Below are 229695 nucleotides of genomic sequence, written 5' to 3' on the forward strand. Positions count from 1 at the left end.
CGACCGGGCGGAGTTCAGCTACTGATGGTCTTGGCATAGTCGGCGTACGCGTCCCTGATCTGGTCGGTGGAGAGGCTGAGGTGTTCCAGGACCGTGAAGCGTCCCGGGCGGGTCTGGGGGGCGTACTCGACGGCCTGGACGAATTCGTCGGCGGTGAAGCCGATCTCCTCGGGCGTGACCGGCAGGCCGTGCCTGCGCAGCACCTCGGCGAAGAGACCGGACTCGTCCACGGCCCCGCGCAGGTGCATGGCGAAGGCGGCGCCCAGGCCGACCTGCTCGCCGTGGCTGGCGGCCCGCTTCGGGAAGAGCAGGTCGAACGCGTGGCTGATCTCGTGGCAGGCGCCGGACGAGGGCCTGGTGTCGCCGCTGATCGAGATGGCGATCCCGGAGAGCACCAGCGACTCGGCGAGGACGGTGAGGAACTCGTCGTCGGCGACGGTGCCGGGGTGGCGCAGGACGGCTTCGCCGGCGGTACGGGCCATGGCGGCGGCGAGTCCGTCGATCTGTTCGCCGTTGACCTGGTGCGAGAGCTCCCAGTCGGCGATGGCGGAGATGTTGGAGATCGCGTCGCCGATCCCGGACCGGACGAAGCGGTCGGGGGCGGTACGGATCACCGACAGGTCGATCACCATGGCGATGGGCATGGGGACGCCGTAGGAGCCCCGGCCGTTGTCGTTGTCCAGGGTGGCGACGGGCGAGCAGAGGCCGTCGTGGGCGAGGTTCGTGGCGACCGAGACCAGCGGCAGGCCGACCCGGGCCGCGGCGTACTTCGCCACGTCGATGATCTTGCCGCCGCCGAGGCCGACCACGGCGTCGTAGCGCTTGCCCTTGATGTCGTCGGCCAGCTGCACCGCCGCGTCGATGTTGCCGCCGGCGACGCAGTACCAGTCGGCGCCCGGCAGGGCCGGGGCCAGCTTCTCGCGCAGGGCGAGGCCGGAGCCGCCGCTGATCGCGATGGCGAGCTTGCCGGAGGCGGAGATCCGCTGGTCGGCGAGGAGGCCTGCCAGGTCGTGCATGGCCCCCCGGCTGATGTCGACGAAGACCGGGGACGGGATGAGTCGGGTCAGTACCGGCACGCGATCTCCCGGCCCTTCGCGAGGTCGTCGTGATTGTCGATCTCGACCCAGCTCACGTCACCGATGGGGGCGACGTCCACGGTGAAGCCGCGGTTGACGAGCTCCTGGTAGCCGTCCTCGTAGTAGAGGTCCGGGTCGCGCTCGAAGGTGGCCTTCAGCGCGTCTGCGAGTTCCTCGGCGGCCTCGGCCTCGATGAGGGTGACGCCGATGTACTCACCGGTGGCCTCGGCCGGGTCCATCAGCTTGGTGATCCGGCGGACGCCCTTGCCGTCCTCGGCGACGACCTTCATCTCCTCGTCGGCGAGGTTCTTCACCGTGTCGAGGGCGAGGATGATCTTCTGGCCCTGACCGCGCGCGGCCAGCAGGGTCTTCTCGACGGAGACCGGGTGGACGGTGTCGCCGTTGGCGAGGAGCACCCCGCGCTTCAGCTCCTCACGGGCGCACCACAGGGAGTAGGCGTTGTTCCACTCCTCGGCCTTGTCGTTGTCGACGAGGGTGAGCTTCAGGCCGTACGTGGCCTCCAGCTCCTCCTTGCGGGCGTAGACGGCCTCCTTGCGGTAGCCGACGACGATCGCGACCTCGGTGAGCCCGATCTCGGCGAAGTTGGCCAGCGTGAGGTCGAGGACCGTCTTGTCGCCGTCCACCGGCACGAGCGCCTTGGGCAGCGTGTCGGTGTAGGGGCGCAGGCGCCGTCCTGCGCCGGCTGCCAGTACGAGGCCGATCATGCGGGTTCTCCTTCGTCGTGAACGGCGGGCGCCCCGGAGGACACCCAGAAGCGGATGGACTCCACCAGCACGATCACTGCCACGGCCACGGCGAGCACGGTGAGCGCCGTGGTGAAACCGGAGGCTTCGGTGAGTGCGGCGGCGAGCACGGCCACGACCAGGGTCCGGCCCTCGTGTCCGCCGATCGTGCGCACCAGCCACTGGGGCGGGGCGCCGGTGCCGCCTCGGATGCGGTACACCGTGTCGTAGTGATGGTAGGCGACGGCCGAGACCAGTCCGAAGGCCGCGGGGAGCGCCCCGTCGATGTCGCTGCGGGCGGCCAGGATCAGGACCGTGCAGTACTCGGCGGCCCGGAAGACCGGGGGAACGAGCCAGTCGAGTGCGCCCTTGAGGGGGCGGGCCACGGCTATGCCGGAGCAGACCGCGTAGAAGACGGCGGCGATGATCGTCTGGCGGCTGCCGAAGGGCTGCTGGAGCGCGGCGGCGATCAGTGCACCGGTGCCGACGAGGGCGACCGCGGGGGCGGTCCAGGCACCGCCGATCCTGGGGCCCCGGGCGGCGATCAGCTGGGCGATCGGGCCGGAGTCCGCGAGGTCGGCGAGGGCCTGGGCGGCGCGGTCGGTGCGCCGCGCCTTGCGGGTCAGGGAGCGCAGGAGGCGGCCCGCGGTGGTGTAGCAGGCGGCGAAGGCGCAGCCGATGAGCAGGGCGTAGAAGACGATGCGCGGGGTGGTGACCGCGGTCAGGACGGCGATCATCGCCCAGCGCTCGCCGATCGGGAGCACGATCATGCGGCGCAGCCAGACCGTCCAGCCGACGCTGTCGAGCTTGTCGGAGAGGGCCGCCGTGGGGCTGCTGTTCGCCACCGCGTCGTGATTCGCCTCGTTGAACGAGAAGTCGATGATGTGGCGGCACGACTGGAGGACCATCGCGCCGAGCGCCAGCGCCCAGACGTCGTCGCCGTTGCGGGCGGCGCCGAGGGCGAGGCCCGCGTAGTAGGCGTACTCCTTGGCGCGGTCGAAGGTGGCGTCCAGCCAGGCGCCCATCGTGGAGTACTGGAGCGAGTAGCGGGCGAGCTGCCCGTCGGTGCAGTCCAGGACGAAGGAGAACAGGAGCAGGACGCCCGCTGCGACATAGCCGCCCCGGGTGCCGGTGGCCGCGCAGCCGGCCGCTATCAGCGCGGTGAGCAGGGACGCGGTGGTGACCTGGTTCGGAGTGAGGCCCCGGCGCGCGCACCAGCGGGCGATGTAGCGCGAGTACGGGCTGATGAAGTGGGTGGTGAAGAAGCCGTCGCGGGCCTTCACCGCGCTGCGCAGCCGGACCGCCTCGTCGTCCACGGCCTCGACGTCCGTACGGGCGGCGGCGCGGGCGGTCTCGTCGGTGGGCACGGTGGCGACGAGCGAGCCCAGCTCGGGGCGCTGCACCTCGGTGCCCCCGGCCTCCATGGCCGCCGCGAGCCTGCCGGGCACCGTGCGGTCGGTGACCGTGGCGGTGCCGCCCGCGGGCACTCCGGCGCCGACCGCGTCGGTGGTGGCGCGCAGGGCGCCGACCAGGGCGGGGCGGGCCTCGGCCTGTGCGGTGAGGGCGCCGGGCACCGCCGCGGCGGGGAAGCGCGGGTCGGTCAGGGCGAGCCGCAGGGCGTGGCGGTGGCCGACGAAGCGGGGGTCGACCAGGGCGACGCGGTGGGCCGCCGGGACGGCGGCCAGCAGGGTGGCCGCTTCGGTGACGTCGGCGGCTGCCCGGACGTCGAAGCCCAGCGACCGCAGATCGTCCTCCAGTGACGATCCGGGCAGCGGAGCACCTGTGAGAATGGCGGTCGACAGACGAACTCACTCCTTGGGTGCTGACACGGATCGGCACGCGACAGTGCGGCCAGAAGCGGCCGGCGGCATGTCGGCAGAGGCTATCGGATGAACGGAAGCGCGAGTTCACCACCCGTTCGTGCCCCGTTCCGGGCTGGGCCGGACCACGCGCTCCGTCCGCGATCATCATTGTCGATAGCCGCCCCGCCTGACAAAACCGGGTCACCCAGCACCGTACAAGGGCTCTGACCTGCATACGTTTCCGCAGGTCAGAGGCAATGACAACGGTGTTCAGTCCCGTGTTGCCCGATACCCCCCACCCGTAGTTGACTGGCAGGGCCCGGGCCGGAAGTCCGGGTCCGCGAGACGACCGGGAGGCGTCCCCATGGGGGCAGGGCACGATCACGGACACACGCACGGGCCGGCGCCGACCGGCACGGCGGCCGCCGCACACAAGGGGCGGCTGCGCATCGCGCTCTGCATCACCCTGGTCGTCACGGTCATGGAGGTCGTCGGCGGTGTGCTGTCCGGCTCCCTCGCGCTGATCGCCGACGCGGCCCACATGGCGACCGACGCCCTGGGGCTCGGCCTGGCGCTGCTGGCGATCCACTTCGCCAACCGGCCGGCCGGCCCGAACCGCACCTTCGGCTACGCCCGAGCCGAGATCCTGGCCGCCCTCGCCAACTGCTGCCTGCTCCTCGGGGTGGGCGGCTACCTCCTCTTCGAGGCGGTGCAGCGCTTCATCGACCCGGCTGAGACGCGGGGCGGGCTCACGATCGCCTTCGCCCTGGTGGGTCTCGTGGCGAACGCGGTCTCGCTGTCACTGCTGATGCGCGGGCAGCAGGACAGCCTCAATGTGCGCGGCGCCTATCTGGAGGTGCTGGCGGACACGCTGGGCTCGGTGACCGTGCTGGTCTCGGCGGGGATCGTCATGGCGACGGGCTGGCAGGCGGCGGACCCCATCGCCTCGCTGGTCATCGGGCTGATGATCGTCCCGCGTACGGTGCGGCTGCTGCGCGAGACGCTGAACGTGCTCCTGGAGGCGGCTCCGCCGGGCGTCGACATGGACGAGGTACGCGACCACATCACGGGGCTGCCCGGAGTGCTGGACGTCCACGATCTGCACGCCTGGACGATCACCTCGGGGATGCCGGTGCTCTCCGCCCATGTGGTGGTGCAGCAGGACCTGCTGGACTCGATCGGCCACGAGAAGCTGCTGCACGAGCTCCAGGGCTGCCTGGGCGACCACTTCGACGTGGAGCACTGCACCTTCCAGCTGGAGCCGAGCGGGCACGCGGAGCACGAGGCGAGGCTCTGCCACTGAGCCCCGGGGGCGTGCGGCCCGAGGTGTAGGGTTTCCGGGACGTGTACGAACCGGCCCGCCGGCCGGTGCCCGCCCACCCGAGGGTCCCCACGTTGACCGACATCACCTGGCGCGTCCGCCCCGAGATGACCGCCGACATCCCCTCCGTGCGCGCCGTGAACGCCGCCGCGTTCCCGACGGAGGCGGAGGCCACGCTCGTGGACACGCTGCGCAAGGATTCGCTGGTCTGGATGCCCGGCCTCTCGTGGGTCGCCGAATCGCCCGACGGCTCGATCGCCGCGTACGCCCTGCTCAGCCGCTGCTGGGTGGACGGAGTGCCCGCCCTGGCCCTGGCCCCGGTCGCCACCGCTCCGGAGCACCAGCGCCGGGGGGCGGGCTCAGCCGTGGTGCGGGCGGTGCTGGAGGCCGCGCGCTGGTACGCGGAGCGGCTGGTGCTGGTGCTCGGGCACCCGGAGTACTACCCGAGGTTCGGTTTCGTACCGGCCTCGCGCTACGGAATCCGGCCGTCCTTCGAGGTTCCGGACGAGGCCATGATGGCGCTGGTGCTCGATGATTCCGCGCCCGTCCCGATGGGCACGATTGAGTATCCGCCCGCCTTCGGAGTCTGACGGACCGGCCTGGGCGGGGCGGACATGCCAGGACCCTAAGTACGGACAAGCCGCTTTTGTACGGCAGACTTGATCGGACTCGACGGGACCGGCTGCACGGGGCCGGGACCACAGCGAAGGATGGGTATGCCGACCACACCAGTCACCGCGGCGAACACCTCGTCGAACGGCACAGCGGACGCGATCATGCTCGAACTGGTCGATGAGAACGGCACCACCATCGGTACGGCGGAGAAGCTCGCCGCCCATCAGGCGCCCGGCCAGTTGCACCGCGCGTTCTCCGTGTTCCTCTTCGACGAGCAGGGCCGGCTGCTGCTCCAGCAGCGCGCCCTGGGCAAGTACCACTCCCCCGGTGTCTGGTCCAACACCTGCTGCGGCCACCCCTACCCGGGTGAGGCGCCCTTCGCCGCCGCCGCCCGGCGCACGTACGAGGAGCTGGGGATCTCGCCCTCGCTGCTGGCCGAGGCGGGCACCGTCCGCTACAACCACCCGGACCCGGCGTCGGGCCTGGTCGAGCAGGAGTTCAACCACCTCTTCGTGGGCCTGGCGCAGGAGCGGCTGCGGCCGGATCCGGAGGAGGTCGGCGGGACGGCGTTCGTGACGGCGGCGGAGCTGGCCGAGCGGCATGCCCGTGAGCCGTTCTCCGCGTGGTTCATGACCGTGCTGGACGCCGCCCGGCCGGCGATCCGCGAGCTGACCGGGGACAACGCCGGCTGGTGAGTGCGGCGCGGCGGCGGAGGGGTCAGAGGGCGGTGCTCAGCGGGAGGGCCGCCCAGATGACCTTGCCGCCGCCCGCGGTGTGCTCGACGTCGCAGGTGCCGCCCGCTTCCCGGGTGATCTCGCGGACCAGCAACAGGCCCCGGCCGCCGGTCTGCGCGTAGTCGGTTTCCAGGGCGGTCGGGCGGTACGGGTGGTTGTCCTCGACGGACACCCTGACCCAGTCCTCGCCCACGGCCACCTCCACGGCGAGCTCGGGCGAGAGCAGCGCGGCGTGCTTGACGGCGTTGGTCACCAGCTCGGAGACGATGAGCAGCAGCCCCTGGGCGATGTCGTCGTCGATCGGCACGTTCTGGCGCTTCAGCAGGTCGCGTACGGCGTGCCGGGCCCGGGGTACGGAGACGTCCGAGGCCGGGGCGGTGAAACGCCAGACCCCTTCGTACGGCACGGGCCGGGCGGGGGTGCTCCCGCGGCTCTCCATAGTCCGGTACCCGCTCTCCACTCGAAGTGACTTCACGTCGAGTACAGGGTGGCGGGCGAGGTTGCTCCGGTCCGTACTATTGAACAGAAGTCGACTCCTATTGACCGGGCTCGACTTCATTCACGCGAGAGTGTCAGTTTTCGGACCGCTTCTGACCGTCCTGGGCGAGCGGGTCCGTTCCTTCTCCCTTGTCTTCCTTGTCTCGTCCTGGCGTCATCTGCTCGGAGACCATCGAGACGATGCGCCGGCCGCCGATGCCGATGGCGATGAGGCCGAGCCCGTCGAAGAGCAGGGCCAGCGAGAAGAAGCAGCCGAGTACGTAGAGGCTGCTGTGCGGCCAGTCGAAGAGTACGAGAAGGCCGAGGAGCAGCCCGAAGGCGCCCTGGAGCAGCGTCCAGCCGAACTGCGGCCCGCGCACCACGACGCTGCCGACGAGCCGGAAGACCCCGCCGGTCAGGAAGAGCAGCGCCGCGAACATGGTCAGCGCCTCGGCGGTGCCGTGCGGATGGCGGATGACGACGAGTCCGGCCGCGATGTTGAGCGCCGCCACCACCACACCCAGCCAGAAGTAGCTGGTGCCGCGCGACTGGATCGCGTGCAGCAGTCCGACCAGACCGCCGACGAGCAGCAGCCAGCCGAAGAGGATCATCGAGGTGAGCGTCGCGACACCGGTGTAGACGAGGCCGACCAGACCGGCGACGACGAGCAGAATGCCGAGCAGGGCCAGACCGCTGAAACTGCGGTGGAGCTTCCTGCCTTCGCGTTCGGGACCGTCCACGTGGGGCTCCTCGGGTGCGTGCCTGTTTCGCGGCCCCTTGTTGATCGTAGGTTCGAACACCACGGATAGCATCCGGCCATGGACCGTACGGAACCCCGTCTGGAGCACACCGTCGCGGACGGCGTCGCCGCCGTCGTCATCAGCAACCCCGCCAAGCGCAACGCGATGACGGCCGCCATGTGGCAGGCGCTGCCGGTCCTGCTCGACAAGCTGGCGGCCGACCCTTCCGTGGCCGCCCTGGTCCTGACGGGCGCGGGCGGCACCTTCTGCGCGGGCGCCGACATCTCCTCGCTCCGGGACCCCGGGAGCGATCCGCAGAGCCTGGCCGTGGCGGCCGAGGAGGCGCTGGCCGCTTTCCCGCTGCCGACCCTCGCGGCGGTGCGCGGCTACTGCGTGGGCGGCGGGAGCCAGCTCGCCGCCGCCTGCGATCTGCGCTTCGCGGCGGAGGGCGCCCTGTTCGGGGTCACCCCGGCCAAGCTCGGCATCGTGTACCCCGCGTCGTCCACCCGCCGGCTCGTCGCCCTCACGGGTCCGGCGACGGCCAAGCACCTGCTGTTCTCCGGTGAGCTGATCGACACGGAGCGGGCGCTGCGGACGGGCCTGGTGGACGAGGTGCTGCCGGCCGACGGGCTGGACGAGCGGGTCGCCGCCTACCTGCGCACCCTGGTGTCGCGGTCGCGGCTGACCCAGGCCGCCGCCAAGGAGTTCGCGGCCGGGCGCGAGGACCGGGACGCGCACTGGGCCGGGCAGGCGCGGGGCAGCGGCGACACCGCGGAGGGGGTCGCCGCCTTCCTGGAACGCCGCGCGCCCCGCTTCACCTGGACGCCTACTGGGGGATGAACCGGCTCCGGTCGCGCCACTCCTCGACGAGGTCGGCCGGCGCCTTGTCCGGCGACCCCGCGTCGTAGGGCGGCTGGGGGTCGTATTCGGTGAGGAGCTGTACGGCCTGGGCGGTCCGGTCGCCGGCGATGCGGCCGAGCAGGGCGAGGCCCATGTCGATGCCGGACGACACTCCGGCGGCGGTGACGTACTTGCCGTCGAAGACGACGCGTTCGCCGGTGGGCTCGGCGCCGTGCTCCCCGAGCTGGTCGAGCGCCAGCCAGTGCGAGGTGGCGCGCCGCCCCCTGAGCAGCCCGGCGGCCGCCAGCAGCAGCGATCCGCTGCACACGGAGGCCGTCCAGGTAGTGGCCTCGTCCGCGCGGCGGAGCCAGCCGAGCAGGTTCTCGTTCTCCATCTGCCGGTGCTGTCCGGGGCCACCGGGAACGATCACCAGGTCGGGGGCGGGAACCTGGTCGAACGTGCGGTGCGCGACCAGTTCGAGCGAGCCGCTGTCGTTGCGCACCGCGCCCGGGTGCTCGGCGACGAAGACCGTCTCGGCGCCGGGGGCGCGGGACAGGATCTCGTACGGGCCCACGGCGTCCAGCGCCGTGAAGCGGTCGAAGAGGGCGATGGCGATCTGCATGGTCTTCCTGTCTCTCGGGTGGGTCAGGAGTGGTCTGCGGTGTGCGAGCCGAAACGGCGGCGGTATTCGGCCGGGCCCGCGCCGAGCGCCTTGACGAAGGCCCGGCGCATCGCCTCCGGCGTGCCGTAGCCGCAGCTGCGGGCGATCCCGGCGACCCCGTCGGTGGTGTCCTCCAGGAGGCGGCGGGCGTGTTCGAGGCGGACCCGGTCGACGTACCGGCCGGGCGTGGTGCCCGTCTCCGCCTGGAAGGCGCGGGCGAAGTGGCGTGGCGAGAGGCGGGCGCGGGCGGCCAGGGTCTCGACGGAGAGGTCGGCGCCGGGGTGCTCGGTGATCCAGTGCTGCACCTCGCGCAGCGGTTCACGGCGCGCGGTCTGGGCGCTGAGCTGCGCGCTGAACTGGGACTGGCCGCCCGGCCTGCGCAGGAAGACGACGAGGTGCCGGGCGACGGTGAGGGCGACGTCCCGTCCGTGGTCCTCCTCGACCAGGGCCAGCGCGAGGTCGATGCCCGCGGTGACCCCGGCGGAGGTGGCGATCCTGCCGTCGCGTACGAAGATCGGCTCGGGGTCCACCTCGACGGCGGGGTGTTCGCGGGCCAGCTTCTCGCACACGTTCCAGTGCGTCGTCGCCCGGTGCCCGTCCAGCAGTCCGGCCGCCGCGAGCAGCAGCGCCCCGCTGCACACGGAGACCAGCCGCTCCGGCAGGGGGCCGTGCGCGCGCAGCCAGTCGACCAGTGCGGGAGCGGGGTCGCGGGTGCCTCCGCCGCCGGGGACGAGGAGGGTGTGGGGCACCGGGGCGTCGGCGAGGCTGCCGTCGGGGACCAGCGTGAGGCCGCAGGAGGAGCGGACCGGGGCGCCGTCCAGCGAGGCGGTGCGCAGCTCGTACGAGGCCTCGGGGAAGCGGGATGCCCCGGCGAAGACCTCCATGGGGCCGGTGACGTCGAGGCTCTGGATGCCGTCGAAGAGGACGACGAGCACGGATCGCTGCTTCATGTCCGCCATCCTGGGCGGCCGCCGGAATGGCCGCAATGACGGGTTCCCCACCTTTCCTGCCATCTCCCGTTGCGGCACAGCTCACGTGGGCCCAGGGGTTCCTGCCCGTACCGACCAGTCGGTAACGTGCGGGTATGAGTACTCTCCCGCCCCGGGCCGGCCGGCGCTGCCACAACGCCCTCAACCCGCTGCACTCCTCGCTCTACTTCTCCCCCGATCTCGGCAAGGAGCTCGGCGGGATCGGGATCGAGGATCCCTCCGCCGCCTACTTCGCCACCCGCGCCGCCGCGATGGGCGCGGTCGGGGCGGACACGGTGACCGCGACCTTCTACAACTTCAACCACGCGCTCGTGGCGCGGCACGTGCCCGCGATCTGGGACATCGCCTCCCCGGCGAAGGTCCTGGACGCGCGCCTGCGCGCCGCCGACGCGACGCTGCGCCGGCTGCTCGGCGAGGAGATCATCGCCTCGCCCGAGATGGCCGAGGCCGCGCGACTCGCCCTGCGCGCCGCGGAGGGCTGCACCCGCCACGCCCGGCCGCTGTACGCCGCGCACGCCGGTCTGCCGGTGCCCGGCGAACCGCACCTGGCGTACTGGCACGCGGCGACGCTGCTGCGCGAGCACCGGGGCGACGCCCATCTCGCCGCGCTCCTCACCGCGGAGCTGGACCCGCTCGAAGCGCTGGTCAGCCACACCGCGACGGGCAAGGGCATGGCGATCCGCTGGATCCTGGCCAGCCGGGGCTGGCGGCGCACCGACTGGGAGGACGCCTCGGACCGGCTGCGCGGACGCGGGCTGCTCACGGCGGAGGGCGAGCTGACCGAGGAGGGCGCGGCGCTGCGCCAGGAGGTGGAGGAGGCCACGGACCGGATGGACCTGGGCCCGTACGAACACCTGGGCGGGCCGGGTGTGGCCCGGCTGACCGAGCTGGGGCGCGGCTTCCTCGCCACGGCCGCGGCGGCGGGCGCCTTCCCGGCGAGCGCGACGGGCTGACCCGCAAAAACCGCAGCCGTTCCCTGGGGTGGCCGGGCGACACGGCGCCCGGCCACCCGGCACAATGCAGGGCGTGTGGCTCCGGGGCCGCCCCATCGGCGGTCCGGAGCCCGACCAGCACAGCCAGCAGGAGAAGGCGAGTCGGTAGAACCGTGACGACGTCCATCGAAGGCAGGATCGCCGAGGAACTCGGCGTACGCGAGCGACAGGTGAAGGCGGCCGTCGAGCTGCTCGACGGCGGGTCGACCGTGCCGTTCATCGCGCGCTACCGCAAGGAAGCGACCGAGATGCTCGACGACGCGCAGCTGCGCACGCTCGAGGAACGGCTGCGGTATCTGCGGGAGCTGGAGGAGCGCCGGACGGCGGTCCTCGAATCCGTACGGGAGCAGGGCAAGCTCGACGAGGCGCTGGAGGCGCAGATCCGGGCGGCCGATACGAAGGCGCGCCTGGAGGACATCTACCTCCCGTTCAAGCCGAAGCGGCGGACGAAGGCGCAGATCGCCCGGGAGGCCGGCCTCGAACCGCTCGCCTCCGGTCTGCTGGACGACCCCTCGGTCGAACCGCTCGCCGCCGCGGCGGCCTTCGTGGACGCGGACAAGGGTGTCGCGGACCCGGCGGCGGCGCTGGAGGGCGCCCGCGCCATCCTCACCGAGCGCTTCTCGGAGGACGCCGACCTCATCGGCGAACTGCGCGAGCGCATGTGGACGCGCGGGCGGCTGGTGGCCCGGGTGCGGGACGGCAAGGAGGAGGCGGGCGCCAAGTTCGCGGACTACTTCGACTTCGCCGAGCCGTTCACCGCGCTGCCCTCGCACCGGGTGCTCGCGATGCTCCGGGGTGAGAAGGAGGACGTGCTCGACCTGGTCCTGGAGCCGGAGGAGCCGTCCGGGGAGCCCGGCCCGTCCTCGTACGAGAACATGGTCGCCCGGCGCTTCGGGGTCAACGACCGGGGGCGCCCCGGCGACAAGTGGCTGGCCGACACCGTGCGGTGGGCCTGGCGGACCCGGATCCTGGTGCACCTCGGCATCGACCTGCGGCTGCGGCTGCGTACGGCGGCGGAGGACGAGGCGGTGCGCGTGTTCGCGTCGAACCTGCGCGATCTGCTGCTCGCCGCGCCGGCCGGGACGCGGGCCACGCTGGGACTCGACCCCGGCTTCCGTACCGGGGTGAAGGTCGCCGTGGTGGACGCGACGGGCAAGGTCGTCGCCACCGACGTCATCCACCCGCACGTCCCGGCGAACAAGTGGGACCAGTCCCTCGCCACGCTGGAACGGCTGGCCCGCGAGCACCGGGTCGAGCTGATCGCCATCGGCAACGGCACGGCGTCCCGGGAGACGGACAAGCTCGCGGCTGAGCTGTGCGCGAAGCACCCGGAGCTGAAGCTGACCAAGGTGATGGTGTCGGAGGCGGGCGCCTCGGTGTACTCCGCCTCGGCGTTCGCCTCGCAGGAACTTCCCGACATGGACGTGTCGTTGCGCGGGGCCGTCTCGATCGCACGCCGGCTCCAGGACCCGCTGGCCGAGCTGGTGAAGATCGACCCTAAGTCGATCGGTGTCGGGCAGTACCAGCACGACCTGTCCGAGGTGAAGCTCTCGCGGTCGCTGGACGCGGTCGTGGAGGACTGTGTGAACGGGGTCGGCGTCGACGTCAACACCGCGTCAGCGCCGCTGCTCTCCCGGGTCTCCGGCATCGGCTCGGGGCTCGCCGAGAACATCGTGGCGCACCGCGACGCGAACGGGCCGTTCCAGTCGCGGAGGAGTCTGAAGGACGTGGCCCGGCTGGGTCCGAAGGCGTACGAGCAGTGCGCGGGCTTCCTGCGCATCCGCGGCGACGACCCGTTGGACGCGTCGAGCGTGCACCCGGAGGCGTATCCGGTGGTGCGCGCGATGGTGAAGAAGACCGGCGGCGACGTGGCCGCGCTGATCGGCAACACGGGTGTCCTGCGGTCGTTGCGGGCGGACGAGTTCGTGTCCGAGAAGTTCGGGCTGCCGACGGTGAGCGACATCCTGAAGGAGCTGGAGAAGCCCGGGCGCGACCCGCGCCCCGCCTTCAAGACCGCCACCTTCAAGGAGGGCGTCGAAAAGATCGGCGACCTGGAGGCCGGGATGGTGCTGGAGGGCGTCGTGACGAACGTCGCGGCGTTCGGGGCGTTCGTGGACGTCGGGGTGCATCAGGACGGGCTGGTGCATGTGTCGGCGATGTCGCGAACGTTCGTGAAGGATCCCCGGGATGTGGTGAAGCCGGGGGATGTGGTGCGGGTGAAGGTGATGGAGGTCGACATTCCGCGGAAGCGGATTTCGTTGACGCTGCGGTTGGACGACGAGCAGGCGGCGGGTGGCCGTGGGGCTTCGTCCGGGGGTGAGCGGGGCGGGCGGCCGCCCCGGCCCCGGCAGGGGGGCGGGGGCGGTGGCCGCCAGTCCCGGGGCGGCGGCGGTCGGTCCGCGGCTGCGGCGGCTCCGGCGAGTGGGGCGATGGCCGATGCGTTGCGGCGGGCGGGGCTGTTGAAGGGCGAGTAGGGGGCGGGGGCGGGCGGGGCGGCCTTGTCCCCTGCCCGCCCCTTCCCGTGACCGGGGCTCTGCCCCGGGCCCCGCTCCTCAAGCGCCGGAGGGGCTGGAGGAGCGGGGCGATGGGTTTACGCAGCGGGGCCGAGGGCCGGGCGGTCCGACACCACGCGGCCCTCGTGCAGCACCGTGCGGTCCTCGGTGCGGTCCATCACCGCTGATGTCACCGTCTCGCCCTCCAGCAGGATCAGGTCCGCCCTCGCCCCCACCGTGACGCCCGGACGGTCCGTCGTGGAGGTCAGGCGGGGCGGGCCGTCCTGGAGGATGGACGCGCCGCCCATCGTGGCCACGGCCACCGTGTGTTCGATCAGGGCGTCCGCGCGGTAGCCGTTCGTGAAGGCCAGCTGCCAGGTGCGGTCCAGCATGTCGCCGTTGCCGTACGGGGACCAGAAGTCGCGCTGGCCGTCCTCGCCCAGGCCCACCCGGACGCCCGCGGCGGTCAGGTCGGCCAGGGGCAGGGAATGGTGGCGGGCGGGGGCCACGGTCGCCATCGCGACGTCCAGTTCGGCGAACTCCTCGATCAGGCGGCGCGTCGTCGCCTCGTTCACCGAACCCAGGTCGTAGGCGTGCGAGATGGTCACCCGGCCTGCCATGTCCAGGGCGCGCACCCGTTCCAGGATCAGGTCGACGCTGAACACCCCGAGCGCGCCCGGCTCGTGGAGGTGGATGTCGACCGGGGCGTGGTGGCGCTCGGCGAGGCCGAACACGATGTCCAGGTGGCGTACGGGGTCGCGGTCCAGGGTGCACGGGTCGATGCCGCCGACGACCGCGGCGCCCGAGGACAGGGCCCGGTCCATCAGCTCCGGCACGCCCTTCTCCCGGAGCAGGCCGGCCTGTGGGAACGCCATGATCTCGACCTCGCACCGGCCGGCGTGCGCCTCCTTCGCCGCGAGGACGCCCTCGAAGCGTTCGAGGCCGCAGTCCGCGTCGATCTGGGCGTAGCTCCGTACGCGGGTGGTGCCGCGCTCGATCATCCGGCCCAGGGTGTACGTGGCCCGGCGGGCGACGTCCCACTCGTCCTCGCGCCAGTGCCGGCGGTCGTTCATCATCATGCCCCAGACGCCGGGGGCACCCGTGTGCGGGCGGAAGGGCAGGCCCATCCGCGTGGAGTCCAGGTGGCAGTGGACGTCCGAGAACGACGGCAGGGCGAGTCGTCCCCGGCCGGCCACCGCGTCCTCCGTGGCGGCCCGGGACGGGTCGTGCGGGGTGATCGCGGTGATCACCCCGTCCTCGACGGTGAGGTCGCTGGACTCTCCGCCCCACGGACGGACGTCGCTGATCAGCATGTGGCGCTTCTCCTGTGTGGGTGTGTGCGGTGGTGTCACTCGGGCGGAAGGATTCCGGACAACGCCGTCAGGGACGGCTCCCTCCCCCGTTCGATGTGCGCGTACGCGAGTGCCGCGGCCAGGTCCGGCTTGCCCGCGTGGATCGCGGCGCAGATGTCCCGGTGCTCGGCGCACTGGACGCGTGGGTCGCGGCCGCCGGTGAGGCCGAACAGCCACTGCACCAGGCCGAGCGAGGGCTGCAGCGCGTCCCGGAGCAGCCGGTTGCCGGTCATCGCGACGATCTCCGCGTGCAGGGCGGTGTTGGCGGCCGGGATCTCCGCGGCGTCGCCCCGCGCGGTGGCGGCCTCCGCCGCCTCCATCGCGGCCCGCAGCGGCTCCCCGTCTCCCCCGGCCGCGCACGCCTCGGCGGCCCGGCGGGTGGCGAAGACCTCCAGGCTGAGGCGGAGGTCGAAGAGTTCGGCGACGTCCCGCAGCGAGAGGTCGCGCACGGAAGCGCCCCGGCGCGGGGACATGACGACCAGGCCCTCACCGGTCAGCCGGGTGAGCGCCTCGCGGACCGGGATGCGCGAGACGCCCAGGGTCTCGGACAGCTCGCGTTCGCGCAGCCGTGAGCCGGGCGGGTGCGCGCCGGACAGGATGCCGGCGCGGATCGCCCGCTCGGCGTGGTCGGCGTGCGAGGCGGCGGGGTCGCCCGCTTGAGTCATCACGAGGCGACCGTAGCACTTGGTATGCCAAGCGTTACGGTCGACCGGCGATCATGCAGTTCCGGGGGTGCGGATCACGGGTTTGGCATACCAGATCTCAGACCTCCGTCACCCTGCCCTCCGTCACCGCGATCCGGCGCGTCGTGCGGACCGCCTCCAGCATCCGGCGGTCGTGCGTGACCAGGAGCAGGGTCCCGGTGTACGAGTCGAGCGCCGACTCCAGCTGTTCGATCGCCGGGAGGTCCAGGTGGTTCGTGGGCTCGTCCAGCACCAGGAGGTTGACGCCCCGGCCCTGGAGCAGGGCGAGCGCCGCCCGGGTGCGCTCCCCCGGTGACAGGGTGGTCGCCGCGCGCATGACGTGGTCGGCGCGCAGTCCGAACTTGGCGAGCAGCGTGCGTACGTCGGCGGGCTCCGTCTCCGGGACCGCCGCGCAGAACGCCTCCAGGAGCGTCTCCGTGCCGTGGAAGAGCCGGCGCGCCTGGTCCACCTCGCCGACCACCACGCCGGAGCCCAGGGTCGCGTGCCCCGAGTCCAGCGGGAGGCGGCCGAGCAGCGCGGCCAGCAGGGTCGACTTTCCGGAGCCGTTGGCGCCCGTGATGGCGACCCGGTCCGCCCAGTCGATCTGGAGCGAGGCGGGACCGAACACGAAGTCTCCGCGTACGGCGCGGGCCTCGCGCAGGGTGGCGACGACCGAGCCGGAGCGGGGCGCGGAGGCGATCTCCATGCGCAGCTCCCACTCCTTGCGGGGCTCTTCCACCACGTCGAGCCGTTCGATCATGCGCTGCGTCTGGCGAGCCTTGGCGGCCTGCTTCTCGCTGGACTCGCTGCGGAACTTGCGGCCGATCTTGTCGGAGTCGGTGGCCTTGCGGCGGGCGTTCTTGACGCCCTTGTCCATCCAGGAGCGCTGCATCAGGGCGCGGCTCTCCAGCGCCGAGCGCTTGTCGGCGTACTCCTCGAACTCCTCGCGGGCGTGCCGCCGGGCGCGCTCGCGCTCCTCCAGGTACGCCGCGTAGCCACCGCCGTACAGGTTGATCTGCTGCTGGGCCAGGTCGAGTTCGAGGACCTTGGTGACCGTGCGCATCAGGAATTCGCGGTCGTGGCTGATGACGACGGTGCCGGAGCGGAGCCCGGAGACGTACTTCTCCAGGCGTTCCAGGCCGTCCAGGTCCAGGTCGTTGGTGGGCTCGTCGAGCAGGAAGACGTCGTAGCGCGACAGCAGGAGCGAGGCGAGTCCGGCGCGGGCCGCCTGGCCGCCGGAGAGCGCGGTCATCGGCAGGTCGAGGCCGACGGTGAGGCCGAGTTCGGCGGCGGTCTCCTCGGCGCGCTCGTCCAGGTCCGCGCCGCCGAGGGACAGCCAGCGCTCCAGGGACTCGGAGTAGGCGTCGTCCGCGCCGGGGGCGCCCTCGACCAGCGCCTCCGTGGCGGCGTCCATGGTGGTCTGGGCCTCGGCGACGCCGGTCCGGCGGGCCAGGAACTCCCGTACGGTCTCGCCGGGGCGCCGGTCGGGCTCCTGGGGCAGGTGGCCGACGGTGGCGGTGGGCGGGGAGAGCCGCAGCTCGCCCTCCTCCGGCTGGTCGAGGCCGGCGAGCAGCCGGAGCAGGGACGATTTTCCGGCGCCGTTGACTCCGACGAGACCGATCACGTCCCCGGGGGCGACCACGAGGTCGAGTCCGGCGAACAGCGTGCGGTCGCCGTGTCCGGCGGCGAGATCCTTGGCGACGAGGGTGGCAGTCATCAGGGTGCAGATCCTAATGTGCCGGGGGCGGCGCGCCGGGCGAGCGCCGTAGGTGCGCGGACCGGGAGGCGGCAGTGGTGGCGGACGTGATCGTGGTGGGCGGCGGGGTCAGCGGGCTGACCACGGCGAAGGTGCTGGCGGAGCGGGGGCACCGGGTGCGGGTGTGGTCGCGGGAGCCGGCCGGCGACACGACGTCGGCCGTGGCGGGCGCCCTGTGGTGGCCCTACCGGATCGAGCCGCTGGACCGTGTGGGCGACTGGTCGCTGGCCGCGCTGTGGTGGTACGAGGAGCTGGCCGTACGCCCGGAGGAGACCGGCGTACGTCTGGTGGAAGGGCTTCACCGGGGCGAGAGCCTGGCGAACCTCGGGGCGTGGGCCGGGGAGCTGAAGGACGCCGTGGAGACCGCCGACGGCCTGCGGTGCCGGTTGCCGCTGATCGACATGCCCGCGCACCTGGCGTGGCTGGAGGACCGGGTGCGGGCGGCCGGGGGCACGGTCGAGCGCCGCACGGTCACCTCGTTCGCCGAGGCCGCCGAGGAGGCGGGCACGGTGGTGAACTGCGCCGGCCTCGGCGCCCGCGACCTGGTCCCGGACGCCGGGGTGCGCCCGGTGCGCGGGCAGTTGGTGCTGGTGGAGAACCCGGGCATACGGGAGTGGTTCACGGAGGCCGACCCGGCGTCGAGCGCCACCACGTACTTCTTCCCCCAGCCCGGCCGCCTGGTGCTCGGCGGCACGGCGGTGGCCGGTGACTGGACCACGACGCCCGACCCCGGTACGGCCGAGGAGATCGTGGCGCGGTGCGCCCGGGTCCGCCCGGAGATCGCCGACGCGGAGATCATCGGTCACCGGGTGGGCCTCCGCCCGTCCCGGGACAGGGGCGTCCGCATCGAGACGGAGCTCCTGCCCGGAGGCGCACGGCTGGTGCACAACTACGGACACGGGGGCGCGGGCGTGACGGTGGCCCTGGGCTGCGCACGGGAGGCGGCGCGGCTGGTGGGGTAGCCCCGAGCCCCCGGACGGGCAGCAACGGCATGGAGCCGGGCAGGCGGTCCGGCTGCGGCGGACTGCACGGAGGCGCGGCACGGGCGGGAGTCGCGACGGGCGCGCGGGGGCGGGGGCCCCGGGCCGCGCGCAGCGGTCGGGACGCGACCGGAACCGGGCGACGGCGGCCGCTGGGGCGGCGGCACCCGGGCCCGCCCACGCACGAGATCCGTCCGCCCCCGCGGGCCCCTCAGGCCGGGCTGGAGCCCCCCGGCTTGTCGCCGTCGTGGCGTTCCGTCGTGATCTGGCTGCCGCCCGGGCCGATGCGGATCTCGAAGTCGCCGTCGTACTTGGCGTGGCCCTCGATGACCGCCGACTCCACGGCCTCCACGCCGAACTCGCGGCGCACGATGAGGGGGTCCTGGCGCAGGTCGCGCATCAGGGCCACGCACATGCAGAGCATGACGATGGTGAAGGGCGCCGCGACCAGGATGGTCAGATTCTGGAGGCCCGCCAGGGCGTCGCCCTTGCCGTTGCCGATGAGGAGCATGATCGCGGCGACCGCGCCGGTGACGACGCCCCAGAAGATGACGACCCACTTGGCGGGTTCGAGGATGCCCTTCTGGGACAGCGTGCCCATCACGATGGACGCCGCGTCCGCGCCGGAGACGAAGAAGATGCCGACGAGCACCATCACCAGGATGCTCATCAGCGTGGCGACGGGGAACTGCTGGAGCACGCCGAAGAGCTGCGCCTCCTGCGTGTCGGCGCCGCCCAGCTTGCCGCCCTCCTGCAGCTTGATGGCGGTGCCGCCGAAGATGGCGAACCAGATCAGGCTGACGGTGCTGGGCACCAGGATGACGCCGCCGATGAACTGGCGGATGGTGCGGCCCTTGCTGATGCGGGCGATGAACATGCCGACGAAGGGCGTCCAGGAGATCCACCAGGCCCAGTAGAAGACGGTCCAGCTGCCGAGCCAGTCCGCGACCTCGCCCTCACCGGTGGCCTCGGTGCGGCCCGCGAGCTGCGGGAGGTCGCCGAAGTAGGAGGCGATCGAGGTGGGGATGAGGTCGAGCACGATGATCGTGGGACCCGCGATGAACACGAACACGGCCAGGATCAGGGCGAGCACCATGTTGATGTTGGACAGCCACTGGATGCCCTTCTCCACGCCGGAGACCGCCGAGGCGATGAACGCGACGGTCAGCACGGCGATGATCAGGACGAGCAGACCGGTTCCGGTCTTCTCCTTCCAGTTCAGCTCGTGGAAGCCGCTGCCGATCTGAAGGGCGCCGAGGCCCAGCGAGGCGGCGGAGCCGAAGAGGGTCGCGAAGATGGCCAGGATGTCGATGAACCGGCCGAGGCCGCCGTGGGCGTGGCGGGGGCCGATCAGCGGCTCGAACACGGCGCTGATGGTCTGCCGCCTGCGGCGCCGGAACGTGCTGTACGCGATGCCGAGGCCGACCACCGCGTAGATCGCCCACGGGTGCAGCGTCCAGTGGAACAGGGTGGTGGCCATCGCCGTCTGCATCGCCTCCGCGGCGTCGGCGGGGCGGGTACCGGGCGGCGGGTCGGTGAAGTGGGCGAGCGGCTCACTGACCCCGTAGAACATCAGACCGATACCCATACCGGCGCTGAACATCATCGCGACCCAGGAGACCGTGCGGAATTCCGGCTCCTCGTCCTCCTGGCCGAGCGTGATGTTTCCGTACCGGCTGATGGCGAGCCACAGGGCGAAGACCACGAATCCGGACGCGGCCAGCATGAACGCCCAACCGCCATTGTGGATCAGGCCGTTGAGGGCCTTGTCGGAGACGTCCTCCAGCGAGTCGGTGGCGGTGGCCCCCCAGATGACGAAGGCCAGGGTGAGGCAGGCCGTGACGCCGAACACCACCCGGTCGGTGACGGGGCGCCGGCCGTGGCCCGGTTCTTCGGAGAGGTCGGCCGTCACCGGCACGTCCCCTCTGCCGCCCGTTCTCTGATCGTCCTGCGACACGAATGGCACCTTTCACGGAAGCCGACAAATAGCTCTCCGTAGGCAGTACCACACCAAACCCATATCTTTCGGGATCAACAAGCGGTATCGGGTTGACCGTTTGTGAGGTGATATGCGGCCCGCCCGTCCAGCAGGAGCGGGATCAGCTTCCGGGCGGGCTGCCGCAGGGGTACGTAGACCCCGTCGCCGTCGGGCCGGGAGGTGACGGCGTGCAGCGCGAGTTCGTCCCGGACACGCGCGAACTGTTCCGCCGTGAGGCGGTAGCCGCAGGGCGGATCGGCGAGGGTGTCGTCCGGCGCCGGGGCCTCGTCGTCCGAGCCCCCGAGGAACACGGGGCCCCGGTCAACGGCCCCGGCGGCGCGGGAGGCGGCGGTGGCGGCGGCGATGTCTGTCCGCCGCTCGTCCGCGTAGCGGAAGAGCGCCTTGAGGACCACGAGTTGGGACGTCACACGGCGGCGGGCGTTGTGTGCCGGATCGGCGCGCTCCGCGGCGGCGAGCGCGTCCGTACGGGATTCGGCCAGCAGTCCGACCGCATGGCTGAGGCCGGCGACGTTGCGCAGGATGCGCTCCTGGCCGTCACCGGCGGTCCGTTTGACCGGGTCGCCGGTGGCCGGGTCGGTCCACACGCCGTACAGACCGGTGCCGAAGCCCGCCTTCCCGGCGGCGGGCCGCACCCGGTCCAGGGCCAGGGCCCGCGCCTCGTCGTGCAGCCGTTCGTCGGTGTTGGGGTTGCGGGGCCACAGGACGAGCAGGTCCTTGTCGTAGTACGGCGCGGTCGCCGCGTACTCGTGCAAGTCCGCGATCACATCGGGTTCGTGGTCGCGCAGGACGGCGGCGACGGCACGGGCCTCGGGGCTGCGCAGGGCGAGGTGGTCGCGGTTGACGTCCACGCCGTCGGCGTTGGTACGGGTCCCCGCGGCCAGGCCGTCGGGGTTGGCGGTGGGCACCACCAGGATCCCGGTCCGGGCGAGGAGGCGGCGGGTGCGCGCGTCGGTCGCGTAGGCGAGGTCCCGGACCGTGCTCAGGCAGGCCTCCCGCGCGGCGGGCTCGTCGCCGTGCTGGCCGCAGACCAGGAGCACGATGAGCGCGTCGGGGTCGGTGCTGCCGATCCGGACGAGGCGCAGGGGGCGGCCCCGGGACGTGGTGCCGATCCGCCGCACGGAGACGTGGTCGCCGCGCCGGGCGATCTCCGCGAGCAGGGACGTCTCCTCGGACTGCCGGGTCCAGCGCGCCCCGCCGCTGACCTCGAAGCCGGTACGCGGCGCGGTGGAGCGGGCGGCGTCCGAGGGGACGCCGAGCAGGGGGACGGTCAGGGCGGCGGTGGCGACCGCCAGGGCGAGATCGCGTGCACGGCCGCGCCGGGGCAGCCGCCGTCCCCCGGCCGTCGGCGCGATCGGCATGGGCGGAAGGTACTGCGGAGCCGTCCCGGGCGATAGCCCCGTACACGGGGAAATTCCGGAAACGGGCAGGCCCTGCGGCCCGTTGGGTCCCGGCGCGGCCCGACCCGGGCCGGGACTAGGCTGGCGGGGCCGGCCGACCGGCCGGACCCGATGTGCCACAGAGGAGCGTCCCTTGCCCGGTCCGTCCCCCGATGCCCCGCTCCACGCACGTCCCACGCTCGAAGCGGTGGCGGCCCGTGCCGGAGTCTCCCGGGCGACGGCGTCCCGGGTGGTGAACGGCGGCGCGGGCGTCCGGCAGCCGCTCGTGGACCAGGTGCGCAAGGCGGTCGAGGAGCTGGGCTACGTCCCGAACCACGCGGCGCGCACCCTGGTGACCCGGCGCAACGGGGCGGTGGCGGTGATCATCGACGAGCCCGAGGCGCGGATCTTCTCCGACCCGTTCTTCTCCCAGCACATCCGGGGCATCAGTCGGGAACTGAACGCGCACGACGCCCAGTTGGTGCTCCTCCTGGTGGAAGGCCGGGGCGACTTCGAGCGGGTCAGCCGCTATCTGGGCGGCGGCCACGTCGACGGGGTGCTGGCCTTCTCGCTGCACACCGATGACGAACTCCCCGCCGCCATCCGGCGGTTCCGCGTCCCGGTGGTCTACGGCGGCAGGCCCGGGCGCCGGGGTGCGCCGACCGAAGCGGTGCCCTTCGTGGACTGCGACAACCGGGGCGGTGCCCGGGAGGCCGTACGGCATCTGGCGGGGCTCGGCCGCCGGAGCATCGCGCACATCGCGGGCCCGCGCGACCAGACGTCGGCGCTGGACCGGATCGACGGCTACGCGGACATCCTGCCGGACGCCGACCCGGCGCTGCTCATCGACGGCGACTTCACGGTGGAGGGCGGCGCACGGGCCATGGCCGAGCTGCTGGAGCGGCGGCCGGACGTGGACGCGGTGTTCGCGGCGAACGACCTGATGGCGTCGGGTGCGCTGCGGGTGCTGCGGGAGCGGGGGCGGCGGGTGCCGCAGGACGTGGCGCTGGTCGGCTTCGACGACATGGAGTCGGTCGCGGAGGCGACGGACCCGCCGCTGACGACGATACGTCAGGACGTGGTGGGCATGGGCCGGTTGATGGTCCGGCTGCTGATGGAGCGGCTGGAGGACGGGGGCACCGGGCCGGAGTCGGTGATCACGCCGACGCGGCTGGTCCGCCGCGCCTCGGCCTGAGCCCGCCCCCGCGGACGGCCGCCCGGTACGCCGCCCGGGCGCGCCGGGCCCGGGGCAGATAGCGCAGCCGCTCCGGCAGGACCGGGACGACCAGCCGGACCACCGCGCAGAACCGCCGCAGGGCGCGCTCCTGCGCGTCGGTCCACTCCAGGCCGATGGCCTCGCGGGCGGCGGGCGGCATCAGCCCGACGGTCAGGAACGAGCGGAACCGGGCGAGCGGCGGGAGCAGCACCGGCCACACCGCCCTGAGCAGCATCCGCAGCGCCCACGGCCCCCGGTCCGGCGGCGGGACGGCGGTGTCGGTGGCGACCAGCTCCGCGACGACGGGGGTCTTCTCGATCCCGTCGGCCAGCATGGCGCGGAAATACGGCCAGAACTCCTCGATCGTCTGCGGCATGTCCCGGTCCTGGATGCCGAGCACCCGGCCCACCTGGAGCCATTCCGCGTACAGTGCGCGCTCCTGCGCGCGGCTGAGCGGGCGCAGCAGGTAGCGGGCGCCGTGCATGTAGACGGGGTAGCCGGTGGCGTGCACCCAGGCGTAGTTCGCCGGGGTCAGGGCGTGGTACGGGCGGCCCCGGGTGTCGGTGCCCTGGATGGTGCGGTGCAGCCGGCGGAGCCTGCGCCCCTCCTCGGCGGCCTCCTCGCCTCCGTACACCCAGAGCTGGAGCGAGCTGAGTGAGCGCTCGCCGCGTCCCCAGGGGTCCGTACGGAACACGGAGTGCTCGTCCACGCCCGCGCCGACGGCGGGATGGGCGACCTGGAGGGTGAGGGCGGCGGGCAGCATCAGCAGGGCCCGGATGTCGCCGGACAGGCTCCACAGCACGCCGCCGGGCGGGGGCGGCGCGGGGTCGTTCCTGTTGCTCATGCGGTGCTCCCGGCGGTGGTGTTGACGGCGTCGATGAAACAAGTCGATAGTATTTGTAACTTTGACTCTCCGGAACAGACGTGCCGTCACATCGCTCCGGAACGGGCGCGCCGAAGCCGGGACACGGACAGGAGGGCGCACCATGGGCCGGTACAGCCGCCTGCGTGAGATCCGCCGGATGGATCCGGCACGGGACTACGCCGAGATCCTTCGGCTGATCTCCCAGTACGAGTTCCCGTGGGACTACCGGCAGGGCGTGAGCGTGGCGTTCCTGCGTGATTACGGTGTCCCCCGGATCTCCGTGCTCCTCGACCGCACCCAGGAGTTCGAGCGCAACGGGCAGAAGCGGTACGACGACACGGTGCTGATCGGGTACGAGATGGCCGCCGACGGCTTCGACTCGGAGCGCGGGCGGGCGGCGGCGCGGCACCTGAACCGCATCCACGGCAAGTACCGCATCGAGAACGACGACTTCCGGTACGTCCTGGCGACGACGGTCGTGGGCCCGAAGCGCTGGATCGACCGGTACGGCTGGCGCCCGCTGTGCACGCAGGAGGTGCGGGCGCTGGCGGAGGCGGCGCGGAAGACCGGGGCGATGATGGGCATCGAGGACGTGCCCGACACGTACGAGGGGTTCGAGCGGCTGCTCGACGCGTACGAGGAGCGGATGTTCGCGTACGACCCGGCGAACCGGCGGGTGGCCAGTGCCACGTTCCGGACGATGGCGAGCTGGTACCCGCGACCGCTGCGGCCGTTCGTGGCCCGGTTCGCGCTGGCCCTGCTCGACGAGCCGCTGCTGCGGGCCCTGGGCTTCCGGCCGCAGCCCCGGTGGGCGCGGACCTCGGCGTCGGCGGCGCTGCGGCTTCGGGCGCGGTGCGTGCGCGGGATGCCGGCCAGGCCCCGCCGCCTCCCGGCCCGGCCGCGGCCGCGTTCGTACCCCTTCGGCTGGCGGCTGGACGACCTCGGGCCGCACTGGGCGCGCAGCCGGCCGCTGGAACCGCTGCCGGACGAGTCCGCCGTCCGGCCGGGCCCCGAGCGCGGCTGAGGCTCCCGGGTCAGGCGGGGTCGAAGCGGGCCAGCAGCTCCCTGGCCTCCACGGTGCGGTAGTGGTCCGGCCCGAAGGAGGCCAGGCAGGCGGAGAGGGCGGCATCGGCCCGGGTGCGGGCTTCCGCGGTGCGGCCCAGGCCCAGCAGAGCGGTGCCGGTGACCAGGTCCGCGGCACCCTCGTCCGGGACACGCTGTCCCTCGGACAGGGCGCGGTGCAGTTCGCCGGAGGTCGCGGCCTCGGCGAGCGCTTCCTCGTAGCGTTCCTGGCCGTTGAGGCTGCGGGCCAGGCCGAGCTGGAGCACACGGCGGACGTGGGGTGTCGCGCTCGGCTCCGCCAGGGCCTCCCGGGCCAGTGCCTCGGCCTTCACGTGCTGCCCCCGCTGGTTGAGGGCGTAGACGAGGCCGTTGGCGGCGGCGGCCGCGACGAGCCGCAAGTCCTCGTCCGTGGTGCCGGCCGTGGCGTGGACGAGGGCCTCGCACTCGGCCTCGCACTCGGCGTGCCGGCCCACCGCGGCCAGCTGCTGGGCGCGGTCGGAGCGGAGTTTCAGGGTCTGCCAGTGCCCGGCACCGTAGAACTCGCGGGAGACCGCAAGGGCTTCCTCGTACTCGCTGACGGCTTCGGTGTGGCGGCCCTGGGCTCCTGTCGAGATGGCGATCACCGTCCGCGCCACCACGAGTTCCCTCTCGGACAGCGGCGACCGGATCAGGGCACGCCCCTCCTTCTCCGCCTCGGCGTACTGCCCGGCGTGGTACAGCTCGGCCAGCCGGAATACGGGGGACGGTTTCGTACGTCTGACGCGCGATCGGAAGAACTTCATGCCCGGAGCTTAGGGAGGGGACGCGCGGGGTCCGGCAAGGGGTGGGTGCTTCCGGCTCATGCGGCGAGCAGCGGCACCAGGCAGCGGCGGGCGAAGTCGCGGACCTGGGCGTCGTCGTCCAGTTCGAAGCAGCTGACCGGGTTGAGGAGGAAGGAGACGGTGATCCGGACCATGAGCTCGGCGACGGGCGTCGGGTCGGTCTCCGGTCCGCCCTCCAGCCGCCGCACCTCGCGCAGCCTGCCCGCCAGATAGCTCCGGATCGCGAGGAAGGCGGGGCCGCTCTCCACGGTCAGGAAGGGCAGCATGGTCTCGGGCTCGAGCCGCAGCAGCCCGCCGATGAGCGGGTGCTCGCGGATGTGCCGCAGCACGGCGACGAAGCCCTCCACCAGCCGGTCCTCGGGGGTGGGCAGCGCGGCGACCGCCTCGTCCACCTCCGCCACGAACCTGCGGTACTCGCGCAGCAGGCACGCGGACACCAGGCTGTCCTTGTTGCCGATCCGGCGGTACACGGTCACCCGCGAGACCCCGGCGCGCTTGGCCACGTCGTCCACGGTGGAGCGGCGCAGCCCGAAGGTCATGAACTGCTCGCGCGCGGCGTCGAGGATCTGCTCCCCCAGCGCGTCGGCGGGTGCACCGGGCCCCGCCTCCTCCCTGCCGCGTACCGCCATGAGCCCTCCCCGGTCCGCCCGCACACCCGCAACAGAGTGACACGTCCCGTATACCCGTACCAGGCCACACGGCAGGCGTCCGGCCCGGCGGGTCCGATCCGGATGCCGATGCGGGGCATGTGCACCGAGGCACCCAGCTCCAGGGCGTGGTCGTTGCACACGTGGACGATGCTGGGCGGCGGCACTGACCGTGGCCCGGCCGCACTTTCACATCGGTGGTGAGACAGCAATACTGTTGCACCGGGCACCGGACACGAGGAGCGGACATGGCGACCGAGGCCGAGGAGCCGAAGCTCACCGTCGACGAGCTGGCGGCTCGTGCCGGGGTGACCGTGCGGACCGTGCGGTTCTACAGCACCCGGGGGCTGTTGCCGCCTCCGGTGATCGGGCCGCGCCGGGTCGGGCACTACGGCCACGACCACCTGTCACGGCTGGCGCTCATCGAGGAGCTTCAGCACCAGGGCATGACGCTCGCCGCGATCGAACGGTACCTGGAGCAGCTGCCGCCCGATCTGAGCGCCCACGATCTCGCCATTCACCGGGCCCTGGTCGCCTCCTGGGCGCCTGACTCGCCGGAGGACGCCTCGCGGGCGGAGCTGGAGCGGCGGGCCGGGCGGCCGCTGAGCGACCAGGACCTCGACCGGCTGGCCGCGATGGGGGTGCTGGAGCGGTCCGCGCCCGGGGACGGGGTCTTCCGGCTGGACCCGGGGCTGCTGCGGCTCGGCGTGGAGCTGCTGGACGTGCCGATCGCGCACGAGACCATCCTCGCCGCCCGTACGGTGCTGCTGGAGCACACCCGCTCGGCCGCGCAGGAGCTGACCCGGCTCTTCCGGGACGAGGTGTGGAATCCGTACCGTGAGCGGGAGGCGGACCCCGAGCACGTCAAGGCGATGAAGTCGCTGTCCGCGCACATGCAGCCGATGGTGCTCCAGGCCCTGGTGACCGCGTTCCAGCGGTCGCTGAAGGAGGAGCTGCGGGCGGCGTTCACCGCCGAATGAGCGCGGTGCCGTGCCGCCCCTCGGCGAGGGGCGGCACGGCACCGCGCTTCGGGTCAGTCGTGGAAGGTCTCGCCCTTCTCCGCCTTCTCGACCAGCAGCACGGGCGGCAGGAAGCGGTCCCCGTAGCGCTCGGCGAGTTCCCGGGCGCGGGCCACGAAGCCGGGCAGGCCGCCCTCGTAACCGTTGATGTACTGGAGCACTCCGCCGGTCCACGGGGGGAAGCCGATGCCCATGATGGAGCCGATGTTGGCGTCGGCGACGGTGATGAGGACGTTCTCCTCCAGGCAGCGGACGCTGTCCAGCGCCTCCGAGAAGAGCATGCGCTCCTGCATGTCGGTGAACGAGATCCCGGTGTCCGGCTCGGCGCTGTGCCCATCCGGGGAGCGACCCCCGGAACCCCCGAAGTGCTCCCGCAGGCCCGGCCACAGGCGGGTGCGCCTGCCCGCCTCGTCGTACTCGTAGAAGCCCGCGCCGCCGCTGCGGCCGGGGCGGCCGAACTCGTCGACCATCCGGTCGATCACCTCGTCCGCCGGGTGGCCGGGCCAGGTGCCGCCCGCTTCCTCTACGGCCTTGCGGGTCTCGTTGCGGATCTTGCGCGGCAGGGTGAGCGTCAGCTCGTCCATCAGCGACAGCACCTTGGCCGGGTACCCGGCCTGTGCGGCGGCCTGTTCGACGGAGGCGGGCTCGACGCCCTCGCCGACCATCGCGACACCCTCGTTGATGAACTGGCCGATGACGCGCGAGGTGAAGAAGCCGCGCGAGTCGTTGACGACGATCGGGGTCTTCTTGATCCGGCGGACCAGGTCGAACGCGCGGGCCAGCGCCTCGTCGCCGGTCTTCTCGCCCTTGATGATCTCGACCAGCGGCATCTTGTCGACCGGCGAGAAGAAGTGCAGCCCGATGAAGTCCACGGGGCGCGAGACGCCCTCGGCGAGGACCGTGATCGGGAGGGTCGAGGTGTTGGAGCAGAGCAGCGCGTCGGGCTCGATGACGTCCTGGATCTCCTGGAACACCTTGTGCTTGAGGGCGGTGTCCTCGAAGACGGCCTCGATCACCGCGTCGCAGCCCGCGAGGTCGGCCACGTCACCGGTCGGAGTGATGCGGGCCAGCAGCTCGTCGCGCTTGGCCTCGGTCGTACGGCCCCGGGACAGCGCCTTGTCGAGCAGCTTCTCGCTGTACGCCTTGCCCTTGGCGGCGGCCTCGGCGGAGACGTCCTTGAGGACGACCTCGATCCCGGCCCTGGCGCAGGAGTAGGCGATGCCCGCGCCCATCATCCCGGCGCCGAGGACGGCGACCTTGCGGACCTGGCGCTCCTCGATGCCCTTGGGGCGGCTGGCACCCGAGTTGACGGCCTGGAGGTCGAAGAAGAAGGCCTGGATCATGTTCTTGGAGACCTGGCCGGTGACCAGCTCGGTGAAGTACCGGGCCTCGATGGTCAGCGCGGTCTCGAAGTCGACCTGGGAGCCCTCGACGGCGGCGGCGAGGATGTTGCGCGGCGCGGGCATGGGGGCGCCCGCGATCTGCTTCTTCAGGTTCGACGGGAAGGCCGGCAGGTTCGCGGCGAACTTCGGGTTCGACGGGGTGCCGCCGGGGATCCGGTAGCCCTTGACGTCCCAGGGCTGCTGGGACTCGGGGTGGGCGTCGATGAAGGCGCGGGCCTTCTCCAGCATCTCCTCGGGCGTGGCGGCGACCTCGTGGACGAGGCCGTTCTCCTGCGCGCGGCGCGGGGTGTACTGGGTGCCCTGGAGGAGGACCTTGAGCAGGGCGTCCGCGATGCCCATGAGGCGCACGGTGCGGGTGACGCCGCCGCCCGCGGGGAGCAGGCCGAGGGTGACCTCGGGGAGGCCGATGCGGGAGCCGGGGGCGTCGAGCGCGATGCGGTGGTGGGAGGCGAGCGCGATCTCGTAACCGCCGCCGAGGGCGGCGCCGTTGATGGCGGCGACGACCGGCTTGCCGAGGGTCTCGATGCGGCGCAGCGAGTTCTTGATGGCGGTGCCGGTGTCGAACGCGAGCTGCGCGTTCTCCGGACCGATCCGGATCATGTCCTTGAGGTCGCCACCGGCGAAGAAGGTCTTCTTGGCGGAGGTGTAGATGATGCCCCGGATGGAGTCCTTCTCGGCCTCGGCGCGGTCGGCGACGGCTGCGATGGAGTCCTTGAACGCCTGGTTCATCGTGTTGGCGGACTGGTCGGGATCGTCCAGTACGAGGGTGACGACGCCGGTCTCGTCCTGTTCCCAGCGGATGGTCGTGCTCTCGGTCATGGGTTTTGTCTTCTCCGTAGGAAGGGAACGGTCAGAGACGCTCGATGACGGTGGCGATGCCCATACCGCCGCCCACGCACAGGGTGGCGAGGCCGTAGCGCCGGTCCCGGCGCTCCAGTTCGTCGATGAGGGTGCCGAGGATCATGGCGCCGGTGGCGCCCAGCGGGTGGCCGAGCGCGATGGCGCCGCCGTTGACGTTGACCTTGTCGAGGGAGACGCCCATGTCCCGGACGAACCGCAGGACGACCCCGGCGAAGGCTTCGTTGATCTCGATGAGGTCGATGTCGTCGATGGTCAGCCCGGCCTTGGCGAGTGCCTTGCGGCTGGCGGGGGCGGGGCCGGTGAGCATGATGGTCGGCTCGGAGCCGGAGACGGCGGCGGAGACGATACGGGCGCGCGGGGTGAGCCCGTAGCGCTCGCCGGTCTGCTGGTTGCCGATGGCGACGAGGGACGCGCCGTCCACGATGCCGGAGGAGTTGCCCGCGTGGTGGACGTGGTCGATCTTCTCGACCCAGTGGTACTTCTGGAGGGCCACGGCGTCGAAGCCGCCCATCTCGCCGATCGTCGCGAAGGAGGGCTTGAGCGCGGCGAGCGAGTCGGCGGTGGTGCCGGGGCGCATGTGCTCGTCGTGGTCGAGGACGACGAGGCCGTTGCGGTCCTTGACGGGCACGACGGACCGGGCGAAGCGGTTGTCCTTCCACGCCTCGGCAGCCCGCTCCTGGGACAGCGCGGCGTACTCGTCCACATCGCGGCGGGAGAAGCCCTCGATGGTGGCGATGAGGTCGGCGCCGATGCCCTGCGGGGCGAAGCCGGTCTCGTAGTTGGTCATCGGGTCCATCGCCCAGGCGCCGCCGTCGGACCCCATCGGCACCCGGGACATCGACTCGACACCGCCCGCGAGGATCAGGTCCTCCCAGCCCGAACGCACCTTGGCGGCGGCCAGGTTGACGGCCTCCAGGCCCGAGGCGCAGAAGCGGTTCTCCTGGACGCCGGCGACGGTGTCGGGGAGGCCGGCCGCGATGGCGGCGATCCGGGCGATGTCGGAGCCCTGGTCGCCGAGCGGGCTGACCACGCCGAGGACGATGTCATCGATCGCGGCCGGGTCGAGGCCGGGGAAGCGGGCGCGGATCTCGTGGATCAGGCCGACGACGAGGTCGATGGGCTTGGTGCCGTGCAGGGCGCCGTTGGCCTTGCCGCGGCCGCGCGGGGTGCGGATCGCGTCGTAGACGAATGCTTCGGTACTCAAGACAGCTGCCTTTCGGGGGTGGTGGCGCGAGCGTGGTTCGGGAGGCGGGTCAGGCGAGCAGCGAGCGGCCGATGATCTCCTTCATGATCTCGGTCGTGCCGCCGTAGATGGTCTGGATGCGCCCGTCGGTGAACGCCCGGGCCACCGGGTACTCCGCCATGTATCCGTAGCCGCCGTGGAGTTGGAGGCAGCGGTCGGCGACGCGCTTCTGCAGTTCGGTCGCCCACCATTTCGCCATCGAGGCGTGCACGGCGTCGAGGGTGCCGTCGGAGTGGTCCACGATGCAGCGGTCGAGGAAGGCCCGGGTGACGGCGCACTCGGTGGCCATCTCCGCGATCTCGAAGCGGATGTGCTGGAGCTTGGCGAGCGGCCGGCCGAACGCCTCGCGCTCCTTGACGTACCCGGTGGTGATCTCCAGGAGGTGTTCGGCTGCGGCGATCCCGGCGACGGCTATGCCCATGCGTTCCTGGGCGAGATTGGTCATCAGGTGGATGAAGGCGCCGTCGCGCTCGCCGAGCAGGTTCTCCTTGGGGACGCGCACGTCGTTGAAGAACAGCTCGGCCGTGTCCTGCGACTTCTGGCCGATCTTGTCGAGGTTGCGGCCCCGCTCGAAGCCCTCCGCGCCGCGCTCGACCACGATCAGCGAGAGGCCCTTCGCGCCGCCCTCCGGGGTGGTCTTCGCGACGACGACCACCAGGTCGGCCAGGATGCCGTTGGAGATGAAGGTCTTGGAGCCGTTGAGCAGCCAGTGGTCGCCCTTGTCCTCGGCGGTGGTGCGGATGCCCTGGAGGTCGGAGCCGGCACCCGGTTCGGTCATGGCGATGGCGGTGATGATCTCGCCGCTGCAGAAGCCGGGCAGCCAGCGCCGCTTCTGCTCGTCCGTGGCGAGGCCGGTGAGGTACGGGCCGATGATGTCGTTGTGCAGCCCGAGTGCGATCCCGGGGGTGCCGGCCCGGGTGAACTCCTCGGCCAGGACAGCGCTGTAGCGGAAGTCGGGGTTGCCGCCGCCCCCGTACTCCTCGGGCACCGCGAGGCCGAGGAGGCCCTGCCGGCCGGCCGCGCGCCACGCCTCGCGCGAGACGATGCCGTCCTTCTCCCACTGCTCGTAGTGCGGAAGGACCTCCTTGGCGAGGAAGGTGCGCACGGTCTCGCGGAACGCGTCGTGCTCTTCGGTGAAGATCTGCCGCTGCATCAGGGGGTGGTGTCCTTCCGGGTGGTCCGCAGGCCGGGCACGTCCCAGTCGGCGGCGACGGCATCGGTGTCCGCGCCCGGCAGGACGGGCCCGGTGCGCACGGAGGTGGGCGTGGCCGAGAAGCGGGGCGCGGGCGCGGGCTGGATGAGTCCGCCGTGCTCCACGAAGGTGGCTCGGGCGGCGAGATGGGGGTGGTGCGGGGCCTCGCGGAGCGAGAGGACCGGGGCCGCACAGGCGTCCGACCCGTCGAAGACCTCGGTCCACTCGGCGCGGGTGCGGGTGCGGAACCGGTCCGCGACGGCGGCGCGCAACTCGTCCCAGCGGCCCAGGTCGTTGCGGTCCGGGACGGTGTCCGCGAGGCCGAGGAGCTGCACGAACTCGTCGTAGAACCGCTGCTCCAGCGGGCCCACCGCCATGTACTGCCCGTCGGCGGTCTCGTACGAGCCGTAGAACGGGCAGCCGCCGTCCAGCAGGTTGGCGCCGCGCCGGTCCTGCCAGCCGCCGGCCGCGAGCATGCCGTGGATCATCGTGGCGAGGTGGGCGGCGCCGTCCACGATCGCCGCGTCGACCACCTGCCCGATGCCGCCGGGCGTACGGGCGTGCTGGAGGGCGGCGAGGACGCCGACGACGAGGTAGAGCGAGCCGCCCGCGTAGTCGCCGACCAGGTTGGCGGGGACGGTGGGCGGCTCGTCCGGCCGGCCGATCATGGAGAGGGTGCCGGTGAGCGCGATGTACGCGATGTCGTGTCCGGCGCGCTCGGCGAGCGGTCCGTCCTGGCCCCAGCCGGTCATCCGCCCGTAGACGAGCTTCGGGTTGCGGGCCAGGCAGGCCTCGGGGCCCACGCCGAGGCGTTCGGCGACGCCCGGCCGGTAGCCCTCGATGAGGACGTCGGCGCGGGCGGCCAGGTCCAGGACGGTGGCCGGGCCGTCCGGGGCCTTGAGGTCGACGAGCACGGAGCGCTTGTTGCGGTTGGTGAGGTCGCGGGCCGGGTCGATGCCGAGTCCGGCGCCGCCGGGGCGGTCGACGCGCACCACGTCGGCGCCCAGATCGGCCAGCAGCATCGCGGCGAAAGGGCCGGGGCCGATGCCGGCGAGTTCCACCACCCGAAGCCCGTCGAGGGGCCCGCGCGGGCCGTTCCCTGGTGTCGCCATCGAGCCCCCAGCGGTATGACACAACTGATGTAACATCGATGATGCTAAGAACGCACCGCGCTCCGCACAACCCCCTGAGCCGAGCAAGCGCTTAGTTCTTTTCGTGGATACTCATGGATACTCCCCCATGACCCCCTCCCGCCCGCACACCGCCACGGCGGCCGCGCTAACCTCTGCTCGCTCCGTCCGGCGCCGTCCTCCGTGGAGGCTTTCGTGAACAGGCAGAACGGGCCCGCACGCCCCTATGACGTAGTCCTTTTCGGCGCCACCGGTTTCGTGGGCGCGCTCACCGCCGAGTATCTGGCCCGGCACGCCCCCGAGGGCTGCCGCTGGGCGCTCGCCGGACGCGACCGCGCCAAGCTGGAGAAGCTCCGCACCCGGCTGACCGCCCTCGATCCGCGCTGCGCGGACCTGCCGCTGGTGACGGCGGACGCGGCCGACGCCGCCTCCCTGCGCGCGCTGGCCGAGTCGACGCACGTGGTGGCCACGACCGTCGGCCCCTACGTCTGGTACGGCGAGGAGCTGGTCGCCGCCTGCGCGGAGGCGGGGACGGACTACACCGACCTGACGGGCGAGCCGGAGTTCGTGGACCGGATGTACGTGGCGCACGACACCCGGGCCCGCGAGACCGGCGCCCGCATCGTGCACGCCTGCGGCTTCGACTCCGTGCCGCACGACCTCGGCGCCTACTTCACGGTCCGGCAGCTGCCCCAGGACGTGCCGCTGCGCGTCGACGGCTTCGTCCGCAGCAACGCCGTCTTCTCCGGCGGTACGTTCGCCTCGGCGCTCACCGCGATGGGCCGCGGCGCGCAGACGGCGCGCGCCGCGAAGGAGCGCCGGCTGTACGAGCCCCGGGTGGCCGGCCGCCGCGTCCACGCCCCGCTCGGCCGCCCCCGCTTCAGCCCGGAGACCGGTACCTGGGCGCTTCCGCTGCCGACGCTCGACGCGCGGATCATCGCCCGATCGGCGAAGGCGCTGCCCCGTTACGGCCCCGACTTCCGCTACCGCCACTACGCCTCGGTCAAGCACCTCCCCGTGGCCCTCGGGGGCACCGCCGCGCTCGGCGCGCTGCTCGGCGCCGCGCAGGTGCCGGCCGCGCGGGAGTGGCTGATGGGGCGTTACGAGCCCGGCGCGGGCCCGGACGCGGAGCGCAGGCGGCGCAGCTGGTTCACCGTGCGGTTCGTCGGCGAGGGCGGCGGGCGGCAGGTCTTCACGGAGGTCTCGGGCGGCGATCCGGGGTACGACGAGACGGCGAAGATGCTGGCGGAGTCCGCGCTGTGCCTGGCGCTGGATGAGCTGCCGGCCACCTCGGGGCAGGTCACGACGGCCGCCGCGATGGGCGACGCGCTGCTGGAGCGGCTGGTGGCGGCGGGGCTGCGGTTCCGGGTGGCGGCGGTGCGCTGAACGACCCTCAGCCGGTGGCCTCGCGCAGGGCCCTGCGGCAGAGGGCGTCCGCCCTGCGCGTGGTCTCCGGCTGCCGGAAGTCACGGGCCAGCGCGAGGGTGTGCGCGACGGCGTTGTCCAGACCGGTGCGGTGCCCGACGGAGACGTAGACCGGCTTGGTGCCGGTCCGGGTGCGCAGGGCCCGGCCGACCTCCTCCGCCCCGTCCAGCAGCGGCGACTGGTCCCCGCGCGCGGGTCCCGGCGGCTCGTGGGTGAAGGTGAACGGGTTCTTGGCGACGCCGATGACCGGGAGTCCGGTGAGGACGCCGAGGTGGCTGGCGAGGCCGAAGCGGCGGGGGTGGGCCCTGCCGTACCCGTCGCAGACGACGAGCCCGGGGTCGTCGCGCAGGCTCTCCAGGGCGGCCAGGACGGTCGGGATCTCGCGGAAGGCCAGCAGCCCCGGGACGTACGGGAAGCTGACCCGGCCGACGGCGGTCGCCTCCTCCACCACCTCCAGCGTGGCGGCGTCGAGCACGACGGCCGCCGCCGCCACGATGTCGCGCTCGTCGTCGTAGGCGACGTCGACCCCGGTCACCCGGCCGGTCCCGGGCGGCGGGCCCGGCTCGTCGAGGATCACCCGGCCGCGCAGGGCGTCCTGGACGGCACGGGCCTCGGCGGCGTCGGAGGGCATGTGCAGCGCTGTCATGGTGCGTCACCCTAGGCGGTGGCCCCGACGCCCCCGCCGGTAGCCTGAGATCATGTTCGTACTTGAGCTGTCCTACACCGCCCCGCTGGACCGCGTCGACGCCGCTCTGGACGCGCACGTCGCCTGGCTCGACCGGCAGTACGAGGCCGGGGTGTTCATCGCCTCCGGGCGCAAGAACCCCCGGGACGGCGGGGTGATCCTCGCGGTCGGGGACGACCGGGCGGCGATCGAAGAGCTGGCGGCGACCGATCCGTTCGTCGTCGCGGGCGTCTGCGCGTACCGGATCACCGAGTTCATCGCCACCAAGACCTCGGACGCGCTCGCCCCTTACCGCCAGCGGCTCTGACGGGTGCTCCGCCCGTAACGGGGCAGGTGAACAGGCAGCGGTGTGCGGTGATACAGCTCACGCCGACTCCCGGTGCACGGATCGACGGCTTCCGTCGTCTCCAAGGGTGCCGGGAACCGTTCGTCCGGTCGCGAGAGGGAGCAGGTTCGTGTCCACGGTCATCGAGCAGTCCGTACAGGCCCGCATGGTGGCGTCCGCGCCGCAGATGGAGACGCTGCCCGCCGTCCTGAGCTATGACCGGGCGGACCCCTTCGCCGTACGCATGGCGTTCCCGGCGCCGGCGACACTGGAAGGGACCGAGGTGTCCTGGCAGTTCTCCCGGGACCTGCTCGCCGCCGGGATGGAGGTCCCGTCCGGGCTCGGGGACGTACGGATCCGGCCGTTCGGCTACGACCGCACGGTGCTGGAGTTCCACGCCGCCGAGGGGATCGCCATGGTGCATGTGCGCACCGCGGACCTGCGGCGGTTCCTTCGGCGGGCCCAGGAGCTGGTGCCCTGCGGTCACGAGCACCGGTTCCTCGACCTGGACCGGAATCTGACCGAGCTGTTCGGCTCCTGCTGAGTCCGCGCCCCTCTCGCGCGCGGGCCCGTTAATTCGGTTGCTCCCTCTCCGGGCCCCGCGTAACTTCTCCGGTGTCCTTGTCGTCGCCGAATGGAGCAGGCCCTTGAAGGTCTGAGGTCCCGAGACACCGTGTCGCGTGCCATGACCGGCCTGTGCCGTGTCCGCGCGCCCGAGTGCGACCTCAGCTCTCCGAGCCGTCCTCCGCGACCAGGGCCTTCCCTCCGCGATCCCGGAATTCCCGCCGGACCGCGTCGAATGCCAGTGGCCGGTGTCTCGTCCCGTTGCCCTGTCCTTCCTCGCAACCGGGAGATTCCTCATGTCTACCCCCACCGCCCACATCACCTGTTCCGGCCTGTCCCTCGTCTGGCCCGACGGCGGCCGTGCCCTGGACGGCCTCCAGCTCTCCGTGGGCCCCGGCCGCACGGGGCTCATCGGCCTCAACGGGGCCGGGAAATCGACCCTGCTCCGGCTGCTCGCCGGGGAACTGAAACCCACCGAGGGCCGGATCAGCGTCTCCGGCGACGTGGGCTATCTGCCGCAGAACCTGGTCCTGGACACGGAGTTGCGCGTCGACGCCGCGCTCGGGATCGACACGGTCCGTGCGGCGCTGCACGCCATCGAGGCCGGTGACGCCGACGAGGAGCACTTCGCCGCCGTCGGCGACGCCTGGGACGTCGAGGAGCGGGCCCGCGCCACCCTCGACGGACTGGGCCTCGGCCACATCGGGCTCGACCGCACGGTCGGCGAGATGTCGGGCGGCGAGTGCGTGCTGCTGCGGCTGGCAGCCCTGCTGCTGGCCCGGCCCGATGTGCTGCTGCTCGACGAGCCGACGAACAACCTGGACGTGTACGCGAGGCAGCGCCTGTACGCGGCGGTCGACGCCTGGCACGGGGTGCTCGTCCTCGTCAGCCACGACCGGGAACTCCTGGAGCGCGTCGACCAGATCGCCGACCTGCGGGACTCCACCGTCACCTGGTACGGCGGCAACCTCTCCGCGTACGAGGAGGCGCTGGCCGTCGAGCAGGAGGCGGCCGAGCGCATGGTGCGCGTCGCCGAGGCCGATATGAAGCGGCAGAAGCGCGAACTGGCCGAGGCACAGGTGAAACTGGCCCGGCGCAAGCGGTACGGGCAGAAGATGTACGAGCAGAAGCGCGAGCCCAAGATCGTCATGGGAGCGCGCAAACGGGCCGCGCAGGAGTCCGCGGGCAAGCACCGGATCATGCACGCGGAGCGGCTGGCCGAGGCGAAGGAGCGCCTGGACGGCGCCGTCGAGCTGGTCCGCGACGACGACGAGATCCGGGTCGAGCTGCCGCACACCCGGGTCCATCCGGGCCGCGGCGTCCTGGTCCTGCGCGATCTGGAACTCGCGTACGGGGCACGGGTGCGGGGCCAGTACGAGGTGCGCGGTCCGGAGCGCATCGCGCTGGTGGGGCGCAACGGGGCGGGCAAGACCACACTGCTCCGTACGCTCGCCGGCGAGCTGGCACCGGTGTCCGGGGAAGCGGTCACCGAGGTCCCGCTGCGCTTCCTGCCCCAGCGGCTCGACGTGCTGGACGACGGGCTGAGCGTGGTGGAGAACGTGGCGCGGTTCGCCCCGGACGCCACCGACAACCACATCAGGGCGAGGCTCGCGCACTTCCTCTTCCGGGGCGCGCGGGCGGACCGGGCGGCGGGGACGCTGTCGGGCGGGGAGCGGTTCCGGGCGGCGCTGGCCGCGCTGCTGCTGGCCGAGCCGGCGCCCCAGCTGCTGATGCTGGACGAGCCGACGAACAACCTCGACCTGGCGAGCGTACGACGGCTGACCGAGGCGCTCGCGGCGTACGAGGGGGCGCTCGTGGTGGCCGGCCACGACGTGCCGTTCCTGGAATCGCTGGGGATCACCCGCTGGCTGCTGCTCGACGGCGAACTGCGGGACACCACGGCCGAGGAGGTACGTGCCGGGGTCTGATCCAGGGATCCAGGGGCAAGGGGGTGTGCGCCGGGCCGGCGCACACCCCCTTTTTCGGCCTTCCGTCACACAGAGTGAGCGATGCTCGCCCGTTCGGGCTTGGCCAGAGCCTTACTGCCGCTTTAACCTACGGTCTCGTAACCTACGAAGCCGTAGGTAGTTCTCCCGTCCCCAGGAGCCCCCGTGACCCTTACTTCTCCCCATCTCGGCAGTTCACAGGCGTGGACCGATGCCCACCTCCTGTTCGCGCTGGAAGAGGTGGTCGAGAAGGAGCTCAACCGGCACCTCAAGGTCGCCAAGGACTGGATGCCGCACGAGTACGTCCCCTTCTCCGACGGGCGCAACTTCCCCGGCGTCTTCGAGGACGGCGAGGCGTGGCAGGCCGAGCAGTCCAAGGTCACCGACATCGGCAAGATCGCGCTCGTGGTCAACCTCCTCACCGAGGACAACCTCCCCAGCTACCACCACGAGATCGCCACGCTCTTCGGCCGCGACGGCGCCTGGGGCACCTGGGTGCACCGCTGGACGGCCGAGGAGGGACGGCACGGCATCGTGATGCGGGACTACCTGCTCACCTCGCGCGCCGTCGACCCGGACAAGCTGGAGCAGTTCCGGATGGCGCACATGGCGGAGGGCTTCGAGTCCGACAACCGCCACTCGATGCTGCACTCCGTGGCCTATGTGGCCTTCCAGGAGCTGGCGACCCGAGTCTCGCACCGCAACACCGGGCACCAGTCGGGCGACCCGGTCTGCGACCGCATGCTGGCGCGCATCGCGACCGACGAGAACCTGCACATGGTCTTCTACCGCAACCTGCTGGGCGCGGCGTTCCAGCTGGCCCCGGACCTGACGATGCAGTCGGTGCGCGACGTCGTCGTCAACTTCCGGATGCCCGGCCACGGCATGCCCGGCTTCGAGCGGGCCGCCGCGCAGATGGCGATCGGCGAGATCTACAACATGCGCATCCACCACGACGACGTGATCCAGCCGGTGCTGCGCTATCTGAAGGTGCTCGACATCGACGGGCTGGGCCCGGACGGCCTGAAGGCGCAGGAGGAGCTGGGCCTGTACATGCACGGCCTGGACACCGAGGCCGCGAAGTTCGACGAGAAGCTGGCCGCCCGGAAGGCCCGGATGGCCGCCCGCGCCCAGGGCTGACCCCAACGGCAGGCCCCAGGGCCGACCGCGCCGGGGGATGGTCCGGGAGACCGCTCACTCCCGGACCGTCACCTCCGCGTACGCCGCGTCGCGCACCTCCGCCTCCGGGTGGCGCCGCAGCAGCCGCAGCTGGGTCCGCCACGGACCGGTCCACCCCGTGTGCCGTCCGCCGGCCGCGACCAGCCGCACCGCCAGCAGGCCGTGCGCCGGGCCGCCGTCCTCGGCGAGGCGCCCCGCCACCGCGAGCAGCGTCGCCGCCCCGTCCTCGCCCGGCGGGACGCCGTGGTGCGTGGCGTACAGGAGGGCGATGCGGGCGGCGAGCACGGGGCGGCCGGTGACCAGTAGGGCGATGCGGTCCAGCGCCGCGTGCAGCGTGTCCGCGTCGCTCTCCGGGTCCACTGCCCTGGCCAGCAGCTCGGCGGCCTGCGGTACGTAGTCGCGGTGGCGGGCCAGCCGGTCGCCCGCGGCGGCGAGCACGGGGCGCAGGGCCGCGTCGGCGCGCGCCCCGGCGGCCGAGGCGAGGCGGTTCACCAGGTGCACGGCCCGCTGCCGCTCGGGCCGGTCGCGGTCGCTGCCCGCGTCGTCCATGGCGACGGAGTCCGTGAGTGCGGCCAGCGCGCCCATCAGCGCCCGGGCGGCTTCTCCGGAGGCGGCGGGCGCGGCACCGGCCAGCGCTTCGGCGGCCGAGCGCCAGGAGCGGCGGCGCGCCAGGTCCGTCGTGGCGGCGGCCAGCGCTTCGCAGATGCCCGGCTCCCACGGTATCCAGCGGGCGACCACGGCGTGGGCGGCGGCGGCCAGTTCCTCGTCGTCCGTGCCGCACACCTCCCGCACCAGGCGCGCGTAGCCGGTGCGGTGCGCGCCGGGCAGGTCCAGGGGCCGCACGCGCAGGACGGCGGTGCGCAGCACGGCGGGCCCGGCGGCGGCGTCCGCGAGCAGCCGCCACATCCGTTCGTCGCCGAGGAGCCCGATGGCCCCGGCCACACAGGCGGCCCGGACGTCCGGGTGCTGGTCGGGGGTCTCGTAGCCCTCGGCGACCAGGTCGGCCGCGGTCTCCCGGGGCAGCCGGGCCACGGCGAGCCGGACGGCCTCCTTGCGGCTGGTGACCTTGCCGGTGCCCGGGGCCAGCCGGGCGCGCAGCATCGGGGCGAGGACCGAGGGGCGGACGTCCTGGGAGGCCCGGCCGGCCGCGAAGACGGCGACCCGGGCCCGGTCGTCGCCGGTGTGGGCGAGCAGGACCGGCAGCGTCCCGGGGGCGCGGTCGGTGTGGCCGAGGGCGGTGAGCGCGGCCTCGGCGAGCACGACGTCGTCGGAGCCGGTCCACTCCCCCAGCGACTCGGCCCCGGTCCCGGGGATGCGGGCGAGGGCGGCGACCGCGCGCGCCCGTCCGTGCAGCGGCAGCTTCCCGTCGCGCGCCGCGTGGCGCAGGGCGCGTTCGGCGGCGCGGTGCTGGCGGGGCACCCAGCGGCGGATCTCGGGTCCGGGGTGGACGGTCCAGGGGCGGCCGGGGGTCAGGAAGCGGCCGTGCGGCGGCGGGGTGGCGAGGTAGGGGTCGAGCAGGTCGGTGCGGGTGCGGGTGAGGACCGCGAGCACTTCGGGCAGGGTGCCGGCCGAGGGGTCGAGCGCGAGCAGCCGTTCGACGCGCTCGCCCCGGTCCGCGTCCGGTTCCAGCCACAGCCGGACGGCGGTCCGCGCGGTGGTGACCGAGCCGAAGCGGATCGCCTGCCACAGCAGGTCCTGGAGCTCGGGCAGTCCGGGCGCACGGCGGCCCAGCGCCCGGACGAGCGCGAAGGCGAGCCCGTAGTCGCTCTTCTCGGCGCCCGCGTCCAGCCAGGGCCGCAGGGCCTCGAACACGTCGTGCTCCTGGCCCCTGCGCAGGGTGCGGTCGAGCCGTCCGAGGTCGGCGCCGCCGGTGTTGCCGGAGATCCGGACCAGGGTGCGCAGCGACCAGCTGACCAGGGCGCGGCGCCCGGTGACGGCGTGTTCGCGCAGCAGCCGCACGGCGAGGGTGCTCAGGGCGTGCCGGGTGGCGTAGGAGGAGTCCCGGGCCTCGACGGCGTCGGCCGCGATCCGGTCCAGGGCCGGTTCCATGGCCTCGGTGAACAGTGCGGCGGGGATGGCCGCGAGGGCGAGGAGCGCGGCCGAGCGGACGGGGTCCTGTTCGTTGCGGAGCCTGGCCATGTCGTCCAGGAGCACGGCGACGGGCCCGGATGCGCCGGTGCGCCCGGCGTTGCGGACGAGCAGCGGCCAGACGAGGGCGCGGTCGGCGGCGGCGGGCCGCCGCGTGGCGGCGAGCAGCCGCGTGGCGGCGAGCAGCCGGTCCCACACCTCGGCGGCCGGGAGATAGGACTCGGCGAGCAGCACGGTGTGCCAGTCCTCGCCGCGTTCGGCGGCCCGGGCGGCCATCCGGCGGGCCTCGTCGGCGACGCCGCTGCGCGGCAGTGCGTCGAGGAGGTCCGCGTCGACGGCGGGGCCGCCCGGACCGCGTCCGGCGGTGACCGAGGCGTGCAGGGCGGTGCGCCGGGCGGGCGGGACGGCGGCGAGGAGCCGGGCGAGTCCGGCCGAGTCCTGGGCCATGGCGCGGCCGAGCTCCACGACGAGCCCTTCGGGCGCGGTGCGGGCGAGGCGGAACAGGACGCCGTCGGGCACCCTGCGCGCGCCGTGCTCCAGCATCGGACGGGTCTCGGGGCGAAGCAGCAGCCGGGTGGTGCGGGCCGGGTCGGCGGCGGCGAGGGCGCCGAGGCGGTGGGCCAGCGGCCACGGCAGGGTGGCGGGGCCGAAGCGTTCGAGCAGATCGAGGACGCGGGCGGGCCGGGCGGTGACGGCGGCGGCGATCCCGGGGGCGTACCGCTGCCACCACTCCGGGCGCTGCGGCTCGGGCAGTTCGGCGAGCTGGCGTTCGACGGCGTCGAGGAGGGGGCCGGGGTGGCGGCGTCCCAGGCCGCTCCAGCCGCGTACGGCGTAGAGCAGTTCGGGGAGCAGCCCGGCCACGGTGCCGGCGGGGCAGCCGGGCAGCAGCACGGCCGCCTCGGCGTCGCCCCAGTCGGCGCGCACCCGTGCGAGGAGCCGGGCGGCGAGGTCGGTGCGCCGGTCGCGGACGACGGCCCGCAGCAGGCGGCGGCGCGCGCTTCGGGGCACGTCGTCCAGGGCCCGTTCGTACGCCTCGTCGGGAACGCCGAGGCTCCGGGCGGCCCGCAGGGCGTGCCCCTGCACGAAGGGGTCCGGGTCGGCGAGGTGTGCGCCGGTCCACTCCGCGTCGCCGCCGACGGCGGCCGCGACGACGGCGATGCCCCGCTCGTACGGACCGCCCCCGTCCAGCTCGTCGAGGACGTGGCGCAATTCCCCCGAAGCGGACAGAACGCGTGCCCGGGCGGCGAGTTCACGCATGCGCCGGGGATACGGAAGCGGATCGAGGGCCTTCAGCAGGGCATCGGTCATGGGGCGATTCTGCCGTGCGGGGGTGTGCCGTCCGGGGGCGGGCGGGACCGTACGCTGTGCCGGTGAAACCTGTGACCCGCTTCGTTCTCATCGGTGCGCCGCTGGCGATTGCCGTCGCCCTCGTCTTCAACACCGGCGACGACGCCGGGCTGCCAGCAAACTCCCCGAAGGCGGTCGCCGAGGCGTCGCCCACCGGGCCGGTGAACCCGGACCCGTTCGCGGCGGCGGACGACGAGGAGCGGGCCGGGATGAACGAGCGGGTCGGCCGGGCGCCGGCCGGGCTCGCGGCGCCGAGGATGCGCGAGATCGCGTGGGAGCTGCTGGCCAGCGCGGAGGGCTCGACGCTGGACTGGCGCAGCCAGTACGCGACGATCGAGGACAGCGGCGACGGCACCGGTTACGCGGCGGGGCTCGTCGGTTTCTGCTCCGGTACGCACGACATGCTCGCGTTCGTCGAGGCGTTCACGAAGGACCACCCGGACAACCCGCTCGCCCCGTATCTCCCCGCGCTGCGCAAGGTCGACGGGACCGGTTCCCACGAGGGCCTGGACCCCGGGTTCACGGGTGCGTGGAAGAAGGCGGCCGAGGACCCGGCGTTCCGCAAGGCGCAGGAGGAGGTCCGCGACAAGCAGTACTTCGAGCCGGCGGTGCGCCTGGCGAAGCTGGACGGGCTCGGCGCGCTGGGCCAGTTCATCTACTTCGACACCATGGTGCTCCAGGGGCCCGGGCACGAGGCGGATTCCTTCTACGGCATCCGGCAGGCGGCACTGGCCGAGGCGGACACGGTCGCGGAAGGCGGTGACGAGTCGGCGTACCTGGACATCTTCCTGGACACCGCGCGGGCCGTGATGAAGTCCAAGAAGAACCAGCAGCACGACACCTCACGCATCGACACCGCGCAGCGCGTCTTCCTGGAGGACGAGAACCTGGGCCTGGAGCCACCGCTGACCTGGAAGATGTACGGGGAGACGTTCCGTATCCCGTCGTGATCCAGCCCTGCGGCGGCCCCCTGCCTCCTATGCGCGGGCGTCCTGCCTGATCAGTTCGGCGGCCTTCTCGGCGATGGCGACCGTGGGCGCGTGCGTATGGCCCCGGGTGATGCGCGGCATGACCGAGGCGTCGACCACGCGCAGGCCCCGGACGCCGCGCACCCGGAGCCGGGGGTCGGTGACCGATCCGGGGTCCTCGCCCATCCGGCAGGTGCCGACGGGGTGGTAGAGGGTTTCCGCTCCGGTCCGGATCGCCTCGGCCAGGCGTTCGTCGTCCACCTCGCCCGGGTAGTGGCCCATGGGCGTCGAGGTGTGCGGGGCGAGAGCCGTGTGGGCGAAGAGACGTTCGGCGTGGCGGACGCCGTCCATCATGCGCCGCAGATCGGCGTCGGCCGCGAGATACCCCGGGTCGATGCGGAGAGCGGAGCGGGGGTCCGGGTGGTCCGTGTCCAGCGTGATGCGGCCGGTGCTCTCGGGCTGGAGCAGGACCACGCCGATCGTGACGCCGTGTTCGGTGGGCGGGGTGAGCCCGTGGTCGATGAACGGGGCCGGAGCGAAGATCAGTTCGAGGTCCGGGGCGGCCGGTGCGGCGGCGCTGCGGACGAAGGCGACGGCCTCCGCGAGGTTGGAGCTCAGCGGTCCGCGCCCGGTGAGCAGATAGCGGGCGACGTTCACCGGGGTGTCGGCGCCCGTCATGGTGACCGGGCGCGGGCAGTGCAGGGTGACCGCGAAGGACAGGTGGTCCTGAAGGTTGCGGCCGACGTCCGGTGAGGCGGCACGCACCTCGACTCCGGCGCGCCGCAGTTCGCCGGGGTCGCCGATGCCCGAGCGCAGCAGCAGGTGCGGGGAGCCGATGGCCCCGGCGCTGAGGATCACCTCGCGGCGGGCGGTGAGCGTGCCGGAGCCCTCGGTCTCCACACCGGTGGCCCGGTCGCCGTCGAAGGCGAGGGCGCGGACGCGGGTGTGCGGGAGGATGTCCAGATTGGGCCGCCGGGCCGCCGGTTTGAGGTAGCCGTCGGCCGCGCTCCAGCGCCGTCCACGCCGCTGGTTGACGGGGGTGAGGGCGACCCCGCTGTGGTCGGGGGCGTTCAGCTCGGGCAGGAACGTCAGGCCGTCGTCGCGGCAGGCGGTGACGAAGTCGGCGGTCAGCGGGGACGGGCTGCGGGGCGGCGCGATGTGCAGCGGGCCCTCGGTGCCGTGGACGGTGGTGTCGCCGGCCGGTCCCGACCAGCGCTCGGCGCGCCGGAAGTAGGGCACGATCGCGTCGTGGCCCCAGTCCGGCCCGGCGGCCCCGGCCCACGCGTCGTAGTCGTCGCGGTGGCCGCGCACCCACATCATCGCGTTGATCGAGGAGGAGCCGCCCAGGGTGTGGCCGCGCGGCCAGAACAGTTCACGGCCGCCGAGCGCGGGCTGCTTCACCGTGCTGAAGTCCCAGTCGAACGGGGTCTTGAACAGCTGCGGGAAGGCGGCCGGGACGCGGATCTCCTGCTTGCGGTCGGGTCCGCCCGACTCGACGAGGGCAACCCGCACGGTGGGGTCCTCGGAGAGCCGCGCGGCCAGCACGCAGCCGGCCGAACCCGCCCCGACGACGACGTAGTCGTACTCGCTCAACTCGGCTTCTCCTCCAGGTCGACGCGGGTTCCGCCACGGTCATGGGGTCCGCGTACGGAAACGGTGGAGGCCGAAGTCTCGCACGGACAAGGCCGTTTCAGGCCCGGTCGCGGCCGCCTCTGCGCAGCCGCTCCCGCTCCTTCTCGGACAGGCCGCCCCAGACGCCGAAGCGCTCGTCGTTGTCGAGGGCGTACTCCAGACACGCCTGCCGCCCCTCGCAGGCGTTGCAGAGCTGCTTGGCCTCACGGGTGGAGCTGCCGGGGGCAGGGAAGAAGAACTCGGGCCCCGCCTGGGCGCACAGTGCTGTCTCCTGCCAGGAGAAGGCGGGGTCGGTCGCGGTGTTGATCAGCATGGAGCCACAGTGCCGTCCCGCGATAAACGACTGATCAACGCGGCGTCAATGGCGCGTCCGCCCGGCCGGGCCACCGGCGCCGCATGGGACGATATGAGCCATCGCGCGCGGAGCGCGGCGGGGTCGCGGAGACAGAGGGACGTACATGACCGAGGGCGGGGCACCGGCCGGGCGGGCCGCCCGGGAGATGCTCGTCCGCGCCGACGGAATGCTGGAGGGGGCGCGCGGGGTCCTCGCGGACCACACCCGGGCCGTCACCGCCGTCCGGACGTGCCTGGATCCCCTGCTCGACGCTCTGGTGCGCGCCGGTCTCGCCGCCATCCCGGTCTCCCGGCTGAAGGACGTCACCGAGGGCCGGCTGCGCCTCGGCGCGATCGAGCAGGCGGGTTTCACGACGGTCGGCCAGGTGTACGACGCCAGTCGCTACGAGCTCCGCCAGATCCCCGGCGTCGGCGCGCAGACGGCCGACCAGGCCCTGGCGGCGGCGGGCGGCATCGCGCACGCGGTGCGGGACACCGTCGCGGTGCGCATGGACGTGGACGACCGGAACGAGGCGGTGACCGCGCTGCTCGGCGCGCTGTACGGGCTGGTGGCGGCGGGCCCGGACGCGCGGCGGGCGGTGGACGGGGCGCGGGCGCTGGCCGGGCGCCTCGATCCGCTGCTGACGGCGGCCGGTCCGGCGCGGGGGCGGCTGCGGATGCTGTTCGCCTCCCGGCGGTCGCGGGCCGGGGTGCGGGAGGCGGTGGCCGGGGTCCGGGCGGCCGTCGCCGACGCGGTGGAGCGCGGGCTGCCGCCGCTGTTCGCCCAGGTGTCGGCCGATCTGCTGCGGGAGCCGGGGTCTCCGGCAGCCGCCTGGGTCGACTTCGAACTGCGGTCCGCCGAGTACTACAGCCTGCTCGCGGAGTTGTCGGGCTCGGGGCCGGACCGGGACGCGGCGGAGGGTTTCCTGCCGTCGGGCCTGGCCGACCGGGTGCGCGGGCTGCGGCTGGACGACGCCCGGCTGCGGGTCTCGCTGCGCGGCTACCAGTCGTTCGGTGCCCGGTTCGCGCTCGTCCAGGAGCGGGTGATCCTCGGCGACGAGATGGGGCTCGGCAAGACCGTCCAGGCGATCGCGGCCCTGGCGCACCTCGCGGCGCGCGGCGAGACGCACTTCCTGGTGGTGTGCCCGGCGAGCGTCCTCATCAACTGGACGCGGGAGGTCCGGGCCAGGTCCACGCTCCGCGCGCTGCCGGTGCACGGCCCCGAGCGGCGGGAGGCGTTCGCGGAGTGGCTGGATTCCGGCGGGGTCGCGCTGACCACCTTCGACGCGCTGCACTCCCTGCCGGACGCCGTGGGCAGCGGGGTGCGGCCCGGGATGCTGGTGGTGGACGAGGCGCATTACGTGAAGAACCCGGAGACCCGCCGGTCGCGCGCGGTCTCCGGCTGGTCGGGGTGTACGGACCGGGTGCTGTTCCTGACGGGCACCCCGATGGAGAACCGGGTGGAGGAGTTCCGCAGCCTCGTCCGCCAGCTCCGGCCCGAGCTGGCCCTCTCGGTCGGCGCCGGCCACGGCGCGGCGGGCTCGCAGGCGTTCCGGCGCGCCGTGGCCCCCGCCTATCTGCGGCGCAATCAGGAGGACGTCCTCGCCGAACTGCCCGCCGTGGTCCAGGTGGACGAGTGGGAGGAGTTCAGCGGGGGCGACCTGCTGGCGTACCGGGAGGCGGTGGCCGACGGGCACTTCATGCGGATGCGCCGCGCGGCGTACGCCCGGCCGGAGACCTCCGCCAAGCTGGACCGGCTGCGCGAACTGGTCGCGGACGCGGCGGGCAACGGCCTGAAGGTCGTGGTGTTCTCGTACTTCCGCGAGGTCCTGCAGACGGTGCGCGGGGCGCTCGGTGACGGGGTGTCCGGTCTGCTGTCGGGGAGCGTGACGGCGGCGCGGCGCCAGGAGATGGTCGACGCGTTCACGGCGGCGGACGGTCACGCGGTGCTGCTGAGCCAGATCCAGGCGGGCGGGGTCGGGCTGAACATGCAGGCCGCGTCCGTCGTCATCCTGTGCGAACCGCAGATCAAGCCGACGACGGAGCACCAGGCCGTGGCCCGGGTCCACCGGATGGGCCAGATACGGACGGTCCGGGTGCACCGGCTGCTCGCCGCGGACAGCATCGACCAGCGCATGCTGGACATCGTCGCCCGCAAGGAGCGGCTGTTCGACGCGTACGCACGGCGCAGCGATGTCGCCGAGGCGACGCCGGACGCGGTGGACGTGTCCGAGGGCGAGCTGGCCCGCCGGATCGTGGAGGAGGAGCAGCAGCGCCTCGGCGCGGCGGCCCGCCCCTAGCCGTGTCCGGGGACGGTGCCGTCCCGGTCGGCGACGAGGAGCATGCCGCCCATGCCCCGGTCGGCGTGGCTCTGCACATGGCAGTGGTACATCCAGGCGCCGGCGCCCACGTGTTCGCCCGCGATCACCTGGAAGCCGAAGGAGTCCGCCGGTCCGACGATCTTCGTGTCGACGACCCGGCTCGGGTCGTCGGGGCCGGTGAGCATGCCCGTACGGTTGTCCGCCCAGCGGTGACCGTGCATGTGGAACGTGTGGTAGAAGTCGCCGTGCGTGATCATGACGACTTCGAGCCGGTCCCCGAGCGTGGTCCTGAAGTCCGGGCTCTCGCCGGCCGGGGTGTTGTTGATCGACATGCCGTTGAACACGATCGTGATCGTCCTGTCGGGCAGGATGTCGCCCCGGCGCCGGACGACCAGCGGCCCGTAGAGCCCGTCGCGGATGCCGCCGGTGCCGTGGTCGGAGCCGACGGCGTGGTCGTGGTAGTGCCAGTAGCCCGCGCTGCCGGGCTGCCAGGTGCCGTCGCGGCGCAGGCCGGGGGTGTGGGTGCGCCAGGTGTACGTACGGCTGCCGCCGGGCTCGACGGTACTGTGATTCATCCGGGTGCCGTCGCTGGCGATGTCGTAGTCGACGCCGTGCGCGTGCAGCCCGGCCGGTACGTCCAGGGTGTTCACGAACTCGATGTGCAGGGTGTCGCCCTCGTTGAGCTCGATGAGCGGGCCGGGCACGGTGGCCTTGCCCTTCTCCAGTCCGTAGCCCATCCGGCCGTCCGGCAGCTTCTCCACGTACATCCGGATGTGCCGGACCACTCCCCCGGCGGGTGCCCGGCGGACCGGGTGCGGCAGGGCGGCGGCGGGTGCCGGGAGGGACAGCGATGCCACCCCCGCCGCCGCCACGGCACCGCCGCCCATCAGCATCCGCCGGCTGAAACTTCTGCGGTCCATGTCGAACTCCCCACTGCTGACGGATCCTGCCGAGGATATGGCGACGGGCCGTGACGGACCCGGGAAAATCGCTTACCCACAGTAAGGACAAAGTCCGCCTCAGGGGCGCCAAGACCGGTGGGCGAGTCGCGGAATACGCCCGGACACGGCCTGGCGGATCAGGTGACCGTCGCCGCGTGCTGCGGCATGTGCTCGCGGCCGCCGGGGTGCCGGTGGCGCCACACCCAGAAGACGGTGCACGAGACGAGCGCCCAGGCCGCCAGGACCAGGTACGGGAAGATCCGCTGGTGGCCCTGGTAGTAGACGGCGGTGTGCTGGGCGTTGACGGAGGCGCCCGGGGGCAGCCAGCGTCCGATGTGCCCGAGGAGCGAGGGCAGCAGCGGCCAGGAGACGGCTCCGCCGGACGACGGGTTGCCGAGGAGCACCATGACGCCCCAGGTCGGCAGCATCGCCCACCGGCCGATCAGGGTGTTGAACATGGTGAAGACCATGCCCGAGGTGAACATCGTGAACGCGAGGATCAGCCAGGACTCGACGAAGGGCAGGTCCACCGCTCCCAGCAGCCAGTCGACCACGGCGGCGATGGCGAAGGCGCCCAGGAGCGAGTAGAGGATCGTGAAGCCGATCCGCTCCAGCGGGATCAACGACCGGGCGTGGACGCTGAGCTGGATGGCGCCCACGAAGCCGATGATCACCGCGGCGAGCGAGATGTAGAACAGCGCGAGCCCGCGCGGGTCGCCCTTCTGGAGGGGCTTGACGTCCTGCACGGCCACCGGGATGGAGAGCGAGTCCCCCACCTTCACGGCCGACTCGGCGAGCAGCTGGGCGACGGCCGCCCCGGAGGCCGCGGCCACGTCCAGGGAGACGCCCCGGGCGCCGGAGCGCACGATGGCGAAGACCTCCTGCTCCTCCAGCCCCTGGCGCGCGGCGGCCGCCGTCGGATAGACCCGGATGACCAGGGAGGCGTCGAGGGCCTTGTCCATCCCGGCGACGAACTCCCGGCCGCGCGCGGTCTCCGGCTCGCTGACCACGGCGGTGGGGATGCTGTGCGGGGTCGGGTTGGCCATGGCGTACGTGTAGGAGCCGGCGAAGAGCCCGGCGGCGGCCGAGAGGATGAACAGCAGGACGATCGCCGGGAAGTACGGGGACTCCTTGAAGCCCTGCCACTTCTGGCTCCGGGTCAGCGGCCGGCCGTGCGCCCCGTGCTCCGGCTCGCTCACGCCCGGTCGTCCTCGTCGTGACGGGCGCGGCTCGGCTGCACGCGCTTGGGCTCGCCGGGCATCTTCGGGTACTCGGGCGGATAGGGCAGGTCGCCGGGGCCGCCGTCGCTCGCGTGGCGGTCGGCGAGTTCCAGCAGCGAGTCCAGGCGGAACGCCTCCTGGTCCATGTCGGCGTGCACATCGCCGTGTTCCGCGTACCGCACGGGCATGGAGCGCAGGTCGAAGTCGCGGGGTTCGGCGTCGTCCAGCTCCTCCCAGCGCAGCGGGGCCGAGACCGGGGCGTGCGGGAAGGGCCGTACGGAGTAGGCGGAGGCGATGGTGCGGTCGCGGGCGGTCTGGTTGTAGTCGACGAAGATCCGCTCGCCGCGCTCCTCCTTCCACCAGGCGGTGGTCACCCGGTCCGGCATCCGGCTCTCCAGCTCCCGCCCGACCGCGATGGCCGCGCGCCGCACCTCGGTGAAGGTCCAGCGCGGCTCGATGGGCACGAAGACGTGGATGCCGCGCCCGCCGGAGGTCTTGGGCCAGCCGCGAAGCCCGTGCTCCTCCAGGACGCCGCGCAGCTCCTGGGCGGCGCGGACCGCGTCGGCGTAACCGGTGCCGGGCTGCGGGTCCAGGTCGATGCGCAGTTCGTCGGGGTGGTCGGTGTCCCCGCCCCGGACGGGCCAGGGGTGGAAGGTCAGGGTGCCGAGGTTGGCGGCCCAGAGGACGGCGGCGACCTCGGTGGGGCACATCTCCCGGGCGGACCGCCCGCTCGGGAAGGCGATCGTGGAGGTGGGGATCCAGTCGGGGAGGTTCTTGGGGGCGCGCTTCTGGTAGAAGAACTCGCCCTCGACGCCGTCCACGAACCGCTGGAGGGTGGTGGGCCGGTTGCGCAGGGCGCGCAGGATGCCGGGGCCGACGGCGAGGAAGTATTCGGCGACGTCCCTCTTCGTGTAGCCCTTCTCCGGGAAGTAGACCTTGTCCGGATTCGACAGCCGGACCGCCCGCCCGGCCGCGTCCAGCTCCACCGCTGTGCCCGCTGCTGCCATGTCGGCCACGGTAGGCCGGACACACATATGCCGCATATCGGGAGACTCCGGTAGCCGTACGGTTCACAATCGGGCCATGGACCTGCCGGTGATGCCGCCCGTGAAGCCGATGCTCGCCAAGTCCGTGAAGCGGATTCCGCCGGGCATGCAGTACGAGGCGAAGTGGGACGGCTTCCGGGCGATCGTGCACCGGGACGGCGACGAGGTGGTGATCGGCAGCCGGACCGGCAAACCGCTCACCCGCTACTTCCCCGAACTGGTCACCGCCGTCCGGGGCAATCTGCCGGAGCGCTGTGTGGTGGACGGCGAGATCGTCGTCGCGCACGACGGCCGCCTCGACTTCGACCGGCTCAGCGAGCGCATCCACCCGGCCGAGTCCCGGGTGCGGCTGCTCGCCGAGCAGACTCCGGCCGCGCTGGTCGCCTTCGACCTGCTGGCCCTGGGCGACGACTCGCTCCTGGACACCCCGCAGGCGGACCGGCGCACGGTCCTGGAGGCGGCGCTCGCCGGGGCGTCGGCGCCGGTGTACCTGGCCCCGTCGACGACCGATCCGGCCCGCGCCGAGGAGTGGTTCGAGCGGTACGAGGGGGCAGGGCTCGACGGGGTCGTCGCGAAGCCGCTCGACGCGCCGTACCGGCCGGACGTCCGGGCCATGTACAAGATCAAGCACGAGCGCACCGCCGACTGCGTGGTGGCCGGTTACCGCTTCCACAAGAGCGGCCCGGTCGTCGGCTCGCTGCTGCTCGGCCTGTACGACGACAGCGGCGCGCTCCAGCACGTCGGGGTGTGCGCCGCCTTCCCGATGAAGCGGCGCGCGGAACTCGTCACCGAGCTGGAGCCCCTGCTGACCGATGCCGACGACCACCCGTGGCGCGCCTGGGCGCAGGCCGAGGCGCATATGGGCGCCCGGCTGCCCGGCGCTCCGAGCCGCTGGTCCGGCAAGAAGGACATGTCCTGGGTGCCGTTGCGGCCCGAACGGGTCTGCGAGGTGGCGTACGACCACATGGAGGGCGATCGCTTCCGGCACACGGCCCAGTGGCGCCGCTGGCGGCCCGACCGTACGCCGGAGAGCTGCACGTACGCGCAACTGGAGGAGGTCGTGCGCTACGACCTCGCCCAGGTGCTGGCGGGCGGCGGCTGAGCCCTCCGGGTCAATACACCTAGTCCGCCGTGGGCGGCAGGGTGGGTGTGCTGCAGGGTTCGGCGGTCTCCGTGGGGTCGGGCGAGGGGGAGCCGGTGGGATGGGTGGTGTCGGTCGGGTCGGGCGTCGGCGTGGTCGTGCAGCCCGGGTCCGGCTTCGTCGTGGTCGGGTCGGGGTCGGGGGTGGTGCTCGGGTCCGGGGAGCCGGGGTCCGACGGGTCGGGCGAGGGACCGGTGGTGTCCGTCGGGTCCGGGTCGGGCGTGGTGCTCGGGCCGGGGCCGTGGGTGCCGGGTGTGGTCGGGCGGGTGCTGGTACTGGGCTGCGGGCCGACCTCGATGCCGCCCTCGCCGCCCTCGTCGTCCTCGGCGCCGGAGCCTCCGACGGGGTGCTTGGGCTTGTCGGGGCCGCCCGCGCCGGGGCTCCTGGGGATGGGGCCGGTGCCGTCGGTGACCGGGTGGATGCCCTTGCGGTAGAACTCCAGCCAGGACAGCACCGTACGCAGATAGGACTCCGAGTGGTTGTAGCTGAGGATCGCCCGGTTCATGTCGGAGGGGATCGACAGATCGCGCGTCCCGGCGCACAGGTAGGCCCCGGCGGCGAGTGCCGCGTCATACACGTTGTTCGGGTCCCGGCGCCCGTCGCCGTTGCCGTCACGGCCCCAGTGCGCCCACGTCGAGGGGATGAACTGCATCGGACCGACCGCCCGGTCGTACGTCGCGTCCCCGTCGTAGGCGCCGCCGTCGGTGTCCGCGATGTTCGCGAACCCGGCGCCGTCGAGGACCGGGCCGAGGATCGGCGAGACGGTGGTGCCGTTCTTGTCGACCCGGCCGCCGGCCGCGTGCCCGGACTCGACCTTGCCGATCGCCGCCAGTAACTGCCAGGGCAGCCGGCAGCCGGGGTCGCCGCGCCCCATCGTGGCCTCGGCCCTGCGATAGGCGGCGAGCACGGACGCCGGGATGCCGGCCTCGGCCCAGGACCGCTTGGCCGCCGGGCTCTGCTTCTCGCCCTTCTTCGGCGGCTTCGGGCTCTTCAGCGGCGGGAGTTCGGTGTGGTACGAGTCGTCGTTGGGGACCTCGGACCAGACGACGTCGTCCGTCTTCTGACGGGGCTTCGGGGTCTCCTCGTGCGCGACGAGCTGGGGTGCCTGGGAGGCCGTGAGCGCGGCCATCGCGGCGAAGGCGGCGGCGGTGCCGCCGAGTCCGCGGCGCATGGTGCCGTTGAACCTCATGCGTGCTCTCCTTGGGGGGTCGTCCGGGTCACCGGGTGAAGGTGTCGATCGCGGAGATCCGCCAGCTGCCGCTCTTGCGGACGGCGTCCACGCTGAACATGGCGGCGGCGTAGGTGGTCTCCTCGGACTTGCCGGTACGGGTGTTGCGCTGGTCGGCGTAGATCAGCAGCCGGGCTCGGTCTCCGTCGAGCATCTCCACACCGCTGTCGGTGACGGTCGTGGTGAGGACCAGCTTCTGCTTCGGCGCCTGGGCCCGGACCTCGGCGAGCATGTCCGCGTGCTGCTGGACCGCCTTGCCGGTCAGATACTTCGTCACCGCCGCCTCGGCCTTGGTGGGTGAGGCGTAGTCGTACGAGAAGACCGCTCCGACGGCCTCGGTGATCTGGCCCTTCACCTCGCTGGTGCGGCTGATGTCGGTCAGGGCGGTGTTCTGCCGGCTGGGGTCGTCGCGCAGGCTCGCCGCCGAGGTGAACGCCCAGGCGGCGACGGCGCCGAGGAGGAGGGTGAGGACGCAGAGGACGGCGGGCAGGCTGAGGCGCGGGCGGCGCCGGACGGTGGCCTTCTCCGCCTCCGGCGCGGACTCCTTCTCGTCCTCCCCGCGTTCCTCGCCCTCCCCGCGTTCCCCGCCTTCCGGGACCGCCTCCTCCTGCGTGGCGTCCGGCTTCCTCAGGTCCGGGCCGCGCCCGGAGCCGGGGCGGGGCGGGGCGGTCGTCGCGGCGCGCTCGGCGGCGGCGACGGTGGCCAGACGGCGCTGACGGTTGACCAGGTGACGGGTGGTCGACATGTCCGGGTTCCTTTCGGTGCGGGGGCGGGGGTGTCAGCCGGCGGTGTTGCCGACGGGCGCCTGGCCGAGGGCGCTGAGCTTCCACCCGTCGGGGGTGCGGGTGAGCTGGCCGAGCATCCGGCTCTCCTTCACCGCGGGCTTGCCCTTCGGCGCGGTCACGGTCACCCGGAGCGCCACCATGACCCCGGCCTTCCCGGCCCGGTCGTCCAGCTCGGTGACCGCGCCGGCCAGCACCTTCGCGGTGCTGACGGTCTTCGCCTCCTGGATCTGCTTCACGAACCCGTCCCGCCCGTCGACCAGTTGCTGGTGCAGGTCGCCCGTGGTGGAGTCCTCCCAGCTGTCGAGCCCCTGCTCCAGCCGTGCGTGGTCGAGCGTGTTCATGTTCTGCACGGCCTGCTCCCCCGCCGCCAGCACCTCGTCGCGGGTCCCGGCGTACGCGGCCGAGCTGTCGTGCCCCGCCTGGTACCGGGACACTCCGCCCCAGCCCGCGGCGCCGGCCGCGGCGACCGTCAGCACGATCGCCGCCGCCACCAGCGGATTCCTCGTCATCGCTACCCGTGCCATCGCTGCCTCTCCCTGCCGGCGGTCCCGCCGTGCTGTGCTGTCCGTGCTCGGTGGTGCGGTGGTGCGTCTCGCTGCCCACGCGGACTACCGGGAGGTGATCTCCACGATCGTCCAGTGCCCTTCGCGCAGTCGGGCCGTGACGGAGAGCTGCGCGGCCGCCTTGCTCGCCGCCTTGCCCTTGCGCTCGTAGACCTGGTCGAGGAAGACCAGCAGGTGGGCGCTGTCGGGCGTCAGCCGGGTGACCCCGGCGCGCACGACGTGGGTGGTGAGGGTGAGCTTCTGGTCGGCCGACTGCTTCTCGACCTGGCCGAACAGCGCCGCGTACTGCTGGAGCGCCTTGCCCGCGAGGAGCTTCTGCGCGGACGCCTTGGTGGCGGCGGTGCCGTCGGGGCTGTACGAGAAGACCTTGCCGAGCGCGTCGGTGACCTCGCCGGCCACCTGGGCGGTCGCCGCGCTGTCGGTCAGCGCCAGGTTGGACGTGGCGGGCGTGTCCCGCAGCTGCCGCCCCGCCACGTACATCACGGCCCCGGCGGCGAGCAGCGCCACGGCGAGGACTCCGGCGAGGACGCGCGGCCAGCGGCGGGCCGGGCGGGTACCGGTGGTTTCGGTGTCCTCGGGCGGCTCGACGGCTGCCTCCGGCTTCTCCTCGACGTCCGTGCTCATGCGCCGCTCCCTATGCCGAGCGCCGTGAGCGCCTTGATCTTCCAGCCGTCCCCGGTCCGGGCGAGCGTGGCCTCGAAGCGTTTGCGCTCGGTGGCCGCCTTGCCGCCGCGCGGGGTGACCTCGACGTCGACGGTCGCGATCATCAGCGCGGTACCGGTCCGCTCGTCCAGCTCCGTGAGGGCGGCGTCGGTGACCTTGCCGCGCGCGGTGGCGCCGGACGCCCTGAGGTCGGCGGAGTCCTTCTTCCGGGTCCGCTTCAGCTGGTCGCGCAGCGGTCCCGTGGCGGACTCCAGCCAGCCGGACAGGCCCGCGTCCACGCTGGTGGCGTCCTTGCCGTCCAGGGAGTTGAGCCGCGCCAGCGCCTGCCGGCCGTCCGCGAGGGCGGCGTCCCGGCTCTTGGCGTAGGCCAGGTCGTCGTCTCCGCGCGCCTGGGCGTACGACCAGCCGCCCAGGGCGCAGACGAGGGCCGCGATCAGCAGGACCGCCCAGCCGCCGAGGCGTCGCGTACGGGGGTTCACTCGCCGTCCTCCTGTCCCAGGCCGAGCAGCCCGGCCATGCCCCGGGTGTCCGGTGCCGTGCCGGTCTCGGCGCCGAGCACTCCCGGCAGCCGGTCCTCCCCGGTGTCCCCGACGTGCAGTGCGCCGGCCTTCGCCGGTGCGGGCAGCGGGCCGCCCGTCGGGGCGTTGGCGCTGCCCCGGACGTCGATGCCGGTGCCGGGCGAGGCGGAGCACCGGGCCTTGGTGTTGAGGGCGGGGGCGGGCGAGAGGTCGAGACCGTTGCGGTAGGTGGTGCCCTCGTAGCCGGCGGTGCAGGGCAGCGGCTCGAAGAAGGTGACCGACATGCCGAACCGGGCGCCGTCCTCGTCCACCGCGCTGGCCCCGGCCGCCGCGACGGCGGGGAGCTTCACGAGCAGTTCCTCCAGGCCGCGCTGGCGGGTGACGGCGACGTCCGAGGTGGTGAGGAGGTTGGCGACGACGACCCCGAAGCTGGGTTCGACGTCCCGGAGGAGTCCGCTGATCTGGTTCGTCGCGTCGGGGGCGGCGGCGATCAGCTTGCGCAGATCGGTGTCGGACCCCTTGAGCTGGGCGGCCAGTTCCTTCGCGCCGGAGGCGAACCCCTTGAGCGCCTCGCCCTGTTCGACCTGGGTCCGCAGGACGGTCTTGCCGTCCTCCATCAGCCGGGTGTTGACGGGCAGCGCGTCGTCGGCGGCGTCCACGAAGTCGCTGCCGGTGTCCAGGAGGACCTGGAGGTCGTCGCCGCGCCCGCTGAACGCGGTGCCGAATTCGTCCACGACGGTGCGCAGGGACTCCAGGTCGACCGAGGAGGTGAGGTCGTTGACGCTGGTGAGCACGTTGGTCACGGGCGCCGGGACGGTGGTCTCGGCCTGGTCGATGACCGAGCCGTTCGCGAGGTAGGGGCCCTCGGTGCGGGTCGGCCGCAGGTCGACGTACTGCTCGCCGACGGCGGAGAGGCTGGCCACGACCGCCTTGAGGTCGTCGGGGATGCGGGGTGCGGACGTGTTGATCCGCAGCTCGGCCTCGACGCCGTCGTCGGTGAGTTCGATGGGTCCGACGCGGCCGACCGAGACCCCTCGGTAGGTGATGTTGGAGTGGGTGAAGAGGCCTCCGGTGCGGGGGAGTTGCATCTTGACCGTGTAGTAGTCGCGCATGCCGACGTAATGGCCGAGGTCGGCGTAGCGCACACCGAGGTAGGCGAGCACCAGGACGGAGATGATGAGGAAGGCGATGTTCTTGAGCCGGATGGCGAGGGTGATCATCGGTTGCTCCCCTTCGAGTCCGTGGGCCGGCTCGTCGTCGGCGCCGAGGTGGCGGGAAGGGGCAGCGGGAGTCCGGCGCCGGCGACCGACGGGGTCTGCGCGGGCGGGGTCTCCGGGTCCGGGTTGTAGGCGGGGATGATCTGGGTGCCGGGTTCGGCCGTGAGGTCCAGGTACACGTTGAGGTAGTCACCCTTCACGCCGCGCAGCACCTCGTCCGTGAACGGGTAGGTGAGCAGCACCTGGAGGGAGTCGGGCAGGTCGTTGCCGGAGTCGGCGAGGGCCCGCAGGGTGGGGGCGAGGGCCTTGAGGTCGGCGACTGTGTCCGCCTTGCTCCGGTTGATGGTGGTGACGGCGACGTCGGAGAGGGTGTCCAGGGAGCGGAGCATCGTCATGAGCGATCCGCGCTGCTTCTCCAGGACCTTCATGCCGGGGCTGAGCTTGGTGAGGACGGTGCCGACCTGCTCCTTGCGGCCGGCGAGGGTGCTGGAGAGCCGGTTGACGCCGTCGAGCGCGGCGGTGATGTCGCCGCGGTGGTCGTCCAGGTTGGTGACGAGCTTGTCGACCCGGTGGAGCATGGACTTGACCTGGGGTTCCTGCCCGCTGAGGGCCTTGTTGAGTTCGGTGGTGATGGTCTTGAGCTGCTGGACGCCGCCGCCGTTGAGGAGCATGGACAGGGCGCCGAACACCTCTTCGACCTCGGGGTTGCGGTTGGTGCGGCTGAGCGGGATGCGGTCGCCGTCGGCGAGGGTGCCCTTCTCCTTGCCCTTGGCGGGCGGGGCGAGCTGGACGTACTTCTCGCCGAGCAGGCTGGACTGTTCCAGCCGGGCGTATGCGTTGCCGGGCAGGTCGATCTTCCCGTTCACCTTCATCGTGACCCGGGCCTGCCAGCCGCCGGGCGCCAGCGAGATCTTGGTGACCCGGCCGACGGCGACGTCGTTCACCTTGACCGAGGACTGCGGGGAGAGGCTGAGCACGTCCCCGAAGTCCGCGGTGATCTCGTACGGGTGGTCACCGAGGTCGGCGCCGCCGGGCAGCGGCAGGTCCTCGATGCCGGAGAAGTGCGGGGCTCCGCATCCGGTGACGAAGAGGGTGCAGCACAGGCCGAGCGCGACGAGTGCCGGTCCGCCCGTGGTGCCGAGGGCCGCGGGTCTGCGCGGTCGCCGGTTCATCGGTTCGCCCCCTTCGTGTCCTTGGCGTCCTTGCCGCCCTTGGCGTCGGCGGCTTCCCCCGGGGTGCCGTAGACCGTGCCCACGGCCGGGAGCGGCAGCGTGGGCAGGGCCTTCTGCCGTTCGGCGTCCACCGGGGAGAGTCCCTGGAGGGCGAGGGAGGATTCGACGAGCGGGCCGCCCATGCTGAGTTCGTTGAGGTTGGTCCGCCCGTTGAGCGTGCGGTGCTCGGGGTCGTACGCGTTGAGGACGTTGCCCGCCGAGAGCGGCAGGACGTCCATCGACTCGGCCAGCGAGGCGCGTTGGTCGACGAGTGCCTGGGTGATCGGCACGAGGGCGTCGACGTTCTTCTTGAGTTCGCCCCGGTTGTCCTTGATGAAGGTCTTCACCTGGCCGAGCGCGGTGCCGAGTTCCTTGAGGGCGGCGCCGAGGTTCTTCTTGTCGTCGGCGAGGAAGCCGGTGACGGAGTTCAGCTGCTGCTCGGCGGCGCGGACGTTGCCGTCGTTGTCCTTGAGCATGGTGGTGAAGGTCTGGAGGTAGGACAGCGTGCTGAACAGGTTGCCGCTCGACTTGTCCAGGGTCTTGGTGGCCTTGCCGAACTGCTCGATGGAGTCGCCGATGTCCTTGCCGTTGCCCTTGAGGTTCTTGGCTCCGGTGTCCAGGAGCCCGGCGAAGGCCCCTTCGGCGTTGGCCCCGTCGGGGCCGAGCGCGGTGGAGAGTTCGGTGATGGAGGCGTAGAGCTGGTCGACCTCCACCGGGACCGCGTTGTTGTCGGCGGGGAGCTGGGCGCCGTCCTCCATGGCCGCTCCCCCGGTATAGGCGGGGGCGAGTTGCACGTAGCGGTCGGCGACCAGGCTGGGCGCGACGACGACGGCGTGCGCGTCCTTGGGGACCTGGATGCCCTTGTCGATGTGCAGGACGACCTTGACGTCCTTGCCGCGCGGTTCGACGGATTCGACGCGGCCCACGCGTACGCCGAGTATGCGCAGGTCGGACCCGGCGTAGACGCCGGTGACCTGGTCGAAGTAGGCGGTGACGGTGGTGCCGCCCTGCTCCTCCAGCGCCGAGACCCCGGAGGTGGCGGCGACGGCCACGACGACGAGGCCGGCGCCGATGCCGATGACGCGGGTGAGTCTCATCTCAGTGCCCGCCTTCCTGCTTCGGCGGCATGCAGCCGGTCGCCGGGGGTGTGTTCGCGGGCAGGTAGTTCTTCGGGACGACCCCGCAGACGTAGTTGTCGAACCAGCGGCCGTTGCCGAGGGTGTTGCCGACGAGCCGGTTGTAGGAGCCGGCGAGCGCGAGGACCTGGTCGAGGCTCTTGCGGTTCTTCTTGAGCACCTCGGTGACCCGGCCGAGCGCCTTGAGGGTCGGCTTCAGCTGCTTGTTGTTGTCGGAGACGAGACCGGTGAGCTGGGTGCCCAGGTCGCGGGTGCCGGTGAGCAGCAGGTGGATGGAGTCGCGGCGGGCCTGGATCTCGCCGAGGAGCAGGTTGCCGTCGTCCAGGAGGGTTTCGAAGCCGCTCTTCTTGTTGGCGAGGGTCTTGGTGAGCCGCTTGCTGCCCTTGAGCAGGGTCGCCAGCTGGGCGTCGCGTTCGGAGACCGTCTTCGACAGCGCGGAGAGCCCTTTGGCGGCGCTCTTCACGTCGGGCGGGGAGTCCTTGAAGGTGGCGGAGATCGTCTCGAAGCTCTTGGCGAGCTGCTTGGTGTCGATCTCCCCGATGGTCTCGCCCAGTCCGTTGAACGCCTGGGTGACGTCGTACGGGGAGGTGGTGCGGGAGGCCGTGATGCGCTCGTCCGGGTCCTGCGGGGCGTCGCCGAGCGGGTCGACGGCGAGGTACTTCTCGCCGAGGAGCGTCTTGATGGCGATGCCGACGGTGCTGGCGTTGCCGATCCAGGCGTCCTTGACCTTGAAGGTGACCTTCACCTTGGCGCCGTCCAGGGAGACGCCGGTGACCTTGCCGACCTTGACGCCGGCGATGCGGACCTCGTCGCCCTCGCCGAGCCCGGCGGACTCGGTGAAGTCGGCGGTGTAGGTGGTGCCGCCGCCGATGAAGGGGAGCGAGTCGGCCCGGTAGGCGCCGAATCCGATCAGGGCGAGCAGGAGCAGGCCCACGATGCCGACGGCGACGGGGTTGCGGTGGCGTATCGGCTTGATCATGACAGGCACCTCGGCTGGGTGATCTCGATGCCGGTCGGCGGGGTGCTGCCGTCGCTCGTCGTCACGCCGCTGACCTTGGCTTCGCAGAGGTAGAGGTTGAGCCAGGAGCCGTACGAGGTGAGGCGGCTGATGGCCGCCATCTTGGCCGGGGTCTTCTGGAGGAAGTTCTCGATCTTCGGGGTGTTGTCGGCCAGGTTCCCGGAGAGCCGGCCGAGCTGCTTGATGTCGTCCTTGAGGGGTTTGCGGCCGTCCTCGAAGAGGCCCGCGGTGACCGTGGTGAGCGCGCCCATCGCGGTGACGGCCTCACCGAGCGGCTTGCGGTCGCCCGCGAAGCCGGTGACGAGGGCCTGGAGGGTGTCGACCAGGTCGTTGAAGCCGGCTTCCCGGTCGTTGACGGTCTTCAGGACCGAGTTGAGGTTCTTGATCACCTCACCGATCACCTTGTCCTTGGCGGCGACCGTGCCGGTCAGCGAGCCGACGTGCTGGAGGATCGAGTCGACGGTGCCGCCCTCGCCCTGGAGCACCTGGACGATGGAGCCGGCCAGCTCGTTGACGTCGGGCGGCGAGAGCCCTTCGAAGAGGGGCTGGAAGCCGTTGAAGAGCTGGGTGAGGTCGAGCGCCGGGGTGGTGCGCGACAGCGGGATGGTGGAGCCCGGGGCGAAGCTCTCGCCGACGGGGCCCGCGCCCTGGTCCAGGTCGATGTAGCGCTGGCCGACCATGTTGAGGTATTTGATCGACGCGGTGACCGAGGCCGGGAGCCTCTTGCTCTTGCGGACGCTGAAGCGGACCTCGGCGACCCGGCGGTCCGCGACCTTCACGGACTCGACCTGGCCGACCTTGACGCCGGCCACGCGGACGCTGTCACCGACGATGAGCCCGGTCGCGTCGGTGAACCGGGCCTTGTACGAACGGGTCTCGCCCACACCGGTGTTGGCGATGGACAGGGCCAGGACCGTGGTGGCCAGGCTCGTCACCACGATGAACACGAGAGATTTCGCGAGCGGTCCCGCGATGGAACGGCGCTTCACTTGAGTTTCACCTCCACACCGCGGAAGGCCGGGCCGATGAGCACGCTGCTCCACTCGGGCAGGGCCTGCGGCCGGACTTTCAGTGAGGGAGCGACCAGCTCGTTGACGAGCCGGCTCTCCTGCGGCGAGTTGGGCATGCCCAGCGACGGGTCGGCCGCAGGGACCTCGACCGGCGTGGCCGGGTCCGGGTCGGCCGGGGCGGAGTCGGCGGCGGTCCTGGCGTCGGCGGTGGGCACGGTCTGGCCGACGTACGGGATGGAGTAGCAGTGCGGTCCGCCGGTGGCGTTGTACACCGGGGTGTCCTTGCCGGCGACGTACTTCCCCTTGGAGGGGACGGTCTTGAGGGTGACGTGCAGCCCGGGTTGGCCGGTGCCCTTGCCGAGCGCCTTGTCCATGGCCGGGACGAAGTTGGCCACGGTGCGCAGGGTGCAGGGGAACTCCGAGGAGTATTTCGCCAGGGTCTCCAGGGTGGGCCTGCCGCTGGCGGCGAGCCGGATGAGGTTGTCCTTGTTCCGCTGGAGGAAGGCGGTGACGTCGCGGGCGGACGCGGTGGTGGAGCCGTACACGTTGGCGAGGTTCGCCTGCTGTTCGGCGAGGGTGCCGCTGGTGGTGGTGAAGTCGGTGAGGGCGTCCAGGATGTCGGGGGCGGAGTCCGCGTAGAGCCGGCTCACCTTGACGAGTTCCTTGATGTCCTCGTTGAGCGTGGGGAGTTGGGGGTTGAACCTCTGGAGGTGGGCGTCCAGCTTCACGAGGGTGTCGCCCAGCCTCTCGCCCCGGCCCTCCAGTGCGGTGGAGACCGCGTTGAGGGTGGCGGACAGCTTCTCCGGCTTCACGGCGGTGAGCAGCGGCAGGACGTTGTCGAGAACCTCTTCCAGCTCGATGGCGTTGCTGGACCGGTCCTGCGGGATGACGTCGCCGGCGCCCAGGGTCTTCGTCGAGGGCACGGGGGGCGGTACGAGGGCGACGAAGCGTTCCCCGAAGAGGGTGGTGGGCAGCATCTGGGCGGTGACGTCGGCCGGGATGCGGTCCAGCTTGTCGGGCTTGATCGCGAGGGTGAGCCGGGCCCCTTCGCCGTCGGCCGAGATGGTGCGGACCTGGCCGACGACGACGCCGCGCAGCTTCACATCGGCGTTCTCGTGCATCTCGTTGCCGACGCTCGACGTGCGTACGGTGACGGTCGCGTCGTGCGTGAAGTCCTTCTCGTACACCGAGACCGAGACCCAGATGAGGACGGCGGGCACCAGGAAGAGGGCGACCCCGGCGGTTCTGCGGGTAGTGGTCCGGAGGGCGCGGGATGTCATCAGCCGGCCACCTTCACCGTCGTCGTGGCGCCCCAGATGGCGAGCGAGAGGAAGAAGTCGGTGACGCTGATCAGCACGATCGCGTTCCGCACGGACCGGCCGACGGCCACCCCCACCCCGGCGGGCCCGCCGGTGGCGTGGAAGCCGTAGTAGCAGTGGGCGAGGATCACCATCACGCTGAAGATCAGCACCTTGAGCACCGACAGGAGCACGTCCGCCGGGGACAGGAAGAGGTTGAAGTAGTGGTCGTAGGTGCCCGCGGACTGCCCGTTGAACAGGACGGTGACGTAACGCGACGCGACGTACGAGGAGAGCAGCCCGATCGCGTACAGCGGGATGATCGCGACGACCCCGGCGATGATGCGCGTGGTGACGAGGTAGGGCATCGAGCGCACGCCCATCGATTCGAGGCCGTCGACCTCCTCGTTGATGCGCATGGCGCCGAGCTGCGCGGTGAAGCCGGCGCCGACGGTCGCGGAGAGGGCGAGTCCGGCGACGAGCGGGGCGATCTCGCGGGTGTTGAAGTACGCGGAGATGAAGCCGGTGAACGCGGCGGTGCCGATCTGGTTGAGGGCCGCGTAGCCCTGCAGTCCGACGACCGTGCCGGTGGCCAGGGTCATCGCGATCATCACGCCGATGGTGCCGCCGACGACCCCGAGGCCGCCGCTGCCGAAGGCGACCTCGGCCAGGAGCCGCTGGACCTCCTTGAGATAGCGGCGCAGGGTGCGCGGAATCCAGATCAGTGCCCGTACGTAGAAGGCGAGTTGGTCACCGGATCTGTCGAGCCAGCCGAGCATTGACATGGGTCAGCTCCCCTTCGCGGGGACGATCTGCAGATAGATCGCCGTGAGGACCATGTTCACGAAGAACAGCAGCATGAAGGTGATGACGACGGACTGGTTGACCGCGTCGCCCACGCCCTTCGGGCCGCCGCGCGGGTTGAGGCCTCGGTAGGCGGCGACGATCCCGGCGATGAAGCCGAAGATCAGCGCCTTGACCTCGCTGACGTAGAGGTCGGGCAGCTGGGCGAGCGCGGAGAAGCTGGAGAGGTAGGCGCCCGGGGTGCCGTGCTGCAGGATCACGTTGAAGAAGTAGCCGCCGAGGGTGCCGACGACCGAGACGAGGCCGTTGAGCAGGACGGCGACGAGCATGGTGGCGAGCACGCGCGGGACGACCAGGCGCTGCACGGGCGAGACGCCCATGACCTCCATGGCGTCCAGCTCCTCGCGGATCTTCCGCGAGCCGAGGTCGGCGCAGATCGCGGACCCGGCGGCCCCGGAGACCAGCAGGGCCACGATGATCGGGCTGGCCTGCTGGATGACGGCGAGGACGCTTGCGCCGCCGGTGAAGGACTGGGCTCCGAGCTGCTGGGTGAGCGAGCCGACCTGGAGGGCGATGACCGCGCCGAACGGGATGGAGACCAGGGCGGCGGGCAGGATGGTCACGCTGGCGACGAACCAGAACTGCTCGATGAACTCCCGCACCTGGAAAGGGCGTCGGAAGGTCTCCCGGGTCACGGTCCCGGCCAGCGCGAACAGCCGTCCGGTCTCGCGCAGGGGCGCGGCGAGCCTGCTGGGGCGCGGGGCCTCCGGCGCCTTCGCGGGCTCCGGGGCGCGGTCCACCGGCTCCGGTTCACCGGGGGGCCTCACGGGCATGGGGGCGGTCACCGGCGTCCACCGCCCACGACCGGGCTGTAGCTGTTGAGGATGGCGGTACGGGCCGCCTCCGGCAGCTCGCCCAGCATCGACATGACGCGTTCCCGGCGGCGCAGGGCGCCCTGGCGCACCGGCAGGCCGGGCGAGGGCTCCAGTTGGGGGACGACGGTGCGCGGGGCGTTGGCCGAGCTGATGCCCTGGCTGTAGCCGTGTCGCTCCTCGGCGGCGAGGGTCGCGGCGTCCTTCTCCTCGGACATGCCGATGGGCCCCTCGCAGCGGCCGGCGAGGAACTGGTTGACGACGGGCAGGTCGCTGGTGAGCAGCACCTCGCGCGGCCCGAAGGTGACGAGGTTGCGGCAGAACAGCATCCCCATGTTGTCCGGCACGGTGGAGGCGATGTCGAGGTTGTGGGTGACGATGAGCATCGTCGCGTCGATCTGCGCGTTGAGGTCGACGAGGAGCTGGGAGATGTACGCGGTGCGGACCGGGTCGAGGCCGGAGTCGGGTTCGTCGCAGAGGATGATCTGCGGGTCGAGGACGAGGGCCCGCGCCAGGCCGGCCCGCTTGCGCATGCCGCCGGATATCTCACCGGGGAGCTTGTTCTCCGCGCCCAGGAGGCCCACGACGTCGATCCGCTCCATGACGATGCGGCGGATCTCGGATTCCTTCTTGCGGGTGTGCTCCCGGAGCGGGAACGCGATGTTGTCGAAAAGCGACATGGACCCGAAAAGGGCGCCGTCCTGAAACATGAGACCGAAGAGCTTGCGCGTCTCCATGATGTCCCGCTCGGAGCCGTTCACCATGTCGACGCCATTGACAAGAACGCGCCCGCGTTCAGGCTTGAGGAGGCCGATGATGGATTTGAGGAACACTGTCTTTCCCGTCCCGGACGGGCCGAGCATGACACTGACCTCGCCTGCGGGAAGCGTGAGCGACACATCCTGCCAGATGTTCTGCTTGCCGAAAGACTTGGTGAGCCCTTCGACCACTACTTCGATTCCCATCCCACCTCCTGCGTGCGCTCACGAAGTGACAGAAATGCGCCGAGGGGCGCACGTTAAGTTCACCGGCACCGCCAGGACAAGCCCTTGAGCAGCCCATTCGCAAAGATCCGGTCCGCTTGTCATCGGATGACAAATTCCGGTTCCGATCTTGTGAAGTACTGCGCACTGCCGTCCGTCGGTGCAGGCCGGAACCCCGCGGCCCAGCGAGGCCGGCCATCTGTCCGGGCTCCCTGCCGACGGGTGAGCAGTCTCCGGACGCGCCGGAGGAGTTGCTGACGGAGGCGACGCTACGGGTGAGTAACCTGGGCCGCAATACCAGGTCATCAAGTTTTCGCGCGAGGGCGCGAAGGGGTTGATTCTTTCTCATCGACTGAGCAGAGCGGCCGGAAAAACTGTCGCCGGGTGACAAGTTCCGGGCCGGGCCGGCGGTGCCCGTACGCCGCACGGCGCATCGAGAGGCGCTCGGGACCGGCTCGAATGCACAAGCGGCAGGCGAGATTCCGCATGTCCGGCCGGCCGGAGTCGTGGCGGCGTCCGCGAGGGTCTGCGCACGAAGTGACAAGAAGGCCGGATCTCGTACTCATCCCTGAAGGAGATGCGTACCCCGTCCATAGATTCTCATACGGCGGGATTGTGTACCGGTGTTTCCCGCCAGTAACCTCACGGCTCGGTGAATGGGATTTCGTATCGGCCCCGTCCGACGCGGTCCCGGCACCCGCATTCCGCATTCCGTGCTCAATTCGCTGCGCACATCGGAAACAAGGGGAAGACATGAGAACCTCGAACCGGGTACGTGTGGGGCTGCTGGCCTCTTTCACCGCTCTCGCCGCCGTCGCCTCCATCGGATCGGCCACGGCCGTCACCCAGCTGAACGGCGACTGGGCGCCCTTCAGCCGCTGTCCGGTGGACAGCCCGGCCATGCTGGCGGCGGACGGGGCGACGGACATCGCCATCTGCGTCACCTCGCGCTCGGCGAGCGGCTCCATCAAGCTGGGCAACACCGTGGTGCCGTTCGGCGCCAGCGACCTCCAGATCGGCGTGGTGAACCACCCGGGCGCCGTCTCGACCGTGGTCTCCCCGAAGGAGGGAGCACTCGTCGCGGACTCCGCGAAGGTGCCGGGCGGCCTGCTCGGCCTGATGTGCCCCAGCGACGTCCCCGTGATCACGGGGATCTGCAACACGCTCACCGACGTCAGCCTGAACCGGGTGACGGCGACCATCGAGTCGGTCAACGCCCCGACCGGCTTCCAGCTCCTGGCGGGCGCGACCACCGGCAAGCCGATCATCACCCTCCCGGTCCGCATCCACCTGCAGAACCCGATCCTCGGCGACAAGTGCTACATCGGCTCCGCCTCGGACCCGATCCTGCTGAAGCCGCAGAACCTGACCCAGCCGGCCGTCACCAGCGAGAACTTCGCCGGTGACGGAACCCCGGACCCGAACGGCCCGATGAGCCGGCTCAGCCTCCAGGGCGCCACCCAGACCGACACGACGTACGCGGTCCCCGGCACCAACGGCTGCGGCCTGCTCGGCTCGTTGAACTGGGCGGTCAACCTGAAAACGGGTCTGCCGTCGGCCGCGGGCAAGAACAGCGTCACGCTGAACAACGCGCAGACCGACGTGGCGGCGATGAGCGCCCCGGGTGACATCGCCCCGAACGCCGGCAAGGTGATGTCGCAGTACTGGCACTCGGCGGTGCGGTAACCGTCCGGGCGACCGGAGTCCCGAAGGGGCCACCTCCTCCGTGGAGGTGGCCCCTTCGCGGTGCGCCGGCCGGGCGGCGGGCTACGGCTTGGGTTTCGTGCCGGGCAGTTCCGCCGGAGGGGGCGGGCAGTAGGAAGCCTCGGGGTTGGTGGGAATACAGGTCGAAGCCTGATCCATGGCGATCCGGTTCCCCGGGCCCGAGATCGCAGCGGTGAACAGCGGATTCAGGTTCTCGCCGCCCGTGCCGCATCCGGTGAAGGGCGGGATGGTGACCTCACCGTCCAGCCGGCCGCCCACGCCCACGTTCGTATACTCCGCCCCGCCATTCAGTACCACTTTGAACGCCTTCTCCGTCCTGCAGTCGCTTCCCACATCCAGTGGTGTGCCGTTGATTCTGACGTCGTGGAGGCGGAGGGACTGCTTGAAGTAGGCCGTGGAAAATGCCGTATCGCCGACGTTTCCGAAGGAGATGGTCATCGGTCCGGCCTCGAAGGACACCTTCGCCGTCACCGGCTGGAAGCCGAAGGCGAGAAAGGTGGAGTCGGCATCCGGAAGTTTGATGGCCGCGAGGGAATCGAAGCGGATGTAGTACCCGCCCACCTCATCGAACCCTCGCATGGTGATGCGCGCCGCCGGCTTCACACTGATGAGGGCAGGATGGTCTGGAGGGGCTGGATCATTGATGATCATGGCTCCGTTCATCTTCTGAACGTTGGCCAGGCCCACCACGTTGGCACAGGCGAACTGCGGAGCCGGGTTCTCCACGACACGTGGCGTATCGCCCGGTGGAGGCTGCGGCGCCTCGCTCCCGTCCATCTCCCCCACCGGCGGATCCACAGGACAGTAGTCGGGGTCCTCCTCGTCCTCGGCGGCCGCCGGTTCCACCGCGATGTCCTTCTCCTCCGCCCGGCCGGAGCCACCCGCCGGAGGGGTGGACGTCTCAGGGGTGGCCGACGGCTCGGCGGCGCTGCCGCCGGTCACATGCGTGGTCGCGAGATGCCCGTTCTCGCCCTCCTTCAGCCGGCACGTCACCTTGGTCAGAGGCGGTGCGCTCTTCTCGGACTCCGCTGCGGCGGACCGCAGCTCGATCGTCAACTCCGCGACGGAGAAGTCGACATCGCCCGCGGATCCCAGCGTCACGTAGGGAACCTCACCGGAGTGGACGAGGGCCACGTCACCGTCGGCGGGAAGGGGGGTGCTCGGCGCGTACAGCTCCCACGGGGCCTCGGTCGACTCCCCGTTCTGGGCGATCTTCACCTTGAGCGCCGCCCGGCTCACGAACGCCTCGGTGCCTTCCGGCACGAGCCCCGCGAGATCCGCCCGCGAGAGGGTGACGGTGAGCGTCACGGGCCCGGGCTGTACCGGGCGGCCGGCCTCACCGGTCTCCGGAACGTCCACCGACACGGCGACCGTGGCGGCCACGGTCGCCGTGCCGCTGTCCTCGGCTCCGCAGGCGGCGGCGAAGCCGGCCGGCCCGGTGCTCTCGTCGGCGGCCGAACCTCCGCCGGACAACAGACCGGCGAGCAGGGCGAGGCCCGCGACGGAGGCGACCCTCACGGAACGCCCCGCACGGGTCACAGGTATCTGAGGGTGCATATCGGGCCAGTCCTCCACGGGGTGCGATCGGTAGTACAGCTGCGGTGGCGCGGTCGACCCACGCCTGTGCATTGCGCCCTACAGCGCCCTGATCACCGGCGCCTTGCCGGTAGACGCCATGGCCACACGCAACGATGCCCTGAGCGCGACGACGTCGCCGTTGTTGACGAGCCCCAGGCAGTTCGCGTGGGAGGCGAGCAGGCCACCGGACTTGTCACCGATGACGAGCTTGCCGGTGTCGTTCTCGTAGTGGCCGGGGAGCGTTCCCTTGAAGTCGGCGACGCAACCGAATCCGTCCCAGTGAGCCGAGACCCCGCTGATCCTGACGTCCACCCAGTTCGCATGGGAAGGGTTCTGCCCCACGAGGTCGATGGCCCACGGGGTGGTGCTCGTCGTCACGACCTCGCCGAAGCCGAACTGGCAGTTGCGGGTCGTGATGGCGTCGATCGTGCCTATCCTGCCTCCGGTCGCGACGGTCGCTTCGAGTTCTCCAGCAGTCACGTCCAACGAATCGCACGCAATGGTCGCAGCTGGAACGGTCCATGTCGGATAGACAGCATGGGCCGTATACGCCCCTGCGGGCGTCACGCTCCACGAGCCCGTCGTGGCGGCCGAGGCCGAGGACACCACCGACCCGAAGGCAGCGACGAAAGCGGCGGCCACTGTGGCGGATCGTCGTGCGGGGAAGTTCACGGACTCTCATCCTCTGGCTCGTGGCGCCGTCTCCGCGACGCCCCCAACGAGAAGGCCGGGCCGGCCGCGAAGAGGCTTCGCGGCCGGCCCGTACCCGTGTGCTGTTGCGCCTTACGGCGTCGTGATCTTCGGCGAGGTGCCGGTCGAGGTGATCTTGACGAGGTACGAGGCCTTGAAGGAGGCCACGTCGCCGTTGTTGATCAGGCCGAGGCAGTTGGCGTTGGACGCCTTCAGCTCCGTGCCCGAGCCGTCGATGACCAGCCGGCCGGTGCTGTTGTCGTAGTACCCGTAGGCCTTGCCCTTGAAGTCGGCCACGCAGCCGAAGCCGGTGATGTGGGCCGAGATGCCGGTGACGTTGCCCTTGACCCGGTTGGCGTTGGCGGGGTCCACCCCGGTGACGTTGATCGTCCACGGCGTCGCGGTCATGGAGACGGTGAAGGTGATGCCACCGACCGAGCAGCTGGTGAAGCCGATCGTGCCGATGGTCGCCATGTTGGCTCCCGTGGCACTGGTCGCGTTGACGTTGCCCGCGGTCACGTTGGAGGAGGCACACGACAGGGTCGCGGCGGGGACGGTCAGGGTGGGGCTGGTCGCGCTGGCGGTGTACGCGCCGTTCGGGGTCGCCGACCACGAGGCGGTGGCGCCGGCGGACGCCGTGGTGGCGGCCATACCGAGGGCGGCACTGGCGGCGGTGGCGATGATTGCGGCTCTACGTGCAAGGGTGTTCACGGAATCCGGTTCCCTTCGAGGGTGTGTGACCTACACCGGGGGGCCACTTCCGGCCGGGTGAGCGGCGCTCCCGGAGTGGGGGGTCACGAGACAGGAATGTGGCAGCCCGACCTGACGGACTGCTCGACCTCTTGCGTTCGGCGATGACGCTACGGGCGAGTAATGTCGCTCCGCAACACGCTGGAACAAAGAATCTCCACAATCATCGTTCCCTCTCAGAAATTGCTTGCGAGGCGAGTACGGCGGGCGGATTTTTTATCCAGAAGTGAGCAGTTCTCCCGGAGCCGGGGTGCCCACTCCTGCTCACCCGATGACGGAACGGCACCCCGCTCGGCCCAACGCCCCACGTCACGGCCCTGCCGTACGGTCTCCCCCGCCACCACCGGTCCACGCGCCGATCGCCCCGCCACGCCCTTGACTTCCCCCCGCCGGCCCAGTGGAATTCACCACGAATAGCGAGGGGAAAATTGCTCGGGGAGCCGGGAGCACGCGGTGGGGCCACCGCCGCATTACCGGAATCCGGTCCCCCGCATCAGCACCGCACGAGTGAGCCGCGAGTCGGTCGCGCGTGCGAAGGCCCACCGAAGCGGTGGCCGAAAACGGCCGATACATGGCCCATACATTTCGTCTTGTCCTGCCTGTGTTCAGAGCCACATACGTGGACTATCTTCGGCAGCCGAAGTTGGTACGCACCTGAGAACGGCTGGGAGCGCTCTCCCGTCCGTCACCCCCCACCGGGCGCCGAAGAGCAAGAAGGGGTCAAGGTATGCCGGGAGTTGCGCAACCCTCGGAGCTGGGAGAGCCGCTGGGACCGCTGCCGCAGGAGTTCGCCACGATCGTGCGGCCCGAACTGCCCAGCCTCATCAAGGAGATCGGCCTTGAGGTCACCCGCGCCTACCCCGAGTACGCGCGACTCCTCGACGGCCCGTACGGCCAGGGCATCCGGGTCGGCGTCGAGCAGAGCATCTCCGTGTTCGTGGACCAGGTGGCCGAGCCGGCCGCCCCCTCCGCGCTGCGCGACGAGATGTGCCGCAGGTTCGGCCGGTTCGAGGCGTACGAGGGCCGCAGCCTGGACCAGTTGCAGGGGGCGTACCGGCTGGGCGCCCGCGTGGCCCTCCGCCGGGCGAAGAAGATCGGCAGGCGCTACAACCTCTCCCCCACGATGATGCTGACGTTCGCGGACGCGTTGTTCTCGTACGTGGACGAGCTGGAAGCCCTCTCGCGCGAGGGGTACTTGGAGGTGCGGTCGGCCTCCGACGACCACACGGACACCTTGCGGCGCAGGCTGCTGCACCTGATCCTCGCCGGGCGGCCGGTGCCGCGCGTGGCCATCGCCGAGCTGTGCGAGCAGACCGGCTGGACGCTGCCGGACGAGGTGACGCTCGTCGCCGTGCGCCCGTCCCCCGATCTGGACCGGCTGGCGATGGACCGCGACGTACTGGTCGACTTCACCGACCCGCAGCCGCACTTACTCATCCCGGGCCCCTTCGACGACATGCGAAGACGGATGCTGGAGCACGCGCTCCCGGGCGTCCGCGCCGCCATCGGCCTGACCGTCCCGTCGTCGCTGGCCTCGGACTCCGTCCGCTGGGCCCGGCGGGTGCTGGAGCTCGTGGACGCGGGCGTCATAGACGACGCGCCGGCCATCCTGTGCGACGACCACCTCATCACCCTGTGGCTGCTCTCCGATCCGGTCCTCCTCGACCAGCTCGCGCGCCGCGAACTCGCCCCGATGGCCAACATCAGCGCCAACCGGCGCGAACGGCTCATCGAAACCCTCAGGATCTGGCTCGACACCCGGGGCACGGCGGCCCAGATGGGCGAGCTGCTCGACGTACACCCCCAGACCGTCCGCTACCGGATGCGCAATCTGGAATCAATCTTCGGCGATCAACTGGTCGATCCGGAGGCCCGGTTCTCCACGGAGACCGTGCTCCGCGCCATGCAGCTGCGGGCCCGCAGCAACGACACACCCATCTGAACAGCGCGCGACGCACCTTCGACCCGACGAGCACCTCACGCGAAGTCAACCTACTTGCTGGTAAGGGGAAATAGCCGGTCATTCCCAAACGGTTGCCACACGGAGACGTACTCAACGAGAAACCAGGAACTGCGTCTCGTTATATGGAGTGGAGTCGGTCCGCCCACCCGGCGGTCCGACGCCCGACCTCCTGGCCACCATCGAGAGGGAACCCCCCATGACCGCCTCACACCTGCTCGTCCCCGTCCCCATCCCGGACCGCATCGCCGCGCTCATCGGCGCCTGCACCCCCGCGTACATCCTCCAGGCCGAGTTCGACGCCGACTGCGCCGCACGCGAGGTCCGCAGGTTCCGCGGGCCCCGGCTGGGCGTCGAGGACCAGGCCGACCGCGAGCAGGCCCTGTCGGATCTGGCCCGCGCCAACAAGGTGCTCGCCGCCCACCACCCCCGGCTGGTGGTACGCCCCGGATCCGCCTGGTGAACCCGTAGGACGACCCGCTCCCCGCACCTTGCGAAGAGCCCGCCGCGCCCTTACCTTACTCAAAAGTAAGTTTACTCCAGAGTAAGGAACTGGCGTGGCCGACAACAGCAGCGGCAATGTCACCGGCGAACTGGCCGCCCTCGACTTCGCGGCCGTCTCCCCGGAGGAGTTCGCGCGGATCGTGAAGGGCCTGTCCGCCAAGCAGCTCGGCGAGGTCATGCACGGCGAGCTGCGCACCCGGGTGCTCGGCGAGGTCTTCGGCCGGATGAAGCAGCAGTTCCGCCCGGAGGCGGCGGGGGCGCTCACGGCGCTGATCCGCTGGAAGATCACCGGTGACACGGAGGTGGTCTACGAGACCTCCCTCGCGGACGGCACCTGCACCGTCAGCGAGGGCCGCTCGGACGCCGAACCCCGTACGACGCTGATCATGGCGGACGCGGAGTTCCTGAAGCTGGTGTCCGGCAACGGCAACCCCATCACCATGTTCATGATGCGCAAGCTGAAGGTGGCCGGTGACGTCGGTCTGGCCTCGGGCCTCACGCGCTACTTCGACATCCCGAAGGCGTGAGCCGGTGAGCTACTTCTCCCTCGCGCTCACCGAGGAGCAGCAGGACCTGCGCACCTGGGTGCACGGCTTCGCCGCCCAAGTGGTGCGCCCGGCGGCGGCCGAGTGGGACGCCCGCGAGGAGACGCCCTGGCCGGTCATCCAGGAGGCCGCGCGGATCGGCCTCTACGGGTTCGAGTCGCTGGCCGACATGTACGGCGACCCGTCCGGGCTCTCCCTCCAGATAGCCAACGAGGAGCTGTTCTGGGGCGACGCCGGCATCGGCATGGCCCTGTTCGGCACCTCGCTCGCCGTCGCCGGGATCTTCGCCTCCGGCACCCCGGACCAGCTCGCCGAGTGGGTGCCGCAGTGCTACGGCGACGAGGACGACCCGAAGGTCGCCGCGTTCTGCGTCTCCGAACCGCAGGCCGGTTCCGACGTCTCCGCGATGACCACGAAGGCCCGGTACGACGAGGCGAAGGACGAGTGGGTGATCTCCGGCCAGAAGGCGTGGATCACCAACGGGGGGATCGCCGAGGTCCATGTGGTCGTCGCCTCGGTCGATCCGGCGCTCGGCGCGCGCGGGCAGGCCGCGTTCATCGTGCCGCCGGGCACGGAGGGCCTGGCGGCGAGCCGGACCATCAAGAAGCTGGGGCTGCGCGCCTCGCACACGGCGGACGTCTTCCTGGACGACGTACGGGTGCCGGGGCACTGCCTGCTCGGCGGCAAGGAGAAGCTGGACGCCCGCCTCGCCCGCGCCCGCGAGGGCTCCACCGCCAAGGGGCAGGCCGCGATGGCCACCTTCGAGGTCAGCCGCCCCACGGTCGGCGCCCAGGCGCTGGGCATCGCGCGGGCCGCGTACGAATACGCGCTGGAGTACGCGGGCGACCGCGAGGCGTTCGGGCGGCCGATCATCGAGAACCAGTCGATCGCGTTCGCCCTGGCCGACCTGCGTACCGAGATCGAGGCGGTACGGCTGCTGATCTGGCAGGCCGCGTGGATGGCCCGCAACGACCGCACCTTCGACGCCGGACAGGGCTCGATGTCCAAGCTCCGCGCGGGCGAACTCGCGGTGGCCGCCACGGAGAAGGCCGTGCAGATCCTGGGCGGTGCCGGATACAGCCGGGAGCACCCGGTGGAGCGCATGTACCGCGACGCCAAGATCTACACGATCTTCGAGGGCACCAGCGAGATCCAGCGCCTGGTCATCGCGCGGGCGATCTCGGGGCGGCACATCCGCTGAAGGCCGGGGGCGGCGGGCCGGTGCGGGACCGGGCCAGCGAGGATGGGCGGGTCCGCACCACCGCCGCACCCGGGGGAAACGCCATGCCCGCCGTCCCGCGCCCGTCCGTCCTCTTCGTCACCGACCTCGCCTACGAGGCGCGCGGCCGGCGCTACTGCGACGAGGACATCGGGCTGACGGCGCGGCTGCGCGAGAGCTTCGACCTCGCGCTCTGCCACCCGCGCGACGCCGCCGCCCTGCTGGACGGCTTCGACGCCGTCGTCGTACGCAACAGCGGCCCGGTGCTGCATTACCAGGAGGCGTACGACGCATTCCGGACGCGGGCCCTGGAGCTGGGCACGCGGGTCTACAACCCGCTGACCGGGCGCGGGGACATGGCGGGCAAGCAGTACCTGGTGGACCTGAGCCGGGCCGGGTACCCGGTCATACCGACCGTGGACCGGGCGGCGGACCTCGGGCTGCTCCCGGCGGCCGGGGGCTACGTCGTCAAGCCGAAGCTGGGCGCGGACTCGGTGGGCCTGCGCTTCGTGACGACGCCGGAGCCCGATCAGGGCGCCGACGGCACCTTCCTCCTCCAGCCCCGGATCGACTTCCGCTACGAGGTGTCCTTCTATTACGTCGACCACGACTTCCAGTACGCGCTGTACGCCCCGGACCCGGAGCGGCGGTGGGTGCTCGAGCCGTACGGGGCGAGCGAGGCGGATCTGGCGTTCGCCCGGTCCTTCGTGCAGTGGAACACGCTGGACCACGGCATCCAGCGCGTGGACGCCTGCCGGACGGCGGACGGCGGCCTCCTCCTCGTAGAACTGGAAGACCTCAACCCGTATCTCTCGCTGGACCGGGTAGCCGCTCCCGTACGGGAGGCATTCGCCACCCGGATGACGGCCTCGCTGCGGGATCTGCTCGCCTGACACGTCCGGACGTGCCCCGCATGCGGGTGACACCGGGCGATGTGAGGGTGCAAAGGTGACCACTGCCAGCGAGACCGCCCCCGCCGCGCAGAGTGCCGCCGCGCCGCCCGTACTCGATCCGCGCCGTCGCAACATCGTCTTCGCCACGATCGTGCTGGGCATCCTGCTGGCCGCGCTGGACCAGACGATCGTGGGCACCGCGCTGCCGACGATCGTCTCGGACCTCGGGGGCGCCGCGCACATGTCCTGGGTGGTGACCGCCTATCTCCTCGCGGAGACCGTGGCGACGGTGCTGGTCGGCAAGTTCGGTGACCTGTTCGGGCGGAAGATCGTCTTCCAGCTGTCGGCGGTCATCTTCATCACCGGCTCGTTCCTCTGCGGGCTCGCGACGAACATGACGCTGCTGATCGTGTGGCGCGGCCTCCAGGGCATCGGCGCCGGCGGTCTGATGGTCACCTCCATGGCGCTGATCGCCGACGTCATCCCGCTGCGCGACCGGGGCAAGTACCAGGGCGCGATCGGCGCCGTCTTCGGGGTGTCGACGGTGATCGGACCGCTGCTCGGCGGACTGTTCACCGACCATCTGACGTGGCGCTGGGCGTTCTACGTCAATGTGCCGATCGCGATCGTGGTGGTCATCGCGGCCGCCCGTACGATCCCCTCCGTGAAGGCGGCCGGGCGGCCCGTCATCGACTACCTGGGCATCGCGATGGTCACGGTCGGGGCCAGCGCCCTGATCCTGGCCACGAGCTGGGGCGGCAACGAGTACGCCTGGGGGTCAGGCGTCATCATCGGCCTGTTCGTCCTCGGGCTCGTGGCGCTCGCGCTGTTCTGCCTGGTCGAGTTCCGGGCGAAGGAGCCGATGCTGCCGATGCGGCTCTTCGGCAACCCGGTCTTCACGGTCTGCTCGATCCTCAGCTTCATCGTCGGGTTCGCGATGCTCGGCGCGATGATCTTCCTGCCGACGTACCTCCAGTACGTGGACGGCGACTCGGCGACCCTGTCGGGCGTGCGGACGCTGCCGATGGTCGTCGGTCTGCTCGCCGCGTCCATCTTCAGCGGCAACGTGGTCAGCAAGACCGGGCGCTACCGGATCTTCCCCATCATCGGTTCGCTGGTCATGGCGGTGGGTCTGTTCCTGCTCTCCCGGATGGGCCCGGACAGCGGGGTCTGGCTGGAGTCGCTGTACATGCTGGTGCTCGGCCTCGGCATCGGGCTCTCCATGCAGGTCCTGACGATCGCCGTGCAGAACACCGTCGACTACGCGGACCTGGGCACCGCGACCTCGGGCGTCACGTTCTTCCGCACGCTCGGCAGTTCCTTCGGCACCGCCGTCTTCGGGACGATCTACGCGAACGCCCTCGGCCCGCACCTCAGGGACGGGGTCACCGAGGCCGCGCGGGCCGGTGGCGACCCTGCCGTACTGGCGAAGGCGTCGCAGAGCCCGGAGGGGCTGCACGCGCTGCCCGCCGCCCAGTCGGCGCCGCTGGCCCAGGCGTACGCGGACACCCTGCACACGGTGTTCCTGTGGACGGTGCCCGTGGCGCTGCTCGGGTTCGTCGTCGCGCTGTTCCTCAAGCAGGTGAAGCTGCGCGACACCGTGCGGGCGGGCTCTACGGACATGGGTGAGGGCTTCGCCTCGCCCAACACCCAGGACTCGGCGCAGCTCCTCGAATTCTCGGTGGCCAAGGTGCTGCGGCGGGTGGACCCGGAGACGGCGCGGCGGATCGTCATGGAGTCGGACACCCGGCTCGACATGGCGGGCGCCTGGGCGGTGATGCAGGTCGAGCTGTTCACGCGGATGGTCGGCCACGCGGGGCTGCGGCTGATCGCGGCCCGGCACCGGATTCCGCCGGAGGTCCTGGTGCCGGTCTTCGACCGCATGATCGAGGAGGGCTTCCTCACCGGGGACGGCCACTTGTTCACGCACACCGCGGCCGGCAGCCGCGAGGCGCGGACCATCACGGACGCCTGGGCCCGCTGGCTCAACGACCAGCTGGGCGAGGACGGCGGACGCCCGGACGACGCCCGGCTGCGCGCGGCGGTCGACGTGATCGCGAAGCGGCTGCTCGCGGAGGACCTGACGCAGGAGCTGGCTCCGGTCGCCCCGGCGGGCGCGCCGGTCTGAGCCCGCGCCGCGTCAGTCCGCGAAGACGGCGGTCTCGTACACCCAGGCGCCCTCGTGCCGGACGAAGCGGCTCTTCTCGTGCAGGGAGCCGGGCCGCCCGTCCACGGTGTAGTGGGCGCGGAAGGTGACGGTGCCGGTGGTGTGGAAGGCGCTGCCCTCCGTGGTCTCCAGGACCTCAAGGCCCTGCCAGCGCTGCCCCGGGTCCAGGTCGAGGACGTCGGGGCGGTGGTCCGGGTGCCAGGTGCGCAGCAGATACCCGGCGTCCCGGACGACGAAGGCGGCGTACCGCGACCGCATCAGCGCCTCGCAGGTGGCCGCCGGGGCCCCCGCGTGCAGCCGGCCGCAGCACTCGGCGTAGGCGGCGGGCAGCCCGCAGGGGCACGGCGAAGCCGCGCTGATCTCGGGGGCGGGGGCGGTGCGGGGGCTCGCGGCGGACGGGCGCCGGGAGCGGGAGGTGCGTCGGGACATGGGTCCATTGTGACGTGCGCGGATACGCGGCCCCGACGGGAGGCTCAGGTCAGCAGGAAGTCGGCCTGGCCGGCCTTGGCGCCCTGGATGAACGCGGCGATCTCGTGGTGGGTGTAGATGAGGGCGGGACCATCGGGGTCCGCGGACTGGCGCATGGCGATTCTCCCGTCGGCCAGTTTCATGGCCTCGACGCAGGTACCGCCGTTGCCACCGCTCCATGGCTTGTACCAGCCTTCGGAGCCGAGGTCAGCGGCGGGCATGCCGTTGTATATGGGTGTCATCACAGCTCCTTGCGGAAGTCCCGGAGGAGTTCCTTCGTGCGTTGTGCCGTCGCGGCCTGGGCCGCCATGCGGTCCATGACCTCGAGATAGGAGGCCACCTCCGGGCGCGCGTCGAAGTAGACGGCCCCGGTCAGATATTCGCTGTAGACCATGTCGGGCAGTTCGGGCACGGCGAACCGGAACAGCACGAACGGCCCGTACGTCCCCGGGTGGTGACCGGTGGAGAACTCCGCGATCTGCAACGTCACATTGGGCATCGACGTCGCTTCGAGGAGCTTGTCCACCTGGGCGCGCATGATGTCGGCGCTGCCCACCGGGCGGCGCAGCACGGTCTCGTCCATCACCACCCACAGGCGCGGGGCGTCCGGCTTGGTCAGCAGCGCCTGGCGCTCCATCCGCAGCGCCACATGGCGCTCGATGTCCTCGGCCCTGACCTGCCCCACGGCCCCGGTGCGCATCACGGTGCGCGCGTAGTCCTCGGTCTGGAGGAGTCCGGAGACGAAGTGGGGCTCGTAGATGCGCAGCAGGCTCGCCGCGCCCTCCAGGCTGACGTACATGCTGAACCAGTCGGGCAGGACGTCGTGGAAACGCTGCCACCAGCCGGGTCTGTTGGCCTCTTCCGCGAGCTCGACGAAGGCCGCCGTCTCGGCGTCCGGGATCCCGTACGCCCTGAGGAGCGCCTGCACGTAGAGGATCTTGAGGGCGACCTCGGCGGTCTCCATCCTGCGTACGGTCGCCGGGGCGACGTGCAGCACCTTGGCGGCCTGGTCCCGGCTCATGCCGGCACGCTCCCGCAGATCCTGCAGCCGCTTGCCGAGAACGACCTGGCCCACGGTCGGGGCGGACCGCGGTTCGCTCACTTCAGACCTCCCCCTGCGCTGTATTCGTGCAGTGTGCCATGCGGTCGCCAACATGGACACAGCCACTCTGGAATTTTCAGAGTGCCCCTTGCCAAGTGTTCGCGACAGGGGGAGAGTTGGGGTGCGAAACCAGTTGACCTGTCGCGCCCGCGGCCTTTTCGAAGATCGCGAAGCGTGACGCAGCCCCCACTGTGAGGATTCGGTCGTGGCACCTGGCAGTGCGCTCATCCCCCGGCTAGCGGAGACCGGCCCGGGGACCGAAGCGCTCCGGTACTGCTTCGCGCTGCCCGCGCATCCCGAATCGGTCGCCGCCGCCCGGCGCCTGACGAAGGCCCGGCTCGGCGACTGGCGCGCCGGCGGCGACACCGTCGACGCCGCGGTCCTGATCGTGTCCGAGCTGGTCACCAACGCGGTGGTGCACACCACCAGTGCACGGGTTTTGTGCGAACTGCGGTGCCTGGACGGCCGGCTGCGCGTCTCCGTGCAGGACCAGGGGCACCAGCCGGACGGACCCCGGCTCGGCAGAGGCGCCGACGACGAGCACGGACGCGGCCTGCTGCTCGTCGACTCGCTGGCCCGCTCCTGGGGCTCGCGCGACACCGGGGACGGCTCGGGCCGCATCGTCTGGGCAGAACTGCCGCACGGCTCGGAGCACTCATGCTGAAGAACGCCATGAACCACTTCCTCGGACACCGCCGCACCCGCGAGCCCGCCGGCTCCCCCGGCTCGGCCGGCCGGGTCCAGCTCCCGCTGCCCACGACCCTCTCGGCGAGCCTCGGCTGCGACGCGGTCGGGGTGCCCGCGCGCCACGGCTTCCGCCTGATGTCCCATCTGCCGCGCACCGGCTGCGTCTTCGCGGACGCCGAGCGCTGGTGGTGGATCGTGCCGGCCGGCTCCGACCTCGACCTGGACTGGCCCGAGCAGGTGGCGTACGCCCGGGGCGCGTGTGTGCCCGCGGTACGCCCCCGGCTCATCCACCAGCCCGACAGCCGCACGCCCTACACCCCGCCCATCCCGCTGTTCCTGATGGTCTGCCAGGTGACGGGGGTGACCCCGTCGTGGACCCAGGCGTACGGGCCCCGAGCCGTCTCCGCTCCTTGATCCGGGCCGCGTCCCCGGCCTCTCCCCGCCCCGGTCACCCTGCGTTGTCAGTGGTCGGTTCTACTGTGGAACCACTGATCGAAACCCGTGGAATGCGGGGGCAACGGGGTTGAAGGGGGCGGGCCGGTGCGTGCTGGGGAGCCTTTCGAGGGCGGTGCGTCGCAGTTCGAGGAGTTTGGGACGGACGAGGACATGTTCGTCTTCCCGGACAGCTGGCGGCGCCTGGTCCATCCCCGGCGCGGGGGCATCGCGAGGAAGCCGGCGCGGGTCGACAGGAAGCTGGTCGACGCGGTCGCGGAGCGCACGGCCGAGGAGCACGCCTGGATCCAGGAGTATCTGGACGCGCCGCGCAGCGACGCGGCCCTGGTGGCCGAGGTCCGGCGCCATCTGGACGGGAAGCACTCCCCCGCCGGGGCCGCCGCGGTGGCGACGATGGTCGGGATGTACGCCCCGCCCGGGAGCGCCTGGGCGGACAGCTGGGTGCGGCTCCACGGGCTGCCGTTCGCGGCCCGCGCAGCGGTGGAGCTGTTCACGATCGAGCCGCACTGGATGCAGAGCGGCCCCCGGCGCTACGACGCATGGCTGGAAAGGCTCTCCCGCGCTCGGAGCACCCACTCGACGGAGTACCGCAGACAGGCCGCCGACCGGGTCCGGTCCCTCCTCGCCGCCGCCGACGACGAGACGTACCGGGCCACCGTCGACGCGCTCTCGGGCTCACGGACCGACGCGCACCGGAGGATCATCGCGGCCTACCTGGCGCCCAGCGAGGCCGACTGGGTGGCCGCACTGTGCACGGACCCGGAGGCGACCGGCGAGCAGGACTCCGCGCTCGGCTCCCTGATCCTCTGCACGCTCGGTTCACCGGACCAGGCAGCCTCCTTCTCCCGCATCACCGGTTTCGACCGGAGCCCGAAATCGATCGCCACGGCCGCCGAGGGCATCGGCACCATGCTGGCCCCGCTGCTCGCCGCGCAGTTGCGGACGGGTTGCTTCTACGGGGAGGAGCGGCGGAAGCTCGCCCAGGCGCTGGCCGAGTTCCCCACGGACGACGCCTTCGGCGCGCTGCTCGTCCACGCGGACAACAAGCAGGTCCGCCCGGTCCTCCTGGACACGATGGACCGCTTCCCGGCCCGCGCGCTGCGGCTGCTCGCCTCGGACGCCCGTGACCGGGCGGACCTGCCGGCCGCCACGGCGTCCGGCCTGCTCCGCACGCACATCGCCCGGCACCGCCCCCTCGTGGAGCGGGTGCTGCCGACGCTGGACGACGGTCTCGCGGCCGTCGTGGAGCCCCTGCTGAATCCGGCGGGCGGCATCGCGGACGCGCCCGCCGACGCCCTTCCGGACGTGCTCACGGCGCCGCCGTGGACCCGGCGGCGGACCGCGGTGCGCCCCGTGACCGTCACCGGGCTGACGCCGGACGAGGGGAAGGCCGTCCTGTGGCAGACCGGTGAGCGGGAGGAGTGGGCGGCCACCGGCAGCTGGTACACCCGGCGCGAGGCGGTGGACGACTGGGAGCAGACGATCGACTCGCTGCGCTACGGGCTCGACGCGGCGGACCTGCGCCCCGCCTGGGTCTACGTCCACGGGCCCGAGGAGCGGGTCGCGCCCCTGCTCGACAGCTGGGACCCGACCGATGTCTGGGACGCCGCCGACACGCTGAAGCCGGTGGCCGCCCGCTTCGGTCTCGGCGCCCTGCCCCTGCTGCTCCGCGTCGCACCGCGCCGCCCCAGCTCGCTCGCCCCGCTGCTGCTGCCGTACGTCGACGCGCGGGTCGCCCGGCTCATGGCCGACTGGGCGGTGCGCCTCAAGTCCACTTCCGCCGTGGCCCGTTCCTGGTTCGGACGGCACGGTGTGCGGGCGGCGCCGCTGCTCGTGCCGGACGCGGTCGGGAAGGCCGGGGCCGCACGGCGCGCCGCCGAACAGGCGCTGCTGCTGATCGCCGGACTGCACGGCGACGCGGTGGTGCGCGAGGCCGCCGAGGGATACGGCGAGAGGGCGGCGGACGCGGTGGCCGGGCTGCTGGTCGCGGATCCGCTGGAGCGGGCGCTGCCCGCCGACCTGCCGGAGCTGCCGCAGTGGGCGGACCCGGTGCTGCTGCCGCAGATCGCGGTGGTGTCGGGCGGGGCGCTGCCGGCGGAGTCCGTCCGCCACCTGCTGACCATGCTCGCCCTGTCCCGGCCCGGCGAGCCGTACCCGGGGCTCGCCGAAGCGCTCCCGGTGGTGGACCCGGCCTCGGCCGCCGCTTTCGCCTGGGCGCTCTTCGAGCAGTGGCGCGCCGCCGTCCTGCCCGCCGAGGGGGCATGGGCGCTGCACGCCCTGGGGGTGCTGGGCGACGACGGGACGGTGCACCGGCTGGCCCCGGTGATCCGCGCCTGGCCCGGCGAGAACGCCCATCACCGGGCGGTGGAGGGGCTGGACGTCCTGGCGGCGATCGGCAGCGACGCGGCCCTGCTCCAGCTGCACACCCTCGCGCAGCGGGTGAGGTTCAAGGCCCTGAAGGTGCGGGCCGGGGAGAAGATCGCCGAGGTCGCGGCGGGCCTCGGCCTGACGGGCGAACAGCTCTCGGACCGGCTGGTCCCGGACCTCGGTCTGGACGCGGACGGCTCCACGGTCGTCGACTACGGCAGCCGGACCTTCACCGTGGGCTTCGACGAGCAACTGCGGCCCTTCGTCCGGGACGGCGACGGCCGGCTCCGCAAGGACCTGCCCAAGCCGGGAGCGCGGGACGACGCCGACCTGGCCCCGGCCGAGCGCAAGCGGTTCTCGGCCCTGAAGAAGGAGGTGCGGGCGGTCGCCTCCGACCAGGTGCGCCGGCTGGAGGCCGCCATGCTGGCGGACCGCTCCTGGACGGCACGGGAGTTCACCGAGCTGTTCGTCGGCCACCCGCTGGTGCGGCACCTGGTGCGCCGGCTGGTGTGGCTGAGCGAGGCGGGCGGGGTGACCACGGCGTTCCGGGTGGCGGACGACCGCGGCTTCGCCGGCGTCGGGGGCGAGGCGTTCGCCCTGCCCGAGGAGGCGACCGTGCGGCTGCCGCACCCGTTGCGGCTGGGCGAGGCGGTGGCCGGCTGGTCGGAGGTCTTCGCGGAGCACGCGATCGTGCAGCCGTTCCCCCAGCTCGGGCGCCGGGTGTGCGCGCTGACCGGACAGGAGGCGGCCGGTCACCGCCTCATGCGCTTCGAGGGGATCAAGGTGCCCACGGGCAAGGTCCTCGGCCTGGAACGGTACGGCTGGCGGCGCGGCAATCCCGAGGACAACGGCGTGGAGCGCTGGATCTCCAAGCGGCTGGGCGACGACCGCCACCTGGTGATCGCCCTCGACGAGGGCATCGCGGTCGGCGCGGTCGACGTCTACCCGGAGCAGACCCTGGAGACGGTCTGGCTCGACGCCGAACCGTGCGACTACTGGCCCGGCCGCCCCCACGAGCTGCGGTTCGACGGCCTGGACGCGGTGACCGTGTCCGAACTGCTGGCCGACCTGACCGCGCTCACCGAGGACGCCGTGTCATGACCGTACGGCTCCCAGATACGCCAGCCCCGGGTGCGCCTTCACATAGCCGTCCACCAGGCGGTGGGCGACGGAGACCGAGTCGACGAGGGGGTGCAGGGCGAAGGCCCGGACCGCGTCCGCGCGCGATCCGCTCGTGGCCGCGTCCAGCACCGCGCGCTCGACGGCCTTGACCGAGGTGACCAGCCCCACCGCGTGGTACGGCAGGGGGTCGACGGAGACGGGGCGGGCGCCGTTGGCGTCGACCAGGCAGGGGACCTCGATCACGGCGTCCGCGTCCAGGACCTGGAGAGTGGACCGGTTGCGGACATTGAGGATCAGGGTGGTCCGCTCGTCGCGGGCGATCGCGCGCATGAGGGCGAGGGCGACCTGTTCGTAGCCGCCCGACTCCAGGTCGCTCTCCTCGCGCTCGCCGGCCCCGGCGACGTCCCGGTTCTCCGACATGTAGGTGGCCTCGCGCTCCGCGCGGGTGCGGTCCCACGTCGCCAGGGCGGGGGTGGCCGGGTCCTTCATCCGGCCGTAGAAGCCCTCCTGCTGCTCGCGGAGGAAGGCGCCCCGGGTCTGGGCGGCGTCCTGGTAGGCGCGGACGGCCTCGCGGTTGAAGTAGTAGTAGTGCAGGTATTCGTTGGGGATCGCGCCCAGCGAGCGCAGCCAGTCGGCCCCGAACAGCCGGCCCTCCTCGAAGGAGCCGAGCAGAGCGGGATCGGCCAGCAGGCGCGGGAGTTCGTCGCGGCCGCCGACGTACAGCCCGCGCACCCAGCCGAGGTGGTTGAGGCCGACGTAGTCGACGCGGGCCAGGTCCGGGTCGGCGCCGAGGACGCGGGCGATGCGGCGGCCGAGGCCCACCGGCGAGTCGCAGATGCCGATGACGCGGTCGCCGAGGTGTTGGGACATCGCCTCGGTGACGAGCCCGGCCGGGTTGGTGAAGTTGATGACCCAGGCGTCCGGGGCGAGCCGGGCGATGCGCCGCGCCAGGTCGACGGCGACCGGGACGGTGCGCAGCCCGTAGGCGATGCCGCCGGCGCCGACCGTCTCCTGGCCGAGGACCCCCTCGTCGAGCGCGACGCGTTCGTCGGCGGCCCGGCCCGCGAGCCCGCCGACCCGGATCGCCGAGAAGACGAAGTCGGCGCCGCGCAGCGCCTCGTCCAGGTCGGTCGTGGCGCGGACGGCGGGCGCGTCCGGGACGGACCCGGCCTGCTCGGCGAGGACCCGGGCCACGGCGGTGAGCCGGTCGGTGTCCGTGTCGTAGAGGGTGACGGCCGTGACCCGGCCCTCGGCGTGGTCGGCGAGCAGCGCCCCGTACACCAGTGGAACCCGGAATCCGCCGCCGCCCAGAATTGTCAGCTTCACGCTTCCGCATGCTACGTGGGGTGGCCCGGTGGGCGGGGGCGGGGCCCCCCCCCGGCACCCCGGCCCCCCCCGGCCCCAGCCCGGTGAGCGACCCGGCCCCCACCGGGGGCCCGAGGCCCCCCGCCGGGGGGGGGCCGCCGGGGGGCGGCGGGGGGGGGGGGGGGCCCCGCGGGCGCCGGGGGGGGGGGGGGGGGGGGGGGGGCGCCCCCCCCCCCCCCCCCCGGCCCCACCCCGGGACCGCTCCGGTGTCAGTCGCCGTTCCACCAGCGGGTCACGACGCGCCAGAGCCGGGCGGGCCCGCCCGGCTTGCGCTGGCGCGGGACGCGGCCGACGGCCGTGTCGCCGCCCGGCGCGCCGGACAGCGCGTCCGCCGACCCGTCGGCCGTCGCGGTCGCCCCGGCCGGGGCGCCGGACGACGGCGCGTGGACCCCGTCCAGGGGCGCGCGGACCGGGGTCGGGGCGGTGTGCCGTACGGCGGACTGGACCTCCCAGTCCTGGCGGGCCGCGCTGGGCCGACCCATGGAGGGCGGCTCACGGTCGTCCTGCGGGGAGCGGGGGGCGAATTCGGCGGGGAGTTCCACCAGGTGACGGCTCATGAAGTTGCCGACCCACTGGAGTTCCTTCTCGTCCACCGCGAGTTCGAGGTCGGGCAGCCGCATCAGGAGGGCGTCCACACCGACGTCCGCGATGGCGCGGCCGATGTCCTGTCCGGGGCACTCGTGGGGGCCGCCGCTGAACGCGAGGTGCGAGCGGTTGCCCTCCATGTTGGCGGTCAGGTCGGGGCGGACCACGGGGTCGGTGTTGGCCGGGGCGATGCCGACGATGAGAGCGTCGCCCGCCTTGATGTGCTTCCCGCCCAGCTCGGTGTCGCCGACGGCCCAGCGCCCGAAGACGGCGGTAAACGGCGGTTCGTCCCACAGGGTCTGCTCGACCGCCTCGGGGACGGTCATGTGGCCGCCGCTGAGCCGGGCCCGGAAGCGCGGGTCGGTGAGGACCATGCGCAGGACGTTGGCGATGAGGTTGGCGGTGGCCTCGTAGGACGCGATCAGGATGAGCCGCAGGTGCTCGGCGACCTCCTGGTCGTTCATGCTCGCGGGGTGCTCGACCAGCCAGGTCGCGAAGTCGTCGGCCGGTTCGCGGCGGCGGCGCTCGACGAGGCGGGTGAGCGCTCCCACCACATAGGCGTTGCTCTGGACGGCGGTCGCCGTGCCCTTGATCATGTCGCGGGCCGCCTCGACCATCCGGTCGTTGTACTCCTCCGGCATGCCGAGGATGGCGCACATGACCATCATGGGCAGCCGTTCGGCGAACTCGGCGACGAGGTCGGTGCGGCCCTCCCGGCAGAAGCCGTTGACGAGCCGGTTGCTGTACCGGTTGACGTGGCGCCGCACGCCGCGCGTGTCGATGCGGGCCATGGAGTCGGTGACGGCGCCGCGCTGGCGTTCGTGGGTGGCACCGTCGGCGAAGACGCAGATCGGCTGCCAGGTGAAGATCGGGGCCAGCGGGTGGTCGGGGGCGACGCTGCCGTCCTGGAGGGCCCGCCAGCGGCGCGAGTCGCGGGAGAACTGGGAGGGCGTACGCGTCATGTGCAGGTTCTCGCTGTGGCCGAGGACCAGCCAGGCGGGCACGTCGCCGTGCAGCAGGACGGGGGCCACCGTGCCGTGTTCGGCGCGCAGTTTCTCGTACAGGCCGTGCGGGTCCTGCTCGGCCTCGGGGCCGTAGAGCCGGCGCAGGCCGCCGGGCCCGACACTCAGTCCGTGGGCCGGGCACTCGGGGGGCGGGACCGGGCCGTGCTCGTAGGGGAAGGGGCTTGTCACGATCGCTCCAGGGGTCGGGCCGCGGGGGCCTGACGGTCGGGGGCGCGGTGGGGACGCGCGGAACGGATTCGGGAAGGGTGCTCGGGAGGGGCCGGCCGCGGAACGGGTCAGCCGAGCGGGCGGGCGATGCCGTGCAGGTAGCGCATCAGGGTCATCAGCACATCGCGGCTGGAGCCGCGCAGCCGGGCGTCGCAGTCGACTATCGGGACCTCGTCGGGGAGGTCCAGTGCGGCGCGCAGCGCATCGACGGGGTGCTTCGGGGCCTCGGGGAAGGTGTTGATGGCGACGACGAACGGCACTCCGCGCTCCTCCAGGCGCCCGATGACGTCGAAGCTGGTTTCGAGCCGACGGGTGTCGACGAGGACGACGGCGCCGAGCGCGCCCTCGAACAGGCCGTTCCAGAGGAACCAGAACCGTTCCTGGCCGGGGGTGCCGAAGAGGTAGAGGATCAGCTCCTCGCTGATGCTGATCCGGCCGAAGTCCATGGCGACGGTGGTGGCGGTCTTGCTCTCCACGCCGAAGTTGTCGTCCACGCCGACGCCGGCCTGCGTCATCGTCTCTTCGGTGGTCAGGGGCCGGATCTCGCTGACCGAACCGACCATGGTCGTCTTGCCGACCCCGAACCCTCCGACGATCACGACCTTCACCGCGGCGGTGGCCGTGGTGGGCAGGACGTCCTCGCTGCGGGGGCCCGTGATCGTGTCAGAGTTTCTGAAGTCCATGCATCACCGCTTCGAGGAGGGAACGGTCCGGAAGGGTCGCGCGGACGATCGGCGCGCGCGATTCGATCAGACCGGTGGCGAGGAGTTCGGTGAGGAGCGAGGTCACCACGCTGAACGGCAGGCTGAGGTAGGCGGAGAGTTCCGCGACGGATAACGGGGCCTGGCAGAGCCGGAGGATCACGGCCTGCTCGGGCTGGACCGTCGGTGACGGCTCGGACTTCGAGACAATCATCGTGACCAGGTCGAGCGCTGCCCGCTCGCTGCCGTCGGGATCGCCGGTGATGACGTAGAGCCTCTCCGGATCGCTCAGCGCCGGGTCGGTCTTGCGGCGTTCTCGTCGGGGAGAGTTCATCCGGCCTGCCCGTCGTGGCGGGGCGGGCTCGTGAGGTGGCCGCCGATGCGTACGACCATGTCGCGCATCCGCGCGCCGACGTGCCCGGCGTCCACCGTCTCGCCGGCGAGCACCGCGAGGTAGGCGCCGGCGCCGGCGGCCATCAGATAGAAGAATCCTCCGGTGACCTCGATGACGACGAGCCGCATCCGGCCGTCGCTGTAGGGGATCTCGGAGGCGACGGCCGCCGCCAGGCTCTGGAGGCCGGCGCAGGCCGCCGCGAGCCGGTCGGCGACGTCGGGGTCGCCGCCGTGCTGGGCGATGCGCAGTCCGTCGGCGGAGAGCACGACGATCTGGTGGACGTCCGGGACGTCGTCGGCGAGCTCCTTGAGCATCCAGTCCATGTTGCCCCGCTGCTGGATCACCGCTGATCTCCCTTGTCCCACGCGTCGTCAGAGTCTTCGTCCGCCCTGGGCTCCTGGGGCACACCGTTGGCGGCCTTGGTGAACGCCTCCAGCCAGATACCGGGGGGCGGTTCCTTGCTGTTGTCCTGGCCGTAGCCGTGGCCGTGGCCGTTGGTGCGGCCGGCGGTGGGGTCGGCGGCCTGTGCGGGAAGGTTGTGCGAGCCGAGCGGGGCGCGGCCCCGGCTGCGGCGCTGCGGGAGTCCGCCGGCGGTCCACTCGGTCACGACGGGCACGTCGTCCTGCATGGCGAGGGCCGGGGTGGCCGGGACGGCCGGGTGGGGCTCGGAGACCACCGGGCCGGTCGCGGGGCGCGCGGCGACGGGGCTCGGCTTGCGGCGCTTGCCGCGCGGCGGCACGACGTGCTTCATGTCGGCGAGGTCGATGTCGCTGGTGGGCCGCGAGGTGGCGCCGATGCCGTGGGCGATGCCGGGCGCCGGGCCGGTGGTGATCATGGCGCGGGGCACGATGAGCACGGCGCGCACGCCGCCGTACGCCGACTGGCGCAGCGAGACCTGGAGGTCGTACATCCGGGCGAGGCGGCCGACGACGGCCATGCCGAGGCGCGGGGATTCGCCGAGGTCGTTCATGCTGGACCCGGCCTGCGCCCTGGCGAGCATGTTCTCGGCGCGGGAGCGGGCCTCCTCGCTGAGGCTGACGCCGCCGTCCTCGATCTCGATGGCGATGCCGGTCTGCACCTCGACCGCGGTGACGTGCACCCGGGTCTGCGGGGGCGAGTAGCGGGTGGCGTTGTCGAGGAGTTCGGCGCAGGCGTGGATGAGCGGTTCGACCGCGGTGCCGATGATCGCGACCTTGGCGATCGAGTGCAGGTCGACGCGCGGGTACTCCAGGATGCGCGACATGGCGCCGCGCAACACGCTGAACAGCGGTACGGGCTTGGGCCACTGGCGGCTGGGGCGGGCGCCGCCGAGGACCGCGATGGAGTCGGCGAGGCGGCCGATCAGGGCGGTGCCGTGGTCGATGCGGAGCAGGTCGTCGAAGACGTCGGGGTTGCGCCCGTGGTGCTCCTCCATCTCCCGCAGCTCGCTGGCCTGCCGGTGGACGATCGCCTGGACGCGGCGGGCGACGTTGACGAAGGCGCGCTGCGCGGAGTCCCTGGTCGCCTCCTCGTTGTCGATGATGTCGAGCACCGTGTAGACGAGGGAGCGCTGGGAGTCGGGCAGGTGACGGTAGACCGGGTCCGAGTCCACCACGTCGCGCAGCACCTCGTCGGGCGAATTGCCCACGCGCAGACGGTGGATGGCGGACGGCAGCAGCTCCTTGCTGATGCGCACGGTCTCTTCGTCGTGGTCGGCGATGCGCCGTTCCAGGGCGGAGACGCGCTGTTGGTACTCGGCATTGCGGCGGCGGATCGTGCGGCCGCGCCGGGCGATCTCCACGGCGAGCGTGGCGACCACGACGGTGGCGAATGCTCCGCACCAGACGACTGGTATCCGCGCGGGCTCGGCAACCAGCGCCGCCGCGGCGGCGGTTGCGCCCGCCATCACGACGACGGGCAGCAACAGGGCGCGGGCGACGGGGGCTTCCCGGCCGGCCGGCGGTGATTCAACACGGGCCATCTGAACCTCTGGCGGTTGATTCGGGATGTATTCCGGAGATTCGGCGCTTGTATGAACGAAGGGAACAAGCGCGCGAATTCATCTCAACTCGGCTTCACTGCGCGTGAGCTTAGTCAGATCGAATCAGCGCTTTCGCACATTCCTCCAACCCCCTGCGCGAGCGCTCCCGCGGTAGTACGCTCACGAGTTTTTGCACGCACCGCCTTCATGCGTGCGCGGGGAGTGACGGGGCGGAGGAATAAGGAAGAATCGCCCCGCGAAGCCACGCAGGGGCACATATGAACGAAGGTGCCCGGACGGGTGATGCCGGGCGGAGACCGTCAGCGGCGGGCGCCGCCGATGCGGCCCTCCAGCTGCACCAGGAGCTCGCTGAGCTGTGCGCTGAGCCGGTCACGGGACTCGGCGTCGAGGCCGGAGAGCACGGCGCGTTCGTACGCGAGCTGCCGGGGCAGCAGTCCGTCCACCAGGTCGCGGCCCTCGTCGGTGAGGCGGACGTAGGCGACCCTGCGGTCGCGCTCGTCGCCGCGCCGGGTGATCAGGCCGCGCTCCTGGAGGACCCGCAGCCGCTTGGTGACGGCGGCGCCGGAGGAGAAGGTCTCCCGGGCGAGTTCGCCGGGGGTCAGTTCGCGGCCGGTACGGCGTACGGCTCCGAGGAGGTCAAACTCCGCACGGGTCAGCCCGGCCGCCCGCAGCGGAGCGTCCTCGGCCTGCTGGAGCAGCGCGGAGCAGCGGTTGATCCGGCCGATGAGCTCCATGGGCCCGGTGTCCAGTTCCGGGTTCACGGCCTGCCACTGCCGGACCACCGAGGCGACGATGTCGTCGGTCACACCGCTCCGTTCTCCTGGGCGGGGACGAACAGCCCCTGCCGTTTCGCTGTCGCCGCGAGCGTACGGTGTCCGGCCTGCTCGGCGGCGAGCACCGCCTCCCGGGGCAGGGCGGGCTGCCACCACTCACCGGCCGCGGTGTCGTCCGCCTCGCGCAGCTCCACCAGGGTGCCGGTGAGCCGGCGGCGGGCGGCGTCCAGGGCCGCGGGGGCGGGTTCGGGCGCGGCGAGGGCCTGCACGGCGTGCGCGCGGGCGCGTTCGGCGTCGGCCAGGGCGCGCTCGACGCGGCCGGTGGCGCGGCGGTTGGTGACCAGGACGGCGGCGAGGAAGCCGACGGCGGCACCTATCACGGTGTCGAGGACCCGGTCGCCGATCAGCTCGCCGGCCGGGTGGCTGCCCGCGTACTCCAGGACGAGGAGGGCCATCGGGGTCACGGCGACGGAGCCGAGCCAGTAGTTGCGGGTGATCAGCGCCTCGGCCGAGAAGGCGAAGAGGAGGCAGAAGCCGATGAGGGCGAGCGGCGCGGTCCGGGCGACCGGGAGGACGGCGGCGAAGACCAGGACGCCGATGAGGTTGCCGAGGGTGCGCTGGAGGGTGCGGTTCCAGGAGAGCGTGACGTTGGCCTGGTAGAGCGAGGCGGCGGTGACGAGCGCCCAGTACGGGCGGCCGACGCCCACGGCCGAGCAGACGTACCCGGCCAGGGCGCAGCCGACGAGCGTGCGGGCGGCGACCGGGAGGAGCGGGGAGCCGGGGGCGAGGCCGCGCAGCAGCGCACGGAACCCGCTGCCGCGGGCGGCGCGTTCGGCGTCGAGCCCGAAGAGTTCCGCGCCGGTGCCCGGAGCGGGCGGCGGGGTGGGCACGGGGCCCCGGGCGCGGGTGAGCCGGGCCCACTCGCGGAGCCGGTCCGCGTCGGCGGGGTCGGGGTCGCCCGCGAGGACCGAGGTCTCGGCGTGGACGACCAGGCGCTCCAGGGCCCTGCGGGGGCGGCCGGCGGCGAGGAGGGTCTGCCAGGCGGCGTGCACGGCGGTGACGGCGGCACGGCGGGTGGCGTGGCCGGGGTCGGCGGCATGCCCGGCGGCGGCGTTCAGGGCGCGGGCGGTGGCGCGGCGCTCGGGGCCGTCGCGGCGGACGAGCGCGGGCGCGACGACGGCGACGAGCCAGGCGACGGCGCCCGCGCCGAGGGTGAGGGCGAGGTGGCCGGGGACCTGGGCGAGGGTCTGCGGGACGAAGAGCGCGGCGGAGCTGACGAAGGTGAAGATCACCGGTCCCGGCGGGCCGATCCGTGTCGCGTCGCAGAGCAGCTTCTGCCCGGCGGCCAGGAGCGCGCCGACGGCGATGAGCACGGCGGACGATCCGGTGAGCGAGGCGACGACGAGGGCGGTGCCGAGCCCCGCGGTCATGCCGAGGACGACCCCGGCGACGGTGCCGGCGCGGCGGGCGTACGGGAGGTTGTGGCCGTACAGCGCGCAGAGCGAGCCGGCCATCGTGTACATCACCAGGTCGAGCCGGCCGAGGGCGAGCAGCACCAGGTTGGGTATCGCGGTCGCCACGACGACGCTGGTGGCGGGCTTGAACCACATGTCGGACGGGCGGTTCAGGCGCAGCGGACCGGTCAGCGGGAGCCGGCGGACGGCGGACCTGGGGGACCTGATGGTTGTATCGCTCACTCATTTACTTTAACAGGTATTACACAAGTAAAACACCTGGATCGAAACCGGCCCCGGGGCGCCGCCCTGCGGGTGCTGCGGCGCCCCCTGCTGGGGGACCTGGGCCTGCGGCTGCGCCGTGGCCGTGGCCGGGTTCACCGCTTCTTCCCGCGCACTGCTTGAATCTTCAACGCGCCGCGTACGATGTGCGGGATGAACAGGGTGAGCGAGGGGGCGGAGCGGCTGCGCGGCACCGGTGCGCCGGTCGTGCTCGCCTGGCTGTTCGTCCTGGTCGCGGTGGTCTCGTGCTGCGCGCCCCAGTCCGTACGCCCCCACTCCTCCCCCGAGTACGCACCCGCCACGGCCCTCGCGACGCTGACCGACCTCACGGTGGTCCGGGTCGTGGTGGCCGACACCCCACGCGACCGGGGCATGGGCGATTCCTGCCACGGCGCCTCGGAGCATTCGCCGCCCGTCGTGCTGCCCGCCCAGCCGGGTCCGGCGGCGGTCCCCTCGGCAGCCGTGGCGCTCCTCCCGCACCGCCCCCTGACCGGCGGCGGGTCCATCCGGGGTCCCTCCAACGACGCGGTCGGCGAGGTCGACCCCCTGCGCCTTCAGGTTCAGCGGACCTAGGACGGCCGGGAACGCCCCGCGCCCGTTACCGGGTGCGGCGGCTCCCCCTGCCGTACGCAGTCCGTCTCACGATCCTATGAACCGAAGGACCCGCCATGACTTCCGCCAACAAGCAGAACACCGGCAAGCAGAACACCGCCAGGCAGAACAGCGCCGCCGCCGCCCGGCGCGCCAAGCTGGAGGAGGCCCGCCGTCAGGAGCGGGCCCGTGAGCGCCGTTCCCGGATCATCACGCTCTCCGTGGGCGTGCTGGTGGTCGCCGGGCTCGTCGTCGGGGGCGGCTATCTGATGAACGCTGCCGATGAGCAGGACAAGGCCGAGGCCCAGGCGAAGACCTCGCCCGTCACCGGTGAGAAGAGCTGGGACAAGCTCACGCAGAACCATGTGGAGAAGACGGTCGACTACCCGATGAACCCGCCGGTCGGCGGCGACCACAACCCGGTGTGGATGAACTGCGACGGTGACGTCTACACCGCGTCCATACCGAAGGAGAACGCCGTCCACTCGCTGGAGCACGGCGCGGTCTGGGTCACGTACACCAGCAAGGCGAAGCCCGCCGACCTCAAGAAGCTGGAGGAGCGGGTGTCGTCGACGCCCTACTCGCTGATGAGCCCGGTGGAGGACCAGGCGGCCCCGCTGATGCTCAACGCCTGGGGCAAGCAGCTCACGGTGAAGAGCGCGGCGGACGCACGCGTCGCGCAGTTCTTCACGAAGTACGTGCAGGGCCCGCAGACCCCCGAGCCCGGCGCCGCCTGCACCGGCGGGATCGCCAAGTGACGGCCGCGCCGCGCACCTCGCGGCCCCTGGTGCTGGCCGGCGGTGCGGTGCTGCTGCTGGCGCTCGCGCTGATCGCCGTCACCTTCGTACGCCCTTCGACGTCGGCGCCCGCGGCGGCGTCCGTGTCCGCGCCGGCCGAGACCTCGGCCGATGTGGGGTTCGCGCGTGACATGGCGGTCCACCACCAGCAGGCGGTCGAGATGGCGTTCATCGTCCGGGACCGCACCTCGGACGAGGCGGTGCGCCGGCTCGCGTTCGACATCATCAACACCCAGGCCAACCAGCGCGGCATGCTGCTGGGCTGGCTGGAGATGTGGGGCCGGGCGAAGAGCTCCCCCGGTCCGCCCATGGCGTGGATGGGGCACACCTTCACCCCGCGTGGTGACGGCGCCCTGATGCCCGGCATGGCGACCGACGCCGAACTGGACGCGCTGCGGGCGGCCAAGGGAAGGGATGCCGAGATCCTGTTCCTGAAGCTGATGACCGCGCACCACAAGTCCGGCGCCGAGATGGCGCAGGCGGCGGCCTCGGCGGCGAAGACCGAGGAGATCAGGAACCTGGCGTCGGGCATGGCCCTGGCCCAGAAGTCGGAGATCGCGCTCATGGCGGACATGCTCAAGGAGCGCGGGGCGTCCGCGTCCTGAGGCGGGCCGGGGCCGGCCGGCCCCGGCCCGGCCCGACCGTACTGGCGTACGGAATCGCATAGGCTCGGGACCGATATGAAGAGCAACCTCACGCCGCTGGGGCCCAAGGCCGACAAGGACACCGTCCGGCGCAGCAATCTGAGCCTCGTGCTGCGGGCCGTCCGCGACGAGGGCGAGGGCGAGGCGACCCGGGCCGGGGTCGCCGCGCGCGTGGGGCTGACCCGGGCCGCCGTGTCCTCGCTGGTCGAGCAGCTGCTCGAAACCGGTTTCCTGACCGAGTCCGGCAAGACGTTCAGCGGGCAGGCCGGCCGCCCCGGGACCGCGCTGAAGACGGCCCGCACGGGGCCGGCCGGGCTCGGAGTCGAGGTCAACATCGACTACGTGTCGGTGTGCGTGGTCGATCTGGCCGGCACCGGCCGGGTCCGCCTCACCGAGCACCTGGACAACCGGGGCACGCCGCCCGCCGAGGTCCTCGCACGGGCCGCCGGGATCGCCGCGCGCACCCTGGACTCGGCGCGGGAGCAGGAGCTGTACCCGGTCGGCGTGGCCCTGGCGCTCCCGGGGCTGGTCTCGGGCGGCGCGGTGCGCCAGGCGCCGAACCTGGGCTGGAACCAGGTCCCGGCCGAGGAGCTGTTCGCCGCCGCGCTGACCGCCGAGCACCCGGGCCACCAGGAGCTGCCGGTCCGCTCGGAGAACGAGGCGAATCTGGCGGCCCTGGCCGAGCTGTGGTTCGGCGGCCTGGAGCGCATCCGCACCTTCCTCTATCTGACCGGCGAGATCGGCGTGGGCGGTGCCCTGGTCATCGACGGCGAGCTGCTGCGCGGGGCGCACGGTTTCGCCGGGGAGATCGGCCATGTGGTGGTGGACCCGAACGGTCCGCAGTGCCGGTGCGGTTCGCGCGGCTGTCTGGAGCAGTACGCGGGACAGGCGGCGCTGCTGCGGGCGGCGGGGGTCGACGAGGGCGGCGGCCTCGGCGTCGCGGAGCTGGAGAAGCGGGTGCGGGCGGGCGACGAGCGGGCGGTCGGCGCGGTCGCGGAGGCCGGGCGGATGCTGGGGCGGGTGCTGTCGGGGGCGGTCAATCTGCTCGACCCGGACGCGGTGGTGCTCGGCGGGATCTACCGGAATCTGATGCCGTGGCTGGCCGGGCCGGCCGACGAGGAGCTGGCGGGCCGGGTCGTGTCCGGGCTCTGGGCGCCCGGCGGGGGCAGGCTGCGCGCGTCGTCGGTCGCGGGGGACGCGGCGCGGGGCGCGGCGGCGCTGGTGATGACGGATGTGCTCGCCGACCCGGTGGCGTACGCGCGTCCCGCGATGGCCTGAGACGTACGGGAGAAGGGGAGAGGGGGGACGCGCTGCGCGTCCCCCCTCTCCCCTTGCCCGTGTGTCAGCTTGCCCGTGTGTCAGCGGACGCCGAGCAGGTGGTCCATCGCCAGCTGGTCCAGGGCCTCGAAGGCCATGCCGCGCTCGGCCGCCGCGTCGACGTCGAACTCCTCGAACGCGGAGCGGTCGGCGAGCAGGCCGGCCACGCCGTCCTCGGCGGTGCGCTGGGCCAGCTCGTCCAGGCGGGAGGCGCGCAGCGCGTCCTGGACGGCCGGGTCGGCACGGAAGGCGGCGGCGCGCTCCTTGAGGATGAGGTAGTTGCGCATGCAGCCGGCGGCGGAGGCCCAGACGCCGTCGTAGTCCTCGGTGCGCGGCGGCTTGAAGTCGAAGTGGCGCGGGCCGGCGTAGTCGGAGTTCTCCAGGAGGTCGACCAGCCAGAACGCCTGGCGCAGGTCGCCGGCGCCGAAGCGGAGGTCCTGGTCGTACTTGATGCCGGACTGGCCGTTGAGGTCGATGTGGAAGAGCTTGCCCGCCCACAGGGCCTGGGCGATGCCGTGCGGGAAGTTGAGGCCGGCCATCTGCTCGTGGCCGGTCTCCGGGTTGACGCCGACCATCTCGGGGCGCTCCAGGCGCTCGATGAAGGCGAGGGCGTGGCCGATGGTGGGGAGGAGGATGTCGCCGCGCGGCTCGTTCGGCTTGGGCTCGATGGCGAACTTCAGGTCGTAGCCCTGCTCGGTGACGTAGTCGCCCAGGAGGTCGAAGGCTTCCTTCATGCGGTCCAGCGCGACGCGGATGTCCTTGGCGGCGCCGGACTCGGAGCCCTCCCGGCCGCCCCAGGCGACGTAGGTGGTGGCGCCCAGCTCGACGGCCAGGTCGATGTTGCGCATGGTCTTGCGCAGGGCGTAACGACGGACGTCACGGTCGTTGGCGGTGAACGCGCCGTCCTTGAAGACGGGGTGCGTGAAGAGGTTCGTCGTGGCCATGGGGACGACGAGGCCGGCCGCGTCGAGCGCCTGGCGGAAGCGCTTGACGATGCCCTCGCGCTCGGTGTCCGAGGAGCCGAAGGGGATCAGGTCGTCGTCGTGGAAGGTGACGCCGTACGCGCCCAGCTCGGCGAGGCGCTGGACGGAGTCGACCGGGTCGATCGCGGCACGCGTCGCGTCACCGAAGGGGTCGCGGCCCTGCCAGCCCACGGTCCAGAGGCCGAAGGTGAACTTGTCCTCGGGGGTCGGTGCGAAGCGTTCCGTCATGGTGGTGCCGCCTTCGGGGCCTGGGTCCGCAGCCGGTCGGGCGGCCGAACCTCAATTTGTTCACTGTCATGACTAATCATGCACGGGCAGCCCTTGCGACGTAAAGCCCCCGGAGCGGAGAGGTCTGCGCGCCGACGCCGCGAACCCGGAACGGGGCCTGTTCCGGGCGGGTTCGATCACGTAATTTGTTTTGCGTACGATCAAATACCAGCGAATGAGGTCAGCCATGCCGCCGCATACCGTCGTCATCGGTGTGGACAGCTCCACCCAGTCCACCAAGGCGGCGTTCACCGACACCGCCACCGGCCGGCTGCTCGCCGTCGGCCGCGCCCCGCACGTGGTCACCGGCGAGGGCGGTGCGCGCGAGAGCGACCCCGAGGTCTGGTGGCAGGCCCTGCGCGACGCGGTCGCGGCCGGGCTGAAGGAGTCCGGGACCGCACCGGCCGACATCGTGGGCATCGCGGTCGCCGGCCAGCAGCACGGCCTGGTGGTCCTGGACGCCGAGGGCCGTCCGCTGCGCCCGGCGCTGCTGTGGAACGACACCCGGTCCGCCCCGCAGGCCGCCGCCCTCACCGCCGCGCTCGGCGGACCGGACGCCTGGACCGCGCGCACCGGGTCCGTCCCGGTGGCCGCGATGACCGCGTCCAAGTGGCAGTGGCTGCGGGAGAACGAGCCGGAGACCGCCGAAGCGGCCGCGGCCGTGCGCCTCCCGCACGACTTCCTGACCGAGCGGCTGTCCGGCCGGGCGGTCACCGACCCGGGCGACGCCTCGGGCACCTGCTGGTACTCCACCGCGACCGGTGCCTACGACCCGGAGCTGCTGGAGCTCATCGGCCTCGACGCGGCGCTGCTCCCCGAGGTGGCGCCCGGCGGCGGGGCCCGGATCGGTTCGCTGACGGAGGCGGCGGCCGAGGCGCTGGGGCTGCCCGCCGGGATCGCCGTCGCGGCGGGCACCGGGGACAACATGAGCGCCGCCGTCGGGCTGGGCCTGGGCGGCGGCGGGCTGCTCGACCACCCGGTGCTGAGCCTGGGCACATCGGGCACGGTCTTCGCGGCGTCCCGGACCCGGCCCGCCTCGGCCGCGCTCTCCGGGTTCGCGGCGGCGGACGGTACGTATCTGCCGCTGGCCTGCACCCTCAACTGCACGCTCGCCGTGGACAAGGTGGCGGCCCTGCTGGGCCTGGACCGCAATGACGCGGCGCCCGGCGGCGAGGCGGTGCTGCTGCCCTACCTGGACGGCGAACGCACCCCGGACCTGCCGACGGCGGCCGGTCTCCTCACCGGACTGCGGCACGACACGACCCCGCAGCAACTGCTCGGCGCCGCCTACGAGGGCGCGGTGGTGACCGTGCTGCGGGCGCTCGACGAACTGTCGCGGGCCTGCGGTCTGGACCCGGCGGACCCCGAGGTGGCGGACCGGCCGCTGCGCCTGATCGGCGGCGGGGCACAGGGGCGCGTGTGGGTGGAGACCGTACGACGGCTGTCCGGGCGGCCGGTGATCGTGCCGGGGGCCGGGGAGCTGGTGGCGCTCGGGGCGGCGGCGCTCGCCGCTTCGGCGGCGACGGGGGCGGACCCGGTCGCGGTCGCGGCCGGCTGGGAGACGGGCGACGACCTGCTCCTGGAGGCGGTGGAGCGGGATCTGACGGCGTGGGACCGGGTCAACTCCGTACTGGAACGGGCAGCGGGTCCGCTGCTCGGTGCGGACCGCCCCGTCTGACCGGCCGTCACGTCACCGCTGTGCGCGCACACAGCGGCAACCAGCCGTTTTGGATAGCGAACTGATGTTCACTAGTATCCGGCGATGATCATAAGAAGAAGGCTGATGGCCGGGGTGGGCATCCTGCTCGCCACCCTGGCCACCGGACTCGGCTCGGCGCTGCCCGCATCGGCCGGCGAAACCCCCACGCAAGCCTCCCCGAAGGTCGAACTGGTCCTCGACGTCAGCGGTTCCATGCGGACCCGTGACATCGACGGCCAGTCCCGGATGAGCGCGGCGAAGCAGGCGTTCAACGAGGTGCTGGACGCGGTGCCGGAGCAGGTGCAGCTCGGCATCCGCACCCTCGGCGCCGACTATCCGGGCGACGACCGCAAGGTGGGCTGCAAGGACACCAAGCAGCTGTACCCGGTCGGCCCGCTGGACCGCACCGAGGCGAAGACCGCCGTGGCCACGCTCGCCCCCACCGGCTGGACCCCGATCGGCCCCGCACTGCTGGGCGCCGCCGACGATCTGGAGGGCGGCGACTCGACCCGCCGGATCGTGCTGATCAGCGACGGCGAGGACACCTGCGGCCCGCTCGACCCCTGCGAGGTCGCGCGCGACATCGCGGCACGCGGCATCCACCTGGTCATCGACACGTTGGGCCTGGTGCCCAACGCCAAGATCCGCCAGCAGCTCACCTGCATCGCCGAGGCCACCGGCGGGACGTACACGGCCGTCCAGCACACCGATGAACTGTCGGGCCGCGTGAAGCAGTTGGTGGACCGGGCGGCGGAGCCCGTCGTCACCCCGGTCGCCACCAAGGGCGCCGACAGCTGCACGGACGCGCCCGAGCTGAAGCCGGGCCTCTACACCGACCGCGAGAAGTTCGCCGAGCACCGCTGGTACCGGGTCGAGGTGAAGCCCGGTCAGGAACTGCGCGCCTCGGTCAGCGTGTTCGCCGACCGCGCCGTCAACAACGACTACGGGATGCTGCTGCGCGCGGTGACCACGCACGGCCGCGAGATCGTCCGGGGCTCCGAGTCCGGGACGGGGCGCACCGACGCCATCTCGTCCGGGCTGCGCTACCCGAAGCCCGAGCAGGACGAGGACGGGCAGACCCCGGAGACCGTGTGCCTCCAGGTCAGCAACGCGTTCTCGGCCCCGGCCTCGGTGAAGACCGCTCCCGGCATGCCGCTGGAGCTGACCGTCGACGTGGTGGACGCGCCCGACGAGGCGGCGGACGTCGCCGCGTTCGGTCTGGGCCACGGCTGGTGGCTGCTGGGCCTGCTCACCCTGACCGGCCTGATCGTGGGTCTGCTCTTCGGCTGGATCTCACGCTGGCGCATCGCTGTCTGGAGGACCCGCTGATGTCCCGTACGAGACGTGTGCTCGCGGGCGCGCTGCTGACCGGCCTGACCCTGCTGACCGGGGCGGCGTCCGCCGTGGCCGACGACGCGTCGCCGAGCCCGAGCGCTTCCGGTGACGCCTCGGGTCCCACGGAGGCCGGCACCACCTTCCGTACCGCCACGGCGCTCCAGCAGGGCGAGACCGCCACCGCCGGGGCGTCGACCGGTGACTACCTGTACTGGGTCTTCCCGGCCGACGCCGGGCAGCGCGCCACGGTGACCGCGAAGGTGACGCTGCCCGAGAGCGCCACCCGGCACGGGGCGCAGACCTGGCAGGTCGACGTGTACGACGGGCTGCGCCGCCGCCAGGCGTGCGTGTACGGCAAGCAGACCGGCACCGCCGCGACCGACGCCGCCACGGTCGAGCTGACCTGTGTGCTGCGCACCGTCCGCGCCAACGCCGAGCCGTGGGCCAACGACCCGCTGCCGGGCAGCTACTACGTGCGCCTCACGGTCCTGGACCTGGCCCAGGCGGACCTCGGTCTGCCGGTGCGCACCGAGGTGGAGGTCAACTCGAAGGACCAGGGCGGGTCCGCCGACGTGGACGGCGGTCTGTCGAAGCCGCTGGTCCCCGGGGTCTCCTCGGCCGAGCAGGCCTCGGACGACGCGGACGGCACCGACGCCTCCGCCGAGCCGGTCGCGCTCGCCGGGGAGCCCGAGGACGGCTGGTCCTCCGGCTGGTGGACCAGCCGCTGGCTGTGGACGGCCGGGGGTGGCGTGCTCGCCGCCCTGGCGGGCGTCTTCGGCTACTCGGTGACCCGCGGCCGGGGCCGCCCGTCCCATGTGCCGCCGGGCGCCTGACGGTGTGCCGCACGCCGGACCGGTCCCCGCTCCGGGGGCCGGTCCGGCGGCGTTTCAGGCACGGTCCGCGAACGCGCCGCCCTCCCCGAAGGCCAGCGCCGCGAAGCGGTCGGCCATGCGGAGGTGGGTGGCGGCGTCGGGGTGGAGGGCGTCGGGGAGGGGGAGTTCCTCCGTGTCCGCTTCGCCGTACAGTTCGCGTCCGTCCAGGTAGTGCAGGTGCGGGTCCTCGGCGGACCGCCGCTCCACCAGGCGGGCCAGTTCGTCGCGGATGACGCGGAGCGTCAGCTTGCCGGTGTCCTGGTCCGCGGGATCGCCCATCGCCGCGAAGCGGACCCGGCCCTCGCCGAGGCCGCTGAAGTCGGGCACACTCGGGCCCGGGGTGTCCTCGTGGATGGGGCACAGCACGGCCGACACCACCAGGAGCGGGGTCTCCGGGTGGCCCTCGCGGAGGGTGTCGAGGAAGCCGTGCACCGCCGGGGCGAAGGCGCGCACGCGCATCACGTCGGCGTTGACGAGGTTGATGCCGATCTTGACGCTGATCAGGTCCGCCGGGGTGTCCCGCATCGCGCGGGCCGTGAACGGGTCGAGCAGGGCGCCGCCGCCCAGGCCCAGGTTGACCAGTTCGACGCCGCCGAGCAGCGCCGCACGCGCGGGCCAGGTGGTCGTGGGGCTCGCCGCGTCGGAGCCGTGGCTGATCGAACTCCCGTGGTGCAGCCACACCTTGCGGCCGGGGGCCGGGGCGGGCGTGACGGGCGCGTCGGTGTGCAGGGCGACGACCTCGGTCCGTTCGTTGTACGGGAGCCAGACCTCGACGTCCTTCTCGCGGTCCGGGAGCCCGTCGAACCGTACGGACCCGACCGGGCCGCTACGGAACCGGGTCGACCCGGTCGTCATGTCGACGTCGAGGACGTTGCCGCCGGTTGCCGAGCCCTGCGCCGCGAGGACGCCGTCCACCAGCAGGTCGTACACGCCGCCGGGCCTCGGCGGGACGCCCTGGTAGACGGTGCGGGTGCGCCGCGCCTCCAGTTCCACCACCGTGGCCCTGGTCCGGAAGGTCAGCCGCACGCCGGAGGGCTGGGCCTCGGCCAGGGCGATCTGGCCGTCCGGGGCCTGGGCGCGGGCGGCGGCGGGCAGGCGGTGCGGGAGCAGCCCGGCGTCGGTGCGCTCCACGTCGAGCGCGCCGCGCAGGAGGGCGGGGGTGACGGGGGTGGTGAACGGGAGGGGGGTGGGCGTGTCGGTGCTCATGGCTCCACTCGCTGGGGTCGCGGGTTGCGGTCGTGCGGTGTTACGCCTGCCCCGGCGCGGGCCAGTTGCGCAGGAGGGCGTCCAGCGCGTCCAGGGTGCGGCTCCAGGATTCCTGCGAGTCGGGGGCGCTGTGGCTGAAGCCGCCCTGGGCTTCCAGGCTGACGAATCCGTGGAACACGCTGCCCAGGAGCCGTACGGCGTGCGTCTGGTCCGGCTCCGTCAGGTCGTAGCCGCGCAGGATGGCCCGGGTCATCCGCGAGTGCCGCGGACCGGCGCCGGCGGCCGCCGCTTCGGGATCCAGCTTCAGCTGGGCCGCCGCGTAACGGCCGGGGTGCTCGCGGGCGTAGTCCCGGTACATGTCACCGAGGGCGCTCAGCGCGTCCTTGCCGGCCCGTCCGACGAGGGCGGCGGCGCCCCGGTCGGCCATCTCCTCCAGGGCGAGCAGGGCGATCCTGGTCCGCAGGTCCTGGGAGTTCTTCAGGTGCGAGTAGAGGCTCGCGACCTTGACGTCGAACCTGCGGGCGAGCGCCGAAACGGTCACCTGCTCGAAGCCGACCTCGTCGGCCAGCTCGGCGCCCGCCCTGGTCAGGCGTTCGGCGGTCAGCCCCGCGCGCACCATGGTCGCCTCCTTGTCCCGGGGGGACCATCATGCGCCTGCCTAAGGATTTTAGGCAAATACAAAAGGGCTCAAGGCACACCACCTGCCCGCGGCACGTTGCCGGATCGATATGTCTGTTTTATCGCCGCGAATCCGGCAAACAGCTCAGACTGTCAGAGACTGTCGCCCACCGGCTTCAAGGGGAGAAACACCATGCGTCTGCGCACCGCTCTCACCACCGCCGTCGTCACCGCGGCCGCCGCCACGGCCCTGGCCGCCCCCACCGCCTCGGCCGCGACCGCCCCCTGCCGGGAGCGGGACCTCCGCGTCTCCGCCGGGCCCGGCGGCTCGCAGAACACCGCCCGGGTCTCCGTGGTCAACGAGGGCGGCCGGGCCTGCGCCGTGGACCGCATCCCGACGGTCACCTTCCGGGGACTGGACGGCTCGGCGCAGCCCGTACCGGCGGCGACGAGCGGGCCGTACGTGCTGTCGCCGGGCGAGCACGGCTACGCGGCCGTGCGGACGGCCGCGCCGGACACGGCAGGGGGCCATGTCGTGCGCAGCCTGTCCGTGGCGGCGGACCCGGCGCACTACGGGGTGACCTTCGCGGCACCGGCCGTCGGCATGGCGGACGGCATCCGGGTGTGGGAGCCGGTGACGACGCTCTGGCACGCCTCGCGGGGCGCGGCGGACCGGGCACTGGCGGAGGGCACGGGCTGAGGGGACGGGGCGGTCCGCTCGGACCGCCCCCGCCGTCGTTCACGCCCCCCGCACCGTCACCGTCCCCCGCCCCTCCCCCGTCGCGCCCGTCGCCTCGGTGACCACGCGGTACGGGCGGTCGATGCGTGCGGAGGTGACGGTCAGGGTGTCGCCGTCGCGGGTCACCCGGAAGGTGGCGGCGGTGGCGCCCGCGTGGTCCGGCACGGTCACCTCCGTACCGTCGGCCTCGCCGAACACCCGCAGGGTGAGCCCGTCCAGCCAGTCGCCGTCCGGGCGCCGGTCGTCGCCGCCCCAGGGCAGGACCGCGCCGGGGCGGACGAGAACCGGGAGGCTGTCGAAGCCGTGGGTCTCGTGGCGCCAGGCGGGGCCGGTGACCGTCTCGCCGGTGAGCAGGTGGGTCCAGGTGCCCTCGGGGACGTAGTACTCGACCTGCCCGTCCTCCGTGAAGACCGGGGCGACCAGGAGGTCGGGGCCGAGCATGTACTGCCGGTCCAGCACGCGGGTGGTCGGGTCGTCCGGGAATTCGAGGAGCATGGGCCGCATCACCGGAACACCGGTGCGGTGGGCGGTGGCGGCGGCACCGTAGAGGTACGGCATGAGCCGGTGCTTGAGGAGGGTGAACTTCCGGGCGACGTCCACCGCTTCCTCGCCGAACTCCCACGGCACCCGGTAGGACACGTTGCCGTGCAGCCGGCTGTGCGAGGAGAGCAGGCCGAAGGCGAGCCAGCGCTTGAAGACGGCCGGGTCCGGGGTGCCCTCGAAGCCGCCGATGTCATGGCTCCAGAAGCCGAAGCCGGAGAGCGAGAGCGACAGGCCGCCGCGCAGGGACTCGGCCATCGCCGTGAACGAGGCGAAGCAGTCGCCGCCCCAGTGAACGGGGAACTGCTGGCCGCCGGCCGTGGCGGAGCGGGCGAAGAGGACGGCCTCGCCGTGGCCGCGCTCCTTCTCCAGGAGTTCGAAGACCGTCCGGTTGTAGATCTGCGCGTAGTAGTTGTGCATCCGCTCGGGGTCCGAACCGTCGTGCCAGACCACGTCGGTCGGGACGCGCTCGCCGAAGTCCGTCTTGAAGCAGTCGACGCCCTGGTCGAGCAGCAGCCTCAGCTTGCCGGTGTACCACTCGCGCGCGGCGGGGCTGGTGAAGTCGACCAGGGCCATGCCTGGCTGCCAGAGGTCCCACTGCCAGACGTCGCCGTTGGGGCGGCGGACCAGATGGCCGAGTGCGGCGCCCTCCGCGAACAGCGCCGACTTCTGGGCGATGTACGGGTTGATCCACATGCTGATGCGCAGCCCGCGTTCCTTGAGCCGGGCGAGCATGCCCTCCGGGTCGGGGAAGACGTCCGGGTCCCAGAGGAAGTCCGACCACTGGTACTCGCGCATCCAGAAGCAGTCGAAGTGGAAGACGGAGAGCGGGATGTCGCGCTCCGCCATGCCGTCGACGAACGAGGTGACGGTCTCCTCGTCGTACGAGGTGCAGAAGGACGTCGTCAGCCACAGGCCGAACGACCAGGCCGGCGGGAGCGCCGGGCGGCCGGTGAGCGCGGTGTAGCGGGCCAGCACCTCCTTGGGCGTCGGACCGGCGACGATGTAGTACTCCAGCGACTGGTCCTCGACGCTGAACTGCGCCTGCCCCACGGACTCCGAGCCGAGCTCGAAGGAGACCTTGCCGGGGTGGTTGACGAAGACGCCGTAGCCGCGCGAGGAGAGGTAGAACGGGATGTTCTTGTAGGCGAGTTCGCTGCTGGTGCCGCCGTCCGCCTGCCAGATGTCGACGCTCTGGCCGTTCTTCACGTACGGGGTGAAGCGCTCACCGAGCCCGTAGATGTTCTCGCCTACGTCCAGCGCGAGTTGGGCGATCATGTGGTGGGTGCCGTCGGGGGTGGTCGCGAAGGCGGTGCCCTTGGCGTCGGCCCCGGTCAGACGGCGCCCTTCGGCGTCGAGGAAGGCGAGGCCCCAGGGGCCGTCGGCGTCCATGCGCAACGTCAGCGGCCCGCTGGTGAGTTCGGTGACGGAGCCGTCCTGCCGGGTGCGGGCGCCGGAGCCGGCCGGGTCGAGCCCGGGAAGGGCGAAGTCCGGGCCCCGGTGCGCCTTTCCGGCGTGGTGCGTGGTGCGGACGCCGATGATCCCCTCGGCCGGGGAGAAGCAGTCGACGGTGATGAGCGGGGTGTTGAGGGTGTCGCCACGCGCGGCCACCCGTTTCACCGCCGCGTACGCGGTGAACCGGTCGGCGCCGACGCGCAGATCGCGGATCTCGGTCGCGTAGGAGGCGCGTACGCCCTCACGCATGAGCCAGAAGCCGTCGGTGAACTTCATGCGGACTCCTTGCCGGGGGCATCGGAAGGGGGAACGGGGAGGCTGCGGTATCTCACGCGCCGGTCCCGGTGAAGCCGAGCCGGGCCAGCCGGACCGTGCCGCGCAGGGCGACGCGCAGGTCGCCCGTGCCGGAGGCGGTCAGGCCGGCGCGGACGGTGCGGTGGTCGTACGGTCCGTCCGTGGCGGGCACCGGGACGGTGACGGTGGAGCCGCCGACGGTGATCAGGACGGCCCCCTCGCCGGAGGCAAGGACCTCGACCCCGCTCGCCCCGGCGCCGAAGTCACAGCGGCGGTACAGGAGTTCGTTGGTCCCGGCGGTGGCGGTGACCGCGTCGCCGTGCGTCTTCGCCCGGTCCACGATCGCGGTGCCCAGCTGCTCGTCGTAGTCGGCCGCCTCCAGGCCGTGGACCAGGACCGGGCGCGGCCCGGCCGGTTCGCCGTCGACGGTGACGACCGCGACGCCACGGATGTCCGCGCTGGACGCACCCGCCTGGATCTCGTACGCGCCCGGCTCGACGGTCCAGCGGCCGTGCGCCACGTCCCAGTGGCCCAGCTCCTCCACCGGCACGGTGAACACGACGCGCTCCGCCGCCCCGGGTGCCAGGTGCAGCCTGCGGTGCCCGACGAGCTGGCGCAGCGGCCGGGGTACGGACGGGGCCACGGCCCGTACGTACAACTGGGCGACCTCGTCGGAGGCGACGGAGCCGGTGTTGGTGACGTTCACCGAGACGTGCAGCAGCTCGCCCTCGCGTACGGCGGTCAGGTCGCTGTACGTGAAGTCGCTGTAGGTGAGCCCGTGGCCGAACGGGTAGAGCGGGGTGCCGTTGTAGTAGAGGTAGGTCTGCCGCGAGCCGATGATGTCGTAGTCCAGCAGGCCGGGCAGCTCCGCGTCGGAGGCGTACCAGGTCTGCGGGAGCCGCCCGGCCGGGGAGACGTCGCCGGCGAGGACGCGGGCCAGCGCGGTGCCGGCCGCCTGGCCGCCGTGCGCGGTCCACAGCAGCGCGGGCAGCGTGGCGGCCGCGTCGGACAGGGCGTACGGGTAGGCGGAGGTGACCGCCAGGACGGTGCGCGGGTTGGCGGCGTGCGCCGCGCGCCAGAGGCGTTCCTGCTGGGCGGGCAGGTCGAGAGTGGCGCGGTCCTCGGTTTCCCGGCCGTTGATGTGCGGGTCGTTGCCCGCCACCACGATCACGGTGTCGGCGGCAGCGGCGGCGCGGGCGACGGCGTCCGCACCGCGCTCGGTCACCTCGATCTCGAAGACGGTGCCGGGGGCGGCGGAACTTTCCTCGTCCGGGGCGGCAACCTTTACGCCGTCGGCGGCGACTGAGACATACCCACCCGTTCCGATGTGCAGAAGGCGGTGACCGCCGGTATGACCTTCCACCGCCTCCCACCGGAAGGTCTCCTGGACGATCCAGCCGCCCGGCTCGTCCGCCGAGGCGCGTACATGGCCGTCCTCGGCGACCGAGAGGTAGCGGCCTCCCGGCTCGCGCAGGGTGAGCACACCACCGCCCCAGTCCACGAGCGCCAGCTCCGACGGGGTGTCGGCGCAGGTCAGCGGCGGCAGGTCGGTGCGGCCGGCGAGCAGCGCCGGGTCGAGGGCGCCCTCCGCGCCCCGCGCCGCCTCCCCGGCCGGGTCCGCCTCGGGGATGTGCAGCCAGCCGTCCGCGCACTTGAGGCGGACCAGGTCGGCGCCCTCGGCGTGGATGACGCGGTCCGCGCCGAAGCGCTCGCGGAGTCCGTCGAGCGGGGTCGAGCGGTGGATCAGGGTGCCGCTGTACCAGTCGAGCTTGCAGGCGTCCGCGAGGAGTCCGACGACGGCGACGGTCCGGCCGGTGTCCGGGGCGAGCGGCAGCAGCCCGTCGTTCTTCAGGAGCACGACGGCCTGTTCGGCGGCCTCCAGGGCGAGGGCACGGTGCGCCTCGGTGTCGAGCGCGCCGGCGTCCGCGTACGGGTCCAGTCCGGGGTCGAACTCGCCGAGCGCGAAGCGCATATGGAGGAGGCGGCGGACGGCGGTGTCGATGTCCTGCTGGTCGAGGAGCCCGCGCTTCAGGGCGCCCTGGATGCGGGCGGTCATGACGGAGGAGTCCTGGCCGTGGTCGGTGAAGCTGTCGACGCCGGCGCGCAGGGCGGCGGCGGTCGCCTCCTCGTGGGTGTCGAAGTAGTGCTCGGAGTCGACCAGGTTGGTGGGTGCGCCGGCGTCGGAGCAGACGGCCAGGGACTGTCCGGTCCAGCTGCGCAGCTGCTCCGAGAGCAGCGGCGACACATGGTTGGGGCGCCCGTTGACCAGGTTGTACGCGGGCATCACCCCGGCCACCGCGCCCGCGCGGACGGCGTCGCGGAAGGCCCTGAGGTCGTATTCGTGCAGCACCCTCGGGCGGACCGAGGAGGACGAGGTGGCGCGGTCGGTCTCGTTGTTGTGGGCGAGCCAGTGCTTGAGGACGGGCGCGGTGCGCCAGTAGTGCGGGTGGTCGCCGCGCAGTCCCCGGGTGTACGCGACGGCGATGGCGGAGGTGAGCCCGGCGTCCTCGCTGTACCCCTCCTCGCCGCGCCCCCACAGCGGGTGGCGCAGCAGATTGACGGTGGGGGCCCAGACGTTGAGCCCGACCCGGTCGTCTTGGGCGCGCTTGGTGCGGACCTCGTCGCCGACGGCCTCGCCGATGCGGCGGACCAGGTCGTCGTTCCAGGTGGCGCCGAGCCCGACGGCCTGCGGGAAGACCGTGGCCTCCCCCATCCAGGCGACGCCGTGCAGGGCCTCCTGGCCGGTGCGGAAGGCGGGGAGCCCGAGCCGTTCGACCGCCGGGGCGAACTGGTGCAGCATCGCGACGCGCTCGTCGGGGGTCAGCCGCCGGAGCAGGTCGTCGACGCGCTCCGCGAAGGGCAGTCGCGGGTCGCGGAAGGGCTGCGGTTGTTCCGTCACGTGCGGGTCCTTCGTCAAAGGTGGGAGGTAGGGCGGTGCCGGCGCGTCGTGCGGGCCACGGAGCAGCCTCGGACGATCTTTCGAAGCGCTTCGATGCTCAACGGCCGACCCCGCGCGTGTCAAGGCCCCGTCCTCACCCTCTCCCGCCTGCGCCCCTTCGTCGCACCGAAGGGGAAGGGAGGGCAGGTCCGAGGAATCTGCAAACGGACTCTTGTGCGACCGAGACCCTTCACTTAACCTCGCTGCAACATCGAAGCGCTTCGACAGAGCTTCGACCGACTTGCGAAGGGGCGCCCTCGCCCCTGTTTCCCCGGGACGGCGACACCGTAGGACGCCTCCCTGTTGAACCGCTGCACCTGGTGCGCCTCGAAGGGTTGACGCAATGACGCCGAATTCCTCCCCCTCCCCCTCCGCCCCGAGCCGGAGAAGCTTCCTCGCCACGGGCGCGGTGGCGGCCGTCGCCGTGGCCGGCGGGGTGCCGCTGCTCGCCTCGTGCGGCGGTTCCGGCTCCGGCGCCGGGAGCAAGGAGGGCACGACCACGGGCAAGGCCCTGAAGAAGGTCGTGCCGAGCTATGTACCGCTCAACCTGGTCCAGCCCGACGTCCCCGGCGTCAACGGTTCGAGCCCGGGCTTCACCAAGCTCCCCGACCCGCTGGTGGTCTCGGTCAAGTCGGTGCCGGGCAAGGGCTCGGCGTTCCGGGTGATGACCCCGCTGTGGGGCACGGTCCCGAAGAAGAACAACCCGTACTACACGGCCGTGAACAAGGCGGTCGGGGCGACGCTGAACTTCGACCCGCAGGACGGCAACACGTACCAGGACAAGATCGGTGCGGTCCTCGCCGGCTCGGACATCCCGGACGTCATGACGATCCCGGGCTGGAACATGCAGGGGCAGATCCGCAACGCGATCACCGCGAAGTTCGCCGACCTCTCCCCGTATCTCGCGGGTGACGCCGTCAAGAAGTATCCCAACCTGGCCAACATCCCCACCGGTGCCTGGCAGTACTCGGTCTTCGGCGGCAAGCTGCGCGGCCTGCCCATGCCGACGCCGGTCATCGGCAACGCGATCTTCTACCGCAAGGACCTGACCGGTTCCGGCGCCGTCCCGGCGAGCGCAGACGACCTGCTGGCCTTCGGCAAGGAGTACACGGCCCCCAAGAAGAAGGTGTGGGCCTTCGACGACCTGTGGACCTGCATCCAGAAGATATTCGGGCTGCTCCCGGACGCGCCGCACTACTGGCAGCTGGAGAACGGCAAGCTGGTCCACAAGATCGAGACGCAGGCGTACCGGGAGGCGCTGGCCTTCGCCCGCAAGCTCCACGACGGCGGGTACGTCCACCCGGACGCCGAGGCCAACAAGGACGCCGACGCGAAGATCCGCTTCACCGGCGGACACGTCGTCATGTACAACGACGGCACCGGCGGATGGAAGGGCATGGTCACCGAACAGGCCGCCGCCAACCCGGAGTTCGACATGCAGGCACTGGACTTCTTCCACCACGACGGCGGCGAGCCGGTGCTGTGGCAGGACGACCCGGCGGGCATCTTCACCTTCCTGAGCAAGAACCTCTCCAAGGAGAGGATCCAGGAGTTCCTCGCCATCGCCGACTACGCGGCCGCGCCGTTCGGCACCGAGGAGTTCATGCTCACCAACTACGGGGTGAAGGGCACCCACTACACGATCAAGGACGGCACCCCGACGTACACCCCGCAGGGGGTCGAGGAGGCGCAGCCGTCCACGTTCCTCTTCGTGGCCTCGCCGCCCACCTCGATCGCCTACCCGGACCAGCCGCAGCTGGCCAAGGACTACGCGGGCTGGATGGCGCGCCAGGCGCCGCACATCAAGAAGCCCCTCTTCTTCGGCATGCAGGTGGTCGAGCCGCAGCGCTACGCCTCGCTCTACACCCCCTTCGACGACCTCCAGAAGGACATCCGCCGGGGCCGCAAGAAGGTCGCCGACGTCGAGGACGCGGTGAACACCTGGAAGAAGAGCGGCGGCGACAAGCTGCGCGACTGGTACCAGGACATTCTCGACAAGAACGGCTCCGGCAACTGACGCGCACAGAGGCGGAGTTGGGGGCCGTCGGGCACACGCAGCCCGGCGGCCGGGGTCAGGAGCACGACATGGGGAGCACAGGGTGAAGGCACGGGCCACGGTCGCGGCCGCCCCGGACCGCACCGCCGCCGGGGCGAGCGCGCCGGCCGGCGGGAGCGGCGCCGGGGACGGCGACGGCGGGGATACGAGGAGCGCCGGCAGGACGCGAGCCGGGGGCGTTCCCGGGCGCCGCGGGCAACAGGGCGGGATCACCTGGCGGCAGCGGCTGCGGCGCGACCGCACGCTGATCCTCATGACGATGCCGGCCATCGCGCTGCTGCTGATCTTCAACTACATCCCGCTGCTCGGGAACATCGTGGCCTTCCAGGACTACGACGTGTACGACCTGGGCATCACGGGCAGCCCGTTCGTCGGGTTCGACAACTTCACCCGGATCTTCGAGGACTACCGCTTCTGGGAAGTCCTCGTGAACACGCTGGTCATCTTCGTGACCCAGCTGGTCCTGTTCTTCCCGATCCCGATCGCCATCGCGCTGCTGCTCAACACGATCATGAGCACCCGGGTCAGGGCCTGGGTGCAGGCGGTCGTCTATCTGCCGCACTTCTTCTCCTGGGTGCTCGTCGTCACCGTCTTCCAGCAGATGTTCGGCGGCGCCGGACTGGTCGCCCAGTGGCTGCGTGAGCACGGGCACGAGGGCTTCGACCTGATGACCGATCCGGGCTTCTTCAAGTTCCTGGTCAGCGCGCAGGCCGTGTGGAAGGACGCCGGCTGGGGCGTCATCGTCTTCCTGGCCGCGCTCGCCGCCGTCAACACCGATCTGTACGAGGCCGCCGCCGTCGACGGGGCCGGCCGCTGGCGCCGCATGTGGCACGTCACGCTGCCCGCGCTGCGCCCGGTCATCGCCCTGCTGCTCGTCCTGCGGGTGGGCAGCGCGCTCAATCTGGACTTCGAGCAGATCCTCCTCCAACGCGACCAGGTGGGCGCGGGGGCCTCGGAAATCCTGGACACCTACATCTGGTGGACGGGCATCAAGACCGGCGACTTCGGCTACGCGGCCGCCGCCGGGATCTTCAAGGGACTGTTCAGCGTCGCCATGGTGCTGGGTGCCAACAAGGTCGCCCACATGCTGGGCGAGCAGGGGGTGTACTCCAAGAAATGACAACTCTCCTGGACCGGCGGGCGGACCCGGCGCCCCCCACCGAGACACGCCTCCAGCGCGCCCTGCGCATCGAACCGCGCCCCGTGTGGGAGGAGGAGCCGACGAAGGCCGGCCTCGCCTTCAAGGGCTTCGGGCTCGTCGCGATCTGCGCGGTCATCGTCGTCCCGATCTGGGTCGTGCTGGTGACCAGCCTCTCCGACACCCGGACCATCAACGACGCGGGCGGCCTGGTCGTCTGGCCGAAGCACCTCACGTTCGTCGCGTACAAGGAACTGCTGAGCGGGGGTGCGGTGACCCGCGCCGCCGCCGTCAGCGTCGGCCTGACCGTCGTCGGCACGGCCGTCAGCATGGTCGTCTCGATCCTCTGCGCGTACGGGCTCAGCCGCCGCGACTCGTACGCGCACCGCCCGCTGCTGATGACGCTGATGGCGACCATGTTCTTCGGCGCCGGGCTCATCCCGACGTATCTGCTGGTCACCGGGATCGGGCTGAGCGACAGCTACTGGTCGATGATCCTGCCGAGCGCGATCAGCGTGTTCAACGTGCTGGTGCTGCGCGGCTTCTTCATGGACACCGCGCCCGAACTCATCGACGCGGCCCGCATCGACGGGGCCGGCGAGTGGCGCATCCTGCTCCAGATCATCATGCCGCTGTCGCGCGCGGTGATCGCCGTGATCTCGCTGTTCTACGCGGTCGGCTACTGGAGCCAGTGGTTCAACGCGATGCTCTACATCCAGGACAGCGACAAGTACCCCCTGCAGATGATCCTGCGTCAGCTGGTCCTCCAGCACCAGGTGCCGCCGGGCGCGATGGGCGCGGCCGTCAGCAGCGGCCAGATCAACAGCCTCGCCGTGCAGATGGCGGTGATGATCCTGGCGCTGATCCCGGTCGCGGTGCTGTCGCCGTTCGTCCAGAAGCACTTCCAGAAGGGCATGCTCACCGGCGCCGTGAAGGGCTGACCGGCCCCGCCCGGGTGTCTTGTCGACCAGGGTCGGATCAGGCCGCGGCGTCTGGTGCGGTGCATCGCAAAGACACCCCCTAAACCCCCACCCAGGAGAACCGGAGACGCCATGCCGTCCCTGCGCGACGCGGCCCGTGGCCGCATCCTCTTCGGAGGCGACTACAACCCCGAGCAGTGGCCCGAGGAGGTGTGGGAGGACGACGTCCGGCTGATGAAGGAGGCCGGGGTCAACTCCGTCACCCTCGGCGTCTTCTCCTGGGCAAGGATAGAACCCCGCCCGGGTGCACGGGAGTTCGACTGGCTCGACCGACTGATGGACCTGATGCACGCACACGGCATCGGCGTCGTGCTCGCCACCCCGACCGCGTCCCCGCCGCCCTGGATGGGGGCACGGCACCCGGAGACGCTGCCGCGCGCGCAGGACGGGTCGATCGTCTGGTACGGCTCGCGCCAGCAGTTCTGCCCCAGCTCCCCGGTCTACCGCCGTTACGCCGCCGCGCTCACCGAGGACCTGGCCGCGCGGTACGCGCGGCATCCGGCGCTCACCGTGTGGCACATCAACAACGAGTACTGCACGCACTGCTGGTGCGACGAGACGGCGGGCCACTTCCGCCGCTGGCTGCGCGCCCGGTACGGGACGCTCGACGCCCTCAACGAGGCGTGGGGTACGGCATTCTGGAGCCAGCGCTACGACGCGTGGACGGAGATCCTGCCGCCGCGAAAGGCGCAGTACATGAGGAACCCCACCCAGGCGCTGGACTTCAAGCGCTTCACGTCCGACGCGCTCATGGAGTGCTTCACCGCCGAGCGGGACATCGTCGCCCGGCACACCCCGCACATCCCGGTGACGACGAACTTCATGCCGCTGTGGTCCGGGCAGGACGCCTGGGCCTGGTCGGCCGAGGAGGACATCGTCTCGGTCGACGTCTACCCGGACCCGCGCGACCCGTGGGGCGGGCAGTACAACGCGATGCTCGCCGACATGACGCGCTCGCAGGCGGCCGGCCCGTGGATGCTGATGGAGCAGGCGGCGGGCGCGGTGAACTGGCGGGGCGTCAACCACCCGAAGCCGGAGGGGCTGAACCGGCTCTGGTCGCTCCAGTCCGTGGCGCGCGGCGCCGACGCGATCTGCTACTTCCAGTGGCGGCAGTCCCGGCAGGGCTCGGAGAAGTTCCACTCGGGGATGCTCGGCCACGCCGGTGAGCGGGGCCGTGCCTACCGCGAGACCCGGCAGCTGGGCGCCGAGCTGGCCGCGATCGGCTCCGCTGTGTCCGGTACGGGGGTGACCGCCGAGGTCGCCGTCCTGCACGACTGGGACGCCTGGTGGGCGAGCGCCCAGGAGGGCGCCCCGTCCGCGCTCCTCGACTACGCGGAGGTCGTCCGCCGCTGGCACCGTGCGCTGTGGGAGAACGGCACACCCACCGACTTCGCCCGCCCGGACGCCGGCCTCGGCCGCTACAAGGCGGTCCTCGTCCCGCACCTCTACCTCCTCGACGACGCGGCGGTCGACCACCTCGTGGCGTACGTGGCGGGCGGCGGGCACCTGGTGTGCGGCTTCTTCAGCGGCGTCGCGGACGTGGACGACCGCGTCCGGCCGGGCGGGATGGACGCCCGCCTGCGCGAGCTGTTCGGGATCGCCACCCTGCACGAGTGGTGGCCGCTGGACGCGGACGAGACCGTGGAGTGCGACGGTTTCCGGGGCACCCTCTGGTCCGAGGAGCTGGAGGCGGCCGAGGACACCGAGGTGCTGGCCGCCTACCGCGACGGTGAGCTGGCCGGGCTGCCAGCCGTGCTGCGCCGGGGCCGCGCGGTGTACGTGTCGACGCTCCCCGAGCCCCCGGCGCTGCGGGCCCTCCTGGCCGACGTGGTCCGGGAGGCCGGGGCGGGCCCGGTCCTCGCCGGGCTGCCCGAAGGGGTGGAGGCGGTGCGCCGGGGCGAGCTGCTGTTCCTGCTCCACCACCGCCGCGAGATGGTCACCGTGGCCGTGCCCGGCGTGTACGAGGACCTGCTCACCGGGCGCGTGGTCACGGACCGGATCGCGCTCGGCCGCTACGGCGTGGCGGTGCTGCGGAGATCCGCGCCGTGACCGGGCGCACCGGCATCGACTCCACCTGGGAGCCGCGCCCCGCCGCCCGCTGGGAGGACGCGTTCCTCGGCGGCAACGGCCGGCACGGTGCCATGGTGTACGGCGACCCGGCCGACGACCGCGTGATCGTCAGCCATCACACCCTGGTGCGGCCCAACGGCAGCCGGCACGTCCGGCCGCCCGAGCTGGCGGACCGGCTGGGCCGGCTCCAGAGCGCGCTGCTGGCCGGGGACACCCTGGCCGCGGAGCACTTCGGCGCGGGCCGTCCGCTGGTGTGGGTACAGCCCTTCCACCCGGCCTTCCAGACCCGCGTCCGGCCGGTGCCCGGGAACGCCGCCGACCCGGCCGCGGCCTACCGGCGGACGGTCGACTTCGCCACCGGCGAGATCACCGCCGCCTGCGAGTCCTGGCGCAGCCGGGTCTTCGTCTCGCGCGCCGACGACGTGATCGTCCAGCACGTCACCGGGCCGGGGCTCGCCGTGGACGTGACGCTCGACCACGCCCTGCCGGGCGCCCCGCCGCGTCTGGCGGTCGGCCGGAGCACCGTGCTCACGCCGGACGGGGCGCGGCTGACGCTACGCGCCGGCTACCCGGACAGCGAGCTCGCGTACACCGGCGCGACGGTGCTCCGCGCGGAGGGCGGGCGGGTCTCGGTGGCGGGCGAGGGCGTCCGGGTCGAGGGGGCGAGGAGCCTGTCGCTGCTGACCCGGGTGCGCCGGCACGCGGGCCACCTGGACCTGGCGGCGGAGTGCGCCGGGCTGCCCGGTGACGGGTACGCCGCGCTGCTGGACCGGCATGTGGCGCTGCACCGGCCCGCCTTCGAGAGGGCGGCACTCACGCTGGACGCGGACCCGGCGGAACGGGCCCTGTCCGGCTCGGAGTTGGTCCGTCGCCCGGACAGCCCGGCGCTGCTGGAGCGGCTGTGCGCGGCGGGCCGCTACCACCTGCTGTCCGCGTCCGGGGCCCTGCCGCCCCGGCTGACCGGGCTCTGGACGGGCGACTGGGACACCGCCTGGTCGGGGGCCTTCACGACGAACGCCAACCTGAACCTCCAGATCGCCTCGGCCGCCGCCGCGGCGCTGCCGGAGGTGTCCGAGGCCCATGCGGCGCTGGTGTACGGGCAGCTCGCGGACTGGCGGGACAACGCGCGGGCGATCTTCGGGGCGCGCGGGATCGTGGCCCCGTCGCACACGGACGGCGAGTCCGGGCACACCCGGCACTACCAGCGCGCCTACCCGCTGCACCTGTGGACGGCCGGTGCGGACTGGCTGCTGGAGCCGCTGATCGAGCACGCGGAGACGACGGGGGCCGAGGACCCCCGGCTGACCGCCGCCCTGCACGAAACGGCCCTGTTCTACGAGGACTTCCTGACCCGGACCGGGCCGGACGGGCGGGTGGCCGTCGTGCCCTCGTACTCGCCGGAGAACCGTCCGGCCAACGCGAGCTGGGGCACGGTCGACGCGACGATGGACCTGGCGGCGGCCCGCCACGCACTCACCGCCTCGGCCGACCGCTCCCCCGACGCCCCGGTCGCCCGGCGCCGCCGTGCGCTGGCGGACCGGCTGGCCGACTACCGGGTCAACGAGGACGGCGCGCTCGCCGAGTGGGCGTGGCCGGGGCTCGCGGAGACGTACGACCACCGCCATCTCAGCCACCTCTACCCGGTGTGGCCGCTGGACGCGGTCAACCCGTACGACACGCCCGGGCTGGCCGCCGCGGCGCACCGGGCGCTCGCCCTGCGGGGCGCGGAGAACGACTCGGCCCACGGCCATCTGCACCACGCGCTGATCGCGGCCCGGCTGCGGGACGGGGCCCGGGCCTCGGCGGCGGTCCGCTCGGTCCTCGCGGGCGACTTCTTCCACGACTCGCTGATGAGCTCCCACTACCCGGGCCGCGATGTGTACAACGCGGACGCGGCGCACGCCCTGCCCGCCACCGTGATCGAGTCGCTGGTGCAGTCGGCCCCGCACCGCCTGGTCCTGCTGCCCGCGCCGCTCGCGGGCTGCCCGGCCGGTGAACTGCGCGGTGTGCGTACGCGGTTCGGAGCGTCCCTGGACCTTCGCTGGTCGGCCGGCGGTACCGCGACGGCGCTCCTCCGCCCGGCGCGCGACGCCCGAGTCGACGTCCGCACGGGCGACGGCCACATCCTCACCGAAGCCTCCGCCGGCTCCCCCTCGGCTCCCCTGGAGCTGACGGCCGGCGTGGACCGCGTCCTGGAACTCCGGGCGCGGTAGCACCTCCCCCCACCCACCATGGAAGGACGACCCATGGCACCACACACCCTCAGCAGGCTGGCCCTGACCCCGGCGGTGGCCCTGGCGGCCCTCGTCGGCTTCGCCGCCGCCCCCGCCCAGGCGGCCGTCTGGTCCTCGTCGGACCAGTGGGGCACGTACACCACCTCCGACGGCTACACCCTCTACAACAACATCTGGGGCTCCGGGGCGGGCACCCAGTCCATCTGGGCCAACTCCTCCTCGGACTGGGGCGCCCGGGCGGACCACCCGGACACCGGCGGCATCAAGTCGTACCCGAACGCCAAGAAGGTGGTGAACAAACCGATCGGCTCGCTGTCGTCGCTCACCAGCACGTACAACGTCACCGTCCCGTCGTCCGGCGCGTACAACACCTCGTACGACATCTGGGACAGCGACTACGACTACGAGGTCATGCTCTGGGTCAACTACAACGGTGCCGTGGGCCCGTTGGGCACCTCGCAGGGCAATGTGACGCTGGGCGGGCACACCTGGACCGTGTACAAGGGCGACAACGGTGCCAACCAGGTGTTCTCGTTCCTGCGGACCTCGGACTCCACGTCGGGGACGGTGGACGTCCTGCCGATCCTGAAGTGGATCAAGGACACCAAGGGCTGGTGGGGCAACGAGACCATCGGTGACGTCCAGTTCGGCTACGAGATCACCTCGTCGGCCGGCGGGCTCGACTTCCGTACGAACGGATTCGGCGTCTCCACGAGCTGACCCGCACAGCTGCGGAGCCGGCCCCCGCGCGGGGGCCGGCTCTCGCGGTCAGCGGGGAGCGGGACCGGTGCTCTCACGCACCGTCAGTTCCGGTGCCAGCAGCTCGACGTCGTCCGTGCCCCGGCCGGACAGCTTGGCGACGACGTGCTCGACCGAGCGGCGGCCCATCTCCTGCGCCGGGATGGCGACGGAGGTCAGCCGGACCGAAGCCTGGGTGGCCACCTGCTCGGGGCAGATCGCCACCACCGACACGTCCTCGGGGACGGCCCGGCCCTGCTGGCGCAGCAGGTTGAGCAGCGGCTCCACGGCCGCCTCGTTCTGCACGATGAACCCGGTGGTACCGGGGCGCTCGTCGAATATCCGGGACAGGGTCTGGGCCATCGCCGCGTATCCGCCCTCGCAGGGGCGGTGCAGCACGCGCACGCCGGTCTCCCGGGCCCTGGCGCGTACGCCGTCGACGGTGCGCTCGGCGAAACCGGTGTGGCGCTCGTAGACCGCGGCGGCCTCGCCGATGACGGCGATCTCGCGATGTCCGAGGCCGGCCAGATGCTCCACGCAGAGCGCGCCGGTCGCCTCGAAGTCGAGGTCCACACAGGTCAGTCCGGTGGTGTCGGCAGGCAGGCCGATGAGGACGGCGCCCCGGTCCGTCTCGCGCAGCAGGGGCAGCCGCTCGTCGTGCAGTTCCACGTCCATCAGGATCATCGCGTCGGCCAGCGAGCTGCCGGCGATCCGCCGCACGGCGGCCGGCCCCTCCTCGCCGGTGAGGAGGAGGACATCGTAGCCGTGGGTGCGGGCGGTGGTGGCGACCGCGATGGCGATCTCCATCATCACGGGCACGTACATGTCGGTGCGCAGCGGCACCATCAGCGCGATGATGTTGGACCGGCTGCTGGCGAGCGCCCGGGCCCCGGCGTTGGGGTGGTAGCCGAGCTGCTGGATGCTCTGCTCGACGCGCTCGCGGGTGGCGACGGAGATGGAGCGCTTCCCGCTGAGGACGTAGCTCACCGTGCTCGCGGAGACTCCGGCGTGCTGCGCGACCTCGGCCAGGGTGACCACGGCTCTCCCTCACGGTCGAATATGGCGAAGCGCTTCGACTCCGCTCCCTCCAGCCGTGACGTGGAGAGACAGCGCGAGCCTAGCTCTGCCGTGACGGCATGTCCAGACCACTGTCGAAGCGCTTCGACTCAGGGTGGGGCTCCCGGCTACCGCAACGATAGGCCCGCCGCCCGCGTCCCCGTCACACCGGCTCAGCCGCCCAGCAGGACGGGAAAGGACTCCATGTCGTTCTGCGTCATCACCGGGAGCTTGCGCAGCTCGGCGTCGGGGACCGCGAGCCGCAGGTCCGGGAAGCGCGCGAAGAGGGCCGGGAGGGCGATGCCCGCCTCGACCCGGGAGAGTCCGGCGCCGGGGCAGATGTGCGGGCCGTGCCCGAAGGTGATGTGCCGGATCGGGGTGGGGCGCGTGATGTCGAAGGCGTCCGCGTCGGGGCCGTGCTGCTCGGGGTCGCGGCCGATCACCCGGTACGAGACGACCACGCCCTCGCCCTTGGCGATGACGGCGTCGCCGACCTGGATGTCCTCGGTGGCGAACCGCATGAGCAGGTGGGTGGTCGGGGTGTCCCAGCGCAGCGTCTCCTCGATGACGGTGTCCCAGGACACCTCGCCGTCGAGGACCATCCGGAGCTGGCCGGGGTGGGCGAGCAGGGCGCGTACGGCGTTGAGGATGAGCCCGATCGTGGTCTCGTGCCCGGCGGCCACCATGGCCTTGAGGTTGCCGACGACCTCCTCCTCGGTCAGCGGCTCACCGCCCTCCTCGGCCAGGATCAGCGCGGACGTCAGGTCGTCGGTGGGGTGCGCGGCCTTCTCGCGTACGAGTCCGGCGTAGAAGACGTCCAGGTCGGCCAGGAGCGCCAGCCGCTCGTCCTGCGGGGTGAGCATGGAGAAGAACTTCTTGTACTGACGCGTCAGCATGGCGTTCTCGGCCGGGTCGACCCCCATCAGCATGCCGACGACCCGCATGGGCAGCGGCTGGGCGAACACCGACTTGAGGTCCACCACGGCCCCGTCCCGGCCGCCCTCCTCCAGCGCGTCCAGCAGCTCGGCGGTGAACTTCTCGATGGCGGGGCGTATCGCTTCCAGACGGCGGGGCGTGAGCGCCTGGGAGGTCTTGGTGCGCAGCCTGCGGTGCTCCGCGCCGTCGACGGTGAACATGGACCGCCCGGCGTCGATCATGCCGATGAGCGGCCAGGCGTGCGTCACCTCACCGCTCTGCCAGAGCCCCCAGGCGTTGATGTCCTTGACCAGGCGCGGGTCGACCAGGAGCCGCCGGGCGTCCGCGTGCCGGGTGAGGGTCCACGCCGGGACGCCGAGGAGTTCGATCCGGGCCAGCGGTCCGGCGTCGCGCAGCCGTGCGGTCTCGCCGTCGAGGTCCTGGACCATCGGGTCGATCACGACGGTGGCACCCGGCTGGGCCGCGGCCCGGGCGGCATGGGGGCAGGTCACGAGAGATCTCCTGTCGTGCGTACGGGGGTGAACCGGACGGGGAGCGTGGTGTTGCCGCGCAGGAAGGGGGAGGGCCGTCGGACCAGGTCCTCGACCGCGACGTCGAGCCGGAGGTCGGGCAGCCGGTCGAGCAGTACCTCGATGCCGGTCCTGGCGATGATCTCGGCGATCTCCTGGGCGGGGAACGGGCACCGGTACTCGCCGTGGCTGAAGGCGAGGTGCGCGCCGTTGCCGCCGTGGGCGGGGCCCGTGCCGCCGGAGAGGCCCTGGCGGATCAGCGGGTCGGTGTTGGCGGCGCCGAGGCCGAGGAGCAGCATGTCCCCGGACCGGATGCGCTGCCCGCCGAGCTGGGTGTCGCGGGCGGCCCAGCGGCCGGCCAGGATCTGGGTGGGGGTGTCCTCCCACAGCACCTCGTTCATGGCCTCGCCGATGCTGCGCCGGCCGCCGGCCATGGAGTCGGCGAACTCGTCCTCGGTGAGCATCAGCCGGACCGAGTTGCTGATCCAGTCGGCGGTCGGGAGGTGCCCGGCGGCAGTGATGGCCATCAGGTCGAGCGTGTACTCCTCGTCGGTGAACTCCTCGGGGTACGCGAGCATCCGGGAGGTCACGTCGTCGCCCGGCGCGGCCCGCTTCGCGGCGAGCAGCCGCGCCATGTGCTCCCCGAACCGCTGGTGGGCGCTCTGCGCCTCCCGTCCCCCGTCCGCGAGGTCCTTCAGGACGCGCGCGATGGCGGCGCCCTGCTCGTCGGGGAAGCCGACGAGCCGGGCGAGGACGAGCACGGGCAGCGGTTCGCAGAACTCGGCGACGAGGTCGGCGGTGCCCCGGGCGCACACCGCGTCGATCAGCCGGTCGGCGAGCTGCTCGCAGTGCCGGCGGATGCGGAACGGGTCGGCCGCTTCGAGGGCGGGGGTGACCATGCGGGCGTGCCGCAGGTGCTCCTCGCCCGCGCTGAAGTAGATGGACGGCAGGGGCCGCCCGACCATCGGCAGCAGCGGCCAGTCGTCGGGGACGTTCGACCACTGGTTCCAGAGGCCGACGTCGCGCGGGAACAGCTCGCCGTCGCTGGTGACCCGGTGGATCTCCCGGTATCCGATGACCAGCCAGGCCGGGAAGCCGCCGAGCAGTTCGACGGGGACGACCGGCCCGTGGTCGCGGCGCATCGCGCGGTAGACACTCTGGGGCTCGGCCTGGAAGCCGGGTCCCCAGAGCGGGACGGCTCCGGCGTGTGCCGGGCAGCCGGAAGGGGCATCCGGGGACACCGGCGCGGACTCGGCCGGGGAGGGGCGCGTCATGAATCCTGACTCCTGTGGCGAACGACTGCACGCGCCAAGATCACGCGGTCAACTCTCGCTCACTATAAGGATTTTATGTGCAGCAGGATGGTCATTCACGATCAATCCCGAACCATGGACGTCCGCCCCGGCCGGTCCGCGCGGAGCCTCACCCGGTGCGCAGCCCCGGATCGCTCACCCCGGCCGCGCCCGTCTCGACGTGCCCGGCGAAGCGCCGCAGGAAGGTGGCGTCCGCGTCGCTCGTGACGGTGAGGTCGTACCAGCGCTTGCTGCGGCGCAGGTCGAGCGTCTGCGCGACGGGCTGGCCCGGCCGCACGGTGACCGTCCGCACCTCTCCCCCGTAGGCGGCGGCGCTGCGCAGGGTCAGCCGGACGGAGCCGGTGCCGCTGTGGGTGAGCGTGAGGTCGAGGTTGCCGGTGGCGGTGTTGTGGCGGGCGGTCACCTCGGGCCCCGCGGACTTGCCGGGGTTGCGGAAGGAGCGCAGGAAGCCGTTCGGGCCGTGGACGGTGAGGTCGGTGGCGCCCTGGGAGTACGCGGTGTTCCAGGTGTCCTTGACCGTGGCGCCCGCGTGCGTGGTGTAGGTCCAGGGCCCGTCCGTGCGGTTGCCGGACGTCACGAGGAACTGCGCGCCGGCCGCCGGTCCCCCGCCGAAGGTGAGCCGGAAGGTCCCGGCGGCCGGGTCGGCGGCCCCGTCCACCAGCGGCGCGTAGGGCAGCGGGCGGGTGGGGCGCGAGCCGCGCTCCTGCTTCGGCACCGCGCCGGTGGCGGGCGGCACGGGCTTGTAGTCGGGGTGCCGGTCGCCGTCCGGCGGCTCGTAGGCTGCGGTGGACGGCAGTTCGGGCGCGGCGGGGTCCCTGCGCCCGAAGTCGAAGGCGGAGGTGAGGTCGCCGCAGACGGCCCGTCGCCAGGGCGAGATGTTCGGCTCGTGCACCCCGAAGCGCCGCTCGATGAACCGGATGACCGAGGTGTGGTCGAAGACCTCCGAGCAGGCGTAGCCGCCGGTGCTCCACGGCGACACCACGGTCATCGGCACACGCTGGCCGAGGCCGTAGGGGCCCGCCGCGTACCGCAGGTCGCCCGGGAAGTAGTCGGCGGCGGTGTCCACGGTGGACAGCCCCTGCGCGGCACCGGACGGGACGTACGGCGGCACGACGTGGTCGAAGAAGCCGTCGTTCTCGTCGTAGGTGAGGAAGAGGGCGGTACGGCCCCACACCTCCGGGTCCGAGGTGAGCGCGTCCAGCACCTGCGCGATGTACCAGGCGCCGTAGTTCGCAGGCCAGTTGGGGTGCTCGCTGTACGCCTCGGGCGCCACGATCCAGGACACCGAGGGCAGCGTCCCGGCCTTGATGTCGGCCTTCAGGTCGTCGAGCAGGCCGCCACCGTTCTTCAGGTCGCTGCCGGTGCGGGCCTTGTCGTACAGCGCGTCGCCGGGCCGGGCGTCGCGGTAGGAGTTGAAGTAGAGCAGCGAGTTGTCGCCGTAGGTGCCCCGGTAGGCGTCACCGATCCACCCCCAGGACCCGGCGGCGTCGAGCCCGTCGCCGATGTCCTGGTACACCTTCCAGGACACCCCGGCCTCCTGAAGCCGCTCCGGGTAGGTCGTCCAGCCGTATCCCCGCTCGTCGTTGCCCAGCTCGGGCCCGCCGCCGGCACCGTCGTTGCCGGTGTAGCCGCTCCAGAGGTAGTAGCGGTTGGGGTCGGTCGAGCCGATGAACGAGCAGTGGTACGCGTCGCAGACGGTGAACGCGTCGGCGAGCGCGTAGTGGAACGGGATGTCCTCCCGGGTGAGGTGGGCCATCGTGGTCGCCGTCTTGGCCGGCACCCACTGGTCGTAGGCCCCCTTGTTGAACGCCCGGTGACCGCCCGCCCAGTCGTGGTTCAGGTCCTGGAGAAACTGCATCCCGAGCTTGTCGGCCGGCGGCCGGAACGGCAGCACCTCCTTGCCCGCCGCGTCCGCCTGGTGCCACACCGGTTTGCCGCTGGGCAGCGTGACGGGGCGCGGATCGCCGTAGCCCCGTACGCCCTTCATCGTCCCGAAGTAGTGGTCGAAGGAACGGTTCTCCTGCATCAGGACGACGATGTGCTCGACGTCCTGGATGCTGCCCGTGCGCCTCCGCGCGGGGAGGGAGGCGGCGCGGGCGATGCTGCTCGACAGGGCGGTGAGGGCGACGGAGCCCCCGGCGAGCTTCAGGAGCCGGCGGCGGTCGAGTTCTGCCATGGGTGGAGGCCTTCGCGGTGGGGGGATGCGGGCGGAAAACGAGTGGAGTGTTCCAGACCCTGCGGTCTCCGCGTAAGGCTCTTGCAGTGTGCACGGAGTGACGCCGGGCGGAACAGTCGGCGAACCTACCCACCTGGCCCGGGTCCATTCCCGCTCGCCGGGCTCAGGCGCGGCACCGGTGCCGGGGACCGTCACCCGGCGGCGGGCTGAGCGGTGAGGTGTACGTGCCGCCCGTGGCGATCCCCGAGGCGGCCATGTGGTCGTACTCGGTCAGGATCAGGTCCTTGGTGCGGTATCCGCCGTAGCGCGCCTCGTCCTTGCGCCGGACGATGGGGAAGGTGTCCAGGATGTACGCGGTGTCGGCGCGGCCGATCCCGTACAGGTGGAAGAAGAACGCGTCGAGCTCCGCGCGGATCCGCAGCCGGCGGTCCTCGTCCCAGCGGAACGGGCCGCCGGTGTCCCCCAGGTCGGCGGCGAAGGGGCCCATGTCGTGCGCGGTGCAGGTGAGTTCGAGGACGCGCGGGGTCAGGAAGTCCATGTGGCGGTGGACGGTCTCCGGCGGCAGGACGGGCAGCTGGCGGACGTAGAAGAAGTTGAGGTTGAGTCCTGCGGCCTTCTGGCGGGTGACGTAGTCGTAGACGAAGGAGTTGAAGTGCGCGACCAGGGCGGCGCTGTCGCGTGAGCTCCTGGTGTGCAGCAGGAAGACGGAGTCGCCGATGGCCGCCGGAGGCAGGATCGCGGAGATCATGGTGCGCTGGTTGGTGGGGCTGCTGATCCGAAGGAAGGCGAGGCGGCCGGGCGGGGCGCCGGGCGGTGTCTCGGCGCGGTCCACCCAGTTGCCGGGGACGGCCAGGCGGGACGCGGAGGCCCAGGCGTCGGCCGTCAGGTAGGCGGGCTGGTTCTGGCGCTTCACGGCGGTGGCGCTCTTGACCACGTCGGCGGCGCGGTGGTTGTAGGCGTCGACCATCTTGGCCTCGTACAGCGGGAGCATGACGCGGTCGCCGTCGACGTAGTGGTTTCCGGCCGCCTGCCAGCCGGTGGCCGTCAGCTCCTCGCGGGTGCGGAAGCGGTGCGAGTCGTTGGCCATGTGGAACATCGTGCCGAAGGTGACGCCCCACGGGTTGCCGTCCGGGTCGCCCTCCTTGATCAGGACCGGGAGCCGTGCGTAGACGCCGAGGGTGATCTCGGCGTCGCGGCGGGTGCGGAAGACCGGGCAGGTGCCCGTGTTGGGGTTGAGGAGCGCGATCTCCTCCGGCGTGAGCGCGAACACCCGCCCTTCGTCGGCGAGTTCCGCCGGGTCGCGGAGGAAGAAGGCGAACCTGGCGGCGGGTTCGCGCAGGGCGCGGCCGGTCAGGGAGAGGATGCTGAACTTGAACGAGCGGTGGACGTCGGGGAAGACCGGCGCGGCGTTCTCGAAGTCGTACAGGGCGGCGAGCGTGCCCCCGTCGACCAGGTCCTTGAAGTAGAAGCGGGTCGTCGCGTCCGTGGCGATGCCCGTCGGCACGATCATGCCCATCCGGCCGCGCGGGCCGGTCAGCGCACGGCCCGCCTCGGCGAAGACGGCGTACGTGTTGATGTCACCGCGCCCGGTGAGCGGATACCGTCCGCCGGAGCGCAGGAAGTGGCTCGTCCCCTCCGCCGTCCGCTTGGCCGCCTCGAAGTCGGTGTGCAGGGCGGCCCCGCCCGGCGCCTCCTTCAGCGCGGCGATCAGGCGTTTGCGGGCGGCGGCCGTCGTCGCGGCGGCGATCTCCGCGTCGTGCTGGGCGAAGAACTCCTGCTCCTGGAGCTTGATGCGCTCCCAGGGCGGGTTGCCGAGGACGCAGTCGAAGCCGCCGGAGCCGTCGGGGCCGAAGACCTGGGGGAATTCCAGGTGCCAGTGGAAGAACCGGTAGCGGTCCCGCAGCCCGGCGATCTCCTCGTGGGTGGACCGGGGCGCGCCCGGCAGGTCGCGGAGGACCGCGTCGGTCACCGCCGGCGGGGCGTCCGCCGTCCTGCGCCACAGGAACGCGGCGCACCAGGCGTCGGCGGCCTCGCGCCCCGGGGCGACGGGCGGCCGGTCGCGCCCGTCCTTCCGCTCGGCCCTGTTCCGCCTCCTCAGGGCCCTGGCGTGCGCGCGGTCGTCGCCCGCGAGCGGGGTGAACGCCGCGTCCGGGACGCCGTGCCGCAGCAGGTCGGGCGCGGCGCCGATCAGGGCGTTGCCGTGCTTGACGCGCGCGTCCAGGAAGGTGAGCGGCCGGCCGGGCTCCGGGGCCTCCAGCCACAGCGCCATCCTGGCCAGTTCGACGGCCGTCGGGTCCAGGTCCACGCCGTGCACGCAGCGGGCGACGACCTCGCGGAGGGCGTCGCGGAACGCCTCCGCCGTACCTCCGCGCACCGCCGCGACGCGCCGCGCGATGCGGCGGGCCGCCGCCACCAGGAGGTGGCCGGAGCCGCAGGCCGGGTCGCAGACGGCGAGGGCGAGGAGTTCGCGGGCGGTGGCCTCGCCCGGGTCGGCGGCGCCCGCGGCCTCGCCGCGTGCGACGGCGGCGTCGAGGACCGGGTCGAGCGCGGCGTCGAGCAGGCACTCCACCAGGGCGGCCGGAGTGTAATAGGAGCCCGATGTCTTGCGGGCGTTGCCGGGCAGCCCGACCAGCGTGAAGGCGCCGTCCGCCGCGTCGATCCGGGGGACGAGCTGGAGGAGCGATTCGTGGACGGAGCCCAGTTCCTCCGCGTCGAGGCGGCCGAAGTCGACCGGGCGGGCGCGCCGCGTCTCCGGGTCCGGCGCCTCGGACAACTGGCGCACCGCCGTCAGCAGGTCCTCGTCGGACAGGGCGAGCCCGTGCAGCGGGGCGTCGGCCGCCGTGGCGGTGAAGATGCCGCCGAGACCGGGCAGGCCGATGCCGGGGTCGCCGTCCGGGTCGCCGAGGGCGTCGAGTACGGCGCGCAGCGCCGCGTACAGCTCGCCCTGCTCCACGGAGTCGCGCGCGCGGGCGCGCAGGCGGGCCGTCGAGAAGCGCGCCGCGTACCGGGCCCTGGCGCGGGGGGTCGCCGCCGGGGACAGCAGGGCGTCGCGGTCCTCGGTGACGAAGAGGAAGAGGAGCCGGAAGACCAGCCGCAGCAGGGCGTTGTGCAGGGCGGCGGCGTCCGCGTCCGCGCGCAGGACGGTGTTGGCCGGGTGGCGCAGGAAGCCGGTGCCGAGGGTGGTGAGCGCGGCGCGCACCCCCTTGCGGAGCCGGTCCGGGGTCCGGCTGCTGGGGAGGGCGGACATCAGGCGGACTTCCCGGCGGTGACGGTGCGGAGCGGAGACGGGGAGCGAAAGCGTATCCGAGGCGTCCGGCGTCCGGGAGGCCGCTCGCCCGGCGTTGGCTATCCTGAACGACCGTTGCGGATGTGATCACGGGGGACCACGGGTGCGGACGCCGTGCCCGGCGAGGGGAGAGTCACGTGCAGGGTGCCGCGAGCCGGGGGTCGGCCAGAAGGGCCGAGCAGGCGTGGAACCAGGGCATGGCCCTCATGCGGCAGGGGGAGAACGCGGGGGCCGCCGCGCAGTTCGCGCTCGCCACCCAGCACGACCCCGCCGCCGCCGACGCCTGGCTGGGGCTGCATGTGACCGGCACCGACCAGAAGGCGGCGCTGGACGGCATGCTGCGCAGCTCCGCGCAGTTCGGGGCGCTGCGGTCGAAGTTCCAGTCGCCGTTCCGGTCCACCTTCCAGATCGGCCATTACGTCACCTTCCGGCTGGAGACCGCCCGCGATCTGTGGCTGGCGGCCATGTCGGCGTTCCTGGACGACCGGCGGCTCGACGAGGCGTGGAAGGGGCTCTCCACGGCGCTGCTGGACTGCGACGAGACGCGTTTCGTCTGCACCCGGTACGCGTTCCTGAAGGAGGACTGGCCGCTCGTCCTGAAGTTCGCGCCCGGCATCGGTGACGCCTTCCTGCGCGACGAGGCGCAGTTGTACGTGGGCGGGGCGCTGTTCGCCCAGGGGGTCTGCCACGAGTCGCTGAACGTGCTGTCCGCGCTGCCGGGGAAGCTGGACGCGGGCAGCAGGTTCGACGCCGAGGTGAAGTACTTCATGGGGCGGTCGCTGGAGGCGCTGGGCCACGAGGAGGAGGCGCTGAAGCGCTACCAGTACGCGTTCCGGTGCGCGCCCGACCTGCTCGACGTGGAGTCCCGGGCCCAGGCCCGCCCGGTGAGCAAGCCGGCCCCGGCGCCCGCCGCCCCGGTCGCGGCCACGGCGGGCGGGGCGGCGCCCCGGCCCGGTTCCGAAGGTGACGGCGAGGGCGGACTGTCGGCCGACGAACGGGCCCGGGTGCTCGCCGAGGCGCAGCGGGCGCTCGACGCCATGATCGGGCTGCAGCCGGTGAAGCGCCAGGTGCAGACGCTGCTCGCGCAGTTGCGGATGTCCGCGCTGCGCGAGGAGCAGGGCCTGCCCGGCGGGGCCCGGCCCCGGCACTTCGTCTTCGCGGGACCGCCCGGCACCGGCAAGACGACCGTGGCCCGCATCATCGGCCAGGTCTTCGCCGGGCTCGGGCTGCTGAGTTCGGGGCACGTGGTGGAGGCCCAGCGCGCCGACCTGGTCGGGCAGCACCTGGGGTCGACGGCCCTCAAGACGAACGAGGTCATCGACTCGGCGCTGAACGGGGTGCTGTTCATCGACGAGGCGTACGCGCTGTACAACACCGGGACGAGCGGTGGCGACGCCTTCGGCAAGGAGGCGATCCAGGTGCTGCTGAAGCGGGCGGAGGACGACCGGGACCGGCTCGTCGTGGTGCTCGCCGGCTACCGGGACGAGATGTCGGGGCTGCTCGCCACCAACCCCGGACTGGTCTCCCGGTTCAACACCCGGGTGGACTTCCCGTCGTACTCCGCCGAGGAACTGGTCCGGATCGCCCGGTCGGTGCTGGCCTCGCAGGGCGACGAGCCGGACGCGGGCGCGCTCGACGTCCTGAATTCGCTGTGCACGGCGATCGTGGACGGCGGCAAGGCGGATCTGGTGGGCAACGCCCGGTTCGCCCGGGAGCTGTGCGCGAAGGCGTCGGCGCAGCGCGATCTGCGGCTGTACTCCGCGCACACCGACTCCACGCCGACCCGTGAGGAGATGGTCACCGTCCTAGCCTGGGACGTCGTCGCCGCGCACGACGAGCTGATGGAGGCGCACCGGGACGCGGGCACGGCGTAGCACCTGTCTACGATCGATCGCGTGTGCGCACATGTGATCGTTGCCGAAGACGACGAGAACCAGGCCGAGCTGCTCCGCCGCTATCTCGAACGCGAGGGCCACCGGGTGACCGTCGCGCCCGACGGCCTCGCGGCGCTCGACGCGGTCCGGCACCGGGAGCCGGATCTGCTGGTCCTCGACGTGATGATGCCCCGGGCCGACGGCCTCGACGTCGTCCGCGTGCTGCGCGCGGAGCACCGGGAGCTGCCGGTGCTCATGCTCACCGCCCGCACCACGGAGGACGATCTGCTGCTCGGCCTCGATCTGGGCGCCGACGACTACATGACGAAGCCGTACAGCCCGCGCGAGCTGATGGCCCGGGTGCGTACGCTGCTGCGCCGCAGCCGGCGGGGCGCGGGCGGCGAACCGGAGGACGCCGGGGTGCTGCGGGTGGGGGCGCTGGTGGTCGACCCGGTCCGGCACGTGGTGTCGGTGGAGGGGCGGGCCGTGGAGTGCACCCCGGGCGAGTTCCGCATCCTGGCCGCGCTGGCCGCCGAGCCGGACCGGGTCTTCTCCCGGCAGCAGCTCCTGGGCGAACTGCACGGCTTCGACCGCTACATCAGTGACCGGACCGTCGATGTGCACGTGATGAACCTGCGCAAGAAGATCGAACCGGCCCCGCGCCGGCCCGTGCGGCTGCTCACCGTCTTCGGCGTCGGCTACAAGCTGACGGACCCGGCGAAGGCGGCGGCCCGTGCGGCGACTTCGTAGCGTGCGCCGCTCCCCCGGCACAGGTGCGCGGCGGACCGTACCGTTGCGCAAGAGCCTGTTCGCCCGGCTCCTCGCGGTCTCCGCCCTGGTCGCGGCCTGTTCGGTGGCGGCGACCGCCTGGCTCGCCGTGCAGACGACCTCGGGCGCGATCCGGCAGGAGCAGGGGCAGAATCTGGCCGCCGACGCCCGGATCTACCACCAACTGCTCGGTTACGCGGCGGTTCATCCGACCTGGGACGGCGTCGGGGTCACGGTGCGCGAGCTGGCCGAGCAGTCCGGGCGGCGGATCGCGCTGACGACCCAGGCCCGCGCCCCGCTGGCCGACTCGGCGGCCCGGGGCGCGGCGGCGCTCCCGGCCCAGGCGTCCGCGGTGGTCGACCCGCTGTCCGTGGACACCGCGCTGTCGACGGGTGCCGGGGCCACGGGCACCACCACGGACCGGGTCGACCCGCGCGCGGTGGGCCCGTTCCGGCTGCCCGGGGCGGAGCGGACCCGGCTGCGGAAGACCGCCGACCGGGGCGTGGCCTGCCTGGGCGACTTCGGGATCGCCGCGGATGTGGTGGCCGGTGCGAGCGGGCGGCCGTTGATCCAGGTGGTGGGCGGCAACGACCCGGAACGCATCCGGGGCACGCGGTGTGCCGTGGACGCGCTGGACACTCCGACGGCCACCGAGCGGAAGGCGCTGAAGGCGCTCAACCAGCTGGCCGACGCCTGTCTGGAGCGCCAGGGCCGCGACGGCGTCCACCTCAGCCTGGGCCTGTCCTGGGGTCAGGCGGCCGAGCCCGTACCGGCGGAGGCGGTGCCGGTGCCCGCGGCGCCGATGGCCACGATGCCGCCGACCGCCGTGCCGAGCGCGCTGCCGACCGAGGCGCCCCGTACGGAGCCGAGCGCCGTGCCCAGCGCGGTGCCGGGCCCCGGCGACGAGCAGGCGGCCGCCACCAGCGAGAACGACCGGGCCGTCGCCTCCTGTGTGGGCACGGCCCGCCGGGAGCAGCTGAGTTCGTACGTGGCCTCGCCCGCCCTGCTGTTCATCGGCGATCCGGGCGGCGGGACCGTGCCCGGCTTCGACCTCTCCCCGGCGAACACCGCGCGGATCGCGGGCGCGGCGGCCCTGGTGCTGGCCCTGACCGTGGGCGCGTCGGTGCTGGTCGGCGCCCGTCTCGTCCGGCCGCTGCGGGCGCTGACGGGGGCCGCCCAGCGGATGCGGGACGGGGAGGACACCGCGCCGGTGGTGGTGGCCGCCGACAACGAGATCGGGCGCCTCGCCGCCACGTTCAACGACATGTCCGCGCACCGTGCCCGGCTGGAGGCGCAGCGCAAGGCCATGGTCAGCGACGTCGCCCACGAACTGCGCACCCCGCTCAGCAACATCCGGGGCTGGCTGGAGGCGGCGCAGGACGGAGTGGCCGACCCGGACCCGGAGTTCATCGCCTTCCTGCACACGGAGGCGGTCCAGCTCCAGCACATCATCGACGACCTCCAGGACCTGGCGCAGGCGGACGCCGGGGCGCTGCGGCTGCACCCCGAACCGGTGGACGTGGCGGTGCTGCTGGGGCAGGTCGCCGCCGCGCACCAGGCGCGGGCCGACGCGGCGGGCGTCGCGCTGGGCGTCCGGCCGCCGGGCCGCCCGCTGCCACCGCTGGAGGCGGACCCGGTCCGGCTGCGGCAGGCGGTGGGCAACCTGGTGTCGAACGCGGTGCGGCACACCCCGGAGGGCGGGAAGGTCACGCTGCGGGCGTACGGCTCCGAGGGCGGGGACGCGGTGCTCGTGGACGTCGCCGACACGGGCAGCGGCATTCCGGCGGACGACCTGTCCCGCGTCTTCGACCGGTTCTGGCGGGGCGAGAAGTCCCGGTCGCGGCGGACGGGCGGCAGCGGGCTGGGGCTGGCGATCGTGCGCAAACTCGCGGAGGCGCACGGTGGTTCGGCGACGGCGGTGAGCACGCCGGGCGAGGGCTCGGTGTTCACGCTCCGCTTCCCGGCCGGCACCGCGTCCCCCGGCGCTCCGGACGACCCTGATGCGATGAACACAACGATCTGACAGCTTCCTCACAACTTGGCGCGAGCCTGTCCGCACGCCTCGCGCCGCGGTGCGCACCCGCACCGCGGCCGCCCCTGAGGCCCATCCGGAACGGAGCCCTGCCCATGCCCCTGCGCGCCACCCTGCGTACCGCCCTCCTCGCCGCCGTCGCGGCCGGTGCGGTCTGCGTACCGGCCACCGCGGCCTTCGCCGACTCCTCGGCCAAGCCGTCGGCCGAGCCGACCCGTCCCCCGGCGGAGCAGTCCGCCGAGCCGACCGCGGCACCGTCGGCCGAACCGTCCGCCGTGCCGTCGGCCGAGGCGACGGAGCCGCCCTCGGCGGTCCCGTCCGAGGCACCGCGCGGCGGCGTCGCGGCCGGTGAACAGCCCGCGGGCTCCTCGGGCGGCGGCACGACCGCCCTCGCGGGCTCCGCCGCCGCCGCGCTGCTGCTCGGCGGCGCCGGGACGTTCGTCGTGCGCCGCCGCACCGCCCGCCGCGACGGCTGACCCGTCCCCGCACCCGATGAGCCGCAGTGGCGCCGCCCTACCGACCCGGGCGGCGCCACTGCCGTACGTACGACCCCTGGAGCCCTGTCCCATGCCCCGCACCCGCCTTCCGCTCGCCGCCGCCCTGACCCTCGCCGCGCTCGCCGCACTGACCGGCTGCTCCGGCGACCCCGCACCGCAGCCCTCCAAGGCCCCCGCGTCGTCCGCGGCCCCCGAGGCCGCCGCCCCCAGCGCCACCGCCACCGCCGAGCCGCCCGCCCATGTCTCCATCCCCTCCCTGGGCGTGGACAGCGACATCATGCGGCTCGGCCTCAACCGGGACCGCTCGGTCGAGGTCCCGCCGGCCGACAAGGGCATGACGACCGGCTGGTACACGGGGAGTGCCGTGCCCGGCGAACCCGGCGCGGCGGTCCTCATCGGCCACAACGACACCCGCTTCGGCCGGGCCGTCTTCCACGACCTGAAGAAGATCGCCAAGGGCGCGGAGATCGTCGTCCGGGACGCCCGGGGCAAGGACGCCCGCTTCGAGGTCACCGCCCTGGAAACGGTGAGCAAGCACGCCTTTCCGACGGCCCGCGTCTACGGCCGCACCACGGAACGCGCCCTGCGCCTGATCACCTGCGACGGCGCCTTCGACGCGGCCGGACACCCGGTGGACAACCTGATCGTGTACGCGAAGCGGAAGTGAGCCCCGCACCCATGGGGTGCCGAACGTCTGCCGAGCACGCTCACCCGTGAGCGAGTCCAGAGAAGTCGAGCGGTGAAAGCATCGTCAATCATTATTATTGATTCGACGGCTGGGGTAGCTTGTGGGCTGTTCACTCCCCAGAGGTTCAGGACTCCCGCCATGCCCCAGTCATCCGCCCAGGTGACCGCAGCCGAGATCTCACGCATCGCGGGAGTCACGCGCGCCACGGTCAGCAACTGGCGTCGCAGGCACGACGACTTCCCGATCCCCTCGGGGGGCACGGACTCCAGCCCTCTCTACGACCTCGTCGACGTACGCTCCTGGCTCGGCGCCCGTGGCTACACGGCGACACCCGACCCGGCGGAGGAACTGCGCACCACGCTGCGCCTCCACCAGCGGGGCGGGGGCCTGACCGGTAGCCTGCTTCCGCTGGTTCTGGCTGCGGCTCAGTGCACTCCCGAGGAGCGCACCGCACTCGCCGATCTGTCCGACCCGAGCCTGATCGTGCGTGCGGAGGGGGCGTCGGCCGATGTCGCCGACCTCCTGCCCGGGGCGGAGGCCGCACGCTTCGCCGGCGAGGACATCGATGCGCTGCGGGCGCTGCTGCGCTGTGTGCAGGGCGACGGGACCGGCGAGGCGGCACTGGCGGTCCTGGCGGAACGCGAGCTGGAGGACAGCGCCGTCGGCGGCACCTACCGGACCCCGGCTCCCCTCGCGGACCTCATGGCCCGGCTCGTCCCGGGCCCGTGCGAGCGGGTCCTCGACCCGGCGTGCGGCAGCGGGTCACTGCTCGCCGCGGCGGCCCGGCGGGAGACGGGCCCGGGTGCGCTGTACGGCCAGGACGCCGTTACGGTGCAGGCTCAGCGCAGCGCGGTGAGCCTGCTGCTGGCCGCGCCCGATGCGGACGTCCGGGTACGGGTCGGCGACAGCCTCCGCGCCGATGCCTTCGCGGACCTCACCGCCGACGCCGTCCTGTGCAACCCGCCTTACGGTGACCGTGACTGGGGCCACGACGAGCTCGCGTACGACTCGCGCTGGGCCTACGGTGTCCCGCCGCGCGCCGAGTCCGAACTGGCCTGGGTCCAGCACGCGCTGGCCCATCTGGTGCCGGGCGGCCACGCCGTGATGCTCCTTCCTCCGGCCACCGCCTCCCGCGCCTCGGGCCGTCGTGTGCGGATGGACCTCGTCCGCAGCGGAGCGGTCCGCGCGGTCATCGCGCTGCCTCCGGGCGCGGCGACACCCCTCCACGTGGGGCTCCAGATCTGGGTGCTGCGACGCCCCGAACCGGCGGGCCCGGAGCGGAAGACGGTCCTCTTCGTCGACACGGCCGAGGCGGCGGGCGATCGGGCATCCGCGGGGCCGGCGTCCGGTGCGCGCGGGGCCCGAGCCGCCCTGGACTGGCCGTCGCTCACAGAGGCCGCCGTCGGCCTGTGGTCGGCCTTCGCCCAGAACCCGGACGTGTTCGCGGACGAGCCGGGAACGGCGGTGGCGGTGGCGGTGGTCGACCTCCTCGACGACCTCGTCGACCTCACGCCCGCCCGCCATGTCCGCGCCTCCCGCACGGACATCGCTCCGGCCGACCTGGCCCGCGAGACGGAGGATGTACGTCGCCGACTCATCGCCGGGGCCGCGTCGCTCGGCGAGGCCGCGCGCTACACCGGCTGGGGCGCGGCCGGTCCGAAGCCCCGCGAGTGGCGCACGGCCACCGCGGCCGACCTGGCCCGAGGCGGTGCGCTCACGTTGCTCCGCACGGCCCCGGAGCCGCGGGAGGCGGCGGGCGAGGCATCGCCCGCCACCCCGGCCGTGCTCACCGGGCAGGACATCGCCCGCGGCACGGCGCCGTCCGGCAGGCCGCGCAGCCTCCTGACGGGCTCGCCACCGGTGGTCGCGACCGGTGACGTCCTCGTCCGGGCGGTCGCGGGGGGCGACGGTGCGATGGCCCGGGTGGCGGACGAGGCGGACGCGGGGGCGCTGCTCGGCCCCCAGATCCACCTGTTCCGCCCGGACCCGGCGCGCCTCGATCCGTGGTTCCTCGCCGGGTTCCTGGGATCGGCGGAGAACATCACCGCGGCGTCGACGGGCAGCACCGTCGTGCACGTCAGTCCGGGCCGGCTCCGGGTGCCACTGCTGCCGCGGGAGGAGCAGAGACGGTACGGCGAAGCCTTCCGCCGCGTGCACACGCTGCGCTCGGAGGCCGCACGCGCCACGGCACTGGCCGACGCGACGGCCCGGCTGCTGGCGGGCGGCCTCACGGGCGGCGGACTGATCCCGTCACCGCCGTCGCCCGAGGACGCAGGGACATCGGACGCCGAATCGTCCTGAACCCGCACCACACCCTTCACGCAACCACCACACTTGCCCGTACCCGCTCCGGCGGAGCGGGTACGACAGGGAACCGGGGAACGACTTGAACAGCAGCAAGCACACGGAGCTGGCGAACCACGCCTGGTCCGTCGCCGATCTTCTGCGCGGCGACTACAAGCAGTCGGACTACGGGAAGGTGATCCTTCCGTTCCTTGTGCTGCGCCGCCTCGAATGCGTACTGGAGCCGACGCGGGAGAAGGTCGCGGAGACGGCCGCCCGTTTCGAGGGCCAGGACATCGACACGGACCACTTCCTGCGCCGGGCGTCGGGCCACTCGTTCTACAACACGAGCGACCTGACCCTGAAGAAGATCGCAGACGACGCGACCAACGCGGCAGCGAACCTCCAGGTGTACATCGGCGGCTTCTCCCCGAACGCCCACGAGGTCATGGAGAAGTACGAGTTCGCCCAGCAGATCCGCAAGCTGGACGGCGCCAACCTGCTCTACCAGGTCATCGGCAGGTTCACCGACCTGGACCTGCGCCCGGAGACCGTGCCCAACCACAACATGGGCTACATCTTCGAGGAGCTGATCCGCCGCTTCTCCGAACAGTCGAACGAGACCGCGGGTGAGCACTTCACCCCGCGCGAAGTCATCAAGCTGATGGTCAACCTGCTGATCGCCCCGGACGGCGACGCGCTCAGCCTGCCGGGCGTCGTCCGCACGGTCATGGACCCGGCCTGCGGTACGGGCGGCATGCTCAGCGCGGCCGAGGACCACATCAAGTCGTACAACGAGGACGCCACGGTCGAGGTGTACGGCCAGGAGCTCAACCCGGAGTCCTGGGCGATCTGCCGGTCCGACCTGATGATCAAGGAGCAGGACCCGGAGAACATCGCCTTCGGCAACTCCTTCTCGGACGACGGCCACGCACGCGAGAAGTTCGACTACCTGCTGGCGAACCCGCCGTTCGGCGTGGAGTGGAAGAAGGTCAAGGAGGCCGTCGAGCTCGAACACCACACCCTCGGCGACTCCGGCCGCTTCGGCGCGGGCCTCCCCCGCATCAACGACGGCTCGCTCCTCTTCCTCCAGCACATGATCTCGAAGATGAAGCCGGTGGACGTGAACGGCGGGGGCGGCTCGCGCATCGCCATCGTCTTCAACGGCTCGCCCCTCTTCACGGGTGCGGCCGGCTCCGGCGAGTCGGAGATCCGTCGCTGGATCCTGGAGAACGACTGGCTGGAGGCGATCGTCGCCCTCCCGGACCAGCTGTTCTACAACACCGGTATCTCCACGTACTTCTGGATCCTGACCAACCGCAAGGACGCCCGGCACAAGGGCAAGGTCGTGCTGCTGGACGCGCGCGACCAGTGGGTCAGGATGCGGAAGTCGCTGGGCGACAAGCGCAAGGAACTGGGCGGCGGGACGAACGGCAAGCCGAATCACATCGGCGACATCACCCGCCTGTACGGGGAGGCGGTGGACGCGGCGGCCGACCCGGAGCACGCGATGCACGCCCAGGTGAAGGTCTTCGACAACACGGCGTTCGGCTACCGGCGGATCACGGTGGAACGGCCGTTGAAGCTGCGCTTCGCACTGACGGAGGAGACGCTTGCCGCACTGCTCGCGTCGAAGCCGGTGCAGAAGTGGGCGGAGGAACGCTTCCTGCCGCGCGAGCCGGAGCTGGCCGCGAAGGCGAAGGGCCGGCGGAAGCTGACGGAGGACGAGGAGGCCCGGTTCGGGAAGCTGGCCGCCGCGGAGGTGACGGTGCTCGGTGAGGCGCTGAGCCCGCTGCTGGGCTCGGAGTGGGCGACCAAGTCGGAGGCACAGGTGGCGGTGCGGGGCGCGATGGCGGAGGCCGGCGTGCCGGGGCCGACCGGGGCGCCGTTCGCGAAGGCCCTGCGGGACGCGGTGGGGGTGCGCGATCCGAAGGGCGAGAAGCAGCTGCTCAAGGACGGCGGGCCGGAGCCGGACACCGAACTGCGGGACTACGAGAACGTGCCGTTGAGCGAGGACGTCGAGGAGTACCTGAAGCGCGAGGTGCACCCGCACGTACCGGACGCGTGGATCGACCACACGAAGACGAAAGTGGGCTACGAGATCCCGTTCACGCGGCACTTCTACGTGTACGAGCCCCCGCGGCCGTTGGCGGAGATCGACGCGGAGTTGAAGGCGCTCGAGGCGGAGATCCAGGCGCTGCTGGGCGAGGTGACGGAATGAGCGATGTACGCCTGCGCCACCTGGCCCGGATCAATCCGCCCACGCCCGCCTTCGACCGCCTGGCGGACCACGACGAGCTGACCTTCGTCCCCATGGAGGCCGTGTGGCCGGACAGCCGTCTGGACCTGTCCCGGCGTCGCACGAAGTCGGCCGTCGCGACCGGCTACACCCGCTTCCAGGACGGCGACGTGTTGGTCCCCAAGATCACGCCGACGTTCGAGGCCGGCCGCTCGGTCCTCATCCAGGGGCTGCTGGGCGGGGTGGGTGCGGGGACGACCGAGCTGCATGTCGTACGCCCCGGCCCGGACATCGACCCGCGGTTCCTGCTCTACGCCGTGAACACGCACACGTTCCTCAGGCTCGGGGCGTCGGAGATGTACGGCGTGGCGGGCCAGCAGCGCGTCCCGGACAGCTTCCTGCGCGATCTTCGCGTACGGCTGCCGTCGTTGCCGGAGCAGCGCCGCATCGCCGACTTCCTCGACGCCGAGACCGCCCACATCGACCGCCTGGCCGCCGCTCAGCGCCGCCTCGCGGAGAAGCTGCGGGAACGGGAGGCCCTGGCTGTCGAGCACCATCTGTCCCGGGTGTCCTCGCACCGGGTCCGGCTGAAGAACGTGCTGCTGGCCCCTCCGTCGTACGGGGCGAACGAGTCGGCGGAACACGACCGGCGGGACTGGCCACGCTACATCCGGACCACGGACATCGCCGAGGACGGCAGCCTCCGTGAGTCGACCTTCGCGTCGCTTCCGCCGGAGGCGGCCCGGAAGTACATGATGGACGACGGAGACCTCCTGTTCGTACGCAGCGGGGCAACCGTCGGAAAGAGCTTCGTCTACGAGGCGCGGTTCGGGCCCGCCGCCCACGCCGGCTACCTGATCCGGGCCCGGGTGGACAGCTCTCTCATGCACTCACGTCTCGTCTGGTACTTCTGTCAGACCCGGAACTACTGGCAGCAAGTCAGCGAGGGGACCATCCAGGCGACGATCCAGAACGTCAACGCCGAGAAGTACGGCAACCTCCTGATCCCCATGATCAGCCGAGACCGCCAGGGCCCCACCCTCACGGCACTCGACCGCATGGTGACGAAGTCGCGCACCCTGCGGAGGGCGGCGGGCCGGATGCTGGACCTGCTGGCCGAACGCCGCCAGGCCCTCATCACCGCCGCCGTATCCGGCCGGTTCGACGTCTCCACCACCGGCGGCCGCAACGCAACGGACGGAGTGCCGACGCCATGAGCCCCATACACAGTGAGTCCGCCTTCGGGGACGCCATCGTCGCGGCCATGACCGAGCGTGGGTGGCGCGAAGCGCGGCCCGAGGCCTATCAGGCCGACCTCGGCCTGGACACCGACGAGCTGTACACCTTCCTCGGCGAGAGCCAGCCCCGCGAGTGGGCCGAGCTGCTCGCCGTGTACGGCAAGGACCCCGACGCCGCCCGGCGCGGCTTCGCCCAGCGCCTCGACAAGGCCGTCGGCGAGGACGGCCTCCTCAACGTCCTCCGGAACGGCGTCAAGGACCGGGGCGTCCGCCTCCGCGTGGCCTGTTTCAAGCCGAACCTGGTCGCCGACGACTCCGTCCTCGACGGCTACCGCGCCAACCGCCTCACCGTCGTACGCGAACTCGTCTACGCGACGAAGCAGGCCGACTGGGGCAACAAGCTCGACCTGACGCTCTTCCTGAACGGCATCCCCGTCGCCACCGCCGAGCTGAAGAACCCGCTCACCCGGCAGGGCGTCGAGCAAGCGAAGGAGCAGTACCGCACCGACCGCGACCCCACCGAGTTGATCTTCACCCGGCGGGTCATCGCCAACTTCGCGGTGGACCCGGACCTCGTCTTCGTGGCCACCCGGCTCCGGGGCAGGAACACCGGCTTCCTGCCCTTCAACACCGGCTCCAACGGCGCCGGCCTCCCCGGCGGTGCCGGAAACCCCGCTCCCACCGCGTACGGCACGTACGCCACCTCCTACCTGTGGGAACAGGTCTGGGCACGGGAGAACTGGCTGGACCTGCTCCAGCGCTACGTGCACCAGCAGAAGACGAAGACCCCCGGCGGCGGGACCACCAGGTCGACGGTCTTCCCGCGCTTCCACCAGTGGGACGTCGTCAGGAAGCTGACCGCGCACGCCTCCTTCCACGGCGTGGGGCAGAACTACCTCGTCATGGCGTCCGCCGGCTCCGGCAAGTCGAACACCATCGGCTGGCTCGCCCACCGGCTGAGCGACCTGCACGCCGACACGGACCCCGGCGCGCTCGACCCCGACGCGCTCTCGGCCGGCCGGATCAAGCCGGGCTCACCCGTGTTCGACAAGGTCGTCGTCATCACGGACCGCCGCAACCTGGACGCCCAGCTCCGCGAAACGGTCGGCAGCTTCTCGCAGACTGCGGGGCTGGTCGTGAAGGTGGACGAGAAGCACGGCGCGAAGAGCGAGCAGCTGGCCCGGGCGCTCTCCCGCGAAACCGGCAAGATCGTGACGGTGACCCTGCACTCGTTCCCCGCGCTCATCGACTACATCGAGCGCAACCCGACGGAGATCAAGGGCACGAACTTCGCGATCGTCATCGACGAGGCCCACTCCTCGCAGTCCGGCGACGCCTCCACGGCCGTCAAGGCCGCGCTGCGTGACCTCGGTCTGGACGCGGACTCCGAGGACAAGGGCGCGAGCACCTCGACCGTGTACGAGAAGCTGAAGCAGAAGGCCGCGGAGCGCTCGAAGGCCGCGAACCTCTCCTACTTCGCCTTCACCGCCACTCCGAAGGCGAAGACGCTCGAACTCTTCGGCACGGAGGACACCGTGGGCGGGAAGGCGGTCTACCGCCCCTTCCACACGTACTCGATGCGCCAGGCCATCGAGGAGGGGTTCATCCTCGACCCGCTGCGGAACTACGTCACGTACAGCACGTACTGGAAGCTGGTGAACGGCAACCCCGACGAGCGCGAGGTCGACTCCGCCAAGGCCAACGGTCTCCTCGCCCGGTTCGCGCTCACCCACGAGTCCACCGTCTCCCAGCACGCCCAGGTGATCGTGGAGCACTTCGTGGCGCACTCCCGGGGGCGGCTCGGGGGGCGCGCCAAGTCCATGGTGGTCACGGCCTCGCGCAAGTCCGCGGTGGAGACGGCCCGGGCGATCCGGAGCTACATCCAGGACCGGGACTACCACACCAAGTACCCCGACCTGGGCGTGCTGGTGGCGTTCTCGGGCTCGCTGAAGATCGACGGCGACAAGGAAGAGACCACCGAGTCCAAGGAGAACGGCGGCATCGCGGAGCGCGCGTTGCCGAAGGCGTTCGCGTACACCCGGGCCGATGACAAGACAGCCGGCGCGGGCGGGCGGGGGCAGCAGGAGTACAAGATCCTGGTTGTCGCGGAGAAGTACCAGACCGGCTTCGATCAGCCCCTGTTGACCACCATGTACGTCAACAAGAAGCTGACCGGCATCTCGGCCGTCCAGACGCTCTCCCGCCTCAACCGCACCGCCGACCGCAAGACACAGGGCGACCTCGCGGTCCTGGACTTCGCGAACGACGCCGGGGACATCCAGGACGCGTTCCGCCCGTACTTCGAGGAGGCGAACACGCTTCCCTCCGACCCGAACCTGCTCTACACCGCGCAGAGCCGGGTCATGGCGGCGCCGGTCATCTCCGAGTCCGAGATGGACGAGTTCGCCGCCGCGTACTTCGCGGCGAAGGAAAGGGCAGCCGGCTCGCAGGCGAAGTGGGAGAAGCTGCACGCCGAGCTCTACCGGCTCCTCTCCCCCGCCGTCGCCCGCTTCACCCCGCTCCTGGAGAGCGAGGAGGACGACGACGTCGAGACGGCCGAGGACTTCCGGGCGAACCTCAACGACTACGTACGGAAGTACGGCTTCCTCGCGCAGATCGTCCCGTACCGCGACCCGGAGTTGGAGCGGCTGCATCTCTACGGGCGCTACCTCCTCAACCGGCTCCCCCGCCGGGCGGACGGCGGTGTCGACATAGGGGAGATCGACCTCAGCCACCTGCGGGTGGAGAGGACCGGCGAGTACGACGTGTCGCTTTCGCCCGAAGGCGCAGCCGAGCTGCCCGGCTTCGGTGACGGCACGGGCGGTGCGGCGGAGCCGGAGAAGTCGCTGCTGTCGGAGCTGATCGACGCGTTCAACGCGAAGTTCGGTACGGAGTTCACCGAGGACGACGTCCGCGCACCGTTCAGGAAGACGACCGAGGACCCGAAGGTCCGGGCCGCGGCCGTCGTCAACGACGAGGCGAACTTCGGCAAGGTCTTCGACCGCGCCTTCGCCGACAACATGGCCGACCACATCGAGAATACGGCCGGCATAGGGCGCCAGTACTTCGGTCCCGACAAGAGCTTCCGCTCCAGCCTGGACCGCAGCGCCCGCCGGGCGGCCTGGCGGATGATCCGCCGCGACGAGGGTGTGGACGGCTGAGTCCGTTTTCACCACCGGTGAACTGGCCGAGGAGTTCGCCAGGCGGTTCCGTGGAGAGGCTCAAGCGGGAATCGCCGAGGCGGACGCGGGACGGGCTGTGTGTCTCCTGGTCCGGCGCGCCGGGCGCGTTCCCGGTGGGGGCGGGGCCGAGGCCGAGCCGGTAGTGGGGCCGTTCAGCCCCGCGCCTTCGCCAGCCGCTGCCGCCGGGCCTCGTACAGGACGATCGACGCCGCGTTCGAGGCGTTGAGGGAGCTGGCCGAGCCCGTCATCGGGATGCTGATGACGTGGTCGCAGCGGTCGCGCCAGGCGGTGCTCAGGCCCGCCGTCTCGTTGCCGATGAGCAGCAGGACGGGCCGGGTCAGGTCGAATTCCGAGGCGTCGCACTCGCCGTCCTCGTCGGTGCCGACGACGAGGACGGGGCGGCCCCGGTCGCGCTCCGTGTCCAGCCAGTCGCCGACCTCGCGGTGCGAGGGGGTGCGGACGACGGGGAGGGCGAAGAAGGAGCCGGTCGTCGCGCGGACCGCCTTCGGGTCGTACGGGTCGGCGGCGTGCCCGGTCACGATGAGCCCGCGTGCGCCGAAGGCGTCGGCGGAGCGGACGATGCTGCCGATGTTGCCGGGCTGCGTCGGGCGGTCGAAGACGAGGCCGAGGAAGTCCTCGTCGACCCGGATGCGGGACAGGTCGTCCGGTTCCATCTCGACCACGGCGAGGACCTCCGGGGCGCCCTCGGCCTTCTCGCTCAGCTCCGCCAGCAGGCCGGGGGCCATGGCGATGCGTTCCGTGGAGATCCCGCGCACCAGTTCCTCGGCCCAGCGGGAGAGCGGGCGGCTCGCGTCGTACAGGAGGGAGCGGATCGTCCAGCCGTGCTCGACGGCCATGGTGATGGGCCGGACGCCCTGGACGATGAACTCGCGGGCGCGGCCGCGCTTGGTCCGGTTGGTGAGCAGCGTCTGGAACTGCTGAAAGCGGGCGTTGCGGGTCGTGATCCGCTGCACAGCCACCGGGGGTCCTCCAAGGGGTGATCGACTCCTCCGTCGGCGGCGCGGGGCCGCCCCGGAAACCAGAAATTCCCACGGTTCGCGATGAACCGTGGGAACTGGATGAGTGTCCGAGGGGGGACTTGAACCCCCACGCCCGATAAAGGGCACTAGCACCTCAAGCTAGCGCGTCTGCCATTCCGCCACCCGGACCAGGTGATCCGCCCCGGTTTCCCGCGGCGACAAAGAAAACAATACCAGGGGTTCGGGGTGCCTCTCACCTGCATATCGGGTGGCCGGGCAGTGGACATTGCGCTGGTCAGTGCGGTGCGAAGGGCTCCGGGGCGCGTTTCGGCCCGGAGCCGCGCCACCCCCGTACGGACCGTCGCCGCGCACGCACGGACCGTGCCGCCGGAGGGTCGGCGGCGGGGTCCACCGGCGGCCGGGCGGGGCGGGTTACGTTCGCCACCATGAGTGATCGCGGCTCCCGTCCTCCCCGCGCGCTGTCGCCGCTGCGCGAGCATCTGCGCGAGACCTTCTGGTTCGCCCCGGCCATGACGCTCGTCGTCGCGTGCGTGCTCTGGTTCGCCGCCTCGGCTGTGGACGAGCAGATCGTCTCGTACCTGCGTGAGGAACAGGCGTACGACGAGATCCAGGATCTGGTGAAGGTCGCCGAGGACACCAAGCAGATCGTCGTCACGGTCAGCTCGGCGATGATGACCTTCATCGGTGTGGTCTTCAGCATCTCGCTGGTCGCGGTGCAGATGGCGAGCGGCCAGCTCACGCCCCGGGTGGTGCGGATCTTCGTACGGAGCCGGATCAGCAAGCTGACCCTGTCGGTGTTCCTGGCGACCTTCGTGTTCTCGCTGCTGGTCCTCAGCTCGTACGAGAGCGAGACCGACCCGCGCCGGGTCACCTCGCTGCCGTTCGTGCAGAGCGTGCTGACCGCCCTGCTCGTCGGGCTGAGCCTGCTGCTGTTCATCGCGTACGTGAGCTCGACGCTCCGCCTGATGCAGATCGGGCCCGTCCTCGACCACATCACCCGGGACACCTTCCGGGTGCTGGGCCGCATGCCCGCAGGACGCCCCGGCGAGGAGCCGCTGCCCGCCGAGACCGGGCAGGTCCTGTACGAGGGACGTGCCGGGGTGCTGCGCGATGTCAACGTCGCCCGGCTGGTCCGGGCCGCCCGGCGTCAGGGTGTGGTGCTGCGGCTGATCCCCCGGCTCGGGGACTTCGTGGTGCCGGGGACGCCGGTGCTCGCCGTGCACGGCGGGACGGCGCCGGCCCGGTACGCCCTGCGGTACACGGTGTCGGTGGGCGTGGAGCGCACCCTGCACCAGGACCTGGCGTTCGGGCTGCGCCAGCTGTCGGACATCGCGCTGCGGGCGCTGTCCGCCGCGACGAACGACCCGACGACGGCCGTGCAGTGCCTGGACCGGATCGTGCAGTTCCTGGCGGCGGCGGTGCGGCTGCCGCTGGGCACGGTGCACCACCGGGACCGTTCCGGCGCGGTCCGGCTCGTACAGGAGGTGCCGTCGTGGGAGGACCTGGTGGACCTGGGCTTCGAGGAGGTGCGCCGGTGTGCGGCGGGTGTTCCTCAGGTCTCGCGGCGGCTGCTCGCCGGGATCGAGGATCTGCTGCCGCCGGCCGGCCCCGACCGGCGGGGGCCGCTCGTCCGGCACCGCACGCTCCTCGTACAGGCGGTGGAGCACGCGGTGCCGGACCTGGACGAGCGGGAGTTCTCGCTGCTGCCCGACCGGCAGGGCATCGGCTGACACGGCCGCGCCGGGCCTCTGCGCACACGTGCCAAGAGGCCCGGCGGGAGAGGAACGGGGGTGCTACTTGCGCAGCGCCGCGATGCCCTCGTAGCCGATCCGTGCGTGGTTCAGGGACTGCGCGGGGTCGGTCGAGCTCGGTGCGTTGTCCTGCTCGACCATGGGGTTGCGGTAGTGCGCCTCGCCGACGCGGCTGAAGAACGTCCGGTAGTCGATGACGCCGGTGCCGAACGGAACCATGTCGTAGCCGTCGCCACTGCCGGTGTTGACGACGCCGTCCTTGGCGTGGAACAGCGGGTAGCGCTTGTTGTTGCGGCGGACCAGGGCCGCCGGGTCGAAGACGTTCTCCCGCTGCGACCCGTCGAGGGCGGTGTAGGTGTGGAACTTGTACTGGGCCACGTGCGCCCAGAAGATGTCCATCTCCAGCCAGACGGTCTTCGGGTCGGTGACCTTCAGGAAGTATTCGAGCTTGCGGACGCCGGAGCTGCGGGTGGGCCGCCCCTGCGCGTCCAGCGGGCCGCCGTCGAGCAGGAAGCCGTAGGCCGCGTCGTGGTTGTGCGTGTACAGCTTGATGCCCGCACGGCGAGCGATCTCCCCCAGCGCGTTCCACTTGTCGGCGGCCACGTCCCAGTCGGCCCGGTAGGCGCTGCCCGTGGGGTCGCCGCCGGTGCCCATGTGCTCCATGCCGAGAATGTTGGCTATGTCGAGGTGCCGCTTGAACTCGTCCAGGTCGCTCTGGCTCAGCGGCCAGGACGACGGGATGAATCCGTGGTTGCCCTGAGCGCGCAGGCCGTATTCGTCCAGCCAGGAGCGCAGGAGCTTCGCGCCCGCCACCGTTTCGAGGTTGCTGCCGCCGGGAGCGTTGGCGTGCTGGCCGTATCCGGCGAACTCGACCTGCCGGTATCCGAAGCGGGCCAGCTGCTTGAAGACCTCGCGGAAGCCGGAGGGGAGATCGGTGCTGAGCGGGTCCCGGCCCGTGGCGTCGCGCACGGTGTACAGGATGATGCCCCGCTTGTCCGCCGGGACGAGAGCCTGCCCGTGCCCGTGCTCATGGCCGTGCCCGTGCTCATGGCCGTGCCCGTGCCCGGGGTGGGCGAAGGCGGGCGAGGCGCCGAAGACGGGCGCGGCGATCGCCGTCGCCGCGGCGGCCGTGCAGGTGCTGAGGAAGCGCCGGCGGCTGACGCCGAGGCTGCGGCGCAGGCCGTCGTCCGTCGCGGGTGCGTCGTTGTACGCGGTCATGGTGGGTCCTACCTTCGTTCTGGGCTCGACGGGTCCCCTGAGAGACCGGCCAGCGTGAGGAGCAGGGACTTCACTTCGGTGGCCCGGACGGGTCCGGTGAACACGTGGGGGGTGGAGCAGAGGATGAGCGGCCCTTCTTCGTCGCTCGCGGGGAGGCGGCCGTGGCTGCCGCGTATGGGTGAGGGATCGAGCGGCACGACCGCCAGGCGGTAGCGCATGCCGAGCTTCTTGCGGGCGATGGCCGTGGCCGCCCTGACCCGGACGTACGGGTCCTCGGGGTCCATGAAGAGCTCGACGGGGTCGTAGCCGGGTTTGCGGTGGATCTCGACGAGCTGCGCGAAGTCGGGTGCGCGGTCGTCGTCGAGCCAGTAGTAGTACGTGAACCAGGCGTCCGGCTCGGCGACGGCGACCAGTTCCCCGGAGCGGGGGTGGTCCAGACCGTGTGCCTTCTTGCCCTCGTCGTCGAGGAGGAGGTCGATGCCCGGGAGCCCGGCCAGGGCTTCACGGGCGGCTTCGAGGTCTTCGGGCCTGCGTACGTAGATGTGCGCGATCTGGTGGTCGGCGACGGCGAAGGCCCTCGACGTCATCGGGTCCAGGTACTCCATGCCGTCCTGGGTGTGGACCTCGAGGAGTCCGGCGCGGCGCAGTGCCCGGTTGATGTCGACGGGCCGGTCGACCCGGGTGATGCCGTACTCGGAGAGGGCGACGACCGTACGTCCCTCGCGGCGGGCGTCCGCCAGGAGCGGAGCCACCGCGCGGTCCAGATCGGCCGCGGCCCGGAAGGCGCGCGGGTCGTCGGGACCGTAGCGCTGCAGGTCGTAGTCGAGGTGCGGGAGATAGCACAGGGCGAGGTCGGGGTGGCGGGTGTCCAGGATGTGGCGGGTGGCGTCGATGATCCACTGGGAGGAGACCAGGTCGGCGCCGGGCCCCCAGAAGTGGAAGAGGGGGAACGTGCCGAGCTTCTCGGTGAGTTCGTCGTGCAGGGCGGGCGGGCGGGTGTAGCAGTCGGGTTCCTTGCGGCCGTCGGCGTAGTAGACGGGGCGGGGCGTGACGGTGTAGTCGGTGTCGGCACCCATGGCGTACCACCAGCAGATGTTGGCCACCGTGTAACCGGGGTGGGCGCGGCGAGCGGCGTCCCAGAGCTTGTCGCCGGCGACGAGTCCGTTGTGCTGGCGCCACAGCAGGACGTCGCCGAGTTCGCGGAAGTACCAGCCGTTGGCGACGATGCCGTGCTCGGCGGGGGTGGTGCCGGTGAGGAAGGTGGACTGGGCGGCGCAGGTGACGGCGGGCAGGACGGTGCCGAGCGGGGCCCGGGTGCCGGACTGTCCCAGCGCCTTGAGGTGGGGCATGTGATCGAGGAGGCGGGGGGTGAGCCCGACGACGTCGAGGACGAGGAGGGGTGCGGGCGCGGCGGCCGACCCGGCGGTGGTCATGGCAGCTCCTTGAGGCCGAGGTCGGTCAGGAGGTCGCGGACGAGGGCGAGTTCGGCGGCGATGCCCTCGGCGAGCTGGGCGCGGGTGCGGGGGCGCAGCCCGGCGGGAAGCGCCTGCCAGGTGTACGTCTCGACCTCCAGGTTTCGGGTGAGCGGCCTGGCACCGCCGACGAGCCGGCCCAGCGCGGCGCGCAGGACGGGGAGCGTGGAGGTGAGCGGGGGCGCGGGCGGTGCGTGCAGCGGTACGTGGAAGTGGGCGCGCCACGGGGCGCCGTCGCTGAGGATCTCGCCGGTGAGGGCTTCGTCGAGGTCGTCGGTGCCGCGCAGTCCGGCGGCGGTGGCGGTCCGCGTCTGGTGGAGGAAGCGCGGTTCGGCGAAGGCGGCGAGGGCGGTGCGCACCTCGGGGAGATGGGGGTGTTCGGCGTGCAGGGCGGCGGACAGCTGGGCCTTGACGGTGGGGATACCGGCCTCGGTGAGGGCGTCGATGGCGGTGTCCGGGTCTTCGAAGGACGTGGCGAGATGGCAGGTGTCGACGCAGACGCCGATACGCGGGTGGCCGACGGCGGTGAGGGGGGCGATGGCGTCGGCGGTGGTTTCGACGGTGCATCCGGGTTCGGGTTCGAGGCCGATCCGGATGGACTTGCCGGTGATGTCGGCGAGTGCGTCGAGGTGTGCGCCGAGGGTGGCCAGCGCGTCGAGTGCGGTGCGGGCCGCTTCGGGATCGCCGGAGTACGGGGTGCGCCAGGCGAGGGGCAGGGTGGAGATGGTGCCCTCGGTGACGTCGTCGGGCAGGAGCGCCGCGAGCAGCCGGGCCAGGTCGGTGGTGTGGGTGAGCCGTTCGGGGTCGGTCCAGTCCGGCTTGTAGACCCGGTACTTGACCTCTTCGGCGCCGAAGCCCTCGTACGGGAAGCCGTTGAGGGTGACGACTTCGAGGCCGCGGCGGTCGAGCTCGGCGCGCAGGGAGCGCAGTTGCGAGGGGTCGTCGACGAGGGTGCGGGCGGCGCCCCGGGCAAGCCAGAGGCCGATGCCGATGCGGTCGCGCCCGAGCCTCCTGCGTACGGGTTCGCAGTGGTCGCGGAGTTGGGCGAGGACGCCGTCCAGGGTTTCGGCGGGGTGGACGTTGGTGCAGTACGCGAGGTGGACGACGGTTCCGTCGGGGTGGCGGAAGCGCATGGAGTCACTCCCCTCCGCGCAGGATGGAGTTGCCCTCGTGGAGTGGCTGGGGTGCGGGGGTGTCGAGGTGGAGGCGGCCGCTCTGTCCGTAGAAGGCGACGGGGTTGCGCCAGAGGACCTGGTCGACATCGTCGTCGGTGAAGCCGGCGGCGAGCATGGCGTCGGCCACCCGGCGGGTCTTCAGCGGGTCGCTCCTGCCCCAGTCGGCGGCGGAGTTGACGAGAACCTTCTCGGTGCCGTGGCGCTTGAGGATCGTGATCATGCGGTCCTCGTCCATCTTGGTGTCGGGGTAGATGGAGAAGCCCGCCCAGCAGCCGCTGTCGAGAGCGTCCTTCACGGTCGTCTCGTTGAGGTGGTCGAGAAGCACCGCCTCGGGGTCGAGAGGGGATTCGCGGACGACGTCGATGGTGCGGCGCAGGCCGGTGAGCTTGTCGCGGTGCGGGGTGTGGACGAGGGCGGGCAGGCCGTGGTCGGCGGCGAGCTGGAGCTGGGCGGCCAGGGCGTGGTCCTCGGCCGGGGTCATCGAGTCGTAGCCGATCTCCCCGACGGCGACGACGGAGTCCTTGACGAGGTAGCGGGGCAGGACGTCGAGGACGGGGGTGCAGCGGGGGTCGTTCGCCTCCTTGGGGTTGAGGGCGAGCGTGCAGTGGTGGGCGATGCCGTACTGGGCGGCGCGGAAGGGCTCCCACCCGAGGAGGCCGTCGAAGTAGTCGAGGAAGCTGGCGGGCGAGGTGCGGGGCTGGCCGAGCCAGAAGGAGGGTTCGACCAGTGCGCGGACCCCGGCGTCGTACATCGCCCGGTAGTCGTCCGTGGTGCGCGAGGTCATGTGGATGTGGGGGTCGAAGATGCGCATCAGGTCTCCTCCGTGGGGGCGGTGGAAGCGGCGGGGCCGGGTGCCGTGAGGGCGAGGACGTGGTGCAGGCCGGCGGGGACGGGGCGGCCGGCCGCGATGCGCTCGGACGCGAAGTCGCCCAGCATCCGCGCGAGTTCGGCGTCGCCGCGTGATCTTCGGGCCAGGCCGTCGACGGCTTCGACGGGGACGCCGGTGAACAGGCACTTGAGGACGGCGTGGCGCCAGCCGTGCGGATCGAGGTGGGCTCCGGTGTACGGTCCGACGGCTGCGGTGACGAGGGTGGTGTCGTTGGTGCGCAGGGCGTCCTCGACCAGGGGCAGGGCGGCCGGGCCGGGATCCAGTGCGGGCAGGGCCAGCAGGACGGCCCGGCGTTCGGCGGCGGTGCCCTGTTCGTAGAGGCGGGTCAGGGCGGGCAGCCCGGCGCGGGCCTCGGTGAGCAGCAGGACGCGTACGGAGTCGGCGTGGTCGAGTCCGCAGTGCCGGCCGGCGGCGGCGTACCGCAGCTCCCACGGCGGTACGGCGTAGCTGTCCGCGGGTGCGGTGTCCCCGTGGGCTGCGGCGTGGGCCGCCTCGGCGAGGGCCTCGTCGAGCCAGGCCCGCGCGGCTCCGTCGAGCAGGGCGTCGAGTTCCTCGCGGGTCAGGAGCGGGGTCTTGGAGGTGGGCGTCACGGCGTGCTCCCTTCGACGGTCTCAGCGGTGGGACGGGCGGTGCTTGTTCAGGAAGTCGAGCGAGGCGCGGGCCAGTTCGGGGCCGGCGTGGGAGTGGCGGGGCAGTTCGACGACGGTGAGCCCGGCGTATCCGCTGCTCCCGAGGGCGGCGAGGACGGGCGGGAAGTCGATCTCGCCGTCGCCGAAGGGGAGGTGTTCGTGGACGCCGCGCCGCATGTCCTCGATCTGTACGTGGCGCAGCCAGGGGGCGGCGTCGCGCACGCAGTCGACGGGCGGTGCGGGCTCCAGGCACTGGCAGTGGCCGATGTCGAGGGTGAGGCCGAGGGGCTCGGGGTCGCCGCTGAGCGCCCGGAGGTGGTGGAAGCCTGCGAGGTCGGCGAGGAGGTGTCCGGGCTCGGGCTCGATCGCCAGGGGGACTCCGTGGCGCTCGGCGGCGCGGAGGACCGGGGCGAGGGCGCCGGTGAGCCGCTGCCAGGCGTCGTCGGGTGCCGTGCCCGGGGGCGTGAGGCCGCTGAAGCAGTGCACGGCGTGGGCGCCGAGGTCGGCGGCGACGTCGACGGCCCGGACGAGCAGCGCGGTCCTGGCCGCGCGGGCGTCGGGATCCGGGTCCAGGAGTGACGGGCCGTGCTTGCGGCGCGGGTCCAGGACGTAGCGGGCGCCGGTCTCGACGGTGACGCCGAGCCCCAGCTGCTGGAGCCGGGCCGCGACGCGGCGGGTGCGGGCGGCCAGGTCCGGTGCCATCGGGTCGAGGTGCATGTGGTCGAGGGTCAGGCCGACGCCTTCGTAGCCGAGGTCGGCGAGGAGGGTGAGGGCGTCGTCCAGCCGGAGGTCGGTGAGTCCGTTGGTGCCGTAGCCGAGGCGGAGGGTCATGTGGGGCTCACCTTCCGGGAGAGGGCGCGTGCGAGCGGGACGAGGCCCATGACGGCGAGCGCGGACCCGGCTGCTCCGGCGCGTGCGGTGAGGGCGGCCTGGAGCGGGATCATCGCCCGGATGCCGCTGCCCACGGCGCGCTGGGTGAGGGGCGGCGACGGGTTGAGCGCGGCGTGCGCGAGGGGGCGTGCGGCGGTGCGGAGGTAGGCGCCGGTGAGCGCGGTGAGGAGGAGCCTGCCGGGGGCGCGGCGCAGGTCCCGGCGTTCGTGTGTCATGGCGGCGCCGATCCCGGCGGCGGCCGTGAGCGCGGTGGCGGGTGCGGTGGTGGAGCCGCCCCGCGCCTCGTGGCGGGAGACAGCGGTGACCGCGTAGGTGTGCGCGCCGAGCAGGGCGGCGGCGGGCAGGGCGGCGCGGGTGGCTCGCAGCGCCGCACCCTGCCCGGTGGCCGCCGCGCCCAGCAGCAGGTCCAGGCCCCGCGCCGCCGCCATCGCGGCCGGGCCCGCCGGGGTGTGCTTGAGGCGCAGGTCGTAGGCCCAGACGGTGGCCGCGAGACCGGTGGCCACGCCCAGGGCCGGGCGGCCCGCGCGGGCGGCGAGCACCGTGCCGGCCACGGTCAGGGCGCCGGCCGCGGTGAGGGCCGCACGGGGTGTGATCCGGCCCGAGGGGATCGGCCGGTGCGGGCGGTCGACGGCGTCCTCGTCGCGGTCGGCCCAGTCGTTGAGCGCCATGCCGGCCTCGTACAGGCAGAGCGAGGCGCCCATCGCCAGGGCGGTGGAGCGGCCGGGGCGCCGGCCGGCCGCCGCGGCGCCCGCGAGGGCGTCGCCGGGGACGGTGAACAGTGCGGAGATCCGCAGCAGTTCCGCCCAGTCGCGTGCCGTCACCGGTCACCCCGGAGCCGCTCGGCGAAGGCCAGCAGCGCCTGGTACTGCTCGAAAAGCGCGGCGGGTCCGCCGTCCGGGTCCTTGAAGTAGTAGCCGAGTTCGGGCCGGGGGCCGGTCAGGCCCACCTCGTGGGCGCGGGCCAGCAGCCGGGCCAGATCGAGGACCAGCGGCGCGGCCAGGGCGGAGTCGCAGCCCTGCCAGGTGGTCTGGAGCACCATGCGGGTCCCGAGGAACCCGTCGAAGGCGATGTGGTCCCAGGCGGTCTTCCAGTCGCCGAGCGCCGGCACGTCGTCGATGTGGACCTCACCCTCGGGGGCGGCGCCCAGCGTGTCGGCGAGGACGCGTTCCTTGCCGGCGTTCTTCGCCGCGGCGGCGGCCGGGTCGGCGAGCGCGGCCCCGTCCCCGCCGCCCAGCAGGTTGGTCCCGGACCAGGCCCGTACGGGCAGGGCGCGCTGGACGAACATCGGGGCGAGCACGGAGCGCAGCAGGGTCTGGCCCGTCTTGCCGTCGCGGCCGGCGTACGGGAGATCGGAGGCGGCGACTGCGTCCCGGAGGGCGGGTGCGCGCAGGCCGGTGGAGGGGGTGAAGTTCACGTACGGGCAGCCGGCCCGGAGCGCGGCGGCCGCGTAGAGCGAGCTGGCGGGCAGCCGTACGGCGTCGGGGGCGGGCGCGGGCTCGGTGGAGGAGACGTTGACGACGACGGTCCTGGCCAGGCCGTTGCGGCGGCCGAAGTCCAGGAGATCGGCGGCGAACGCGGCGATGAGCTCCTCGTCGGAGCGGGTGTCCCCGGGGAGGGGGCCGCCGATGCGTATCTCCGCTTCGGCGGCGCCGAGTTCGGCCCCTACGGCCGAGGGGAGACCGTGCGGGAGCACTCCCCCGGCGGCCAGTGCCTCGGCCCGTTTGGGGAGGGGGCAGTCCAGGACGTCGTGGCCGCCGAAGACGAGGGAGGTGACGGGTGGCAGGCCGCTTTCGGCGAAGGGAGCGGTCTCGGTGACCATCCCGACCGCCGGGTGGAGTCCCGCCGCGACCGCCGCGCACCCCGCGGTGGCGGTGGTGGCGACGGAGCCGTGTGCTCCGATGAACCAGACTCCGGTACGAACGGCGGTTGCTGACACGTGCTGCCTCCCTGGCTGGGGGTCCTTGCTGGGCCGGTCCGGTCGCGCTGCAGGAGAGTGGGGGCGGCGGGCGGAGCCGTGCGGGCCCGCCCGCCGCCGGTGGGAAACCCGCCCTACGTCGAGGGCAGTTCCTTCAGCTGGATGTTGCGGAAGGAGACCTGGTCGTCGGCCCCGTGGTTCTGGAGGCCGATGTAGCCGTCCTTGAGGCTGCGGACCGGGTCGGTGTTGGTGAAGTCGTTGATCTTCACACCGTTGAGGAAGATCTGGAGCCGTTCACCCTGCACCTTGATCTCGTAGCTGTTCCACTGGCCGGGGGGCCTCAGCACCCGGTCGCGTGCCTTGATGTCGGCCGCTTTGAAGGTGTAGACGGAGCCGGTGGTGCGGTCGACGGCGTCGGAGGCGTCGATCTGGACCTCGTAGCCGTTGTTCACCGCGGACCAGGGGTCGTCGGACTCCGGGAAGCCGACGAACACTCCGGAGTTGTCGTCGCCCGCCAGCTTCCAGTCGAGCTTCAGGGAGTACGACGTCAGCTCCTTCGCCTGGTAGGTCAGCAGGCCCATGCCGCCCTCGGAGCGCAGTTCGCCGTCGACGACGTCGAACTTCCCGGGACCCGCCTGCTTCCAGCCTTCGAGCGTCTTGCCGTTGAAGATCGACCGGTAGCCGGTGCCCGGCTTGCAGTCGCCCTTGACCTGGCCGGCGGCGTATCGCACCCCGCCCAGGAGGAGTTTGCGGAAGTCCGCGTCGGCGTACGACTCCTTGGTGTGGCCGAGGCCCGTGTAGAAGGAGCGGCCTCCCTCGTAGGTCTGGCACCAGGTGATCGGGTGATCGCCCTTCATGGTGCCGCCGTTGTAGGTGGTCTCGTCGAGCGTGGCGAGGACCTTGACCTTGTCGCGCGGGTCGGTGCGGTAGTTGTACAGCTCGTCGGTCCGCTGCCACTCGTCGCCCAGGTGGGCGGTGGCCGGGTGCTTGTGGTCCTCGACGCGGACGGTGACGGGCTGGATGGCGGGGTGGCCGGAGAAGTAGGCGCCGACGAGTCCCCCGTAGAACGACCAGTCGTACTCGGTGTCGGCGGCGGCGTGGACGCCCATGTAGCCGCCACCGGTTCTGATGTAGTTCTCGAACGCCTTCTGCTGGTCCGCGTCGAGGACGTCGCCGGTGGTCGACATGAAGACGACGGCGTCGTAGCGGGCCAGGTTGGCGGTGGTGAACTGGCTCGCCTCCTCGGTGGCGTCGACCGTGATGTTGCTGTCCTTGCCGAGTTCCTTCAGTGCGGCGATTCCCTCGGGGATCGCGTCGTGGCGGAAGCCGGCGGTCTTGGAGAAGACCAGGACGCGCTTGGCGGTCTTGTCGGGCGGGGTGTTGGAGAGCTCGAAGTCGTCGATGTCGTAGAGCGCGCCCTCGCCGCCCTTGAACACCAGGAAGAGTTCGGTGGCCTGCTTCGGGGCGCCACGCAGGGGGACGTCGATGTCCTGGAAGGTCTCCCAGCCGCCGGTCACCGGCACCGGTGCGGAGCCGAGGATCTTTCCGGTCGGCGAGCCGGTGCGCACTTCGAGGAAGCCGCCCGCGCCGCCGGAGGAGATCCGGGCGGTGAGCTTGGTGGAGTCGCCGAGGATGTACGGTTTGAAGGAGATCCAGTCGTCGTTCTCGATGTCGCCGACGGTCTTGCCGCCTTCGGCATTCGCCTTGTCGTACGTCTTGATGCCGGAGGAGCGGGTGAAGTGCTCGGCCTGGCGGTGGCGCGGCTGGAGCTGCGACTGGTCGTGGCCGGTCAGTGCGGCCTGGCCGCCGCCTCCGCCGTCGGTGTACGAGGCGTCGATGACGCCGAAGATGTTGGCGTTGGGGTCGTGTCCGCCGTCCATCTCGGTCTTGATGGTGCCGGTGCAGCCGTGCTCCGAGGTGATGGGGTGGCCGTGGCTGTCGTGGCCGAGGACGAAGCGGACCTCGATCTTGGAACAGTCGATCGTGCCGTCCTCGGGATCGGTGACGGTGACCTTGAAGGGAATGGCGTCACCGAAGGTGAACAGTTGCCCGTCGCCCGGGAGTTCCAGCTTCACCGTGGGTGCCGTGTTGCCGACGGTCACATGCACGCTGGCCGATCCGGTGCGGCCCGTGGGGTCCTTCGCGGTGACGGTGGCGGTGTAGGTGCCGTTCTTCTTGTACGTGTGGGTGGGGTTCGCGGCCGTGGACGTTCCGCCGTCGCCGAAGTCCCATGCGTAGGTGAGTGCGTCGCCGTCGCCGTCGGTGGTGCCGGCGGAGGAGAACTGCACCTTCAGGGGCGCGGTGCCCGACGTCTTGTTGGACGTGGCCTCGGCGATCGGGGAGCGTCCGCCGGTGGCGTTCTCGATGCGGTAGAGCGCCGAGTTCTCGTCGCCGCCGAACCAGGAGAGGCCGTAGTCGAGGACGTACAGCGCCCCGTCGGGGCCGAAGGCCATGTCCATGATCTGGGTGCCGGACCACGGGATGTCGTTGATGGACTGCACCTTGCCGTCTGCGTCCTGCTCGATGCGCTTGATCCACTGCCGGCCGAACTCACCGGCGAAGAAGTCCCCGTCGTACGCCTCGGGGAACTTCACGGGCGAGTCGAGGTCCGCGTCGTAGTGGTAGACCGGTCCGCCCATCGGGGACTCCGAGCCGGTGCCGAACTCCGGGACGGACCCGCCGTCGTACGGGATCCAGGCGGCCTGGGCCGGGGGCAGGTCGACCAGGCCCGTGTTGTGCGGCGAGGTGTTCTTCGGGGCGGCGCAGTCGAAGGCCGCGCCGGAGGTCTTGGTGGCGAAGTCGTAGTCCATGTAAGGGTCGTTCGCACCGGTGCAGTAGGGCCAGCCGAAGTTGCCGGCCTTCGTGACCCGGGCGAACTCGACCTGCCCCGCGGGCCCCCGCTTCGGGTCGGCCGCGCCGGCGTCCGGCCCGTAGTCGCCCACGTAGACGATGCCGGTGGCCTTGTCGACGGAGAAGCGGAACGGGTTGCGGAAGCCCATCGCGTAGATCTCGGGGCGGGTCTTGTCCGTCCCCGGCGCGAAGAGGTTGCCGTCCGGGACGGTGTACGAGCCGTCGTCCGCGACCTTGATGCGGAGGATCTTGCCGCGCAGGTCGTTGCTGTTGCCCGCGGAGCGGCGGGCGTCGAACGCCGGGTTGCGGTCCGGGCGTTCGTCGATGGGCGTGAAGCCGTCGGAGGCGAAGGGGTTGGTGTCGTCGCCGGTCGACAGGTACAGGTTGCCGTCGGCGTCGAAGTCGATGTCCCCGCCGACGTGGCAGCACATACCGCGGGACGTCTTGACGTCGAGGACCTTCTTCTCGCTGCCGAGATCCAGCGTGCCGTCCTCGTTGAGGACGAAGCGGGAGAGCCGGTTGACCCCGTCGAAGGGGGCGAAGTCCGCGGCGGTACCGGTCTCGGGCGCGTCGCCCGCCGGGGTGTCCAGCGGGGGTGCGTAGTAGAGGTAGATCGCCCGGTTCTCGCTGAACTTCGGGTCGACGCCGATGCCCTGGAGGCCTTCCTCGTCGTGCGAGTAGACCGGGATGACGCCGGAGATCTTGGTGTTGCCCGCACTGTCGGTGATGCGCAGCTCGCCGCTGCGCGAGGTGTGCAGCACGCTGCGGTCGGGGAGCACGGCCAGCGACATGGGCTCACCGGTCTCGGCGGCGCCCTTGGCAAGGGTGACCTGCTGGAAGTCCTCGGCGGCCGGCGCGGGCGCGGGCTCCTCGTGGGCGGCGGCCGTGCCCGAGGCGGCGCCCAGGCCGAGGGTGGCGGCGGCCAGCAGACCGCCGGTGAACAGAGCGAGGGATTTTCGGATGCGGAGCCCGGTGCGGCTGCCGCTGCGGGTTGTGTGCACGTGTCCTCCGGAGATTGCCGGTTGTGCGGGCGGTGGTGCCGTGCCGTTCGCGCGGGGACTGCCGCGCAGGTCAGCCGGGCCCGTGCGACGCCGGTGACTGGGAAATGACGCTGGTCTATGTCAGGAACATGACCAGAACGGTAGGCCTGTTCGTCCAGGACGGAAAGCCCTTGTGCGCAGAGTTGCCGGACTTTTTCCCGGGTCAGGACAAAGCGCGAGGAGGGCAGGGCGGAGCAGCCCGGCGGCGCGTGTGGGACCGCCGGGCACGTCGAGCCCGTCAGCTGCCTGAGGAGCGGGACTCCGGGGGCAGCGCCCCCCAGAGGGCGGTCAGTCGCTCCCCCCGAACGCCGCGTCGAAGGATGCGCTCGGCGGGTCGAAGTCGTACCGCTTCAAGGACGCCAGCGCCTCCGGGGCGCCCGCGAGCCGGTCCATCCCGGCGTCCTCCCACTCCACCGACACGGGGCCCGCGTAGCCGATGGACCGCAGCATCCGGAAGACGTCCTCCCAGGGCACGTCACCGTGACCGGCCGAGACGAAGTCCCAGCCCCGGCGGGGATCGCCCCAGGGCAGATGAGAGCCGAGGCGTCCGTTGCGGCCGTCCAGCCGCTTGCGGGCCTCCTTGCAGTCCACGTGGTAGATCCGGTCCCGGAAGTCGTAGAGGAAGCCGACCGGGTCCAGGTCCTGCCAGACGAAGTGGCTCGGGTCGAAGTTGAGGCCGAAGGCCGGGCGGTGGTCCACCGCTTCGAGCGCGCGGTGCGTGGTCCAGTAGTCGTACGCGATCTCGCTGGGGTGCACCTCGTGCGCGAAGCGGACGCCCTCCGCGTCGAAGACGTCCAGGACCGGGTTCCAGCGCTCCGCGAAGTCCTCGTAACCGCGCTCGATCATGTGCGGCGGGACCGGCGGGAACATCGCGACCAGGTGCCAGATCGAGGAGCCGGTGAAGCCGATGACGGTGTCCACACCGAAGGCCGCGGCCGCCCGCGCGGTGTCCGCCATCTCGGCGGCGGCCCGCCGTCGCACCCCTTCCGGCTCGCCGTCGCCCCAGATCCGGGTGGGCAGGATGCCCTGGTGGCGTTCGTCGATGGGGTGGTCGCAGACGGCCTGGCCCACCAGGTGGTTGGAGACCGCCCAGCACTTCAGGCCGTACTTGTCGAGCAGCGCCCGGCGGCCGTCCAGGTAGGCCGGGTCGGCGAGAGCCTTGTCCACCTCGAAGTGGTCGCCCCAGCAGGCGAGTTCGAGGCCGTCGTACCCGAAGTCGCGGGCGTGCCGGCAGACCTCCTCCAGGGGGAGGTCTGCCCACTGGCCGGTGAAGAGGGTGAAGGGGCGGGGCATGGGGACGGACCTCCTAGAGGGTTACGGGGGTGAGGACGGAATTCTTCGCGGCGCTCTCCTCCACGGCGGCCAGCACCCGTTGCACCTGGAGGCCGTCCGCGAACGTCGGGACGTCCGGGGTGCCCCCGGCGATGGCGCACACCACGTCCCGGGCCTGGTGGACGAAGGTGTGCTCGTAGCCGAGGGTGTGGCCCGGCGGCCACCACGCCTCCAGGTACGGATGCTCGGGCTCGGTGACGAGGACGCGCCGGAAGCCGGCCGTGGCGGCGGATTCGGTGTGGTCGTGGAAGGACAGTTCGTTGAGGCGCTCCAGGTCGAAGGCGAGCGAGCCGCGCTCCCCGTTGATCTCCAGGCGCAGGGCGTTCTTGCGGCCGGCCGCCATCCGGGTCACCTCCACGGTCACCAGGGCGCCGGAGCCCAGCCGCCCGGTGAAGGCGGCGGCGTCGTCCACGGTGACCGGGCCGGTGCCGACGGCCGCCGCTCCGCCGCCGAGGCCCCCGGCCGGTCCGGCGGGCCGGGGGCGTTCGCGTACGAAGGTCTCGGTCAGCGCCGACACCGCGACCAGCGGCTCCCCCGCGAGGTACTGCGTCAGGTCCACCACATGGGCCCCGAGGTCGCCGAGGGCGCCGGAGCCCGCACGGTCCTTGTCGAGCCGCCAGGTGAGCGGCGACGCGGGGTCGGTCAGCCAGTCCTGGAGGTAGACGGCGCGCACATGGCGCAGGGCGCCGAGCCGGCCGTCCTCGATGAGCCGGCGGGCGTGGGCGAGGGCGGGCACCCGGCGGTAGTTGAAGCCGACGAAGGCCGACCGGCCCCGGGCGGCGGCGCTCCGGGCCGCCGCCGTCATGACCTCCGCCTCGGCCACGGTGTTGGCGAGCGGCTTCTCGCAGAGGACGTGCTTGCCGGCCTCCAGGGCGGCGACGGCGATCTCCGCATGGCTGTCGCCCGGTGTGCAGATGTCGACCAGGTGCACGTCGTCGCGGGCGATCAGGGCGCGCCAGTCGGTCTCGGCGGCGGCCCAGCCGTGCCGGCCGGCCGCAGCCTCGACCGCGGCGCGGTCGCGTCCGCAGACCGCGGCCAGGACGGGCCGCATCGGCAGGTCGAAGACGTGTCCGGCGGTGCGCCACCCCTGGGAGTGGGCGGCGCCCATGAACGCGTATCCGACCATGCCGATCCCGAGCGTCGGCGGCGCTGCCGACTCCTGCTGCGTCTGATCCCTCTGAGCCATCCGGGGCTTCCTCCTCGTCGGTGATGCGGCACGTACGGTGGCGGGGCGGGTCAGTTGAAGCCCGTCGGCAGGTACTGGTCGACGTTGTCCTTGGTGACGACGGCGGAGTACAGGGTGAGGTTGGTGGGGATCTCCAGCTCGGCGAGCCCGGCCACGCCCTTGGACTGACCGAGGGCGCGGGCCAGGTCGATGGCGGAGGCGGCCATGGTCGGCGGGTAGAGAACGGTTGCCTTCAGGACGCTGTTGTCGGCCTTGATGGCGTCCATCGCGGACTTGGCCCCGGCGCCTCCGACCATCAGGAACTCGTCGCGGCCGGCCTGCTGGATGGCGCGCAGCGCGCCCACGCCCTGGTCGTCGTCGTGGTTCCACAGGGCGTCGAACTTCTTCTGCGCCTGGAGGAGCTGCGCCATCTTCGCCTGGCCCGACTCCACGGTGAAATCGGCGGCCTGACGGGCCACCAGCTCGATGTTGGGATAGTTCTTCAGTGCGTCGGCGAAGCCCTTGCTGCGCTGCTTGGTGAGTTCCAGGTTGTCGATCCCGGCCAGCTCGACGACCTTGGCGTTCTTCTTGTCCTTGAGCTGTTCGCCGATGTAGGTGCCTGCGTTGAGGCCCATGCCGTAGTTGTCGCCGCCGACCCAGCAGCGGTATGCCTGCGGTGAGGCGAAGACGCGGTCGAGGTTGATGACGGGGATGCCCGCGCGCATGGCCTCCAGGCCGACCTGGGTGAGGGCCTTGCCGTCGGCGGGCAGGACGACCAGGACGTCGACCTTCTTGTTGATGAGCGTCTTGACCTGGCCGATCTGGGCGGCGGTGTCGTTGGACCCCTCGGTGGTCTCCAGGGTGACCTCGGAGTACTTCTTCGCGCGGGACCTGGCCTGCTCGTTGATGGCGTTGAGCCAGCCGTGGTCGGCCTGGGGCCCGGCGAAGCCGATGGTGACGGGCTTGCCCGGCTTGTCGTCGGCGGCGGGCGCCCCGCTCTGCGCGGGTGCGTCCTTCTCCTTGGGGTCGTTGCTGGTGCAGGCGGTGAGGAGGGCGCCGGCGGAGACGGCTGCGGTGCCGAACAGGAGCCCTCTGCGACTGGTTTGCGGCATGGCTGTGGAACCCTTCATCCGGTGGGTGGCGGTGCGGGAGGTGGACGGACCGGGGTGGTTCAGGTCTCGGTGCGGGCGGTGCGGCTCTGGACGAGCACGGCGGCGACGATGATCGCGCCCTTGGCGATCTGCTGGACGTCGCTCTGCAGGTTGTTGAGCGCGAAGATGTTGGTGATCGTGGTGAAGATCAGGACACCGAGTACGGAGCCGGTGATGGTGCCGCGTCCGCCGCTGAGGAGGGTCCCGCCGATGATCGCGGCGGCGATGGCGTCGAGTTCGTAGAGGTTGCCCGCGGTGTTCTGGCCCGAGCCGGACAGGATGATCAGCATGAACGCGGCGATGCCGCAGCACAGTCCGGACAGCAGATAGAGGTAGAGCCGCTGCCTGCGGACGTCGATGCCGGCGAGCCTGGCCGCCTCGGCGTTGCCGCCGATGGCGACGGTGCGGCGGCCGAAGGTCGTACGGTTCAGCAGCAGCCAGCCGGCGGCGGTGACCGCGGCGAAGATCAGGACGAGCGGCGGGATACCGAGGACGTAGGAGTCCGGGAGCCCCAGGTTCAGCACCGCGTCGACGGTGACGATCTGGGTCTTGCCGTCGGTGATCATGAGGGCGACGCCGCGCGCCGAGGCGAGCATCGCCAGCGTCGCGATGAAGGGCACCACCCTCCCGTACGCGATGAGCACCCCGTTGACCAGTCCGGCGCCGAGGCCGACGAGCACGGCGGTGAACAGGATGCCCGCGAGCCCGTACTCCTGGGTGGCGACCGTGCTCGCCCAGACGGAGGCCAGGGCGACCATCGCGCCGACCGAGAGGTCGATACCGCCCGAGGTGATGACGAAGGTCACGCCGACGGTGACGACCCCGATCACGGACGCCTGGGTCAGGATGAGTTGGAGGTTCCCGGTGTCCAGGAAGGCATCGGGTTCGGTGAAGCCGCCGACGGCGACGAGCACGGCGAGAATGCCGAGCAGGGACAGGGTGTGCAGGTCCAGGCGCAGCCCGGGGGTGCGCCTGGGGCCGGACTTCTTCAGGGTCACGGGGGTGGGGCCCTGGTCCGGCCCGCTCTGCCGCGCCGCGGGAACGGGGTGGGTCATGGCATCGGGCTCCCTTCCATCACGAGGTCGAGTACGCGGTGCTCGTCCAGCTCCGTGGCGTCGGCGGTGTGCACGACGCGTCCTTCGCGCAGGACGAGCACCCGGTCGGCGAGGCCCAGGACTTCGGGCACTTCGCTGGAGACGAGCAGCACGGCAAGCCCTTCGTCGGCCAGCCGGCGGATCACGGCGTAGAGCTCGGCGCGGGCGCCGACGTCCACGCCCCGGGTCGGTTCGTCCAGCAGCAGGACCCGGCAGCCGCGCAGCAGCCAGCGGGCCAGGACCGCCTTCTGCTGGTTGCCGCCGGAGAGGTTGCGGACGGGAGTGTCCGGGTTGTCGGGGTGCAGCGACAGGGCCCGGGTGGCCTCGCCCGCCGCCCTGCGCTCCGCGATGCGGTCCAGCCAGCCGGCCCTGGAATAGCGGGACATCGTGGACAGCGAGACGTTGCGGGTGACGGATTCGAGCATCAGCAGGGCCTGCGCCTTGCGCTCCTCGGGGGCGAGGCCGATGCCGGCGGCGACGGCGGAGCGCACGCTCCCGGGCCGCAGCGCCTGCCCGTCGACGGTGACCCGCCCCGAGGTGGCCCGGCGCGCCCCGTAGACCGTCTCCAGGATCTCCGAGCGCCCGGAGCCGACGAGTCCGGCGAGGCCGACGATCTCCCCGGGCCGGACCTCCAGGTCGACCGGGTCGAACTCCCCGTCCCTGGCCAGCCCTTCGACGGTGAGTACGGGGGCGGCCTCGGCGCGGCCGGCGGGCGGCGGGGTCCGGGGCGGGAAGACGTACTCCACCTTGCGGCCCGTCATCAGCGCCACGATGTCGTGTGTCGGGGTGGACTCGGCGGGCAGCCCGGCGGCGACGGCCCGGCCGTCCTTGAGCACCGTCACCCGGTCGCCGATGCGGCGGATCTCCTCCAGGCGGTGCGAGATGTAGACGACGGCGACGCCCTCGGCGGTGAGCGAGGCGATGATCCGGAAGAGGTTGCCGACCTCGTCGGGGTCGAGCGCGGCGGACGGCTCGTCCATCACGATGAGGCGTACGTCGTGCGAGAGCGCCCGGGCCATGGACACGATCTGCTGCTGGGCGGCGGAGAGTTCGCCGACCGGCCGGGCCGGGTCGATCTCCGGGTGGCCGAGCCGGGCCAGCAGGGCGGCGGCCTCGGTGCGGGCGCGGCGGGAGCGGACGACGAATCCGGCGCTGGTGAACTCGTGGCCCAGGAAGACGTTCTCGGCGACCGACAGGCCCCGGACCAGGTCGAGTTCCTGGTAGATGGTGGCGATGCCGAGGCGCATCGCGGCCATGGGCGACTTGAGTTCGGCGGGTTCGCCGCGCCAGGTGATCGCGCCGTCGTCGGGCTGGTGGGCACCCGCCAGGACCTTGATGAGGGTGGACTTGCCGGCCCCGTTCTGGCCGAGCAGGCAGTGCACTTCGCCGGCCTGGACCTCCAGGTCGACGCCGTCCAGGGCGCGGACGCCGGGGAAGGACTTGGTGATGCCGGACATGGTGAGCAGCGGTGGTTGCGGAGCCATGACGAATCCCCTCGGCGGACGAGGTGTGGGTGTGTGGGGCCGGCCGCTCGGGGCGGGCGGCGGACGGGTCAGGCGGGTGAGAAGAGGTGGTCGCTGATGAGCCTGGCCGCGCCGGTGACTCCGGCGGCGGGTCCCAGCTCACCCAGGACGATGGGCAGGTTGCCGGTGGCCAGCGGCAGCGAGCGCCGGTAGACCTGGGCCCGGACGGCGGCCAGCAGGGTGTGGCCGAGTCCGGTCACCCCGCCGCCGATCACCACCAGGGCGGGGTTGAAGAAGCTGACGAGGCCCGCGATGACCTGGCCGACGCGGTTCCCGCCCTCGCGGATCAGGAGGAGCGAGGCGGCGTCCCCGGCGGCCGCGGCGGCGGCCACGTCCGCGGCGGTGAGCCGGCCGGACGCCTCCAGGCGGGCCGCGAGTTCTGCGGACTGTCCGGAGCGGGCCGCGTCCTCGGCGTCGCGGGCGAGCGCGGCGCCGCTGAAGTGGGCTTCCAGGCAGCCCCTGTTGCCGCAGGCGCAGAGCCGGCCGCCGGGTTCGACCTGGATGTGCCCGATGTCGCCGGCGCTGCCCGTGGCGCCCCGGTGGACGGTGCCGCCGACGACGATGCCGCAGCCGATGCCCGTACCGATCTTGACGCAGAGGAAGTCGCCGACGGAACGGGCGATGCCCGCCTGTTGCTCCCCCAGGGCCATCAGGTTCACGTCGTTGTCGACCATGACCGGGCAGCCCAGCTCCTGGCTGAGTGCCTCGCGGACCGGGAAGCCGTCCCAGCCGGGCATGATCGGGGGTGCGACGGGGACGCCCTCGGGGAAGCGGACCGGTCCGGGGACGCCGATCCCGGCGCCGTCGAAGCTGTCGGCGAGCCCGGAGTCCCGGAGCTTCGCCGCCATGGACAGCACCTGCTCGAAGACCGCGACGGGTCCGTCGCGTACGTCCATGGGGTGGTTGAGGTGGCCCAGGACCTCCAGTTCCGCGTTGGTGACCGCCACGTCGACGGAGGTGGCGCCGATGTCGACCCCGAGGAAGCGCAGGTGCGGGGCGAGCCTGATGTTGTGCGAGCGGCGCCCGCCCCGGGACGCGGCGAGCCCGTCGGCGACGACGAGGCCGGTCTCCAGCAGCCGGTCGACCTCGACGGCCAGCTTGGACCGGGAGAGGTCGACCTGGTCACCCAGCTTCGCCCGGGAGTTGGGCCCACCGTCGCGCAACAGCTTGAGCAGTCGCGCCTGGTGGGCGTTCGCGGGTCGTGCCGTCATTCGTCTCACGCGCCCCTCCCGCCTCGTCGGCCTGTCCGTCGGGCTTGGGAGGGGAACGTAGCAGCGACGGCCGGGAGTGGGAAGAAGTCGCGCAGGAATCCGGCGAACTTTCTCCACTCCGAGGACAAAGAGCGCCGCTACGGGCAGCTGATCACCTGTCCCGCGTAGCTGAGGTTGCCGCCGAAGCCGAAGAGGAGCACCGGCGCGCCGCTGGGGATCTCGCCGCGTTCGACCAGCTTGGACAGGGCCATGGGAATGGAGGCGGCGGAGGTGTTGCCGGAGTCGACCACGTCGCGCGCGACGACGGCGTTGACCGCGCCGATCTTCCGGGCCACCGGCTCGATGATCCGCAGGTTGGCCTGGTGCAGGACGACCGCGGCCAGGTCTTCCGGGGTGAGGCCCGCCTTCTCGCACACCGTGCGGGCGATGGGGGGCAGCTGGGTGGTGGCCCAGCGGTAGACGGACTGGCCCTCCTGCGCGAAGCGCGGCGGCGTCCCCTCGATGCGGACCGCGTCCCCCATGCCCGGGACCGACCCCCAGAGCACCGGTCCGATCCCGGGTCGCTCCGCATCGGGCGGGTCGGCGACGACGACGGCCGCACCGGCCCCGTCCCCCATCAGCACACAGCTGGAACGGTCGGTCCAGTCGACGATGTCGCCCATCTTGTCGGCACCGATGACCAGGGCGCGGGTGGCGGCTCCGGCCCGCAGCGCGTGGTCGGCGGTGGCGAGGGCGTGGGTGAAGCCGGAGCACACCACGTTGATGTCCATGACCGCGGGCGCCTCCATGCCGAGGCGGGCGGCGACCCGGGCCGACATGCTCGGTGAGCGGTCGATGGCGGTGGAGGTGGCGACCAGCACCAGGTCGATGTCGGACGGCTGGAGACCGGCCGAGGCGAGGGCCTTGGCCGCCGCGTGCGCGGCCAGCTCGTCCACCGTCTCGTCGGGGCCGCCGATGTGGCGGGTCCTGATGCCGACGCGGCTGGTGATCCACTCGTCACTGGTGTCGACCATGGCCGCCAGGTCATGGTTGGTGAGCACCTTGGCGGGCTGGTAGTGGCCGAGCGCCACGACACGTGAGCCGGTCATAAAACAGGGTCCCCTCGCTCCATCTGTCAGGAACCAACCAGTCTTGGTCGCTACCGCCCGGTACGGGGGCAGGTGATCCCACAGGAATCCCGGCCCCGGCTTGGAGGGCTCGACACCACCCCGGTCGCCGGGGACCGGCCACTCCCGTTGCGGCGGCGCCCACGAGGTGCGGGAGAATGGCAGCGTCGGGGCGGCACCGCCGGTGCGGCCCGAGCCTCACCACACACAGAAACACGGTTCAACGGTCATGGGACGGGTCACCGAGCGCCGCCGCACCATTCGCATCCGGGACGGGGCCGTCTCCACCCGCCCTGACACCCTCGTCGCCGAGGAGCCCCTGGAGATCCGGCTGAACGGGAAGCCGCTGGCCATCACCATGCGGACTCCGGGCGACGACTTCGCCCTGGCTGCGGGGTTCCTGGTCAGCGAGGGCGTCATCGGCGATCAGGGCGATGTGCGGTCGATCGTGTACTGCGCGGGCGCGACCGCCGACGGGGTCAACACGTACAACGTGGTGGACGTCGGGCTCGCACCGGGTGTCGAGGTCCCCGACATCACGCTGGAGCGCAACGTCTACACCACGTCGTCCTGCGGGCTGTGCGGCAAGGCCAGCCTGGACGCCGTCCGCACCACGACCCGGCACACCGTCGCCGACACTCCCCCGCTGCTGCTGACCCCCGAACTGCTGGCCGGACTGCCGGACCGGCTGCGGGCGGCCCAGCGGGTCTTCGACCGGACGGGGGGCCTGCACGCGGCGGCGCTGTTCTCGGAGACCGGCGAGCTGGTGGACGTACGGGAGGACGTCGGGCGGCACAACGCGGTCGACAAGCTCGTGGGCCGGGCACTGACGGACGGCCGGCTGCCGCTGTCCCGGTCGGTCCTGCTGGTGTCGGGGCGGGCGTCGTTCGAGCTGGCGCAGAAGGCGGTGATGGCGGGGATACCGGTGCTGGCGGCCGTCTCGGCACCCTCGTCCCTCGCCGTCGACCTGGCGGCGGAGACGGGCCTGACCCTGGTCGGCTTCCTGCGGGGTCCTTCGATGAACGTCTACGCGGGAGAGCACCGCATCGCTCTGGACGCGGGCTGAGCCACCCCGGCGCGCGGCACCGCTTCGGACTGGACGCGGGCTGAGCCACCCCACACGGCTTCGGGCCGGAAGCTGGCTAGGACACCGCCGGTACGGCTTCCGGCGACACGGCGTCCTGAGCGTCGCGGGCGCGCCGCTTGGCGATGACCGCGCAGACCATCAGCTGCATCTGGTGGAAGAGCATCAGCGGCAGCACCGCCAGGCTCGCCTGGGCGCCGAAGAGGACGCTGGCCATGGGCAGCCCGGAGGCCAGGCTCTTCTTGGACCCGGCGAACTGGATCGCGATGCGGTCGGCGCGGCCGAAGCCGAGGCGCTGCGCGCCGTACCAGGTCACCATGAGCATCAGCGCGAGCAGCACCGCCTCGGCGGCGAGGAGCGCGCCGAGCCGGGCCGGGGTCACCTGGTGCCAGATGCCGGCGACCATGCCCTCGCTGAACGCGGTGTAGACGACGAGCAGGATCGAGCCCCGGTCGACCAGTCCGAGGACCTTGCGGTGCCGGGCGACGAAGCCCCCGATGCGGCGGCGCAGCAGCTGGCCCAGGGCGAACGGCAGCAGCAGCTGCACGCCGATCTTGAGCAGGGCGTCACCGGAGAACCCGCCCCCGTCGCCGCCGAGCAGCGCGGCGGCGAGGAGCGGGGTGAGGAAGATCCCGGCGATCGAGGAGAAGGACCCGGCGCAGATCGCGGCGGGGACGTTGCCCCGGGCGATCGAGGTGAAGGCGATCGAGGACTGGATGGTCGAGGGGACGAGGCACAGGAAGAGGAAGCCGCTCTGCAGCTGCGGCGACAGGACGTACGGTACGAGGCCGGCGCTCGCCAGGCCCAGCAGCGGGAAGACGACGAAGGTGCAGGCCAGGACCGTGAGGTGGAGCCGCCAGTGGCGCAGCCCGTCCAGCGCATCGGCCGTGGACAGGCGCGCCCCGTAGAGGAAGAAGAGGAGCGCGACCGCGCCGGTGGAGGCGCCGCCGGCCACCTCGGCGGCAGCGCCCGAGGCCGGCAGCAGGGCCGCGAGGACGACGGTGCCGATCAGCGCCGCTATGTACGGGTCGACCGGCAGCCAGGACGGCGGCGGCGGGATGCGGCGGCGGGTCATCTGCTCCACGTTTCGTTCGGTGTCTGTCCCGGGATCTCTCCCGGCCGGGCCGGGCGGGCCCGGGAACCATCCTGCTCGGACGCCCTCCGATCGGGAAACCCGTACACCGCTCTGACTGTCATCACGTTTCGCGATAGCCTGCCCGGCATGTACGACCCCGCGCAGCTGCGCACCTTCCTGGCCGTCGCCCAGACCCTGTCCTTCACCGCCGCCGCGCGCCGGCTTGGGGTGCGGCAGTCCACGGTGAGCCAGCACGTGCGGCGGCTGGAGGAGGCGGCCGGGCGGCAGCTGTTCGCCCGGGACACCCACCGCGTCGATCTGACGGCGGACGGCGAGGCGATGCTCGGTTTCGCCCGGACGATCCTGGAGGCGCACGAGCGGGCTTCGGCCTACTTCACGGGGACGCGGCTGCGGGGACGGCTGCGGTTCGGCGCCTCGGAGGACTTCGTGCAGACCCGGCTGCCCGAGATCCTGCAGACGTTCCGGCGCGACCATCCGGAGGTCGAGCTGGAGCTGACCGTGGAGCTGTCGGGGACCCTGCACCGGCAGCTGGAGGCGGGCCGGCTCGATCTGGTGCTGGCCAAGCGGCGGGCCGGGGACACGCACGGGCAGCTGGTCTGGCAGGACGCCCTGGTCTGGATCGGCGCCCCGGGGCTCCGGCTCGACCCGGACCGTCCGGTGCCGCTGGTCGTCTTCCCGCCGCCGGGCATCACCCGGGCGCGGGCCCTGGAGGTGCTGGAGGAGCAGGGCCGCTCCTGGCGGATCGCGTGCACCAGCGGCAGCCTCAGCGGCCTGGTGGCGGCCGCCCACGCGGGCCTCGGCGTGATGGCGCACACCCGGGGCCTGGTGCCGCCGGGCCTGGAGCCGGTGCCGAGCCGGGCGGGCCTGCCGGAGCTGGGCGCGGTGGACTTCGTCCTGCTGCACGGCAGGCGCCGGGGCGGGGCCCAGCAGGCGGCGGACGCGCTGGCGACGGCGATCCTGGCGGGCGGTGACCGGCTGATCCGCGGGCTTCGTGGGCGTGAACCCGCATGACCCGGCGCCGAGAGGGGGAGAATGCCTCAGACGTGGCGGCCGGAGCCCGGCAGACCCGCCGAACCGGGACACGGCCCCCCACACCGGCAGTGATCGCGGCGTACAGATTCGGTGGAGATTCCCGCCCGAGCTGCTTACTCCATGGTCAGAAGCGTGCCCGAGCCTTGCCCACTTGGCCGGATTTCGGCCCCTGACCTGTGCATATACCAAGTGGTACGGGCCGTTCCGGACCCTCCCGCGCCGACGTCCGGTGGGGTAGCGTCGCGGCGCTGTGCGGAGCACCTCAAGGAGCAGGTCATTGCGCGAATTCACTGTCCCGCCGATGGCGGCCGCGCCCCTCGTGGGCGGCCTCGCCGACGTCGTGTTCGACCATGCCGACGAGGAGCCGCACCGGGTCGCGCTCGGCCGGAAGGACGCGGACGGGAACTGGCGGGACGTGACGTCGGCCGCGTTCCGCGACGAGGTCCTGGCGCTGGCCAAGGGGCTGATCGCGCACGGGGTGCGGTTCGGCGACCGGGTCGCCCTGATGTCGCGTACGCGCTACGAGTGGACCCTGTTCGACTTCGCGCTGTGGGCGGTGGGCGCCCAGTCGGTGCCGGTCTACCCGACGTCGTCCGCCGAGCAGGTGCTGTGGATGCTGCACGACGCCGAGGTGTCGGCCGTGATGGTGGAGCACGAGGACCACGCGATGACGGTGGCCTCGGTCATCGACCGGCTGCCGCAGCTGAAGCGGCTCTGGCAGCTGGACGCGGGCGCGGTGGCGGAGCTGGTCGAGGCGGGGGCGCACGTCGAGGACGAGGTGGTGCACCGGCACCGGCGGGCGGTGACCCCGGAGTCGGTGGCGACCGTCATCTACACCTCGGGGACCACGGGCCGTCCCAAGGGCTGCGTCCTCACCCACGCCAACTTCATGTTCGAGGCGGACACCATGGCCTCGCGCTGGGAGTCGGTCTTCCACTCCAGACCGGGCGACGAGGCGGTGACGCTGCTCTTCCTGCCGCTGGCGCACGTCTTCGGGCGGATGGTGGAGATCACCGCGATCCGGGGCCGGGTCAAGCTGGGACACCAGCCCGAGCTGTCCGCGAAGGCCCTGATGCCGGACCTGGTGTCGTTCCGGCCGACGTTCATCCTGGCGGTGCCGTACATCTTCGAGAAGGTCTTCAACGCGGCCCGGCGCAGGGCCGAGGCCGAGGGCAGGGCGGGGCCGTTCGACAAGGCCGTGGACATCGCCGTGAAGTACGCGGAGGCGATGGAGGCCCGGGCCTTCGGCACCGGCCCGGGGCCGTCGGCCGGGCTGCGGATGCAGCACCAGTTCTTCGACAAGGTCGTGTACAAGAAGGTCCGCGAGGCGATGGGCGGCCGCATCCGGCACGCCATGTCGGGCGGCTCGGGCATGGAGCGCAGCCTCGGCCTGTTCTTCGCGGGCGCCGGGGTCACGGTGTACGAGGGGTACGGGCTGACCGAGACGACGGCTGCGGCCACCGCGAATCCGCCGGAGCGCACCCGGTACGGCACGGTCGGGCAGCCGATCCCCGGCAGCACAGTGCACATCGCGGAGGACGGAGAGGTGTGGGTGCACGGGAGCCATGTCTTCGGCGGGTACCTCGGCGACCCGAAGGCGACCGACGCGGTCCTCAACGACGGCTGGCTGGCCACCGGGGACCTGGGCTCGCTGGACGAGGACGGCTATCTGACGATCACCGGGCGGAAGAAGGAGATCCTGGTGACGTCCGGCGGCAAGAGCGTGTCGCCGGCCGCCCTGGAGGAGCGGGTGCGGGCGCATCCGCTGGTGGCGCAGTGCATCGTCGTCGGCAACGACCGGCCCTACGTGGCGGCGCTGGTCACCGTCGACCAGGAGGCCGTGGAGCACTGGCTGACGATGCAGGGGCGGCAGCAGCTCCGGCCGGGCGAGCTGGTCCGCGACCCGGACCTGGAGATGGAGGTGCGCCGGGCGGTGGTGGCGGCGAACACCGCGGTCTCGCAGGCGGAGTCCATCCGTACGTTCCGGATCCTGGCGCACCAGTTCAGCGAGCAGCACGGGCTGCTCACCCCGTCGCTGAAGCTGAAGCGCAAGGCGATCGAGGCGGCGTACGAGACCGAGGTGGAGGCGCTGTACCGCTGAGCGGGGAACGGATCGCGAGGACCGGGAATGCGCGGGCGTTCTTGATCGTTCATCCTGGGAGTCCCACCCCTCAACGTTAGGATCCTCAGCTCGTGAGCCAGGTCCCCTCCCTCACCCTCAACAACGGCGTCGAGATGCCCCAGCTCGGGTTCGGAGTCTGGCAGGTGCCGGACGACGAGGCGACGAAGGCGGTCGCCACCGCCATCGAATCCGGGTACCGGAGCATCGACACCGCCGCGATCTACCAGAACGAGGCGGGCACGGGCAAGGCCATCGCCGCCTCGGGCGTCGCCCGCGACGAGCTGTTCGTGACCACCAAGCTGTGGAACAGCGAGCAGGGCTACGACTCGACGCTGCGCGCCTTCGACGCCTCGCTGGAGAAGCTGGGCCTCGACTACGTGGACCTGTATCTGATCCACTGGCCGGTGCCGGCCAAGAACGCGTACGTCGACACCTACCGGGCGTTCGAGAAGATCTACGCCGACGGCCGCGCGAAGGCCATCGGTGTGTCGAACTTCCTCCCGGAGCACCTGGAGCGGCTGCTCGGTGAGACCTCCGTGGTGCCGGTGCTCAACCAGATCGAGCTGCACCCGCAGCTCCAGCAGGCGGAGTCGCGCGCCCTGCACGCCAAGCACGGCATCCTCACCGAGGCATGGTCGCCGCTCGGTTCCGGCAAGGGCCTGCTCGATGTCCCGACGGTCCTCGCGGTCGCCCGCAAGCACGACCGCACGCCCGCCCAGACGGTGCTGCGCTGGCACCTCCAGACGGGCAACGTGGTGATCCCGAAATCCGTGACGCCGTCGCGGATCGCGGAGAACATCGACGTGTTCGACTTCGAGCTGGACGCCGACGACCTGGCCGCGTTCGCGGCGCTGGACGAGGGCAAGCGGCTCGGCCCGAACCCGGGCGAGTTCAACGTCGGCGCCTGACCGCCACGGTTTCACGGAGCCGCCGCCCCCGCTCGCACGCGAGCCGGGGCGGCGGTTTTCGCCGCTGTACGGAGACGGCTCAGGCGTCGCGCCGGCCCAGGTGGAGGGTGCGGGCAAGGAGCAGGAAGACGTCCGGGCGGCGGTAGAGGGATGCCGGGTCCTCGGGGTCCAGGAGCCGGTCGAGCACGGCGAGGTCCTCGGCGTCCAGGTGCTCGCGCAGCCCGCCGCTGCGGCGGGTGAAGTCGGCGATCACCTGTTCGCGGGCCGCGTCGCCGAGGGGCGCGGGCAGGTCGAGCAGGAAGCTGCGGGTGCCCTGCGGGGTGAGGCCGGCCGCGTCGAAGAGGGCCGCCCAGTTCTCGACCTCGCGCCGGGCGTCGGGCAGGTCCGCGCGCATCTGCTGGAAGAGTTCCGCCTCGGCGGCCTCCATCCGGGCTTCGATCCCGGGCCTGCCGAAGCCCAGGTCGCGCGGGAGCTGCCGGACCTGGAGCCCGCCCTCGACCAGGGCGACGGTGCCACCGGGGCGCAGCAGTCCGCCGAACCCGGCGAGCACGGCGCGCTGGTCGCCCATGTGGTGCAGGGTGTTGCCGGCCCAGATCAGGTCGGCCTCGCCCAGGGCGGACAGCTCTTCGGGGAGCGTGGCGTGCAGGGTGGTGACCCGGTCGTCGAGCCCGAGCCGCCGTGCCCGGTCCCGGGTGCGGTCGAGCAGGGCGGGGGTGCCGTCGACGGCGACGACCTCGGCGTCCGGGAAGACCTCGGCGAGCAGGCAGGCGACCACCCCGGGTCCCGCACCGACGTCGAGGACCCGGCGGACCTTCGGGGCGGTGGGCAGGGCGGCGATCCAGCGGGCCGCCTCGGTGTACTGCGCGCTGCTCAACTCGGCGTTGCGCTCCAGGAGCGGGGCCATGACGTCCCAGTCGGGTTCCGACCCGCCGTGGTGGTGCCCGTGCGCGGAGGGCTCGTGGTGCAGGCTCTGCTGGCCGTCGTGGTGGTGGCCGTGGCCGGAGTGGTTGCTCATGGCACCAGGGTCACCACCCGCCGCCGAGCAGGCAAACTTCCTTGCCGTTCCGGCAAGCCGCCGGGGTGGGCTATCGGCGCCGGAGGGCCAGCAGCCGGTACTCCGGGGCGGCGCGCCTGCGGTCCTGGTCCGGCAGGGCGGCCAGACTCCGGACGAGCTGTTCGGCGGCGTCCCCCGGCAGGGCCAGGCGCGAGGCGTAGTAGCCCCGGCGGACCCCGCGTGCCACGCTCACCGGCGACCGGCCCTGCCCGTGTCCGGTGAAGAACGCGTCCCCCGCCACATCGAGGCCGTGCCCCGCCGCGTGGGCGACGACCCGGTCCGTACCGTCGGCCGGGGTGGGCACCAGGTACGGGGCGAACGTCTCGTCGATGTCGCTGCCCACGTCGTGCGCGGCGTCCTTGTCGACGGTGGTGACGAACACCCCGCCCGGTCGCAGCACCCGCGCCGCCTCGGCCACCACCGCCCGGACCGCGCCCGGTTCGCGCAGCAGATGCAGCAGCCAGACGGCGCTGACCGCGTCCACCCCCGCGTCGGGCAGGGGCAGCCGGCGGGCGTCGGCGAGCACCACGGCGCCGACGCGCTGCCGGGCGACGACGGCCATGCCGTGCGCGGCGTCGGACCCGGTCACCCGCAGCCCGGGGCGTCCGGCGGCGATCCGGCCGGTGACCAGCCCCGTACCGCAGCCGATGTCGAGCAGGGAGCGCGCCGTGTCCGGTATCAGGCCGAGCACGGCGGCGGCCGCCGCCTCGGCACGCGGCAGCCCGCCGCGCGTGGCGTCGTAGACGGCGGCCTCTTCGTTGTAATCCAGCATCAGGAGGCGACTCTAGGCCATGACACCCGCCCCTGGGCGCGGACCAGTGGTCTGAACCACCGATGTATTGCCGTGCGGCGACGGGGGCCATAACGTGCGGTGATGGAGCTGGAGTTGCGCCATCTGCGAACCGTACGTGCCATCGCCGACACGGGCAGCCTCACCAAGGCCGCCAGCGCGCTGGGCCTCGCGCAGCCCGCGCTGAGCGCACAGCTGCGGCGGATCGAGAAGGCGCTCGGCGGCCCGCTGTTCGACCGCGACCACACGGGCGCGCGGGCGACGCCGCTGGGCGAACTCGTCCTGGAGCGGGCCCGGATCGTGCTGCCCGCCGTCAGCGAACTCCAGGAGGAGGCGGTCCGGTTCGCCAACGCGATGGGGTCCATGGAGCGGTTCCGGCTGGGCGGCACGCACGGCCCGCTCCTCGGCGGCCTCGTGGACCGGCTGGCCGCCGCGCATCCGGCGGCGCCGGTGTCCACGTACACCTCCTGGTCGGTGGCCGAGATCGCCGCGCAACTGGTGGACGGGCGGCTCGACTTCGCGCTCATCGGGACCTGCGGCGAGAGCGCCCCGCCGGTCGCGGACCGGCTGGAGTGGCAGGTCGTCGGGGTCGATCCGGTCTTCGTGATGCTGCCGGATACCCATCCGCTGGCCGGCCGGGGCGAGTTGGAGCTGTCCGAGCTCGCGGACGAGTGCTGGGCGGACGTGCCGGGCGACGGCTGCTTCGCTGACTGTTTCGTGGCGGCGTGCGCGCGGGCCGGCTTCCGTCCGGTGTCGGTGTACGAGACGGACACCTCGTCCGTCGTCCATCTCGTCCAGGTGGGGCGCGCGGTGGGGCTGTGCCGGGCGACGTTTCCGCCGACGCCGGGGGTGGTGACGCTGCCGGTCGCCGGGGCGCCGCTGAGCTGGCGCCATCTGCTCGGCTGGCACCCGCGCTCGGCCGCCGCGTCGGCGGCGGCCGGTGCGGTGAGCGGCCACACCCGGTCGGCGTATGCCCAGGCGGTGGCACGCAGCGAGAGCTACACGCGCTGGCTCGACACGCACCCGGGTTTCGGCGCCGCGGTGTGAGGGCTACTCCGCCCCGTGGCCGGGTGCCACCGCCGCGACCCGGGCGGCGAGGCCGAGGTCCTTCTCGGTGACCTTGCCGCCGGCGTCGTGCGAGTTCACCCGGAGGGCGACGGTGTTGTAGCCGAGCGTCAGATCGCTGTGGTGGTTGAGCTCGTCCTGGATCGCGGCGACGTGCATCGCGAGCGCGGCGGCGGCGAAGTGGGAGGGCAGCCGGTAGGTGCGGCCGATCCGGTCCCCCTCCAGCGCCCAGCCGGGCAGCTCGCGCAGCCGGTCCTCGATCTCGTTCTGCGGCAGCGGTGCGGCGGGCATGGTGCGGCTCCCTCACTGGTGGTCGATGCCGGTCGGCGGTGCCGGTGACGTTACGGTCTCCGTATGACAACTGTCGCGCTCGACACGGGGGTAGGGCCGCTGCTGCGCAGCTGGCGGGAGCGGCGCCGGGTGAGTCAGCTGGAGCTCGCGCTGCGGGCCGGCTCCTCGGCGCGGCACATCTCGTTCATCGAAACGGGCCGCTCGCGCCCCAGCGAGGACATGGTGCTGAGGCTCGCCGAGCATCTGGACGTGCCGGTACGGGAGCGCAACGCCCTGCTGGTGATGGCGGGTTACGCCCCGCACTACGCGGAGACCGCGCTCGACGACCCGGCGATGGGCGCGCTCCGGGACGGCCTCGACCGGCTGTTGCGGGGCTACGACCCGTATCCGGCGTTCGTCGTGGACGGGACGTACACGGTGGTGGCGGCCAATCAGGGGATGACCCGGCTGCTCGACGGCGTACCGGAACACCTGCTGGCCCCGCCGCTGAACGCGATGCGGCTCACCCTGCACCCGGAAGGCCTGGCCCCGCGCATCCGCAACCTCCGCGCGTGGCGGGCGGACCTCCTCGCGCAGATGGAGCGCCAGATCGCGCTGGTCCGTTCGCCGGAGCTGCGCGCGCTGTACGAGGAGGTGGCGGGCTATCCGCTGCCGGCGGGGCCGGAAGGGGACGAGGACTGGCAGCCGCCCTCGTCGTCGGTGCCGTTCGCCCTGCCGCTGGTCATCGAGCACGAGGGGCACGTGCTGTCGTTCGTCGCCTCGATCGCCACGTTCAACACGCCGATGGATGTGACGGTGGCGGAGCTGGCCATCGAGACGCTGCTGCCGGCCGACGCGGACACCGCCGCGTATCTGCGCTCGACAGGGCCTGTCTGACGCTCCCGTCGTCCGCCCGGAGGGCGGGGGGCCGGGCGGCGTCAGGCGCATCCGGGAGTGCGTGCATGGCGTCGAACGGCAGACGGGAATGGTCGGACAGGCCCCGGGGCCGGGGCCGGACCGGGCCCGTGTCCGCCGGCCGGCGTGGCACGGGCCCGTGGCGGGCTACACCCGCGCCCCGTTGTCGCGCGGGTCGCGGCGTCCCGCACGCTGCCGGGCGCGCGGGGTCCGGGTGCGGGCGGGCGGCGGGACCTTGCTGGTGCGTTCCAGCAGCAGCGCGGCCGGTACGGCGGTCATCACCGAGGAGTACGTCCCCACGAGGATGCCGATCAGCAGGGCGAGCGCGAAGTCCTCCAGCGAGTCGCCGCCGAGCACGGCGAGGGCGGCGAGGATGAAGAGGGCGCCCATCCCGGTGTTCACCGTGCGGGGCACGGTTTGCAGCACCGCACGGTTGGCCACCTCCGCGAGGGGTTTGCGGCGGGTCTTCGTCCACAGCTCCCGCACCCGGTCGAAGACGACTACCGAGTCGTTGACGGAGTACCCGATGACGGTGAGGAGCGCCGCCAGGAAGACGCCGTCCACGGTCCGTCCCAGCCAGGCGAACACCCCGATCAGGATGATCACGTCGTGCACGAGGGCCCCGACCGAGGCGACGGCGAACGTCCAGCGGAACCGGACCGCCAGATAAGCCAGTTGCACGCATACGGCGATGGCCAGGGCGATGAGGGCGTTGCGCCGGAGTTCGTCGCCGAGGCTGGGGCCGATCAGCTCGTCGCGGACCTTGGTGGTCTCGCCGCCCTCGGCGGCCAGGGCGGCCCGCAGCGTGTGTTCGCCGTCGTTGTCGAGTTCGCCGGTGCGCACGGAGATGTCGCCCGCGCCGGCCGTGGTGACCTCGGCGTCCTTGAACCCGGCGCCCGCGAGGGCGTTACGCGCGGTCTCGATGTCCACGGGGCGGCTGGTGGCGTACTCGACCAGGCGGCCGCCGGTGAACTCCACGCCCAGGGTGACCCCGCGCACCACGATGCCCGCGACGGCCACCGCGACCAGTACGGCGGACACCGTCAGCCAGCGGCGCGGGGAGCGCATCAGCTGCGGGTCGCGCCGGGTGAGCCAGGTCCGCACCCGGCCCGGGATCGCGATGCCGTTGACGCCCCGGTAGTCCGCGACGAACCGCGAGTACGCCGCGATCTCGGTGAGGGCGCGGGCGATGACCAGCGCGGAGAACATCGACGCGAGGACACCGACGGCGAGCGTGACACCGAACCCCTTGACCGGTCCGGAGCCGAGGAGGAACAGCAGCCCGGCCGCGATGAGCGTCGTCACATTGGAGTCGGCGACGGCGGTCCAGGCGCCCTTGAAACCGGCGGCGAGCGAGGCCCGCAGGCTCTTGCCGGGCCGCCCGGCGTACTCCTCCCGGGCCCGCTCGAAGACCAGGACGTTCGCGTCGACCGCCATGCCGATCGCCAGGACGAAACCGGCGAGCCCGGGCAGGGTCAGCGTGACACCGAGGGCGACGAGGGCCGCGTACGAGACGACTCCGTACGCCGCGAGCGCCACGGCGGCGAGGGCGCCGAACAGGCGGTAGACGACGATGATGAACAGGGCGGTGGCCGCCGCGCCGATCAGGGCGGCCCGCGCGCCGGCGTCGATCGCGGCGGCGCCGAGCGTCGGCCCGACCGTCCGCTGCTCCACGATCTCGACCGGCACGGGCAGGGCGCCGCCCTCGATCAGCAGGGCGAGTTCGCGGGCCTCGTCCGCGCTGAACGAGCCGGTGATCTGCGTGGAGCCGGACGGCAGGCCCGAACCGCAGGAGACCGTCGGCGAGACCTGCGGCGAGGAGATCACCCGCTGGTCGAGCACGATGGCGACCCGGCGCCGCTCGTCCTGCACCGGGTGGCAGGCCGCCTCGCCGGTCAGCCGGGTCCAGTCCCGGCCGGCGTCCTTGTGGAAGTCGAGCGACACGGTCCAGCCCGCGCCCTGCTGGGCGTCGAAGGACGCGGACGCCTCCTTGACCCCGGCGCCGGAGAGCGCGACGGGCCCGAGGGCCAGTTCGCGGCCCTGCTCGTCGGGCAGGGTCAGCCCCTTGCCGTCCCCGCCGGGTTCGCCCGCGCCCCGGACGGCGTGGAAGGTCAGCTGGGCGGTCCTGCCGATGACCTCGGCGGCCTTGCGCGGGTCCTGGACGTCCGGGAGCTCCACGATGATCCGGTCCTCGCCGGACCGGGTGAGGGCCGGCTCCATCACCCCGAGCGAGTCGATGCGCCCGCGCAGCACCTCCAGGGTGCGGTCGGTGCTCTCGCGGTCGGCCTTCGCGGTGTCGGAGTCCTCGGCCTGGAGCACCATGCGGGTGCCGCCCTGGAGATCCAGGCCGAGTCTGGGTGACATGGTCAGCGTGATGAACACGGAGACGAGCAGCACGGCCGCAGCCAGAACCGCCCGCACCGTGGTGGCGCGCGTCATTGCGGGTTTCCTCCGAGGGGGCGCCGGGCACGCCCCCCGCCCGGTCAGGACGGCGGGAGCTGCGCGGCGTTGATGGGTCGCGGGACCGGAATGCGGTCCCCGGGCCGGTGAAGACCGGCACTCGGAGGCCCGCGCACACCGGGCAGCGCCACGCGCGGGCGCTGGACGGCGGGGACGGGGGCGGTCCGGACGGACCAGGGGACGGAACGCGGAAGGGGGGCCCGCGCGGGGTTCGGCACGAGCCCGCCGGGGCCGGGCGGGGGCAACTGGTGTGCGGCACGGGGGTGCTCGGCGGCGGCCCACGGGGTGGTGTCGGAGCCCCGGTCGACGGTGGCGGGCGGCGGGGTGGGCGGGTCGGTCCGGGGTGCCTCGGCGGTCGCCTGTTGTACGGGGAGGCCGGGGGCGGTCGTTGCGGTGGGCGCGAGGTCCCCAGGCGTCGCGGTCGGCGCGGTCGGCACGGTCGGCACGGTCGCCCCGGGAAGCGCCGCCGTCGCGCGTACGGGCAGGGTCCCCCCGGCCGACGCCCCACCCACGAGGGCGAGCACGGCGAGGAGCAGCGCGAGCAGGCAGTGCCGCGCGGCGGACGGGCGCCCCGCCTCCCCCGGGGGCGGCCCCGGGACCGGGCTCACCGGGGGCGGCCGGGCAGGGCGGGCGCCGTGGTGTGGCGGAGGACGGAGCCGAGGACCCGTCCGGCGCCGCGCACGACCGTGGTCGCCGGGTCGTCCGTGCGCCGGACCGGGACGCCGAGGCGGACGGCTATCCGGTTGGTGACGTCCGGCCGCAGCACACCGCCTCCGGCAAGCAACGGCCCCCTGCGCAGGGCCCCGAGCAGCGCGCCGTGCGGGTCCTGCCGCCACATGGACATGACCATGTCCAGGACGGCGCGGACGGTGGCGGTGGGCGGTTCGCCCGGGTCCAGGTCGCTGAGCCCGGTCTCGGCGAGCCGGGCGTCGTGCACCAGGCCGTCCACGAGCAGGGTCGCCTCGGTCAGCTCGGCCCCGATGTCCAGGACGAGGAGGGGGCCGCCGTCCCCCGGCCCGGCGCACGCGGCGGCGGCGCGGGCGCTGTCCAGGACGATGACGTCGCAGGGGCCGAGCGCGTGGAGCAGGTCGCGGGCCGCGGCCCGGTGTCCGGGGCCGGCGAGCACGGGATGGCTGAGGACGATGACCGCGTCCTCACGGCGCTCGCCCAGGGTCCGGTCGGCGATGCGGGCCAACATCCGGCCGCAGGCGTCCGGGTCCACGATGCGGCCGCGTCGCACGGGCCGGCCGGGGCCGTACTCACCGGTCCCGTGGACGGTGTCCGCGACGATGCCCCGGCCGGGCACCCAGGCCCGGACGCGGGAGCTGCCGAGGTCGAGGGCGAGGCCATGGGTGGCGCCCCGGTAGTGCCGGTGGACGGAGCGGTCGTGCCGCCGTCCGTCGCGCAAAGAACGCATCGCCCCTCACCCCCGGCGCGCAGCCGCAGCCGTACACACACCCGGTGACCCGCTGATCGCGAGGCATGGCCGAGCCCTCACTATGCAATAGGGAGGCAAAGAAAGCCACTCCCCAGCACAATCGAAGGACACGGCCCGCCCCTCGCCTCACGACCCGCCCGCACGACGGTCAGCGTGCGCCGCACCCACGCCCCGCGCGGTCACGCGCGTCACGCATCGACCGGCAGGAACTCCGCTATCAGCTCCGCGAACTCCTCCGGCGTCGCGATCCGCACCCCCAGGTCCTCCGCCTTGGTCCGCTTGGAGCCGGCCTTCTCCCCGGCCACGAGCAGCGTCGTGCGCGTGGAGACGCTGGAGGAGGACTTGCCGCCGGCCCGCTCGACCAGCTCGTTCATCTGGTTGCGCGACAGCTTCTCCAACGCACCCGTCATCGCCCCGGTGACCACCACGGTCATCCCGGCCAGCGGGGCGCCCTCGGCACCGGCGGCCGTCTCCCCGGCCTCCTCGCCCGGCGGGAGCGGCGGGGTCGCGCCCGGTTCGGTCATGTTCAGCCCGGCGGCGACCAGCTTGTCGATGAGCGGGGCGAGTCCGGCCAGCTCCGCGACGACACCGGCCGCCTTCTCCTTGCCGATGCCGTCGACCCGCTGCAACTCCTCCTCGTCGGCGGCTCTGATGCGGTCCATCTCCCCGAAGTGACGGGCGATCCGGCGGGACATGGAGCGCCCGGTGCCGCGCACGCCGAGGGCGCAGAAGACCCGGGAGAGCGGCTGCGACCGGGCCGTGTCGATCGCGGCCAGCAGATTGTCGGTGCTGGTCTCCCCCATCCGGTCGAGTGTGAGCAGCTGTTCGCGTTCCAGCATGAACAGGTCGGCGAAGTCGGCGACGAGTCCGGCGTCGACCAGCTGGACGACGCGGGTGGTGCCGAGCCCTTCGATGTCGAGCTGGTCGCGCCCGGCGGCATACGAGACGGAGGCGACGATGCGGCAGTCGCGGCCCCGCACACAGCGCCAGCGCTGCTCGCTGCTGTCGATCTCCGAACCGCACTGGGGGCACGCCTCGGGGAAGGCGATGGGCTGTTCGTCGCCGGTGCGCAGATGGGCGACGGGCGCCTCGATGCGGGGGATGATGTCGCCCGCCTTGTAGACCATCACGTGGTCGCCGACGCGCAGGTCCCGGCGGGTGATGTCGGCGGGGTTGTGCAACGTCGCGTAGCTGACGGTCGAGCCGTCGATCTCGACCGGCTCCAGCACGGCGCGCGGCGCGATGATGCCGGTGCGGCCCACGTTCCACTCGACGCCGAGGAGGCGGGTGACCTTCTCGACGGCGGGCAGCTTGTAGGCGATGGCCCAGCGCGGGGCCCGGGTGCCGGAACCGGCGTCGCGCCGGTCGGCCGCCAGGTCCGCCTTGATGACGATGCCGTCGATCCCGAACGGCAACGCGGCCCGCAGCGCGGCGACTTCCTCGATCCGGGCCTGGACCTCCTCAACGGTCGCGGCGGTGCGCGGCGCGACCTGCGTGCCGGCCGCGGTGTGCACGCCGAGCTCCGCGACCCGGGCGAGCACCCGGCTGTGCGGCAACTCGCTCAGCCCGGCGGCCGCTTCACCGGACTCGGGCAGCGGCAGCGCGCCGTACGCGAAGAACGTCATCTCCACCGTGTACGCGCGGTCCTTGGCGCGCAGGGTGCCCGCGGCGCCGTTGCGCGCGTTGGCGAAGGGGGCGCCGCCGTGCTCGGTGCGCACCGTGTTGGCCTGCTCGAACTGCTCGGTGGTCATCAGGATCTCGCCGCGTATCTCGATCGTGACCGGCTCCGTGAGCCGGGCGGGGAGCCCGACGACGGTCCCGATGGCGTGCGAGACGTCCTCACCGGCGGTCCCGTCGCCCCGGGTGATCAGCCGTTCGAGGCGGCCCTCGTGGTACCGCGCGGCGACCGCGAGCCCGTCGAGCTTCGGCTCGACGCTCCACGCGGTGACGGGCCGTCCGATCCGGCGCTCCAGGGACGCGGTCCAGGTGGCGAACTGCTCGGCCGAGAAGACGTTGTCGAGGGAGAGCATCGGCACCGTGTGCGGCACGTCCCCAACAGCCGCGCCGCCCGCCACCTTGCCGGTGGGCGAGGCGGGCAGCACCTCCTTCGGATGCTCCCGCTCGTACGCGGCGATACCGCGCGCCAGGCGGTCGTAGGAGTCGTCGTCGAGCGTGCTCTCGCCCGTGGCGTAGTACGCGGCGGCGGCCTGCGCGGCCTCCTCGACGGCGGCGGCGTAGGAGGCATGGTCGGCGAGCACGACTGCTGAGTTCGTCATGTCCTCCATCCTGCCGCCCACCACTGACAACGCCCCGGCCGAAAGAGCCGGGAGAGCGCTCTCTCGGGCCACCCCCCAGCGGTTTTGAGCGACAATCGCGAGAGAGAGCGCTCTCCCGGCCTTTACGGACCGAACTGCCGCCGTGACGCCCGGAATCGAAGGTGTGCCAGGTGTATTGACATGCTCTGAACACACTCCTACGTTCCCTGACAGAGAGCGCTCTCTCGCCTGATCAGCCCGCCCATGATCAGGGCACATCCCCCCACCACTTCCCCGAACAGGAGTGCCGTGCTCTTCTTCCGTCAACGACACAGCGGCGAGGACAGCCACCGCAGAACCCCGCCCCGGCGATACCGCACGGCGGCGCTCGCCGCCGCGGCGCTCGCCCTGACCCTCCTTCAGGCCACCACCGGCAGCGCGTCCGCCGGCACGGCGGCCCCCGCCCCCAAGGCGGCCGCCGACGTGGTCCGGGTGGCCGAATTCCTCGCCGAGTGCCCGTACACCCACCGGGCGCCCGACGACCCGATCGTCTTTCCGGGCCTGCCCGGCGCCTCGCACATGCACAGTTTCTTCGGCAACGACTCCACGAACGGCCACTCCGACCTGGCCTCGCTGGAGAAGGCCAGGAGCACCTGCTCACCCGACATCGACCTGTCGTCGTACTGGGTGCCGACCCTGTACGACGGGAACAAGGAGGTGGAGCCCACCGGCACCACGTTCTACTACCTGGGCGAGGGCGTCCGGGACGACGTCATCCGGCAGATCAAGCCCTTCCCCCGGGGTCTGCGGATCGTCGCGGGCAACGCCAAGGCGACCGGGCCGAACGACAACACGATCTCGCGCTGGTCGTGTCTGCACCACGGCGAGGTCAACCCGTCGCACGACTTCGTCAACTGCCCGTCCGACGCCATGCTGGAGTCGTACCTCGACTTCCCGCAGTGCTGGAACGGCAAGGACCTCGACTCGCCCGACCACAAGAGCCACATGTCGTACCCGGTCAACGGCGCGTGCCCGGCCACCCACCCGGTGCCGGTGCCCAAGCTCCGCCAGGTGCTGCGGTACCCGGTCAACGGTGACCCGTCCAGGTTCCGCCTGGCGTCCGGTCCCGGCTACACGATGCACGGCGACTTCTTCAACGTGTGGCCCGAGGCCGAACTGGCGCAGCGCGTACGCGACTGCATCAACGCCATCATCAAGTGCGGGGCCGACGGCACCCCCTGACGCACCCCCCGTCCCCATCCGCCCGTCCGGGGCCTCGCGCCCCGGACGGGCCCTCCCCCAGGGAGCCCCCGATGACAGCGGCCCGCGGCGCGGTGGCGCTCACCCTGCTGCTCCTCCTCCTGGCCGGCTGCGGCTCCCCCGCGGCCGAGCCGGAAGGCACTCCCCCGCCCTCCTCGTCCGCCACCGGCGCCCCCGCCGACCCCACGGACGCCGCCTGGGCGCAGCTGATGACCCCCATGAACGAGTCCGCCGTCGCACTCCTCTCGCTCGCCGCCGACCGCGCCGGCGAAGCCGCCGTGCGGCGCTGGGCGGCGGAGCTGCGCGCCTCGCAGAACGGTGAACTGGCCCGGCTGCGCCCGCTGCTGAGCCGGATGGGGCTCCCGGACACCAATGTGCACGAGGGCCACCACATGCCGGGCATGGTGACGGCCGACGACCTGGCACGGGCCCGCACGCTGGAGGGCGCGGCCTTCGACCGGTTCCTGGTGGACCGCATCGGCGGCCATCTGCGCCACACCGCCCAGGTGTCACGCTCCGAGACCGGGGCGGGCACCCGGCCGGACGCCAAGCGCCTCGCGGCCGCCCTGGTCGCCGCCCGCCGGACCGAGATCGCCCGGCTGCCCGACGTGTCCGGCTGACGGCCGGGTCAACGTCATCCCAAGGCGCCCAGGGTCGTTGTCCCGCCGGTCGTACCACCCGGTATAAAGACTGCATGCCTGCCGACGCGCCGCCACCCGCCCGTCCCGTGACCTTGGAGGACGTCGCCGGAGTGGCCGGGGTGTCACGGGCGACGGTGTCCCGGGTGATCAACGGGGCGACGACGGTGGACCCGGCGCTGCGGCGGACGGTGGAAGCGGCGGTGGACGCCACCGGTTACGTCCCCAACCGCGCGGCCCGCTCGCTGGTGACCCGGCGGACCGACTCGATCGCGCTGGTCGTCTCGGAGCGGGAGCGGCGCACCGTGCCCGAGCCGTTCGTCGGGCGGATGTTCTCCGACCCGTACTTCGGGCGGGTGGTGGCCGGGCTCCTGGAGGTCCTGCGCCCGGCGGGCATCCAGCTGGTCCTGATGCTGGCCGACGACCAGGAGTCGCGCGACCAGCTCCTCTCGTACCTGCGCCACGGGCACGTCGACGGGGTGGTCCTCATCTCGTCGCACGCGGACGACCCGCTGCCCGGGCTGCTGCACGGGACCCGGCTGCCCGCCGTGCTCGCCGGGCAGCCGCGCAGGCCGACCCCGCTCACCTATGTGGAGGCGGACCAGCGGGCCGGGGCGCGGCTGGCCGCCGACCATCTCGCCGCGCTGGGCCGGCGCCGCATCGGCACGGTGTCGGGCCCGCAGGACATGCCGGCCGGTCAGGCGCGGCTCTCCGGCTTCCTGGACGCAGCCGCGGCGCACGGCATCTCGGACGTGGTGACCGCCGAGGGCGACTTCACCCATGCCGGGGGCGCGGCGGCGATGCGGCGGCTGCTGGCGGAGCGGCCGGATCTGGACGCGGTGTTCATCGCGTCGGACCTGATGGCGCTCGGAGCGGTGCCGGTGCTGCTGCGGGCCGGGAAGGAGGTCCCGGACGACGTCGCGCTCGTCGGGTTCGACGACAGCAGTGCGGCGCTGGCCTGTGATCCGCCGCTGACGACGGTCCGGCAGCCGGTGGAGGAGATGTCGGCGGAGATGGCCCGGCTGCTGCTCAAGCAGATCGGCAAGCCGGTGGACCCGCCGCCTTCGGTGATCTTCCACCCGACCCTCGTACGGCGGCAGTCGGCCTGATCAGGCGCCCTCGGGCTCCTCGCCGGACGGCACCGGGACCTGGGGCCCGGACGCCTCCTGGAGCCAGTGTCTGAGGACCCGGTGCACGGCCTCGGCCCCGACGAGTTCGTCCGGGCGCGTCCCGTCCTCGTCGGTGACGGCTTCCAGTGGGTCGGTCAGGGTGCGCGGCCACAGCAGGAACGGCCGGGACTGGTCGCCGCCCAGGCCGCCGTGCGAGCCGATCTGCTCCTCGAAGGCGTGCACGGTGCCGGTGGCGGGGTCGTACATGGAGTTGACCATCACGTCGGCGACGTGCGGGAAGGTGTCCGTCCGCCGGATCGCGGCCGCGGCGCCGGGACCGTACACGGCCAGCGGCCCCTGTCCGTCGGCCAGCTCCGCCAGGGGCACCCGTACGCCGTCGCGGGCCAGCACGACCGAGCCGTGGTGCTCGCTGCGGACGAGCAGGAAGCCGATGCCCGGGTGGTTGGCGAGCGTGGAGAGCAGCGCGGGATGGCGGTGCTCCAGCTGTTCCTGGGAGGCGCGGCCCTCGATGTCCGGGAAGGAGATCAGGCCCAGGTTGCCGGAGGCGAGCACTATCGGGTCGGAGGGTTTCGCGACGTGCTCCTCCTGGCCCTCGGTGACCGGCCGGTGCAGGGCGATGCGGACCGCGTCGCGGGCCTCGGACGCGCTGCGGGTGCGCTGCGCGCGCCGGGGCACGGGCAGTCCGCTGCCCGCCCGCACGAGGTCCTTGAGGGTCAGCCCGTACACCCCGGCGAAGGTGTCCCCGGGGCTCTGTCCGTGGTCGGACAGGAGCACGATCCGGTAGGTGCGGGGCGCCTGCTCGGCGACCTCGGTGATCAGGGCGAGCGCCCGGTCGAGGCGGGCGAGCACCTTCTCCGCGTCGCGGCTGCGCGGTCCGGAGTGGTGCGCCACCTCGTCGTACGCGACGAGGTCGGCGTAGACCGCGGTCCGGCCGGCGAACATGTCGCCGATGACGGCGGCGACCACTACATCGCGCTCCACGACGGTCGCGAAGGCGCGGATGAAGGGGTAGAGGCCGCCGCGCTTGATGCGGGGCGTCTCCTTGCGGAGGCGGGACCGGGTCGACTGGGCGATCTCCCGGCAGACCTCCGCGACGAAGGAGCCGGCGGTACGGACGGCGTTGGCCGGGTCGGAGAAGTAGGCGAAGTACCCGGCCCGGGAGCGGCGGCCCTTGCCGAGTCTGGCGGCCATCGAGAGGACGAGCGCGAGCTGGGCGGCGCCGCCGCTGAAGAGGTTGCCCCGGCTGGCGCCGTCGAGGGTGAGCAGTCCGCCGTCCCGGGTGCGGGTGATGGCCCGGCGCTGGAGTTCCAGGGCGCTGGCGGGCTTGCTGGAGACCATGACGAGGCCGGTCTCCTTCTCGTACCAGCGGAAGGCGGGCACGTCGTGGTTGCTGCCGTGCAGGATGCCGAGCTGGCTGGCGCCGGTCTGGCTGGACCAGTCGGTGCGCCAGGGCATGAGCCGGTGTCCTCCGGGTCCGGCCAGCCAGTGCGCGACGGTGGGCATGACGCCCCCGGCGGCCGCCGCGACGAGGGCGTCGTGGCCGACCCCGTCGAGCTGGATGAAGACGGTGCCCTGCGGGCCGCCGCGCGCGTCGCCCGTGCCGGTGCGCCGGCGGCGGCGGTCGGCCAGGCGGGAGAGGCGGCGGCGGTAGGCGTTGTCGTCGCGCACGGCGAGGGCGGTGGAGGTCGCGGAGGCGACGGCGGACATCACGGCCGCGACGGCGACGGCGGTCTCCGGGGCCACGGTGCCCCGGCCGTCCGGGATGAGCCGGAGCGCGATCAGCAGCAGCGAGCCGTTGAGGAAGAAGACGAGGGCGCCGAGGACGAGGGCCGGGACGATGAGCAGGGCCCGTACCAGCACGGGCCAGACCAGCGCGGAGAGCAGTCCGAAGGCGCCCGCGCCCCACGCCGCGGCGAAGGCGGTCCTGGTGATGCTGTCGCCGTCGGGTGACTGGAGCCGGAAGTCGGGAAGGATGCCCGCGAGGGCGAGCATGGTGAGCGTCGAGACGGCCCAGACCGCGATCACCCGCATCAGCGCGGCGCCGGCCCGCCGCCATCGTCTGTCGCCCACGCCGCCTTCACCTCGTGTCCGGGCCCTGCCGTTCCGGGCCCTGTTCCAGCCTTTCACAGCGGCCTCGGCGGTCCTGCGGCCGGTCAGCAGCCGTTGTATCCGGCGGTCGGCATGGAGAGGCGGCGGTGCACTCCGGCCTTGCCGTCGGCGGTGTAGGACGGCTCGGTGAGCCCGGCGATCTCCAGACGCACGCCGCGCCGCTCGCACTCCGCGGTGAACTCCGGCACCGAGGCCAGGGCGCGGGCGAGGACCCGGTCGCAGGGGGCGACGAACAGCTCGACCTCGCCGCTGTCGATGCCGTCCCAGAGCGCGGGGTGGTCGGGGCGCAGCGCGTAGAGGCGCAGCTGCCGGGTGACGACGTAGCCCTGGTCGGCGGCCCAGCGCGCGCACATGGCGTGCTGGCCCCTGGTGTCCACGAGGAACGGATCGCTGTCCAGTTCCTCCAGTGGCGTCAGGCTGGCGATGGCCGCCACGCGTACGTCCCCCATGGCCCGTCCTTCTCCCCGTGATCGTCGTTCCCCGACCCTATGCGCCCGTTCCCGAGGGCCGAGGGAGCGTTCCGGGGCGGCGAGGGGGCGCACGGGGGCACGGGCCCGGACCGGTGATCCACGGGTGCGCCGGGGTACGCCGACCGGCCGGGCACGACTGGCCGTAGGCTCGTCGGGGCAGGTGTGGTGGGGTCCGAAGGGGTCCGGTGAGCAGGAGGAGGCGGCGCGTGCCGGTGGAGATCACCTGGTGGGGTCATGCCACGTGCACGATCGAGGACTCCGGGGTCCGCTTCCTCACCGATCCGTTGTTCGTACGGCGCTTCGCGCATCTTCGGCGGCGCCGGGGCGAGCTGCCCGGTCCGGACGCGGCCGCGGCCGATGTGGTCCTCATCTCGCATCTGCACTCCGACCATCTGCACCTGCCGTCGCTGGCGCGTGTCGCGCCGGGGGCGCGGGTGCTGGTGCCGCGCGGTTCGGTGCGGTCGGTGCCGGGGCTGCGGCTGCTGCGCCGGACGCGCGGTCTGCGGATCACGGAGGTGGTCGTGGGCGACGAGGTGCGGGTGGGCGGGGTGCGGGTCCGGGCGGTTCCGGCGCTGCACGACGGCCGGCGGCTGCCGCTGGGGCCGCACCGGTCCCCCGCGCTGGGTTACGTGGTGGAGGGCGCGGCGCGTACGTATTTCGCCGGGGACACCGGGCTCTTCGACGACATGGCGCGGGCGGTCGGCCCGGTGGACGTGGCGCTGCTGCCGGTCGGCGGCTGGGGGCCCTATCTGGGGCACGGGCATCTGGACGCGGGGCGGGCGGCGCAGGCGCTGACCCGGCTGCGGCCGCGCGCGGCGGTGCCGGTGCACTACGGCACGTACTGGCCGATCGGAATGGACGGGGTCCGGCCGCACGAGTTCCACGCGCCGGGCGAGGAGTTCGTGCGGAAGGCGGCGATGGCGGCGCCGGAGGTCGTGGTGCACCGGCTGGCGCACGGCGAGCGGGTGCGGCCGGAGGGCTGCGCGTGATCGAGTTCCTGCGCCAGACGGCGCAGCTGCCCGCCGAGTCGACGCAGCAGGCGGTCGGCTATCCGTCGCTGTTCCTGCTGGTGGCGCTGGGTGCGCTGGTGCCGGTGGTGCCGACGGGCGCGCTGGTCAGCTCGGCGGCCGTGGTGGCGTTCCACCAGTCGTCGCCGTTCTCGCTGCTGGTGGTGTTCGCGGTGGCGTCGGCGGCGGCGTTCCTCGGGGACATATGCCTGTACTGGCTGGGGCAGCGGGGGGTGCGGTCGAAGAACGGCTCCCGGTGGCTGCGGGCGATCCGGGACCGGGCGGCGCCGGAGCGTCTTGAGCAGGCCCAGGCGAAGCTGGACGAGCACGGGGTGACGGTCCTGGTGCTGTCCCGGCTGGTCCCGGCGGGGCGCATCCCGGTGATGCTGGCCTGTCTGCTGGGCCGGATGGAGCTGCGGCGGTTCGCCCGGGGCGACGCGCCCGCGTGTCTGGCGTGGGCGGCGACGTACCAGCTGATCGGCATCCTGGGCGGTTCGCTGTTCCCGGAGCCGTGGCAGGGCGTGGTCGCGGCGGTGGGCCTGACGCTGCTGATCAGCGGGGCGCCCGCGGTGTGGCGCCGGACGCGGGCGTGGTGGGCGCGCTGACGCCGTCCTGCCGGGCCGCCAGCAGGCGGGAGCCGCCGATGGGCAGGTCCCAGAGCCGGTCGCGGGGGTGTCCGGCGCGCTGCCAGGCGGTCCGCAGCCGGGTGAGCGGTTCGAGGACCGGTTCGGCGGAGAGCAGGAAGGCCGCCCAGTGCATGGGCGCCATGGCGTGGGCGCCGAGGTCCTCGTACGCCTGCACGGCCTCCTCCGGGTCGGCGTGGACGTCGCCGAGCCACCAGCGGGGCTCGTACGCGCCGATCGGCAGCAGGGCGAGGTCGATGCCGGGGTGGCGGCGGCCGATCTCGGCGAACCAGTGCCCGTATCCGGTGTCCCCGGCGAAGTAGATCCGGCCGCCGTCCGCCGGAGCCTTGGTGTCCTGGACGACCCAGCCGCCCCACAGCGAGCGGCAGGTGTCGGTGAGGGTGCGCCGGGACCAGTGGTGGGCGGGCACGAAGTCGAAGCGGACGCCGTCCAGCTCGGCGGACTCCCACCAGTCGAGTTCGGTGACGCACACGAAGCCCCGGCGGCGGCACCACTGGCCGAGTCCGGCGGGGACGAAGAGCGGGGTGTGCCGGGGCAGCCGGCGCAGGGTGGGGGCGTCCAGGTGGTCGTAGTGGTTGTGGCTGATGACGACCGCGTCGACGGGCGGCAGGTCCTCCCAGCGGACCCCGACGGGCGTGATGCGGGCCGGGGTGCCGAGGATGCGGCGGGACCAGACGGGGTCGGCGAGGACGGTGAGGCCTCCGGTGCGGATGATCCAGCTGGCGTGCCCCGCCCAGGTGACGCAGCTCGCTCCGGCCGGGACGGGCGGCAGGGGCTCGGGGGCGTACGGCAGCCGGTGGATGTGGCGCAGCCCCTCCGCGTTGGGCCGGATGGCGTGCTCGCGGGCCAGCCGGGACATGCCCCGGACGCCGGGGAGCGGGGCGGTGAGCCGGTCCGCGAAGCTCCGGGGCCAGGTGCGCACCTCGCCGAGAGGGCGCGGGGTGACGACGTCGCCGCAGACCACAGGGGGTGCGACCGGGGTCTCGGTCTGGTCGGTCATCGGGGCTCCCGTCCAGGAGGGCGCCGGCGCGGTGGGTCAGCGCGGTGCGTCGAGGGCTGCTCGGAAAATGCTCAGCGCTGCCGCGATGTGCGGCAATTCGAGCGGGTCCGGGGCGGTGAGCGCCTCGGTCTGCCGTGCCGGCTCCGTGCCGAGGAGCGCGCCGGTGCCCAGCCGCACCCGGAGCGCGCCGAGCTCGTCGCCGAAGCGGTGGCCGCCGGGGGCGGGGGTGCCGAGCCGGGCGGACAGGTACTCCTCCAGTTCGAGGGAGTCGGTGACGCCCCGGGCGGCGAGCCGGGAGCGGAGCGGGGCGAGGTCGGCGTAGAGGTGGCGGCCGGCCTGCGGGGGCCGGGCGAGGGCGCCCCAGCCGAGGACGGCGCGGTGTGCCTCGGCGGCGAGCCGGGCGTGCAGGGCGGCGGAGCGCCGGGCGCGTTCGGTGACGGCGTCCGGTTCGCGCAGCGCGTGGGCGGCGGCCGCCGCGACCGGTCCGGCGACGGAGGCGCCGAGCGCGGTGAGGACGTCGAGCGTACGGGCGTGGCGGGCGGCGGCGCGTGCGGTGTCCGGGAACCGGGCGACGGCGACCGGCCAGGCGGCCGGGGCCAGCGCGCCGTAGAGGCCGGAGACCACCGTGACGTCGTCGGGGCACATCTCGGCCGGGCTGACCAGGACCGTGTCGTGCGGGCGGTGCAGGGTGTCGCGCCAGGTCTCGTCGCTGACGATGTGCAGGCCCTCGTCCACGGCGGCCTCGCAGGCCTCGCGCACGAGTTCCGGCGGGGCGACCGTGGCGGTGGGGTCGTCGGCCACCGAGAGCAGCAGCAGGCGGGGCCGGCCGCCTTCGGCGCGTACCCGCCGCACGGTTTCGAGGAGGGCGTACGGGTCGGGCACGCCGCCGCACTCGGCGGGCGTGGGGACCTGGTAGGCGGGCCGGCCGAGCAGCCTGGCCTGCGGGATCCAGGAGGCGGGGCAGGGGCGCGGCAGCAGGACGTCCCCGCCGTGGGCGGCGATCAGGGCGAGCAGCAGCGGTGCGGTGCCGGGGGCGGCGGCGACGCGCTCGGGGCCGCCGTGCAGTCCGCGCCGGTCCCAGTAGGCGCAGGCGGCCTCGCGCAGGGCGGCCGATCCGCCGGCGGGCTGGGGCGCGGCGTCACCGGCGGCGGAGGCCAGCACCTCGGCCAGCTCGGGGAGGACGGGCAGTCCCGGCCAGGGGGCCGGCGGCCCGTACCGTACGGGGCCCCGGTCCTCCCGGACCGTGTCCGTGCCGCGCTCGTGCCGCCCGGTCCGCTCCCGGCCCATCGGGCCTCCTTCGCCGTCCGCCCTCCGGACCTTTATACGAGGGAACGGGGCGGGGCGCCTTCCCTGGCGGGGTTCACACCGTGGTCCGGTCGTGTCCGAGGCGGCCCGACAGCTCGTCGGCGCCGTCGACGGCGAGGGCGGCGAGCTCCTCTTCGCGCTCCTCGCTCCACCGGATCATCGGGACGGACACGGAGAGCGCGGCGACGACCTGCCCGGACCGGTCGCGCACCGGGGCGGCGACACAGCTGACGCCGGGGTCGGACTCCTGGTGCTCCGTCGCGACACCGCGTTCCCGTACGGCGTCGAGCGCGGCCCTCAGTTCGCGCTCGCCGGTGAGGGTGTGCGGGGTCAGGGCGGCCGGTTCGAGGCCGTCGAGCCGGGCGTCGAGCTCGGGCGCGGGCAGCGAGGCGAGGAGCATCTTCCCGGCGGACGTGCAGTGGGCGGGCAGCCGGTGGCCGGCCGCCGAGACCGTGCGGACGGCGTGGGTGGAGTCGGCCTGGGCCACGCAGACGGTGTCGGTGCCGTCCAGGATCGCCACGTGCACGGACTCCCCGCACCGTTCGGCGACGCGGCGGGCGACCCGGCGGCCCTCGGCGGCGAGGTCGAGCTGGTCCGCGTACCGGCTGCCGAGCTGGTAGGTGCGCACGCCCAGCCGGTAGCGTCCGGGCCGCTCGGGGTCGGTGACCAGGTACGACCGGGCGGCGAGCGTGGTGAGCAGCTCGTGGACGGTGGTACGGGGCAGCTGGAGCTTGCGGGTCACCTCGGGGGCGGACAGCGTGCCGTCGCCCTGGAGGAAGAGTTCGAGCACGTCGAGTGCCCTGGTCACCGCCGGCACGAGTCGCCCCATGGCCCCGCATTCCCCCTTGTTCGGTGTCCCGGCCGGCGACCGGTGTGACGAACCTCAGGCTACCTTCGGCGTGGCTGCTGGTTCGGGGCGGTGATGCGGGGTATCCGCTGTCGCATGTCGTCAGCGAGCAATGCTTCCGTACCGTCCCGGATCTCCGGGCTGCGCGACCGGTTCCACCGGCGCGATCTGGCCGTGTTCCAGAATCTGGCCCAACGGCACTGGCCGGCCGCGGGTCCTGTGCTGCCCCGGCTGAGCCGCAGCGCCAATCACGGGCTGCTGTGGTTCGGGGCGGCGGCCGGTATGGCCGCCTTCGGGGGCAGTGCCCGGGCCCGGCGCGCCGCGCTGCGGGGCATCGCCTCGCTCGCGGTGGCGTCGGCCACGATCAACACGGTGGGCAAGGGGGCGGTCCGCAGGGACCGGCCGATCCTGGACGCCGTGCCGGTGATACGGCAGCTGAAGCGGCAGCCGGTGACCACCTCGTTCCCGTCCGGGCACGCCGCGTCGGCCGCCGCCTTCGCCACCGGGGTCGCCCTGGAGTCGCGGGGCTGGGGGGCGGTCGTGGCGCCCGTCGCGTTGTCCGTGGCGGCGTCCCGCGTGTACACCGGGGTGCACTACCCGAGCGATGTGCTGGCGGGGGCGGCGCTGGGTGTGGGGGCGGCGTTCGCCCTGCGCGGGGTGATACCGACGAGGGGGCAGCTGCCCGCGCCGGGCAGACCGCCGGCCGACGCGCCCGCCCTGCCCGAGGGCCGGGGCCTCGTGGTCGTGGCCAACCAGCAGTCGGGGACGGCGACCGCGACGGCCTCGCTGATCCGGAACGCGCTGCCGGAGGCGGAGATCGTGGAGTGCCCGCCCGGCCGGCTGGCCTCGGAGCTGGCGCAGGCGGCGGAGCGGTGCACGGCGCTGGGGGTGTGCGGCGGGGACGGCACGGTCAACCTGGCGGCGTCCGTGGCGGTGGAGCACGAGGTGCCGCTCGCGGTGTTCCCGGGCGGGACCCTCAACCACTTCGCCTACGACCTGGGCATCGAGACCGTCGCCGACGCGTGCTCCGCGCTCACCACCGGGAGCGCGGTGCGGGCGGACGTGGGCCGCTTCCGGCCGGGGCCCGAGGGCGCCGACGGCTACTTCCTGAACGCCTTCAGCCTGGGTGTGTATCCGGAGCTGGTGCGGATGCGGGAGCGGTGGTCGCCCCGGATCGGCGGCTGGCCGGCGGGGGTGCTCGCGGCCCTGCACGTCCTGCGCGGCGAACGCCCCCTGGAGGCCGAACTCCAGGGCCGGTGCCGTCCGTTGTGGCTGCTGTTCGTCGGCAACGGCCTGTTCCAGCGGGTGGGCCCGGCGCCGGGGCGGCGGCACAACCTCGCGGACGGGCTGCTGGACGTCCGCGTGGTGCACGGCGGCCGGACGCCGGGGCTGCGGCTGCTCGCGGCGGCGGTCGCGGGGCCGCTGACCCGCTCCCCCATGCACGCGGCGGTGCGCCGTCAGCGGGTACGGATCTCCGGCCTGAAGCCGGGGACGCCGTACGCGTACGACGGCGAGGTGGCGCACAGCGAGGCGGAGCTGCTGATCGACAAGCTGCCGGAGGCGCTGACGGTGTACTGCCCGAGGCCGGCGTAGCGGGACCGGGCGGGAAGCACAACAAGGGGCGGTCGACACGGAGTCGGCCGCCCCTTCACATTCGCGGCCTGTCCACATCGCAAGATGTCCATCTCATTATTCGGTGGAAGGGCCTACGGTGGTCCTACCGATCAGCGCTTTCGCGGTTCGCGTTTCGAGAGAGGATGCACGGCCATGCCGAAGGAGACCGCCGTCTACACCCACGGCCACCACGAGTCGGTGCTGCGCTCGCACCGGTGGCGCACCGCCGCCAACTCCGCCGCCTACCTCGTCGGCGAACTGCGCCCGGGCCTGGACGTGCTGGACGTCGGCTGCGGCCCTGGCACCATCACCGCGGACCTGGCCGCGCTGGTCGCCCCGGGACGGGTGACCGCCGTCGACACCACCGACGAGATCCTGGCCCAGGCCGCCGAGGTCGCCGCCGAACGCGGCGTGGACAACGTGGAGTTCGCCATGGCGGACGTCCACGCCCTGGACTACCCGGACGACTCGTTCGACGTGGTCCACGCCCACCAGGTCCTCCAGCACGTGGGCGATCCGGTGCAGGCCCTGCGCGAGATGCGCCGGGTGTGCCGCCCCGGGGGCGTCGTCGCGGCGCGCGACAGCGACTACGCGGCGATGACCTGGTATCCCGAGTCGCCGGGCATGGACCGCTGGGCGGACCTGTACGGCCGGGTGGCCCGCTCCAACGGCGGCGAGCCGGACGCCGGGCGCCGGATGCTGTCCTGGGCACGGCAGGCCGGCTTCACCGACATCACCCCCACGGCGGGCTCCTGGTGTTACGCCACGCCGGAGAACCGGGCCTGGTGGAGCGGGCTGTGGGCCGACCGCACCGTCGGCTCGGCGTACGCGAAGCTGGCGGTGGACGGCGGGCACGCCACGACGGAGGAGCTGGCGGAGATCGCCGGGGCCTGGCGCGAGTGGGGCGAGCAGGAGGACGGCTGGTTCATGGTGCCGCACGGCGAGGTGCTCTGCCGGGTCTGAGCGCACGGCGGGGGGAAGGGATCACATGGCGGTGGGCGGCCAACCAGGGCCTGCCGTTTGGATCAGGCCGGATCGTTGGTGATTGACGACAACGCCGCGAGGTGCGGTGCCAGAGCCCGCGAGCCCGGCCTGATCCAAACGGCAGGCCCTATCCTTGCCGCCATGGAGATCCTGGGAACCACGCTGCGTATCTGCGTCGACGATCTGGAGGCCGCGGTGGCCTTCTACGAGCGGCTGACCGGCGCTCGGGCCCTCCGCTTCGAACGCGGCGGGGTGTCGGTGGCCGCGATCGGCTGCTTCCTGCTGATGAGCGGCCCCGAATCGGAGCTGGAGATCCTGCGCAAGGTCACCGCGACCATCGCCGTGAAGGACGTCGACGAGGCCCACGAGTCCCTGACCCGGGTCGGCGCCCGCGTCATCGCGGGCCCGGTCCCCACCCCGGTCGGCCGCAACCTGATCGCGGTGCACCCGGACGGCTCGGTCTTCGAGTACGCCGACCGCAACCTGCGGGTCTAGGGGGCGTCTTGCCGATCATGGCCGGGTCCGCGACGCCTGGCACGGCACCTCGCGGCGTTGCCGAAACGCCCCAATAGCTCCGCTATCACGACGCTCCGGCGCCTTGCGATGCACCGCACCAGACACCGCGGCCTGATCCGACCCTGATCGACAAGACACCCCCTAGGCCCTAACCGAGCCCGGTCCGCTCCAGCACCAGTCCTGCCAGCTCGGCGGTGGGCAGCTCGCCGTCCAGCACCACGGTGTCCTCGCGCAGACTGCCCACCGCCGCCACGCACTCGGCGATCCGCCCCTTGCCCCAGCGCCGCACCGCCTCGTCGCGCTCCGGATCGCCGGGCACCACCACCCGGTCGTGCAGCCGCTGTTCGAGGACGGCGGCCGACACGTTCAGGAAGAAGTGGTGCACGGGCACGCCCGCCTTCTCCAGGGCCCCGAAGATGTCGTCGGCGTACGGTCTGCGGACCACGGTCATCGGCGCCAGGACCGGCCGGCCGTACTCCTCGGCCAGCCCCTGGGCCAGGGAGGCCACCTGCTTGCGCCACAGCGGGATGTTCTGGAAGTCGCCGCCCGGCACCTCCACGATCTCGCGCAGCAGGAAGCCGACGTGCTCCGGGTCGAAGAGGAGGGCGTCCGGCAGCCTGCGGTGGAGTTCGGTGACCAGGGTGGTCTTGCCGCTGCCGAAGGCTCCGTTGATCCAGATGATCATGTCGTGCCGCTCCTGTCAGGCCCGCGGGCGCATCCGGTAGTCGTACGCGTCCGGCAGCGGTTCGTCCGTGAGCCGCTGCCAGACCTCCTCAAGGATCTCGGCGCCCTCGCGCAGGTCGGCCACCTCGAAGCCCGCGTCGAACACGGCCTTCGCGTCGTCCTTCCGGCCCTCCGCGACGAGCAACTGGGCCTCCAGCAGCCGGAACCGGCCGCGCGCCCGGACCTCCGGGGGCAGTCCCGCCCACACCGTACGGGCGGCCTCGGTGCGCCGCGCCGTGAGCAGCGCCTCGATCGCCTCCCGGCCCAGCGCGGCGGTGGCGGCTGTCCACGCCTCGTCGCCTGCGGTGCGCTCGGCGCACAGCCCGTCGAACGCCTCCGCGTAATACTCCGCGGCCAGTTCGCGCTGGCCGCTCACCAGGGCGGCGACGGCCAGGCAGCGCAGCAGCGGCCAGCGCGAGGCGGCCGCGGCCAGTCCGCGTTCCCAGCTGCGGACCGCCTGGGCGCGGTCGTCGGCGTGCCACTGCGCGATGCCGAGGTGGTATTCGGTGTGCGGTTCGGCGGGAGCCGTCTCCAGCATGTCCCGCCAGTGCCAGGAGACCAACGAGGGCCCGGGGACCGCTCCCCGGGCGCCGGGGAACGTGCCCTGCTCCAGGAGTTCGAGCCAGGGAGCCTGCTCCTCGCCCAGCGTGTCGTCGGTGAACGGCGTGCCGGGCAGCTTGTACCGGCCGCGCCGCACCTCCAGGGCGCCCCAGCCGGAGCCGGTGGCGAGGCGTTCGCCCGGTTCGGCGTCGGCGTGGGCGCGCCAGGCGTCGTACGCGGCGTCCACTTCGGCGCGCGGCAGGGCGTCGGCGAGCCGCTGCTCCGTCTCGGCGCGGGCGGCCGCCCAGTCGTCGCCGTGCACGACGGCGGGGTCGGCGGCGAGGGGCCCGTACGACTCCAGCCAGCTGAACTCGCCGCCCGGTTCCAGGGGGACGTGCTCCAGCTGGGTGCGGGCCAGTCCGGCCTGGATCTCCGCGTAGCCGCCGGTGCCGGGCTCGGTGAGCCATTCCTGCCAGCGCCGCCCGCCGCGCCCACTCCCCCAGAGGAACAGCTTGCGGCCCCGCAGCAGATCGGTGGAGGTCTGGACGAGGCCGAGGCCCTGTTCGTCCAGGGCGGCGATCCAGCGGCGGGCGCCGTCGGGCACCTCGTAGAAGTAGTCGGCGGGGTACTCGCTGCGCAGCGGGTAGGTGCGGTCGGTGCCGCCGCTCTCGGGGACCGGGACCCGGGTCAGGCTGCGCTCGTAGCCGAAGTGCCACGCCTCGTCGGCCGGGGCGATCACCCGGGTGCGCGCGTGCTCGGGGACGGCGGTGTTGGACCACCAGTAGACCGGCGCGGGCTGCTCGTGCGGGTTGCGTATGCGTACGCCGACGTGCAGGAAGGCGGAGTCGTCGGGAAGCCACAGGTCCACCTGGAACGGCAGGTCGCGCAGCCGCTCCCACTCCCAGAGCCGGACCATCTCGCCGCCGTCGGGCGCCGGGACGAGCGCCGCGTGCAGCGGGGCGCAGGAGAGCGTGGTGTGCCCGGTCGCGCCGGTGTTCCACTCGATGCCGCCGGAGAACCAGGCGCCGTTGAGCGCGAAGTCGGCGGGCTGGAGGACCGGGTTGGTGTAGACGAGGTCGCGGCCGGTCGGCTTGTGGACGAGCGAGTGGATGCGGCCGCCGAGTCCGGGCAGCACGGTGGCGCGCAGGTGGTCGTTCTCGATGACGATCGCGTCGAAGTCGGTGGGGACGCGCTCGCGCCCGTAGCCGTCGAGGAGGCGGACGGGCAGCACGGTCGTCAGCGGCGCGTGGCCGAGCTGTCGGGCCATGTCGCGCGGCAGCCCGGTCCGGTCCCGGTCTTCGATGACGTGCGTCTCGTCCAGCGGCCGCAGCGCGGGCAGCGGGTTCTCCGGCCCGGTCCCCGCCGCGGGCAGGGTCAGGACGGCACGTCGTACGGTGGTGGCCAAGGCAACCTCGCTCCCTCGCGCGGGCCGCCACAGGTCCGGGCGCCCCCCCGATGACCATGGAACACGCCGGTCGCCGCCCCGACAAGGGGTGTCTCGGCGCCCGGAATTCCGTTTCCGTCCCGCTCCCCGCCCCCGTACGCTCGCTGCGGACACCGGACACGGCGGGCGAGAGGGACAGCGCGACAGATGAGTACGCAGCACACCTACCGGGTGATCGTGCGCGGCACGTTCCAGGATCTGACGGACGCGGCGCGCGAACGGCTGCTGGCCGAGGTCGAGGAGCACGGTCTCGCCGCGATGCAGTTCACCGAGGAGGGGTCGCTCACCTACGACCGGGTCCTCAAGCACTTCAGCTTCCGCTATGTGGTCGTCTCGGACGCCGAGGACGGCGAGGAGATGGCCGGCGCCCTCGCCGAGGACCGGGCGCGGACGACGCTCCGCGATGCGGGGTACGGGCACGGCGAGCTGCGGTCCACGGCGACGGACATGGACACGATGAAGATCAACTACAAGCGGCGGTGACGCCGGGCCGGGCGCCCGATGGAGGGCAACCTGCCCCGGGAAGGTGATGGACCGCGCGGATTCGGGAACCCGTTCCGTCGTCCCGCCCTCACGCGAAAGGTCCGGCCCATGACCAGCGAACAGACCACGCTCGGCCCCGACAGCGATCTCACCGAGGTCTTCGAGCTCGCCCAGCAGCTGCGGGTGGACTCGGTGCGCGCCAGCACCTCGGCGGGGTCCGGGCACCCCACGTCCAGCCTGTCGGCGGCCGACCTGATGGCGGTCCTCATGACCCGCCATCTGCGGTACGACTGGAACGCGCCCGAGAACCCGGCCGGCGACCACCTGGTCTTCTCCAAGGGCCATGCCTCGCCGCTCCTCTACGCCATGTTCAAGGCGGCCGGTGCCATCACCGACGAGGAGCTGATGACGACGTACCGCCGCTTCGGCCACCGCCTCCAGGGCCACCCCACGCCGGAGCTGCCCTGGGTGGACGTGGCGACCGGCTCGCTGGGCCAGGGCATCGCCTACGGGGTGGGCATCGCTCTCGCCGGGCGGGACCTGGAGAACCAGCCGTACCGGGTGTGGGTGCTGTGCGGGGACAGCGAGATGGCCGAGGGGTCCGTCTGGGAGGCCCTGGACAAGGCCGGCCAGCACCAGCTGGGCAATTTCACCGCGATCATCGACGTCAACCGCCTCGGCCAGTCGGGACCCACCGAGCTGGAATGGGACACCGACACCTACGCCCGCCGGGTGGAGGCCTTCGGCTGCCGCGCCCTCGTGGTCGACGGCCACGACCTGACCGAGGTCGACCAGGCCCTGAAAACGGCGGCGGACGGCACCGCCCCCACCGTGATCGTCGCGAAGACGGTCAAGGGGCGCGGGGTCAGCGAGGTCGCCGACAAGGAGGGCTGGCACGGCAAGCCGCTCCCGGAGGACCTGGCCGGGCGCGCGATCGAGGAGCTGGGCGGCGTCCGCGATCTGCGGGTGGAGGGCCCCCGGCCGCCGAAGGCCGCGCCCGCCGCGAAGCGCACCGGCGGCACCGTGGAGCTGCCGCGCTTCGAGAAGGGCGACGAGATCGCCACCCGGGTCGCCTTCGGCAAGGCGCTGGTGGCGCTCGGCGCGCGGCCCGAGGTCGTCGCCCTGGATGCCGAGGTCGGCAACTCCACGCACTCGGAGGACTTCAAGAAGGCGTACCCGGACCGCTTCTTCCAGACGTACATCGCGGAGCAGCAGATGGTCGCCGAGGCCGTCGGCATGGCCGTGCGCGGCTTCCGCCCGTACGCGACGACGTTCGCGGCGTTCCTCACCCGGGCGCACGACTTCATCCGCATGGCGGCCGTCTCGGACATCACGATGGCGCTCTGCGGTACGCACAGCGGGGTGGAGATCGGTGCGGACGGGCCCTCGCAGATGGGCGTCGAGGACCTGGCGATGATGCGCGCGGTGCGCGGTTCGACCGTGTTCTACCCGAGCGACGCGACCTCGGCGGCGGCCCTGACCGTGGCGATGGCGGACCTCGACGGCATCTCGTACCTGCGCACCACACGCGGCGCCTACCCGGTGCTGTACGGGAGCGAGGAGGCGTTCCCCGTGGGCGGCTCCAAGACCCTGCGCCACGGCGACGCCGACCAGGTCACCCTGGTCGGCGCCGGTGTCACGCTGCACGAGTGCCTGGCCGCCGCCGATCTGCTGGCCGGACAGGGCGTACGGGCCCGGGTCATCGACCTCTACTCCGTCAAGCCGGTCGACGCCGACGCGCTGGCGCTCGCGGCCCGGGAGACCGGCGCCCTGGTCGTCGTCGAGGACCACCACCCCGAGGGCGGCATCGGCGAGGCGGTGCTGTCGTCGCTCGCGGAGTCCGGCAGCCACCCGGGCTTCGTCCACCTCGCCGGGAGCAACCTCCCGGGGTCCGGCACCACGGCGGAGCTGCTCGACGCGGCGGGGATCTCGCGCACGCACATCGCGGACGCGGCGCGCAGCCTGGTCAAGTAGTCGGCGTCGGGCGGTCAGCGCATGTCGGCGGTGATCGCCCAGCGTTCGTGGTCGCGCCAGGCGCCGTCGATGTACAGGAAGTCCGGCGAGAAGCCTTCGAGCCGGAAGCCCGCCCGGCGCACCAGCCCGATCGACGCCGCGTTGTCCGGCTGGATGTTGGCCTCGAGGCGGTGCAGGGCGAGCGGCCCGAAGGCGTGGTCCAGGACGAGTTCCAGCCCCTCGCGCATGAGGCCGCGCCCGGCCGCGTGCGCGAAGGCGCCGTAGCCGAGGGCGCCGCAGCGGAAGGCTCCGGCGACGATGTTGTTGATGTTGATGAACCCGGCGATCGCCCCGGGCCCGCCCGCCGCGTCCCGCTCGCACACCAGGAACCCGGCCTTCGCCGGGTCCTCGATGAGCACGCCCGCGTAGGCGGCGTAGGTCTCCGGGGTGGCGGGCGGGAAGAGCCAAGGCCGGTGCAGGGCGGCGCTCTCCCGGGCCCGGGCGGTGAATTCGTCGGCGTCGCCGAGGGTGAAGGGGCGGATCGCCGTGCGAGGCCCCTCGGCGAGAGGGCGGGTGTCGGACATCGCACCAGCTTAGAACGGCGGTACGGGGCAGGTTCGGCGAACCCTGCCCCGTACCGCCGCCGCCCGCGCCGCTACTTGGGCCGCCTGCGGAAGACGTAGGCGCCGCACGCCATGCCCGCCACGAACATCACGACCAGCCATACGTAGAGCGGCGCCGTCACCAGCGGGACGATGAGGCGCACCTCGACGTCCTTGGTGTTCTCGGCGATGAACACGATCGACAGGACCGCGATCACGAGGACCAGGATGCGGGCCGGGGTGAAGGCCCCGCTGCCGCTCTTCCCGCTGCTCGACACGTCCTTCGGGCTCATGAGCAGCCCCTTTCCCGGCCCTGGTACGGCCGTCGCCCCGGGGTTCCAGCATGGCTCCGCCCCCGCACCCACCGGCGGAGATGTTCGGCCGTTCGGGTGACGGGGGCGGCTCCCTTCGCAGGTCAGAGCAGTGCGGGCACCTCGACGGTGAGGGTGGCCGGGCCGTCGGCCGGGGCGTCCAGCACCGCCGGCACCCCGAGCGGGATCGTGAGCCCGGTGGGCCCGTGCCCGAAGCCCAGCTCCTCCACGACCGGGACGCCCAGCGCGCCCAGCCGGTCAGCGAGCACCGCCCGCACCCGCTCGTACGGTCCGCACCCCGCCCAGGACCCGCAGGCCACCCCGGCGATCCCGTCGAGCGCCCCGGCCCGCAGCAGCTGGGTGAGGATGCGGTCCAGGCTGTACGGGTCCTCGGTGGTGTCCTCGATGACGAGCAGCCCGCCCCGGGCCGAGCGACGGGCGTGCGGGGTGCCGAGGTCGGCGGCGAGCAGGCTCACACAGCCGCCGTAGGTGATGCCGCGCGCCCGGCCCGGCACCAGCGCCCTGGCGTCCTCCAGGCCCAGGGTCAGCTGGGTCTCCGGCTCGAAGAGCGTGGCCCGCAGGGACTCCTGGGTGCGGGGGTCCTTGAGGAAGGTCTCGGTACCCGCCATGGGGCCGTGCAGCGTGGCGAACCCGGCCCGCAGCGCGAACGCCTCGTGGAGCACGGTGACGTCGCTGTAGCCGACGAACGCCTTGGGCCCGGCCTCCCGGACCGCCGCCCAGTCCACCAGGTCCACCATGCGGTGCGCCCCGTATCCGCCGCGCGCGCAGATCACCGCGTCCACGGACGGGTCGCACCAGGCCTCCTGGAGGTCCCGGGCCCGGACCTCGTCGGCACCGGCGAGGTAGTCCAGGTCCCGGTGCACGTCCAGCACATGGGGCATCGGCACGGGGTCGAGCCCCCAGCCGCGCAGGATGTCCAGGCCGGGTTCCAGCCGGTCGGCGGGGACGGGCCCGCTCGGCGAGACGACGGCGACCCGGGCCCCGGGGCGCAGCCGGGCGGGGCGGGTCGGCGCGGTGACGGTCACCGCTTCAGCTCCAGGGTGGCCACATCGGTCCGGTCGAAGCCGAACACCTGTGCGTACAGGGAGAGTTCGGACTCCAGCGCGTCGATCATCGTGGTGGCGCGGCGGAAGCCGTGGCCCTCGCCCGGATAGGTGCGGTACGCGTGCGGGATGCCACGCCCCTCGACGGCGGCGAGGAAGCGCTCGCACTGCACGGGTGGGCAGATGGGGTCGTCCTCGCCCTGGAGGAGCAGGAACGGCACGGTGAGCCGGTCGGTGCGGCCGACCGGGGAGCGTTCCCGGTAGCGCTCGGGGACCTCGGCGAGGGGGCCGACCAGCGATTCCAGGTACTGGGACTCGAAGTCGTGGGTCTCGTCGGTGCCCCAGCCCGCGAGGTCGAGGATGGGGTAGATGATGGTGCCGCAGGCGTAGACGTCGGTGCCGGTCAGCGAGGCTGCGCTGGTCCAGCCGCCGGCGCTGCCGCCCCGGATGGCGAGCCGGTCCGGATCGGCGGTGCCCTCGGCGGCGAGCGTCCCGGCGACGGCGGCGCAGTCCTCCACGTCCACGACGCCCCACTGCTCGCGCAGCCGGTCGCGGTAGGCACGGCCGTATCCGGCTGAGCCCCCGTAGTTCACCTCGGCGACGCCGATGCCGCGCGAGGTGAAGTAGGCGATCTCCAGGTCCAGGACGAGGGCGGCATGCCCGGTGGGACCGCCGTGGGCCCACACCACGTAGGGCGGCAACGCGCCCTCGGGGCCCGTGTGTTCGGGGTTGCGCGGCGGGTAGATCTGGGCGTGGATCTCGCGTCCGCCGGGTCCGGTGAAGGTGCGCAGGACCGGTTCCGGGTAGTACGCGGGGTCGACGGCGTCCTCGTGCGGGGTGCCGATGATCCGGGTGTGCCCGGTGGCGGTGTCCAGCTCCACGATCTCGTAGCCGCTGTGCGGACTCGCGGCGACCCCGGTGACACGGGAGCCGCGCACGGTGAGCGTCGGCACCCACTCGGTCCACGGTCCGGCGATGTCGACCAGTTCGCAGCTCTGCGGGTCGAGTATGCCGAGCGTGGTGGTGCCCTTGCCGTGCAGGACGGCGATCAGTCCGTTGTCCAGGGGGCGGAACCAGACGAGCCCGATCTTCCACAGCGGCCCGGCGAACTCCTCCTCGTGCGGGCAGAGTTCCCGGGTCTCACCGGTGTCCGGGTCGAGCCGGCACAGGTTCCACCAGCCGCTGCGGTCGCTCGCCAGAAGCAGTTCTCCGTCAGCGGTCCACTGGACCTGGGGCACGGATTCCTCGGGGCCGCCGGCGACGGCCCGGGCGCCGTGGAAGGTGCCGTCGTCGCCGATGTCCGCGACCAGCACCTCGGTGCCGTCCCAGGGCATGCGCGGGTGGTCCCAGCCGATCCAGGCGGCGCGCCGCCCGTCCGGTGACACCTCGGGGCCGGTGACGAACCGGTGCCGCCCGTCGCTGAGTTCGCGTACGGCGGACCGGTCGCCGGCCGCCGATCCGTCCAGGGGCACGGCGGCCAGGACCCGGCGCAGCGCGGTGGGTGCCTCGCCGGTGAACTCCTCCAGGACGCACCACACCTCGCCGGCCGCGCCCCGGTCCGGGTGGAGGCGAGGGTCGACCCAGCGCAGTCCGCCGCCGACGGCGGAGACCGGGGTGAGTGGCCACGGTTCGCGGTCGCCGTCGGGTTCGTAGGCGTACAGCCGCTGGTCGGCGAAGTGGACGAAGACGACCAGCGGGCCGCCCTCCGCCCGCTCGGTGCCGGCCCAGGGCTGTCCGCCGTACTCGATGACCCGGCTGCGGACGTCCCAGGGGGCGGGCAGTTCGGTGGTGGCGCCGTCGGCGGTGCGGCGGACCAGGGCGCGCCGGCCGGCCTCGGCGGGGCGCGGCTCGGTGCACCACAGCTCGTCACCGACCGCGCCGGTGTACTCGGGCCGTCCGTCGTGGGAGGCGGCCAGTGCGGCGTCGATCGGCGAGGTCCAGCTGCCGTGGGGCTGTGCGGTGGGCATGGGTGTCGGTCTCCCCCGAGTGGTTCAGGCGGTGCGCAGGTAGTGGTCCAGGACCCGGACGCCGAAGTGCAGCGCGTCGACGGGGACGCGTTCGTCCACGCCGTGGAAGAGGGCCTGGTAGTCGAAGCCGACGGGCAGCTTGAGCGGCGAGAAGCCGTAGCCGGTGATGCCGAGCCGGGAGAACTGCTTGGCGTCGGTGCCGCCGGACATGCAGTACGGCACGACGTGCCCCTCCGGGTCGAACCGTTCGACGGCGGCCCGGAGTTTGGCGTACGTGGGTGAGTCGACCGGGGCCTGGAGGGCGACCTCCCGGTGGGCGAACTCCCAGTCGACCGAGGGCCCGGTGAGCCGGTCCAGGGTGGCGTGGAACTCCTCGTCGCCGCCGGGGACGGTCCGGCCGTCGATGTGGGCGGTGGCGTGGCCCGGGATGACGTTGACCTTGTAACCGGCGTTCAGCATCGTCGGGTTGGAGCTGTTGCGGACGGTCGGGGCGACGAGCGCCGCGGCCGGTCCGATCTTGCCGAGGAGTTCGTCCACGTCGAAGCCGGGCGCGTCCAGGTCCGGGTGGATGCCGTGGAGCGCGGCGATCTCGGTGAGCGCCGCCCGGACCGTGGGGGTGAGGCGGACGGGCCACTCGTGCTCGCCGATGCGGGTGACGGCGGCGGCGAGCGCGGTGACCGCGTTGGCCCGGTTCACCTTGGAACCGTGGCCGGCCTTGCCGTGTGCGGTGAGCTTCAGCCACCCGGTGCCGCGTTCGCCGGCGCCGATGGGGTACAGCGGCATGTTGGGTCCGGCGTGGAAGGTGAAGGCACCGGACTCGCTGATGCCCTCCGTACAGCCGTCGAAGAGGGCGGCGTGCCGGTCGGCGAGGAAGCCGGAGCCGTCCTCGGCGCTGGCCTCCTCGTCGGCGGTGTACGCGAGGACGATGTCGCGGCGCGGGCGGATCCCGGCCCGGGCCCAGAACCGGACGACGGCCAGGACCATCGCGTCCATGTTCTTCATGTCGATGGCGCCGCGCCCCCACACGGTCCCGTCGCGGACCTCCCCGGAGAAGGGGTGCACGGTCCAGTCGGCGGCTTCGGCCGGCACCACGTCCAGGTGGCCGTGGACCAGGAGGGCGGGGGCGGACGGGTCGGTGCCGGGGATCCGGGCGACCACGTTGGTGCGGCCGGGGGTGCGTTCCAGGAGGGCGGGTTCCAGGCCGGTGGCGGCCAGGCGCTCGGCGACGTACTCGGCGGCGGGGCGTTCGCGGCAGTCGCCGTCGCCCCGGTTGGTGGTGTCGATGCGGATCAGTTCGGAGGTGAACGTCACCGATTCGTCGAGCGCCAGGGCGTCGACGGAGTCCTGGGGGGCGGTCGCCTCAGCCATACTGCTCCTCCACGGCGGACGAGACGATCGTCGTCACCGCCTTGAACGTGCGGATACCTTCGTACATCGTCGCGCTGGTGTAGGAGACCCGCCTCTCGCCGCTCGGCGCCACACCGGGTACGACGGTGGCCGCGGCGGCCAGGTGCTCGGCGTCGAACTCCAGCTCCACGGTGAACGGGCCGCCCTCCACCGGTGTGTACCGCCCGGCCAGGGGGACGGCCCGGGCGGCGGCCGCCCGGATGTCGGCGGCGGTCCGGGCGGGGGTGCGGCAGACGGCCGCGTAGCGCGACACGTAGTCCTTGACGGCGACCTTCGCCGCGTCGGGGGCGTACCCCTCGGCGTCCACGCAGGTCAGGTCGTCGCCGGTGACGAGGACGACGGGGACGCCGTACTCGGCGGCGACGTGCGCGTTGAGCAGGCCCTCGCTGGCCCGGACGCCGTTCAGCCAGACCCCGGTGATGGAGTTGGCGAGGTAGGTGTGGGCGAGGACACCCTCCGTACCGGCGCCCGTGTGGTAGCCGACGAAGGCGACCGCGTCGACGTCCCCGTGCTGGATGCCCTCGACCATGCTGAGCGACTTGTGCTTGCCGGTGAGCATCTGGACGCGGTCGTCCAGTCTCTCCAGGAGCAGGTTGCGCATGGTCCAGTGCGCCTCGTTGATCAGCACCTCGTCCGCTCCCCCGTCGAAGAAGCCGAGGGCTGCGGCGTTGACGTCGGAGGTGAACAGGGAGCGGCACCGCTCCCACTGCGGCGTGCCGGGCAGCACGTCGGCCGGCCAGGTCACGCCGGTGGCGCCTTCCATGTCGGCGCTGACGAGGATCTTCATGCGGCCACACGGTACGCGCCGATGAACGCCCAGGCCAGGGCTGTCGAGTACGCCACAGGTCCAATCCAATGGCGCCCGCGGCGGCCGGTGCGGGCCGCCGCGGGCGACGGGCGTCAGCCCCGCTTGGCGCCCTTCAGCAGCTTCTCGATCCGGGCGAGCTCCTTGTCGGTGAAGTCCAGGTTGCGGACCGTCTCGACGTTGTTCTCCAGCTGGGCGACGCTGCTCGCGCCGACCACGGCGGAGGTGACGCGCCCGCCGCGCAGCACCCAGGCCAGGGCCAGCTGGGCGAGCGACTGGCCGCGCGCGGCGGCGAGCTCGTTGAGCTCGCGGAGCCGGGACACCAGGTCCGGGGTGACCGCCTCGGCCGACAGGAAGGGGCTGCTGCCGGCGGCCCGGGAGCCCTCCGGGATGCCGTTGAGGTAGCGGTCGGAGAGGATGCCCTGTTCCAGCGGGGAGTACGCGATGGAACCGACGCCCAGTTCGTCCAGGGCGGTGAGCAGTCCGTCCTCGGGGCGGCGGTCGAGCATCGAGTAGCGGGGCTGGTGGATCAGGAGCGGGGTGCCGAGGTCCTTCAGGATGCGGGCGGCCTCGCGGGTCTGCTCGGGTGAGTAGTTGGAGACGCCGACGTAGAGCGCCTTGCCCTGGCGCACCGCCGCGTCGAGCGCGCCCATGGTCTCTTCGAGCGGGGTCTCGGGGTCGGGCCGGTGCGAGTAGAAGATGTCCACGTAGTCCAGGCCGAGCCGGGTGAGGCTCTGGTCCAGCGAGGAGAGCAGGTTCTTGCGCGAGCCCCACTCGCCGTACGGGCCGTCCCACATCAGGTAGCCGGCCTTGGTGGAGACGATGATCTCGTCCCGGTGGGCGGCGAAGTCCGTGGCGAGCGCCCTGCCCATCGCGGTCTCGGCGGAGCCGGGCGGCGGACCGTAGTTGTTGGCCAGGTCGAAGTGGGTGATGCCGAGGTCGAAGGCCCGGCGCAGGATCTCGCCCTGGGTCTGCGGTGTCCGATCCCCGCCGAAGTTGTGCCACAGGCCGAGCGAGAGGGCGGGCAGCTTCAGGCCGCTGCGCCCGGTGCGCCGGTAGGGCATGTTCTCGTAACGGTCGGCGGACGGGATGTACATGCGGGCTCCATGGGAGAGGTGTTCCGGCCACGATCGGCAGGACACCCCCAGGCTGGCCCACTTCGATCCAGTAGTCCAACAGGAGATTCCGCTTGGATTCAGGGCCTAGAGTTCTCAATCATGGAGTTGCGCCAGCTGGAACATTTCGTGGCCGTCGCCGAGGAACGGCATTTCACCCGGGCGGCGGAGCGGGTCGCCGTCTCGCAGTCCGGGCTCTCCGCCTCCGTACGGGCGCTGGAGCAGGAGCTACGGACCCCGCTGTTCAGCCGGACCACGCGCAGCGTACGGCTGACCGAGGCGGGGCGCGCCCTGCTGGTCGAGGCGGAACGCACCCTGGCCGGGGTGCGGGCCGCGAGGGAGGCCGTCGACGCGGTACGCGGGCTGCTGCGGGGGACCCTGTCGGTGGGCGTGGAGCAGTGTGTGGCCGGGTTGCGGCTGCCCCGGCTGCTCGCCGCCTTCCACCACGCCCACCCGCACATGGAGATCCGGCTGCGACAGGAGGGCACGGCGAGCCTGGTGGCGGGGGTGGCGGGCGGCCGGCTGGACATCGCGTTCGCCGCGACGGTGGACCCGGTGGGCTGGCGCGGGGAGCTGGTCCCGCTGGCCCGGGAGCCCATGGTGCTGCTGTGCGCGCCGGGCCACCGGCTGGCGGCGGCGGACCGGGCGGCCTGGGCGGAGCTGTCCGGTGAGCCGTTCATCGACTTCCACCCGGACTTCGGCCCGCGCCGCGCGGCCGACGCCGCCTTCACGGCGGCCGGGGTGCGGCGCACGGTGGCCCTGGAGGTCACCGACGTACACAGCCTGCTGGAGCTGGTCCACGAGCAGCTGGGCATCGCGCTCGTGCCACACCACTTCTCCCGGAAGCCCGAGGCGCACGGACTCGTCGCGGTGCGGCCGGAGGGCGCCGGTGAGGCGTTCTACGAGAGTGCCGTGGTACTTCCCGAGGCTCGGGCGCTGAGCCCGGGGGCGCGCGCCCTGATGGCGCTGCTGCGGGACGGGACGGCGAGCTGAGCCGGGGGCCGCGCGGGGCCCCCGGCGCCCGGGGTCAGCCGGTGGCCAGGACGAACCACCTCGCCGGGAGGTCGATCCGGGTCCCGTCGGGCAGGTTCTCGGTCTGCGGCAGGACCGTGTCGCCGCTGTCCAGGACGGTCAGCCCGGCGTCCGCCAGCAGCTGGGGGATCTCCTCGTCGGTGGCGCTCGCCGGCTTCAGCCCGTGCTCGAAGACCCGGCGCAGCTTCGGCCCCGGCCCGCTCGGGCCCTGGGCGGCGCGTTGCAGGACGTCCTTGGACGCGGGGGTCAGCTCGGCGACGAAGGCCCGGCCGCGTGTGCCGAGGAGCGTGGCCACGGCGGCGGCGACGGCGGGGCGCGCCTCGGGGTCGCTCTGGTGGATCACCGCCCGCATGTACACGTTCATGTCGCCGGTGCGCGCGTGCAGGGCGCGCACGGCGTCGGCGTCGGTGAGGTCGAGCGTCTCGTACGCGGCGGTCTCCCCCGGGTCCGCCTTCCGGGCGTGCTCGATCGCCGCCTCCGAGAGGTCCACGCCGAGGGCGCGGGGGAAGAGGGTGGCGAGGTGGCGGGTCTGGGTGCCGTTGCCGCAGCCGAGGTCCACGACGGGCAGGGTGGCGTCGGCGTGCGGCAGGAGCAGCCGGCTGTGCGGGACCGCGCTCAGATCCGGGCCGGAGTCCCAGATCGCATTCCCGGGCTCGTCTGAGGTGGACGCCCAGTAGCCTTCCCACGCCGCGCGGTATTGCGGTGACACACCCATGCGTACTCCCCAGTCCCGTCGTACAGGCTCATCGTGCTCAGCCAGGGACTACTGCCCAGAGGTGTCCCGGGGCAAGGGTGCGGACACAACCTCCTTACGATCTCCTGCTGTTGGTACGCGGGCGGGGCACCCGAGGCAGGGCCAGCTCGAACCAGACGGTCTTGCCGCGCCCGGTGCCGCTGGTGCCCCACTCCCTGGCGAGGCTGCTCACCACCATGAGACCGCGGCCGAATTCGTCGTTCTCGGTGGCCCCGAGGAGCGAGGCGGGGGCCGGTTCGTCGTCGCTGACCTCGCACAGCAGCGCGTCGGTGCGGACGAGGCGGAGCCCGATGTGGTGGGTGCGCCCGTGCTTGAAGGCGTTGGTGACCAGCTCGCTGACCATCAGCTCGGCCGCCTCCACGGCGTCGGGCAGGTCCCAGTCGAGGAGTTGGCCGCGCACCAGGCGGCGGGCCCGGGACACCTCGCGGGGGTCGAGGGCGAGCTGCCACTCGGCGACGTCCTCGTCCGCGATGCCGTTGAGCCGGGCCATCAGCAGGGCGACGTCGTCCTTGCGGCCGCCGCCGGTGTTCAGGGCGCGGATGATGGTGTCGCAGGCGTCGTTCATGGATGCGGCGGGGTGGGCGGCGGAGGCGCAGAGCGCGGCGAGCCCGGCCCCGATGTCCTGGCCGCGCACCTCGACCAGCCCGTCGGTGCACAGGACGAGGCGGTCGCCGGGGCGCACGCGTACGGTGGCGGTCTCGAAGGCGACGCCGCCGACGCCGATGGGCGCCCCGGTCGGCAGGTCGAGCAGTTCGGCCCGGCCGTCCTCGGCGCGGACCAGCACGGGCGGGATGTGACCGGCGTTGGCGATCTGGAGCTCGCCCGCGATCGGGTCGTAGACCGCGTACAGGCAGGTCGCGAGGTACTGCTCACCGAGGCGCTGGGCGAGGTCGTCCAGGTGGCGCAGGAGCTGGGCGGGCGGCATCTCCATGGTGGCCATGGTCAGCACGGCGGTCCGCAACTGGCCCATCATCGCGGCCGAGTTGAGCCCGTGGCCCATGACGTCGCCGACGACCAGCGCGGTGCGCGAGCCGGGGAGCTTGACCGAGTCGAACCAGTCGCCGCCGATCCGGCCGAGCCGGGTGCCCGGCAGATAGCGGGTCGCGATGTCGCAGCCGGCCATGCGGGGTTCGACCTTGGGCAGCATGCTGTCCTGGAGCGTCTCCGCGACGTTCTCCTGGTACGTGTACATGCGGGCGTTGTCCAGGACGAGCCCGGCCCGCGCGGCGAGTTCGGCGCCGGTGGTGCGGTCCATGTCGTCGAAGGGCTCGCGGCCCGGGCGGCGCATCAGGACCATGAAGCCGAGGACCACGTCGCGGGCCTTGAGCGGCACGATGAGCAGCGAGCGGTGAGTGATCAGGGGGCGCAGGTCCCGCTTCTCGAACTCGCCGGAGATCCGGTTGCTCAGCTCCTCGCTCACATGGGGCACGATGACCGGCTCGCCGGTGACCATGCACTGGAAGAACGGGGTGTGTTCGGGGAAGGCGATGGCCTCGCCGACGGGCACGGTGTCGTCCCAGCGGCCCGGTTCGTCGTTGTGCTCGACCCAGACGCGGTGCCAGATGGTGGTGACGTCGGGCGGTCCGTCGGGGAAGCCCTCACCGGCGAGGACGGCGGCACGCAGATGCGTACCGGCGAAGTCGGTGAAGCGGGGGACGGCGGCGCTGGTGACCTCGCGGATGGTGCGTTCCAGGTCGAGGGAGGAGCCGATGCGGCCGCTCACCTCGTTGAGGAATTCCAGCCGTTCGCGGACCGCCCCGTATTCGAGGTCCAGCTCGGGGCGGGGCGCGGTGCGCTGGGGGACCACCGTCGCGTCCTCGCCGTACAGCTCCTTCGGCACCACCGGTCCCCCGGCGCGCTTGGGCACGCCCCAGTCCGGGGTGACGGGGATACGCTCGTGGTGGCTGAACTCCAGGACCGGATAGCCCAGTTCGAGCACCTGGGCGACGATGCGGGTCGCTTCCTGGACGCTCATGTTCGGCAGGATCTCGGGCAGCCGCGCGGACAGCCCGGGGTGGCCCGGGAAGTCGGTGTGCAGGGCGAAGCCGGGGGCGACCGTACGGGCCGGACCGCCTTCGCCCTCCTGCACGCCGCGCAGAGGGGCGCAGTCGGCGGCGAGCACGAGCAGCCGGGCCGGTCCGGGGCCGACGAGCGGGTAGGCCCACCACAGGACGTCGATCCGGCCGCGCCCGGGCTCGTCCAGGCGGGCCCGGCCCGACGCCGGGTAGGGGAAGTCCCCGCTGAGCGAGCTGTCGAGCGCGGGGCTCTCGTCGCCGTACATGCCCTCGGAGCCGCTCAACACGCCTGAGACAGGCAGGAGTTCACCGGCAGGGAGCCCAACCGCCTCCTCGCGGGGGATACCGAAGAGCCTTCTCGCCCCGGACGACCAGTGCGAGACGAGCCCCTCCGTATCGACCACGGCCACGGCGAGCGGCATGCGGCCCGCCGCGCCGTCACCCGGCAGTGGTGTCCTCTGCGGCGGCACACCGAGGTCCATGAGGGGAAGGCTCCTTCCTCACCGCGGCATTCCGCGGCGCGTGACTCCACGGTACGGGGACGCGACCGGCGTCCGCGGGTCATCGGCGGAATCCCCCGCCGGGGTGGTGCGCCCCGCGCACCCCGGGGCGCAACGGCTCGCCGCGTCCCCGGCGTTCAGTCCTCGTGGCCGAGCTGGAGGTCGCGTTCGGTGCGCCCGCCGCCCGCGACCTGGAGGACCGTGGCGACGGGCGGGTAGCCGGCCGCGATCACGGTGTACTCGCCGGTGGACAGGTCCACGAAGCGGAACGCGCCGTCCGGCCCCGTGGTCACGGTGTCCACGACGTTGCCCGCCGCGTCCAGGAGCGTGACCCGGGCGTCCTCGACGGGGCGCCCGGCGGTGGCCCGGACGATGCCGCGCAGCACGGCGCCGCCGGCCAGCTCGATGTCCTGCCGGGTCTCCCGGGCCGCCTGCACGCTGACCGGGAGTGCGGCGGGCCGGAACGCCGGGGCGGAGGCCGCGAGGGTGTACTCGCCGGCGACCAGCTCGGTGATCACATAGCCGCCCTCGCGGCCGCTGCGCGTGGAGGCGACGACCTCGCCACGTACGTCGGTCAGGGTGACGGCCGCGTCCCGCACGGGCGCCCCGTCCGCCGTGACGACGGTGCCGGCGAGCCGGCCTGCGCCGCCGAGCACCACGTCCAGCTCGACCGGGCGTTCGCCGACGGTGACGCTGACGGCCTGCGGCTGGTGGCCCCCGGCGGCGGCGATCAGGACGTACGAACCGGCGCCCGGCACGCTGAGCGCGTACCGTCCCTCGTCGCCGCTGGCGCCCCGGCCGACCTGCTGGCCCTGGACGTCGATGAGGGTGAGGGCGGCGCGCGGCACCTTCGTACCGTCGGAGTGCTGGACGCTGCCGGAGACCGGGACGCCGGAGAGGTAGCCGGCGGACGGGGCGTCGGTGCGGGCGGAGGGGATCGGGGTGTACTCGGTGGCGGCTTCGGGGCCTGCGGTGGCTTCGGGGCTGTGGGACACCAGCGGTTTCTCCTTGAGGAAGAAGGCGAGGAACAGGCCGAGCACGAGGACCGGCACGAGGTAGAGGAAGATCCGGGGCATCGCGTCGGCGTACGCCTGGATATAGGCGTCCCGCAGCGCGGGCTCCATCGTGTGGACCAGCTGCGGGCTGATCGACTCCGGGTCGGGGAGGTCCGCCCCGGAGGGCAGCCGGACGGCGAGCGCGTCGGCGAGGCGTCCGGCGAACAGGGTGCCGAAGACGGCGGCGCCGACGCTGCCGCCGATCTGCCGGAAGTAGTTGTTGGCACTGGTGGCGGTGCCCAGGTCGGCGGGGCGCACGGAGTTCTGCACGGCGAGGACCAGGACCGGCATGATCATCCCGATTCCGAGGCCGAGGACCGCCTGCGCGACGCTGTATTCGAGGCGCGGGGTGTCGGTTTCGAGCCGGGACAGCAGCCACATGCCCACCGCCGAGACCGCGCTGCCCGCGATCGGGTAGACGCGGTAGCGCCCGGTACGGGAGATGAGCTGGCCCGAGATCACGGACGCACCCACGATGCCGCCCATCATCGGGAGCATCAGCAGCCCGGACTCGGTGGCGGTGGCCCCGTCGACCATCTGGAGGAAGGTGGGCAGATAGCTGGCCGCGCCGAACAGCGCCACGCCGACGACCGCGCCGACCAGGGCGGTCACGTTGAAGATCGAGTCGCGGAACAGCCGGAGCGGGATGATCGGCTCGGGGGCGCGGCGCTCCACGAGGACGAACAGCAGAGTCGTTCCGGCAGCTCCGGCGCCCAGCCCCAGGATGGTGCCCGAGCCCCAGGCGTATTCCGTGCCGCCCCAGCTGGTCAGCAGCACCAGGCAGGTGGAGGCGGCGGCGAGGAGGGCGGCGCCGAGGATGTCGAGCCGGGGGCGGACGGTGGGGCGCGGGAGCTTGAGGACGACGGTGATCACGGCGAGGGTGACCAGACCGAACGGCACGTTGATGTAGAAGCACCAGCGCCAGGAGGCGTGGTCCGTGAAGAAGCCGCCGAGCAGCGGCCCGGCCACCGACGCGAGGCCGAAGGCCGCGCCGATGAGGCCCATGAAGCGGCCGCGCTCGCGGGGCGGGACCACGTCCGCGATGATCGCCTGCACGCCGATCATCAGCCCGCCGCCGCCGATGCCCTGGAGCGCCCGGAAGGCGATGAGCTGGTCCATCGTGCGGGACCAGCCGGCCAGCGCGGAGCCGACGACGAAGACGACGATGGCGAACTGGAAGACGCCCTTGCGGCCGAAGAGGTCGCCGAGCTTCCCGTAGACCGGCAGTCCGATCGTGGAGGCCAGCAGATAGGCGGTGACCGCCCAGGACATCTTCTCCAGGCCGTGCAGCTCGCCGACGATCTTCGGGAGCGCGGTGGCGACGATCATCTGGTCGAGCGCCGCGAGCAGGAGCGTGAGCATCAGCCCGACGAAGACCAGCCGGATGCGGCGGGGGTCCGTCTCGATGCCGTCGGACGGGTCGGGGGCGGCGGCCTCCGTCGCGGCGGGGGGCGGTGGGGGCGGGGCGGGCGCGGGCGCCGTCCCGGCGTCCCCGGGGCCGCCGGGCTCGTCCTCCAACAGTGTGATGCCACCCACCACGTGCCGCTCCCCTCGTCGCGCTGCCGCACATTTCTCGCATCGCGCGACAAGTGAGGGCAAACGCGACGGGGGGCGCTGACGGCGCACTCAGGGGGCGTAACCCCCGGTGGGAGGCACTACGGCGCACAACCGCCCCGCCGCAAAGACCACCCGAACCGGTGAGGCCGGGCGGCGCCGACGTGGGGTCAGTTCTCGACCTCGGCGGCGAGGTTCGCCAGCAGCTCGTCGTAGATGCGGGCGAGGCCCTTGGGCGCGAACGTCTTCTCGAAGAAGCCGCCGATGCCGCCGGCGCCGTTCCACACAGTCGTGACGACGGCCTGGGACCTGCCCTCGCCGGCCGGGGTGACGGTCCAGGTGGTGACCATCGAGGAGTTCCGGTCCTTCTCGACGAGCTGCCCGTCGGTCGGCTCGGTGACCTCCAGGAGGCAGTCGCGCACCCGCTTGCTGGTGGCCTGGAGCTTCCAGTGGACGAGGGTGCCCTCGCCGTCGCCGCCCTCGCGCACCTCGTACTCGCTGTAGTGGGCGGGGAGCACCTTGCCGCGGACGTCCTTGTAGTCGGCCAGCGCGTCGAACACCGCCTCCGCGTCCGCCGCGATGATCCGCTCCGTCGTGGCTTCGACCTGCGCCATGCCTGCTCCTCCAGCACTCGGTTCTTCCGGGTGTGCTGAGCCAACCACCTTGTGTGTCCGGCTCAAAATCCGGGCCGGGACGAAGGGGAGAAAACGATCATGGGAACAAGTGTTCTATTCTCGGTCCAGAACTACCGAGGAGGCGTCCATGCGCTGGGACAATCTGGCTGAAGACAACGCCAACCACCCCACGAGCGGTACGGGTGCGCTCTTCGCCGCCGACGCGGTGACCACCCGCACCTTCGACACCCCGGAATTCCGGGGCATCACCTTCCACGAGATCCGGGCCCGCTCGATCGTGAACCGGGTGCCCGGCGCCTCCCGGATGCCGTTCGAATGGACCGTGAATCCGTACCGGGGCTGCACGCACGCCTGCGTCTACTGCTTCGCCCGCAAGACCCACAGCTATCTCGACCTCGACACCGGGCTCGGCTTCGACTCCCAGATCGTCGTCAAGGTCAACGCCCCGGAGCTGGTGCGCCGCGAGATCGTTTCGCCCCGCTGGCACGGCGCGCACATCGCGATGGGCACCAACGTCGACTGCTACCAGCGCGCCGAGGGCCGCTACCGGCTGATGCCCGGCATCCTGACCGCGCTGCGCGACCACGCGAACCCGTTCTCGATCCTGACGAAGGGCACGCTGATCCTCCGCGACCTGGAGCTGCTGCGGCAGGCGGCCGAGGTCACCGAGGTCGGCGTCTCGGTCTCGGTCGGCTTCACCGATCCCGAGCTGTGGCGGACCGTGGAGCCCGGCACGCCCTCACCGGAGCGCCGGCTCGACGTCGTACGGAGGCTGAGCGAGGCGGGCATCGGCTGCGGGGTGCTCATGGCGCCCGTGATCCCGCACCTCGGGGACAGCCCCGAGCAGCTGCGGGCCACCGTCCGCGCGATCGCCGCCGCCGGCGCGACGTCGGTGACCCCGCTCGTCCTGCATCTGCGCCCCGGCGCCCGGGAGTGGTTCATGCGGTGGCTGGGCCACCACCACCCGCATCTCGTACGGCGTTACGAGCGGCTGTACGCGGACGGCGCCTACGCACCGACCTGGTACCAGCGCCGCATCACCCGGTACGTGCACGAGCTGGCGGCCGAGTACGGCATCGGGCCCGCGCACCGGGGTACGGCCCGCAAGCTCCCCCGACGCGAGCCGCGGCAGCCGCTCGACGGCTCCGAGCCCACCCAGCTGACCCTGCTCTGAGCGGTCGCGCAAACGGGTCATCTCTCACCACAACGGGTCCTTCAGGCGCCGATTGCGGGGAACATGCGGCGGGGGCTGCCTACCGCGCAGCCGCGTTCCCCCAGCCCGGGAGGCCATATGACGAACCGTTCAGTACTGCTGTGCGCCCTCGGGGCGACGGTCGCCGGTCTGGTGACCGCCGCCCCGGCCGCGGCGGACACCGCGACACCGCGTGCCGCACCGCTCGCCTGGAAGGACTGCGGTACGAAGGCGTCGCCGACGCTCCAGTGCGCGACGGTGCGCTCGCCGCTGGACCACGACGACCCGGCGGGCCGCCAGGTCACCCTGGCCCTGACGCGCGTGCCGCACACCTCGAAGACCTTCCAGGGCCCGCTGCTGGTGAACCCGGGCGGGCCGGGCGGCAGCGGCCTGTCGATGGCCCCGTTCGTCGCCGCCTCGCTACCGGAGGCGGTCGCCTCGCAATACGACGTGATCGGTTTCGACCCGCGCGGCGTCGGGAGGAGCCGCCCGGCCCTGGACTGCCTGCCCGGGTACTTCGACCCGGTCAGGCCCGACCCCGTACCGCAGTCCCTCGGCGGCGAGCGGGTCAACCGCAACCGGGCCCGCGACTTCGCGGCGGCCTGCGGCGAGAAGTACCCGGACCTGCTCCCGTACATGGACACGGTGAGCGCGGCCAAGGACCTGGAGGTGATCCGGCGCGCGACCGGGGCGCGGCAGCTCAACTACTTCGGCTACTCCTACGGCACCTATCTCGGCGCGGTGTACGCGAAGCTCTTCCCGGACCGCGTCCGGCGCCTGGTCCTCGATTCGAACGTGGACCCCGAGGGCGTCTGGTACGAGGACAACCTCACCCAGGACTACGCGTTCGACACCCGGCACAAGGCGTTCGCCGCCTGGGTCGCGAAGTACGACGCCACCTATCACCTGGGCGGTGACCCGGCGAAGGTCGAGGCCGCCTGGTACCGGATGCGGGACACGGTGAAGAAGCGCCCGGCGGGCAGGAAGGTCGGCGCGGGCGAGCTGGACGACACCTTCCTGCCCGGCGGCTACTACAACGGCTACTGGCCGGTGCTGGCCGAGGCGTTCGCCGCGTACGTCAACGACAAGGACGCGAAGCCGCTCGTCGCGGCGTTCGAACGGTTCGGCGCGGTGGACGCCGAGGGCGACAACGGATATTCGGTCTACACGGCCGTCCAGTGCCGGGACGCGGAGTGGCCGCGCGACTGGAACACCTGGCGCAACGACACCTGGCGGGTGCACGCGAAGGCCCCGTTCATGGCCTGGGGCAATACCTGGTACAACGCCCCGTGCGCCGACTGGCCGGTGGAGCCGCTGAACCCGGTGCGGGTCTCCAACCACGCCCTGCCGCCGGTGCTGCTGTTCCAGGCGACGGACGACGCGGCCACCCCGTACGAGGGCGGAGTCACCCTGCACCGCAAGCTGCGCGGCTCCCGCCTGGTCGTCGAACAGGGCGGCGGCAACCACGGCGTCACCCTGAGCGGCAACGCCTGCCTGGACCGCTACCTGACGGACTACCTGGCGAAGGGCACGCTCCCCCGCGCCGGCCGGGGCGAGGCGGACGCGGTCTGCGCGAAGACCCCCGACCCGGAGCCGGAGACCGCCAAGTCGGCCCGCCCGGCGTCCCGCCCGGACCCGGGCAGCACGCTGCACGGGCTGCTGGGGTTCCGGGGGTGAACGAGGGACGAGAGAACTGAACCAGGGCACCGAGGGGCGCGCGCGGACCATCCGCGCGCGCCCCTTCGGTCATTCGCCCGGCAGCCGCCCGAGCGCCTCCCGCGCCGCCCCCGCCAGCCGGGGCCGAGGCAGGGCCGCCTCCAGGACAGGGCGGGCGGCGGGGTCGCCCAGGGAGCCCAGGCCCTCCACGCAGGCGAGCGCGACGCGCCAGTGCGGTTCGTCCGGGCCCAGCAGGCGGGACAGCGTGGTCACGAGGGCCGGTACGGACTCCGGGGCGCGGAGCGCGGTGAGCAGGCGGACCGGGTGGAGAGCGTAGGCGGTGCGCAGGGAGTTGGTGGCGAGGGCGGCGGCGGCGCGCGGGGTGCGGGGGTCGCCGAGGCGGGCCAGGGCGTGGGCGGCGCTGACGCAGCGGTCGGGGTCGCGGTGGTTGAGGAGGAGCACCAGGGGTTCGAAGGCGCGGCGGTCCCCGGCGCAGCCGAGGCGGAACGCGGCGATCTCGCGCGCCCACAGCGGGCGTTCGTGCTCGACGAGGACCCGGGCCAGTTCCTCGTCGTCCTCGGTGACGAGCAGGGCGCGGCAGGCCGCCGCATCCCCCGCCTCGTCGGCCAGCCGGTGCGCCAGTGACCGGAACTCCTCGTCGTCCATGACCGTCAGCGTATCGGCGGACACGGTGCGTGCCGACGGAGCACGGGAATGTGGTGCGGGCCACAACTGGCCAGGGCTGGCGCGCTCGTTACTCACTGGTTAAGCTCAGTTGAGCGGGATCCGATCCCGTCGCTCCGATGGCCTGGTGACGCAGCCCCGGAGTGTTGTCGGTTCGGCAGCTGTACGAGACGTGGCCCCGGGACAGGGTCCGTCGCTCCTTTCCGGTCCCGTGCGTGGATCACGCCCGGTGGTCGAACACCACGACAGGCACCTCCCGCACGCCGTGCGCCGCGCGCCCCGTGCGTCCCCTCAGTCGTCACTCATCCCTGGAGTCCCGTGATGGACATCCCTCTCTCCACCATTGCCGTCGTCGGCCTCGGCACGATGGGCACCGGAATCGCCGAGGTCCTGGCCCGCTCCGGGCGTGAGGTCATCGGCATCGACACCGACGAGGCCGCCGCCCGCCGGGCCGTCGCCTCGCTGGAGGCGTCCACCGCACGTGCCGTGGAGCGCGGGCGGATCACGGAGGAGGAGCGGCGCGACGCGCTCGCCCGCTTCCGTACCTTCTCCGACCTCCAGGCGGCCGCCGACGCGGAGCTGGTCATCGAGGTCGTGCCGGAGTCGTACGAGATCAAGCAGCAGGTCTTCCGGGAGCTCGACGCGGTCGTCTCCCCCACCACGATCCTCGCGACCGGCACCAACGCCCTGTCCGTGACTCGTCTCGCGGCCGAGTCGCAGCGCCCCGAGCGGGTGCTGGGCCTGCACTTCTTCAACCCGGCGCCGGCGATGAAGCTGGTCGAGGTGGTCTCCTCGGTGCTGACCGCCCCGCCCGCCGTCGAGGCGGTCACCGAGCTGGCGCGCCTGCTGGGCAAGGAGCCGGTGGCCGTCGGCGACCGGCCCGGATTCGTCGCGGACGGCCTGCTGTTCGGCTACCTCAACCAGGCCGCCGCGATGTACGAGGCGAACTACGCGACGCGCGAGGACATCGACGCCGCGATGAGGCTGGGCTGCGGTCTGCCGATGGGCCCGCTGGCCCTGCTGGACCTGATCGGCATCGACACGGCCCGCACGGTCCTGGAGGCGATGTACTCCTCCTCGCACGACCGTCTGCACGCCCCCGCGCCCATCCTGGGCCAGCTCGCCTCCGCCGGTCTGACCGGCCGCAAGGCGGGCCGCGGCTTCTACACCTACGCCGGGCCGGGCAGCCAGGCCGTGGTGCCGGACGCGCTGACGCCCGCGCCGCGCGGCGAGGAGGCCGCCGGACGCACCGTGCGCTCGGTGGGCGTCGCGGGCTCCGGGACGATGGCCTCGGGGATCGCGGAGGTCTTCGCCAAGGCCGGATACGACGTGGTGCTCGCCGCGCGCGGCCAGGAGAAGGCGGACCTCGCCAAGGCCCGGATCGCGAAGTCGCTGGGCCGGTCGGTCACCAAGGGGCGGCTGAGCGAGCAGGCCCGCGACGAGACGCTGGGCCGGATCACCGCGGCGGCCTCGCTGGACGCCTTCGCGGAGGTGGACCTCGCGGTCGAGGCGGTCGCCGAGGACCTGCTGGTCAAGCGGGAGCTGTTCGCCACGCTGGACAAGGTGTGCCGGCCGGGCGCGGTGCTGGCCACGACCACCTCCTCGCTGCCGGTCGTCGCGATCGCCCGCGCCACCGGACGGCCCCAGGACGTCGTCGGGATGCACTTCTTCAACCCGGCGCCCGCGATGAAGCTGGTCGAGGTCGTGCGTACGGTGCTCACGGCCGACGAGGTGCTCGCCACGGTCCACGAGGTGTGCCACGCGGTCCGCAAGCACCCGGTGGACTGCGGGGACCGGGCCGGCTTCATCGTGAACGCGCTGCTGTTCCCGTACCTCAACAACGCCATCAAGATGGTCGAGGAGCACTACGCGTCCCTCGATGACATCGACGCCGCGATGAAGCTGGGCGGCGGCTACCCGATGGGCCCGTTCGAGCTGCTGGACGTGGTCGGGCTCGATGTCTCGCTCGCCATCGAGAAGGTCCTCCACAACGAGTTCCGCGACCCGGGCCTGGCGCCCGCCCCGCTCCTGGAGCACCTGGTGGCCGCGGGCTGCCTCGGCCGCAAGACGGGGCGCGGATTCCGCGAATATGCCCGGCGCTGACGCGGGAGCCGGCTGGGGCGGGCTGCTCGGGCCTCCGGGCGGCCCGCCCCCGCAGGCGCGCTCTCCCGCCCCCATGCAGTACGTTCACACCATGTCCCAGCCCGCCAAGTCCTCCCGTGTGTCCGCCGCGCCCGACGTCCCGGAAAGTGCCGCGGGCACCCGAGCCGCCGCCCAGCGGCTCAAAATGCGCCGCGAGCTGGCCGCCGCGGCGATGGAACTCTTCGCGACGAAGGGGTACGAAGCGACCACGGTCGACGAGATCGCCGGGGCGGCGGGCGTGGCCCGGCGGACGTTCTTCCGCCACTTCCGTTCCAAGGAAGAGGCGATCTTCCCGGACCACGACGACACCCTCGTGCGGGCCGAGGCGGTCCTCAACGCGGCCCCCGCGCACGAGCACCCGCTCGACACGGTGTGCCGGGGCATCAAGGAAGTCATGCGGATGTACGCGGCCAAGCCCGCGGTCTCCGTGGCCCGTTACAAGCTGACCCGCGAGGTGCCGACGCTGCGCCAGGCGGAGATCGCCTCGGTGGCCCGCTACGAGCGGCTGTTCACGCGGTATCTGCTGGGCCACTTCGACGAGCGCGACCACCACCCCGGCAACGACGACCCGTTGCTGGCCGAGGTCGCCGCTTCCGCCGTCGTCACCGCGCACAACCACGTGCTGCGCCGCTGGCTGCGGGCGGACGGGCAGGGCGACGTGGAGGCGCAGCTCGACCAGGCGTTCGCCATCGTGCGCGACACCTTCGGCACGGGCATCGGCGCGGGCCGCACGGCGGGCGCCGAGCCCGCGAAGCCGCCGGCCGCCTCGGTGGAGACCCAGGGCGAGGTGCTGGTCGCGGTGGCGCGCACGGACGCGCCGCTGGACGAAGTGATGCGGACGATCCAGCAGGCCCTCAAGGAGCGCTGAGCCGCCCCGGAAACCCTGTTGCCGGGGCGGGTCCCCGGTGCTGTGGTGTGCGCATGAACGATCATGTGACATCCGGCCCGGCCCGTCTGCTCGCCCATTTCGACCGGGTGATGCGCGAAGAGGCCCGCCCCGAGGCCCCCGGCCTCCGCGTCGAACGCGCCGGTGACGTCGTACGGCAGGTGGGCGCCGCGCACGGCTGGAACGGGGTGGTGTGGTCCGCGCCGGACCTGGACGCCGCCCGGGCGGACGCGGCGGTCGCGGAGCAGGTGGCGTACTGCGGACGGGCGGGCTGCGCGGAGTTCGAGTGGAAGCTGTACGGGCACGACCGGCCCGCCGACCTGGGGGCGCGGCTGCTGGCGGCGGGCTTCGAGGCGCAGGAGCCGGAGACGCTGCTCGTGGCGCGGGTGGCGGAGCTCGCCACGGCGGTACGGCCGCCGGAGGGCGTCCGGCTGGAGGAGGTGCGGGACGAGGCGGGCGCCGAGCTGATGGCGCGCGCCAATGAGCGGGCCTTCGGCCGCGACGGCTCATGGCTGCGCCGGCTGGTCCTGGAGCGGCTGCGGGAGGCCCCGGAGCACTTCGTGGCGCTGGTGGCCATGGCGGGCGACGAGCCGGTGAGCTCGGCCCGGATGGAGCTGTACCCGGGGACGGGGTTCGCGGGGCTGTGGGGCGGCGGCACGGACCCCGCGTGGCGCGGGCGGGGCGTCTACCGGGCGCTGGTGGCCTTCCGGGCGGGTGTGGCGGCGGAGCGGGGCTGCGACTACCTCCAGGTCGACGCCACCGAGGAAAGCCGCCCGATCCTGGAGCGCCTCGGCTTCACGGCCCTGACCACCACGACCCCGTACATCTACCGCTGCACACGTCCCTGACCTGCCATATCGGGGCGATTCACGCCATACCGCCACCCGTGTTGCTCATGCGTGGCGACCGGCTGACAATTGAGGGAAATTACTGGCACCGAGTGCCTTGTCAGCTGTCACGCAGTGCCATACGTTGAAGGCATCCGGGCGGCCGGCGTGCTGGGATCTCACGTACGCCGGCTGTCCCCGCAAACCACCGCGTTTGCGCGCCCGGGCGCCTGCGTCACCAGGCAACCCTTCTGCTCCACCGAGCAAGCAGCCGAGTTCCACCCCGCCGAACCGACGGCACACCTCCAGACCCGTCCCCCCTGTTCTCAGGGCCCCTCAGCGTTCCCTCGAACGCCGCACCGCCGGAGGCACCCGTGAAGGAAATCCTGGACGCGATCCAGTCGCAGACCGAGGCGAAGGGCGGCTCCACCGCGCCCACCGCCGCCGACTTCGCGGCGCTCCCCGTGCCCGAGTCGTACCGCGCCGTCACCGTCCACAAGGACGAGGCCGAGATGTTCGCGGGCGTCGACAGCCGCGACAAGGACCCGCGCAAGTCCCTCCACGTGGAGGACGTGCCGGTGCCGGAGCTCGGTCCGGGCGAGGCCCTGGTCGCGGTCATGGCCAGCTCGGTGAACTACAACTCCGTCTGGACCTCCATCTTCGAGCCGGTCTCCACCTTCGGCTTCCTGGAGCGCTACGGCCGGGTCAGCGAGCTCACCAAGCGCCACGACCTGCCGTACCACATCATCGGTTCCGACCTGGCGGGCGTCGTCCTGCGCACCGGCCCGGGCGTCAACGCCTGGAAGCCCGGTGACGAGGTCGTCGCGCACTGCCTCTCGGTCGAACTGGAGTCCTCGGACGGCCACAACGACACGATGCTCGACCCGGAGCAGCGGATCTGGGGCTTCGAGACCAACTTCGGCGGTCTGGCGGAGATCGCGCTCGTCAAGTCCAACCAGCTGATGCCGAAGCCCGACCACCTCAGCTGGGAGGAGGCCGCGGCTCCCGGGCTCGTCAACTCGACCGCGTACCGCCAGCTCGTCTCGCGCAACGGCGCCGGCATGAAGCAGGGCGACAACGTGCTGATCTGGGGCGCCAGCGGCGGACTCGGCTCCTACGCCACGCAGTTCGCGCTGGCCGGCGGCGCCAACCCGATCTGCGTCGTCTCCAGCGAGCAGAAGGCGGACATCTGCCGGAAGATGGGCGCCGAGGCGATCATCGACCGCAACGCCGAGGGCTACGCGTTCTGGCAGGACGAGCAGAACCAGGACCCGCGCGAGTGGAAGCGGTTCGGCAAGCGCATCCGTGAACTGACCGGCGGCGAGGACGTGGACATCGTCTTCGAGCACCCCGGCCGCGAGACCTTCGGCGCGAGCGTCTACGTGACCCGCAAGGGCGGCACCATCGTCACCTGCGCCTCGACCTCGGGCTACAACCACGAGTACGACAACCGCTACCTGTGGATGTCGCTCAAGCGCATCATCGGCTCCCACTTCGCCAACTACCGCGAGGCGTGGGAGGCCAACCGCCTGATCGCCAAGGGCAAGATCCACCCGACGCTCTCCAAGGTCTACTCGCTGGAGGAGACCGGCCAGGCAGCCCACGACGTGCACCGCAACGCCCACCAGGGCAAGGTCGGCGTCCTGGCGCTGGCCCCGCGCGAGGGCATGGGCGTGCGCGACCACGAGATGCGCGCGAAGCACCTGGACGCCATCAACCGCTTCCGGAACGTCTGAGGTCCGGCCATGACGGAACGTCAGAAGGACCGCCCCTGGCTCATGCGGACGTACGCGGGCCACTCCACGGCCGAGGCGTCCAACGAGCTCTACCGGCGCAACCTCGCCAAGGGCCAGACGGGTCTGTCGGTCGCCTTCGACCTGCCGACCCAGACCGGTTACGACCCCGACCACGTGCTGGCGCGCGGCGAGGTCGGCCGGGTCGGTGTGCCCGTCTCGCACCTCGGTGACATGCGGCGGCTGTTCCAGGACATTCCCCTGGAGCAGATGAACACCTCCATGACGATCAACGCCACCGCCATGTGGCTGCTGGCGCTCTACCAGGTCGTCGCGGAGGAGCAGGGCGCCGACCCGGGCAAGCTCCAGGGCACCACGCAGAACGACATCGTCAAGGAGTACCTGTCGCGCGGGACGCACGTCTTCCCGCCCGGGCCCTCGCTGCGGCTGACCACCGACATGATCACGTACACGGTCAACCGCATCCCCAAGTGGAACCCGATCAACATCTGCAGCTACCACCTCCAGGAGGCGGGGGCGACCCCGGTCCAGGAGATCGCGTACGCGATGTCGACGGCCATCGCCGTCCTGGACGCCGTACGCGACTCCGGGCAGGTGCCCGAGGAGAAGTTCGGGGCCGTCGTCGCGCGGATCTCGTTCTTCGTGAACGCGGGCGTCCGCTTCATCGAGGAGATGTGCAAGATGCGGGCGTTCGGCCGCATCTGGGACCGGGTCACCCGCGAGCGCTACGGCATCACCGACGCCAAACAGCGCCGGTTCCGCTACGGCGTCCAGGTCAACTCGCTCGGCCTGACCGAGGCGCAGCCGGAGAACAACGTCCAGCGCATCGTGCTCGAAATGCTGGCCGTGACCCTCTCCAAGGACGCCCGGGCCCGCGCGGTCCAGCTGCCCGCCTGGAACGAGGCGCTGGGGCTCCCCCGGCCCTGGGACCAGCAGTGGTCGCTGCGCATCCAGCAGGTCCTGGCGCACGAGAGCGACCTGCTGGAGTACGAGGACATCTTCGCCGGTTCGCACGTCATCGAGGCCAAGGTGGACGAGCTGGTCGCCGAATCACTGGCCGAGATGGACCGGATCGAGCAGATGGGCGGCGCCATGGCGGCCGTCGAGTCCGGCTACCTCAAGTCCGAGCTGGTCTCCTCGCACGCCGAGCGGCGGGCCCGGATCGAGGCCGGCGACGAGAAGATCGTCGGCGTCAACGTCTACGAGACGACCGAGCCCAATCCGCTCACCGCCGACCTCGACGGGGCGATCATGACGGTCGACCCGGCCAACGAGGCGAAGGTCGTCGCCGCGCTCCACGAGTGGCGGGACAACCGCGACGAGCCCCGGGCCACCGAGGCGCTGGCCGCGCTGAAGAAGGCCGCCGCCGGCACCGGGAACCTGATGGAGGCGACCGTCGAGTGCGCCCGCGCCGGGGTGACCACCGGCGAGTGGTCCTGGGCGCTGCGCGATGTGTTCGGCGAGTTCCGGGCACCGACCGGGGTGTCGTCGGCCCCGGTCGCGGTCACCGCCGAGGAGGGCTCGCCGCTCGCCCTCGTACGCGAGAAGACCGCGCGGACCGCCGAGGACCTGGGCGTCGGGCGGCTGCGGCTGCTGGTCGGCAAGCCGGGCCTGGACGGCCACTCCAACGGCGCCGAGCAGATCGCGGTGCGGGCCAGGGACGCCGGCTTCGAGGTGGTCTACCAGGGCATCCGGCTGACGCCCGAACAGATCGTCTCGGCGGCCGTCGCCGAGGACGTGCACTGCGTCGGCCTGTCCATCCTGTCCGGCTCGCACGCCGAGCTGGTGCCGGACGTGCTGGTCCGGCTGCGCCGCACCGGGGCCGGCGACATCCCGGTCATCGCCGGCGGCATCATTCCCCCGGCCGACGCCGAGGCCCTGATCGGGGCGGGTGTCGCCGCCGTGTTCACCCCGAAGGACTTCGGCATCACGGAGATCATCGGCCGTATCGTCGACGAGATCCGGAAAGCGAACAAGCTCGACCCTCTGGAGGTCCCCGCATGACCACCCCCGTCAACCGACTGCGCCCGCGCCGCTCGTGTCTGGCCGTGCCCGGCTCGAACCCCCGGTTCCTGGAGAAGGCCCAGGGCCTCCCGGCCGACCAGGTGTTCCTGGACCTGGAGGACGCCTGCGCTCCGCTCGCCAAGGAGGGCGCCCGCCACCACATCGTGGACGCCCTGAACAACGGCGACTGGACGGGCAAGACCCGGGTGGTCCGGGTCAACGACTGGACGACGCACTGGACGTACCGGGACGTCATCACGGTCGTCGAGGGCGCAGGGCCGAACCTCGACTGCATCATGCTGCCGAAGGTCCAGGACGCCCAGCAGGTCGTCGCGCTGGACCTGCTGCTGACGCAGATCGAGAAGACGATGGGCTTCGAGGTCGGCCGCATCGGCATCGAGGCGCAGATCGAGAACGCCAAGGGCCTCGTCAACATCGACGAGATCGGCGCCGCCTCGCCCCGTCTGGAGACGCTGATCTTCGGCCCGGCCGACTTCATGGCGTCGATCAACATGAAGACCCTGGTCGTCGGCCAGCAGCCGCCCGGCTACCCGGCGGACGCCTACCACTACATCCTCATGCGCATCCTGATGGCGGCCCGTACGCACGACCTCCAGGCGATCGACGGCCCCTTCCTCCAGATCCGCGACGTGGACGCCTACCGCGAGGTCGCGGGCCGCGCGGCGGCGCTCGGCTTCGACGGCAAGTGGGTGCTGCACCCCGGCCAGGTCGACGCGGCCAACGAGGTGTTCTCGCCCTCGCAGGAGGACTACGACCACGCCGAGCTGATCCTGGACGCCTACGACTGGTGCACCTCCGAGGAGGGCGGCAAGAAGGGCTCGGCGATGCTCGGCGACGAGATGATCGACGAGGCCAGCCGCAAGATGGCCCTGGTCGTCGCGGGCAAGGGGCGGGCGGCCGGCATGCAGCGCACCTCCAAGTTCGAAGCCCCGGAGGCCTGACATGCAGTTCGGACGCACTTATGAGGAATTCGAGATCGGTGCGGTTTACAAGCACTGGCCCGGAAAGACCGTCACCGAATACGACGACCACCTCTTCTGCCTGCTGACCATGAATCATCACCCGCTGCACATGGACAGCAACTATGCGGAGAGCACGACCGATTTCGGCAAGAACGTCGTCGTGGGCAACTACATCTATTCGCTGCTGCTCGGGATGTCGGTGCCGGACGTCTCCGGAAAGGCCATCGCCAACCTGGAGATCGAGTCGCTGAAGCACGTGGCGCCGACCTTCCACGGCGACACGATCTACGGCGAGACGACGGTCCTGGACAAGACGCCGTCGCGGTCCAAGAACGACCGCGGAATCGTCTACGTCGAGACCAAGGGCTACAAGCAGGACGGCACGCTCGTCTGCGTGTTCCGCCGCAAGGTCATGGTCCCCACGGAGACGTACATCAAGGAGCGGGGCGGGGAGCAGCCCGGCCGCCCGGAGCTCAGCCAGCCTTCGCAGAAGAACGTGGAGAAGCAGTCATGACGCGACTCGCCCAGACGGCCGGGCTCACCGAGGTCCAGCAGGAGATCCTTTCGACGGTCAGGGACTTTGTCGACAAGGAGATCATTCCGGTCGCGACCCGGCTGGAGCACCGCGACGAGTACCCCGCCGAGATCGTCGAAGGGCTGAAGGAACTCGGCCTGTTCGGCCTCATGATCCCCGAGGAGTACGGCGGTCTGGGCGAGTCACTGCTCACGTACGCGCTGTGCGTGGAGGAGATCGCCCGGGGCTGGATGAGCGTGTCGGGCATCATCAACACGCACTTCATCGTGGCGTACATGCTCAAGCAGCACGGCACGCAGGAGCAGAAGGACACCTTCCTGCCGCGCATGGCGCTGGGCGAGGTGCGGGGCGCGTTCTCGATGTCGGAGCCCGCGCTCGGCTCCGACGTCTCGGCGATCAGCTCGAAGGGCGTCAAGGACGGCGAGGAGTACGTCCTGAACGGCCAGAAGATGTGGCTGACGAATGGCGGTACGTCGTCACTCGTCGCCGTTCTGTGCCGGAGTGACGAAGGACACCCCGAGGGCACCGCGCCGCACAAGTCGATGACGACGTTCCTGGTCGAGAAGGAACCCGGCTTCGGCGAGGTCCGACCGGGGCTCACGATTCCCGGCAAGATCGACAAGATGGGTTACAAGGGGGTCGATACCACCGAGCTCATCATGGACGGACTGCGAATTCCGGCCAATCGCGTGCTGGGGGGTGTCACCGGCCGAGGGTTTTACCAAATGATGGACGGAGTCGAGGTCGGCCGCGTCAATGTCGCGGCCCGTGGCTGCGGCGTCGCACAGCGTGCGTTCGAACTGGGCGTTTCCTACGCACAGCAGCGCCAGACCTTCGGAAAACCCATCGCGCAGCACCAGGCGATCCAGTTCAAGCTGGCCGAAATGGCCACCAAGGTCGAGGCCGCCCATGCCATGATGGTAAACGCGGCACGCAAAAAGGACTCCGGGGAGCGAAACGACCTGGAGGCAGGGATGGCGAAGTACCTCGCCTCCGAGTACTGCAAGGAAGTCGTCGAGGACGCCTTCCGTATCCATGGCGGCTACGGCTTCTCCAAGGAGTACGAGATCGAGCGCCTCTACCGCGAGGCACCGATGCTGCTGATCGGTGAAGGTACCGCCGAGATCCAGAAAATGATCATCGGGCGCCGGCTCCTCGAGGAGTACCGTTTCCAGGGTTGATCGTCCCATTCGTGGTGATTTAACCGCGAAGAAGATCACACCCTGTCATCCTCAACCGGTGCCTTCCAGACGTCCGACTCGGCTGCTGGCTTGCCCAGTTGCGGCCAGCAACCGATAACATCGCCGGAAAAGCCGCCGTCCCCCGTTGCCAGCGCGGCTCAATCCGCTACGAAGGTCATCCATGCCCGACAGCCATACCTCTGCCTCACGCGGCCGGGTCCGCATCGCACGCGGAGCTTCGCCGTGGCTCCTGCCGACCGTCGCCACCGCCGCCCTCAGCCTGACCCGCGCCCGCCGGTCCGGGCGCTGGGCGGCCGTGGCCGTGCC

General features: G+C 72.4%; 190 protein-coding genes and 1 tRNA gene (2 of these 191 only partly in view). 81 read left to right on the plus strand and 110 right to left on the minus strand.

Translation table 11 applies throughout. The features are described from left to right. The 4 genes in view from ACFZAT_RS09020 to ACFZAT_RS09035 are tightly spaced (each overlapping or abutting the next) and all read right to left on the minus strand, a layout consistent with a single transcriptional unit that may run on beyond the window. Positions 1-37: the 5' portion of a CDP-alcohol phosphatidyltransferase family protein gene (locus ACFZAT_RS09020; RefSeq protein ID WP_391262225.1), read on the minus strand. The gene continues 743 nt to the left of window position 1, outside the view; the window shows 37 of its 780 coding nt (coding positions 1-37); it begins with the start codon at positions 35-37; its stop codon lies beyond the left edge, outside the window. Further along, a complete protein-coding gene (locus ACFZAT_RS09025) occupies positions 15-1076 on the minus strand; it encodes an iron-containing alcohol dehydrogenase (protein ID WP_391262227.1) in 1062 nt (353 codons plus the stop codon). Before ACFZAT_RS09025 ends, ACFZAT_RS09020 begins: the two co-directional genes overlap by 23 nt. Continuing rightward, positions 1064-1801: a sugar phosphate nucleotidyltransferase gene (locus tag ACFZAT_RS09030; protein ID WP_391262229.1), complete on the minus strand. Its 738-nt coding sequence runs from the start codon at positions 1799-1801 to the stop codon at positions 1064-1066. Before ACFZAT_RS09030 ends, ACFZAT_RS09025 begins: the two co-directional genes overlap by 13 nt. Next, positions 1798-3507, minus strand: coding sequence for a DUF5941 domain-containing protein (locus ACFZAT_RS09035; protein ID WP_391262763.1), 1710 nt, complete (start codon positions 3505-3507; stop codon positions 1798-1800). Before ACFZAT_RS09035 ends, ACFZAT_RS09030 begins: the two co-directional genes overlap by 4 nt. Between ACFZAT_RS09035 and ACFZAT_RS09040 the strand changes: the two genes are divergently transcribed. The 4 genes from ACFZAT_RS09040 to idi all read left to right on the plus strand — a co-directional run bounded on the left by ACFZAT_RS09040 (position 3445) and on the right by idi (position 6252). Continuing rightward, a complete protein-coding gene (locus tag ACFZAT_RS09040) occupies positions 3445-3579 on the plus strand; it encodes a hypothetical protein (RefSeq protein ID WP_265539059.1) in 135 nt (44 codons plus the stop codon). The genes ACFZAT_RS09035 and ACFZAT_RS09040 overlap by 63 nt on opposite strands. Positions 3580-3985: 406 nt before the next feature. Then, entirely contained in the window at positions 3986-4924 is a 939-nt protein-coding gene (locus ACFZAT_RS09045) for a cation diffusion facilitator family transporter (protein ID WP_391262231.1), read from the plus strand. A gap of 92 nt (positions 4925-5016) precedes the next feature. Then, the gene (locus ACFZAT_RS09050) at positions 5017-5532 is read left to right on the plus strand and encodes a GNAT family N-acetyltransferase (protein ID WP_391262233.1); all 516 of its coding nucleotides are present in this window, start codon (positions 5017-5019) and stop codon (positions 5530-5532) included. 126 nt (positions 5533-5658) lie between these two features. Then, a complete protein-coding gene (idi, locus tag ACFZAT_RS09055) occupies positions 5659-6252 on the plus strand; it encodes an isopentenyl-diphosphate Delta-isomerase (RefSeq protein WP_391262235.1) in 594 nt (197 codons plus the stop codon). 22 nt (positions 6253-6274) lie between these two features. Here idi and ACFZAT_RS09060 read toward each other — a convergent pair whose 3' ends face one another. Further along, positions 6275-6730: an ATP-binding protein gene (locus tag ACFZAT_RS09060; RefSeq protein WP_391262236.1), complete on the minus strand. Its 456-nt coding sequence runs from the start codon at positions 6728-6730 to the stop codon at positions 6275-6277. 133 nt (positions 6731-6863) lie between these two features. Next, entirely contained in the window at positions 6864-7508 is a 645-nt protein-coding gene (locus tag ACFZAT_RS09065; RefSeq protein ID WP_391262238.1) for a DUF308 domain-containing protein, read from the minus strand. Between the two features lie 78 nt (positions 7509-7586). Here ACFZAT_RS09065 and ACFZAT_RS09070 point away from each other — a divergent pair, with 78 nt between their 5' ends. Next, complete coding sequence (locus ACFZAT_RS09070) at positions 7587-8348, plus strand: enoyl-CoA hydratase-related protein (protein WP_391262240.1); 762 nt, start codon at positions 7587-7589, stop codon at positions 8346-8348. Here the strand turns inward: ACFZAT_RS09070 and ACFZAT_RS09075 are convergent. Then, the gene (locus tag ACFZAT_RS09075) at positions 8335-8970 is read right to left on the minus strand and encodes a DJ-1/PfpI family protein (RefSeq protein ID WP_391262241.1); all 636 of its coding nucleotides are present in this window, start codon (positions 8968-8970) and stop codon (positions 8335-8337) included. The genes ACFZAT_RS09070 and ACFZAT_RS09075 overlap by 14 nt on opposite strands. Before the next feature lie 23 nt (positions 8971-8993). Further along, the gene (locus tag ACFZAT_RS09080; RefSeq protein ID WP_391262242.1) at positions 8994-9959 is read right to left on the minus strand and encodes a DJ-1/PfpI family protein; all 966 of its coding nucleotides are present in this window, start codon (positions 9957-9959) and stop codon (positions 8994-8996) included. A 134-nt stretch (positions 9960-10093) separates the two neighbouring features. Between ACFZAT_RS09080 and ACFZAT_RS09085 the strand changes: the two genes are divergently transcribed. Both ACFZAT_RS09085 and ACFZAT_RS09090 read left to right on the plus strand, forming a co-directional pair. Beyond that, a complete protein-coding gene (locus ACFZAT_RS09085) occupies positions 10094-10951 on the plus strand; it encodes a hypothetical protein (RefSeq protein WP_391262244.1) in 858 nt (285 codons plus the stop codon). A gap of 152 nt (positions 10952-11103) precedes the next feature. Beyond that, the gene (locus ACFZAT_RS09090) at positions 11104-13464 is read left to right on the plus strand and encodes a helix-hairpin-helix domain-containing protein (RefSeq protein WP_391262246.1); all 2361 of its coding nucleotides are present in this window, start codon (positions 11104-11106) and stop codon (positions 13462-13464) included. 116 nt (positions 13465-13580) lie between these two features. Here ACFZAT_RS09090 and ACFZAT_RS09095 read toward each other — a convergent pair whose 3' ends face one another. The 3 genes from ACFZAT_RS09095 to ACFZAT_RS09105 form a co-directional block, all read right to left on the minus strand. Then, positions 13581-14795, minus strand: a complete 1215-nt coding sequence (locus ACFZAT_RS09095; protein WP_391262248.1) for an amidohydrolase — start codon at positions 14793-14795, stop codon at positions 13581-13583. A 35-nt stretch (positions 14796-14830) separates the two neighbouring features. Further along, on the minus strand, positions 14831-15499 hold the full coding sequence (locus ACFZAT_RS09100) for an FCD domain-containing protein (RefSeq protein WP_391262765.1): 669 nt from the start codon (positions 15497-15499) through the stop codon (positions 14831-14833). 97 nt (positions 15500-15596) lie between these two features. Next, positions 15597-17234, minus strand: a complete 1638-nt coding sequence (locus ACFZAT_RS09105) for an ATP-binding cassette domain-containing protein (RefSeq protein WP_391262250.1) — start codon at positions 17232-17234, stop codon at positions 15597-15599. 77 nt (positions 17235-17311) lie between these two features. On the opposite strand from ACFZAT_RS09105, the gene ACFZAT_RS09110 reads away from it, so the two are divergent. Further along, positions 17312-18235, plus strand: coding sequence for an FAD-dependent oxidoreductase (locus tag ACFZAT_RS09110; RefSeq protein ID WP_391262251.1), 924 nt, complete (start codon positions 17312-17314; stop codon positions 18233-18235). Positions 18236-18464: 229 nt separating this feature from the next. Here ACFZAT_RS09110 and ACFZAT_RS09115 read toward each other — a convergent pair whose 3' ends face one another. Beyond that, a complete protein-coding gene (locus ACFZAT_RS09115; RefSeq protein WP_391262253.1) occupies positions 18465-20210 on the minus strand; it encodes a BCCT family transporter in 1746 nt (581 codons plus the stop codon). A gap of 74 nt (positions 20211-20284) precedes the next feature. Next, positions 20285-21610, minus strand: coding sequence for a DUF2817 domain-containing protein (locus tag ACFZAT_RS09120; RefSeq protein WP_391262255.1), 1326 nt, complete (start codon positions 21608-21610; stop codon positions 20285-20287). A 172-nt stretch (positions 21611-21782) separates the two neighbouring features. On the opposite strand from ACFZAT_RS09120, the gene ACFZAT_RS09125 reads away from it, so the two are divergent. Further along, the gene (locus tag ACFZAT_RS09125) at positions 21783-22823 is read left to right on the plus strand and encodes a substrate-binding domain-containing protein (RefSeq protein ID WP_391262257.1); all 1041 of its coding nucleotides are present in this window, start codon (positions 21783-21785) and stop codon (positions 22821-22823) included. Here ACFZAT_RS09125 and ACFZAT_RS09130 read toward each other — a convergent pair. After that, a complete protein-coding gene (locus ACFZAT_RS09130; RefSeq protein WP_391262259.1) occupies positions 22786-23688 on the minus strand; it encodes an oxygenase MpaB family protein in 903 nt (300 codons plus the stop codon). The two genes, ACFZAT_RS09125 and ACFZAT_RS09130, sit on opposite strands and share 38 nt — an antisense overlap. Positions 23689-23830: 142 nt before the next feature. On the opposite strand from ACFZAT_RS09130, the gene ACFZAT_RS09135 reads away from it, so the two are divergent. Next, complete coding sequence (locus ACFZAT_RS09135; protein ID WP_391262260.1) at positions 23831-24733, plus strand: oxygenase MpaB family protein; 903 nt, start codon at positions 23831-23833, stop codon at positions 24731-24733. 10 nt (positions 24734-24743) lie between these two features. Here the strand turns inward: ACFZAT_RS09135 and ACFZAT_RS09140 are convergent, their stop codons facing one another. After that, positions 24744-25553: a tetratricopeptide repeat protein gene (locus ACFZAT_RS09140; RefSeq protein ID WP_391262262.1), complete on the minus strand. Its 810-nt coding sequence runs from the start codon at positions 25551-25553 to the stop codon at positions 24744-24746. A 56-nt stretch (positions 25554-25609) separates the two neighbouring features. Continuing rightward, on the minus strand, positions 25610-26221 hold the full coding sequence (locus ACFZAT_RS09145; protein ID WP_391262264.1) for a TetR family transcriptional regulator: 612 nt from the start codon (positions 26219-26221) through the stop codon (positions 25610-25612). A gap of 266 nt (positions 26222-26487) precedes the next feature. Here ACFZAT_RS09145 and ACFZAT_RS09150 point away from each other — a divergent pair, with 266 nt between their 5' ends. After that, entirely contained in the window at positions 26488-27219 is a 732-nt protein-coding gene (locus ACFZAT_RS09150; RefSeq protein ID WP_391262265.1) for a MerR family transcriptional regulator, read from the plus strand. 53 nt (positions 27220-27272) lie between these two features. Here the strand turns inward: ACFZAT_RS09150 and ACFZAT_RS09155 are convergent, their stop codons facing one another. Genes ACFZAT_RS09155 through ACFZAT_RS09170 form a run of 4 tightly spaced genes read right to left on the minus strand, consistent with a single transcriptional unit; the run spans position 27273 to position 33069 of the window. Next, a complete protein-coding gene (locus ACFZAT_RS09155) occupies positions 27273-29480 on the minus strand; it encodes a 3-hydroxyacyl-CoA dehydrogenase NAD-binding domain-containing protein (RefSeq protein ID WP_391262267.1) in 2208 nt (735 codons plus the stop codon). Between the two features lie 31 nt (positions 29481-29511). Beyond that, positions 29512-30726, minus strand: coding sequence for an acetyl-CoA C-acetyltransferase (locus ACFZAT_RS09160; protein WP_391262270.1), 1215 nt, complete (start codon positions 30724-30726; stop codon positions 29512-29514). Positions 30727-30775: 49 nt separating this feature from the next. Beyond that, positions 30776-31918, minus strand: a complete 1143-nt coding sequence (locus tag ACFZAT_RS09165) for an acyl-CoA dehydrogenase family protein (RefSeq protein ID WP_391262272.1) — start codon at positions 31916-31918, stop codon at positions 30776-30778. Beyond that, complete coding sequence (locus tag ACFZAT_RS09170) at positions 31918-33069, minus strand: CoA transferase (RefSeq protein WP_391262274.1); 1152 nt, start codon at positions 33067-33069, stop codon at positions 31918-31920. The genes ACFZAT_RS09165 and ACFZAT_RS09170 overlap by 1 nt, the downstream gene beginning before the upstream one ends. A gap of 213 nt (positions 33070-33282) precedes the next feature. Between ACFZAT_RS09170 and ACFZAT_RS09175 the strand changes: the two genes are divergently transcribed. Further along, positions 33283-34473, plus strand: coding sequence for a saccharopine dehydrogenase NADP-binding domain-containing protein (locus ACFZAT_RS09175; protein ID WP_391262276.1), 1191 nt, complete (start codon positions 33283-33285; stop codon positions 34471-34473). 7 nt (positions 34474-34480) lie between these two features. Here the strand turns inward: ACFZAT_RS09175 and ACFZAT_RS09180 are convergent, their stop codons facing one another. Next, entirely contained in the window at positions 34481-35143 is a 663-nt protein-coding gene (locus ACFZAT_RS09180) for an endonuclease V (RefSeq protein ID WP_391262767.1), read from the minus strand. 67 nt (positions 35144-35210) lie between these two features. On the opposite strand from ACFZAT_RS09180, the gene ACFZAT_RS09185 reads away from it, so the two are divergent. The 4 genes from ACFZAT_RS09185 to ACFZAT_RS09200 all read left to right on the plus strand — a co-directional run bounded on the left by ACFZAT_RS09185 (position 35211) and on the right by ACFZAT_RS09200 (position 39172). After that, the gene (locus ACFZAT_RS09185; protein ID WP_391262278.1) at positions 35211-35504 is read left to right on the plus strand and encodes a YciI family protein; all 294 of its coding nucleotides are present in this window, start codon (positions 35211-35213) and stop codon (positions 35502-35504) included. A 148-nt stretch (positions 35505-35652) separates the two neighbouring features. Next, positions 35653-36066, plus strand: a complete 414-nt coding sequence (locus ACFZAT_RS09190) for an SsgA family sporulation/cell division regulator (protein ID WP_391262280.1) — start codon at positions 35653-35655, stop codon at positions 36064-36066. 316 nt (positions 36067-36382) lie between these two features. Next, a complete protein-coding gene (locus tag ACFZAT_RS09195) occupies positions 36383-38014 on the plus strand; it encodes an ATP-binding cassette domain-containing protein (protein ID WP_391262282.1) in 1632 nt (543 codons plus the stop codon). Between the two features lie 183 nt (positions 38015-38197). Further along, positions 38198-39172, plus strand: coding sequence for an acyl-ACP desaturase (locus tag ACFZAT_RS09200; protein WP_391262284.1), 975 nt, complete (start codon positions 38198-38200; stop codon positions 39170-39172). 54 nt (positions 39173-39226) lie between these two features. Here ACFZAT_RS09200 and ACFZAT_RS09205 read toward each other — a convergent pair whose 3' ends face one another. Then, entirely contained in the window at positions 39227-42607 is a 3381-nt protein-coding gene (locus ACFZAT_RS09205; RefSeq protein ID WP_391262286.1) for a hypothetical protein, read from the minus strand. Between the two features lie 71 nt (positions 42608-42678). Between ACFZAT_RS09205 and ACFZAT_RS09210 the strand changes: the two genes are divergently transcribed. Then, complete coding sequence (locus tag ACFZAT_RS09210; protein ID WP_391262769.1) at positions 42679-43596, plus strand: chitosanase; 918 nt, start codon at positions 42679-42681, stop codon at positions 43594-43596. Positions 43597-43623: 27 nt separating this feature from the next. Here the strand turns inward: ACFZAT_RS09210 and ACFZAT_RS09215 are convergent, their stop codons facing one another. Together ACFZAT_RS09215 and ACFZAT_RS09220 are read right to left on the minus strand one after the other, a co-directional pair. After that, the gene (locus ACFZAT_RS09215; protein WP_391262288.1) at positions 43624-45207 is read right to left on the minus strand and encodes a GMC family oxidoreductase N-terminal domain-containing protein; all 1584 of its coding nucleotides are present in this window, start codon (positions 45205-45207) and stop codon (positions 43624-43626) included. A gap of 97 nt (positions 45208-45304) precedes the next feature. After that, positions 45305-45559: a WhiB family transcriptional regulator gene (locus tag ACFZAT_RS09220; protein ID WP_391262289.1), complete on the minus strand. Its 255-nt coding sequence runs from the start codon at positions 45557-45559 to the stop codon at positions 45305-45307. Between the two features lie 145 nt (positions 45560-45704). Between ACFZAT_RS09220 and ACFZAT_RS09225 the strand changes: the two genes are divergently transcribed. Continuing rightward, a complete protein-coding gene (locus ACFZAT_RS09225) occupies positions 45705-47879 on the plus strand; it encodes an SNF2-related protein (protein WP_391262291.1) in 2175 nt (724 codons plus the stop codon). Here ACFZAT_RS09225 and ACFZAT_RS09230 read toward each other — a convergent pair. From ACFZAT_RS09230 to ligD, 3 genes are all read right to left on the minus strand, one after another. Next, positions 47876-48820 carry a multicopper oxidase domain-containing protein gene (locus tag ACFZAT_RS09230; RefSeq protein ID WP_391262293.1) on the minus strand — a complete coding sequence of 315 codons (945 nt, stop codon included), beginning with the start codon at positions 48818-48820 and terminating at the stop codon, positions 47876-47878. The two genes, ACFZAT_RS09225 and ACFZAT_RS09230, sit on opposite strands and share 4 nt — an antisense overlap. A gap of 158 nt (positions 48821-48978) precedes the next feature. After that, entirely contained in the window at positions 48979-50040 is a 1062-nt protein-coding gene (locus tag ACFZAT_RS09235; protein ID WP_391262295.1) for an ABC transporter permease, read from the minus strand. Next, positions 50037-51047: a non-homologous end-joining DNA ligase gene (gene ligD / locus ACFZAT_RS09240; protein WP_391262771.1), complete on the minus strand. Its 1011-nt coding sequence runs from the start codon at positions 51045-51047 to the stop codon at positions 50037-50039. The genes ACFZAT_RS09235 and ligD overlap by 4 nt, the downstream gene beginning before the upstream one ends. Positions 51048-51144: 97 nt before the next feature. On the opposite strand from ligD, the gene ACFZAT_RS09245 reads away from it, so the two are divergent. After that, on the plus strand, positions 51145-52209 hold the full coding sequence (locus ACFZAT_RS09245) for an ATP-dependent DNA ligase (RefSeq protein ID WP_391262297.1): 1065 nt from the start codon (positions 51145-51147) through the stop codon (positions 52207-52209). A gap of 19 nt (positions 52210-52228) precedes the next feature. Here ACFZAT_RS09245 and ACFZAT_RS09250 read toward each other — a convergent pair whose 3' ends face one another. From ACFZAT_RS09250 to ACFZAT_RS09315, 14 genes are all read right to left on the minus strand, one after another. Next, positions 52229-53437 carry a lytic murein transglycosylase gene (locus ACFZAT_RS09250; protein WP_391262299.1) on the minus strand — a complete coding sequence of 403 codons (1209 nt, stop codon included), beginning with the start codon at positions 53435-53437 and terminating at the stop codon, positions 52229-52231. A gap of 28 nt (positions 53438-53465) precedes the next feature. Beyond that, positions 53466-54221: a hypothetical protein gene (locus ACFZAT_RS09255; RefSeq protein WP_391262300.1), complete on the minus strand. Its 756-nt coding sequence runs from the start codon at positions 54219-54221 to the stop codon at positions 53466-53468. Positions 54222-54254: 33 nt separating this feature from the next. After that, on the minus strand, positions 54255-54785 hold the full coding sequence (locus ACFZAT_RS09260; protein ID WP_391262302.1) for a nuclear transport factor 2 family protein: 531 nt from the start codon (positions 54783-54785) through the stop codon (positions 54255-54257). A gap of 84 nt (positions 54786-54869) precedes the next feature. Next, positions 54870-55448, minus strand: coding sequence for a hypothetical protein (locus tag ACFZAT_RS09265; protein WP_391262304.1), 579 nt, complete (start codon positions 55446-55448; stop codon positions 54870-54872). Beyond that, positions 55445-55966, minus strand: coding sequence for a hypothetical protein (locus ACFZAT_RS09270; protein ID WP_391262306.1), 522 nt, complete (start codon positions 55964-55966; stop codon positions 55445-55447). The genes ACFZAT_RS09265 and ACFZAT_RS09270 overlap by 4 nt, the downstream gene beginning before the upstream one ends. Beyond that, positions 55963-57225 (minus strand): MCE family protein, encoded by a 1263-nt coding sequence (locus ACFZAT_RS09275; RefSeq protein ID WP_391262308.1) that lies wholly within the window; start codon positions 57223-57225, stop codon positions 55963-55965. Before ACFZAT_RS09275 ends, ACFZAT_RS09270 begins: the two co-directional genes overlap by 4 nt. Further along, on the minus strand, positions 57222-58394 hold the full coding sequence (locus ACFZAT_RS09280; RefSeq protein WP_391262310.1) for an MCE family protein: 1173 nt from the start codon (positions 58392-58394) through the stop codon (positions 57222-57224). The genes ACFZAT_RS09275 and ACFZAT_RS09280 overlap by 4 nt, the downstream gene beginning before the upstream one ends. Continuing rightward, the gene (locus ACFZAT_RS09285; protein WP_391262312.1) at positions 58391-59530 is read right to left on the minus strand and encodes an MCE family protein; all 1140 of its coding nucleotides are present in this window, start codon (positions 59528-59530) and stop codon (positions 58391-58393) included. The genes ACFZAT_RS09280 and ACFZAT_RS09285 overlap by 4 nt, the downstream gene beginning before the upstream one ends. A gap of 1 nt (position 59531) precedes the next feature. Then, complete coding sequence (locus ACFZAT_RS09290; RefSeq protein WP_391262314.1) at positions 59532-60548, minus strand: MCE family protein; 1017 nt, start codon at positions 60546-60548, stop codon at positions 59532-59534. Further along, positions 60545-61576 (minus strand): MCE family protein, encoded by a 1032-nt coding sequence (locus tag ACFZAT_RS09295; RefSeq protein WP_391262316.1) that lies wholly within the window; start codon positions 61574-61576, stop codon positions 60545-60547. Before ACFZAT_RS09295 ends, ACFZAT_RS09290 begins: the two co-directional genes overlap by 4 nt. After that, a complete protein-coding gene (locus tag ACFZAT_RS09300; protein ID WP_391262318.1) occupies positions 61573-62877 on the minus strand; it encodes an MCE family protein in 1305 nt (434 codons plus the stop codon). The genes ACFZAT_RS09295 and ACFZAT_RS09300 overlap by 4 nt, the downstream gene beginning before the upstream one ends. Next, a complete protein-coding gene (locus ACFZAT_RS09305) occupies positions 62877-63680 on the minus strand; it encodes an ABC transporter permease (protein ID WP_073861683.1) in 804 nt (267 codons plus the stop codon). The genes ACFZAT_RS09300 and ACFZAT_RS09305 overlap by 1 nt, the downstream gene beginning before the upstream one ends. A gap of 3 nt (positions 63681-63683) precedes the next feature. Then, positions 63684-64544, minus strand: coding sequence for an ABC transporter permease (locus ACFZAT_RS09310; RefSeq protein WP_073965741.1), 861 nt, complete (start codon positions 64542-64544; stop codon positions 63684-63686). Then, positions 64541-65536 (minus strand): ATP-binding cassette domain-containing protein, encoded by a 996-nt coding sequence (locus ACFZAT_RS09315; protein ID WP_391262321.1) that lies wholly within the window; start codon positions 65534-65536, stop codon positions 64541-64543. The genes ACFZAT_RS09310 and ACFZAT_RS09315 overlap by 4 nt, the downstream gene beginning before the upstream one ends. Positions 65537-66307: 771 nt before the next feature. On the opposite strand from ACFZAT_RS09315, the gene ACFZAT_RS09320 reads away from it, so the two are divergent. Then, positions 66308-67240 (plus strand): hypothetical protein, encoded by a 933-nt coding sequence (locus ACFZAT_RS09320; protein ID WP_391262323.1) that lies wholly within the window; start codon positions 66308-66310, stop codon positions 67238-67240. Between the two features lie 81 nt (positions 67241-67321). On the opposite strand, the gene ACFZAT_RS09325 is transcribed toward ACFZAT_RS09320, so the two are convergent. The 3 genes from ACFZAT_RS09325 to ACFZAT_RS09335 all read right to left on the minus strand — a co-directional run bounded on the left by ACFZAT_RS09325 (position 67322) and on the right by ACFZAT_RS09335 (position 70258). After that, positions 67322-68662 carry a DUF6801 domain-containing protein gene (locus ACFZAT_RS09325; RefSeq protein ID WP_391262325.1) on the minus strand — a complete coding sequence of 447 codons (1341 nt, stop codon included), beginning with the start codon at positions 68660-68662 and terminating at the stop codon, positions 67322-67324. A 252-nt stretch (positions 68663-68914) separates the two neighbouring features. Next, positions 68915-69337, minus strand: a complete 423-nt coding sequence (locus ACFZAT_RS09330; RefSeq protein ID WP_391262327.1) for a hypothetical protein — start codon at positions 69335-69337, stop codon at positions 68915-68917. A 303-nt stretch (positions 69338-69640) separates the two neighbouring features. Continuing rightward, positions 69641-70258: a hypothetical protein gene (locus ACFZAT_RS09335; RefSeq protein WP_391262329.1), complete on the minus strand. Its 618-nt coding sequence runs from the start codon at positions 70256-70258 to the stop codon at positions 69641-69643. A gap of 766 nt (positions 70259-71024) precedes the next feature. Here ACFZAT_RS09335 and ACFZAT_RS09340 point away from each other — a divergent pair. From ACFZAT_RS09340 to ACFZAT_RS09365, 6 genes are all read left to right on the plus strand, one after another. Continuing rightward, positions 71025-72239, plus strand: coding sequence for a helix-turn-helix domain-containing protein (locus ACFZAT_RS09340; protein ID WP_391262331.1), 1215 nt, complete (start codon positions 71025-71027; stop codon positions 72237-72239). Between the two features lie 217 nt (positions 72240-72456). Then, positions 72457-72720, plus strand: a complete 264-nt coding sequence (locus tag ACFZAT_RS09345) for a hypothetical protein (RefSeq protein WP_391262333.1) — start codon at positions 72457-72459, stop codon at positions 72718-72720. Positions 72721-72814: 94 nt separating this feature from the next. After that, on the plus strand, positions 72815-73288 hold the full coding sequence (locus tag ACFZAT_RS09350; protein ID WP_391262335.1) for an SCP2 sterol-binding domain-containing protein: 474 nt from the start codon (positions 72815-72817) through the stop codon (positions 73286-73288). A 4-nt stretch (positions 73289-73292) separates the two neighbouring features. Beyond that, on the plus strand, positions 73293-74507 hold the full coding sequence (locus ACFZAT_RS09355; RefSeq protein WP_391262337.1) for an acyl-CoA dehydrogenase family protein: 1215 nt from the start codon (positions 73293-73295) through the stop codon (positions 74505-74507). Positions 74508-74590: 83 nt separating this feature from the next. Continuing rightward, a complete protein-coding gene (locus ACFZAT_RS09360) occupies positions 74591-75418 on the plus strand; it encodes a hypothetical protein (protein ID WP_391262338.1) in 828 nt (275 codons plus the stop codon). Between the two features lie 55 nt (positions 75419-75473). Next, entirely contained in the window at positions 75474-77546 is a 2073-nt protein-coding gene (locus ACFZAT_RS09365; RefSeq protein WP_391262340.1) for a DHA2 family efflux MFS transporter permease subunit, read from the plus strand. Positions 77547-77558: 12 nt separating this feature from the next. On the opposite strand, the gene ACFZAT_RS09370 is transcribed toward ACFZAT_RS09365, so the two are convergent. Genes ACFZAT_RS09370 through ACFZAT_RS09380 form a run of 3 tightly spaced genes read right to left on the minus strand, consistent with a single transcriptional unit; the run spans position 77559 to position 79155 of the window. After that, on the minus strand, positions 77559-78014 hold the full coding sequence (locus ACFZAT_RS09370; protein WP_391262342.1) for a YchJ family metal-binding protein: 456 nt from the start codon (positions 78012-78014) through the stop codon (positions 77559-77561). 44 nt (positions 78015-78058) lie between these two features. After that, entirely contained in the window at positions 78059-78295 is a 237-nt protein-coding gene (locus ACFZAT_RS09375) for a DUF397 domain-containing protein (RefSeq protein ID WP_111339243.1), read from the minus strand. Then, positions 78295-79155, minus strand: a complete 861-nt coding sequence (locus ACFZAT_RS09380; RefSeq protein WP_391262344.1) for a Scr1 family TA system antitoxin-like transcriptional regulator — start codon at positions 79153-79155, stop codon at positions 78295-78297. The genes ACFZAT_RS09375 and ACFZAT_RS09380 overlap by 1 nt, the downstream gene beginning before the upstream one ends. 205 nt (positions 79156-79360) lie before the next feature. On the opposite strand from ACFZAT_RS09380, the gene ACFZAT_RS09385 reads away from it, so the two are divergent. The 3 genes from ACFZAT_RS09385 (at position 79361) to ACFZAT_RS09395 (ending at position 83763) form a co-directional block, all read left to right on the plus strand. Next, positions 79361-79819, plus strand: coding sequence for an ATP-binding protein (locus ACFZAT_RS09385; protein ID WP_391262346.1), 459 nt, complete (start codon positions 79361-79363; stop codon positions 79817-79819). Beyond that, entirely contained in the window at positions 79813-80256 is a 444-nt protein-coding gene (locus tag ACFZAT_RS09390; protein WP_391262348.1) for a hypothetical protein, read from the plus strand. The genes ACFZAT_RS09385 and ACFZAT_RS09390 overlap by 7 nt, the downstream gene beginning before the upstream one ends. Before the next feature lie 126 nt (positions 80257-80382). Then, positions 80383-83763: a DUF4132 domain-containing protein gene (locus ACFZAT_RS09395; protein ID WP_391262350.1), complete on the plus strand. Its 3381-nt coding sequence runs from the start codon at positions 80383-80385 to the stop codon at positions 83761-83763. On the opposite strand, the gene ACFZAT_RS09400 is transcribed toward ACFZAT_RS09395, so the two are convergent. From ACFZAT_RS09400 to ACFZAT_RS09435, 8 genes are all read right to left on the minus strand, one after another. After that, positions 83758-85110: a 6-phospho-beta-glucosidase gene (locus ACFZAT_RS09400; protein ID WP_391262352.1), complete on the minus strand. Its 1353-nt coding sequence runs from the start codon at positions 85108-85110 to the stop codon at positions 83758-83760. The genes ACFZAT_RS09395 and ACFZAT_RS09400 overlap by 6 nt on opposite strands. Positions 85111-85358: 248 nt before the next feature. After that, on the minus strand, positions 85359-86927 hold the full coding sequence (locus ACFZAT_RS09405) for a cytochrome P450 (protein ID WP_391262354.1): 1569 nt from the start codon (positions 86925-86927) through the stop codon (positions 85359-85361). Between the two features lie 107 nt (positions 86928-87034). Next, on the minus strand, positions 87035-87649 hold the full coding sequence (locus ACFZAT_RS09410; protein WP_391262356.1) for an ATP/GTP-binding protein: 615 nt from the start codon (positions 87647-87649) through the stop codon (positions 87035-87037). After that, positions 87630-88001 carry a DUF742 domain-containing protein gene (locus tag ACFZAT_RS09415; RefSeq protein ID WP_073965758.1) on the minus strand — a complete coding sequence of 124 codons (372 nt, stop codon included), beginning with the start codon at positions 87999-88001 and terminating at the stop codon, positions 87630-87632. Before ACFZAT_RS09415 ends, ACFZAT_RS09410 begins: the two co-directional genes overlap by 20 nt. Next, a complete protein-coding gene (locus ACFZAT_RS09420) occupies positions 87998-88405 on the minus strand; it encodes a roadblock/LC7 domain-containing protein (protein WP_073965759.1) in 408 nt (135 codons plus the stop codon). The genes ACFZAT_RS09415 and ACFZAT_RS09420 overlap by 4 nt, the downstream gene beginning before the upstream one ends. After that, complete coding sequence (locus ACFZAT_RS09425) at positions 88402-90021, minus strand: ATP-binding protein (protein ID WP_391262359.1); 1620 nt, start codon at positions 90019-90021, stop codon at positions 88402-88404. The genes ACFZAT_RS09420 and ACFZAT_RS09425 overlap by 4 nt, the downstream gene beginning before the upstream one ends. A 320-nt stretch (positions 90022-90341) precedes the next feature. After that, entirely contained in the window at positions 90342-90848 is a 507-nt protein-coding gene (locus ACFZAT_RS09430) for a MarR family transcriptional regulator (RefSeq protein WP_391262361.1), read from the minus strand. Next, complete coding sequence (locus ACFZAT_RS09435) at positions 90845-92512, minus strand: FUSC family protein (RefSeq protein WP_391262363.1); 1668 nt, start codon at positions 92510-92512, stop codon at positions 90845-90847. Before ACFZAT_RS09435 ends, ACFZAT_RS09430 begins: the two co-directional genes overlap by 4 nt. Before the next feature lie 192 nt (positions 92513-92704). Between ACFZAT_RS09435 and ACFZAT_RS09440 the strand changes: the two genes are divergently transcribed. From ACFZAT_RS09440 to ACFZAT_RS09455, 4 genes are all read left to right on the plus strand, one after another. Continuing rightward, on the plus strand, positions 92705-93124 hold the full coding sequence (locus ACFZAT_RS09440) for a hypothetical protein (RefSeq protein WP_391262364.1): 420 nt from the start codon (positions 92705-92707) through the stop codon (positions 93122-93124). Between the two features lie 95 nt (positions 93125-93219). Beyond that, positions 93220-93900 carry a DUF3105 domain-containing protein gene (locus ACFZAT_RS09445; protein ID WP_391262366.1) on the plus strand — a complete coding sequence of 227 codons (681 nt, stop codon included), beginning with the start codon at positions 93220-93222 and terminating at the stop codon, positions 93898-93900. Continuing rightward, complete coding sequence (locus ACFZAT_RS09450) at positions 93897-94544, plus strand: DUF305 domain-containing protein (RefSeq protein WP_391262368.1); 648 nt, start codon at positions 93897-93899, stop codon at positions 94542-94544. The genes ACFZAT_RS09445 and ACFZAT_RS09450 overlap by 4 nt, the downstream gene beginning before the upstream one ends. 75 nt (positions 94545-94619) lie before the next feature. Then, on the plus strand, positions 94620-95861 hold the full coding sequence (locus tag ACFZAT_RS09455; protein WP_391262370.1) for an ROK family protein: 1242 nt from the start codon (positions 94620-94622) through the stop codon (positions 95859-95861). A gap of 80 nt (positions 95862-95941) precedes the next feature. On the opposite strand, the gene xylA is transcribed toward ACFZAT_RS09455, so the two are convergent. Beyond that, positions 95942-97111 carry a xylose isomerase gene (gene xylA / locus ACFZAT_RS09460; protein ID WP_391262371.1) on the minus strand — a complete coding sequence of 390 codons (1170 nt, stop codon included), beginning with the start codon at positions 97109-97111 and terminating at the stop codon, positions 95942-95944. A gap of 226 nt (positions 97112-97337) precedes the next feature. Between xylA and xylB the strand changes: the two genes are divergently transcribed. The 3 genes from xylB to ACFZAT_RS09475 all read left to right on the plus strand — a co-directional run bounded on the left by xylB (position 97338) and on the right by ACFZAT_RS09475 (position 101017). Continuing rightward, positions 97338-98828, plus strand: a complete 1491-nt coding sequence (gene xylB, locus ACFZAT_RS09465) for a xylulokinase (protein WP_391262373.1) — start codon at positions 97338-97340, stop codon at positions 98826-98828. An 84-nt stretch (positions 98829-98912) separates the two neighbouring features. After that, positions 98913-100178, plus strand: a complete 1266-nt coding sequence (locus tag ACFZAT_RS09470) for a VWA domain-containing protein (protein WP_391262375.1) — start codon at positions 98913-98915, stop codon at positions 100176-100178. Beyond that, entirely contained in the window at positions 100178-101017 is an 840-nt protein-coding gene (locus ACFZAT_RS09475) for a hypothetical protein (protein ID WP_391262376.1), read from the plus strand. Before ACFZAT_RS09470 ends, ACFZAT_RS09475 begins: the two co-directional genes overlap by 1 nt. Positions 101018-101071: 54 nt before the next feature. Here ACFZAT_RS09475 and ACFZAT_RS09480 read toward each other — a convergent pair whose 3' ends face one another. Both ACFZAT_RS09480 and ACFZAT_RS09485 read right to left on the minus strand, forming a co-directional pair. Continuing rightward, positions 101072-102262 (minus strand): GDSL-type esterase/lipase family protein, encoded by a 1191-nt coding sequence (locus ACFZAT_RS09480; protein ID WP_391262378.1) that lies wholly within the window; start codon positions 102260-102262, stop codon positions 101072-101074. A gap of 40 nt (positions 102263-102302) precedes the next feature. Next, positions 102303-102881 carry a WHG domain-containing protein gene (locus tag ACFZAT_RS09485; protein WP_391262380.1) on the minus strand — a complete coding sequence of 193 codons (579 nt, stop codon included), beginning with the start codon at positions 102879-102881 and terminating at the stop codon, positions 102303-102305. Positions 102882-103073: 192 nt separating this feature from the next. On the opposite strand from ACFZAT_RS09485, the gene ACFZAT_RS09490 reads away from it, so the two are divergent. Beyond that, a complete protein-coding gene (locus ACFZAT_RS09490; RefSeq protein ID WP_391262382.1) occupies positions 103074-103580 on the plus strand; it encodes a DUF4232 domain-containing protein in 507 nt (168 codons plus the stop codon). A gap of 39 nt (positions 103581-103619) precedes the next feature. On the opposite strand, the gene yicI is transcribed toward ACFZAT_RS09490, so the two are convergent. Then, positions 103620-105890 carry an alpha-xylosidase gene (gene yicI, locus ACFZAT_RS09495; RefSeq protein ID WP_391262383.1) on the minus strand — a complete coding sequence of 757 codons (2271 nt, stop codon included), beginning with the start codon at positions 105888-105890 and terminating at the stop codon, positions 103620-103622. Positions 105891-105942: 52 nt separating this feature from the next. Next, positions 105943-108807, minus strand: a complete 2865-nt coding sequence (locus ACFZAT_RS09500; protein ID WP_391262385.1) for a glycoside hydrolase family 3 C-terminal domain-containing protein — start codon at positions 108805-108807, stop codon at positions 105943-105945. A gap of 448 nt (positions 108808-109255) precedes the next feature. Between ACFZAT_RS09500 and ACFZAT_RS09505 the strand changes: the two genes are divergently transcribed. From ACFZAT_RS09505 to ACFZAT_RS09530, 6 genes are all read left to right on the plus strand, one after another. After that, on the plus strand, positions 109256-110863 hold the full coding sequence (locus ACFZAT_RS09505) for an extracellular solute-binding protein (RefSeq protein ID WP_391262773.1): 1608 nt from the start codon (positions 109256-109258) through the stop codon (positions 110861-110863). A gap of 82 nt (positions 110864-110945) precedes the next feature. Further along, the gene (locus ACFZAT_RS09510; RefSeq protein ID WP_391262387.1) at positions 110946-112022 is read left to right on the plus strand and encodes an ABC transporter permease subunit; all 1077 of its coding nucleotides are present in this window, start codon (positions 110946-110948) and stop codon (positions 112020-112022) included. Further along, the gene (locus tag ACFZAT_RS09515) at positions 112019-112981 is read left to right on the plus strand and encodes an ABC transporter permease subunit (RefSeq protein ID WP_391262389.1); all 963 of its coding nucleotides are present in this window, start codon (positions 112019-112021) and stop codon (positions 112979-112981) included. Before ACFZAT_RS09510 ends, ACFZAT_RS09515 begins: the two co-directional genes overlap by 4 nt. Positions 112982-113092: 111 nt before the next feature. Next, the gene (locus ACFZAT_RS09520; protein WP_391262391.1) at positions 113093-115069 is read left to right on the plus strand and encodes a beta-galactosidase; all 1977 of its coding nucleotides are present in this window, start codon (positions 113093-113095) and stop codon (positions 115067-115069) included. Then, the gene (locus ACFZAT_RS09525) at positions 115066-117303 is read left to right on the plus strand and encodes a glycoside hydrolase N-terminal domain-containing protein (RefSeq protein WP_391262393.1); all 2238 of its coding nucleotides are present in this window, start codon (positions 115066-115068) and stop codon (positions 117301-117303) included. Before ACFZAT_RS09520 ends, ACFZAT_RS09525 begins: the two co-directional genes overlap by 4 nt. A 33-nt stretch (positions 117304-117336) precedes the next feature. Further along, positions 117337-118044 (plus strand): hypothetical protein, encoded by a 708-nt coding sequence (locus ACFZAT_RS09530; protein ID WP_391262395.1) that lies wholly within the window; start codon positions 117337-117339, stop codon positions 118042-118044. 48 nt (positions 118045-118092) lie between these two features. Here ACFZAT_RS09530 and ACFZAT_RS09535 read toward each other — a convergent pair whose 3' ends face one another. The 5 genes from ACFZAT_RS09535 to ACFZAT_RS09555 all read right to left on the minus strand — a co-directional run bounded on the left by ACFZAT_RS09535 (position 118093) and on the right by ACFZAT_RS09555 (position 127299). Continuing rightward, positions 118093-119100 carry a substrate-binding domain-containing protein gene (locus ACFZAT_RS09535; RefSeq protein WP_391262397.1) on the minus strand — a complete coding sequence of 336 codons (1008 nt, stop codon included), beginning with the start codon at positions 119098-119100 and terminating at the stop codon, positions 118093-118095. 191 nt (positions 119101-119291) lie between these two features. Next, on the minus strand, positions 119292-120545 hold the full coding sequence (locus ACFZAT_RS09540) for a cytochrome P450 (RefSeq protein ID WP_391262399.1): 1254 nt from the start codon (positions 120543-120545) through the stop codon (positions 119292-119294). Beyond that, entirely contained in the window at positions 120542-121837 is a 1296-nt protein-coding gene (locus tag ACFZAT_RS09545) for a cytochrome P450 (RefSeq protein ID WP_391262401.1), read from the minus strand. Before ACFZAT_RS09545 ends, ACFZAT_RS09540 begins: the two co-directional genes overlap by 4 nt. 148 nt (positions 121838-121985) lie before the next feature. Continuing rightward, positions 121986-124052 (minus strand): phosphocholine-specific phospholipase C, encoded by a 2067-nt coding sequence (locus ACFZAT_RS09550; protein WP_391262403.1) that lies wholly within the window; start codon positions 124050-124052, stop codon positions 121986-121988. Between the two features lie 163 nt (positions 124053-124215). After that, positions 124216-127299: an Eco57I restriction-modification methylase domain-containing protein gene (locus ACFZAT_RS09555; RefSeq protein WP_391262405.1), complete on the minus strand. Its 3084-nt coding sequence runs from the start codon at positions 127297-127299 to the stop codon at positions 124216-124218. 176 nt (positions 127300-127475) lie between these two features. Between ACFZAT_RS09555 and ACFZAT_RS09560 the strand changes: the two genes are divergently transcribed. The 9 genes from ACFZAT_RS09560 (at position 127476) to ACFZAT_RS09600 (ending at position 142118) form a co-directional block, all read left to right on the plus strand. Continuing rightward, a complete protein-coding gene (locus ACFZAT_RS09560; RefSeq protein ID WP_391262406.1) occupies positions 127476-129212 on the plus strand; it encodes an AAA family ATPase in 1737 nt (578 codons plus the stop codon). A 21-nt stretch (positions 129213-129233) separates the two neighbouring features. Then, positions 129234-129962, plus strand: a complete 729-nt coding sequence (locus ACFZAT_RS09565) for a response regulator (RefSeq protein WP_391262408.1) — start codon at positions 129234-129236, stop codon at positions 129960-129962. Position 129963: 1 nt separating this feature from the next. Continuing rightward, the gene (locus ACFZAT_RS09570) at positions 129964-132003 is read left to right on the plus strand and encodes an ATP-binding protein (RefSeq protein WP_391262775.1); all 2040 of its coding nucleotides are present in this window, start codon (positions 129964-129966) and stop codon (positions 132001-132003) included. A gap of 104 nt (positions 132004-132107) precedes the next feature. Beyond that, a complete protein-coding gene (locus tag ACFZAT_RS09575) occupies positions 132108-132488 on the plus strand; it encodes a sortase-dependent protein (protein WP_391262410.1) in 381 nt (126 codons plus the stop codon). Between the two features lie 91 nt (positions 132489-132579). Beyond that, positions 132580-133176: a class F sortase gene (locus tag ACFZAT_RS09580; protein ID WP_391262412.1), complete on the plus strand. Its 597-nt coding sequence runs from the start codon at positions 132580-132582 to the stop codon at positions 133174-133176. A gap of 159 nt (positions 133177-133335) precedes the next feature. Further along, positions 133336-135498, plus strand: coding sequence for an N-6 DNA methylase (locus tag ACFZAT_RS09585; protein ID WP_391262413.1), 2163 nt, complete (start codon positions 133336-133338; stop codon positions 135496-135498). 85 nt (positions 135499-135583) lie between these two features. Continuing rightward, positions 135584-137701 carry an N-6 DNA methylase gene (locus ACFZAT_RS09590; RefSeq protein ID WP_391262416.1) on the plus strand — a complete coding sequence of 706 codons (2118 nt, stop codon included), beginning with the start codon at positions 135584-135586 and terminating at the stop codon, positions 137699-137701. Then, positions 137698-138936, plus strand: a complete 1239-nt coding sequence (locus ACFZAT_RS09595; RefSeq protein ID WP_391262418.1) for a restriction endonuclease subunit S — start codon at positions 137698-137700, stop codon at positions 138934-138936. Before ACFZAT_RS09590 ends, ACFZAT_RS09595 begins: the two co-directional genes overlap by 4 nt. Further along, positions 138933-142118, plus strand: coding sequence for a type I restriction endonuclease (locus ACFZAT_RS09600; RefSeq protein ID WP_391262419.1), 3186 nt, complete (start codon positions 138933-138935; stop codon positions 142116-142118). Before ACFZAT_RS09595 ends, ACFZAT_RS09600 begins: the two co-directional genes overlap by 4 nt. Positions 142119-142291: 173 nt before the next feature. Here the strand turns inward: ACFZAT_RS09600 and ACFZAT_RS09605 are convergent, their stop codons facing one another. Further along, complete coding sequence (locus ACFZAT_RS09605; protein WP_391262777.1) at positions 142292-143113, minus strand: TrmH family RNA methyltransferase; 822 nt, start codon at positions 143111-143113, stop codon at positions 142292-142294. A 110-nt stretch (positions 143114-143223) separates the two neighbouring features. After that, positions 143224-143308 (minus strand) — tRNA-Leu (locus tag ACFZAT_RS09610). Positions 143309-143565: 257 nt separating this feature from the next. On the opposite strand from ACFZAT_RS09610, the gene ACFZAT_RS09615 reads away from it, so the two are divergent. After that, the gene (locus ACFZAT_RS09615) at positions 143566-144870 is read left to right on the plus strand and encodes a DUF2254 family protein (protein ID WP_391262420.1); all 1305 of its coding nucleotides are present in this window, start codon (positions 143566-143568) and stop codon (positions 144868-144870) included. Positions 144871-144933: 63 nt separating this feature from the next. On the opposite strand, the gene ACFZAT_RS09620 is transcribed toward ACFZAT_RS09615, so the two are convergent. The 16 genes from ACFZAT_RS09620 to ACFZAT_RS09695 form a co-directional block, all read right to left on the minus strand. Then, positions 144934-146109, minus strand: coding sequence for a TIM barrel protein (locus tag ACFZAT_RS09620; RefSeq protein ID WP_391262422.1), 1176 nt, complete (start codon positions 146107-146109; stop codon positions 144934-144936). Between the two features lie 8 nt (positions 146110-146117). Then, positions 146118-147542 carry an alkaline phosphatase family protein gene (locus tag ACFZAT_RS09625; RefSeq protein WP_391262424.1) on the minus strand — a complete coding sequence of 475 codons (1425 nt, stop codon included), beginning with the start codon at positions 147540-147542 and terminating at the stop codon, positions 146118-146120. Continuing rightward, the gene (gene eboE / locus ACFZAT_RS09630; protein ID WP_391262425.1) at positions 147539-148714 is read right to left on the minus strand and encodes a metabolite traffic protein EboE; all 1176 of its coding nucleotides are present in this window, start codon (positions 148712-148714) and stop codon (positions 147539-147541) included. Before eboE ends, ACFZAT_RS09625 begins: the two co-directional genes overlap by 4 nt. Positions 148715-148718: 4 nt before the next feature. After that, the gene (locus tag ACFZAT_RS09635; RefSeq protein WP_391262427.1) at positions 148719-149567 is read right to left on the minus strand and encodes a TatD family hydrolase; all 849 of its coding nucleotides are present in this window, start codon (positions 149565-149567) and stop codon (positions 148719-148721) included. Further along, complete coding sequence (locus ACFZAT_RS09640; RefSeq protein WP_391262429.1) at positions 149567-150235, minus strand: EboA domain-containing protein; 669 nt, start codon at positions 150233-150235, stop codon at positions 149567-149569. Before ACFZAT_RS09640 ends, ACFZAT_RS09635 begins: the two co-directional genes overlap by 1 nt. A gap of 21 nt (positions 150236-150256) precedes the next feature. Further along, a complete protein-coding gene (locus tag ACFZAT_RS09645) occupies positions 150257-151105 on the minus strand; it encodes a TIM barrel protein (protein ID WP_391262431.1) in 849 nt (282 codons plus the stop codon). Next, positions 151102-151986, minus strand: coding sequence for an SCO3242 family prenyltransferase (locus tag ACFZAT_RS09650; RefSeq protein WP_391262433.1), 885 nt, complete (start codon positions 151984-151986; stop codon positions 151102-151104). The genes ACFZAT_RS09645 and ACFZAT_RS09650 overlap by 4 nt, the downstream gene beginning before the upstream one ends. Beyond that, on the minus strand, positions 151983-153101 hold the full coding sequence (locus ACFZAT_RS09655) for an inositol-3-phosphate synthase (RefSeq protein WP_391262435.1): 1119 nt from the start codon (positions 153099-153101) through the stop codon (positions 151983-151985). The genes ACFZAT_RS09650 and ACFZAT_RS09655 overlap by 4 nt, the downstream gene beginning before the upstream one ends. A gap of 113 nt (positions 153102-153214) precedes the next feature. Beyond that, positions 153215-156931 (minus strand): ThuA domain-containing protein, encoded by a 3717-nt coding sequence (locus ACFZAT_RS09660; RefSeq protein WP_391262437.1) that lies wholly within the window; start codon positions 156929-156931, stop codon positions 153215-153217. 327 nt (positions 156932-157258) lie between these two features. Next, complete coding sequence (locus ACFZAT_RS09665; protein ID WP_391262438.1) at positions 157259-158263, minus strand: TIM barrel protein; 1005 nt, start codon at positions 158261-158263, stop codon at positions 157259-157261. Between the two features lie 13 nt (positions 158264-158276). Further along, a complete protein-coding gene (locus ACFZAT_RS09670) occupies positions 158277-159488 on the minus strand; it encodes a Gfo/Idh/MocA family oxidoreductase (RefSeq protein ID WP_391262440.1) in 1212 nt (403 codons plus the stop codon). A 50-nt stretch (positions 159489-159538) separates the two neighbouring features. Next, a complete protein-coding gene (locus ACFZAT_RS09675) occupies positions 159539-160579 on the minus strand; it encodes a substrate-binding domain-containing protein (RefSeq protein WP_391262442.1) in 1041 nt (346 codons plus the stop codon). Positions 160580-160638: 59 nt separating this feature from the next. After that, entirely contained in the window at positions 160639-161673 is a 1035-nt protein-coding gene (locus ACFZAT_RS09680) for an ABC transporter permease (protein WP_391262443.1), read from the minus strand. Next, on the minus strand, positions 161670-163196 hold the full coding sequence (locus ACFZAT_RS09685; protein WP_391262445.1) for an ATP-binding cassette domain-containing protein: 1527 nt from the start codon (positions 163194-163196) through the stop codon (positions 161670-161672). Before ACFZAT_RS09685 ends, ACFZAT_RS09680 begins: the two co-directional genes overlap by 4 nt. 68 nt (positions 163197-163264) lie before the next feature. Next, complete coding sequence (locus ACFZAT_RS09690) at positions 163265-164446, minus strand: ROK family protein (protein WP_391262447.1); 1182 nt, start codon at positions 164444-164446, stop codon at positions 163265-163267. Between the two features lie 137 nt (positions 164447-164583). Beyond that, a complete protein-coding gene (locus tag ACFZAT_RS09695; RefSeq protein ID WP_391262449.1) occupies positions 164584-165534 on the minus strand; it encodes a beta-ketoacyl-ACP synthase 3 in 951 nt (316 codons plus the stop codon). 247 nt (positions 165535-165781) lie between these two features. Here ACFZAT_RS09695 and fdhD point away from each other — a divergent pair, with 247 nt between their 5' ends. Then, on the plus strand, positions 165782-166618 hold the full coding sequence (gene fdhD, locus ACFZAT_RS09700) for a formate dehydrogenase accessory sulfurtransferase FdhD (protein ID WP_391262450.1): 837 nt from the start codon (positions 165782-165784) through the stop codon (positions 166616-166618). Between the two features lie 76 nt (positions 166619-166694). On the opposite strand, the gene ACFZAT_RS09705 is transcribed toward fdhD, so the two are convergent. After that, positions 166695-167711 carry a bile acid:sodium symporter gene (locus ACFZAT_RS09705; RefSeq protein ID WP_391262779.1) on the minus strand — a complete coding sequence of 339 codons (1017 nt, stop codon included), beginning with the start codon at positions 167709-167711 and terminating at the stop codon, positions 166695-166697. Between the two features lie 147 nt (positions 167712-167858). On the opposite strand from ACFZAT_RS09705, the gene ACFZAT_RS09710 reads away from it, so the two are divergent. The 3 genes from ACFZAT_RS09710 to ACFZAT_RS09720 all read left to right on the plus strand — a co-directional run bounded on the left by ACFZAT_RS09710 (position 167859) and on the right by ACFZAT_RS09720 (position 171794). Further along, positions 167859-168743: a LysR substrate-binding domain-containing protein gene (locus tag ACFZAT_RS09710; RefSeq protein WP_391262452.1), complete on the plus strand. Its 885-nt coding sequence runs from the start codon at positions 167859-167861 to the stop codon at positions 168741-168743. A 322-nt stretch (positions 168744-169065) separates the two neighbouring features. Then, on the plus strand, positions 169066-170865 hold the full coding sequence (locus ACFZAT_RS09715) for an AMP-binding protein (protein WP_391262781.1): 1800 nt from the start codon (positions 169066-169068) through the stop codon (positions 170863-170865). Positions 170866-170957: 92 nt separating this feature from the next. Next, positions 170958-171794, plus strand: a complete 837-nt coding sequence (locus ACFZAT_RS09720) for an aldo/keto reductase (RefSeq protein ID WP_391262453.1) — start codon at positions 170958-170960, stop codon at positions 171792-171794. A gap of 79 nt (positions 171795-171873) precedes the next feature. Here the strand turns inward: ACFZAT_RS09720 and ACFZAT_RS09725 are convergent, their stop codons facing one another. Both ACFZAT_RS09725 and ACFZAT_RS09730 read right to left on the minus strand, forming a co-directional pair. Then, on the minus strand, positions 171874-172809 hold the full coding sequence (locus ACFZAT_RS09725) for a methyltransferase (RefSeq protein WP_391262455.1): 936 nt from the start codon (positions 172807-172809) through the stop codon (positions 171874-171876). Positions 172810-172879: 70 nt separating this feature from the next. Next, entirely contained in the window at positions 172880-173620 is a 741-nt protein-coding gene (locus tag ACFZAT_RS09730) for a methyltransferase domain-containing protein (protein ID WP_391262456.1), read from the minus strand. Between the two features lie 102 nt (positions 173621-173722). Here ACFZAT_RS09730 and ACFZAT_RS09735 point away from each other — a divergent pair, with 102 nt between their 5' ends. Next, positions 173723-174685 carry a LysR substrate-binding domain-containing protein gene (locus tag ACFZAT_RS09735; RefSeq protein WP_391262458.1) on the plus strand — a complete coding sequence of 321 codons (963 nt, stop codon included), beginning with the start codon at positions 173723-173725 and terminating at the stop codon, positions 174683-174685. 3 nt (positions 174686-174688) lie between these two features. On the opposite strand, the gene ACFZAT_RS09740 is transcribed toward ACFZAT_RS09735, so the two are convergent. Further along, positions 174689-174994, minus strand: a complete 306-nt coding sequence (locus tag ACFZAT_RS09740; RefSeq protein WP_391262460.1) for a 4a-hydroxytetrahydrobiopterin dehydratase — start codon at positions 174992-174994, stop codon at positions 174689-174691. A gap of 63 nt (positions 174995-175057) precedes the next feature. On the opposite strand from ACFZAT_RS09740, the gene ACFZAT_RS09745 reads away from it, so the two are divergent. Next, positions 175058-175870, plus strand: a complete 813-nt coding sequence (locus ACFZAT_RS09745) for a helix-turn-helix domain-containing protein (RefSeq protein ID WP_391262462.1) — start codon at positions 175058-175060, stop codon at positions 175868-175870. Positions 175871-176035: 165 nt separating this feature from the next. On the opposite strand, the gene secD is transcribed toward ACFZAT_RS09745, so the two are convergent. The 4 genes from secD to ligA form a co-directional block, all read right to left on the minus strand. Further along, positions 176036-178327, minus strand: coding sequence for a protein translocase subunit SecD (gene secD / locus ACFZAT_RS09750; protein WP_391262464.1), 2292 nt, complete (start codon positions 178325-178327; stop codon positions 176036-176038). A 44-nt stretch (positions 178328-178371) separates the two neighbouring features. After that, positions 178372-178956: a hypothetical protein gene (locus ACFZAT_RS09755; RefSeq protein WP_391262466.1), complete on the minus strand. Its 585-nt coding sequence runs from the start codon at positions 178954-178956 to the stop codon at positions 178372-178374. Continuing rightward, positions 178953-179765 carry a rod shape-determining protein MreC gene (locus ACFZAT_RS09760; protein ID WP_391262468.1) on the minus strand — a complete coding sequence of 271 codons (813 nt, stop codon included), beginning with the start codon at positions 179763-179765 and terminating at the stop codon, positions 178953-178955. The genes ACFZAT_RS09755 and ACFZAT_RS09760 overlap by 4 nt, the downstream gene beginning before the upstream one ends. 209 nt (positions 179766-179974) lie before the next feature. After that, a complete protein-coding gene (ligA, locus tag ACFZAT_RS09765) occupies positions 179975-182071 on the minus strand; it encodes an NAD-dependent DNA ligase LigA (protein ID WP_391262470.1) in 2097 nt (698 codons plus the stop codon). 279 nt (positions 182072-182350) lie between these two features. Here ligA and ACFZAT_RS09770 point away from each other — a divergent pair, with 279 nt between their 5' ends. The 3 genes from ACFZAT_RS09770 to ACFZAT_RS09780 all read left to right on the plus strand — a co-directional run bounded on the left by ACFZAT_RS09770 (position 182351) and on the right by ACFZAT_RS09780 (position 185048). After that, positions 182351-183283, plus strand: a complete 933-nt coding sequence (locus ACFZAT_RS09770; protein ID WP_391262472.1) for a DUF1996 domain-containing protein — start codon at positions 182351-182353, stop codon at positions 183281-183283. A 71-nt stretch (positions 183284-183354) separates the two neighbouring features. Beyond that, positions 183355-183921 (plus strand): DUF305 domain-containing protein, encoded by a 567-nt coding sequence (locus ACFZAT_RS09775; protein WP_391262474.1) that lies wholly within the window; start codon positions 183355-183357, stop codon positions 183919-183921. A 74-nt stretch (positions 183922-183995) separates the two neighbouring features. Beyond that, positions 183996-185048, plus strand: a complete 1053-nt coding sequence (locus ACFZAT_RS09780; RefSeq protein WP_391262476.1) for a substrate-binding domain-containing protein — start codon at positions 183996-183998, stop codon at positions 185046-185048. Here the strand turns inward: ACFZAT_RS09780 and ACFZAT_RS09785 are convergent, their stop codons facing one another. After that, a complete protein-coding gene (locus ACFZAT_RS09785) occupies positions 185049-187139 on the minus strand; it encodes an alkaline phosphatase family protein (protein WP_391262478.1) in 2091 nt (696 codons plus the stop codon). Between the two features lie 83 nt (positions 187140-187222). Then, positions 187223-187627, minus strand: coding sequence for a hypothetical protein (locus ACFZAT_RS09790; protein WP_391262480.1), 405 nt, complete (start codon positions 187625-187627; stop codon positions 187223-187225). A gap of 227 nt (positions 187628-187854) precedes the next feature. On the opposite strand from ACFZAT_RS09790, the gene ACFZAT_RS09795 reads away from it, so the two are divergent. Both ACFZAT_RS09795 and ACFZAT_RS09800 read left to right on the plus strand, forming a co-directional pair. After that, the gene (locus tag ACFZAT_RS09795; protein ID WP_391262482.1) at positions 187855-188637 is read left to right on the plus strand and encodes an MBL fold metallo-hydrolase; all 783 of its coding nucleotides are present in this window, start codon (positions 187855-187857) and stop codon (positions 188635-188637) included. Next, a complete protein-coding gene (locus tag ACFZAT_RS09800; RefSeq protein WP_391262483.1) occupies positions 188634-189260 on the plus strand; it encodes a VTT domain-containing protein in 627 nt (208 codons plus the stop codon). Before ACFZAT_RS09795 ends, ACFZAT_RS09800 begins: the two co-directional genes overlap by 4 nt. On the opposite strand, the gene ACFZAT_RS09805 is transcribed toward ACFZAT_RS09800, so the two are convergent. The 3 genes from ACFZAT_RS09805 to ACFZAT_RS09815 all read right to left on the minus strand — a co-directional run bounded on the left by ACFZAT_RS09805 (position 189208) and on the right by ACFZAT_RS09815 (position 192433). Beyond that, on the minus strand, positions 189208-190299 hold the full coding sequence (locus ACFZAT_RS09805; protein WP_391262484.1) for an MBL fold metallo-hydrolase: 1092 nt from the start codon (positions 190297-190299) through the stop codon (positions 189208-189210). The genes ACFZAT_RS09800 and ACFZAT_RS09805 overlap by 53 nt on opposite strands. A 36-nt stretch (positions 190300-190335) precedes the next feature. After that, a complete protein-coding gene (locus tag ACFZAT_RS09810) occupies positions 190336-191586 on the minus strand; it encodes an aminotransferase class I/II-fold pyridoxal phosphate-dependent enzyme (RefSeq protein ID WP_391262486.1) in 1251 nt (416 codons plus the stop codon). A gap of 73 nt (positions 191587-191659) precedes the next feature. Beyond that, entirely contained in the window at positions 191660-192433 is a 774-nt protein-coding gene (locus ACFZAT_RS09815) for an IclR family transcriptional regulator C-terminal domain-containing protein (protein ID WP_391262488.1), read from the minus strand. Between the two features lie 114 nt (positions 192434-192547). On the opposite strand from ACFZAT_RS09815, the gene ACFZAT_RS09820 reads away from it, so the two are divergent. From ACFZAT_RS09820 to ACFZAT_RS09830, 3 genes are all read left to right on the plus strand, one after another. Beyond that, positions 192548-194044: a phosphatase PAP2 family protein gene (locus tag ACFZAT_RS09820; RefSeq protein ID WP_391262490.1), complete on the plus strand. Its 1497-nt coding sequence runs from the start codon at positions 192548-192550 to the stop codon at positions 194042-194044. Between the two features lie 174 nt (positions 194045-194218). Continuing rightward, positions 194219-195028 (plus strand): methyltransferase domain-containing protein, encoded by an 810-nt coding sequence (locus ACFZAT_RS09825; RefSeq protein WP_391262491.1) that lies wholly within the window; start codon positions 194219-194221, stop codon positions 195026-195028. Positions 195029-195190: 162 nt separating this feature from the next. Beyond that, on the plus strand, positions 195191-195544 hold the full coding sequence (locus ACFZAT_RS09830; protein WP_391262493.1) for a VOC family protein: 354 nt from the start codon (positions 195191-195193) through the stop codon (positions 195542-195544). A gap of 169 nt (positions 195545-195713) precedes the next feature. Here ACFZAT_RS09830 and ACFZAT_RS09835 read toward each other — a convergent pair whose 3' ends face one another. Together ACFZAT_RS09835 and ACFZAT_RS09840 are read right to left on the minus strand one after the other, a co-directional pair. Beyond that, positions 195714-196250 carry an AAA family ATPase gene (locus tag ACFZAT_RS09835; protein ID WP_391262495.1) on the minus strand — a complete coding sequence of 179 codons (537 nt, stop codon included), beginning with the start codon at positions 196248-196250 and terminating at the stop codon, positions 195714-195716. Between the two features lie 15 nt (positions 196251-196265). Next, a complete protein-coding gene (locus ACFZAT_RS09840; protein WP_391262497.1) occupies positions 196266-198233 on the minus strand; it encodes a DUF5107 domain-containing protein in 1968 nt (655 codons plus the stop codon). Between the two features lie 186 nt (positions 198234-198419). Between ACFZAT_RS09840 and ACFZAT_RS09845 the strand changes: the two genes are divergently transcribed. Beyond that, positions 198420-198755: a DUF6204 family protein gene (locus ACFZAT_RS09845; RefSeq protein ID WP_391262499.1), complete on the plus strand. Its 336-nt coding sequence runs from the start codon at positions 198420-198422 to the stop codon at positions 198753-198755. A gap of 108 nt (positions 198756-198863) precedes the next feature. After that, the gene (locus tag ACFZAT_RS09850; RefSeq protein ID WP_391262501.1) at positions 198864-200729 is read left to right on the plus strand and encodes a transketolase; all 1866 of its coding nucleotides are present in this window, start codon (positions 198864-198866) and stop codon (positions 200727-200729) included. Positions 200730-200743: 14 nt separating this feature from the next. Here the strand turns inward: ACFZAT_RS09850 and ACFZAT_RS09855 are convergent, their stop codons facing one another. The 7 genes from ACFZAT_RS09855 to ACFZAT_RS09885 form a co-directional block, all read right to left on the minus strand. After that, positions 200744-201292: a GNAT family N-acetyltransferase gene (locus ACFZAT_RS09855; RefSeq protein ID WP_391262503.1), complete on the minus strand. Its 549-nt coding sequence runs from the start codon at positions 201290-201292 to the stop codon at positions 200744-200746. Positions 201293-201363: 71 nt separating this feature from the next. Beyond that, entirely contained in the window at positions 201364-201603 is a 240-nt protein-coding gene (locus ACFZAT_RS09860; protein WP_265539301.1) for a DUF1049 domain-containing protein, read from the minus strand. 122 nt (positions 201604-201725) lie between these two features. Beyond that, positions 201726-202667, minus strand: coding sequence for an LD-carboxypeptidase (locus ACFZAT_RS09865; protein ID WP_391262505.1), 942 nt, complete (start codon positions 202665-202667; stop codon positions 201726-201728). Then, on the minus strand, positions 202664-204652 hold the full coding sequence (locus ACFZAT_RS09870; protein WP_391262507.1) for a prolyl oligopeptidase family serine peptidase: 1989 nt from the start codon (positions 204650-204652) through the stop codon (positions 202664-202666). Before ACFZAT_RS09870 ends, ACFZAT_RS09865 begins: the two co-directional genes overlap by 4 nt. Before the next feature lie 24 nt (positions 204653-204676). Next, a complete protein-coding gene (locus ACFZAT_RS09875; protein ID WP_391262509.1) occupies positions 204677-206020 on the minus strand; it encodes a M20/M25/M40 family metallo-hydrolase in 1344 nt (447 codons plus the stop codon). Beyond that, positions 206013-206846 (minus strand): M55 family metallopeptidase, encoded by an 834-nt coding sequence (locus tag ACFZAT_RS09880; RefSeq protein ID WP_391262511.1) that lies wholly within the window; start codon positions 206844-206846, stop codon positions 206013-206015. The genes ACFZAT_RS09875 and ACFZAT_RS09880 overlap by 8 nt, the downstream gene beginning before the upstream one ends. Positions 206847-206959: 113 nt before the next feature. After that, positions 206960-207961, minus strand: a complete 1002-nt coding sequence (locus tag ACFZAT_RS09885) for an aldo/keto reductase (protein ID WP_391262512.1) — start codon at positions 207959-207961, stop codon at positions 206960-206962. A gap of 120 nt (positions 207962-208081) precedes the next feature. Here ACFZAT_RS09885 and ACFZAT_RS09890 point away from each other — a divergent pair, with 120 nt between their 5' ends. Further along, positions 208082-208972 (plus strand): LysR substrate-binding domain-containing protein, encoded by an 891-nt coding sequence (locus ACFZAT_RS09890; RefSeq protein ID WP_391262514.1) that lies wholly within the window; start codon positions 208082-208084, stop codon positions 208970-208972. Between the two features lie 34 nt (positions 208973-209006). Here the strand turns inward: ACFZAT_RS09890 and ACFZAT_RS09895 are convergent, their stop codons facing one another. The 4 genes from ACFZAT_RS09895 to ACFZAT_RS09910 form a co-directional block, all read right to left on the minus strand. Continuing rightward, positions 209007-209726, minus strand: a complete 720-nt coding sequence (locus ACFZAT_RS09895; protein WP_391262516.1) for a methyltransferase domain-containing protein — start codon at positions 209724-209726, stop codon at positions 209007-209009. Between the two features lie 94 nt (positions 209727-209820). After that, positions 209821-212262: a SpoIIE family protein phosphatase gene (locus tag ACFZAT_RS09900; RefSeq protein ID WP_391262518.1), complete on the minus strand. Its 2442-nt coding sequence runs from the start codon at positions 212260-212262 to the stop codon at positions 209821-209823. A gap of 155 nt (positions 212263-212417) precedes the next feature. Then, the gene (locus ACFZAT_RS09905; RefSeq protein ID WP_391262520.1) at positions 212418-214874 is read right to left on the minus strand and encodes a DHA2 family efflux MFS transporter permease subunit; all 2457 of its coding nucleotides are present in this window, start codon (positions 214872-214874) and stop codon (positions 212418-212420) included. Positions 214875-215059: 185 nt separating this feature from the next. After that, positions 215060-215503 carry an SRPBCC family protein gene (locus ACFZAT_RS09910; protein ID WP_391262522.1) on the minus strand — a complete coding sequence of 148 codons (444 nt, stop codon included), beginning with the start codon at positions 215501-215503 and terminating at the stop codon, positions 215060-215062. Between the two features lie 148 nt (positions 215504-215651). Here ACFZAT_RS09910 and ACFZAT_RS09915 point away from each other — a divergent pair, with 148 nt between their 5' ends. Then, positions 215652-216698: an Rv2578c family radical SAM protein gene (locus ACFZAT_RS09915; RefSeq protein ID WP_391262524.1), complete on the plus strand. Its 1047-nt coding sequence runs from the start codon at positions 215652-215654 to the stop codon at positions 216696-216698. A 117-nt stretch (positions 216699-216815) separates the two neighbouring features. Then, positions 216816-218393, plus strand: coding sequence for an alpha/beta fold hydrolase (locus tag ACFZAT_RS09920; protein WP_391262526.1), 1578 nt, complete (start codon positions 216816-216818; stop codon positions 218391-218393). Positions 218394-218462: 69 nt separating this feature from the next. On the opposite strand, the gene ACFZAT_RS09925 is transcribed toward ACFZAT_RS09920, so the two are convergent. Further along, positions 218463-219038: an adenylosuccinate lyase gene (locus ACFZAT_RS09925; protein WP_391262527.1), complete on the minus strand. Its 576-nt coding sequence runs from the start codon at positions 219036-219038 to the stop codon at positions 218463-218465. Between the two features lie 339 nt (positions 219039-219377). Between ACFZAT_RS09925 and ACFZAT_RS09930 the strand changes: the two genes are divergently transcribed. The 9 genes from ACFZAT_RS09930 to ACFZAT_RS09970 form a co-directional block, all read left to right on the plus strand. Next, the gene (locus ACFZAT_RS09930) at positions 219378-221159 is read left to right on the plus strand and encodes a 3-hydroxybutyryl-CoA dehydrogenase (protein ID WP_391262529.1); all 1782 of its coding nucleotides are present in this window, start codon (positions 219378-219380) and stop codon (positions 221157-221159) included. Positions 221160-221250: 91 nt separating this feature from the next. Next, positions 221251-222066: a TetR family transcriptional regulator gene (locus ACFZAT_RS09935; RefSeq protein WP_391262531.1), complete on the plus strand. Its 816-nt coding sequence runs from the start codon at positions 221251-221253 to the stop codon at positions 222064-222066. A gap of 53 nt (positions 222067-222119) precedes the next feature. Continuing rightward, positions 222120-222932: a GNAT family N-acetyltransferase gene (locus tag ACFZAT_RS09940; RefSeq protein WP_391262533.1), complete on the plus strand. Its 813-nt coding sequence runs from the start codon at positions 222120-222122 to the stop codon at positions 222930-222932. 353 nt (positions 222933-223285) lie between these two features. Then, positions 223286-224647, plus strand: coding sequence for a crotonyl-CoA carboxylase/reductase (ccrA, locus tag ACFZAT_RS09945; RefSeq protein ID WP_391262535.1), 1362 nt, complete (start codon positions 223286-223288; stop codon positions 224645-224647). Positions 224648-224656: 9 nt separating this feature from the next. Further along, positions 224657-226669, plus strand: a complete 2013-nt coding sequence (locus tag ACFZAT_RS09950; RefSeq protein ID WP_391262537.1) for a methylmalonyl-CoA mutase family protein — start codon at positions 224657-224659, stop codon at positions 226667-226669. Next, complete coding sequence (locus tag ACFZAT_RS09955) at positions 226666-227631, plus strand: CoA ester lyase (RefSeq protein ID WP_164398732.1); 966 nt, start codon at positions 226666-226668, stop codon at positions 227629-227631. Before ACFZAT_RS09950 ends, ACFZAT_RS09955 begins: the two co-directional genes overlap by 4 nt. A gap of 1 nt (position 227632) precedes the next feature. Next, positions 227633-228166: a MaoC/PaaZ C-terminal domain-containing protein gene (locus tag ACFZAT_RS09960; protein ID WP_391262539.1), complete on the plus strand. Its 534-nt coding sequence runs from the start codon at positions 227633-227635 to the stop codon at positions 228164-228166. Continuing rightward, positions 228163-229368 (plus strand): acyl-CoA dehydrogenase family protein, encoded by a 1206-nt coding sequence (locus ACFZAT_RS09965; protein ID WP_391262541.1) that lies wholly within the window; start codon positions 228163-228165, stop codon positions 229366-229368. Before ACFZAT_RS09960 ends, ACFZAT_RS09965 begins: the two co-directional genes overlap by 4 nt. A 181-nt stretch (positions 229369-229549) precedes the next feature. Further along, positions 229550-229695 carry the 5' end (the start) of a phosphatidylserine decarboxylase gene (locus tag ACFZAT_RS09970; RefSeq protein WP_018100353.1) on the plus strand. 502 nt of this gene lie beyond the right edge of the window, so 146 of the gene's 648 nt are visible here — the first part of the coding sequence; it begins with the start codon at positions 229550-229552; its stop codon lies off the right edge, out of view.

It is taken from the genome of Streptomyces sp. NPDC008163, assembly GCF_042956885.1.
In the GTDB taxonomy this organism is placed as follows: Bacteria; Actinomycetota; Actinomycetes; order Streptomycetales; family Streptomycetaceae; genus Streptomyces; species Streptomyces drozdowiczii_A.

Coding starts and splice junctions, on each gene's coding strand:
- ACFZAT_RS09575 (WP_391262410.1), top strand. CDS start 132,108: ATGCCCCTGCGCGCCACCCTGCGTACCGCCCTCCTCGCCGCCGTCGCG.
- ACFZAT_RS09415 (WP_073965758.1), bottom strand. CDS start 88,001: ATGAACTCTCCCCGACGAGAACGCCGCAAGACCGACCCGGCGCTGAGC.
- ACFZAT_RS09165 (WP_391262272.1), bottom strand. CDS start 31,918: ATGCAGCGGCAGATCTTCACCGAAGAGCACGACGCGTTCCGCGAGACC.
- idi (WP_391262235.1), top strand. CDS start 5,659: ATGCCGACCACACCAGTCACCGCGGCGAACACCTCGTCGAACGGCACA.
- ACFZAT_RS09485 (WP_391262380.1), bottom strand. CDS start 102,881: ATGGTGCGCGCGGGGCTGACCGCCGAACGCCTGACCAGGGCGGGCGCC.
- ACFZAT_RS09935 (WP_391262531.1), top strand. CDS start 221,251: ATGTCCCAGCCCGCCAAGTCCTCCCGTGTGTCCGCCGCGCCCGACGTC.
- ACFZAT_RS09300 (WP_391262318.1), bottom strand. CDS start 62,877: ATGACATCCCGCGCCCTCCGGACCACTACCCGCAGAACCGCCGGGGTC.
- ACFZAT_RS09320 (WP_391262323.1), top strand. CDS start 66,308: ATGAGAACCTCGAACCGGGTACGTGTGGGGCTGCTGGCCTCTTTCACC.
- ACFZAT_RS09155 (WP_391262267.1), bottom strand. CDS start 29,480: ATGACCGAGAGCACGACCATCCGCTGGGAACAGGACGAGACCGGCGTC.
- xylA (WP_391262371.1), bottom strand. CDS start 97,111: ATGACGGAACGCTTCGCACCGACCCCCGAGGACAAGTTCACCTTCGGC.
- ACFZAT_RS09075 (WP_391262241.1), bottom strand. CDS start 8,970: ATGCAGATCGCCATCGCCCTCTTCGACCGCTTCACGGCGCTGGACGCC.
- ACFZAT_RS09680 (WP_391262443.1), bottom strand. CDS start 161,673: ATGACCCACCCCGTTCCCGCGGCGCGGCAGAGCGGGCCGGACCAGGGC.
- ACFZAT_RS09585 (WP_391262413.1), top strand. CDS start 133,336: ATGCCCCAGTCATCCGCCCAGGTGACCGCAGCCGAGATCTCACGCATC.
- ACFZAT_RS09045 (WP_391262231.1), top strand. CDS start 3,986: ATGGGGGCAGGGCACGATCACGGACACACGCACGGGCCGGCGCCGACC.
- ACFZAT_RS09775 (WP_391262474.1), top strand. CDS start 183,355: ATGACAGCGGCCCGCGGCGCGGTGGCGCTCACCCTGCTGCTCCTCCTC.
- ACFZAT_RS09195 (WP_391262282.1), top strand. CDS start 36,383: ATGTCTACCCCCACCGCCCACATCACCTGTTCCGGCCTGTCCCTCGTC.
- ACFZAT_RS09845 (WP_391262499.1), top strand. CDS start 198,420: ATGAGTACGCAGCACACCTACCGGGTGATCGTGCGCGGCACGTTCCAG.
- ACFZAT_RS09885 (WP_391262512.1), bottom strand. CDS start 207,961: ATGTACATCCCGTCCGCCGACCGTTACGAGAACATGCCCTACCGGCGC.
- ACFZAT_RS09520 (WP_391262391.1), top strand. CDS start 113,093: ATGCCGTCCCTGCGCGACGCGGCCCGTGGCCGCATCCTCTTCGGAGGC.
- ACFZAT_RS09815 (WP_391262488.1), bottom strand. CDS start 192,433: ATGGGGCGACTCGTGCCGGCGGTGACCAGGGCACTCGACGTGCTCGAA.
- ACFZAT_RS09480 (WP_391262378.1), bottom strand. CDS start 102,262: ATGAGCACCGACACGCCCACCCCCCTCCCGTTCACCACCCCCGTCACC.
- ACFZAT_RS09940 (WP_391262533.1), top strand. CDS start 222,120: ATGAACGATCATGTGACATCCGGCCCGGCCCGTCTGCTCGCCCATTTC.
- ACFZAT_RS09965 (WP_391262541.1), top strand. CDS start 228,163: ATGACGCGACTCGCCCAGACGGCCGGGCTCACCGAGGTCCAGCAGGAG.
- ACFZAT_RS09740 (WP_391262460.1), bottom strand. CDS start 174,994: ATGCCCGCCGCACCGCTGCCGCAGAACGAGATCGAGGACCGGCTGCGC.
- xylB (WP_391262373.1), top strand. CDS start 97,338: ATGCCGCCGCATACCGTCGTCATCGGTGTGGACAGCTCCACCCAGTCC.
- ACFZAT_RS09895 (WP_391262516.1), bottom strand. CDS start 209,726: ATGGGTGTGTCACCGCAATACCGCGCGGCGTGGGAAGGCTACTGGGCG.
- secD (WP_391262464.1), bottom strand. CDS start 178,327: ATGACGCGCGCCACCACGGTGCGGGCGGTTCTGGCTGCGGCCGTGCTG.
- ACFZAT_RS09120 (WP_391262255.1), bottom strand. CDS start 21,610: ATGCCGATCGCGCCGACGGCCGGGGGACGGCGGCTGCCCCGGCGCGGC.
- ACFZAT_RS09265 (WP_391262304.1), bottom strand. CDS start 55,448: ATGAGCACGGACGTCGAGGAGAAGCCGGAGGCAGCCGTCGAGCCGCCC.
- ACFZAT_RS09705 (WP_391262779.1), bottom strand. CDS start 167,711: ATGACCCGCCGCCGCATCCCGCCGCCGCCGTCCTGGCTGCCGGTCGAC.
- ACFZAT_RS09875 (WP_391262509.1), bottom strand. CDS start 206,020: ATGGCTGAGGCGACCGCCCCCCAGGACTCCGTCGACGCCCTGGCGCTC.
- ACFZAT_RS09780 (WP_391262476.1), top strand. CDS start 183,996: ATGCCTGCCGACGCGCCGCCACCCGCCCGTCCCGTGACCTTGGAGGAC.
- ACFZAT_RS09870 (WP_391262507.1), bottom strand. CDS start 204,652: ATGCCCACCGCACAGCCCCACGGCAGCTGGACCTCGCCGATCGACGCC.
- ACFZAT_RS09915 (WP_391262524.1), top strand. CDS start 215,652: ATGCGCTGGGACAATCTGGCTGAAGACAACGCCAACCACCCCACGAGC.
- ACFZAT_RS09445 (WP_391262366.1), top strand. CDS start 93,220: ATGACTTCCGCCAACAAGCAGAACACCGGCAAGCAGAACACCGCCAGG.
- ACFZAT_RS09955 (WP_164398732.1), top strand. CDS start 226,666: ATGACCACCCCCGTCAACCGACTGCGCCCGCGCCGCTCGTGTCTGGCC.
- ACFZAT_RS09205 (WP_391262286.1), bottom strand. CDS start 42,607: ATGACCGATGCCCTGCTGAAGGCCCTCGATCCGCTTCCGTATCCCCGG.
- ACFZAT_RS09675 (WP_391262442.1), bottom strand. CDS start 160,579: ATGCCGCAAACCAGTCGCAGAGGGCTCCTGTTCGGCACCGCAGCCGTC.
- ACFZAT_RS09850 (WP_391262501.1), top strand. CDS start 198,864: ATGACCAGCGAACAGACCACGCTCGGCCCCGACAGCGATCTCACCGAG.
- ACFZAT_RS09085 (WP_391262244.1), top strand. CDS start 10,094: ATGAGTACTCTCCCGCCCCGGGCCGGCCGGCGCTGCCACAACGCCCTC.
- ACFZAT_RS09375 (WP_111339243.1), bottom strand. CDS start 78,295: ATGACACCCATATACAACGGCATGCCCGCCGCTGACCTCGGCTCCGAA.
- ACFZAT_RS09150 (WP_391262265.1), top strand. CDS start 26,488: ATGGCGACCGAGGCCGAGGAGCCGAAGCTCACCGTCGACGAGCTGGCG.
- ACFZAT_RS09390 (WP_391262348.1), top strand. CDS start 79,813: ATGCTGAAGAACGCCATGAACCACTTCCTCGGACACCGCCGCACCCGC.
- ACFZAT_RS09170 (WP_391262274.1), bottom strand. CDS start 33,069: ATGGCGACACCAGGGAACGGCCCGCGCGGGCCCCTCGACGGGCTTCGG.
- fdhD (WP_391262450.1), top strand. CDS start 165,782: ATGGGACGGGTCACCGAGCGCCGCCGCACCATTCGCATCCGGGACGGG.
- ACFZAT_RS09620 (WP_391262422.1), bottom strand. CDS start 146,109: ATGACCGCGTACAACGACGCACCCGCGACGGACGACGGCCTGCGCCGC.
- ACFZAT_RS09625 (WP_391262424.1), bottom strand. CDS start 147,542: ATGACCACCGCCGGGTCGGCCGCCGCGCCCGCACCCCTCCTCGTCCTC.
- ACFZAT_RS09185 (WP_391262278.1), top strand. CDS start 35,211: ATGTTCGTACTTGAGCTGTCCTACACCGCCCCGCTGGACCGCGTCGAC.
- ACFZAT_RS09930 (WP_391262529.1), top strand. CDS start 219,378: ATGGACATCCCTCTCTCCACCATTGCCGTCGTCGGCCTCGGCACGATG.
- ACFZAT_RS09315 (WP_391262321.1), bottom strand. CDS start 65,536: ATGGGAATCGAAGTAGTGGTCGAAGGGCTCACCAAGTCTTTCGGCAAG.
- ACFZAT_RS09760 (WP_391262468.1), bottom strand. CDS start 179,765: ATGCGTTCTTTGCGCGACGGACGGCGGCACGACCGCTCCGTCCACCGG.
- ligA (WP_391262470.1), bottom strand. CDS start 182,071: ATGGAGGACATGACGAACTCAGCAGTCGTGCTCGCCGACCATGCCTCC.
- ACFZAT_RS09635 (WP_391262427.1), bottom strand. CDS start 149,567: ATGCGCATCTTCGACCCCCACATCCACATGACCTCGCGCACCACGGAC.
- ACFZAT_RS09250 (WP_391262299.1), bottom strand. CDS start 53,437: ATGAGGTTCAACGGCACCATGCGCCGCGGACTCGGCGGCACCGCCGCC.
- ACFZAT_RS09345 (WP_391262333.1), top strand. CDS start 72,457: ATGACCGCCTCACACCTGCTCGTCCCCGTCCCCATCCCGGACCGCATC.
- ACFZAT_RS09220 (WP_391262289.1), bottom strand. CDS start 45,559: ATGCTGATCAACACCGCGACCGACCCCGCCTTCTCCTGGCAGGAGACA.
- ACFZAT_RS09275 (WP_391262308.1), bottom strand. CDS start 57,225: ATGATCACCCTCGCCATCCGGCTCAAGAACATCGCCTTCCTCATCATC.
- ACFZAT_RS09410 (WP_391262356.1), bottom strand. CDS start 87,649: ATGGACTTCAGAAACTCTGACACGATCACGGGCCCCCGCAGCGAGGAC.
- ACFZAT_RS09455 (WP_391262370.1), top strand. CDS start 94,620: ATGAAGAGCAACCTCACGCCGCTGGGGCCCAAGGCCGACAAGGACACC.
- ACFZAT_RS09230 (WP_391262293.1), bottom strand. CDS start 48,820: ATGGACCGCAGAAGTTTCAGCCGGCGGATGCTGATGGGCGGCGGTGCC.
- ACFZAT_RS09470 (WP_391262375.1), top strand. CDS start 98,913: ATGATCATAAGAAGAAGGCTGATGGCCGGGGTGGGCATCCTGCTCGCC.
- ACFZAT_RS09665 (WP_391262438.1), bottom strand. CDS start 158,263: ATGCCCCGCCCCTTCACCCTCTTCACCGGCCAGTGGGCAGACCTCCCC.
- ACFZAT_RS09305 (WP_073861683.1), bottom strand. CDS start 63,680: ATGTCAATGCTCGGCTGGCTCGACAGATCCGGTGACCAACTCGCCTTC.
- ACFZAT_RS09145 (WP_391262264.1), bottom strand. CDS start 26,221: ATGGCGGTACGCGGCAGGGAGGAGGCGGGGCCCGGTGCACCCGCCGAC.
- ACFZAT_RS09595 (WP_391262418.1), top strand. CDS start 137,698: ATGAGCGATGTACGCCTGCGCCACCTGGCCCGGATCAATCCGCCCACG.
- ACFZAT_RS09960 (WP_391262539.1), top strand. CDS start 227,633: ATGCAGTTCGGACGCACTTATGAGGAATTCGAGATCGGTGCGGTTTAC.
- ACFZAT_RS09645 (WP_391262431.1), bottom strand. CDS start 151,105: ATGACCCTCCGCCTCGGCTACGGCACCAACGGACTCACCGACCTCCGG.
- ACFZAT_RS09225 (WP_391262291.1), top strand. CDS start 45,705: ATGACCGAGGGCGGGGCACCGGCCGGGCGGGCCGCCCGGGAGATGCTC.
- ACFZAT_RS09370 (WP_391262342.1), bottom strand. CDS start 78,014: ATGTCCCGACGCACCTCCCGCTCCCGGCGCCCGTCCGCCGCGAGCCCC.
- ACFZAT_RS09550 (WP_391262403.1), bottom strand. CDS start 124,052: ATGGCAGAACTCGACCGCCGCCGGCTCCTGAAGCTCGCCGGGGGCTCC.
- ACFZAT_RS09925 (WP_391262527.1), bottom strand. CDS start 219,038: ATGGACGACGAGGAGTTCCGGTCACTGGCGCACCGGCTGGCCGACGAG.
- ACFZAT_RS09280 (WP_391262310.1), bottom strand. CDS start 58,394: ATGAACCGGCGACCGCGCAGACCCGCGGCCCTCGGCACCACGGGCGGA.
- ACFZAT_RS09070 (WP_391262240.1), top strand. CDS start 7,587: ATGGACCGTACGGAACCCCGTCTGGAGCACACCGTCGCGGACGGCGTC.
- ACFZAT_RS09855 (WP_391262503.1), bottom strand. CDS start 201,292: ATGTCCGACACCCGCCCTCTCGCCGAGGGGCCTCGCACGGCGATCCGC.
- ACFZAT_RS09140 (WP_391262262.1), bottom strand. CDS start 25,553: ATGAAGTTCTTCCGATCGCGCGTCAGACGTACGAAACCGTCCCCCGTA.
- ACFZAT_RS09835 (WP_391262495.1), bottom strand. CDS start 196,250: ATGATCATCTGGATCAACGGAGCCTTCGGCAGCGGCAAGACCACCCTG.
- ACFZAT_RS09530 (WP_391262395.1), top strand. CDS start 117,337: ATGGCACCACACACCCTCAGCAGGCTGGCCCTGACCCCGGCGGTGGCC.
- ACFZAT_RS09880 (WP_391262511.1), bottom strand. CDS start 206,846: ATGAAGATCCTCGTCAGCGCCGACATGGAAGGCGCCACCGGCGTGACC.
- ACFZAT_RS09950 (WP_391262537.1), top strand. CDS start 224,657: ATGACGGAACGTCAGAAGGACCGCCCCTGGCTCATGCGGACGTACGCG.
- ACFZAT_RS09080 (WP_391262242.1), bottom strand. CDS start 9,959: ATGAAGCAGCGATCCGTGCTCGTCGTCCTCTTCGACGGCATCCAGAGC.
- ACFZAT_RS09715 (WP_391262781.1), top strand. CDS start 169,066: ATGGCGGCCGCGCCCCTCGTGGGCGGCCTCGCCGACGTCGTGTTCGAC.
- ACFZAT_RS09830 (WP_391262493.1), top strand. CDS start 195,191: ATGGAGATCCTGGGAACCACGCTGCGTATCTGCGTCGACGATCTGGAG.
- yicI (WP_391262383.1), bottom strand. CDS start 105,890: ATGAAGTTCACCGACGGCTTCTGGCTCATGCGTGAGGGCGTACGCGCC.
- ACFZAT_RS09735 (WP_391262458.1), top strand. CDS start 173,723: ATGGAGCTGGAGTTGCGCCATCTGCGAACCGTACGTGCCATCGCCGAC.
- ACFZAT_RS09060 (WP_391262236.1), bottom strand. CDS start 6,730: ATGGAGAGCCGCGGGAGCACCCCCGCCCGGCCCGTGCCGTACGAAGGG.
- ACFZAT_RS09260 (WP_391262302.1), bottom strand. CDS start 54,785: ATGGCACGGGTAGCGATGACGAGGAATCCGCTGGTGGCGGCGGCGATC.
- ACFZAT_RS09615 (WP_391262420.1), top strand. CDS start 143,566: ATGAGTGATCGCGGCTCCCGTCCTCCCCGCGCGCTGTCGCCGCTGCGC.
- ACFZAT_RS09515 (WP_391262389.1), top strand. CDS start 112,019: ATGACAACTCTCCTGGACCGGCGGGCGGACCCGGCGCCCCCCACCGAG.
- ACFZAT_RS09670 (WP_391262440.1), bottom strand. CDS start 159,488: ATGGCTCAGAGGGATCAGACGCAGCAGGAGTCGGCAGCGCCGCCGACG.
- ACFZAT_RS09805 (WP_391262484.1), bottom strand. CDS start 190,299: ATGACCGACCAGACCGAGACCCCGGTCGCACCCCCTGTGGTCTGCGGC.
- ACFZAT_RS09725 (WP_391262455.1), bottom strand. CDS start 172,809: ATGAGCAACCACTCCGGCCACGGCCACCACCACGACGGCCAGCAGAGC.
- ACFZAT_RS09425 (WP_391262359.1), bottom strand. CDS start 90,021: ATGGCCCGTGTTGAATCACCGCCGGCCGGCCGGGAAGCCCCCGTCGCC.
- ACFZAT_RS09440 (WP_391262364.1), top strand. CDS start 92,705: ATGAACAGGGTGAGCGAGGGGGCGGAGCGGCTGCGCGGCACCGGTGCG.
- ACFZAT_RS09490 (WP_391262382.1), top strand. CDS start 103,074: ATGCGTCTGCGCACCGCTCTCACCACCGCCGTCGTCACCGCGGCCGCC.
- ACFZAT_RS09685 (WP_391262445.1), bottom strand. CDS start 163,196: ATGGCTCCGCAACCACCGCTGCTCACCATGTCCGGCATCACCAAGTCC.
- ACFZAT_RS09710 (WP_391262452.1), top strand. CDS start 167,859: ATGTACGACCCCGCGCAGCTGCGCACCTTCCTGGCCGTCGCCCAGACC.
- ACFZAT_RS09600 (WP_391262419.1), top strand. CDS start 138,933: ATGAGCCCCATACACAGTGAGTCCGCCTTCGGGGACGCCATCGTCGCG.
- ACFZAT_RS09290 (WP_391262314.1), bottom strand. CDS start 60,548: ATGATCAAGCCGATACGCCACCGCAACCCCGTCGCCGTCGGCATCGTG.
- ACFZAT_RS09920 (WP_391262526.1), top strand. CDS start 216,816: ATGACGAACCGTTCAGTACTGCTGTGCGCCCTCGGGGCGACGGTCGCC.
- ACFZAT_RS09745 (WP_391262462.1), top strand. CDS start 175,058: ATGACAACTGTCGCGCTCGACACGGGGGTAGGGCCGCTGCTGCGCAGC.
- ACFZAT_RS09790 (WP_391262480.1), bottom strand. CDS start 187,627: ATGGGGGACGTACGCGTGGCGGCCATCGCCAGCCTGACGCCACTGGAG.
- ACFZAT_RS09360 (WP_391262338.1), top strand. CDS start 74,591: ATGCCCGCCGTCCCGCGCCCGTCCGTCCTCTTCGTCACCGACCTCGCC.
- ACFZAT_RS09475 (WP_391262376.1), top strand. CDS start 100,178: ATGTCCCGTACGAGACGTGTGCTCGCGGGCGCGCTGCTGACCGGCCTG.
- eboE (WP_391262425.1), bottom strand. CDS start 148,714: ATGCGCTTCCGCCACCCCGACGGAACCGTCGTCCACCTCGCGTACTGC.
- ACFZAT_RS09555 (WP_391262405.1), bottom strand. CDS start 127,299: ATGTCCGCCCTCCCCAGCAGCCGGACCCCGGACCGGCTCCGCAAGGGG.
- ACFZAT_RS09730 (WP_391262456.1), bottom strand. CDS start 173,620: ATGCTGGATTACAACGAAGAGGCCGCCGTCTACGACGCCACGCGCGGC.
- ACFZAT_RS09095 (WP_391262248.1), bottom strand. CDS start 14,795: ATGCTGATCAGCGACGTCCGTCCGTGGGGCGGAGAGTCCAGCGACCTC.
- ACFZAT_RS09825 (WP_391262491.1), top strand. CDS start 194,219: ATGCCGAAGGAGACCGCCGTCTACACCCACGGCCACCACGAGTCGGTG.
- ACFZAT_RS09285 (WP_391262312.1), bottom strand. CDS start 59,530: ATGAGACTCACCCGCGTCATCGGCATCGGCGCCGGCCTCGTCGTCGTG.
- ACFZAT_RS09545 (WP_391262401.1), bottom strand. CDS start 121,837: ATGACGCGCCCCTCCCCGGCCGAGTCCGCGCCGGTGTCCCCGGATGCC.
- ACFZAT_RS09180 (WP_391262767.1), bottom strand. CDS start 35,143: ATGCCCTCCGACGCCGCCGAGGCCCGTGCCGTCCAGGACGCCCTGCGC.
- ACFZAT_RS09890 (WP_391262514.1), top strand. CDS start 208,082: ATGGAGTTGCGCCAGCTGGAACATTTCGTGGCCGTCGCCGAGGAACGG.
- ACFZAT_RS09130 (WP_391262259.1), bottom strand. CDS start 23,688: ATGAGCAACAGGAACGACCCCGCGCCGCCCCCGCCCGGCGGCGTGCTG.
- ACFZAT_RS09340 (WP_391262331.1), top strand. CDS start 71,025: ATGCCGGGAGTTGCGCAACCCTCGGAGCTGGGAGAGCCGCTGGGACCG.
- ACFZAT_RS09255 (WP_391262300.1), bottom strand. CDS start 54,221: ATGTCGACCACCCGTCACCTGGTCAACCGTCAGCGCCGTCTGGCCACC.
- ACFZAT_RS09135 (WP_391262260.1), top strand. CDS start 23,831: ATGGGCCGGTACAGCCGCCTGCGTGAGATCCGCCGGATGGATCCGGCA.
- ACFZAT_RS09580 (WP_391262412.1), top strand. CDS start 132,580: ATGCCCCGCACCCGCCTTCCGCTCGCCGCCGCCCTGACCCTCGCCGCG.
- ACFZAT_RS09030 (WP_391262229.1), bottom strand. CDS start 1,801: ATGATCGGCCTCGTACTGGCAGCCGGCGCAGGACGGCGCCTGCGCCCC.
- ACFZAT_RS09100 (WP_391262765.1), bottom strand. CDS start 15,499: ATGACTCAAGCGGGCGACCCCGCCGCCTCGCACGCCGACCACGCCGAG.
- ACFZAT_RS09105 (WP_391262250.1), bottom strand. CDS start 17,234: ATGACTGCCACCCTCGTCGCCAAGGATCTCGCCGCCGGACACGGCGAC.
- ACFZAT_RS09860 (WP_265539301.1), bottom strand. CDS start 201,603: ATGAGCCCGAAGGACGTGTCGAGCAGCGGGAAGAGCGGCAGCGGGGCC.
- ACFZAT_RS09820 (WP_391262490.1), top strand. CDS start 192,548: ATGTCGTCAGCGAGCAATGCTTCCGTACCGTCCCGGATCTCCGGGCTG.
- ACFZAT_RS09900 (WP_391262518.1), bottom strand. CDS start 212,262: ATGGACCTCGGTGTGCCGCCGCAGAGGACACCACTGCCGGGTGACGGC.
- ACFZAT_RS09810 (WP_391262486.1), bottom strand. CDS start 191,586: ATGGGCCGGGAGCGGACCGGGCGGCACGAGCGCGGCACGGACACGGTC.
- ACFZAT_RS09695 (WP_391262449.1), bottom strand. CDS start 165,534: ATGACCGGCTCACGTGTCGTGGCGCTCGGCCACTACCAGCCCGCCAAG.
- ACFZAT_RS09690 (WP_391262447.1), bottom strand. CDS start 164,446: ATGACGGCACGACCCGCGAACGCCCACCAGGCGCGACTGCTCAAGCTG.
- ACFZAT_RS09910 (WP_391262522.1), bottom strand. CDS start 215,503: ATGGCGCAGGTCGAAGCCACGACGGAGCGGATCATCGCGGCGGACGCG.
- ACFZAT_RS09245 (WP_391262297.1), top strand. CDS start 51,145: ATGGACCTGCCGGTGATGCCGCCCGTGAAGCCGATGCTCGCCAAGTCC.